Raw genomic sequence first — 230,686 nt, 5'->3', positions numbered from 1 at the left:
CGTAAAGGGCGTGGGCATGCTGCTGGAAAAGGTAAACAAGCCGGTAGAGGTCAATCTGGACAAAAAAAACGTTCAACTGTTCGTCTTGGCTTTGAAGGTGGTCAAAACCCTTGATTTCGTCGTGTGCCAAAAATTGGTTTCCGCAATTTTAACTCAAAAAAATATGAAATCTTTAACCTATCCGATCTTGAAAGCCGTTATCAAGATGGGGATAAAATTAGTCTTGAGTCACTTTATCTTAAAGGTGTGCTTAAAAAACGTAATTTGCCAGCAAAATTACTTGCAAAAGGTGAATTAACAAAAAAACTTTTTGTAACAACAAATGCTTATTCTGCAGCGGCACTAGCTAAAATAGAAGAGCTCGGCGGTTCAATTACTGAGGTAAACTAGTGAGCAAACTTTTTGCTAAACTTTGAGAAAAAACAAATTCTGGATATATAAGTCTTAAAAATTATATCCTTCTTGTTTATAAAGAAAAAGTTCTTGCCCGCAAAATAATTTTTACATTTTTTTTATTGGTAATTTTTATTGTTTGTGGTACAATTACTATTCCTGGGCTCAGGTTGTTGCAATTTCAAATTGATACCAATTCATTTTTAGGTATCATTAATACCGTCGGTGGTGGCGGGTTACTTAATTTTTCAGTTGTTGCCTTAGGCATCAGCCCTTTTATTACGTCGTCTTTGTTTATGCTTATTGCTCAGACAAAGATTTTCCCTCCAATTCACCGACTTTCCCAGTCTGGTCCTGCCGGAAGAAGAAAAATCAATATAATTACAAGATTTTTGACTCTCCTTGTTGCGCTTATTCAGGCGATTGTTTTAATTCGAACCGTTATTCTTAATGAAAGTTTTGGCTTTGTTCGTTTAGAAATTACTAGCGCTGCATATATTTGGTTTGCTTTACCCTTAATTTTAGTTGCTGGTTCGCTTTTTTCCTTGTTTTTAGCCGAACAGATAACCGATAAAGGTGTAGGAAACGGGACTTCGTTATTAATTTTTTCGGGAATAATTGTTGGTCTTCCACAACGTTTTCGTCATGCTTTTGAGTATTTAGTCGATCTTTCTTCGCCTTCATCCTTAATAACACAAGTCCTTAGTTTTATCCTTTATATTGTTGCATTTTTGGCTATTTTATTTATATCAGTTTATGTTTATTTGGCCGAGAGAAAAATCCCAATTCAACAAACTGGTTCAGGAATGTCCAAAAACATTAAAGAAATATCGGTTTTGCCTTTAAAACTAAATCCAGCCGGAATTATGCCAATAATTTTTGCTTTAATTGTTGTTTCAATCCCTTCACTTTTGACTGGATTTTTTGACCGAAACACTTCAGCTGCCCGTAATTGAATCGATAATAATTTGCAAATTCATCATCCTATTGGTCTTAGTATATTTATTGTATGTAATATTATTTTTAGCATTATTATGTCGCTTCAGCAATCACGGATTGATAAAATTTCCCAGGATTTTGCCAAAAATTCAACTTTTATCCCCGGTATTCGTCCTGGCGAGCAAACTGAAGATTATTTAATTGGTGTTATTCTTAGAATTTCAGTATTTAGCGCAATTTATTTGACTTTTCTCGGAATTTTTCAGCCAATTGCGATAATGTTAGGTCTACCTTCGGCAATAACTTTTTCAGGAACTTCGATAATAATTTTAGCAACAACTACTCTTGAAACTGTATCGCAAATTAAAGCACGTTATGGAGCACAAAAAGTGCTAAAACAAACCAAAAAAATTCGCAAAAATCTTACATATAAACAAGATTCTTCTTCAACAAAGTCAAGTCGTGATTTATTGTGGTAAAAAATTAAAAAAGGTCTCAAAAATTTAACAATGTCATTATCTAATTCAAAAATTCTTCTAATTGGCGCTCCAGGCTCAGGAAAAGGTAGTATTTCAAAAATTCTAGTTGACAAGTTTAAATTAGTTCATATTTCTACTGGTAATCTTTTCCGTGAAAAAATCAAAAAAGATCGTGATTTTGCCGAGAAAATTCAAAACTATGTTAGAGATGGCCTATATGTTCCTGATGAAATTACTAACGATTTATTATCAAATTTTATCAGTCAACTCTCACCTCAAACTGGTTATATCCTTGATGGCTACCCGCGAACATTAAATCAACTCAATTTTATGAACGAAAATAAAATTGATGTTGACAAAGTTTTTTATCTTGAAATCAAACCAGAGACAATAGTTAGCCGCCTTTCTCAACGTTTGTTTTGCAGTAAATGTCAAAAATCATATAATTTATTACTGGCAAAACCAAAAGTAGAAAATACATGCGACATTGACAATGAGCCTTTATTTACCCGTCCTGACGATCGCCCTGAAATTGTTAAGCTTCGAATCGAAAAATTTAATGAATCTGTAACGCCAATTGTCGATTATTATGCAAAACATGGTAAAATTCATTATTTAAATGTTGAAAGAAGTTTGGATGAAATTGTTAATGAAATTGAAAAATGTCTCTAATTAAAACAGAATTTGAAATTGAACAACTAAAAATTGCCGCTAAACTCCTGGCAGAAGTCAAGAAAAAAATTTATGACTTTGTAAGACCAGGGATCTCTTTAAAAGAAATTGATGCCATCGCTTTTGATGAGATTATTGCTAGAGGAGCCAAACCAGCATTTTTAAATTATCACGGTTTTCCGGCAACTATTTGTATAAGTGTTAATGAAATCCTTATTCATGGTATTCCAAATGACTACATTCTTCAAGAAGGTGATTTGGTTTCAGTTGATTTAGGACTATCTTATAATGGTTTTTTTGCCGACAGTGCTTTTAGTAAATCACTTGGCCCAAATGCTGAAAATGAAAAACTAATAAAATGCGCTGAGGAAGCTTTTTTTGCCGGCTTCAAGGCAATTAAACCTGGGGCAACAACGGGTGACATTGGTTTTGCTATCCATCAAGTCATAAGGTCTTATGGATTTTTTACCCCTGTTGAATTTTGTGGCCATGGTATTGGCAAAAAATTGCACGAAAATCCCAATATTTTCAATTTTGGCGTCCCAGGCACAGGAAAAAAATTAAAAAATAATATGGTAATTTGTATTGAGCCAATGATCGTCCAAAGTTCTCCGCGAATAAAAATTTTAAAAGACGGATGATCGGTACAATCAAATGATGGTAAAAAAACTTCCCACTATGAACAGACAATTTTAATTCAAGACGGGAAGGGAATAATACTAACAGAAATGGACCAAAAATAGATGCAAAATTCTTCAAAAGAACAAAAATTATTATTTCAAGGTAAAATATCACACGTTTTTAACTCCCAAGAATATGAAGTAACTCTTGAAAACGGAGTAAAATTAAATTGTCATGTTGCTGGGAAAATGAAACTTCACCACATTAAAATTATTTTAGGCGACAGCGTTAAGGTTGAAATGTCACCTTATGATCTTTCAAAAGGAAGAATTGTTTACCGCTTTAAATAATTTTTTTGAAATTATTACCTGAATTTAAAGGAAAAAAATGAAAGTTCGAGCAAGTATTAAAAAAATTTGCAAAGATTGCAAAATAATTAAGCGTCGTTCGGTGAACCGAGTAATTTGTGTTTTAAAAAAACACAAACAAAGACAAGGATAGTTTTTGATTTTTGTTCTATTTTGTTAGTATTTTTCACTTTTAAATTTTTAGAGGTGAAAAATAAAATTTTATAAAAAGGAAAATATATTTATTTAAATAAGTTTAAAATATGGCACGTATTCTTAATGTTGAAATCCCCAATCATAAAAGAATTGTAATTGCTCTTACAAGTATTTATGGAATTGGCAAATCGCTTGCTGCAGAAATAATTGACAAAACTGCTGCAATTCAGCAAGAAAAATTTGGGAAAAAATATCCTGTTTTAACCCAAGATACAAAAGTTAAAGAAATTCAGGAAGATGTTTTGCAAATCATTCGTGATATTGCAAAAACTTATAAAACCGAAGGTGATCTGCACCGTGAAGTTCAGTCAAATATTAAAAGACTAATTGAAATTAAATGTTATCGTGGAATCCGTCATCGTAAAGGTCTTCCAGTTCGTGGTCAAGTAACTCAGAAAAACGCCCGTACTCGAAAAGGCCCAAGAAAAGCAATTATGGCAAAAAAAGACAAAGGTAAAAAATAGTTAATCATGGCAACTAATACACGTAAAGTTAAAAAAATCCGTCCAAAAAATGTAACAGCCGGAATTGCCCACATTCACTCTTCACACCAAAACACGATAATTTCTTTTACTGACAAACAAGGAAATGTAATTTCTTGAGCTAGTTCAGGATCAATTGGCTTTAAAGGAACAAAGAAAAAAACCGCATATGCTGCTACCTTAGCAACCGCTGCAGCTGCCCAAAAAGCCCGTGAACACGGAATGCGCGAAGTTGTTGTTCACCTTAAAGGAACTGGGCAAGGAAAAGAAGCAGCCCGTAAGCAAATTATCACTTCAGGAATTAATATTTTACTTACCCAAGACGTTACGCCAATCCCGCACAATGGAACTCGGCCACCGCGTAAATGATTTAAACGTCAGGAAAAAAGGTAGGATTTTATGAAAAAACATGCAAATGTTTACTATTCTGAAAACTTAACTGACCAAATTAGTGAATTTGAAACAAGTTTTGAACTAAAACCGCTCGAGCGCGGACTTGGAAATACAATCGGAAATGCTCTTCGTCGTGTAGTTCTGTCTTCCATTACTTCTTGTGCAGTTTTTGGTGTAAAAATTGCCGGCGTAACTCATGAATTTAGTATTCTTGATGATGTAATTGAAGATGTTGTTACAATCTTAAATAACCTAAAAAGAGTCCGTTTTTTCTATGATCCTACTCTTTTTGCCCAAAATCAAATTCACCGGGCAAGTTTTAATGGCCAAAAAGCCGGACAAATTTATGCTCGCGACATTGTTTCTGATAGTGGACTAAAAATTGTCAATCCCGATTTGTATATTGCCGATGTCTCGAGGGTTAATTCACTTAAATTTGAACTTTTTATAACCTCCGGTAAAGGTTTTAGCGATTTTGAAACTAACAAAAAATTCGTAAACGAAGTTTTACTAAGTCTGGAGTCCAACCTTGATGGCACAGTTTTGGCTGTTGATAGTGATTTTTCACCGGTTTTAAGTGCTAATTATCAATCTGTTGAAATTAACTCAGCCAGCCCGATTGTTGAAGAAAAACTAAGTTTTTCAATTAAAACTGACGGCTCAATTAAAGCTAAAGACGCTGTCTCTGAGGGTTCAAAAATCTTGCTTGCCCACCTTAATATTTTGGCAAATGTCGAAAACATTAACAAATTTTCCGAGGAATTTTTTGAACCCTCAACAGTCAAAGAAGAACCTTCGCGCCGCTTTTCGGATGCAATTGAGTCGCTCGACCTTTCCGTGCGCTCAATAAATGCGCTTAGACGCGCACATTATTATAAAATTTCTGATATTGAAAATTTAACACAAGATGACTTTGAAAATATTAAAAATCTTGGCCGTAAATCAGTTCAGGAAATAATTGAAAAACTTGAAATATATAAAAACGAACAAAAAGGAGAAAACTAATTATGGCTAATCCGCACCAAATTTATTCCCGCGATGCTGCCTGAGATCGCCAAGTTTTCCGCTCACTTGCAACTTCTTTAATTTTACATGGTCATCTAAAAACAACTCTTGCACGGGCAAAACGTCTTCGTTCTGTTGTTGAAAAACTAATAACTAAAGCCAAAAAAAATGATCTAGCAGCTCGCCGTCAAGTTCTTAGTTATTTATATAACCAAAAAACCAAAGACGGAATGAAAGTTATGCCTTATTTATTTACCAAAATCGCGCCTCGTTATCAAGAAAGACAAGGTGGCTATACTCGAATAGTGAAAATTCCTAGCCGAAATGGTGATAATTCCAAAATGGCAATTATCGAACTAGTTTAGTTAGTAATTTAAAGACCAAAATCTAAAAAAAGCCTATGAATTCATAGGTTTTTTTATGCTTTTAGATCAAAAATTGTTCTTTGGTTTTTTGAAAACTTAGTCAATTATCCTGAGCTTCCCAGGATGATTGCAAAAATTACTTTTTAGTGAATATAAATAGCAAAAATGCCTGTAAATCCGTGTTTTTGAGGATAAAATCTGAATTTTTTTTAAAATTAACCTTTGTTAAAAAAAAAAAAAAAAATGCTTGGTCTGAGAAAAAATTAAGGTATAATTATAAACACTTAAGAATAAGACACTTTTAGATAAAATGAAAAAATTCACTAAAAAATACGGGTTTATTGGTTTGTTTTTGGCTCTAAATCTTGGAATTTTGTTAGCAAATGTTGTTTTACTAACAAATAATTGAATAAAACTCAGTCCAAAAATTAACCATGAAAGTCTTTTAAGGTCAATTGTTGAAATTAAGATTCAAAAAAACGAGGAAGTTTCTTTTGCGACCGGTTTTGTTATTGATAATAAAATTATCACAAATAAACACATTCTTGAAAATAGCGATGAAATTGATATTTTTTACCGTTTTGCAAATGAAAAAGACTACAAAAAAACTAAAATTATAAAAATTTCACCAAACTATGACATATTAAGTTTGGAACTAAACACAAAAGTTAAAAATCTTGAAATAGAAGAAGATTTTAACTATGGCGATGAAATTTTTACAATTGGAAACCCACATAATCTTGGCTTGACAATCAACAAAGGAATAGTTTCAGGAACTAATAAAGTATCTAATCAAAATTTTGTTCGAACTAGTATCACAATTGAGCCAGGAAATAGTGGCGGTCCTGTTTTAAATACTAAAAACAAAGTAATTGGGATAATGACTTTTCGGCTTATAAATGAAAAACCGGTTCAAGGTATTTCTTTTTTTGTCCCTTCAAGTCAATTAAAAGAATTTTTAAATTCAAATTAAATTTTCATTTTCTAAGTCATTTACTATTAAATCCATTAGATAAATATAGTCAAAGTTATTAAAATTTGTGATTAGGATTTACTCTAATAAAAAATTGTACAGTGCAAAAACTTGGTTATTTGGGGTATAAAGTCATATCTTCTAAACCGATGCAATTATACCTCCAATTAGTATTAATCATAAGGTTATCATTATCAAAACTTGTGCTGGTGATTTTTTCATTTGCGCGTCATCCTATTTATTGAAAAAGGGTTTGATTTGTTTAATTTAGTGCCTGTTCGTGTTTGTTTATATGGTATTAGATATAATATTGTTTTACTCTAGTAAGAAATTTCGCAGCACTGAAATAATATGCCATAAGTGGTAACATGTTGGTAGAGCCATTTTATTCAATTAATGAATTGTACAGCACCAGAACAACGGCATTTTAAGATCCCTTTGTCTAAATGTTGCTTTATTCTAATAAAATATTCTACAAGACAATAACTATAATTGCTCTTGCGTCTTGCCTTGCGGTATTCATCTTTTGTTCTAAAATGCAATTTTATTACATACACACATGTTTTTTTCATATGATTCCTGATGTCTTCATTTTTACTCTGTTAAGAAATTGTACAGCACAAAACGAAGAATATCACCTATTATTTTATCTTTTTGCTTTGAGGTTAGATTTTCTATGACATCTCCATATATTAAAACTTTAAAATCATGTTTTTTTAGCGCTTGATTGTAAAGCCTTTTTTATTACTATATTGAAATGTGATAAAATCATTAGGATATTTTCTAAAATAATCTACTAACATTTTATCTAAAGCGCTATTGCTAAAATTTTCTCAATCTGGATTTGGCTTTAAAAACTTATAGAATTTTTTTATCTTCGGTTGATAAATTTTTTACTTCTGGTTCTATAATATTTGCCATTTTTATCATTCCTAGTTTATTGGCTTTAATTACATTTTCTTTTTTGGTGCTTTAAATTTCTTGCTTTGCTTTGAATTGTCTTTTTGTGTCAATTTAACCTCATATTTTTTTTCAATTCATTTATTGACTTTGTAATGAGGGTCAAGAATTTTTCGATATCGCCTAAGAAGTATAGTCGCAAGCTCTTCCTCATTTAAAGCAAAAAGGATAAGCTCGTCATCATCTGTAAAAAATGCGGCACCGTCTTGATCTTTACCGTTAGGCATAACTAAAATATATTTATTATTTTTATATTGTTCTCAAAGTTTTTTATCAAATTTTTTGAGATCTTCTCAATCTTCGTCAGTGGGTTCTCAAATATAAGGATCATCTGCATCTGCATAATCATTATCATTTTCATACCTTAAATATTTGGCCAGTGAACAAATATCCCATATTATTTCATCTTTTTGATCTTGTGTTAAACTCTCTATAACATCTTCATAGTCCAAATCTTTAAAATCATTTTCTTGAATAGTTTGGTTGTAAAGGGAATATTTATAACCTTTTTGAAAAGCAATAAACTCGTCAGGAAAATCTCAAAAATAAGACTCTAACCATTTATCTAAATTATTTAGATCAATTTTTTTAGGTCTAAATTCATTTATACCTTCAATTAATTCTTTTTTATCTTTTATTGATAAATTTTGGATTTCAAGTTGAACTATATCCATTTTTTTACTCCTATTTCATTAATTCATCTAATTTGTATTTTCATTTTTTAAATACTCAAATAATTTTTGGATCAAATTTGTATTCAATTTTTCGCCGCTGGCGCCTTGGTGGTCTTTGGATTTTTTGTTTCGAGTCAAGTCCATAAAGGAGGCCGATAAAACTTGTGAACAGGCATTATACTAATATTTTATTGCAAAAAAACTAAAACTACAAAAAATTTTTCTACTTATTTAGCATTTTTTTACGTTATTTTAATAATGTATTGCGAACAAAAACTAATATGGATTTTTTACTTAATATGGTATAATTTATTTAATATTTATTTTTATTATTGGTAACATTTATATAAATATTGCAATTAATTAACAATAATACAAACATAAAAAATCATTGATTTAAAGGATAATTTATGAACCAAAAGAAAAGTATTGCTATCGGCTTTGATCTAGGAATAGCGTCAGTTGGTTGAGCAATCATTAATTCTGAAACAAATGAAATTTTGAACTGAGGTTCTCGGATTTTCAAGGCAAGAGAAGAAGGCGCAGCCGACCGAAGATCATTTAGAACAGCCAGAAGAACAATTCGCCGTAGACAATATAAAAGTGAAAAATTATTAAAACTAATTTTAAGATCAAAAAATATATTTGATTTTAAAAATATTGACGAAATTAAAAAGTCTTTTTTAAAAAGCTCTAGTCAAAATAGTAATATTTTAGATCTAAAAATCAAAGCGCTTAATGAAAAAATAGATCCAAAAGACCTTGCATGAATTTTGCATGACTATCTTGAAAATAGAGGTTATTTTTATGAACTTGACGATAACCGTGAAAAACTTAAATATTATAATGGTGATAAATTCCCTACCGAGGTGTTAAGCGAGTTTTTCAAAAAAAATAATTTCTTTAAATCAAGTAAGTATAACTTCTCAAATCAGCAATGAACGGCTGAAATCAAAAAAGTTTTTGAAGTGCAAAATATTGATGAAGAGTTTCAAAAAAGTTTTTTAAGACTTTTTAATTATATACGAGATTTTGCAAAAGGTCCTGGATCTTTACACAGTGCAAGTGAATACGGAATTTGAAAATTTGATAAAGAACAAAATAAAATTGTCCAACAATATGATAATATTTGGGATAAAACAATTGGAAAATGTATCATTTTCCCAAACGAATTAAGAGCCTCTCTTAATTTTGTTTCTTATGAATTTTTCAACCTTTTGAATGAATTAAGTAATTTAAGATCGGATTTTGATCCTGAATGAAGACTTAAAAAACAAGATAGAGATAAGTTAATTAATGGATTGCTTTCTGGTGAATACAAAAATATTACTGACAATAAAATTGAAAAAATCATAAGGAAAGATCTTGAAATAGATACAGATGATTTCAAAGGAAGGGAAATTCTTAAAAAAAGGGATGACATTAAGAAGAAGTTAAAGGATAAAACAAAAAATACAAATATTTTAATAAAAGAAATAACTAATCATTCAGAAAAATATAAGTATTTTAAAGTTGAAAATTTTGTAGATCAACCTAAACACCTTGAAGCACTTGATTCAATTTGTTCTGTTTTAGAAAAATACAAAGAAAAAAAAGATAGATTTATCGAGGAACTCGATAAAACAAAAGTTTCAGATAAAATAAATGTTTTAGATTACTTTGGAATTATTAATAAAAAAGACGAATTTATTAATAATTTGTTAAATAATAAAGACCTAACTTTCAAAAAAACAGGAAGTTATTCAGCTGAAGCAACAAGCTTATTTGTTAAAAAAATGCTAGAAACACAAGAGAATTCTGAATATTTAAAATATAATGATAAAGAGATTAATGATATTATTAAACAAAACGCAAAGGCAAAACCGTTAACAAAATACTTAAATCCTTTTATTTTTAAAGACGAAATTTTGCCCCCTTCTGTTAAACAAACTTTCGAACAAGCAATAGCAGTTCTAAATAAAATTATTAAGAAATATTCTAAAGATTACGAAATTTCGGGAATTTTTATCGAAATTCCTCGTGATAAAAATGATGAAAAAGCAAAAAAGAAACAAGCAAATAAGACAGTAAAGAGCGGTCTTGATGAAATTTATGAAGTCATGAACAAAAAATACGCTCTTGAATTCTTAAATATTTCAAAAGAGGATTTATATGATAAGCCTGCTCCATTATTAAAAAAATTAAAACTTTATTGCCAACAAGATGGGGTTGATTTATATGCGCTCAAAAAAATTGATATTGCTGATTTAATAAATAATAGTTCCAAATATCATTTTGAACACATTATTCCTAAAGCTTATTTGCCTGATAATTCTCTATCAAATCTTCTTTTGACAACGCAATCCGAGAATTCAAAAAAATCAAATCTTTGCGCAGCTGCTTACATGAGATCAAAAGGCGCTGATGTTTATAAAGCCTATATTGAACAAATAGAAAAATTATTTAATCCTAAAAAAGCGGCAAAAGATGATTCAAGAAAAATTTTCGGTTTAGATACAAAAGCAATGCGTAAAAAATTGAAACTTCTTTATCAAGAAAAAATTGACCCTCATCAAAAAGAAGAATTTTTATCAAGACAATTGAATGACACAAGATATTCAACAAAATTATTTCTTGAAGTTGTAAAAGAGCATTTCAAAGATAACCCGAATTTTTCTTATGACAAACCAACAAAAATATTTACATTAAACGGTCATCATACAGCTTTTATTCGGGAAAAAATTCTCCCAAAGAATAAGGATCGCTCAGATAATAGTCATCACGCAATTGATGCTGCAATTATCGGGATAATGGCAAATAAAAATCGACACGCTTTATCCTCATTGACAATTCAAGAAGGTTTGCGCCAATCAAAATACGAGCAAATTGAAGATGGCACTATAATTAATAAACAAACAGGCGAAATTTTAAAGAATTCAGATTACGAAAGTAAAAAGTTTGAATTAGTTGAAAATATTTCTGGTTTAGTGAAAGAAAAATACGAAAACGCTAAAGATAAAGTTGAAATCAAATTTTCAAGAAAAATGACAAATTATACAAACTTACCTTTATTTGACGACACTTTATATGGTCTTAGACAAAATGATGATGGTACCTACGACAAAGTTGTAAAAATCAACTTAGTTAATCCAAAAAGTCTAGATAATTTGAAAGACTATTTTGCAGATCCTAATCCTAATAATGGCAAATACCTTGTATTGATGTATCAAAGTCATAAATCTGAATTTGAGAAATTAAGAACAATTTTTAACAGACCTGAATTTAACAACAAAGAAAATGAAAGTGAAAATAAAAATAAAAATCCTTTTCATGCATATATGGACTGATTAGTTAGTGAAAAATATATTGATGAACAAGAAAAAGAGAACGCAAAAGGTGCGAACAAATTAATTTATTTTGATCCTGTTACTAATAAAAAAACACTTTTTAAAGATTTAAGAGTTGTAACAGAAAAAAATGTTAATAAAGATTTTGTCTTTGTTAACAAAAAACAAAGCGAAAAATCATTTCGAACCGGTAAGGAACAAATTTTTGCACTTGTTTATGAAAATAAAAAAGGCAAGCTTAATTCTATACCTGTAAATTTTTTGCTTAAACAATATGGCGCCAAACATGATCGCAATTTTTATTCATTAGATGAGGCGAATTACAATCAAGAAAATCTAAAAAAATACAAAGACAATGTGGGTATTGATCATCAATCAAAACCAATATTTATAATCAAGAAATCTGCAATTCTGAAATTGAAAGTTGATAAAGAATTTAAATTTAAATCTGAAAATAACAAAGTAAAAACCCCCGAAGAAAAAGAAACAGCCTCTAAAAAATCAATTCTTATAAGACCGGATGATAATCATTATTTTTATATCTCTGGTATATCTAAAGAAAAAAAAGGTGATACTAGATTCACAATAGAATCGATTGTAACGAAGTTAGAATCGATCAGACCTACAACAAGTAGTCTTCTTAATGAATTTCAATTTGTTAGCCTTGACGAGCTAGGGAATGAATATGAATCTAATGAGCAAAGAAAATTGGAAGAATACCTTATTAACAATAACAAAAAAGTTAGAAAATAATTAGTACTTTAGACCCTAAAATTTAAAATTAATTAATAAGTAAAAAAACACTCAAGAATGTAGTGTAACTACAGGTTTCGAGTGTTTTTTTACTCTAATAAGAAATTGTACAGCACAAAAACAGTATATGTTTTATAATATATTATACTCCATGTTTTACTCTAATAAGAAATTGTTCAGCACAAAAACTGATCACAAATTTTAACAGCTTACAAACAAGTTTTACTCTAATAAGAAATTGTACAGCACAAAAACTGATACTCCACACCAAGACAAACCAATTTTGTTTTACTCTAATAAGAAATTGTACAGCACAAAAACAGTCTTTTGTCTTATCCATTTTATAATAAAGTTTTACTCTAATAAGAAATTGTACAGCACAAAAACACTGCCTGATTATTTGAGAGTTCTCCAATTGTTTTACTCTAATAAGAAATTGTACAGCACAAAAACTAAATGAGTTTTAGTCTAGTACGATTTTTGTTTTACTCTAATAAGAAATTGTACAGCACAAAAACTTTGTCTTTTTAGACCCTCCATATGATCCTGTTTTACTCTAATAAGAAATTGTACAGCACAAAAACAGTGGCATGTTTGAAAGCGGTAGTGAATGGGTTTTACTCTAATAAGAAATTGTACAGCACAAAAACAATCCGCTACAAGTTGATCTAAAATTTTTTGTTTTACTCTAATAAGAAATTGTACAGCACAAAAACAAAGGCGTTTTCTTTTGCCAAAATTCACCAGTTTTACTCTAATAAGAAATTGTACAGCACAAAAACTGTGAATTGTGAACTAAAAATCCACGAGGCGTTTTACTCTAATAAGAAATTGTACAGCACAAAAACGGTATTATTACCGCAGGTCTGGCAGATTTGGTTTTACTCTAATAAGAAATTGTACAGCACAAAAACGTTACATGCTGAGGAAATTGCTACTATTGAGTTTTACTCTAATAAGAAATTGTACAGCACAAAAACCAAAAAGACAAGATAATAGATAATATTAAAGTTTTACTCTAATAAGAAATTGTACAGCACAAAAACAAAGAACCGAAAATTGGTGATGCGCTTCTTGTTTTACTCTAATAAGAAATTGTACAGCACAAAAACTAAGGGCAATAATAGGTGTGTTTGGTACTAAGTTTTACTCTAATAAGAAATTGTACAGCACAAAAACTATTCAATTAGCACGTGCTTATCAAGACAGGTTTTACTCTAATAAGAAATTGTACAGCACAAAAACGTGGGGCAAAGCCTTAGATATTTTTTATTTGTTTTACTCTAATAAGAAATTGTACAGCACAAAAACGGTAGATAAAGGAATTACAACTCGGACTTAGTTTTACTCTAATAAGAAATTGTACAGCACAAAAACAATGCGGTCTTTTAATTGTTCCATGTATTCGTTTTACTCTAATAAGAAATTGTACACCACAAAAACGTCTATTTGAATTATACCCAGGAGTTATTTGTTTTACTCTAATAAGAAATTGTACAGCACAAAAACTAAATAATAATGAAAATTATAGATAAACAAGTTTTACTCTAATAAGAAATTGTACAGCACAAAAACGATATTCATATTGTATCATAAAAAAAATAAGTTTTACTCTAATATAAATTAGTACACCAATTTCAGACTTATTAGAAAAAAGGTGTGTCAAAATGAAACAATACAAATTCACAATTGAAGACAAATTTAAATATATCAAAATTGCCGAATCTAAAGGGTTAAAAAACGCAATTTTGCATTTTGCTGAAGAATTTAGAGAAATTTACAAAAGCAAATCGAAAAGTAAAAAAGCACATAAAGAATGAATGTTGCATATATATGCTAATAATTTGATAAGAAATTGGCAAAAAAAGTTTTATAATAACGATATGAAAAGTCTAATTAGTACTCGTGGAAAAATCAAATCTCCACGCAAACCAAAGAAGAAATATACAATTAACGATCTTTCTGAAAATGATCGTGAAGTTTACCAAGAAATAATTGAGACTGTTCTTAGAAAATACGGGGTTGACCCCGGAATTATTCTTGAGGAACTCAAAAAACGAAAACAAGAGCAAGAAAAAGATAAAAACAAAATCGAAAATTCGACTAGAATTTGTAGTGTTTTTAAGGTTAACCGCACTTCGATTTATGAGAAAATAAGGGAGAAAAAACCACCAAAGAAAATGATTTATGATGAAAAATTACTTGAGTGAATTCGTGAAAATTTCTATTTGTATCGAAAGGTAAAAGGTCGAGACATCCTATATAATATTTACATAAATCAGGGAAATTATGTAAGCACGTACGTGTTTCAAAAACACTACGAATTTTTAGGATTAAAATCAATTGCTTATAAAAGGCAAGGAAAACCGGCACCAAAAGAGAAAAAGTTTATACGAATTTGGACTGAAGATCATATCAAAGGTGAATTTAGATCAGAAAATTTTGGTGAAAAATGGTTTGCTGATATTAAATTTATCAAAATTAACAACGAATGATTTTACCTACACTCAATTATTGAAACAAAATCCAATTACTTGCTCAATTTTTCGATTTCTAAAACAAGATTTTCAGAAGAAACTATAAACTTAGTGAAACAAACAATTAAAAAGTATAATATTAAACCAAAATTTTTCCATTCAGATCATGGTGTGGAATATGCAAACTACAAATTTGCTAATTTTTTAAAGCAAAATGGTATCCAACAATCAATGTCACCAAAAGGAAATGCTCTTGCAAACCGCCCTATTGAATATTTTTATGCGGTTTTTCAACGTGAATTGCTTAATATTGAGGGCGAAAATTTTGAAAATGTGGCTACCGCTTATCAAAAAATAAGTGAATTTATTGATTGGTATAACAATGAAAGGCCTCAAAGTTGCTTATCATATAAAACTCCAAGCTATTATATGAGGTAAATTATTTGTCCAAATTTTTTAAAATGAACATGCTAGAAAAAATTAACAAAAGTGGTGTAATCAAAATCATAGAAAAAAAACTAATTGTCTGAGATTTTTCTACCAATTTAGTTTTACTCTAATAAGAAATTGTACAGCACAAAAACATTTATATGTATTTTAGAAATAGGCAAAAAGTTTTACTCTAATAAGAAATTGTACAGCACAAAAACACTTGAAAATTGTGCTAAATCTGCCAGACCGTTTTACTCTAATAAGAAATTGTACAGCACAAAAACAAAGTCACCAGGATTATCAAGCATTAGGCCGTTTTACTCTAATAAGAAATTGTACAGCACAAAAACGAAGATAACATAGTCGATTTTGCTACTTTTGTTTTACTCTAATAAGAAATTGTACAGCACAAAAACTGTAAAGTATCCACAACCATATCCCGTTCCGTTTTACTCTAATAAGAAATTGTACAGCACAAAAACAGGATCTATATTAGGATCATAATTCGGATTGTTTTACTCTAATAAGAAATTGTACAGCACAAAAACGAATAAAAAGCAAATCACCAATAGTAATTTGTTTTACTCTAATAAGAAATTGTACAGCACAAAAACTGAAGTATAGCAAAATTAACTAGTACTTTTGTTTTACTCTAATAAGAAATTGTACAGCACAAAAACTTATTAGTCTTATTTTAACAAATTGGCAAGGTTTTACTCTAATAAGAAATTGTACAGCACAAAAACAGAAAACAATATTAAAATTGAATTTGAAAATGTTTTACTCTAATAAGAAATTGTACAGCACAAAAACACTATTGTTATCCCATTCGTGAATTGATTCGTTTTACTCTAATAAGAAATTGTACAGCACAAAAACGGTATTTTGTCATTTCTTCATATTCAGTTTGTTTTACTCTAATAAGAAATTGTACAGCACAAAAACACGAATACATTACAGAAATACCTTTTAACAGTTTTACTCTAATAAGAAATTGTACAGCACAAAAACCAGCAGCTGGTATTAGTTTTAAATACTTTGGTTTTACTCTAATAAGAAATTGTACAGCACAAAAACCTATATAATTTTATAGACTCTTTGTCTTTTGTTTTACTCTAATAAGAAATTGTACAGCACAAAAACTAAGAAAATTTAGGTTTAGTTTTTGGTATTGTTTTACTCTAATAAGAAATTGTACAGCACAAAAACAACTAAATAATTTAAAAATTAAGGATTTAAGTTTTACTCTAATAAGAAATTGTACAGCACAAAAACAAAGGGGCAAAATGGAAAGGGCAAAGCAGGGTTTTACTCTAATAAGAAATTGTACAGCACAAAAACCTATATATCCTTTAACTTTAATAAGCAAATGTTTTACTCTAATAAGAAATTGTACAGCACAAAAACGTCAACTAGATTAACTACAACTCTATTAAAGTTTTACTCTAATAAGAAATTGTACAGCACAAAAACTGCAATCAATTTGAGGCAACATCGTAATTTGTTTTACTCTAATAAGAAATTGTACAGCACAAAAACCTTGTTCGATTTTTAGTTTACGAATTAAATGTTTTACTCTAATAAGAAATTGTACAGCACAAAAACCATGAGCATTTGATAGTATAGTATCATTTTGTTTTACTCTAATAAGAAATTGTACAGCACAAAAACTCGGGGAGCATTGTAATTTCAATAAAATTTGTTTTACTCTAATAAGAAATTGTACAGCACAAAAACATCATAATGCCTCAAAAGATTTTAGAAAGGTTTTACTCTAATAAGAAATTGTACAGCACAAAAACAAGATTGACAATTATTCCGGGCAATATTTAGTTTTACTCTAATAAGAAATTGTACAGCACAAAAACATGACGGCAAAGCGACGGGTGAAGCAAATGGTTTTACTCTAATAAGAAATTGTACAGCACAAAAACATGATACGATAATGAAAATGAATTGCCACAGTTTTACTCTAATAAGAAATTGTACAGCACAAAAACTCAATTTCAATTTTATAATCGCCTGTTAAAGTTTTACTCTAATAAGAAATTGTACAGCACAAAAACTTGTTCAAATTCTAGCTTGTCTTTAATAGAGTTTTACTCTAATAAGAAATTGTACAGCACAAAAACATGGGAACTATAACAGACGAACAATTAAGGGTTTTACTCTAATAAGAAATTGTACAGCACAAAAACTAAAAGGTCGACAATATTTCAACTGAAAATGTTTTACTCTAATAAGAAATTGTACAGCACAAAAACATGAGGGTAAAGAAACTTTATTTGATTTTAGTTTTACTCTAATAAGAAATTGTACAGCACAAAAACACCCGTTCAGGGAAAACCCAAAAATTTATTGTTTTACTCTAATAAGAAATTGTACAGCACAAAAACGCTAATTTAGACAAAGTAATACATTTTAGAGTTTTACTCTAATAAGAAATTGTACAGCACAAAAACCGTCTAAAATTTGAGAAATAAAATTTGTTTGTTTTACTCTAATAAGAAATTGTACAGCACAAAAACCCATAATCATAATAATAATTAAAACCATCAGTTTTACTCTAATAAGAAATTGTACAGCACAAAAACCGAATTTTTGTGTTTGTTCAGAAATATCTTTGTTTTACTCTAATAAGAAATTGTACAGCACAAAAACTAATATTTAATAAAAAATTATTAACATAAAGTTTTACTCTAATAAGAAATTGTACAGCACAAAAACCAACTCAAGAGACACCAACTCAAACCCAAACGTTTTACTCTAATAAGAAATTGTACAGCACAAAAACGGTTGTTTTTAATTAAGGTTAAGTCTTTATGTTTTACTCTAATAAGAAATTGTACAGCACAAAAACATAGCATTTTTTGAAATATTTAATTTGTTTGTTTTACTCTAATAAGAAATTGTACAGCACAAAAACTATAAATGGAGTGACAAAATATAAAAAAAAGTTTTACTCTAATAAGAAATTGTACAGCACAAAAACGTTTCAAAATTTAATGCTATCGGGTTAAAAGTTTTACTCTAATAAGAAATTGTACAGCACAAAAACTTATATCGAACTTATCTCGTTTATCAAAACGTTTTACTCTAATAAGAAATTGTACAGCACAAAAACAATCAGAGCAAAAGATTTACCACAATATCAGTTTTACTCTAATAAGAAATTGTACAGCACAAAAACAGTTCCGGCTATATCTAATTTTGAAACTAAGTTTTACTCTAATAAGAAATTGTACAGCACAAAAACGAGAAGATACCAACTCTCATTTTTATAAATGTTTTACTCTAATAAGAAATTGTACAGCACAAAAACAAAGGCACATTTTCTAATATCTAGGTGGTTGTTTTACTCTAATAAGAAATTGTACAGCACAAAAACGCAAATAATTTTGATATTTTTAGAAATACAGTTTTACTCTAATAAGAAATTGTACAGCACAAAAACGAAAGATAGGGTTTGGGTCGTAAACCCCGGGTTTTACTCTAATAAGAAATTGTACAGCACAAAAACTTAGAAAAGAATTAAAAAAACAAAACAAAAGTTTTACTCTAATAAGAAATTGTACAGCACAAAAACGGTGGTGCTTCACCCGTCACTCACCCCCTTGTTTTACTCTAATAAGAAATTGTACAGCACAAAAACTTTGACTAAAAGTTTTAGACGCCTAAAAGGGTTTTACTCTAATAAGAAATTGTACAGCACAAAAACGTTGTTCAATATTAAAACCTGCGCTATTAAGTTTTACTCTAATAAGAAATTGTACAGCACAAAAACAAAAAATACTTATTGAAAGGCATAATAAAGTTTTACTCTAATAAGAAATTGTACAGCACAAAAACAGCATTGAATTTATCTCTTGCTCTGAAATTGTTTTACTCTAATAAGAAATTGTACAGCACAAAAACGGATCATACGGAGGGTCTAAAAAGACAAAGGTTTTACTCTAATAAGAAATTGTACAGCACAAAAACTGTCTACATTTAATTGGTCTAAGACATAAAGTTTTACTCTAATAAGAAATTGTACAGCACAAAAACAAACAGTTTAGTAACTATTTGATTATTAGTGTTTTACTCTAATAAGAAATTGTACAGCACAAAAACAAATATTGAGGAGTTAATTAATGAGTAAAAGTTTTACTCTAATAAGAAATTGTACAGCACAAAAACTTTGAAAAAAAGGATCTTTTTTTTGCAAAAGTTTTACTCTAATAAGAAATTGTACAGCACAAAAACATGACTCATTTTTCTTTGCCGTTTTCTATTGTTTTACTCTAATAAGAAATTGTACAGCACAAAAACATATTAAAAATAAATGGTTTACTTGGATCGGTTTTACTCTAATAAGAAATTGTACAGCACAAAAACTCACCCGTCCGCTTGCTTGCCCTAGCCCCTGTTTTACTCTAATAAGAAATTGTACAGCACAAAAACTATATGATCTCAGCAGGCAGTAGACTAAATGTTTTACTCTAATAAGAAATTGTACAGCACAAAAACAATCAAAGCAAAAGATTTGCCGCAATACCAGTTTTACTCTAATAAGAAATTGTACAGCACAAAAACCTCATTTCAAAGAAAAAAACTGATTTTCTTTGTTTTTTTCTCAAAAAACCAGTTGTTTTTGAGGTTTTTTATTCAAAAAATGTTCTTTTGATGATGTTAATGTGAAAACGAAACTCGTTTTTTTCATTTAAATCTGAAAATAGAGGTTCACTTTCTAGAATTTCCTTATTTTTATGATTTTCAAAATAGCTAATAATTGGCAATGGTGTTTTGATATCAATAATCGTTTTATCTTTATAAAAGCCAACAAGCTCGAGTTGGTCATATTTATTTATATATTTAGTAAAATCAGTAGTTAAAATTATAAATTTTGTATTTGTAAACTGTAATAAGTCAATTAAATTAATAAATTCTAAATCTTTGAAAATAACTAAAGGATCAGGTTTGTTTGCAAAAACAATTTCCATTATTTTTGCAAAATTATTTTTTGAAAGTAGAATATTTGGATTAATTTCAAATAGTGACTTCAATAATTTAGTATTATCAATTTGATATTCAAGTAGTTCAAAACCTAATAAAGTATTAATTTTATCAATTATGGATAGAATTTCTTGATTATTAAAAAAATTGCTATTTTGTCACATTTCATCTTGGATAATTTGGTTACCTAATCAATTTTTCGGGCTTAGACTAAGAAAATCAGTGATTTTGTTTAAATAAGTAAAAACGCTAATATCTTTAATTGAATAAAGTTTTCCATCAAAATCAATTGACTGAACACCTTTTGATTGCTCATATTCAAAAAGGTCGTGTAAAAAAAGGTCAATATTTTCGCATTCAATAATTTTAATATTTTCCTTAAATTCAATTAAATTTGCTTTGTTATTAAAAAAATTTAACATTATAATTTTATATACTCCTGCTCAAAATTGATAATTTCGTTTTTAGATTTTGAACCACTTAGAATTTCCATATTTTGGTATTGTTGTTCGGTTAAAAGTAAAATACGAACATTTGAATTTTTGGGAATAATATTAATAATTTTTTTTCTTTCGGACTGATAAATTGTGTGCACAGGAATTATTTTGGCATAAATTGAATATTGAATCCGAATGTAGCCTAGTTTTAAAAGATTTTTAACAAACTTATTGTATTCAGGATTTTGTTGTTCATTTTCTGAATAAATATCATACATTAATAAAATCCGCATTTCTCTTGTATTTACCTCAATTATATTAGCTTGCATTTTTGTTTAACTCTAAAATTTCACTGATTTCAGCATCGATAAATTTTTTAAAACGAATCTTCTTATTTTTATAAGTAATATATTTATTAAAAGATGTAAATAAATCTTCTTTGAATTCTTGGAATAAAAAAAATTTTTTGTTAATATGGTCAAAAACGATTTGGTCAATTCAAAAGCGATAAGGTTCCATCAAATCACAAGCCAAAGGAAAATTATTATTAAAACTTTTATGATACACACCAAGCCGATTATCCATTCCTTTGGCACAAATAGCTCTGGCAACATAACTAAGTAAAACAGTGTAGCCATAATTTAAAAGACTATTAATGCGATCTTCGCCTTTTTGGTTGCGAATAAAATTTTCACCAAAAAGATGTTTAAAATATAATTTAGCCACATGACCTTCGCGATTTGTGACATCATGGTCTTCAACTTGGTCAATATATGAAGCCATTTTCTTTTCAATTTCAGTGTTAATGAGTTTTTTCTCGACTAAAGTATCGAGTGATCTTTGAATTTTTAGGCGAATAATTTTTTTCCAAGTTTTACCTTTGTATTCAAGAGACCATTTAATTTGTTCCTGAAAAACTTTATTATTATAATAGCCGCTGTAAGGAATTATTAGTGAATTTGGCAAATGATTTTTACAAATAATTATATTAACTTTCTTTTCAACAAGTTCGTTGATTAGTGGGATTGTAATAGTTGCTCGGTCATTTTCAAAAATAATAACTTCTACTGTGTCAATTGGGATTACAAATTTTTCAATGTCACGTTTAATAACAATATTGTCAAGGAAAAGTTTAATGTAGTCTGATTCGTTAATTTCAATAATTTTTTTCATTTTGCAAAATAATTTTAATTTTAAAACAATAATTATACAATAAAATTTCTTAATATGGTCACTAAAACTAATTTTGCCCAAAAGACAAAATATTTAATATTCCCATTTTTCTACTAATTTATACAGTATTGCCGTCTTATATTTTTTTTAAAATTTTTGTTTTTTGCATAAAAACAAAAAAAACCGCCTAGATGGCGGCAGTTGCGGCACTATATAAAATAGGCCTTATTTTTGTGCGACAATTTCTTATTAGAGTAAAACATAATTTATTGTGCATAGTTAATTATACAACAAATTTAAATTTTTTATCAAAAAAAAGAAAAAAATTAATTGCACTTAAATTAATACGGAATTTAGGTGGTTTTTAGTTATTTTTGTTTCTGCATTCAAGTTCAAATCTTACAAAATTTAGCGCTGAATTGTTGACTTGGTCAATGAATGTTTTGAAACTACCTGTTTTTCGCAGTTAAAAATTAATTGTTTTTAATATTAATTAATTATTGTGTAAAACAATACAAAAAAATTCAAACAATTATTTGCCAATATATTAGGTTATAGTTATAGAATTGCCCTGTTATATTTTTAAAATTTTAGTTTTTTTTACATAAAAACAAAAAAACCGCCTTGCGGCGGCAGTTGCGGCACTATATAAAATAGGCCTTATTTTTGTGCGACAATTTCTTATTAGAGTAAGCATAAGTTATTATGCATTTTTAATTATACAACAAATTTAAATTTTTCATTAAAAAAAATAAAAAAAATTAATTGAACTTAAATTAATACGGTAATTTAATGGTTTTTAGTTATTTTTGTTTTTTCCTTCAAGTTTAAATCTTATAAAATTTAGGTCTAATCGTTGACTGGTTAATGAAAAGCTTAAAACAACTTGTGGCACAACCAATATTTTATCTAACATTATTTTACTTAAATTTAGCCTTTTTATATTATAATTTAATATTTAGTATCATGTATGACCATAAATTAATAGAAAAAAAATGACAAAACTATTGGCAAAAAAATAACGTTTTTGAAACGAGCGAATCTTCAGATAAAAAAATCTATATTTTAGATATGTTTCCTTATCCTTCGGCAGCCGGATTACATCTAGGGCATCCAATTGGATATACAGCATCAGATATAATTGCAAGATTTAAACGCCTTAATGGTTTTGATGTTCTTCACCCGATGGGTTGAGATGCTTTTGGTCTTCCGGCTGAACAATATGCAATTCAAACAGGCAACCACCCTGCAGATTTTACTAAAAAAAATATTGAAAATTTTAAAGAGCAAATAAATTCTTTTGGTTTTTCATATGATTGAAGTAAAGAAATTAACACAAGTGATCCAAAATTCTATGAACAAACCCAGTGAATTTTTAAACTTTTATATAAGGTTGGCCTAGCTGAAATTCGTCAGACACAAGTAAATTGATGTCCAAAATTAGGCACAGTTTTAGCAAATGAAGAAATAAGTCGTGACAAAGACGGAAATTTAGTCAGTGAACGGGGTAGTTTTCCTGTTGAAATTAAAAAAATGGATCAGTGGGTGCTAAAAATCACAAAGTATGCCCAAAAATTGCTTGATGGTCTTGAAAATATAAATTTCCCTGAGTCACTAAAGTTGCTCCAAAAAAAATGAATCGGCAAGTCCCAAGGTGTTATTCTTAAGTTTTACTTTGAAAATAGTCAAGATTTTATTGAAATATTTACAACCAAAATTGAGACTATTTATGGCGTTAGTTTTTTAGCTATTTCACCTTTGCATGATTTTGCAACAAATCTTGCAAAAAAAGATGCAAAAATTAGTGACTATATTGAAAAAAACAGTTTTTCTAGCCCCAAACTTCAAAGTCAAATTTCTGGTATATTTACTAATTTATACATGATTCACCCGTTAAATTCTCAAAAAATTCCGCTTTATATTGCAAATTATGTGCTAAATGACTACGGAACTTCGGCAATTATGGGAGTTCCAGCCCATAATTTAAATGATTTAGAATTTGCTAAAATTTTTGCAATTGACTATTCAGAAGTAATAAATGATAAAAATCTCCTTATAAATTCAGCAGAATTTGACAATTTTGAAGCCCAAAGTGCTTCAAAATTAATCTTTGAAAAATTAGAAAAATTAAGCCTAGCAAAAAAAAGTATTTCTTATAAAATTAAAGACTGAGTTTTTTCAAGACAAAGATATTGAGGCGAGCCTTTTCCTGTTTATTTTGATCAAGATGGCAAAATCTATCTTGAAGAAAAAATTGTTGAACTCCCACATTTAGAAAAAATTGTTCCCTCAGGTGATGGTCAGTCCCCACTTGCTTTACAAAAAGATTGAGTTTTTTTTGAGAAAAACGGCAAAATCTACCGCCGCGAGACTAATACAATGCCCCAATGAGCTGGAAGTTCATGGTATTATCTTGCTTTTATTTTAAAACAAAAAGATGGTACATATTTAAAATTAGACTCAAAAGAAGCCTATAAAAAACTGCAAAAATGACTTCCAGTTGATATTTATATTGGCGGACAAGAACATGCAGTTGGCCATTTACTTTATTCACGTTTTTGACATAAAGTTTTATTTGAGGCTGGTATTGTTTCAAATTCTGAGCCTTTTGACAGAGTTATTCACCAAGGAATGTTACTTGGACCTGATGGCCAAAAAATGTCTAAATCAAAAGGAAATATTATAAATCCTTATACAGTTTTGGATAAATATGGCGCTGATAGTGTTCGAATTTTTCTAATGTTTATGGGGCCAATTAATGAAAATCGCGCCTGGGATGAAAAAGGTGCAAATTCAATTTATGCTTGAATTCAAAGGGTTATTAGAATTATTTTAAAAGATTATAAAATTGATCCTGAGCTCGAAAAAGATTCTGAATTTAGCTACTTTTATAATAATTTTGTCTTTGAAATTACTAATTTAGTCCAGGATTTTAAGTTTAATGTGGCTATTTCTAAATTAATGGTCTATATTAATTTTTTAAGTAAGCTTGAAGCCATACCGTCAAAAAAATATCTTGTTGATTTTTTAGTAATTCTATCGATTTTTGCCCCTCATATTTCAGAGGAATTATTAGAAAAATTAGAGCAAAAACCGCTTCATTTTCACGCCTGGCCTCAATTTGACAAGTCTAAAATTGTAAAAAATACTTATAATTTACCTGTTTCAATAAACGGTAAAACTAGAGCAATTTTGGAATTAAATGATGAGCAAGCCGAAGACGAAATTATTGAAATTGCCGAAAAACACTATAAAATACAGCATTTTTTAGAAAATCACTCAATAGTCAAGACCATTTTTGTACCTAAAAAAATTTTAAATTTCATTGTAAAAAAATAAGCACTCATGAAAAAATTTCTTTTCCCCTTTTCAATTTCATTTATAAGTTTTTTACTTGAAATTACAACTTTATTACTAAAAGTTATTTTTAATGATGACTTTGATTTTTACCTTTTTTTCACATTAGCTGTCGGAATTTTCATAATTTTTATTATCTCGCTAATAGTTGGAATTGTTGTTTTTTACCAATTTATAATTAAGCAAAACCACTTTTATTACCAAAAATTCGACCTTATTAACGAGGAAAATAATATTGGAATTGTTAATTTATCATCAACATATAAAATTACAAAAGTTTCAAAATATGTTAAAGATTTATACCCAGAAAGACTAGTAAATCGTGATATTTTTTATCTTTTTCCCCAATATAAAAAGGTTGAAGATATTCCACCAAAATTTGAGATAAAAAGGGGAAATAACTGGTTTGAAATTAATTATAATAAATTTGCATATTGAATTTCTTATCGTGATATCACACTTTTTAAGTCAATTTCGCAAGGTTATGAGAATAATTCGCTTGTTTTTGCAGAGGTTGAGGTTGATAATTTTGTCTCAACTAATTTTCGCAGTAGCGATCAAGATTATCCTAAAATTAAAATTTTTATTAATGATTTTTTTGAGAAACTGTCACAAAAATATAAATTTTTGTATAAAGAATACGCAGATGGCCGGATTATGTTAGTTTTACATTATGAAACATTTGTACTTTGACAAAAAAATCATTTTTACATTTTTCGTGATGAGAGCACTAAAATTGATGATACAACCGAAGTTTGATTTTCAGTCGGTTTTGGAATTGGCACAACAAATTTAGTGGAAGTAAAAAGACTAGCAAATGAGGCCTTAATTTTTTCAAAAACCCGTGGTGGAAATCAAGTTTCAATTTATCCTTATGGAAAAAGACCTTTTTCTTATGGTTCTTATAGTGAATCTCTCAGCCTCCATTCGCTTGTTAGACTTAGAAGAATTGCCCGTCTTTTGGTTGAAAAATTGGAAAAAATTGATAATATAATAATTTATGGACACATTAATTCTGACTTAGATTCATTTGGTTCTGGTTATGTTCTGGGTAATTTTTTAAAAAGATATGCTGAAGTTATTTATAAAAGAAAAATTAATTTTTATATCCAAAATCAGACTTTTGACACGACAACGACAAGATTTTTATCGCAAGCTGATTTTATCAAGAAAAATATTTTTATATCCCGCTCAGTTGCCTCAAAAATTACAATGGCTTCAAAAAATAATGATACTTGCCTTGCTATTTTAGTCGATGTGTCTGACGTTGAGCGAATTGAAAACAAAAAAGCGCTTGATCAAATTAATTTGGAAAATGTTTTTGTCTTTGACCATCACGGAATTAATTCCAAAATGCAAGGAATTTTGGAATTAATTCATGACTATATTGATGTCTCATCTTCATCAACATGTGAAATTATTACGCATTTAATTTTACTAACAATTCATTCAGATATAAGCATTGATCAAGAATGGGCCCAAATTTTGCTTAACGGTTTATATGTTGACTCGGCCCAGTTTAAAAAAACTGCCAGTGCTTCAACTTTTGCGGCCGTCTCCGCCCTTGTTCGTTGAGGTGCAAAAACTGCAAAAACTGGCGAATTTCTCAAACTTAATGAAAATGAGTCAAAAATTATTAAAGAAATTCTTGAAAATGTCACCGAAGTTAAGCCAGGTTTTTTCCTTGCAAGTGTTGACCGGGAAATTGATACTGATTTAGTCTCGATTGCTTGTGAGCAAATTTTGTTAGTTAAAAATCGTCAAGCTGCCTTTGTTGTGGCAAAATTACCGCAACAAAAAAATTATAAAATGTCAGCTCGAGGTGTTGAAAATGTTAATGTTCAATATATAGCAGAGCAAGTTGGTGGAGGCGGAAATGTAACTTCAGCAGCTGCTTATTCAACAGTTGAGACTTTTTCTGAATTTGTTGAAAATATTAAACTTGCAATTCAAAGGAGAGAATATGAAAGTAATTCTACTTAAAGATACAAAAGATGGTCGTGCAAACACTGTTGTTGAGGTTTCAGCTGGTTATGCTAGCAATTATTTGTTTAAAAATAATTTAGCAGAACCTTTTAATCCAAGAACTGAAAAACTTTTAAAAGAAAGGCTAAAAAAAATTGAAGCTGAAAAGGAAAACAAAAAAAATCAAGCAGTTCAACTAAAGTCTCAAATTGAAAACACTGTTTTGTGATTTAAATTAAAAGGTACACTTGATTCAGTCCACGGGGCAATTTCGGCTAAAAAAATAAAAAAAGAACTTGAGACCAAAGATATTTTTATTGATAAGCACTTAATTCAAACTGCAGGAATTTCTAATTTTGGAACAAGTTATGTTACTATTAAATTAAGCCCTGAAATTAGTGCTACTTTAAAAATAAATGTTGTAAAAGATGAATAATTCGCGCTATACTTCCCCCGATATTGAGTCATTTATAATTTCTTTTTTGCTTTCAAATCCCAGAAAAATTATCAATTATATTGACGCAATCGACCCTAATGATTTTAGCGATCTAAGACTAGTTGAAATTGCCAAAGCAATTAAAAATGTTGTTGCTAGTGTCCCTGATCCTGAAGTTAATTTAATTATTGAAGAACTGCAAAAAAATCAAAAACTGGAAAAAATTGGCGGCAAGTCATTCATAATTTGACTTTATAATAATAATTTTTCTTTGCCTTCAGAAATTACTTCGCACTTACGGATTGTCAGCGAGAAAAAAACTCTGCGTCAGCTCAAAAAAATTATTGAAGAATCAAGCCACGAACTCGACTTTGGTAAAAAAACATCACTAGAAATTACAAGTCAAATTGTTGACAAAATTAATCTTTTGACTTTAGACAGTGCCAAACAGTCTTTTTATTCAATTTATGAAATTGCCCAAGAAATTTTTCAATTTATTACTGAACTTCGCACAAGTAAAAATCCTATTAAAGGAATTTCGACTGGTTATGATAATTTAGATGTTGTTACTTCTGGTTTTCAAAGGGGTGAACTTGTAATTTTAGCAGCTCGTCCGTCAGTTGGAAAAACAGCTTTTGCCCTTAATCTAGCCTGAAATGTTTGCAAAAGTGGAAAATCTGTTCTATTTTTTGCCCTTGAAATGTCAAACACAGATTTAGGAACCAGGCTTTTATCACTTGTCTCTGGAATTGAGTCAAATAAATTCAAAACACCTAAAAATTTACGGCCTGAAGATTTAATAAAAATTGAAAAAGCAATTTCTAAACGACTAAAAGAGGCAAAACTCACCATAAATGATTCAGGTTCTATCAATATTGACGACATTTTTTGAGAGGTTCAAAAACGTTATCGCAACAATACCAAATATGATCTTATTATTTTTGACTATTTACAACTAATAAATTCAAGCGCAAATAATCAAAATTACAACCGTCAAGTCGAGGTTTCAATTATTTCCCGGAAATTAAAACAGCTAGCTCGCGCAGTTAATACGCCAATTATTGCTCTGTCGCAACTTTCAAGAAATGTCGAACGAAGAGAAGATAAAACTCCTTTACTTTCAGATTTACGTGAATCTGGAGCTATTGAACAAGATGCTGACCTTGTTGCTTTTTTACACCGCGACAATTATTATAATAAAAAAGAAGATGATCAGTCTAATTTTGACAGCGGACCAAATACAAAATTAATTATCGCAAAACACAGAAATGGTCCAACTGGAACGCTATTTTTTAATTTTTTACCTGAAATTGGTCAATTTGTTGCCGCCCTTGATTTTAATGTTTCAAGCAAAAATAAAAATGAAATAAATTTAGGATTAGAGGACTAATGCCGGGTTATTTTATTGCTTTAGGAATTGTTTTATTATTTTTATTTTTAATTTCGGCCATTTTTTCAGCAAGTGAAACCGTTTTTACCGCCACAAGTCGGGCAAAAGTTGATGAAAATATTTCTGATTCTTTTTGAGGAAAAAAGCAAATTCTTAAATATTATGATAATTATGAAAAAACTTTAACAATCATTTTGATTTGAAATAATATTGTAAATATCGGAATTTCTATTATAATTTCGGCACTTTTTTCTAATTTAGCAATTAATGAATCTTTACAAATTTTAATTTCAATAGCAGCAACAACTCCACCTTTAATAATTTTTGGTGAAATTTACCCTAAAATTTTTGGTCGAAAAAAACCAATTTTATTTTTAAAGTCTTTTTGGATTTTTATTAGTTTTTTTTACTATTTTTTACTTCCTTTAGCGGCTTTAATGACTAAATTTGTCAAAAAAATCAATGTAACAAACACTGAAAATGAGTTAAAAAAAATAATTTTACAAGCTCACCAAGAAGATGTTCTTGAAAAAGATGAATCTGATTTGGCAATTAGAGCGCTTGAATTTGACTCTTTTAAAACCGCCAAACACTTTACCAAACTTGAGGATGTTGTCTTTGTAAAATACGAAGATAGTCTTGAATCGATCAAAGAAGTAATAATTGACTCAAATTTTTCTCGAATTCCTGTTTGAAAAGACGACAATTTTGTTGGAATTTTACTTTCAAAAGACATTTTACATCTTGATAAATTTGATATTAATGATCATATAATAAAAACTCCTCTTCTTCTTGCGACATCTTTGATTAAAACAAATTATGAGATTTTGAAAAAATCAAAATCTCATTTAGGCTTTGTAGTTGAGTCAAAAAAATCACAAAAAATTGTTGGAATTCTTACATTTGAAGATATACTTGAGTGTCTTTTGGGTCCAATTTATGATGAGTATGATTATCGTGATGACCTTGATTTTTACCAAATTAGCCCAAATCAGATTACAACAAAAGCTGAAACTACTATTTTGACAATTAATAAAATTTTAGCGGTTAATCTTCCTGTTAATTTTAAAAATCTAAATCAGTGACTTTTATCCCAAAGTTCGAAAAAAAAGCTGGTTTTAGGGGCAAAATTCTATTTTGATTGGCCAACATATCAACTTGAATTTGAAATTATTGACAAAAGTGCAAATACAATTGAGCTAAAAATAACCAAAAATGAATTCCAACAAAAAAGCTAAGTTTCGCGAACTAAAAATTGATTTAAATGGTCAAAAATATCCGATTTTTGTTGAATTTAGGCCTAAAAGTTCGCGTTTAATAGTTAAATTAGTTGATGACTATATTCTTGTTCAGACCGGACTTATTTTAAGTGATGAAGTTTTAATTAGGAGTGTTAGAAATTCAAAATATTTTAATAAAATTATAAATATTTTGCCACTAAGGCAAGTATTACACTTTTCTGAATCTTTTTTTTACCTTTTTGGCAAAAAAAACTATTTTAGCTTAATAAAAACAAAAAATAAACTCTATTTGCAAAGTCAGTTAGTTATTTTTTCCTTAGGTCGGCCAAAAAATATTGAGGCTAAAATTGAAAAACTGTTAATGAAACATTTTGAAGACTACCTAATACAACGAACAAATTTTTGAACCAAAACTTTAGAAGTCCCTGATTATATAGTCAAACTATCACGAAAAAACACATCATGAGGCACCAATTATTATCGCCAAAAAATTCATTATAGCAAATATTTATTTGCATTTTCAAAGGAAATTATTGATTATGTAATTGTTCATGAGGTAGTTCACCATTTTTTTCGCAACCATGGCAAGCTTTTTTGGGAAAAAATTGGTAAAATTATACCTAATTACACTGATTTAGTTAAAAAATTAACAAATTATGAGCTCAACTAAAAGCAATTTTAATGTTTATCTTTGCGGTCCTACAGTTTATAATCACGTTCATATCGGCAATTTAAGGTCGGTAATTGTGTTTGATTTTTTAGTTTCAGTATGAAAATATTTTGGCAAAAAAGTTAATTTTGTCCAAAATATCACTGATATTGACGACAAAATTATCGAAAAAGCTATGGAATTAGGGCTAACTGAAGCTGAATTAAGTCAAAAATACATTTTGGAATATTTTAGTGTTCTTGAAACATTTAACGTTAAAAAACCTGACAAAATAATAAAAGTCACTGAAATTCTTGACAAAATTATTGACTATATTGTCGAGTTAAAAGATAAAAATTTTACTTATTTTAATCAAAACGGAGACCTTGTTTTTGATGCAAGTAAAATTGCAAATTATGGTGTAATTTCTCAACAAAAAATTGACAATTTGTATCAAAACAATCGTCAAACTAAATCTATAAATGATTTTGTTTTGTGAAAAAAAACAAAAAAAGGCGTACTTTTTGACTCGCCTTTTGGCCTAGGTAGACCCGGCTGACATACTGAGTGTTCAGCAATTATTTATAATCATTTTGAGAAAAATTCAGTGGATATTCACGGAGGTGGTGTTGATTTGGTTTTTCCGCATCATGAAAATGAAAATGCCCAACATTTTGCTTTAACAAATGAGGCAATTTCAAAAAAATGAATTCGCGTTGGCTTTGTAAATTTTAATGGTAAAAAAATGTCTAAATCAATAGGAAATATAATTTTTGCAAAAGAATTTGCCAAAAAATACGATCCAGATGTTCTTCGTAGCATTTTTTTATCAATAAATCCTAGTGTCCCAATTAATTTAACAGATGAATTAATCCAAAATCATCAAAAATTAATAACAAAATACAAAAAAATTTATTTTGACTGAATTCTTGACCCTAAAGAAATTGAAAAAAGCGCTGTTGAGCAAATTTTATTACTTATTGAAGAACAAAAATTTTCTAATGCTATTTTTTTAATCTCTAATTTAGCAAAACAAAGAAAGAATTCAGGAATTGTTTTTATATTCAAATTACTAAGATTTAGCTTTACAAAAAAAGAAATTAACTCTGAAGATCAAGAAAATATTCAAATCTGAAAAAAACTTCTTGAACAAAAAAAATATGAAGAAGCTGATAAATATCGCGAAAAATTATGAAAAAGGTTCATTTTTTCATAATTTTTTCCGCGTTTCATACGAAAGTGAAAAAATATGATTAAATATATCTGTGGCAAGAATTCGGTGATAGAAGCAATTAAAAATGGGTTTATTTTTAAACAAATTTACTGTTTAAAACAACCCGATAGTCCAATTTTTTCGAACCAAAAAGTACAAATAGTTAATAAAGATTTTTTAGATAAATTAGTTTTAGCAAACCACCAAGGCTTTGTTGGCGTTGTTGAAAACTTTAAATTTTTTGAAATTGATGTTTTAAACAAGGATAAACCTGAAATTGTTTTAGTTCTTGATCATATTCATGATCAAAATAATCTCGGTAACATTATTAGAACAGCAAATTGTTTTGGAATTAAGCATATAATTTTGCCAAAAAAGCGAGCAGCTAAACTAAATGAAACCACATTCAAAGTTGCATCAGGCGGTTTTATAGGTATTAAGTTTATTCTTGTAAATTCAATTGTAGCTGCAATTAATAAATTAAAAAAAATAGGTTTTTGAATTTATGCCACTGATTTAAGCGAAAAAAGTAAAAAAATTAATGAAATTCAGTTTAATTTTCCCTGTGCACTTATAGTTGGCAATGAGTCTACTGGAATTAAAAAAAGTAGTTTGTATGCTAGTGATGATTCATTTTTTATTCCAATGGAAGGTAAAATTGATTCTTTAAATGTTACAGTTGCAACGGGAATTATACTTTTTTATCTAAAAAACAAACAAAAATAAAGAACTATGAGGTATATTTACAAAATGTGATTAGATCGTAAGAAAAAAATAGCTAAAAATAAGAGATATTTTACCGTTTTAAATAAATATTCGCATATTTTATTAGCTTGTTCAAAACAAGTAATGAAAACTTTTGCCCTCACACCGATAACTTATCATGATTTATTTAATGCTTCAATCGATAAATTTGTACAGTTATATGAAGAATTTGACCCAAGTTTAGGTATCCCGCTTGAAAATTATCTTGTTCACAAAATTAAATTGTTTATGTTGGGATATGTGACTTCTTTTACTACAAAAAACTATCAAATAGCAAATTTTTCGGTTTCACTTGATGAATTACCTGAAAATATTGAATTTGCTGTTGAATCCGAGCTTCAAAAACTAGAAATTCAAGACATTTACAACCGAATTACCGAGTCTTTTGACGAACTTGAGATGGAAATGTTTGAAATGTTTTTTATTCAGGATATTCCAACTAATGTTATTGCTAAAAAAATTGGCATCACCACACAAAAGGTTAATGATTTTATTCGAACTACAAGTAATAAATTAAGAAGTTTTTTCCTAAATTAATATATAATTATAGACTGTAATGTTAAATTTTTAGGGTTAATATGAAGAAAAAAATTAGTCTAAGCTGCTTTGTTTGTAAAAATCGGAACTATAAAACAAATAAATCCCTTCAAACTCGCCTTCAGATTAATAAATTTTGCAAAATATGTCGCAAATCTACTTTACACCAAGAGGAAAAATAATGTGAAAAAAACAAGCAAAAAATATTAAAATTCCCGATGGGATAAAAAAAAGGAAAAAAAAATTTTTCTTTCGCCTTTTTATTAAAGAGATGAAAAGGGTAAAATGACCAACAAGTCGAGTCGCTTTTCAAAGTTTCGGGCAAACAATAATTTTTTCACTTATTTTTATGGCTGTTTTTTTCACAATTACAATTATTGCTGCCTATATTTGAAATCAAGCCGGAGTAGGAATTTAGAAAGGAGCAAAAAATATTATGAAAATATATAAGTGATATATGATTTCAACCATTTCATCAAAGGAAGATGTTGCAATTACTTTACTTAAAAATCGAATAAAATATGAAAATTTAGAAGAGCACTTTCAGGAAATAATAAAATTTGATGTCCCTTATTATGAGGAAAGCACAAACGGAAAAACTGAAAAAAAACTCAAATATCGTAATTTATATAAAGGCTACTTTTTTATCAAGATGAATATGGTTGATAAAGCCTGATTTGTTGTTAGAAATACTCAATATGTAACAGGACTTGTCGGTTCTCATGGTAGAGGAACTAAACCAACACCAATTTCAATACGACAATTTGAGCGAATGAAAGAAAATTGAAATCAAAAAATTCTTAGCTTTCAAGAAACTAATGATACTACTGCAATAAGTTGACAAATTGGTGATTGGGTAAAAGTGACTCAAGGACCTTTTTCTGACGATATTGGTAAAATTATTGAGATGAATGAGACTAAAACCTTAATAACAGTAGAACTTGAAAATGTTTTTGGGCGTAAAGCTCCTGCGACCTTTGAATATAAAAATTTAAAAAAGGTCAATAACTAAAATTTAAGTTTTAGTGATTGATTTTTAAATATTTTTTTAAATTTGAGCCTTATCTATCAAGGCTAAAATTTTTCTTCTTAGTTGATAAAACTTATCTAAAACAGCTATTATTTTGTTTTTTGAAAATTTTTTAAAAATTTAAAAAACTCCTTTCTTAAACAAAGTTTAAAAAAAAGTCTTTTACCTAAATAAAAGACTTTTTTTTTAATTTAACATTTGTGATTTTGACTTATTATTTTTCTGTGGCTTCTAATTTTTAAATTTTGCAATAAATTTGTTGTAAATCCAGAAACCAAAAAACAGTAATCCTATTATTGAAAAAATAATTAACGGAATTAGTCAATAAGCAGTGGATTTTGCAATATTGGACTCATCAGTAGTGTCAGAATTTTTTTCTAAACCACCAAAATTTAAATCACCTAAAGTTGAAAAATCTGAATTAAAAATAGTGAGTTCCTTTTTCCCATTTAGCTGAGGTGTTCCAGGTTTTAAAACAAGTGTTGCTTTTTCCAATTTTGGATTAGTTCGAAAATTATCTACAATTTGTGAAATATTCTGTAGGTACAAATATTTTTTTGAATCAATTTCCTCAGGTAAAAGAAGGTTATAGACATGATCTTTAATGGCATTTTCCAAATTATCACTATTTTTTGAGATAGAAAGACTAAATTCTTTGGCTTTAATTTGACTTAAATTGTTAATTTTAGGGTTATTTAGACTTCCTATAATATTAACGAGTTTAATAGTTTTTGATCCATAAAATTTATTAATTTGATTTTCCTTTACTTTTAGAGTCAAATTTCAAATTTTGTGAGGTATTTGTTCACTTTCTTCGATATTTTTTATCGCTTTTTCGACGATATTATCAAAATTTTCAATTACAAAGTCAAAATTATAGTTATATTTAACGTCTTTTCAACTCGCTTGGATTTGCTCCAAAATAAAATTTTTGGCATTTTGTAAATTTTCAATACCAGTAAGATTAATTCGCTCTAATAAAAGACCATCAAAAATATTTCTTGAATCCTGAAAAATATCACTATTTTTTATGCTTTTTTTCACAACAATAAAGGGAGTTTGTAAATGAAAGAACTCCTTAAATTCTGGTTTTAGATTAAAATTGGCGATTATATTTTCGTCATTCTCTTCTAAAAATAGATTCACTTTATCAAAATTTTCTTGATTTGAAAAGTAATCAATTATTTGAGTTGAATTTTGCAAATTTTGGTTTACTGTGTGCTTATCGTTTTTCAAATTAAATTTAATTTCAGTTTTATTTTCATTTTGCTCTGAATTTTTAATTTCAATATCAGAAAAACTTAAGATACCTAAAACTTCTTCAAAATTTTCTGTTTTTTTATCATCTTTTTTAACTATCTTAATGTCAAAATCGAATTTATTATCTTGACTCTGAACAATATTTTCAATTTTTATATCAATATTACTAGAATTTTCATTGTCATCTATAAAAAATTTTGATACTTCAGAAATCATTTCTGGGTTAATTTCGAGAGCTTTGCTACCTGTTGAGCTCGCAAAATCGTGATTTGAACCTGTGTTTTCGTTAATTGTCTGTTCTAAATTTTCAAAAGTTAAATTTTTTTGAACTAATAAGACAATTTTGTTCTTAATTTCGATATTTTCGTCTAATTTTTGATTAATTTTCTTAATTTGCTGTGTTTTTACAACATTATCTATAAAATTTCTTCAATATAACAAAATTTGTTCATAGGTCAGTTTTTTGATATTTTCGTTTGTTATTTTTTCTAGAAGTAAGTACTGTTCTAAAATTTGACCTGCTTTTGATTCCCAAAAAGGGATGATTGATTTATTTGGGAAAACATCATTAAAAAGCTGTGAACTTGAATTTTCACCAATAGAAACAATTTTATATGATGAAAGTCCTTTGTCAAATTTAGATGAAAAAAGTCAAACTCCCCCGATCGAAAAATATTTATTTGTACTATTTGTAATGTCGAATTTTTCTGATTTTTGGCCATTTTTGCTTAAAATTTCAAAATTTTCACTATTATCTGAGTCAACTAAATATCTAAAAGATGAAACTTTATCATTCTCAGGATTTGAATTTAAAACTATATTGGCGCCTTTTCCACTAACACTTGCTTCTGCAATGAACCCAAATTCTGATTCAAGACCTAAATTAAAACGCGAAACTTCGCTTGGAAGTTGAGCAAAATTGCTGTTTTCAGGTATAGAATCAGGATTTTTACCGGTTGATACTCAAACAATTTGCTTTTTAGTCCCAGTTTTTACGTCAATTAACGGATCATATTCAGGATTTTTAACTTTAACTCCAAATTGATCATAAATTACTTGACCATTTTTGTCTTTTAAGTAAGGTTCAATTAATTTTTGTTGATCCTTGTTATTTTTTGGATCTCAGGCAAATCACTTTATATCCATAATTGAATTTGCTGATTTAATTACAAATTCAATTTCATAGATGGCAACTAATTCTGAATTATCCTGTATTCTATTGTCTTTTTTAAATTTTTTAATTTCAATTTTATAACTATTTGTTGAATTTTGCTGGTTTTTTTGCTCAAGTCTTAAGTCCTCAAGATCATAATCAAAATTAAGATCCAAAACATCGACAGGATTTCCGTTTACATATAAAATTTCATTTTCATCTGGATTTGTAATGAAATTTAGCTTTATTTTATTATGATATTCTCATTTTCCACCGTATATTCTCCGAACTCCGCCCTCATATGTTCCGGTTTTTGGTTCAGAAATTTGCACTGGTTCGTCAATTTTTGACTGATAAGTTTTAGGATCATAAATATTGCCCGGAATAATTGTCAGTCTTTTTCAAAATTTATCATTATCCTCAAAAAACAAGTGCACATTCACTTTGCTATTTAACTGGAAATTGTAAAAATTTTTGTCCTGAGGGTGCTTAAATCTGATAAAAAATTCGATTTGTGTGTCACCAATAACGTTAAAATGTAGATCTGCGTTGTATTTTTTGTCTTCTTTAAAAAGTTTGCTTGAAAATTCAGCAACTTTTTTTTCAATTTCTTTTAGACCTTTTTGAGATGAAGTTAGCGAAAAACTTTGAATTTCATTATTATTTTGTTGATTTGTTTCAATATTTATCGAAATTTGATTATTTTTGATAATTGAGTTATTAAAATTTTGCCTTAAATCAGACAAATATTTTTCAAGCTCTACATCCTTATTTAGAACTCTTTTTTGGTATGAATATCGATATTGCAAATTTACAGTAAATTTTTTAATTTTATCTCTTTGTAATTCAAATCCCACGCTGTAAATTAAATGACTTATTTTTATATTTTTAAGATTAAAATTCTTTTCAAGTTCGCCAATTTTGTTTTTGGCATACTCATTTAAAATGTTTGAGATGTTGATTTTATTATGTTTTTTTGATGTAATTGATAATGAATTTCGATCAAAAATTGACTTATCATACTCGCCGTAAATGTTAAAAATTGTTTCTTCTTTTCAATTTCTGAATTTAGATTCATTTAAATAAAATTGTCAATTTCGACAATTTTCAAGTTGACTGCAATATTCAGGTGCAAAATTTTCATCTATTATTTCAGGTCTTGAGCCTGGTTTGTAAAATTTTTCTTTGATCTCTCGATCAAATCAATATGAATTTAGTTTTCTTATTTCACTTTTTGAGTTAATTTGTTTATCTTTTACTCATTCAAAACTAAATGAATCAGGTTGTCTTTCAATTTCTAAGTCAAATTGAGCACTAAAATTTGCAAATTCAGATTTTGTTTCATAATTATCATAATTATTTAATTTAAAATAAGTTGTGTTTTGGTAACCTGCTGACAAAAAAAGCGCAGGAACAAGGCCAGAAATTAAAAAAAATGGTATTTTTTTGCTCATTAATCTCCTTTGTTAATTAGTTTATCTCCTTTATCGAAAAATAATTTTTTTTCGGCATTGTTAAAATAACCTGAACAAATATATCGATCATTTAAATTTGCAGAAAAAATGAACTCGCCTATTTGGGCCAGCGCAATAAATTTTTTTTCTTCATCAGTAAGTCCGCCCGAAGATGAAAAAAGTTTGTCTACTTTATTTATATCGTTACTTTTTAAGTTAAAAAAGAAAGCATATTGGCAGTTTTCAATAATAGCTTCACTTTTTCGAGCAGCTTCCCCACTAATTGCAAAATCGCCGGGATTTTGTGTTGTTATTATCAAACCACCATTGTATTTACGAATAGTTTTAGCAATTTTAAACAAAAAATCTAGCGAGATTGTGTTTGATTCATCAATAAATCGGTGTGCTTCATCAACAATTAGGGTAATTTTTTTATTTTTGTAAAAATTTGTAGCAATTTTCCCTTCTATAAAGGACAGAATTAGAAAAAATGCTGCTTGGTAAATACGTTTTTCAAGATGCATCAATGTTGAAACATTAAATATTACAAGACCATTTTCAATATTAAAATTAGAATTTTGCCCATTAAAAAGTCTATTAAGTTTCCCGTATTTACTAAATTCGTACTCCAAAGTTGATGAGACAATCATTTTTTCATGCTGACTGATGTAGGAAAAATTCATTAATTTGTAATTAGCAATTAAGTCATCAATAGTTGGAAATTCATGTGGCTCAAGAAGGCTAACATCATTAAAAAGTGTATAAAAGTTCTTATTTTTATAAATTTCATTAACACATTCAATGATTGACATTAGCATTTTGTGGTCTAAATTTGGAAGCAAAATACCGAAAAAGCGCTCTAAATTTTGCAGGTGAAGCGAAATAGTTTCTGCATTGTTATAAATATTTGCATCAATAATTTTTGACTGAGGATTAAAAACTTTTTGAATTTGTAAAGGGTTAAAAATTGTTGATGATCCACTGGCAAAATTAATTGTATTTGCTTTTAGTTCTTCGCCTATTTTCCAATATTCGTTTTGTGGATCTAAAATAATCACTGAATTTCCGACAGCTTTATTATAAGTTAGTAATTTTTTTGTCAATGTTGACTTACCAGCGCCAGAAGTTCCTAAAATGAAACAATTTGAATTTTTTCGATCTTGATTTTGTAAAAAAAGATCGAAAAAAATAGGAGTATAATCAGTTTTACTAATCCCAATTATATTATAATTTCCGTCATTAAAATTTCGAGATGTAAAAGGAATTCCAAATGCAACATTACTTGCTTGCATTTCAATTTCTTCCTTTAAAAGGTTGCTAAAACGGAAAAAAAGTGAAGCAAAACCTTGCAATTGACGGTATTTTAGTGGATTTATTGTTCCGCCAATATTCCTTAAATTATTTCGATTTTTACTTTCAATTTCTTTAAGTTGAGATTTTGTCTCCCCCCAATTCAAAAAAATGAATGTCGAATAAAATATTTCTTCATTTGAAGAGCCAGCGATGTTAATTATTTCTTCAAGAGCTGCTCGCTCTGTAGCAGTTTTAGATTTTTGGACAACATTTTTTTGGTCATTCAAATTAGATTCTAAATTTTTTGCACCTCGATTAAAACTTGTTTCTTTTTCAGCGCTTGTTAGTCGATTTAAATGCCAAACAACGCTGCTATTTGTTGAAAAAAGTTGAGCCGCTCACCCAAGAGGAAGATTGAAAGGATATTCATTAATTGTTTGGACTGAAAAATAAATGTCATTAATTTTAAAATATTCTGGATGTCACTCAATTCTGTCTTGTGCCAAATATTTGCTAATATCATCACCTTCTCGAATTTTTTTATATTCCTGATCACTTAGAAAATCACTAAAATTGATTATTTTCAAATTTAGATCAAGTAAATCTCTAAGTGTGCAAGTTTTAGCGCGAAAACCTGTTGATGAAATGTTCGATCTGAGCAAATTAAGTTGCTGAAGCAAACTAACATCATTTTTTTCATAAATAATAATAAAATAGCGATGATGCAGATAAGTGTCAAAATTTGCAATATCATTTTTGTAAAATTGGCAAAAATTCTCGTTCAAATTAGCTTTACATTCTTCCTGATTTTGTAAAAAAAATAGTTTATTTTTTGTTAAATCATTAGGATGAGCAATTTTTACAATCGAAATTCGACTATTAACAGCATTAAGACTTGTTGTAAATTGTTCAAGAATTTGTTCAATTTTTTGACTTCCAATGCTAAAAATATCTTGACCATAAATTTCGATTCCAGCTATAAAACCGCCTGAAATTTTAATAAAATCCTGTTTAGCGCGACTATATGGCAATAAATTTCGTGTATTTGCGCTTGTAGAGGAAATTTTGCTATAAACTTTAGGTCTTGCAAGATAAAGAGCGATATACCAGATAATTTTATAACCTTTTAGTCCCCAATTTTTGTAGTATTTTATTAATGGAACTGTTCAAACTAGAAAAAAGGCAGTAGAAATTAACATTTTTACCAAAATAAATAAATTTTCAGGCAGTGCAAAACTAATAGAGGCAGAAACTAAAAACAAAACTATAATTATTGGAATGTCAATTAGCGTAATGTGTCGAAAAATTTGGATTTGAACGTTTTTAATTCGTTTATTTTGTAATTTCATAATTTACCTTCCAAAATACAAAATGTTTGTATTAATTGTTTTACTTATCTTTTTCTTGTTTTTCAGCGCTATTAGAGCTTGACTTATCTGATTGTTCCTCAATTTGTTGATCTTTTTTAGTCATATTTTCGCTTAATTCATCTTTAACTGGTTTTAAATTTTGCTTAGATTCAGCAGTTTTTAATTCAGAATTTAAAATTATTTCAGTATTATTTTGGGCTTGACTGTCAACATTAATTTCGGCTTTTTTGCTTCTAGTTCGTGTTTTTTTCGGCACTAAATTGTCAATTTTTTCATCATTTTGTTCAATTTGTGCACCAACTTTTTCAATGGTTTTTGCGTTTTCTTCATTAGCTATGGAAGATTTTTCAGCTGAAGTTGCAGAAGCGCCGCTACTTTTTTCACTAGTATTCACTTTTTTTGCCTTTTCTTTTGTGTCACTAGTTTTTTCATCTAATTTTGAATCAGATTTTTCAATTTTTACCTTTTTTTCTTTAGATTCACTTGCTTTTTCTGCTTTAGTTTCTTTCTTTTTTACTGCTTTTTTAACTTTTTTAGTCTCTTTTTCAGAGGTTGTATCTTTTGTTTTAGAAGATTTTCTTCGTGTTTTTTTAGTCTCTTCTTCGGGTCACTCACCTCAAAATCTAGCTCAAAAACCTTGTTTTTTTGTAGGTTTTTCTACTATTTCTGGATTTTCAGTTTGCTGTTTTTCATCAGATTTATTTTCAGAATCCTCTTTTTGATCTGAATTTGGCGCAATTTCAACATCATTTTTTTCAATTTTTGGCTGTTTTTCAGCACTAGATTCAGTTTTAGATTGACTTAATGAATCAGTTTGTTCTAGTTTATCTTCAGAAGTTGGGCTTTTCTCAGTCAATAATGAATCATTTTGATTTATTTTTGCTGCTTCCTCGATTTTATCTTGAGATGATAGGTTTTCTGCTGTTTTTTCAATACTTGAGCGCGTATTTTTTGGCTTTTTATCTAAATTTTGACTTGAATCGCCTCTTTTAAATTTTGAGAATAAATTATTAATTTTTTTGCTAAAAAAATTTTTTAATCCTGTTTGTTGCCCATTTAAAGCCCGATTAGCTCTGTAATTTCGTCACTTTTTAATCAAAGGTCTAGCTTGAGTCGCAGCAAAAGCAACTCCAGACGCGACTCCCACCAGATTCATCGCATTTCTTCAAGGACTTTGTTTTTGGCTTGGAAGAATCGAATTATCTATAATATCAAAAGGTTTTTTCTGATTCCATTTTGAAGGCAAACCTGTTAAATCAGTAGCATTTTTGTGATTATTTTGGTTTAATTTAAACATTGTCCCGGCGGCTCCAGCAAGAGCAACTCCTCCAACTTTTAAAGTAGAGGAGGCCAATCTTTGGTGGTGTTCAACAGCTCCGGCCTGTCCATAATTAGCCGCAATTTGGCGAGTAAAAGTAGAAATTGCCAGCCCGCCCCCAATTATAAAAGATATTTTTAGCAAAAAACGGAAGATAAATATCCCTTTTGCTCCTTCAAAATCAATGGAATCTGCAATTTTATAGGTTGAAGCTACTCAAATTAAGAACAAATTAAAACTGACTTGGTAAATAATAATTACTGCAAATTGCCCAAAAAATGTTCTTGTTCAAGTTTTTAGTTTTCGTCCATCGTCCCAAATGCTACTTACTGCTCAAAGTGGCATGGTTATAAAATTCATAAAAAGTTGCGCTGATGCCGTGAATAGCGAAATAAAACTAATTCCTAAAATATAGGCAACAACAATTGAAGATGCCGAAAGTGTTATAATTAAAATTATTCCCTCACCAGATTCCATAGTAGTAAAAGTTGAATAAGATGGAACACTAAAATCTTGACTAATTGTTTGAATTTCACTGTCAGGAATTTTGTTTGATGCCGATTTTAACATTAATTCAATTAAATTTTGGTCGCCACTAATATAATTATTTATTATTGTCAAGGTTGACTGAATAGCAATTAGTAAAGCAAAAAAAATAACCGGAAAAGTAAAAATAAAAATAAAAGAGCCAACACTAACTTTTGACATTGCTGCAATTTCTGTATCTGCAGAATTACGACGAATAATTAAAAATTTGACATATCGTAAAATAAGAACAATAAAGCCCATTGAAATCGAGGCAATTGCAAAAATTCAAAAACCGATTGGAAGACTTTCGAACGAAAAAGTTTGTCTATTAAAAATTGCATGGACAATAATGTTTATGCCAATTTTTTCGAAAATATAATTAAAAAAGGCAATAACTGAAAAAGGTAAATAAACAAGTAAATACCATCCCAAAGTAAAAAATGGGTAAGTAATAATATTGATTAAACCACTAAAAAGTCAACCAAACATTACCCTTTAGCTCCGCCAGTTGCAGCTGAACTTGCAACAGAGATTATTACTGTTGATAATCCAAGGGCAACTAGAATGATTACAAATCCAATTGAAGACCAAATTAGTGCTTTTTTTCACTTATCCCGCTTTTCAACATCGTGGGTAATTGCAAGCATTGTTGCAAAAAAAACAATTGCAGCAACTAAAATCCCACCAACAACGGGCATTCCTATTTGAGTCAGATATTTTATTCAATTTTGCAACGTAGTTGCAAGAGTCGATAACTCGCCTCCAACTTTGGTGTCTTGAAATAAACTTAAAAAATACATTATTTTTCACCCATTCCTATTTTGTAATGCACATCTTTGATTTCGGTTATCCAATTTGCTCCTTGATAAATTAAGTCAAAATTACCTTTAAAATCAATTAGATTTTCATAATCATCATCATAAAAGCAATAAATTTCCTTACCAAGATCGAGAAAATAATTAACTAGATTTTGTGATCCACCTTTTTGCCGAAGTGAATAAACCACTAAAAAATTACTAAGGGCAGCAACTAATCGATTCCGTTGGATTAGTCGTTTTTTATTAATGTTAACCCCCTTAGGGTATTCAGAAATTATCAATAATTTATCGTAATCTTTAAAATTATCAAACATTCAAGGATTTTCAACACCATTTACTGAAACGCCAATAATTGGTATTTCATGTAAACGGAAAAATTCCATTACTTTTTGTTCTACTCCTTTATATCCATTTGTTACTAAAACGTGTCTTTTTATTATTTGATCAAGTGAACGATTAAAAAAATTTTGAATTTGGGGGATGTAATTTTCACCAATTAGTGAAGCTTTTGGTTGCAAGTCGCTTAAAACTTCAATATTGCCACTATAAAATATCACATATGGTGGGTTTTTAAGAATCCGTAAGGATTCAGGGTAATTTTTATCTGTAATTGTAATTGCCCTAACCTCCCCTGAGTTAATTAATTGTTCAATTTCTTCTATTTGGTCATCTGTTACCTCTTCATTTTGTTGAATTGCCTTTTGGATTGAGTAATAATTTCCTTTATATTTGATTGCATAATGGATTAATTTTTTATTCATACGTCCTCCTTCTGCTCTAAATTAAGAAAAAAGCCCATGAAAACGTTAAAAAAAACTTTTTAGCTAAAAAGTCTTTTTATTGTCCTTTTTTAGTTAATAAGCCTAAATCCGGCTTAATTTATTGTCTTTATTTTTTTTCCTGAGTTTGGCAGTTTAATGGCAAAAATTCACTTTTTAGTGAATACAAATACGAAAAAATATCGGTAAATCCGTGTTTTTACCTAAAATCTTAATTTTTATTATTTTGAAATTAACCTTTTGCAAAAAAAAGAAAAAAATGCTTGGTCTAAGAAAAAATTATGTTATAATAGCCACCACTAAGAATAATTAATAAATTTGATATTGAATTAAGGGGGAATTAATTATGTTTTTTGCAATGAAAAAATCAGAAAATGCGAATTTTCCGTTATGTTTTTAGACATGATGGGATGCCTTAAATTTAACCGTTTAGAAATCTTTATAAATTTAGGGCTTTTAATTATTGTTCTTTCAAAACTTCACATATTTTTTTAGGCTCAATGTAAATAAAAACGAGTTTTCTATTTGCATTTAGTTTAAATAGTAGTTGTATTTTTTATAGTTTTTGCCAGTGTTTTTAAACTAAAAAAGCAGTGTTTAAAAATTTCATAATTTTGCATTTTAAGTCAAAATTTTAGCTTTTTTAGCCAGTAAACTTAAATCCAACTGAATTTATTGTCTGTATTTTTCTCGAAAATTTTCAGAATTTATACAAGCTAAAACATAAAAAAAGCTATGAATTCATAGCTTTTTTTATGTTTTGATGGTCTTTAAACCAATATTAACTAACTACTTTTCTCAATTTTCTCTTTTTTAGTCAAGAATTTAAAAATTTAACGATATACCCAATTAACATTGCAGCAACGTAACTTATTAAAGGTATAAACTGCTCAAAAACTACTTCTTCAGAACTAATAAATGGTAATTGTGAAACAATAAGGGTAAATAAAATAACAACCATACCTAAAATGTAAATTACAATTTCTCAAATTGGTATTTGTTCGCTTTTTCGTCATTTTCAAATTAAAACTGTAAAAAGTGTGAGAAAATACTGAATTAAAAAGGAGATATTTCCTGCCTTTAAAATTGTACCAAAGGTGTCTGTAACACCGGCAATTCTAGGGATAATTGTAAAAATTATACTTGAACTAATTGCCAACGAAACTGAAAGATAAATAGCATATTGGTATTCGTTGTGCTTATTTTTTTTGGCAAAAACTGATGGTAAAAAACCGTCTTCAGCAAGTGGGGCAATATATCTTGCATAAGGTTGGACTGATCCCATTGTCGCTGACATTCGATTAAAGAATAATCCGATTGTAAAAAGTGATACTCCTGATGCACCTCAAAGAGTTTCGTAGACTTTTTCAAGTCCAAAGTTTGAAAGATATTCTTTACCAAGTCCTAAAAAAATTATATAAAATAAAAAATAGGCAGAAATTACTATAAGAAAAATTAGAATTATTACTTTTTTAAACCGTTTTGTTTCGACACTTTGTGAAATTGTTGCTAATGATTCAAAACCACCATAGGAATAAATAAATGATAAAATTGTTCCAGCGAATAATGTAACACTAAAAGGTTCAATTTCGCTAAAACTATGTCCATATGTATTTGATTGAATAATTAAATAAATAATTAAACCAAAACCAATAAGAAGTGTTGCCCATTTAAAAATAGCAGTAAAAAAAATTATTTGTTTTGAGAGCTTAAACCCAAAGCTACCGGCAAGAATTAAAATTATATAAGCTACTAATGAAATAGCAACATAAACTCATTGGCGATCAGGATCAAATTGTGTTAGTAAAGTTGAAAAAAATAGCGGACTTGTTGCCGAAAAAAGCATAATTCGGGCAACTTGATTTCAACCTGTGAAAAAAACAAGTCCTTTTTTAAAGGTTTTTTTAGCATATGCATATGAACCACCAACTTCATTTTGGTATTTCTGCCCAGCTCGAGCAAAAGCAAAAATAACCGCTAAAGTAATTAAAGATGTTAGAATAAAAACAAAAACACCCCAAATTCCTTGATTAATTACTCTCGAAATAGTGGCGATGAAGCCAAATCCTACAATATAATTTAGCCCGTAAAAAATAAATTGTCGTTCTGTAAGTGAGTTTTTTGATTTCGTTTTCATTATTTTGGCCTTTAATTTTCAAAAATTGTATTAAATTGTACCATTAGAAAAAATAATTAATTAAAAAAATTTACTTGAAATTTTTTTAATTAATTTCAAGTACACCGCTAATTTTGTGAGTTTTTTCATTACCTAGCAAAAATTCACCATTAGGGGTCAAAATTTGATTGTTATTTAGTAAAACTGTTTTTAAATTTAAGGTTCAAGTAATTTTTTTACCATTTCTTTCCAAAGTCAAATCATTTATTAATTGAGTGGTAATTAAATTTGCAAGCTGAATTTGCGGGAAAAACAATCATTTATTATGTTTAACTTCAGATAATTTAATCCACTTATTATTAATTTCAGCATTAACTCTTATATATAAGTGCTCGAGTAAAAGTTTTAAAAATGCATGTTTATTAAAGTCGGATTTTAAATCTTTTTCTAATAAAGTTTTTTTGATAGCGTTTTTTAAAACATCAATTTCTAAAGTATTTTTTGATAATTCAAATTGGTAAATATTGTCTGAATTTTTAGCTAAACCTGAAAATTCAAGACTTTTATTATTCGGCAAAAACGTTTTTATCTCAGTATCTTTGTCTATTTTTCAAATTTGTAAATTAAGTTTTAATTTTCCATTTTCATCATCAGGTTGAGCGCTAACAACATCAAATCCATATTTTTCTTTTTCATCATCGGTAATTTCAGGGCTAAATTCGGCAAAAGTATCTTTAAGCCCAACTCCAAAATTCCGATTATTTAAAACATGACCAATTTGATTAAAAAATGGGTTGGATATAACATCGTTGTTTGAGTTTAGCAAGGAAAAAGCTAAAAATGAAGGAAAAATGTTTTTAAAATCATCAGGTAATTTCTTGCCTATTAAATTTATTTGCGATGTTTGTTCTTGTTCATAAAAAAGACTGACTGTTTTCGAGGATTTAATCGAGGAATTATCTTTGCGAAACAAAACTAAAAGCACGTTATTTATAGGTTTTTTTTGGTTTGATGTGCCTGTGGAAACAGCACTGGAAAAATCTAATTTAATATCATATGTATCGTTCAAATCTTGGATTGGGTCAACAAAATTTACATAAGAAAAATCTTTCTTATTAGTTTTACCACTGTGAATTATTGTTAGGGGGTTTGAACTTTGCATGTTTTTTGTAATTTGGAATGAATTAGCTAATGTTGAAAGGTAACCTTTTAATTGAGTTAATTGGACATCAGTTTCTTTTTCCTGCTTTTTTGGCTCAAAAGGCTGAGCAATTATTTTTTCTTCATCACTTGGTTTTTGTGGTGTAAAAGATGGAGTTTTTGGCTGTTCTGGATCTTTTTTATCATCTATTTTTTTAATTATACCCGATTTTTCTTTACCTTCATCAGGTTTTTTTATAATGGTGGGTGGCAAATCAGGTTTTTGACTAATCACTGAACTCTTATTTTTTTCGTGATTTTCATCCTTATCAATTTGGTGGTCTTTTTTAATTTCAGTAGTTGATGGATTTTGATCTGGATTTGACGGTTGAGATGGTTGAGACGGATTTGACGGTTGAGATGGATTTGATGGTTGAGTTGGTGGTTCAATTTTTGGCGAATCATCAATATTTTTATTTATTTTACCAGGAGGATTTTTTATTTCAGGTACATTGGACTTAACTGAACAACTTGATAAAAATAAAAAAATTACTGAAAAAAATAAAAAGCTTATTTTTGATTTTCTTAGTAATTTCATGATTTAAAATTTTACAATATTATTATTAAAAATAATACTTTTTCTTATTTTTGTTTTAAATAAAATTTAGTCAAAGTATTTTAAAAGGTGTTCTAGATTATTGCTTTTTAATTCATTTTTAGGAATAAATTTAAGGGCAGCCGAATTAATGCAATAACGTCTTCCTCCCTGATCTTTAGGTCCATCATTAAAAACGTGACCTAAATGGGAATCAGCATTTTTTGAGCGAACCTCAACTCTAGTCATTGAGTGGCTAAAATCAAGAACTTCAACAATCGAGTCCTCGTTTAAAGGTTTTCAAAAAGATGGTCAACCAGATCCTGAATTATACTTAGTTGAAGATAAAAAAAGTGGAGTTCCGTCGATAATATCAACATAAACACCTTCTTCGTAATTATCGTTATAAAGATTATCAAAAGGTGGTTCTGTAAAATTTTCTTGGGTAACTTTGTATTGTAATTCGTTCAAATGATCAAGTTTTTTCTTGTTGTTTTCCATGTTTTCTCCAAAATAAAGTTTAATTTACAAATTATACCATTTTTAAAATTATTTTTTAAAAATCTATTTAAAATATAAAAAATTAGTACTTTTTATTAAAATTTTAAAAAAAGCGTTATTTTAAGCCAATGTGCAAAAATGCAAAGACTTTGATCAACAAAACAATTTTATTACAATACTAAAAATTTATGTAAAAAATTGATCAAATCATCTAGCCTCATTTAAGGTCAAAAATAACCAATTTTAAAAGTAACTATCAAATTTTGCTAAGAAATGTTGTAAAAAAATTTGGATTTATAGCTTTATTATATTAATAAAATCAATATGTCAACTTTTATTTGGTTCAGAATGACCAAATTTATAGTAAAAACTTAGACTTTTACTAACTAAAAAGTCTAAGGATTTTACATTTTTTAATAGTTTTTGCTCAAAATACTAGGCTAAATTTGACCCAACAGCCCGTAAATTTTGCCAAAAATTTAAAGTAAAATATCTAAACAAACCACCAAAAACTATAAAACCAAAAAATTAGCTAAGATAATTTTTATGATTTTGGATTAATCTTGACTGTATATAAGCCGTCTTTTTGTAATTTTTTCTTAAAATCCTCGCGAATATTGCCATTAAATCCATCAAGATAAGTAGACTGACCCTCCATTAATGAAATTGCATTTGAAAAAGTGTTGCTTTCTGAGTCAGTTGAATAGGAATAATTTATACCAATTAAATTAAAACTTGAATCAATAGCCATCGATCCTGAAGATCCAGGGCCAAGAGCGTCTAATTTATTTTTAGAATTTACTTTTGTGTACAAATTTGAATGCTGATTTAAAACCATTTTTAGCATTCCGTGTTTTAAATTGTCAAGAAATGGCTTTTGGTAATTTTTTCACTTTTCGTGTTTAGAATTTCAGTCTTTATTTTCAGCATCATTATAAGGGGTTCAAAGTCCATGAAAAAGACTATCATTAATTACACGTGATCGGGTGTTGATTATTCCGCCTGTTGATTTATTAGATTTAAAATTTACACCTTTATCTCAATCACCATTTTCATTGTCTTTAGTAGCAACTGGATATCCGCCATAAAATTGTGTTTTTATTGGACTAAATTTTTCATTGCGACCTAGGCCAATATGCCACTCTTTTTCAATACCAGAATCAATCGCTTTTTTTAATTCAGGTAAAATATGTCCTAAATCAGTTTTTTTAATTTTCAGTCTTAGAATAACAAAGTCTGAACCGCCATTTTTGGTTGTTCCAACTCGAGTGGACTCATTATAATTATCTAAATATTTATAGCCAACATCGACATCATGACCCATTATTCCGTCAACTTTGTACCGCGGAGTGTAATATGGAGCGCTTAAATAACTATCATAGGCATCAAAAACAGGGTATTCTTTAATTTTTGGGTATGTATTTTCATATTTATTGTCAGAAATTAAATTACTTGAACGGGCTGCGGTAAAAAAAGGCCTTGATTTATCAGCATTTTTTATATCTTGCTCAGAAATGAATTTATAGCTTTGGTCAACAAAGCCAGCATTTCATTTTTTTGATTTTTCGCTTTGATTATTTACATCAAAAAAATACATGCTCTTGTCAAAAATTTGTGCCATATTCCAAACATGGATGTTTGTTCCAACTAAAAGTTCATAACTATCAGAATTAGTATCATTATTTGTTATTCTATCTAAAACTCAAGCAGTACCGTATTCTTTAAAAGCATGAGTACCATAATCATTTCAAATATAAGGATTTTGAAAATATTTATATCCGTAAACTCCAAGACTAAATGAGCGATCATAAATGAACTTTTCATAGTCAACATCTTTTTTTAAATCAGCATTAGTTGAACTTGATTTTCAAATTTGTTTTTTGCCATCAGCACTTTCAAACAAAATGCTAATTTCGCCTTTTTTGTCATCAAAATTAGCACTAACTTTTTTTAAATTAGGAATTTTAAAAATTTTGCCAATTTCTTCGATTTTCATGTAATAAAATAACTGACTTAAATTAGATGGCAAAAAACCAAAAGGATTTTTCTTTACAATTTCTGTCAGATTTTCAGAATTACTTGAAGCCCCAGAAGATTGAGTCTCAGAAAACTTTGGAAGATATACTTGTTCAGCCATTCCATTATAGGAAATACCACGATTATAAAACATCAATTTTTCATCATTGTTTTTACCAAAATCGCCGTAATGACCGACATTTTTTGCTAATTCTCAAAATCTTTTATTTCTATTTGGATCATTTGGATCAAGAAAATTAATTGGCTGATTATTATCACCATTGTACAAAAAAGTGTATAAATTATGCACTCCAGTTTGATATTTTGGTGTATTTTGAATAATTTGCATCACTGAATGTTTTAATAAAAAATCTTGGTCAAAATAATGATCATCTTTAAAATATTCAGGATTTTGTGATTTGTTGTAAATTCTATTTGTATATTTTAACTTTGGAGTTGTTTCAAAAAGTGGGTTATAAGCTTTTGTATTGTAATTTACACTTTGAAATTGGTTTGAGTTTATTCTATTAATAGGGGAATTATTAATTGGAACATCACTGATTTTTGGACTAGTATTATTTATAATTTGTGATTTTGGTTTTTCTTGAGGTCTAATAATTCTTGTAATTTCAGGTTTACTAGAGCTAGGTGGTTTTAAAATTTTTTGTCTTTTAATATTAGACAAATTAGGTTGAGAACTAGGGTTTTTTTCAACTTTTTTTGGCTCTTCTTCTTCAACTGGTTTTTGAACTTTATCTAAATTTTGTTCCTGTATTTTGTCTTTTACTTTTAAAAACGAAGTAAAAACAAACTCTTTTGGTATTGAAAGCTGCTTTTTAGTATCAACGAGCAAAACACTAACTGTTAACAAATTTTGTTCAAAATTTTTATTTAAATTCAATTTTTCCAAACTGTATTTTTTGCTGTCATATTCAAAGTTAATGTTTTTCCAATCGACATCATCAAGACTGGTTTGTTGTTGGTTTTCAATTTTTGCATGAACTTTCGGACTAATTTGTTCTTTAGAACCCAATTTATCGCTATTTACATTGCATGCTGAAAATAAAATTATGGATAAAGACCCTAAAAACAAATTAGAAAAAATAAGTTTACTAAGTTTTTTCATAAACCAAACCATTTCGTTTTTTAAAAACTTAAATTCAAATCTTAAACATTTTTATTAAGTTTTGGTGATTAAATTATAGCATAAAAAAGACTAAATTTTAAGCAAAACCATTTATCTGATTCCCAATTTTGAAGCATAATTAAAAAAAATTAATAAAAAAAATGACAAATCAATCAAAAAAAATTAATTTGTGGTATAATTATATTTTATAACTAAAATATTTTAGAAATTACTTTTTGCTTAAAAATAAATTTCATTTTAATAGAATTAACTAATTTTAGATCTTTAAACCTAAATACTATAAATAAGTTTTAATGAAAAAATGGCTGAAAAAATCATTAAAGGGATAGTTGTCGAAAGATTTGACTTTAGGGATTTTGATTTAATAGTTAAATTAGTAACAAATTTTGGCATTCTTAAGATGGTTGCTCTCGGTGTACGTCGCCCAACTAGCAAAAATATTTATATATTAAATCCCGGCTGCCTTGGTGAGTTTGAAATTTTTTTGGCCAAAAATCCTAATAAATTATCCAAACTAAAAAAGGGTGAATGCCTTGTTCGTCTAGATTTAACTAACGAAAATATTTATAAGTTTTGAAAAATAATTTATCAACTTAGTTATGAAAATAATTATGATTCTAAAATTTTCGATATTTTTCAAAGTGCCTTTTCCAAAATAAACGACAAAAATGTAAATGCAATAATAGTATATGTAATTATCAACTGAATTAAAATTAACGGTTGAATTGGCAATTTAACTAGTTGTAAAGTTTGCAAAACGAATAAAAGGCTTGTAAATTTTGATTTTTATGGCGGAATGGAATGTATCTATCACCGCACTTTAAAACCTTTTTTTAGATTTAATGTTAAGGAATTGGAAATTTTGTATTGAGCCAATTTTTCACTTGATGAGTATTTAGAAAAAATTAATTTTGACCATGTTTATTCTATTTTTGAAATTTTAAAGATGTTTTTAAGAAAAAATTCATATATTATTTTTTAAATTTTTTGGTATAATCTTATAAATATTTATGATTAGAATAATTTCTGGTAATTATAGGCGTGCTGTAATAAAAAATCCTGAATTTTCAGTAGTTAGACCAATGTCTGATCGTTGTCGTGAGTCGATTTTTTCACAGTTGCAATTTGAAATTCCAAATTCAAAAGTTTTAGATCTGTTTGCTGGAACAGGTGCAATAGGTCTTGAAGCGGCTTCTCGTGGTGCAAAAAAAGTTGTAGCTTCTGAATTAAATCAGCAGGCATACAAAAATATTGTTGATTTTTGCAAAAAATATAACGTAGAAAAATACGAAATATTTAATAAAAACGCAATATTTTTGCTTAACGATCTTATTGGGCAAAAGTTTGATTTTATTTTTTTGGATCCACCTCATGCTGAAGAAGAAATTACCAAAAAATGTTTTTTAAAAATTGCAAGAAATAATTTATTAGAAGAATCTGGAATTATAATTTACAAAACTAATTTAGGTTCTAAATTAATTCCCAATTTTTTTTCAATTGAAAAAACAAAAAAATACGCTAAAAATACTGTTTTTTTCCTAAGATTTAATAATGAAGCAAAAGATGAATAAACTAATTGTAATTTCCGGTCCTTCAGGTGTTGGCAAAGGGACAATTGAGTCAATTTTATTAAAAAATAACAAATTGCCTATAAAACTTGCAATTTCGGCAACAACCAGGCCAAAACGCGTTAATGAAATTGACGGAGTGAGTTATTTTTTTTTAGACCACGCAACTTTTAAAGAAAAAATCAAAAATAACGAATTTATTGAGTGAAGTTGTCATCTTGATAATTACTATGGAACTCTAGAGTCACAAATTCAATATATTCAAGATCAAAATTTTATTCCGTTATTAGAAATTGACACAAATGGTGCTAAAAATATTATTGAAAACTATAAGAAAAATAACCAATTAGATAAAATTTTAACTATTTTTATTTTACCTCCCTCGCTTGAAGTTCTGAAAAATAGAATTGAAAATAGACTCACAGAGACATCAAGCCAAATCGATCTTCGACTTAAAAAGGCTGAATCTGAAATTAAAATTAAGGATTTATTCAAGTTTCAAGTTGTAAATGACAATTTGAAACAATGTGTCGATGAAATTGAAAAAATTATAACAACAGAAATAAAAGAGCTGTAGATGAAGGGACAAATTGTTAGAGTTATAGCGGGTTTTTATGATGTTTTTGAACCATCAACCCAAAAACTCTATCCACTTTTGAGAGGATCTGGATCACTTAGACAAAAACAAATATCTCCTTTAGTTGGAGATTTTGTTGAGTTTGATCCTAGTGGATTTATTAAAGAAATTTTTCCAAGAAAAAACTGACTAAAACGTCCAAAAGTTGCTAATATAGACCAGGCGCTTATTTTTGTTTCCCTCAAGGAACCTAATTTTTCGCCTTTATTGCTTGACACTTTTTTGTTAATGATTGAATTTAAAAATATTAGTCCAATTTTGATAGTTACCAAAGTTGATCTTGAACCAAATTATGAAAATTTGTTGCTTGATTATCAAAAAATGGGATATTCTATTTTTTTTATTAATAATAATGAAAAAAAAATTCCTAGCGATTTGCAAGAAAAAATTAAAAATAAACTTAATTTTGTTATCGGACAAAGCGGAGTTGGAAAAACAAGTTTTATTAATAATTTGTTTGGCACACAATTCCAGGTTCAGCAAATTTCTTTTTCATTAAATCGCGGAAAACACACCACGCGTGTGGTTCAAATTATAAGAAATGGAGACTTTCAGATAGTAGATACGCCTGGATTTTCTAGTTTTAATTATGATGAAATTCCCAAAGATCAAATTAAAAGTTCATTTGAAATTTTTCGCCAGTTTTTGCCTAAATGCAAATTTAGAACATGCTTTCATTTTCATGAGCCAATAGAAAACTGTGCAGTAAAAAATGCTGTAAAACACGGCATAATTTCAGAAACTAGGTATAAAAATTATCTCTATCTTTTAGAAAAATATGAAAAAAAAGATTATTAGTCCCTCACTTTTGAATGTTAGTAAAAATAACCGTCTAAAATTAGTTAGAACTTTTTTGAATCTTGGAATAAAATGATTTCATTTTGATTTTATGGACGGTAAATTTGTTGAAAATACAGCAATTTCGCTTTCAGAAATTAAAAAAATTGTCACTAAATCAAAAAAGTTTATTTGTGATGCTCATTTAATGTCAAGTGATCCTGAAAGTCAAATTGAAGAACTAATTGGCTATGTTGATTTTGTGACAATTCACTTTGAAAGTAAAAATTATGACGAAATTCATAGGATAATTTTAAAATATTCTGAAAAAATTAAAATAGGACTTGCAATAAAACCTTCGACAAAAATTGAAGAAATTTTAGACTTATTACCCAAAATAGATCTGATTTTGGTAATGTCAGTTGAACCTGGAAAAGGCGGGCAGGATTTTATCCAAGAAACATACCAAAAAATTAGCAACTTATCCAAAATAATTCGTGAGTCAAATTACAACATTTTAATTCAAGTTGACGGTGGAATTAAAGATTACAATGCAAAAAAAGTCTTTGAATCAGGAGCTGATGTAATTGTTGTAGGCACTTTTTTGGCCCAAAAACCAAATAAAACAAAAATCCAAAAGTTATTAAATTAACACTAAAATAACAAGTAAAAATTACTATTTAAGCATTTGTTAAATTCATAGTTTGTGATATAATTTTTAGCATGTTATTATTTTTGATTTTACTTAGCAAATAATACATTCAATAAATTTAAACTATAAATACAAATTCGAGGTGTTTTATGTCAAAAATTACAAGAATTTTTGCAAGAGAAATTCTTGATTCACGGGGAAATCCAACAATTCAAGTTGAGGTTCACACCCAAGCGGGCGGTTTTGGGTCTGCAATTGTTCCATCAGGAGCTTCAACTGGATCAAGAGAAGCGCTTGAATTGCGTGATTCAAATACAGAATATGCTTATAATTGATTCGGTCAAAAAGGTGTAATGACCGCAGTTAATAATGTAAATAATATTATTGGTCCTGAAATTATTGGTCTTTGTGTTAAAAATCAAAGACTTATTGATCAAAAAATGATCGATTTAGACGGAACTCCAAACAAAGAAAGACTTGGTGCAAATGCTATTTTAGGTGTTTCTTTAGCAGTTGCAAAAGCAGCCGCAAGTGAGTTGAGACTTCCGCTTTTTCGTTATTTAGGTGGTCCAAACCCAACTTTAATGCCAGTTCCAATGCTTAATGTGATAAATGGAGGTGAGCATGCTTCAAATACACTTGATTTTCAAGAGTTTATGATTATGCCACTCGGTTTTTCAACATTTAGAAAAGCTTTGCAAGCATCAAATAAAGTATTTCACACTTTAGCAAAACTTCTTAAAAAATCAGGATTTGGAACCCAAGTTGGTGATGAAGGTGGATTTGCTCCTAATTTAACTTCTCACGAGCATGCGCTTGATTTTTTAGTTGAAGCAATCAAGGAAGCGGGATTTAATCCGGCTGTTGATGGTGAAAATGCCATTGCAATTTCAATCGATGCTGCCGCTAGTGAATTTTATGATGGCCAAAAATATGTCTTTAAAAAATTAAAAGCAGCTTCTGGTGATCAAGAAAGTCACCAAAAATATGAATTTACATCAGAAGAATTGCTTGATTATTACGGACAACTTTTTGAAAAATATCCAATCATTTCAGTCGAAGACGGCTTTGCTGAATCAGACTGAGACGGATTTATTGCTTTTACCAAAAGATTTGGACAAACACACCAAATTGTTGGTGACGATTTAACTGTTACAAATGTACAAATTTTAAAAGAAGCTATCAAAACAAAGGCAATTAATTCCATTTTAATTAAATTAAATCAAATTGGAACTTTAACTGAAACACTTGATGCAATTCAACTTGCACAAAAATCAGGATTGACCGCTGTTATTTCACACCGTTCTGGTGAATCTGAAGATACTACAATTTCTGATCTTGCAATCGCAGTTTCATCTGGTCAAATCAAAACAGGATCACTTTCAAGAACTGACCGAATTGCCAAATATAATCGACTTCTAGTAATTGAAGAGTTTTTAGACACATATTCAAAAAGCGAATATACTGGAAGAGATGTTTTTTACAATCTAAAAAAATAATTTATTAAAATATGGATATTCGTTTAATTTTAAACAACAAATCTTTTGTTGAAAAAAAATTATCAGACCGTGGTTTTGATATTTCTATAATTGCGGACTTGTATGAAAAAGCCCAAAAACGTAACTTTTTGCGTCAGGAAATTGATGAATTATTAGCACAAAAAAATAAAACTAGCAAACAAATTGGACTTTATGTCCGTGAAAATAAAGACTCTGAAGATTTGAAAAACCAAGTAACTCAACTTAAAGATAAACTTGCAAATTTAGAAACAGAGTGACAAAAACTTGATGACTGAGTTAGTCAAAAAATTCTTGAAGTGCCAAATCTTCCTGATGATTCAGTTCCTTTTGGAAATTCTGAACTTGATAATCAAGTTATTTATCACTGAGGTCAACCAAAAAAAGTCGATCCTAAAATCAAGCCTCACTATGAATTTGGTAAATCTAAAGACATTTTAGATTTTAAACGAGCTGTAAAAATTTCAGGAAATCGCTTTGTAATTTATAAAAAATTAGCGGCTAAATTAGTTCGGGCTTTGATAAATTTTATGATTGATACTCATGTAAATTCAGGTTATGAGGAAATTGTTCCAAACACTTTAGTTCTTGAAAATTCGCTATATGGAACAGGGCAACTTCCGAAATTTTCAGAAGATTTGTATTCTTTAAAAAATTCTGATCTTTGACTAATTCCGACAGCCGAAGTTCCTTTAACAAATTATTATCAAGACGAAATTATTGACTTAGAAAAACCAATTTCGCTTGTTGGTTATAGCAAGTGTTATCGATCTGAGGCTGGGAGTGGTGGCAAAGACACAAGAGGTTTGATCCGACTTCACGAATTTCATAAAGTTGAACTTGTTAAAATAACAAATGAAGTTGATGGAATGAAAGAGTTTGACAATGTTGTTCAAGATGCTGCTAAAATTTTGAAATTACTAAACATTCCTTATCGTGCTGTGCTTTTGTGTACTGGTGATCTTGGTTTTTCAAGTAAAAAAACTATTGATTTAGAAGCATGACTTCCATCAGAACAGACATACCGTGAAGTTTCATCAATTAGTTATTGTGGAGATTTTCAAGCTAGAAGAGCAAAAATTCGTTATCGTGATGAAAAAAATAACGTTTATGCACACACAATTAATGGATCTGGCCTTGCAATTGATAGAATTGTCGCGATTTTACTCGAACAAAATCAAAACCCTGATGGTAGTTGAACAATACCAGAAGTTTTAAAACCTTATTTTAATTAAATTTTATATATAAATTTTTAATGAATAGAATTGTACCGTAGATTTTTTATGGTACAATTCTATTTTATTTAATTTAATGAGGAGGAATAATGAAAAAATTATTGGTAGTTTTGCTTGATAAATTTCAGGACATAGAGTTTACAACTTTTCTTTCTTTAATAAAAAAGGCCGATATATACAATAAAATTGAATTTTATAATCCTGAAAACAAAATAGTTACAGGACAATTTGGAGTTGTTCAAATTGAGGCCAAAAATCATTGAAAATCTAATGAATTTGATGCAATTTTTATACCAGGAGGAGTTGCAGCGCAATATCTTCGAACTTGTGAGCCAGCAATCAAATTAATCGGTGATTTTTTTGCCCAAAACAAAGATGTTTTTGCAATTTGTGATGCGCCAAATGCTATTTTTGAGCGTAATTTAGCGCCAAATTATGAATTTAGTTCATACCCTGATGAAACAAATTCAAACATACCAACAAGAAAAAACGATTTAGTTACAGTTGATAGAAATTATATTTCAGCCAGAAATGCCTCATCTTCAGCTGAATTTGCATTTAAAGTTATTGAAAAAATAGCTTCAAAAGAAATTGCTGAAAAAATAAGAGACGGATTTCAAGCTTAAATTTCTAGAATTTCCCGAGTTTTCCATTTTGATAAGATAATCTTAAAAAGTGTCCTGGTTTAGTTTTGGGCACTTTTTTAACTATTTGGCAAAAGTTAATTACCTATTTTAAGACACTGGTAAAAATCAATTTATGATAAAACAACAAAAATCATAAAAAAAATACAACTACTATTTAAACTCAATGTAAATAGAAAACTCATTTTACTTACATTGAGCCTAAAAAAATATATGAAGTTTTGAAAGAACAATAACTAAAAGCCATAAATTTATAGATTTTAAACGGTTAAATTTAAGGCGTTCCATCATATTTAAAAATATAATGGAAAATTCGCATTTTCTGATTTTTTTAGACAAAAAACATAACTAATTCCCCCTTAATTCTAATACCCAATTTATTAATTTATTCTTAGTGAGGTTTATTATAGCATAATTTTATTTTATACCAAGCATTTTTTTTTTTTTTTTGCATAAGGTTAATCTTAAAATAATAAAACTTAAGATTTTAATGTCAAAAAAACCCGGATATACGGGTATTTTTGTATTTATATTCACTAAAAAGTGCTTTTTGCAACAAATTGGGAAACTTGGGAAAAGAAAATGCTGAAAAAATAAGAGATGGATTTCAAGCTTAAATTTCTAGAATTTTTTCAATTTCAGTGTTAATTTCATCACTTCTTTCGAAAAAAACTGCATGACCAGTTTGTTCAAATTTTATAAGATTTTTATTAAAATTCTCAGAAACTTTGCGAAGACTTTCTATTGGCACAAAATTGTCTTCAACACCAGCAATTAAAAAATAATTATTATTTTGTTGGTAAAGCGGTAACAATTCAGTTTTGAGCCATTCCAAGTTAAAGATTTCTTCAAAAACAATCTTTCTAAAAATCTCTCTCTTTTTTGTGACATTATCAAGAAAATTAATAGCATTTTTTGCTAAATTTTTCTTATAACTAAATTTATCAGTAAAAACTAAATGTTCAAGACTATCTGTTGCAGATATAATGTCTTGAGGCAAAAGCCAATTTGATAATTTTTCAACTTGGCTTTGCGAATTTTTACCTAAAATAAAAGGATTGAGTGGAGCAACTAAAATTGCTTTTTTTGCTAAATTTTCACTTAAAATATAAAGAGCAATAGCTCCACCAAGTGAGTGACCGATTACAATTTGGATATTTAAATTAAGATTTTTAATGAAACTAGCTGCAATTTTTTGGTAATTTTTAATATTAATTTCATTATTATTAGTGCTTTGACCACAACCAGGAAAATCAAAAGAAACAATATCATAATTACGATTTTGTTTCTTTTTAAGTTGAAAAATGAAATTATGACTTGAATTAAATCCGTGTAAAAATAATATTTTTTGCTTTCCAGTTTCTTCTAAAAAATAAAAAATATCCTCATTTTCAACAGTAATTTTAGAATGAACCATCATTAATAATTAGCTTCCAAAAATTGTATCCAAAATTTCATTAAGGGGAATTGCGCCAAAATATTCATCAAGATTTGTAATTTGAAGAAGTTCTGATTCTATAATTGATCTAGTAAATTCCTTATTTTCTAAAATTTCTTGAATTTCCTCAATTGATCTTTGGGATAAGAAATCACCTTCAAATTTTATTTTAACAATGTGATTTTTCTCAATATTTGCAAGCACTTTTAAAATTCCGCCACTAGTTCGGGCTATATTTTCATAGCTAAAATAAGGATTTGAACCAAAAACTCATTCTCTAGATTGTCTTAGGTTTTGAACTTCTTGAAAATCTTTTTGAGATATTCTCCCATCTTGAAAATAAGTTTCAACATCTTGTGCTTTTGTTTGATATTTATTTTCAAAAAATGTGATTAGTCTTGAAATAAACTCAGAATCTTCGATTTGTTCTTCAATTTCATGCAAAATATTTGTTACCCGTTGACGTATAGATTTTATTCCTTTGGACTCAATTTTTAATCGATTTGGTTTTAATACTTGACCTAATTTTGCCAAATTAGCATTAAATAGAATTGTTCCATGGTGAACAATTCTATCTTTGTAAATTATTTGAGCATTGCCCGAAACTTTAGCCCCATTAACTATTAGATCATTTCTACCTTTGAATTCAGCATCTAAACCAAAAGATTTAAAAAATTCTATAATCGGTGTCAAGAATTTTTGGTAACTGTGATTCTGTTTTTTAGTTATAAATGAAAAATTAATGTTTCCTAAATCGTGATAAACAGCACCACCTCCAGAAAGTCGACGATAAATTTCAATTCTTTGTTTTTCAACTTCCTCAAGCTTAATTTCCTCGTAAATATTTTGATTTTTACCGATAATTATTGCATTATTATGTTGGTAGAAATATAAAATATCGTCCTGATTCTGGTCATCTTTTAGAATCATTTCCTCGCAAACTAATGTGTAAAATGGGCTTGTTTTTTTAGTAGTATAAATCTTCATGTTTCCTCCATATTTTAGTTATGTTCTAAATCAAAAGTTGTAATCAATTTGAATTTTGATTTAAAATCATCAAGATTTTCTGCTAATTGTAAATTTTCTAAATTAAAAAGTGTTATTTTTTCATAATCTCAACGGAGCGCATACTTGTTTTTTGATAAAAAGTAGATTAAATTTTCAACAAACGAAAAAAAATATTCTGAATTATAATCGATTGGTTTGTTAAGACCCTCAACTGAAATTTCTAATTTCCGAAAAGAGTAGCTTAAAATTCGAAAATTAAATACAAATCTTTCGCTTATAGCACATTTTTTTTGAGCTGAATTTTGTTCCTTGCTGAATGCGACTGACATCTAAAAATCCTTAAATTATATAAAGTCTATTTTTAATTTTATTTTATTATAATTTATAATTATAAACTATTTAAGTATACTTTTATTTTTAAATATTAAATTTAAAAATTTTAAAGGATTTTTTTTGAAAATCTTGGAGAAATATGAAAAATACAAATGAATATGTAGCTTGATATCGAAAATATCGACCTACTAAATTTGCTGATGTTGTTGGCCAACAATATTTAGTTGAAAGTTTAAAAAATATCGTTAAATCAAAAAAGTTTTTTCACGCTTATCTTTTTTCAGGCCCAAGAGGTACTGGAAAAACTTCACTTGCAAAAATATTTGCAAATGCAATAAATTGCACTCACAAAGAGCAAAATTCGATCGACCCGTGTCAAAATTGCCTTAAAAATATAAATAACTCTATTGATATAGTTGAAATGGACGCTGCTTCACATAATGGTGTTAAAGAAATCCGTGAAATTGTTGAAAATTCTATTAATCTACCTCAAGTTAGCCCATATAAAATTTATATTTTAGATGAGGTTCATATGCTTTCAACTTCAGCTTTTAACGCTTTTTTAAAAACTCTGGAAGAACCGCCAAGCCATATTATTTTCATTTTAGCAACTACCGAAGTTCATAAAATCCCTTTGACAATTCTCTCGAGAGTCCAGAGATATAATTTTCTTGGCCTAAATAAAGAGCAAATTTCACAACGACTTTCACAAATTTTAAACTATGAAGGCGTAGAATATGAAGAAGAAGCCCTAAAATCCGTGTGTTTATTAAGCCACAACAGTTTGCGGGATGCAATTTCAATTCTTGAGCAGGTGGTAATTTTTGGCAACAACTTTTTGAGTAAAAAAAGTGTTGAAGAACTTTTTGGACTAGTTTCAAGTGAAAAACTTGTTGAATTTATAAACGTTCTTTTTTTAGCTGATTCCCAAAAAGCCTTTGATTTATTAGATAAACTTTTATTACAAAGTAAAAATTTTCAAATTTTAGTTGAGTCATTAATAAATTTAGTCAAAGAGTGAATTATATGAGAAAAAACTCAAGAAGAAGACTTAATTGAAATTTATTCAACTTCTGATTTGGCAAATTTAAAAATTAGTCACGATTTTGCTTTTAAATTTTTAGATATTGGCTTTTCAACTTTAAAAGACATTAATCATGATAAGTTTCAAAGTTTAGCCCTTGAAATTTTTGTTATGAAAATTCTTGCTTTTAAAAAGGAAAACTTGCAAGAAAAAAGCCAACCTGTTTTAGAAAATTCAGTCAAATTAGCTGAAAAACCAAAAGAAGAGCTAAAAATCGACGCTCAAGAAAGTGAGGAAAATATTGAAAAAGAGGAAAAACCACCAAAAAAATTAGAGTTTGTTACTGTCCGTGATAAAAATTTTGGCCCAAATTATAATTTGAGTCAAAAAACAAATACCCAAAATTTATTTAGTTATAATGATCCAATTCTTGATGACGATGATGATGGCGATTTAGATTTACATGGTAGCGATGATTTGGCTTGGGAATCAATTTTTGACCGTAAAATCAAAAATAATTTAGAGACAAAAATCTTAAAAACTCAAAAAAGCACTAAAACAGGGGAAAATTTTAAAAACAGGGACAATGCTTTTAATCCTTTGTTAGACCCCGAGGGCGCTAGTTATCAAAGTAATTTTTTAAATAAAACTGAAAGTTCAAATTTGAATTCGACTGAAAACATCGATTTTTCCAACTCATTTTTAAATACTAATGATAAAAATACTAATGATACTGCCAAAAAAAATGATAATTTCATTGATTCAAGTCCAAAAACAAATAATCAAACATCATATTTTAGTAAAAATGAAGAAAATGACAATAATTTTTCATTTGATAGAAATTCATACGTAAATAAATTTTTAAAAAAGAATTTGCCAAATGATTATTTGTCAGTTGATGAGGCGCTAAATCTTATACTTTTGGGAAAAAAATTTTATGACACAAACCGTGAAATTTATTTAGATTTACGCAAAAAATGGAGTAAAAATTTGTTAGATTTTCAGTATAATTTTGAATTCATAGATACTGTTGGAGTATTAAAACATGCAGAAATTCTTTCATTAGGATCTAATTTTGTGTGTTTTTTTACTAAAAATCCAGAATATGAAGAATTACTAATTGAGAAAATGGAAAAAGAAGGCGACCAAGTCAACCAGTTATTAAAAACCGTTTTTGGTCAGGATATCTATGGTCTTGCTTTAAGTAATAATCTTGTTGAAGAAACAAAGAAAAGGGCAAATGAAATGAGAGCGCGCGGAGAAAAATTTGTGCTAAAACCTTTTGAAAAACCAAAAAAACGCACTATTTCTAAGGCAGATTTACAAAAACTATTCTTTGATGAATAAAAATTTTTAAACTTTTTAAAATAGTTTATATAATTTATTAAAAATAAGAGAAAGGAAAAACATGAATCTTCAAAAACTATTAAAAGAAGCACAAAAAATGCAAAAAGATCATAAAGTAAAAAAAGATTTGTTAGAAAAAACAGATTTTGACTTTGAAAATCAAGGAATTTCGCTGACTATTTCAGGAGGATTTGAGTTAAAAAAGTTAAAAATTTCTCCATTTTTAGTCGACAAAGACGATATTGAAACATTAGAAGATTTAATTTCGATTACATTAAATCAAGCTTTGTTGAAAATTAGAGAAGAAAATGAAAAAATTGCCCCAACTCAATCACATTAATTTTGAATCATGGTAGATGAAAATTTTGAAAAACTAGTTGATCAATTAAGAAAAGTTCCCGGAATCACAAAAAAACAAGCCACTAATATTTTATTTTCTCTAATCGATACGCCCCTTAGTCAGATTGAGACATTTGTCGAGCAACTTTATAATTTAAAACGAAATCTTCAATATTGTGAGCGATGCGGATATCTAAATGCTAATTCAGTTTGCCAAATATGCCTTGATTTTCAGCGTTCTTTTAAAATATTAGTGGTTGAAAATTCTGAAATGGTCACAAAATTTGAAAAACTAGGAAAATATGATGGCAAGTATTTTGTTTTTGGTAAATATGATATTAAAAAGCTCGAAAATCATGACTTGCAAATAAAAAAACTTGCAGACCTTGCTCATGAAAAAAGTGAAATTATTATCGCTCTTTCTTCAACAATGGAAGGCTGAATTTTTGCAAATTATCTTGCAAAACACAAGTTTTTATCCTCAGCAAAAATTACTAGGCTAGCTACAGGCATCCCTTTTGGGGCGGCAATTGATTATATTGACAATATAACCTTAAATCAAGCGTTGGAAAATCGGCAAGAAATGGAAAAATAATATGTTTATAAGTTTTGAAGGGATCGATGCAAGCGGTAAATCAACCGTTATGAATTTGTTTGCAAAGTATTTAAGAATTAAATTTCCAGAAAAGGAAATTGTTATAACTTTTGAACCATATAGCGGCAGAGATTCGCAAGAAGCACAACAAATCCGCGAGTTTTTACTTAATAAAAAAAATCAAATTAGTCCATATGTGGAGATGCTTTTATTTGCAACTTCGAGAAGAATTCATCTTGAACAAGTAATTTGGCCAGCCTTAAAATCTGGAAAAATTGTTCTTTGTGATCGCTATATTGATTCTTCGATTGCATATCAAGGGTTTGGAAATAATTTAAGTCCAGATTTAGTTTTTAATTTAAATAGTTTAATTTCTGAAAAAACTTTTCCAGATCTTACCATTTTCCTCGATGTTAAAATTTCAAAATCACGCGAGCGAATGGCTATTTATCGAAATGAAAAGCGAGACCGACTTGAAAATCGCGGCGAGGATTTTTATAGACAAGTTATTAAAGGATATGAATATTTATTAAAAACAAGAAAAAATTTCATTAAAATTGACGGTAACGGCGATTATGATCATGTTTTAACAGATATAATTAATTTTTTTGAGAGCTATTATGAAGCAAATTACGACAAATTGGCGCAATTTTCTCGATAATTTGTCAAAAACTAAAACAATTCCACACGCAATTTTGCTTGTATCGAGTTATTCAGATTTTCTAGATGAGAAAATAGCCGATTTTTTAGAGATATTTAGTCAAAAACCACAAATTTTTCAACATGATTTTTCAGATAATCGCCTTTCAAAAACAGAATTTTTAGAAGAGGTAAACAAGTTGTATTTTTCCTCTCTTTATGGCGATAATTCAAAGATTTTCCTAATAAAAAACATTGAAAATGCCCATATTTCTGTACTAAATTCATTTCTAAAAATTTTAGAAGATCCTCCTTTGAATACTTATTTTTTACTAACTTCTTTTTCCTCTGATTTAATTATTCCAACTATAGTTTCTCGTTGTCAAATATTTTTTTTCAATGATTTAAATAGAAAAAATGAGCTTAAAAAAAAGTTAGATACATGAAAAAAAACACCTTATAATGCTATATATGCAAATATTTTCACCAATTTTGATCAAGCAATTTTAGCTATTAAGGCTATTAGTGATTCGGATTTAGACAAATTAAAATCATTACTAAATAATTTAACTAAAACAAAATTTGATTTTTTACTATTTTTAAATCAGGTTTTAACAAAAGAAAACTCATTTATTTTTCTTCAGATAATAATTGCTCATTTTAAACAATTTTTTTTAAGCAATTCTGACCCTAACAAAAAACATGCTAAAAAAACGAATTCTTTTGATTTTAATTCTGAAAAAATAGTAAGCATTAATCAAACGTTTAAAAAATTTCTTTCATCACTTGAGACAAATGCAAACTTTAATATTCAAAAATCGGGCTTTTTAGTTCGTCTAAATAATATTTTAACTTAGAATTATGGCAAAAATCACTGTTATAGCAACTCCAATTGGAAATTTACAAGATATAACTCTGCGAGCAATTCAAGCACTAAAGTCAGCTGATTTAATTTTGTGCGAGGACACGCGAACTTCCAAAAAAATATTAAATTTTTTGGAAATTAAAGATAAAAAGTTAATTTCCTATCACAAATTTAACGAAAAAGCAACTATCGCCAAAAAGTCTGACATATTTTTAACTAACCAAAACATTATTCTAATGTCCGATGCAGGCACTCCTTCAATTAGTGATCCAGGTCAAATTTTGATAAAATGAGCCCATGAAAATAATGTCGAAGTTGATTTTTTACCTGGCGCATGTGCTTTTGTTGGTGCTTTTGTTCTTTCTGGTTTTGATTTACCGTTAGTTTTTATGGGTTTTTTTAATTCAAAAAAGCAACAAATAATTAAACAAATTGAACATTTTATACTAAATTATAGTTATATTTTTTACGTTTCACCATATAAATTAATTTATATTCTTGAAGTAATTAATGAATTTTATGGCGAGAAAGTTGAAATTTTTCTTGTTAAGGAAATGACAAAAATTTATCAAAAATATTTTTTTGGTTCTCCTTTGAAAATTTTAGCTGAACTTCAAAATTCTACCAAAGGTGAATTCACAATGGTTTTAAGGTTAAAGAACGATGAAAAACCGAAGTTAAAAGCAAATAAATATGAAAATTTTTCTAAAAATAGTGTAAAATTTTAGATTAAAATATTTTAAAAAGACGGGTTAAAATGATTAACAAACATATTGTAAAAATTTTGTTTGACAATAAACAAATTAAAACTAGAATTGATGAGATTGCAAAGTGAATAAATTTAAATTATAAAAATTCACAAGAAATTGTTTTTGTTGCTGTTCTTAAAGGTTCATTAATTTTTCTTACTGATTTAATTCAACAAATCGAAGTTGATTTAATGGTCGATTGCATAATTGCCAAATCCTATTTTGGTGGCACACAATCAGGCGGTGAATTAAAAGTTATTACTGATATTGACCTAAAAATTGAAAATAAAGATGTTATTTTAATTGATGATATTTTTGATTCAGGGATAACTTTGACAAAAATTAGTGAACATTTAAAATTAAAAAAACCAAAATCACTAAAAATAATTACTTTATTTTATAAAAAAGAAAAAAGAAAAACTGATATTGAACCAGATTATTTTGGCTTTGAAGTTCCCGATGCTTTTCTTGTTGGTTATGGACTTGATTATCAGGAAAAATATCGAAATTGACCTTTTGTTGCTATTTTTGATCCAAACAAAAAGGAATAAAATAAAAAATGATAAAAGTTACAAATATTTGCTTTAGTTACACTAATGATATGAACCACTTAGTGCTCAAAGATGTTAGTCTAACTTTTGAAAAAGGCAAATATTATGCAATTTTAGGTCACAATGGATCAGGAAAGTCGACATTTTCTAAAATTATTTCCGGAATCGCTAGACCGCAAAAAGGTACAGTTGAAGTTGATTCAATTTTATTAAATAAAGAAAGCTTGCCTAAAATTAGAAAGAAAATCGGGATTATTTTTCAAAACCCAGATAATCAATTTGTTGGGGCAACAGTTGAGGATGATATTGCCTTTAGTTTGGAAAATATTAACGAAGATCCAAAAAAAATGCCAAAAATTATTGCAGAATTGGCCCAAAAAGTACAAATGCAATCTTATCTCGAGCGCGAACCGCAATTTTTATCTGGTGGTCAAAAGCAAAGAGTTGCCATTGCTTCAGTTTTAGCCCTAAATCCGCAAATAATAATTTTTGACGAAATAACCTCGATGCTTGATCCAAAAGGAAAAAGTGATGTTGTTAAAATTTTAGATGACCTCCGTAAAGATAAAACCAAAACTTTGATTTCAATAACGCACAATATGAACGAAGCGATTTTGGCGGATGAAGTTGTTGTCTTTGCCAAAGGTCAAATTATTGCAAAAGGTGATCCAAAATTAATTTTAAATAATGAGGAAATAATCGAAAAAGCTAAAATTGACTCGCCTTTTATTTATAAAATTTCGAAAAACCTTGATTTTATAACGCCGACCTATGATGAAAATGAATTGCTGGAACAATTATGAAAATTAAAGCAAAAAACATTGTAAAAATTTATGACCAAAAATTACCAATTGAAATAAGAGCGCTCGATAATGTATCGGTTGAAATTAATCAAGGTGAATTTATCGCAATAATAGGTCAAACTGGCTCAGGAAAAACAACTTTTATCCAACATATGAATGCGCTTTTGCTCCCTGATAAAGGTCAAGTTGAGTATTTTTATTTTGATCAAGAATCAAAAACTGAAAAAAAATTAGTTGTTGAAAGACCAAGATTTTTAAAATCAAAGTTTAAATTTATAAACCAAATTCGCCGTAGAGTTGGAGTGGTTTTTCAATTTGCTGAATACCAACTTTTTGAGCAAACTATTGAAAAAGATATTATTTTTGGCGCAGTTTCAATGGGAGTAAACAAAGAAGAAGCCAAAAAAAAAGCAGCTGAAATGATAAAACTAGTCGGCCTTGATGAGACTTTTTTAGACAAATCACCTTTTGAACTTTCAGGTGGCCAAAAACGAAGAGTTGCAATTGCTGGAATTTTAGCAATGGATCCGGATATAATTTTTTTTGATGAACCAACGGCAGGTCTTGACCCTCAAGGTTCAGTAAAAATGCTTGAAATATTGGACACTCTTCACAAAAAAGGCAAGACAATCATTTTGGCAACTCATGATCTTGATAGTGTTTTAGAGTGAACAAAACGTTGTATTTTTTTTAAAGATGGTAAAATTATATATGATGGTGAAACATATCCTATTTTAGATAATAATCAATTTCTTATTGAAAATGAAATGTTACCTACAAATTTGCTGAATTTCCGTGAAAAATTAGCAAAAATAGGATATCCAATTTCCAAAGTCAAGTCAATTGACGAATTAATTAGTCAAATTAATCTATTAATAAAAAAGGGAAAAAATGCAAATTAGTGTTGCTAAATATGTCCCAAGAAACACAATAATTCATAAAATGGACCCCCGACTAAAAATAGCTTTTAACATTCTTTTTGCAGTGCTTTTTTTTGTCACTACCCATTTAGCGACAATTTCAATTCTGCTTTTGCTTTCGCTTGTTTTTTTCTATATAACAACAAAAAGAGTTAAGCAAATTTTTACTTTAATGAAAATGCCGATAATCATTTTCATAATTATGCTAATAATTTACGGATTTATTATTGATCAGCAAAATATTAATGTAATTTTAGGCATTTCATCTGATAATGAAGTGCCTAAATATAAAGTTTTAGGTCTAAATCCCGATGAAACAAACCACTTTATTTCTTGATATTTAGTCAAGCCAACAGTTTTATTTGGGAGTATAAAATTTTCAATTGGTACTGTTAGCATAATTCGCTCACTAGTTTTAGCGATTCGAATTTATGGAATGATAATTTCAACTACAATTTTAACTTATTCAACAAAACCATTTTTACTAACCCGCGCAATTGAAGATTTAATTTTACCTCTAAAACTTTTATTCATTCCAACCCATATAATTGCAATGATTATTTCAATCGCGATTCGTTTTATTCCGACTTTGTTACTTGAGGCGACCCGAATTATGAAAGCTCAATCTTCGCGTGGGGTTGATTTTAAACACGGAAAAATTAAGGATAAAGTCAAATCATTAATAACTTTAGTAATTCCACTTTTTGTGCTTGCTTTTTCACGGGCTGAAGATCTCTCAAATGCTATGGATGTCCGTGGTTATGATGTTTATGCAAAAAGAAGTCGTTATCGCCGTCTAGTTTTTAACAAACTTGATTATCTTTTTGCTCTTATTTTTATTGGTCTTATTACTTTAACTGTTTTAATGGAAATGAATATTATTCCAATTTCACGCTTGCCACTTTGATGACTCTACACTAATCAAAAAATTTAATCATGGAAAATAATTCTAAAATACGCAATGAAATTATTGAGCTAAGAAAGCAAATTGAAATTTGAAATCATCATTACTATCAATTGCAAAATCCGCTTGTTGATGATTTAATTTACGACAAAAAGCTGAGAGAATTAATAAATTTGGAGCAAAAATATTATTATCTTTTTACTTTAGATGAACTTAATTCATCACCAAGCCAACAAGTTGGTAGTAAAATTACATCAAAATTTGCCAAAATTAAACACTCAGTTCCGATGTTATCGCTCAATAAGGCACATACAAAATCCGAACTTGAAAAATGAGCCCAAAAAGCAATGGCAATTTTAGAAAATGTAACTTTTTTTGTCGAACCCAAAATTGATGGAATTTCACTTTCACTAATTTATAAAAACGGCCAACTTATTCAAGCACTAACTCGTGGTGATGGCGTTTTTGGGGAGGATGTTTTAGTTAATGTCCTTAAAATTAAAGATGAATTCATCCCTAAAACAATAGATTATTTTGATGACCTTGAAATAAGAGGGGAAATTTACATAGATAATTTTGCCTTTGAAAGTTTGCAAACTGAGACAAATGTGTTTAAAAATCCTCGAAATGCCGCAAGTGGAATTCTTAGACGATATAAAAAGAACCAAAAAGATTCAAATAGCGATGATTTTTCATTTTTAAGCGGTTTTTTTTATACACTTGTAGAACCAGAAAAACATAAAATTTTTAGACAGTCAGAGGCAATATCTTTTCTAAAAAAATTAGGTTTTAAGACTAATGATTTTCAAAAAGAATGTAAGAATTTAAACGATGTTTTTGACTTTATTGGCCAAATTAAGCAAAAAAGAGAACAACTAAATTACAATATTGATGGCGTTGTTATCAAAATTAATGAGTTTTTACTTTATGATCAGTTAGGTTATACATCTAAATTTCCTCATAGTATTATTGCCTTTAAATTTGAAGATGACGTTGCAAAAACTAAACTACTAGAAATTTTTCCCACAATTGGCAGAACCGGAAAAGTTACATATAATGCCAAAATTGAACCTGTAAATCTTGGTGGCAGCCTTATTTCTTCAGCTGTTTTGCCTAATTATTCTTATATTGAAAATCTAAAATTAAATTTAATGTCAGATGTTTTTGTTAAAAAAGCGGGCGAAATTATCCCACAAATTATCGGAAGTGTTGAACAACACGAAAAAACTAATTTTTTAATTGCAAAAAACTGTCCCAAATGTCAGTCTGAACTAATTTTTAGTGAATCAGGAATTGATCAATTTTGTCAAAACAAAAATTGTCCTGGTATAATTCTCCAAAAAATCGTCCACTTTTCATCAAAAGCCGCTCTAAATATCGAAACTTTAGCCGAAAAAAGAATTCAAACACTATTAGATAAAAAAATTATTTCCAATATTTGTGACATTTTTGACCTTAAAAATAACCTTGAAAAAATTTTTTCTGAATTTAAACCTAGTCAAATAAATTCAGAAAATAAGCGCGCTCCATCTTTGCAAATTAAGTCAATAATTAAATTGCTTAATGAGGTTGAAAAAGCAAAAAACATCGATTTTCATAGGTTAATTTTTGGTTTAGGAATAAAAAATGTTGGAATAAAAGCCGCTAAAATTCTTGCAAGATATGCTAAAAATATTCCTGAATTAAGAAAATTAGATTTTGAAATACTAAAAAATCAAAATGATTTTGGCCCTGTTATAATTAATTCACTGACTGATTATTTTAATAATGAGGAAAATCAAAAACTACTTGATTGTCTTGAAAAGGTGAATTTTAATTTTAAAAATCCAACTATTTCACCGTCCTTAATTGGTTGAACATCGTTTGCAATTTCGGGAAAATTATCCAAACCAAGACACGAATTTGTTAAAATTATCGAACAAACAGGTGCATATTTTCACACATCAATAACAAAACAAACAGCTTATTTGGTAACCGGTGAATCCACCGGATCAAAAATAGAAAAAGCAATTAAATTAGGCGTTAAAAGAATCTCTGAAGAAGAATTTTGAGAGCTAATAAAAAGTAAAATTGAATAAAAAAACCTATGAATTTATAGGTTTTTTTATTCAATTTGGCAATTTGGGCAAAAATAAGTTCCTCTGCCAGCAACGACAACTTTTAAAATTTTTTCATTGCACTTAGTACAAGGCAAATTTTTTTTAGTATGTACCTTTAAAAAATTTTGAAATTTACCCTCTTTAGCATTCAAAGAAGTATATGAATTTATACTTGATCCGCCTAATTCGATTGATTTTTGCAGAATTTCTTTGCTCTTTTCAACGATTATTTTGGCTTGTTCTAAGGTTATTTGGTTAGCAATTTTGTCTGGAGAAATTTTAGCCGCAAAACAAACCTCATCAGCATAAATATTTCCTAACCCACTCATTATTTTCTGATCAAGTAAAATCGATTTGATTGAGCGAGTTGATTTCTTGATTTTTTGGTAAAAATCCTCAACATTTATATAAAAAGGTTCCGGTCCTAAATCGACTAAGGGTTTAACTTTGAATAAATTAAAATGATCTCTAATAACAAAAGTCCCGAATTTTCGACTATCATTATAATTTAAAACTGAATTATCCGAAAAGATAAAGGAAATATAATCAAATTTATTTCATTTTGGATACTTATAAGTAAAATATTTCCCATTCATTCGCAAATGTGAGAGTAAAACCTTTTGGTTATCTAAAAAAAATAAAATATGTTTAGCCCTATTTTGAACATCTATTATAGTTGAATTTTTCACTATTTTTTTAAATTCAACAAATGAAATTTCTTTTATAAAACTTTCGTCCTTAGCCAAAACATTGACTATTTTTTTACCGATAATCTCGTTTTTTAAGGCATTTACAACGGTAACAACTTCTGGCAATTCAGGCATTTTATTTGTCCAATTCGTCAATTCGAGATTGGTGCCGGCCAGCTTCGTATTGGGCTTCTAAAAATTTATCAATAATTTTTTTAGATTCTTCAAGGGAATTAAATCTACCTGAAAGAGCTAGAGCATTTGCATTATTATGTAATTTGGCCAGAAAAGCATCATTTTCATTTGTTACTCTCGCGGCGCGAATTCCTTTAAAACGATTTAGCGCATAAGACATACCAAGACCTGTCCCGCAAATTCCAATTCCAATCTGATTTTCGTTTTCAAGTAAAAAATTAGCTAATTTTTTCCCATAAACTGCATAAGAACTTGACTCATCATTATATGGACCTAGGTCTGTAACTTGATGACCTAAAGATTCAAGATATTGAATTATTTCTTTTTTTCTCTCAAAACCAGCATGATCTGAAGATATAGCAAATTTTTTTGGCATTTTTCCCCCTTATTTCTTTGTTAAATTATACCATTTTTAATAAAAAAAATCCAAACTAATCAAGGTTTGGATTTTTCAATTATATAGAATATTAGATTATTTACTGTAGAACTCAACAATTAGTGATTCTTTAATTTCCTGATTTAACTCAGAACGTTCCGGACGACGAGAAAAAACAACTTTGAAATTTTGTTTATCAACTTCAAGCCAAGGTGCGGCTGTTTTTGTTTCTAATGCTGTTAAAATTTGCTCGTTTTTACGGATTTTTTCATTTTTTAATTTAGTTAATTCAAATGTATCACCTTGTCTTAATTGATATGATGGAATATTAACTTTTTTTCCATTAACCAAAAAATGACCGTGGCTAACTAATTGGCGAGCTTGACGACGAGTTTCGGCAAATCCTGCGCGATATACGGAATTATCAAGACGAGATTCGAGCGCCTGTAAGAATAAAGTTCCGGCAATACCAGTTTTTTTAGTTGCTTTTTTATATGTATTTCTAAACTGTTTTTCAGATAAACCGTACATAAAACGGACTTTTTGTTTTTCACGAAGGTGAACACCGTAGTCAGAAAGTTTTGAACGTCTTTGACCATGTTGCCCTGGTGCGTATTTTCGTTGTTTACCTTTTGCAAATTCTTTTCCAGTTTCAAGAATAGAAAAGCCAACACGACGTGATTTTTTAAAAATTGGGCCTGTATAGCGTGACATTTTTTCTCCTTTTACTAATTTAATTTGCATTTTTAGACTAAAAAGAGAAAACTAAATATTTATTAAATGAATTCAAAATCTAATGTTTTCACCAACAGCAGGATACTCACAAATCTTGACAAATTTTGAATTTTTTTTAACAATATTTAATGCTGTTAATTTAAAAATGCAAAATAATTATAGCACAGTTTAAAATTTTTGCAATATTTTCCAAATTTTTAATTCCATTGAGTGGCTGAATTTTATTTAATAAAAAATTTACCGTGTTGAAATTATCCCAGACCTTTTGTTGATATTTAACCACAAAAAAATAATTAACAAAACTCCTGAGTTTGCCAGTTTGATGGCAAAAATTCACTTTCTAGTTAATACAAATACGCAAAAATACCAGTAAATCCGTTTTTTTTGACTAAAACCTTAATTTTTATTATTTTAAAATTAACCTTTTGAAAAAAAAAAAAAAAAAATGCTTGGCCAAAAATAAAATTATGTTATAATAAACTTCACTAAGAATAAATTAATAAGTTTGATATTGAATTAAGGGGGAATTAATTATGTTTTTGTCATAAAAAAAACAGAAAATGCGAATTATCCATTATGTTTTTAAATGTAATGGAATGCCTTAAATTTAACCGTTTAGAAATCTATAAATTTAGGGTTTTTAATTATTGTTCTTTCAAAACTTTACATCTTTGTTTTTTAGGCTCAATTTAAATAAAAACGAGTTTTCTATTTACATTGAGTTTAAATAGTAGTTGTATTTTTTTATGATTTTTGCCAGTGTTTTAAACTAAAAAAGTAGTTTAAATATTTCATATTTTGCTTTTTAAGTTAAAATTTTTATGTTAAAATTTGAAAAATTTAGAATTTATGGTAAACTATCTTTATTCAATTTTTAATTTGCAAATTTATGAAACAATTTAGATTTAAATAATTTTATCAACAAAGATTTTGGCAAAACTAGTCTCATCAATCCTATGATGAAAAGGTTCGAAAAAAGTTCCGTTGTTTTAGTATATAACAATAAAAAAACAAAATTTATCGTTATATAAGGGAACAATTGACTGTTAAAAAAATTAGAACCGCGTTTCTTAGACAATATTTTAATTAAATATTTAAGATATTTCAAGAAACAATAAAATTAGCTGTGTTTCCTAATCTTTTTAGATTTTCTACGCTCAAAAATTATTTAAAAATTTGTTTTTTATTATTTTATGATATAATTATTTAATTGCTTAATGAAAATAACCCAAAAAGCTAGTAAAGGAACTAAAATGGTAAAAATTCGTCTTCAAAGAATGGGTTCTAAATTTAATCCAATCTATAAAATAGTTGTAGCAGATGCGCGCGCACCTCGTGATGGTCGTTTTATCGAATCGCTTGGATTTTATGATCCTCAAAAAAAAGTTGCTAGGGTTAATTTAGAAAAAACATATCGTTGATTGCATATAGGCGCTCAAACAACAAACACTGTGCGAACTATTTTTTCTAAAAAAGGTATTTTTGAAACTTTTTTAGAACAAAAACATTCAGCATAAAGTTCTTTCAAAACTTAAAAGATGAAAATTAATGTTTTAACATTGTTTCCCCGCTATTTTGAAACCTTTACTTCTGAATCAATCATTGGAAAGGCAATTCAGAGAGGCGATATATCAGTTAATATTATTAATTTTCGCGATTTTAGTCAAAACAAGCATCAAAAAGTAGATGATTATGTTTATGGCGGTGGTCCTGGCTTACTTTTGCAAATTCAGCCAGTTGTTGATGCTCTTGAAAAGGTTGGAGGCATAAAAATAGCCTTGAGCCCTCAAGGTAAAAAATTTGACCAAAATATTGCAAAAAAACTAGCAAAAGAGTCAGAAATAACTCTTTTATGTGGTCATTATGAAGGTTTTGATCAAAGGATTATTGATAATTTCATTGATTTTGAATTGTCTTTAGGTGATTTTGTTTTAACTGGCGGCGAGATAGCAGCAATGGCGATAATTGATGCAATTTCGCGTTTACAGCCAAACGTAATAAACCCAAATTCTTTAGATAATGAGACTTTTAATAATTTTCTATTAGATTATCCTCAATATTCTCGACCAGCAAATTTTCGTGGGTTATTAGTTCCTGAAGTTTTAATTTCAGGCAATCATAAAGAAATTGAATCTTGGCGTCAAAAGCAAAGAGAAATTAATACCCAAAAAAAACGCCCTGATTTATGAGAGAAGTATATAAAATTTAAAGAAAAAAATAGTTAAATAAATTTTTTTTATTATAATTTATAAATCAATAAAAAAATTTTTAAGGAGTAAGACATGCAAACAAGATTAATGGAAATTGTTGAAGCAACCCAAATACGTGATTTCCAAACTTTTCAGCCAGGTGATAACGTTCGTGTTCACGTTAAAATTCAAGAAGGTAATAAAAGTAGAATTCAAATTTTTGAAGGTTTAGTAATTAAATTTAAGAAAAATGGACTATCTTCAAGTTTTGTAGTTCGTAAAATTTCCCACGGCGTTGGTGTTGAGAGAACATTTTTACTTCATTCTCCACTTGTTGACAAAATTGAGGTTGTCCGTTCAAATAAAGTTCGTCGTGCAAAATTATATTATATGAAGGAACGTTCTGGAAAATCTGCACGTCTTAAAGAAATTAAAAGAAAAGAATTAAAAAGTTAAAATTGTCCTTAAATCGTGGAAAAGCTAATAATTGTTGAATCTCCAAATAAAATCAATACGATTTCATCTTATCTAGATTCATCTTATACAGTAACATCTTGTGTTGGCCACATTACAAATTTGGCTAAAACAGGTGAATTTGGGCTTGGAATTAATTTAAAAACCTGAACACCTTCTTATGTAATTGATAAAACTAAGAGAAAAACTGTAACTGAAATAAAAAAATTAGCAAAAAAAGCTAAAACTGTCATTATAGCAACCGATGCTGATCGCGAAGGTGAGGCAATTGGTGCTTCGCTTGTTGAATATCTTAATGTCGCTGATAAATATCAACGGATAAAATATAACGAAATTACAAAACCAGCAATTATTTCTGCTCTTGAAAATCCGGGTCTTCTCAATCAAAATTTGGTAAATTCGCAGCAAACCAGACGAATGCTTGATCGAATTATTGGCTTTCGTCTTTCTTCGTTGTTAAAAACTAAAATTCAAAATGCACCTAAAATTCCTGCTGCCGGACGTGTTCAATCTATTGGCCTAAAGTTAGTTGTTGAAAGGGAAGAAGAAATTAAAGCTTTTATTCCCGAGGTTTATTTTAATCTTTCGGTTCTATTAAAAGATGAAAAAAACAATTCTTTTGAGGTTAATTACTATAATCCAGAAAATGAGTCTAAAAAATCTGACTGGATTTTTTCCCAAGAATCTTTGGCAGAAATCACTGATGAAATTAAAGCTAATCCGTTTTTAATTCTTGATGAATTTAAGATTTCCCAAAAAAAAGATCCTAAAATTTCACCTTTGAAACAAGCAACCGTTTTTAAAAAAATGTCGCAATATTCGTCTTCTTCAGTTTCATTATCGCTACAAAAACTTTATGAAGGTTTTGGAGATCATGGTTTAATTTCCTATCCAAGAACTGATTCAACTCGTCTTAGTGAAACATTTCTTGAAAAAGGTCGTGATTTTATTTCAAAAAATTTTGGTCAAAATTATATAGCTAAATCAATTAAAGGCTTTGCTGGTGATCAAGATGCCCACGAAGCCATTAGACCAACAGATTTAGAGCTTAGTCCTGAACAAGCAAAAGAAAAATATCCTTTAAGTCCACTAGATTTCCAAATTTATCAATTAGTTTACAATACAACACTTTCAGCAATGATGGAAGTTCCTGTTCGGAAAATTACCCGTCTATTATTTAAAACATCCTCAAAAAAACACAATTTTACTTATTCATTTTCAGAATTTGTATTTGATGGATACTTCAAGGCAACTGAACTTCCAGAATTAAAATTTAAACCTGAATTTGAATCATTGGATAATTTAGTTGACTCAAAATTTGAAGTTGAATCAAATTTTGAAAAAACTATTAAAGAATCCAGGCACGAAACCCAACCACCTGCAAGATTTAATGATGGTACTTTAATTGAAAAGTTAGATGATATTAAAGTTGGCCGTCCATCAACGTTTGCAATCTCAGTTAAAAAACTTAAAGATCATTTATATGTTCAAAGTGAGTCAAAAGCGTTAATTCCGAGTGAATTTGGGCGAGTAGTTTTGGAAAATCTTTTAAAAATTTCACCAGATATTATTAATACTAATTTTACTGCTAAAATTGAAGAAGAGCTTGATTTGATTGCTCAAGGAAAACAAGATTATAAGGAATTTCTTGATAATTTTTGAACAAAAATAGAGGAAATTACAAATTCATCAAAACCGCTTGAAAAAATAGTTATGGAAATTGAAACAACTGGTGAAAAATGTCCTGAATGCAGTTTGGATCTGGTTTATCGTTACAATCGCAAAACTTCACAGCGTTTTATTGCATGTAGTGGTTTTCCTAAATGTCGCTTTCTAAAACCTGATCCTGAAAGCAAAAATACCTATAATTTTAAAGCAAAATTTAAGAAAAAAACAAAATAGATAGCTATATTTTTTAATTTTTATTTATGGTTGATACTAATTTAATAGTTGTAATTGCGTTGCTCACAACACTAATCATTGGATTTTTAGCCTATGGTTTTATTTCAAATCGTCTTAAATTAAGACGACTAAAGATAGAAAAAGCTGAACTTAAGGAATTAAGTAACAAAACCTTAGCAATTTTTTTAGCGCGAATTATTGTAATAATTGAAAAAAATATTGATTTAGTATCAAATTTTGTTGTTGGCGCTAATCTAAAAATGTCAGATGTAAACAATTTAGCGCGCGTCCACCTTGAAGTTCTCCAAAATGATCAAGTTGTTTCGCAAATTATTCAAACCGGATATGAAACTGAAAAAATTTTTTTCAATAATATAAATATTTTATCCAAAAGTAAATCAAATTTATGAATAAAACATAATACTAAGGAACTTAATTATTTTACTGATTTTGCTAGTTATTTGAAAAAATATGACAAAAATATTCTTGGATTATTTAATGACGAAAAAATCCGCTTTTTGAAATATTATAGTCATTTAATTGCTGATTTAAAACAAAAAAAAGTTCAAATTGACGAACTCTCAACATTAAGTCAACAATATTTTGATCAAAATCGCATTCCGACAAAACCGATTAAGCTACCTTTTTGAAAAAAATGAAGAAAAAAATAGATATTTTATTTTATTTTATTAATTTTTTAACTTTTTTTCGCCTTCTTGGCGGCTTGATAATTTTTATTTTACTCTATCTTTTTTCCAAATATAATTATTTTTCGCTATTTTATATAGCGTTTTTCTTTTTTGTTGTCTCAAGTTTTACCGATTTTCTTGATGGTTACCTTGCCCGAAAATTCAGTCTTGAATCAGAATTAGGAAAAATATTTGACCCAATAACTGATAAAATACTGACAACAACGACCTTTTTTCTCTTTTCTTATTTAGAATTAACTCCGTGATTTCTTGTTTTGGTTTTTGTTTTGCGTGATATTATTGTCGATGGCTTTCGTATTTTTCTTGCAAAAAAAAATATTAATGTAGCTGCTAATTTTTTAGGAAAACTAAAGACAGTTTTACAAATTTTAGCAATTGTTATTATTTTCCTTGGATATTCAATTAGTGCTGAAATTTTTGAAAAACACTATTATTTATTTAATTTGACAACTATTTTTGCAGCAATTATATCAGTAATTTCTGGCATTTATTATGTTGCCCCAGTTTTTAAATTATTAAAAAAATAATAATTTAGCACTTGTTTTTAATAATAGTTTCGAAGAAGCTATTAAAAAGTGGGTGAGATTCTAGAGGTCTTGTTACAAATTCAGGATGATATTGGACACCAATATAAAAAATATGAGATTTAGATTCACAAACTTCAATTAAATTAGAAACTGAATCTCGACCAGTAAAACTAAAGTCAGAATTCTCAAGTTGGTCAACATATTTTTGAACCACTTCAAATCGATGACGGTGTCTTTCGTATGCAAAAGAAGTTCCATAAATCTGGGCAATTTTAGAATTTTGTGCAAAAACAACCTTATACTCACCAAGCCTGAGAGTTCCGCCAATTTGAAGTTTAGAACCATCAATTTTGTTATAATCAAGAACACTTGTTTGATTAGGTTTTTCTGCTAAAAATTCAGCTGAATGTGCGTTTTTAATCCCATTTAGTCGCGCAATTGCAACTGTCATTGCTTGCATTCCAAGGCAAATTCCAATTGTTGGAATATTATTTTGATAAGTGAAAATAGCAGATTCTACTTTATTTTCAAATCCACGAAAACCAAAACCTGGTAAAATTATTATACCATCAAAATTTTTTAACTGACTAGTTGAAAAGTTTAGATCAGCGGTATTAATAAATTCTAATTCTAAATTTATTTTTTGGTAGGCGGCTGTTATTTTTAGTGCTTCCAAAATTGACTTATAAGCATCTAAAAATTGTGTGTATTTTCCAAGCGCACCTATTTTTATTGTTTTATCTCATTTTTTTAATAATAAATTAGTAAAATCTCTCCATTTGTCTAATTTAGGTTGTCTATGTTCTAATTCAAAATGGGAAAAAATAGCATTTAATAGGTTACTTTTTTCTAATAACAACGGAAGTTGGTAGATATTTTTAAGATTCGGAATAACAATAACATTTTCTAATGGCAAAAAGGCGCTTTTTGCAACTTTTTTTGCAACATGATCATCAATTTGATCATGTTCAAGACGTAAAAAAATGGAATTTGCCCGAATTCCGCGTGAATTTAATTCAGATATAGAAAACTGAGCCGGTTTAGTTTTAAATTCATTAGAAGCATTTAAAAAAGGAATGTAAGTTGTGTGAATAAAAAACACATTTTTAAAATTTGACTCAGCGGCCATCTGTGAGGCAGCAAAGAAAAACGGATTTGATTCCATATCACCAACAGTCCCACCAATTTCAACTAAAATAAAATCAGTTTGGTATTTATTGCCAACACTTTTGATTCGTGAAATAATTTCATCAATTACATGCGGAATTATTTGGACAGTTTTTCCTTGATAAAAACCTTTTCTTTCTTTTTTAATAATTGAAAGTAAAATTTTACCACTTGTGTGATTTGAATCTTTTGAAAAATTTTGACCAACAAATCGCTCGTAATGCCCTAAATCTAAATCAGTTTCGCCACCATCAGCGGTTACAAAAACTTCACCATGTTCATAAGGTGATAAAACTCCTGGATCAACATTTAAATATGGATCCAGTTTTAAAATATAAACCGAATAGCCGCAATTTTTTAATAAATTAGCAACTGAAGCAACTGAAACACCTTTGCCAATCCCGGATAAAACTCCACCGCTGACAAAAATATATTTTGGCATAATTTTTCCTTTGATAAGAAATTATACCATAAATTTCATTTTTTCCTATAAATTGTTAAAAAATTAGCTAATAATTTGTAAGAAAACATTTTTAAGTTAATACGAAAATTCTATGATAAATTAGCAAAAAAAATTTAATTTTTTAGTTTTTCAACAAAAGGTAATTTCTTCACACTTTTAAAGATTAAAAAAACATAATTACTATTAAAGCCAAGAAAAAATGTCTCGATTTTTTAATAAATGAGATGTTATTTATTATTTTTTAGCTTTAATTTGAAATACTGAAAGATTAATTACATGCAAGAGGTTCATAGTTTTTTTGATTTAGGTAGTTTTATTTAATACCTATAACCAACGACAAAACATAAAAAATTTTATTAATTTTTCTTTTTAAAATTTTATTAAAATGTTAAAATTATGAAAAAAATATTGCGGGTGTATGTGATGAAATTCCTAGATTTAATTTTATTATCAGAATCAGAAAAAACTACATTTTTTTGGCGTGCTAGACAAATTTTCTAGAAACTTGATATGTTCGAAGTTCCAAAACATAAAAAATATTAAGTAAAATTTCATTATTTAACGAAAAGTTTTTTTAATAAAACCTATGCTTTTTAGTTAATATTTCCCAAAAAAATTTAAAAATTAATAATTACAAGCCAAAAATTTACCCCTCAATAACAATAATTTCAGAATTATTCGCTTAATTATTTTCCCTAAATTTTTATACTATCTTAATCAGAATAATTGTGGAGAAAAAATGAACATTTTCAAATTATTCAACTTAGCAAGAGCAAAATTCATACTAATAATTTTTATAATATTTATAAAAGAAGCAGGTCTTCTAGTTCATATTTTTAGTTATAAATTTGTTATTGAATTTTTTTCCGAAGAAAAACCTACCCTTAATTTAGGTTTAACTTTGGTTATGCTGATAGCACCACTTGGAATTTTTATCCTTTTTTCATTTCTAAGAGGTTGGATTTTCAGTCTTTTAGAAATGGATATCAGGAATAAATTAAGCGATATTATTATTAAAAAAATTCAAAACAGCTCCTATTTTCATTTGAAATTTAACAGAAATTCTATGATTTCCTGGTTTAATTATGATCTTAGACTTGCTTTGGAAATAATTGGTAACTTTTTAAATATAATAACTCCACTTATATCAATTTTTGGCGCAATCTCACTAATGATAATTTTGTCATTAAATTGAAGTTGAATTTTGATTTTATCAACCATGATTTTAAGTTTAGTTTTGCTATTGTTTCAACAAAAAATTAACAAGTTTGCATCAGGACCTGTGATGAATCTATCAAGAAATAGTGAAATTTTTTCACAATATAATTTAGGGCTTCTTAATTCATTTAAATCATTTTATTTTCACAATAAAATAGGAAAATTTAAAGAATTATTTTACACAAGTTATAAAAATTTTTCCGAAAAACAAATAAAAGAGTATAAAAAAGTAACAAAGTTAAATGTTTGATTAAATGTTTTATTCAGTGTTTCAGTAGCACTTATTATAATGGAAATATCAGTTTTAACATTTTATAATTTTTATAGTTTGACGGTTTTTCTATCACTACTTTTATATTCAAATCGATTGCATTCTGATATTGGCGGTATCGTTCTCGCATTATTTTCATTCAAACAATCGTCATTTTTGTTTGACAAAATTGTTGAAGATAAGGATTTGTCAGAACAAAAAATAATGATCGAAGAACCTATTAATAGTATTAAATTCCAAAATGTTAGTTTTAAATTTGAAGATAAAACTATCGTAGATAATTTCAACTTTATTTTCGAAAAAAATAAAAAATACTTGATTTCAGCACCAAATGGTGCTGGTAAATCCACCCTAATTAAAATAATTTCCGGAGTTTATGACACTTATAAAGGTAAAATCTTAATAAATAATAACTATGAGCAGAAAGAATTGCACCAAAAATATCTAAGAGACCAAATTGGACTTATTGATAACCAAAATTTGATTTTTAATACAAGTCTCAAAAATAACATTACTTTATTTGCAGAAAATCCAGATTATCAAAAGCTAAATTCAATTCTGAAATCACTAGAAATTGACTTTGACCTCGAAGTCCAAATTACCTCTAATAGTCTTTCAGAAGGTCAAAAACAAAAAATTGTTTTTGCACGACTCCAATATTCTCCTATTAAATTTTGATTAATTGATGAAGCTTTTGATAATATTCAGAAGGATTATTCAAATATTTTAATAGGTAAATTGCTAAAAAATCCTGAATTAACTATTGTTTTTATTAGTCATCATATAAGTGATTTGCAAAAATTAGACTTTGATGAAATAATTAACCTGGAGAAAAATAATCATGAAAAAAATAGTTAAATTGCATATTTTTAATATTTTTTATTCACTTTTTATATTTTGTCTTACCGGTCTTTCAGTAGTTACAAAAAGATTTTTATACCAGGCTTTATTAGACAATAATCAAGTTCAAATGTGAATTTGGTTAGGCTTAGATATGTTTGCAATTATAATTAGCTCTCTTTTATCTGTTATTTATAATTCACTTTTTACAAGAATTTTTGGACAATTAAGTGCGGTAAAATTAATTAAAGAAAAATTGAGTATATTTAACAATTTATCATATAAAGAATATGTTAAAAATACGCCTGGAAACTATTTTTCATTGTTTTTTAATGAGGCTTTCACAAAGGGTGAAACACTTTTTATGTTTTTCTTTTATATTATTTCTTTAATTTTTCCAATTATTGCAATTTTGGCAACTATTTTTTATATAAATCCAATAATTGGTGCAATAGTTTTTGGTTTGACATTGCTTTGAATTAGTTTTCCCGTTTTTTTTAGAAAATTTTTTAGTGAAAAAATTAGACAACAGCTAGATTCGCTTGAAAATTTAAACAGTGAATTTAGTGAAAAATTAAATAAATTTGAGGCATTTTTATTTTTCGGTAAAATTCATTTACTAAAAAAAATACTAAAACCAACATCAAAAAACGCAAGTTTTATGCAAAGAAAATATACATTGTGGGATCAATTTAATGCAAATATAAATTTAACAATTCGCAAATTATTTTTAATTTTAACGGATTTAGCAATCATTTTTTTAGGAATTTATTATGAAAATCCAGCATCAACAATTATTGCTTTGGTAACTATCAATAGTGCCAATCAGTTATTTATCAGTGATTTTAACACTTTTATTGTTCTGGTTGTTCAATATTTATCACTAAAAAAGCAATTTAAAGATTCTAAATTAAATGAAAATAAGCCTAAATCAAACTTGAATTTTGGCGATTTTACAGAAAAAATTCATAAAATTAGCGTCAAAAACTTGAATTATGGTTATGAAAATAAAAAAGTGCTAGAAAATATTAATTTTGAAATTATAGGGGGCAAAAAATATTTGCTTCAAGGGGATAATGGCTCTGGAAAATCGACGTTTTTAAAGATTTTAATGGGTATTGAGCGTGATTATAAAGGTGAGATTTTTTTCAATTCCACCAATTTAAAAACAATTTCTGATAAAAATATTATTCAAAATATAAGTTTTATTGATAATAATCCAGCGTTAATTGAAGGAAATTTAGCTGAAAATATCAGTTTTTATTCAAAAACTGATTATGGAAAAATTAATGAATTAATTAATTTAGTCAATTTAAACGACCTAAAAGACAAAAATTTAATTAATTACCAAGAAAAAACAGATCTATCAGTTGGGCAAAAACAGTTAATTAATTTTGCAAGTCATGTTTTTGAAACAAAAAAAATATTAATTATCGATGAAGGATTTTCAAATCTTGACAAATCAAATATTAATAATCTTATAAATTGACTACTTGAGCAAGATGTAACCCTCTTGCTAGTTTTGCATAATTTAGACAAAAATTTAATTGAAAAATTTGATTTTTGTTTAAAATTTTAAGAATGACAAAACACAAAAATAAAAATTTTTTTACCTTATCAAGCAAAAAAGAAGATTTTTGCCCATCAATTTGGGAAATATTAAATATTTTGTGCTTTAAGGTAAATCTATTTTGATAAAATTTATCATAAAGGACCAAAATATGAAAAAAGAGCAAAAAAATTTATCCGCAGTTGAGTTAGAAACTAAAAAAATTGCTAGCAAATACGCTGATTATAAAAAAATAAAAAAAGAAGACTTTCACAACGAAATTTCGCATATATTTAAAACTTTTGTTGAGGTGCTCTTAAATACGGAATTAAGCCAATATTTAGGATATGAAAAAAGAGACCGAAGTAAAAAAGGTGTGCATAGACCAAACAAGAGAAATGGGTTTTCGAGCAAAACTGTGAATTATAATAGTAATAATATACGCCTAAAAATACCAAGAGATCGAAATCGCACTTTTAAGAACAAATTAATCGGTAAATACGAAAAAAGTTTAGGCAATATCGAAGAGCAAGTCTTTTCGCTTTTTGCATCAGGAATGTCATATGAAAATATTGTTAATACAATAAAAAATATCTATAAAAACGAAAAAAATAACGACTGAATTTCTTCAGTTGCTGACAAATTATTACCTGAAATTGAAAAGTGAAAATCGCAAAAAATTGACAATTCCTATCCAATTTTGCACATTGATGAGATGTTTTTTAATGTTGAAGAAAACAGTGTTTTTGTCAAAAAATCACTTTATGTTATTTTTGCAATTGATAGCCAGGACATTAAAAAAATACTGGGATTTTGGATTAAAAATACCGAATCAGCAATTAATTGAGTTGATGTTTTTAGCGAACTAAAAACTCGCGGACTGCAGGATGTTCCAATAATTTCTTGTGATAATCTAAGCGAAATTAGTCAAGCAATTGAAGCACTTTTCCCGAAAATAGATGTTTAAAAATGTGTTGTTCCCCAAATTAGAAACTCACTTTTAAAAGTTTCTAACAAGTGCAAAAAAGAACTTTACCTCTGATATGAAAAAGATTTATCAAGCGAATAATCAAGAATTTGCAATGCAAAATCTTGGTGAATTTGCGAAAAAATGAGGGCAAAAATATCCTTCAATTATCAAGTCTTAGTATGCAAATTTCGTTGAATTAACAACATTTTTGAATATCCATATGAATTGAGTCAAGAAATTTATAGACAAATTTAATTGAATCAGTGAAAAATAAAAGCGGAATTCAAAGTGTGAATTACCTTTCAAAAATAACTTATTTAACGTTCCAAAACGCATCTAAAAAATGCAAATGCAGGTAAGAAATTGCCACATAGTTAAAAAAACAATTTGAAATTATTTTCCCTAATCTGTTAAATAATATAAAATTAAATTAGATTTCTATATGAAAAATTCATAAAAATTTAAAACACAAAATTATAAACACTCACGAAAAACCATTAAAATTCCTTAAATTATGAAAAAATATATTTATTTTTGTGTAACTCTTAAATGAAATAAATAGTCAAAAAATGTTTTAATAGCACTCAGGTCAAAATTAGCACTATTAAAATACAATATTTTGTTATTTAATAGGTGGATGTTGTTTATTTCTATTTTGTAAGTTTGGCTCTACTTATATGCCTCTTTACATGCAGTGTTTATTAAATAGCTTTTTGCCTACTTATTGTTTATTACAGTCAGGGTTTTAAAAGCGAATGCAATAACTAGGTCGTTAGAATTAGAAATCAATACGACCTTTTGGAAAAGGTTCGTGTTTGTCATTAAATACTGATTTGTAAAATTCACCTTGTGTATTTGCGAAAGTTACAAGTTCTACGTCTTTATTTTTAAATTGATCTTCTCAATTCTTTAGTATTGCGTTTAAAATATTAGTAATTAAATTTCCAGAAAAATTTAAGCGTTGAAGTATTTTAAAAAGTTCGATAATTTGGGTTTGGCGGGTAATTCTAACTTCGGCAATAAGTCCATCAAAATAAATGCTACAAAATACTATTCTAATAGGTGTACTTTGTAATTGTTGATAAGTAAGGTTGTAAGGTTTTAATACAATAACTTTTTTTTCGAATGCATACGATTGTTCATAAGCAACTTTATATGAGTCTGTAGGTTTAAGATATAATCGCTCGTTTATTTTAAATGTTTTCATTATTTAGTTAAGTCCTCCAAATTATGAAATTGTTCATTAAGTTAGTACACTAATTTCAGGCACATTCGAAAAAAGGTGTGTCAAAATGAAACAATACAAATTCACAGTTGGAAGCAAAATTAAATACATCAAAATTGCCGAATCTAAAGGTCTAAAAAACGCAATTTTGCATTTTGCAGAAGAATTTAGAGAAGTTTATAAAATAAATCAAAAAGTAAAAATGTGCATAAAGAATGAAATTTGCATATATATAGTAATAATTTGATAGCAAATTGGCAAAAAAAATATTATAATAATGGTATGAAAAGTCCAATAAGTGTTGGTGGGAAAAACAAATCTCCACGCAAACCAAAAAAGAAATATACAATTAACGATCTTTCTGAAAATGATCGTGTAATTTATCAAGAAATAGTGGAAAATATTCTTAGAAGATCAGGGATTAAGCACGCAATTGTTGTTGAGGAGCTTAAAAAACGAAAACAAGAACAAGAAAAATATAAAAATAAAATCGAAAATAGCACTAGAATTTCTAGTATTTTAAATGTTAATCGTACTTCGATTTATGAAAAAATAAGGGTGAAAAAACCACCAAAGGAAATGATTTATGATGAAAAGTTACTTGAGTGAATTCGTAAAACTTTCATTTTAAATCGAAAAGCAATAGGGCGAGACGCCCTATATAATATTTACAAAAATGAGGGAAATTTTGTATCCACTTATGTATTTCACAAACACTACAAATTTTTAGGAATAAAATCAATTGCCTATAAAAGGAAAGGAAAAGGAACACCAAAAGAGTAAAAGTTTTGCGAATTTAGGTTGAAGATCATATAAAAAGTGAATTTAGCTTAGAAAATTTTGGTGAAAAATGGTTTGCTGATATTAAATTTATAAAAATTAAGGTTGAATCATAAAATGTGAGACAAAGTTTAATGAAATATAAATAAATGTACTAAATTTACTTTATAATTGTGGTTGAAAATAATTTTTTCGGAGTTTTAGCCCTTGATTTTATAAATTTTTTTAATAGTATAAAAATTTATAAAATTTATATAATTTTTTTTATTTTTTTAGTATAATTAAATTATTATGAGTGTACTAACTATTTCGAAAAATTTTAAATTAACACATATTGAAAAACTAATAATTCGCTTCATAGAAACAAAACCACAAAAGTTTGTGGAACTGACAATTAACGAACTTGCCGCAATTTTATTTATTAGTGTCGGAACAATTACTCAATTAACTAAAAAACTTGGCTTTAATAACTTTAAAGAACTAAAAAAATTCGTAATTGAATGACTAAAAATCGATAAAGAAAACAATTTATATAATGAAAATGATGAAATTGAGAACATAAATCTTCTTTATGCTCACAGTATTGAAAAAACTTTGGCAATTTTAGATGTTAATCAAATTAATCGCATTGCTAATTTGATGTTAAAAATGGATAAAATTATTATCTTTGGTGCTGGCGCATCTGTTATTGCTGCAACCGAATTTACAAATAATTTAAGAAATTTACACTTAAATGCTTTTAGAGCAAATTCAATCACTGATATTGCTGCCTGAGTTGATTCGCCTATGAATACTTGTTTATTTATTTTTTCAACTTCTATGACTTCAAAAAGTGCACTTGCAATTGCTAAACTATTAAAACAACAACAAATTTATACTGTTTTTATTACTTCTAATATTTCACTCGAGCCAACTCAATATTCAGAAGTTGTTTATGTTGATAATTTAGAGCAAAATAATAGTCTTTTTTCAATTGGTGCAAAAATATCCCAACTTTTTGTGGCAGATTTATTAACTACAAAACTTCAAAGAGAACTAAATGTTAACCGCTCAGATTTATATACCGAATTTATGCGTGTTTGACATAGAAAAACTAAATTTGACTAATTTTTGTATGCTGCTCTTTAAATAAGTGTTTTGCATTTTCAATGTCTTGGTCTTTCAAGACATTGTTTTTTTGTGAATAAATAAGGCGAATTTGCTTGATAATTTCAAGAAAACCTGAATTTGTATTTGGCTGTTCAAAAAAATGAACATTTCCGGTTGTGCTATCAAATTCTATATGAATAATGACCGGAAATTTTATATTTTCTTTTATATTAACAAAATAGCCAATATAAATACCAGAAGCAGGGCATATTAATCCTGAGTCTCAAGTAAAATTTCCTTCTGGATTAATGGACGTGCTAACTAAAAAATTAGAAGCCAAAAACTTATTTAAATTTTCAAAGTCACCAAATTCAAGGAAAAGTTTTAAATTTTTTGTTGAAATTTTTTTATTGTTTTCGGCTAAATGATCAATAATTTTAGTTTTGGGGAAGAAATTTTGCAATTTCTTCGAATTTCAACTAGCGTTTTTACCAAAACTAAAATTTTTTCCAACAACAAAAAATTTAGCACCATAATTTAAAAAAATTTCAATAAATTCTTGTCCATCAAGTTCTTGCATTTTGGAATCAAAGTCAAAAATTAAAATATTTTCAACTCCAGAATTAGCCATCATTTGAATACGAGCATTAAGATCAGTAAAATTTTTGCCTGTATTTTTTGGTAGTTTTGATGGATCTCTAATCAGCATTAAGATAACATTTTGCCCTAAAATTGTTGCATTTTTAAGAAGTTCAAGATGACCTAAATGAAATGATTCAAATCCACCTAGAACAAAAATAGGATCAGCAAAATCAAATTTTGAGCTTGGATAATAAAAGACTTTTGTCATTTTAATCAATTATGTTTAATTCTATTGCTTTAAGATAAACGCCAAAAGAATCGACAGGCGGGGCAATATCTTTTGCAGCTTCTTTTACCTCTGGAACTGTTGAGTTTTCCATTGCAACACCAAAGCCGACATTTTTTAGCATTTTTGTGTCATTTCGTGAATCACCAAAGGCAATAATTTCGTGAATTTCAACATTATTCATTTTTGCAAGAATTTCCAAAGTCTGCATTTTGTCAACATTTTTTGCGCCAATGAAAAATCCTCATGATCACCTTGAGCTAACGCTAACATTTAGATTATTTTTTTCGGCAAATTCTTCAAATTTTAACTGTATTTCAGAAGTTGTATCCTGGTCATCGACAACTGTAAAAATGTGGAAATTATTCTTAAAATTACACATTTTTAATGGCTTGATTCTATCAAAATACGGACTTAAAAACTTTGAAGAATGTTGCGGAAAGTAGTTTGAGGTATAAATTCACTCAGAGTCCATAATTATGTAGCGAATTTTGTGCTGATCAAAAAACTCAACAATTTTTAAAAAATCACTGATTTTAATAGGATTTTCATAAATCATTTGCTTTTTTTTGAAATCAAAAATGAAAGCACCGTTGGCTCCAATGAAGTAATCAACATTTTTTGCATTAATTAATTGCCCAATTGTGACAAAATCACGCCCGGTTACAAAAGTTGTAATAATATTTTTCTCTTTTAATTTTGAAAAAAGCAGGTTTATTTTTTCGGGAATTTCTTGACCACCATGGGGCAGAATTGTATCATCAATATCTGTTGCAAAAATTTTAAATTTATTCATTATAAGCCTAAATTTTTATTAAGTTTTTAACTTTATTACCAAAAATTTTTGTTGGTATTAGTTCATTGTTAATTATTTTGCCAAAACCAACTAAATGTTCATCAAAAACAAGCTGAATAAATTCGCCGTCTTTGGTAAAATAATTAATTTTTTTACCTTGAAAAAGTTCAATAAGTTGATCTGAATTGAGTAAAATTTGCGGTAAATCAAGGAAATTCTGTATTTTTAAAGGCAAATTAACAAATGAAAAATCAAAATTACCGATTTTAACACGCTCTAATTCGGATAAATATCCACCGGTTTTTAGCATTTTGCCTAAATCATTAGCCAATGAACGAATGTAACAACCTTTTGAAACTTCTCAGAGTATTGTTGCGATTTGTTTTTTTTCATTAAAATCTAATAAAATGGTTTTAGATATTTTTATTTTAATAGGCGCTAATTCTATATCTTTACCATTTCGCGCATATTCATAAGCACGTTTTCCGCTAATTTTTTTACTTGAATAAATTGGCGGAACCTGTAATTTTTGTTGCTCTAATTCTAGCAATTTGGACTCGAGCGCTGTTTTTGTGACTCAAGTTGTGGATTTACAGGCAAAAATTTCCCCATCTATATCAAAAGTTGTTGAATAAAAACCGAAATTAACTTGCGCAATGTAAGTTTTGTTTTCTTGATCTAAATAAGGCAATAATTTTGTATCATCATCAGTAGCGACTAACAACAAACCAGATGCAAAAGGATCAAGAGTTCCTGAGTGACCTGCTTTTTTGATTGAGTTTATTTTTGCTCATTTTCTTAAAAAAGTCGCAGAACTAATATTTTTTGGCTTATAAAGAAATGTAACCATTGCTATAAAAATAAAAAAATCAACTAAAAGTTGATCTTAAGTTGGTGCGCAAGAAGGGACTTGAACCCTTACGCCCGAAGGCACTAGAGCCTAAATCTAGCGTGTCTGCCATTTCACCACTTGCGCGCATAACTTAGAAACTCTATCTAAAAAGTTGGTGCCACTTATAGGAATCGAACCTACGACCTTTCGCTTACAAGGCGACTGCTCTGCCTGCTGAGCTAAAGTGGCTAATGGTGGAAGATAAGGGACTTGAACCCCTGACCTTCGCCTTGTAAGGGCGTTGCTCTCCCAGCTGAGCTAATCTTCCAAACTTTGGTGACCCGTACGGGACTCGAACCCGTGAATCCATGGATGAAAACCATGTGTGTTAACCGCTTCACCAACGGGCCAATGGCGCCGATTGCGGGGATCGAACCTGCGACCAACTGGTTAACAGCCAGCTGCTCTACCTCTGAGCTAAATCGGCAAAATAAAACCAAAAGTAATTATACTATAAAATTTTATTTTAACAAGAAAATTTTTAAAAAAATTTTTTCTTATTAATGTTTATCATTGATTGCTTGGAAATTTATAACTTTACGATTTTTATAAAATCCACAAAATTGACAAACATGATGTTGTAATTGTTTATTAGAACAATTGCTGCAATTCACAAGGTTTGGCAATTTTAATGCTGAATGAGAATTTCGTTTATGTTTTCTTTGTTTTGAGGTTTTTCGTTTCGGAACTATAGCCATTTTTTTCCTTTAAAAATAGAAGAAATTATTTATAAAATTTATCTATTTCCTGACAAACCTTGTCAGTTCCAGTTACTCTGTAAGTAATTTTCTGGCGATTATTAATTATAACATAATCTTTTAATTTTATTGAAAAAATTTCTGGAATTTTTTTAATAACATCTAAATAAGTGTCAGGAATATCATTTTTCCCTAAAGATAGCGTAATATCTCGATATTTAAGTTGCGAATTATCGTATGGCTCGAACTTAACAAGTTTATTTTTATGTTCAAGATCAATTTTTGAAACAATTATTTCAAGAAAATTGATGTTTTGGTAATCATATTTTTCACTTATTTGTCCAACTCAGCCAACTAAAACATTATTTCAATAAATAAATTGCGACATTGATGGATTTAGAAATTCAGATTGGGCTGGTTTAAAACTAAAGTTATCACTGTATAAAATTTTTAAATGATCTTTTAGAGTTTCAAGATTATAAATCGTCGAAGCCATGGCAAAAACTTGATTTTTCTCAGAGACACTACCTGTTTCATAAAGACTAATATCAGTCATTTTTCGCTTAACATTATATTTTACAATTTTTGCTAATTGTCAGGCAAGCGAATATCTAATTGTTGTATGTTCTTGGGATGTATAAGTTGATAAAGTTTGAGTTTTTAAATTCAAAGGATTAAAATTTTCTGATTGGGAAATTAAAAGGAATGAATTAGCTTCAAAATAACCTAAAGTTTTTAGCTGAATTGGTTTTGGATCAACAGCAGAAATTGATCGTTCTACTTTAGTTAATTTTTTGTTTCCTAATTTTTCAAGTCCATAAAATCTGAGAAAATCGGCAGCATAATCGGCAAAAAATTCAATATCAACACGATAAAATGGTGCTAAAAAACTGTCAGAATTAAAATTATAATAGATTTTCTCAAGAATTGAGTTAATTTTTTGAAAATCTTTTTGTTCAAGTTCGATTCCTAAAATATTTTGGACTTCTTCAAGTCCAAAATTAATGCTAGGTGTTTGACTAAATTGATTTTTGTCAAAATTAATTGGCAAAGAAAAATTAATTCCGTGTTTTTCAAGGAAAAATTCTAAAAAAATCAAGCTTAAAAGTGTTGTTCCTTGACTGTAATTTTTTGCCAATTGTCTCGCTGAGGAGCTGCTTAAATTAAAATTATGATTAATTTGCCTAATTTTTGCTGAGTCAAATTTAGGCATTATTAAGTATAAATTTTGATCTTTTTCTATTGGTTTTTGAAATATTTCAGGAATTAATATTAACTCATCATTGTTTCAAAATTGAAAAGTAGCAAATGAATTTTGAATTTCAGCTAATTTTGTATCTTGATAAATTAATTTAATTTGGTTTTGATTTTTATTTGTTTGTAAAAAATAAGATGGCTGACCTGTGTAAATTAAGACAAAATTAGCAAAATTTTGATTTAAATCAGTAATTTTAACCCCTGATTTTAAAAGTAAAAAAATATCTACTAAGGCAAGATTTGGAACTTTTTCAATCTCAATAGCAGCAACTTTTGACTCATTTTTTTCAGTAAAAATTTCTAAATTTGATTTGTTTTTGCTGTCAAAATTTAGTTTGTCAAACTCCAAATCTAATTTTGTGCCAAAAAAAGCAGCAAGTTCAATTGCTATTACTAAATAAGAATTTGCATCAGGCCTGTTTCATAAAAGTTTGATATCTAAAATTAGGTCAGATAATTCTAAAATTTCAAGTGGATTTTGTTTTAGATCAAAAATTGGATCAAAAACAAGAACTCCTTGGTCTAGTTCTGGACTTAAAAGTTTAGAACTAAAACCTAATTCACTAGCTGAAACTAGCATTCCTTCAGAAATGTGACCGCGTAATTTTTTAGCTTCAAAAGTTATTTTTCCGTTTGTCGAACCAGGAACAAAAGCTAAAACTTGCTTGTCTTTTTGGACATTTTTTGCTGCAGTTTGAATTTGTCTTATTTTGTCGTCAAACTCAACTTGACAAATTAGTAAATTGTCAGCATTTTCATTTTTTTTAACTTCTAGAATATTTCCGAATTTTATGCCGGAAATTTCGTTTAGTTTTGAAATTTTATCAACCTCAAAACTAAGACTAATCAAAGCATCAATCACTTTTTCGTCGCTAATATGATCAATATTAGCTATTTTTTTTAATCTTCTTAATGAAAACAGCATTTTTTTACCTATCAAAATTGTTTTAAAAAACGTAAATCATTTTTATAAAATTCACGAATATCACTTATTCCGAATTTAATAGCAGCTAGCCTTTCAATCCCAATTCCAGCAGCAATTCCGTAAATATTTTTATCAGTAAATCCGGCATTTTTCATAACTTTTGGGTGTAAAAGTCCACATCCTAAAACCTCAATTCAACGCCCTTGATAAAAAATATCTACTTCAAAAGAAGGTTGTGTAAATGGGAAATATGATGGGCGAAAACGGGTTTCTAGCTTTGTTTCAAAAACAAATTCAAGCAAATCACTAAGCAATCCTTTGAGATGTGAGACAGTGTATTTTCCGGTTGCAACTAAATCTAATTGATTAAATTGATGAGAATGAGTTGAGTCTTCTTCGTCGTTTCGAAAAACTTTTCCAAAAGAAAAAAAAGCTCGTTCTTGATTAGGATATTTTGCAATTGCTTCAATTGAAACGCCAGTTTTATGAGTGGCCAACAAATTTTCGCTGTCAAAAACAAGACTTTGAGTTGGGTCAAAAGCTGGGTGAGATTTGTCAATATTTAGCTTTACAAAATTTTTCTCAAAAGTTGTCAGTTCATCAGATTTAATGTGTTCAAAACCGTAGATAGATAAAAAATCAGTAATTCTTTTAGTTAAAAGTGATATTAAATTAAGTGAGTTTGGCATGATCTAAGAGTTTTTATGTTTTAAAATATTAAAATAAAAAAGAGATTTAAATTAAATAAGGTAAAATTATAGCATAACTTACTAAAGCAAAAGCAAAATTTTATTTACTTTTTTAGCAAATTAAGCAAAAAAGTTGCTAATTTTCTTATTTTATGTTTTAAAAATAAATTTGCCTTTATTTTTAATCATAAAATTTATAATAACAGCAGTTCTAGCCTAAAAAGGCAAAATATGCTATAATTTATTAATTTATTAAAATTTAGGAGTGGACTATGAATTCATCAAGTTTTGCAGCCCGAATTAAAAAAAATAAAAGAAAAGTATTAATTTTGTCTTCTTTTCTCACAGGATTAGCTTTTGTTGGAATAACAGCCGGAATTAGCTTTACATTTAAATATAACGGAAAGCATCCACGAGAAGAAGTCCAGCAATTTGTAAAGAAAGTAAAATATGTTGCATTTAATCCTGAAAAAATAAGCGAAAATAGCGATTTTTTGGCAATCAAAAGTTTATTATTTGACGGAAATACTCTTAAAAATACTATTAAACTTGATGAGTATTTAATTCCTTATTATTTTAGCGAAGACTCAAAGCAACTTGTTAAATTTGCACAGCAAAATCAAAAAACTAGTTCGCCAGTTTTTGACTTTGTTGATTTAAATTTTGATGATTTAAATCAAAATTTTATTATTAAATTTAGAGCAAGACAACAAATTACTGACCAAAAAATTGCATATTCAGATTTTGTTTTATCTCCTGTTTCTTTTTATGATTCTAGAAAGTTTTTGAAGGCAGATTTTAACTTTGCATTACAAAAAATTACAGAAAAAATAGAAGAAGCAGTCTCTAATTTTAATACGATAGTATCAAATTTTTCTGAGGAAAATTCGGATTTAGCTAAAAATCATTTATACCGAGCTTTAGATTTTGCCGCTAAAATTAATTCTAGTGAAAATTCTTCGCAAGTTGAACAAAATTTAGCTCAAATTTTTCCAAATTTTACTGATTTAATTTCTTCAATTAGAAATTCAAAAGAAAATTTAATTCCTGATAAAAATACGTGAATTTTTGATATAAATTTTGCAAAAGATGCTGCAACCAACCAATTTGTTAGTGTTCAAAACAATATTGCGACAATGTTTTTGCAGGCTAATTTGACTCAATCGGCACTTGATAAATTAGGTGATAATTTTGAAATTAATGGAAATAAAATTATCAATATAAACCTAGAATCCAAAGATAAAAAATCAATATTTTTAGATGTTAATGAGTTTTTTGCAAATCTCAAATTAAAACCATTAGTTTATAATACAGAGGAAAAAGACACAAAACTTGTTATAAGCAAGCAAAATCCTTTTGATTTTTTTGCAAAAATAAAATCTCAATCCAACCCTTTTTTAAAAAATTCAACTATTAAAGACTTGATAAACCCGTTGTTAACTGAAAATTTATCATTAGATTTTGGTAATTTTAATAAATTAATCCCTTCAGATAAGCAAGGTATTGATTTTATTCTTGACACACCAAATGCAAAACTAGTAAATGACAACGGAAAATATGTTGTTGAATTACCGTATAAAATTGTTTTATATGAGTCTTTTTTTGATAATAATTCAAATGAAATTATTAATCAAAAGGATTTAATTTTAAGAATTGAAGGTTTTGGTTTGCCTATAAATTCTAATCTTGCTTCTAGTGCTTTTGGTAATTTTCTTATTCCTGGAACACAAAAAGGAATAATTTATCAACAAGATCCACTTTTTGACAATAAAAGTGCCAATTTATCGCAATTTATTTCAACTTTTGGCGAACCTGTTTTTGCAAAAGTACCGCTAAATAAAGAAGAATTAGACAATTTAATACTAAAACGGGATTATAAAGCCTTGGCTGATAAATTGAGTTTGCCCTCATCTTATAATTATAATTTTGATAATTTTGAGGCAAAAGTTAGATCTTGATCAGGCAAAACATTGATTCCTAATTTAGATGATATTTCCCGTTTTAAAAATTTGCAAACAACAACTAGTATAAATTCCTCAAATTCATCTCAAAATTTAGTAGTTAGTTCCTTAGTTTCAAATACTTTTTTTCAAAATCCATCTGATGTAGCTACTTTTTTTGCAGACTATATTCAACAAGAACCGAATAAAATTGCTAAAACATTTTTTGAATTAGCTAAATATTTCGGACTTCTTGATCAAAATCGTTCTTCTTTGCAGATTTTTGATGATGATTTGCAGGAAGATATCTTTAAAAAAGCAGAAAAAATTAACCTTAATAACAAAAACATTCAAGTTTTAAGTTTTAATAATCATTTTGAAGATGTTTTCAATCAAGGCTTTTTTTCAACATTGTTCTTACCCGAATCGATAAAAACTAAAATCGGTGATTTGAAAGACAAATCAGCATCAGAAGTTTTAGCCGCATTGAAAGATCAAGAAATTTTTAAGGAATCTAATACTAATTTTGATCTTAATCAAATAAAGGAAAATTACAAACAAAGTGTTAAGTTTGCTACACTTGCTGATGTTTTATTAGCTTTTTATTTAAAATCAACCCAGTTGAGTAATTTTTTAGCATGAGAAAAAATAGATTCAAATTTACATTATGAAATAGTTTTTAGGAAAGGCAATGAAATTTCAAAGCAAACTCTTGAACAAGAAATTAATAAAATAACAGAGCAGCCTAAACCTGAACAACAAAGTGAAGGGCAACCTGAACAATCTGGGCAACCTGAACAAACTCAACAACCTCAGCCATCTCAGCCATCTCAACCATCTGAACAGCCTGCAGAAGCTCCACAAAATTTAACAAATAGTAAAAATTATGAATATTTAACCCTAAATTTTTACTACAACATTGGGGATGAAAGGACTAATAAATTCTCCCTTCAAACACCTGTTAGAAAAATTTTGATTAATTTATCTACTGAAAAAATTGATCCAAAAGTTTCAAATCAAGAAAAACTTAATTCACTAGCAGACTCAATTCCTTCTGCATTATTGAATTTTGAAGTAAATGATGATACATTTAACAAAATTAGTCAGGCCCAAATTAGCACAACTGGACAGGCAACTGATCAAACTTCACAAACCTCACAAAATTCATCAATAGAATCCAATCTTAATAATTTGAAAAATATTAAAGATTATTTTTCAAAATCATTAGAAAATACCCAACTAAAATTTGATATATTTCCTAGCTTTGAAAATTCAATAAAAACAGATACAATAAATTTTCTACTAACAGTTTCTATTCTTGATAAAAATTCTCAAGCGCAAAATTCTGGCCAAAATAATACAAATCAAGCCGAAGTTTTAGCCTCACGCACTTTAAAAATTTCAGTAAAAAAATCAAATAATTCCCAGTCACCGGCTTCAAATCAACAAACAAACTAACGAGGTCAAAATGAAAAAGTTCTTCAATTTTAAGCATTTTACAAGTAAAACATCAAATATAGTTATCGGAATTTCATCTTTAACATTAGTTAGTGGGCTTGCTATTTCAATTCCCTTAGGAATTTATTCTTATAATAGTTCCTACTATCAAAAATTAAATGAAGAAATTCAAACATTAAGTTTAGATCAAGAACAAAATCCTTTTCAAAATGGGCTAGCTGGTTTGTTTGATAATTTGACAGTTAAAGATAATTTTAAAAATTTAACCGCATTTACCGCACTAAATTTAGCAAAAAGCAAAATTTATAATTTTGACCTTTTATCATTAATAGATCTTGACAAATTATATCAAAATGAATTTCAAATTACTTATGATTTGATAAATGCGCAAGTTAGCGGAAATTCGATAAAAAATATTGTTTTATTTTTAAAGTCAAAAAATGATAACCAAATTTTTTCAAAAGCAGTTGATATCAAAAATTTTGCTGAGGAAAATAAAGTTGCTGATGATTTTTCTAAATTTGAAATTGATGAAAAAAAGTCATCAATTAATATAGATTCGAAAAATTTAATTAGCTTTGCTGAATTTAAAACTAAAATTCAAGCTAGTTTTAGTGCGGCTCAAGAGACAGAAAGCCCAAAATTTATTGCATTTGAAAAAGCACTTTTAGCACTCAAGGGAAGTTATAATTTTATAAATAATTTAGGAAATCCATCCTTTATTCGCAATGGTCTAACTCTTGAACCAACAATTGTTGACAATAATCTTAGTTTTTTTTCTGAAAACGGCAAAAATTATCTTAATTTTGATTTAATTGACGGTGATAAAAAAACTCCAATTCAACTTGAAATAAAAGGAATTGCTACTAATCAAGAAATTGAAACGGAAATAAAATCCTGACTAAATGATGAGTTAATTCCTGAAATAAAATTAAAACCTCAAGTCCAGCAAGACCTTGTTAGCAAAAATTTGTCACTTGGATCATATTTGTATTCAACTCAAGACGATAAAGAAAACAGCTCACTTCCAAAAAATTTTTCAGAATTATTTAATTACACTAGCAATGAGTTTAATGTAAACACTAATAAATTAAAAAATTATATCGTAAATATTGATGTTATTCTTAAAGATTTGTCTGAAATTAGTGAGCAAGATCGCCTAAATTTAATTAAAGATGGAAAAGTTCGACTAAATTTAAGCGGAAGCTTAACAAAAAGAGACCATCAAAAATTTATAAAAGTTTTAGATTTTAAATTGGACACTGATATCAAACCTGATCTAAACGAATTTTCACGTATTTTTGCAAGGAATTTACCTCAAACTCAATTACAAGATTTTTCTTTGCCAAAAGCTTCAAATACGCCAGCACTTAGTTCGGATAGATTGGTTCAAATATTTAATGAAATTAAGGAATTATCTTCTAAGCAAATTGACACCAAAAATCCTGATGAAAAATTAGTTAGTCAGCTTTATTTGCTTGATTTTGGTAAAAATCCAACTAAAGATTCGCTTGAAAAGTATAAAAAAGAGTTAATAGAAATTGCAGAAAGTTCAAAATCTCAGGCAATTCAAGCCCAAACTTTTTCAGATTCAGAAGGCAACAAAAATGAAAATCAATCATTAACTTTAGGAAAATCTATCTGAAAAGCTTTAAATTTACAGCATAATTTTATTTCACTTGATGTTAAACCAGAAATAAATTTTGAAAAACAAAGTGATAATTTTGTTATTGAATTTTCACTGATTTCTACTAAAAACAACAAAAAATTGGCCTCTTCAAAAATCCAGATTAATAATGTTTTGAGTTCACAACAAAGTGCCTTTGATGTTGCTTCCAAATTTTATCCAACCTTTTTTCTTGACGGAAAAGCTAGTTTTTCAAAAACTTCACCAACCGAATCGCTAAAAATTCAAGACTTATCTGATAATGATATTAATTTCCAGAATAGTAATTCTATCGAAAATAAGCTAACCCACAATGGTTTTGAAATCAAAAAAGCCTTTAAATTCATAGATAATTCGCTAAAAACTGAGAATACTTCTAGTTCGACCGAGACGCCAAAAACAAATCCTGCTCCATTTTCGAGAGTTAATTCAGGGGTTGTTTATTTTGCCTTTAGACCAAAAAATATTAACGATTATAAAAAGCATTATTTACTTTCAGATTCAAATGGTAGTGGACTTTTTATTCAAAAAGTTGCAAGATCTAAATATGTTGAAAAATCAAAACCAGTTAAGGCAAAAATTGAAAATAAAAATGTAGAAATTATTCCCAATTCCTCAGTAGATTTTAGTCAGACTGATGCAAAAATTGACGAATATGTTATCGGTTTTGATTTTAAACAAGTTGAAAACTTTCAATCGTCTAATACTTATTTACGTAAGGATCAAGATTCACTACATTTAGAAATAGATACATTTTTAACTTCTTTAAAAGAAAAACAAGCTGTTGTTCTCGGTCCTAATTCTTGAAATATAAAAAATAGGTTTTTTTCGGCAGATATAAACGAAAATCCTACTGGATTTCCGCCTAATTCTGAATATCGACCATCAATAGAAATTGCAAATCGTATCGATGAAAGCCGTTTTTTTTCACAAGAACTTCGAAATTCTTCGCCATTTATTGGTCAAAAAATTAATCCAATAATTGAACAAGACCAAGATATTCTCCTTGAAATTATTAAAACCCCTTGATCTTTTGAAATTACAGCGTATTCTTTGTCAAATAATCAACTAAATTCGCCATCCTCAGTTAGTTTAAATGCTAAAACAATTTATAATACCAACCATTTAACTGGCGTGTGAACCCCATTTCCTAATTTTTTCAATCTTGATTGAGCTCAAATTGGCCCTAATCCTGAAAAAATGCCAACCGATACTAACTCAAATGGATCAATTTCAAATCAAAGTGAAAAATCAAATGCTTCTATAATTCTTAAAGGTCTTGCTGTTTATAACAATTCTCAATTGACTAGCCCTTTAGGAAAACCAGCTCGCGAAGAAATCAAACGTTCTTTTATTAATGCATATTTAAGATAAAATCTTTGTATTTTTAAACTAAAGCGAAGATTTTATTTATGTTGAAGGCTAATTATTTTTAACAAAAAGTAAGATTTTTAATCCAAATAATGTTATAAAATTCAAATTTATTTGAATTTTTGCACACTTTAATTTTCCAAAAAATTAAGGTTTTTTTGTGGTTAAATCTAGCAATGGTTTTTTGCCGAGTTTCCCAGTTTGATAAGGTAATTTTAAAAAGGTATCAGGTTTTAGTGACTTTTTTAAGTTTTTTGGTAAAAGTTAATTACAATTTTATTAGTGATTTATTAGGATATCAAAGTAGAAATCATACCTATCTCAAATATTCGGATCACTAGGCACACCATCTCGACTTTTAAATGTTATTTGTTGATCTAAAGTGTTAAATTCAACCCTTTGCCTTAATTTTTGCAACATCGTTACTAAACCAACTTCAGTTAATTGATTGTTTTCAAATAACTTGTTATCACTAATATGTTTGTTGATTTTAAATATTATAGTTTTTAAAATAACTAGTGAGATAAAACACAAAAGTGTATGAGCTAAAATATGCTCGTCAATTCTTAAAAACATAGGGCGAATATTCAATAAAGCTTTTAGACTTCTAAAATTGGCTTCAATATTTTGCTGTTTTTGGTATTTTTCAACTATATCTAAGACATTCAAATTTAGTATATTTGTTTCATAAACATAGTAACCATCAAATTGTTTGTCTTTGTCAATTTTACTTTGATCTAATTCAAATTTCATGTTTGAAATTTCCTTAAAATATTTAGGTTTTTTACCAAACAATTTGTTTACTTCAATAAAACCATCTTTATTTTGTTTTTTAATAAAACTTTGGATTTGCTCTTCGCGAGCTTTTCTGTCTTTTATTGCTCTTTTTGTACTGTAAGTAATAATTATTCTTCTAATATTTTCGGTGTATCTTTTATTTTTATAAGTTGAATAAAATTCTTCTTTTTTATACTTAAAATCAGCATTTACATTAACATAATCGCTAGGATCTAGTAAATAATTTTTGAATTTTTGACTACCAACCTTTACACGATAAGAAATAATGAAATTATAGTTTCTTGATTCAAGAAATTGAATATTTGCGGCAGTTGACATGCCGCGATCAGCAATTATTGTCATATTTTTGATATTATATTTGGATTCAATATCTAATACAAAAGGAATTAGTGTGCTAGAATCGGTGGTATTTCCTTTAAAAACTTTAATATGAAAAGGAATACCATTTTTATCACACGCTAAACCAATGACAATTTGATCTTCTTTGAATTTAGCATTTTCGGAATAACCAGGAATTTTTCTTTCAAATGTCTCAAAATAGATTGTTGATGAATCAAAATAAAATTCATCACCCCTTTCTCCAAGTTCACTTATAACCATTTTGTTGACACTATCTAAAAGTTGATTTTGTGACTCAAAGACAAGATCTAATAGTCTATAAAAGCTATTTTTGGAAGTATTTATTTGATTTGAGTAGTCATCCTTTTTATCAAAAGCATTAATAATACTTCCAGGATCAGTAATTCGCTTTGAAATTAAGTAGTTAAAAATTTCTTTCATATTTTTATGTCTACTTTTAGGAAGTGATTCAAAAATATTGTGTTTTTCAATAAGTTTTTCAATTAATTCCCCACCAACAAAAACCGAACCTTCGATTATGGTGGAATTTTTAATAGAATCAAGTAAAATAGTCTTGACTTTATCCTTGTCATCTAAATTTGAAAATAATTTCAACTTTTCTTTGATAATTTGAATAGCATTTGGATTAATTTTTTCCAAATTCTGCACATTTCCTAAACTAAATCAACGTTTTGGACCTTTGCCATAACCTTGTGTTCAGCCAACATATTTATATGGTTTATCTTTTGAAGATCCTCAAACATTAAATAAAAACAAATTTTGTTTTTTCATAATGTATAATTATACCATAAAATTACTTAAAGTGTAATTAAATGACATTAATAAAAATTAAGGTTTTACGATTAAAAAGCATAGATTTACGGGCTTTTATCATATTTATATTCACTAAAAAGTGAATTTTTACCTTAAAACTGGGAAACTCGGGAAAAATTGCAATTTTACATTTTGGAGAAGAATTTAGAAAAAATTTACAAAACAAATCAAAAAATAAAAATGCATAAAGAATGAATTTTGTATATATGGTAATAATTTGATAAAAATTGGCAAAAAAAGTTTTATAATAATGGTATGAAAAGTCTAATAAGTGCTCGTGGGAAAAACAAATCTCCACGCAAATCAAAAAAAATACAATTAACGATCTAAATTAGTAGAAAAAATTAACACAAGTTGTGCAATCCAAATCATAGATAAAAAATTAGTTGTTTGAATTTTTTCTACTAATTTAATCAAACTTTTATTTTAAGTGGTGGAAACTTATGAAAAAAAATAATAAAGAAATAAGAAAATTGAAAACATTTTTAATCACTTCCGGTTCAATTGTTGCACCTTTAAGTGCAATGGCCTTTCTAGTTGCTTGCCATGAAGAAGAACAACCAAAAGTAACAAAACCAAACAAACCAAAAAAAGAGATAGAACAAAAACCAAACACTTCATCAGATAGTACAAAAGAAACAATAACTACTCCATCACAAAATAACCGCCAAAATGGCCAACAGGATTTTATCCCTCCTTTCAATCCGGGTTTTATACAAAGAGGAATAGAAAATGCTAAACGCTTAAGAGAACAACAAAAACAAGAATTAGCATCTAATTTAGCAAAACTAACAGATGCGCAAGCATATGAAAAGCTAAAAAACAGAACTTTTGCAATCGCTTTCAATAGCGTTGACAAAACAGATGAGAACAATCCTGATGATGTTGTCAAATATGAGCCGACAGGAACAGGTTGATTATTAGATGCTGCTTACAATGAAAACAAGTCGGAAGTAATGTTGTATATTGCTACAAATGCTCATGTTTTTGCCAGATCTTTTAACACTTTAGTTTCAAAATATAAAGACATTTTCCCCGAATATTTTACTGAGCCAAACAAAGGCGAAAAAGTAGATAGCTTTGTTATTGGTGTACCAAAAAAAGAAGCCAACATCCAAGCAATTGATAATAACTCAAGACCAGATGCAAACAATACTCCCGTTTACTTTATTAATAAGCAATTAGGAGAGAGAGAGAGAGAGATTGGTATCGATGGAATTTTTGATAATCCCAAAACTGTCTTTGTGGCTTTAAATATTTTTGATAATCAAACAAATGAGCAACTAAAACAAACATCGACCACATCTCCTGGTAGTCAAAAAATAAACAATGGAATTGGTAAAGATTTTGCTGTTTTTGGACTAAAAGTTAATTTAGCAAAATTAGATGAACTCATTTCAAAAAATGATGCAAACAAGGAAAATCTTCAATTATTCAAAGAGCATATCGAAAAGGCAATTAAAGACATCGAGCAAGATATTACTAAGTTTCAGACACAACAATATCCAAATCATGACAAAAAACCAGTACCTTATATAAGTTATGATTATACCTCAATTTATCAAAAAGGTATCGCTGAGTCAGAAAAATTAGGAATTAGCGAATCTGCCATTTTATCTCCTAATACCACAAAACTTTATTTATTAGGTTATCCAAGCCTTGATGGACAACAATTTTTGATGAGAAATTATCCAAAAAACTTAACTAACAAGCCTTTTGCAATTTCCAACGATAGTTTTAGTAATGGTTTAGCACTAAATGACATCCTCAGTCCTAACAGAAGTTATTCTTCTTTTGGCTTTATAACCTTTATTGAAAATAGCGGACTGTATTATGGAGCCTCTGGGTCGCTCGTCATTAACGATTATGGCTTACCTGTTGGTATTTATTCTGCTGTTCAAACCAGAGGAGGTAATTTAGACATCAGTGGCAAAGCTGGTTATACTCCTTTTGTCCAAATTGCTGATTTTGACTCTTATGGACTAGCACACAACTTAATTGATGGAACAAATAAAAAACTGTTTCCCAAACAAGAAAAATCATATCGGCAAAACTTAAAAAAATTATCTGAAAATGAAGGCGAATTTAAGGATTTTCGCAAAACCTTACTATTTCCAGATGGTCCTTAATACTTAAAAAGTTAAAGTAAAAAAATAATTAATTCTCGGAAATCTCAAGTTTTTAAGGCTTGAGATTTTTTATTAAGCCTAAATTTTAAGATCAATATAACAAATTTGGTAGACATAAAAACTAAATTTATATATTTTAATGTTATCCCGAGTTTCCCAGTTTGATGAAATAATCTTAAAAAAATGTCCGTTTTTTCGAGATTTTTTAACTTTTTTGACAAAAGTTAATTACTTATTTTAAGACACTGCAAAAATCAATTTATGGATAAAACAACAAAAATCATAAAAAAAATACAACTACTATTTAAACTCAATGCAAATAGAAAACTCGTTTTTATTTGCATTGAGCCTAAAAAAATATGTGAAGTTTTGAAAGAACAATAACTAAAAGCCATAAATTTATAGATTTCTAAACGGGTAAATTTAAGGCATTCCATCATATTTAAAAATATAATGGATAATTCGCATTTTTTGATTTTTTTATGGCAAAAACATAACCAATTCCTCCTTAATTCAATTCCAAAATTTATTAATTATTCTTAGGTGTTTGTAATTATAACAGATTTTTTTCTTAGACCAAGCATTTTTTTTTTTTTTTGCAAAGGGTTAATTTCAAAATAATAAAAATTAAGATTTTAGGTAAAAAACACTGATTTACGGGTGTTTTTTCATTTTTATATTCGCTAAAAAGTGAATTTTTGCCATCAAACTGGGAAACTCAAAAATTAAGTTTTTTTGCAACTAAATCCAACAGTGGTTTTTACCAACAAAATTTATAATTGCAACAGTATCCAGACACATTTTTTACTAAATTTACTAAAAAATGTGTCTAAAGTACAAATTATTGCCTAAATAAAAGAATTTTAACATCTAGTTTATTAGTTGTTGCTTTAAAATAAAAGGATAATTTTGTTGGTAAAATTACAAAATTTTATTTAAATTAAAAATTGATCAAGGGGAATTTCGCCTTTAATTTCAGTGCTTTTGTAATCTGAAAATTGGAGCGTCTGATCTTGAGGAGTAATCGTTGAATTTGGTAAAAGATTTGCATATTTTAGAACAAAACTGTAAATTAACTTCTTATTTTCTAGTTTGAGTGCAATTTTTTTGTGGCCATCATTTATCATGTCATCTCATTCTAGGGAAATAATTTGTGGATAAGGGAAAAAGTGGTTATTTTTAATATGATCTTTGATTAAAAATTCCTTTAAAAGAACCTCAGGATCAGGGTTTTTTATTTTAAAATAGAGGCTTTCAAAAATTATTTTAGCTATTCGTCCCTTTTGAATCTCTGATAGTTGACTTTTATTATGTCTATTGTCCTTGAAAATTCTTTTTTCTCTTATTTGAGGTCAAACTTTATGTTGGTCAACCTCAAATTCAAATTCAGCTATATCTTTATTATTTTTATTTAAATTGGAAAAAGTAAATTCTTGAAGATCACCAATTTGTTCTTTTTGTTCTTTAAATTTTGTTTTTTTGACTTGAATTTTTAAAGTCCCATTTTCATCATCAGGAGTTGCACTTATAATATCAAAGGAAAATTTTTCCTCATCATTTAGTGATTTTATCCCTAAAAATTCATCTTTAAGACCAACTGAAAGTGAAACTTCGCTAAATGCAGCATTAAAATCACCAAAAAGCACTGAATTTAAAACGGCTTGATTATCAGCGTTGACTAAGGCGTATGCCAAAATTGAAGGACTTATTTTGTTAAAAACAGGTCGTAATTCTTTTTGGTATAATTCTGGCTCTTCATTTTGTTGAATTTGTTTTGATTGTTCTAAATTTCAAAAAAGGTTCACTCGCTTTGTTACTTTTGTGTTTGAACCCTTTTTTGACACTGAAAGTTCAACATTTTCTAGCCTTCTTTGATTAACGTCGTTGTTATTTTCAACGGTTTTAACCTCAAAAGGAAAATTAAAGCTAATTGTATAATTTTGGTCGTCAAAGTTATCAATTTTTTTTACAAAATTTTCATAATGAAAAGTTGAAGGTTTTTGCTTATAATGATAAAGCACGGTTGCAACATTATTTGATAATTTTTTTTCTTGTTCAGTTATTTCTAAAGAATTTGGAATTTTTGCTAAAACAGCATTTAAATCATTGACTGTTTGAATATGAAGTCTATTTTCTTCAAGTATTATTTTTTGTTTTTCTAGTTCTTTTTGTCTTTTTTCTTCCTCAAGTTTTGAAAGGCGTTCTTTTTCTTTAAGTAGTTTTTCTTCTTGTTCTTGTCTTTGTTTTTCTAATTTTTCCTTTTCAATTTCTAGTTTTTCTTTTTCTTTCTTGATATTTTCTGAAATTTTAGCACTTTCTTGTTCATCAGTTGAAACTTGATTTTGTTCAATTTTATCAAGTTCTTTGTTTATTTCTGCTTGTTTTTCCTTAATTTGTTTTGTTTGTTCTTCTGTTTCTTTGATTTTTTCTTTTTGTTCTTCTGTTTCTTGGATTAATTTAAAAGTGTCTGATTCAATTTTGCCTTTTTGTGTTTCAAGAAAAGGAGTAGAATCACCCTGCCCTTTAGTTTTATCTCCACCTAATTCTTCTGGCGGATTAGGATTTTCTTTAATTATTGGCTCTGAACCTTTATCTTTCTCATTATTTGAATCAATGTTTTTACTACCGTTATTTTGCTCACAAGCGGCGGCAATAAAAAAAATCGGCATTAAACTTAAAGAAACCCCTAAAAACCATTTTTTTGGATATATTTTTTTCATAATTCACCTCACAAGTTAAATTAAATTATAACACAAAAATGGCAATTTTTTTAATCTAGCTAAAATTATTACCCTCTATGCAAAAAACAAAATTTTTTTGCTAACAAATAAGTTGAATTTGAAAAATAGCTAAAATATCCTTAAATTGTAGACTAAATGAAGTTCAAATACTGCATTACCATAATTTTGTTTTATTTTCAAGTTAGTAATATTTTAATACTTTGAAGAATTAATATAAATAAATTTTCAGGTTTTGCTTGCTTTTTAAAATTTTTTGTTTATAATTAATAAATATAGTAAATCAAACAAACAGGATGAGCTAAATCATTCCTGTTTTATTTTTTCAAATAATTTTATATTCGTGGTATTATTATAAATTATTGGTGTTGGTTTTAGTTTCTAGGGGTGAAATATGAGAAGATCTTTAAAATTGGTTTTTGGATTAGTTCCAGTTGTTGCAGGTTCAGCAGGAACAGCTATTTATTTGACTTCTAATAATGCTATTTCTAATTTGGACGATACAACTTTAGCACGTCAAACACTTCAAGTTGAAACCCGTTTTTCGCCACTTTCTGACTCACAAAATATTGAATTAAACCAAAATTCTGAAGAATTATCAACCCAGGAAACTGTAAAAAATGATGAAACGATTATTCTAAAAAGTCCGGAAGTCTTAGAAGATTCTCAAAAATCTGAGCCTATTAAAGTTACTAAAAAAACCAAAACACCAAAAATAATTTTTTCTAATAATAAAACTGAACTACCAAAAAATTCATCAGACACACAACCAAAAATCCTATTTCCCCAACCCGTCAAAAAACCAGTCGATGAAACAAAAAAAGCTGTTTCAGTTAGTAAAATTCAAACTAGTGAAAGTAAAGATTCCTCTATTTCAGTTTTAGAACCCCAAAAGGAAACGAATTTAGAAAAGTCACCATCAAAATCTTCTGAAATTGTTGAAAAAGTTGTCATAATTAAGCAAAAACCAATTCAAACCGAAGATAAAATTCAAGATTCAACCCCATTAGTTTCTCCTGTAGTTTCTAATGAAGATGTAAAACCGGTTTTAGCACCAAAAATTGTAGAAACTCCTGAAGTTATCGTTATTAGTGAAACTCCAAAAGTTGAGCACAAAGAAGATAGTCCTAAACCTAAAACCCAAACCCAAAGTGATATTTCCAAATCAGCATCTTCCCGTTCAATTTCTCCTGCAACAACCGAATCAGAGCGTGAAGTTGATGAAATCATTGATAAATTACAAGAAGATTTAAAAATATTATTGAAATCTTCAGTAGGTGATAATGCTCAGAAATATCGTGAAGCAAAAAAGAATCTTTATAAATATGTTTTTAAAAAGAACTACCAAATGAAACTTTTTAAAGAAAGATTCCCAAAAACACCAATAACTAAAGAAGAAGCAGGATTTTTATATATCTTTTGGGAAAATAATTACGCTCATTTTTATCCTAGGCTAGCAAGATCCTATACTACTCGCCAAAATTGAAGAAAAGAGCTTCAAAAAGTTTTGACAATTACTAAAGCTCCAGAAATAGGTGCTTTTAATAGAACAACAGGCGGTCATGTGTTTATTATCGATGAAACAAACATAAATAGCGATAAGTGAATTGAGGCTCAACCAGTAACGCCGGCTAGTGTTAAAAAATCCTAAAAATTTATAAAAGTAGAAAAAATGACAAAATTATTTAAGTTAGCTCTAGGGTTTATCCCGGTTGTTGCTGGTTCTGTAGGGGCGGTAGTTTATTTTAGTTTAGGTAATTCTACCCTGCCTTTGAATCAAAATGAAGTTCGCAAAGGAAATATTAGTGTTAGTACCTTGGTGCCTTCACTTGTAAATTCACAAAAAACTGGAAATCAAATTGCTGATACAATAATTTTACAAGGTTTAGATAAGGATAAAAAAGAAGCTAAAAATTCTAATGTTTCTGATTTAGATACTAAAAAAACAACGGAAAAACAAGGCCAAATTGATTCAAAGTTAATCAATCATACTCAAAATAATCAAATTAAAACTCCTTTAACTTTGCCCCCAAGCCTTAAATCTAATAAGGCCCCAAAGAATATAATAATTTTGTCTAAAACAGCAGCCTCGTTAACAAAAACTGAAAAAAAGCAACAAAAAATTGAAAGTTTACTTTCAAAAAAAGGTTTTGCAACCTCTAGTGATCAAAGTCCAAAAATTCAAAAATCTGCTGAAAAACCAGCTAATTTGCCTGTAGTTATTCCAAAAGTTGACAAAAATGATGTCAAGCCAAAAACTCCATTTTCACCATCAATTTTAGACACAAAAGAGAAAACTAAACCCAAAAATCCGCCTATATCTCCGCAAGTAATAGCTGAATCTGAAATCAAAAAAATAAACGAACCTCAGGAAAAATTTCCATTAACTTTGCCTAGTGATCCTGTGCAAAATTTGCCTGAACAACCAATTATAGAATCTCAAAGTCAAAAACCAACAGAAATTGCCCCTAAAATTGAAAGTCAAGAAAAAATTCAAAACCAAAAACCACTCGAAGAATTACACCAACAAAAAGAAGAGCAAAAATCGCAAACAATAAAAAATGACCCAGATCAGAATAGTCCAAAATCTAACTCTTCAAGTTCAAAGAACCCTGAAATTGACGCCTCATCTGATATTGAAATAGTCGATCAAATGGTAAAATCTATGGCAAAAGATCCAGATTTGAATCACAGTTTTGCCTACAAACTTTTGGAAAAATACAAATTTACAAAAGCATCACAAATGGAATTATTTTTAGAAAAATTGCCAGAAGTTAAAACTCCGCAAGCAGTTTCAAATTTAATCAGCTTTTGAGTTAATTCTTATGCCAGTTTTTATCCAAATGAAGCTACTGTAGATCGGGTTCGCGAGATGTGAAGAAATCAAATAAATAAAAAATTACAGTTACAAACAACGGGAAATAATCAAAATATTAGTATTATCACTCAAACTGGCGGTCGATTTGGGTAGACAAGCCATAATTACAAAAGAATTTTATAATTTTTAGAAGTATATGATGTGAAAATTTCTTAAATCATGCCCGGAACAATGTTATTTTGAAGACCAATTTGCTTTTATTGGTCGTTCAAATGTCGGTAAATCCTCACTTATTAATGCGCTAGCAAGGCAAAAAATTGCTCGTATTTCGTCAACTCCTGGAAAAACTCAGCTTTTAAATTATTACCAAACTAGTCAAAATAAGTTAATCGTTGACCTTCCAGGATATGGCTATGCGCGCCTTTCTCATGCAAAGAAAGATCAAATTGAATCAATGATTTTTAATTATTTTAGTAAAAATAGCAATATTTTACTAGTTTTTTTACTAATTGATAGTCAAATCGGTTTTACTGATCTTGATTTTAGTATGATTGAGTTTTTGGTTTCATTAAATATAAAGGTACAAATTTTAGCTAATAAAATTGATAAAACAAATCAATCCCAGCGTTCAAAACTGCTAAAAGTGTGTAAAAATTTATCACTTGAGTGTTTAAATGTTTCGACAAAAACTGGTACAAATTTAGATAAAATTCACCAAATAATTAATCAAGAAAAAAAATAACCTATAAATTCATAGGTTTTTTTAAATTTAAAAGTAATACTATTTTTAAAAAAAGAGGAAAAATGGCAATTGCAATTATCGCTGAGTACAATCCTTTTCATAATGGTCATATTTATCAGCTTGAGTATGTTAAAAACAACTTTCCTAATGACAAAATTTACATAATTTTAGGGGGAAATTTCACCCAACGAGGTGAGATTAGTCTTGCTAATTTTGAAACAAAAAAGAAAATAGCACTAAAATATGGAGCTGATTTTGTAATTAGATTGCCTTTTGAATATACAAGTCAAGCTGCTCATATTTTTGCCCAAGGTGCGCTAAAATTAATTTTTGACCATAAAATAGACAAAATTATTTTTGGATCAGAATCAAATGATGTTCAAAATCTATATAATTTAGCAAATTTGTGAAAAAATAACATTGATGAATATAATATTCATCTTAAAAAAGCATTAAAATTAGGTAATTCTTTTCCAAATGCAGCAGCAATTGCCCTTGAAAAAATTAGTTTACAAAAAATTATTTACCCTAATGATATTCTTGGATTTGAATATGTTAAACAAATTGTGCTAAATAATTACCCAATTCAAGCATATAGTCTTAAAAGAACTGTTGATTATAATGAAATAACACCAACTGGAAAGTTTGCTTCAGCAACATACTTGCGAAAATTAATTAGCCAAAATAAGTCAATTTCCCAGTTTTCGCCAATGGAATTTAGACAACCAGTTTGTTCGTTAGCCTCGTTATATCCAAAATTTCAGGAAATTATTCGACAAAAGTCGCCTGAATCACTAAGAAAAATTTGACTAGTAAAAGAAGGAATTGAAAATTTATTCAAAAAACATATCGACCAACCAGACTTAGATAGTTTTTTGAGCGCCACTAATTCAAAACGTTACACTAATTCGCGCATAAAACGAACAATGTTGTATATTTTGTTCAATATTGAAAATCCATCTGAATTTGACGAAACCACAGTTGACCTTGATTGTTGAAAAAACCAAAATTAATTAAAATTTTTTAAAGTATGTTTTAAAAAATTTTAGAACTTGGTCTAATACAAATGGGGCAAAAATTGTTAAAAGTAACAAATAATTATAATTATTCTTTAAAATAAGGAAGTTTGAGTTACTAAAATCATTTTGGGAAAAAACAAAATTTATTCCGGGAATAAAGGAAACAATTAGAATTGAACCAAAACTAGCTAAGAAACCCAGGTGTAAAAATTTTAAATCTGCAAATTTATATTTAAAAATATTCTCATCGGCCGCAAGTATATAAGAAAGACTTGAAAGACTAATGCTGATAATTAAAAATGAAAATGTTTGTGAATTTGTGATTCAAAAACTTAGCAGTGCTAAAAATGAGATGAAAATTGCTCAAAACATTATGCTAAAAATAAGTTTTTTATTAAAAAGTGATTTATTTTCGTTTAAAAAGCCTTTATTCATAACATTTTTTGAAATATTTGTAAGACCAAGGGCAATCCCACCGAAAGTTTCAGAAACAACATTTATTCAAAGTATTTGTAGCGATGTAAAAATTTGTTCCTTAAAAAGTAAGGTTGCAAAAATAACTGATATAAGCATTGAAAAATTAGCTACAAGTAAAAAAACAAACAGTTTTTTAATATTTGCAACAATATTACGGCCAATTTTTATTGCTTGATAAAGGGTTTTAAAATTATCATCAGCTAAAACAACATTTGCAACTTGTTTTGAAACTTGTGAACCAGTTATTCCCATTGCAAAACCAACATCGGCTTTTTTTAGTGATGGAGCATCGTTAACTCCGTCGCCTAACATAGCAACAACATGTTTTTTTGATTGTAGTGCACCGACAATTTCTAATTTATCTTCAGGTTGAACACGTGAATAAAGGTGAAATTTTTCAACATTTTCACGCCAAAAGTCATCTTTTTTTCAATCAGGGTTGCCTGTTGCAAGTGATTCTGGGCCTAAAATTTCAACATTTTTTGCAATTGATGAGGCGGTGTGAAAATTGTCTCCTGTTATCATTATTGTTTTAATTTCTGCATCTAAAAGATCTTTAACAATTGGTTTAATTTCTTTTCGTGGTGGGTCTTGAAAACATACAAGTCCTGAAATATTTATGTTTTTTACATATTTTTCTAGATTTTCATTAGGTTGAAGTTCATTTTCAATTTCACGATACCCAAATGCAAAAATACGATATCCTAAATTTTGCATTTGGGTTAATTTCTCTTCTAAAATAGGGTCTAAATTGTCTGCCTTTTTAAAAATAATTTCAGGAGCGCCTTTGATAAAAAGAAACTTTTTGTTGTCAATTTCATAAAAAGTAGCTGAAAATTTGAGTTTGGAGTTAAAGACAATTTTGTCTAAAAATTTGTGTTGTTTTTCAATTACTTCTTTTTGAATTTCAAAAGTTTTTGCCTTTTGTAAAATTAAAATTTCCTCAGGATCACCGTAGTATTTTTCAACTGACTTATCAAAAAAACTATATGCGGTTGTATTTAAAACAGCTTGTGTCCAGAAATTTTTTGATTCAATTTGGTGATAATAAATTTCCTTAATTTGCATTTTATTTTCAGTTATTGTCCCAGTTTTATCTGAACAAACAATCGAAACTGCTCCAAGAGTTTCAATTGTTTTTAAATCTTTGACAATTGCATTATTTTTTGCTAATTTTTTAACACCAATAATCAAATTTATAGTAACAAGCGGAATCAAACCCTCGGGAATAAAGCCAATTGCTAGTGAAAGTGATATTATAACAGCATGTTTTGATTGGTTAAAATCACCATTTTCAACCAAAAATATGTAAATAAAAAAGAAAGAAATTGCTAAAAATGCGGCAATAAAAGTGATAATTTTTGAAAATTTAGCAATTTTTTTCTGAAGTGGGGATTCTAATTCGGCTGTTTTTGTTACAAGCGAAGCAATTTTTCCAAGTTCAGTATTCTGACCAACATCTGAGACTAAAATTTTTGCCTGTCCATTTAAGACACTTGTTCCACTGTAAACTTTTGAGGCTTTATCGTCCCAATTTTTAAATTCATCTTTAAAAACTGATGTTGACTCACCAGTAAGAATTGCTTCAGATACTGATAATTCTTTATTTTCAATGACAAATCCATCGGCGCTAATTAAATCACCTGAACTAACTTCAAGAATATCTCCTACTAAAATCTCATCAGATTTTAGGCTTATTTTTTTTTCATCACGAATTAGTGTTGAAACTGGCGAGTTAAGATCTGAAATTGCATCTATTGCTTTTTTTGATTTAGTTTCTTGGACTAATGAGAAAAAAACATTAATTGCAATAATTAAAGCAATAACTGCTGGCTCAAGATAGGAAATTAATTTAGCTCAAAAAGGCAAATCATGTTCAAAAACTGAACTAATGACAACCGAAATAATAATAACAAAAATTAAAACTAAGGTAAGTGGCTCTTTTAGTTGCAACAAAATACGGAAAAATATTGATTTTTCCGGAATTTTTGGTAGTCTATTTTCGCCAAAAAAATTTTTTGATTTTTCAATTTGTTCTTGATTAAGCCCCTTTTCTTTGTCAATTTCCTCTAAAAATGTAATTTTATCGGTATTTTTATAGTCATTTTTCTCTTTTTTTTCTTTTTTGAACATTTTTGCCCTTTTTTATATAAAATTATTTTAAATATAATTATATAATTTTTTAGGTTCAAAGATGAAAATTTTAATTGAAAATAAAAGAGCTTATTTTGACTATGAAATAATTAGCAAATTTACAGCGGGAATTGTCTTAGAAGGTTGAGAAGTTAAATCTGTTCAGGCAAAAAATATATCGCTTGTAGGTTCTTTCTGTTATTTTAAGGGTTTAGAACTTTATTTGTCAAATGCAACAATTAGCGCCTATAAAGGATCCCGAGGTCAAACTGATCGCTCAAGAAAACTTTTATTACACAAACACGAGTTAAAAAAAATTTTTAAAGAAAAAGTTACAAAAAAATTAACAATTATTCCACTTTTTGTTGGTCTGAAAAATCGTAGAATCAAAATAGAAATTGGACTTGCAAAAGGGAAAACTAAGGTTGACAAAAGAAATGCTATAAAAGAACGAGATCAAAAAAGGGAGGCACAAAAATTTTTAAAAAACTACTATTAGTTCCGGGATTTTTGCCACTTTTTTCACTGACAAGTTGTTATGATTATCTTTCAGAAATTATTTCAGAAAAAATAGTTCCAACTGATGGCTTAAATCCAATAGAAAAACTACCTATTTTTGTTAAAAATTCACGGATTAAACAAGGTTTAACTTATACAACATTTATAAAAAGTGTTTATGATGGCGACACTTTCACTGATAAAAACGGTAAGCGTTTTCGGATTTTTGGTATTGACACTCCTGAACTTGAACTCAGCCGTCCAAATCGTTTGATTAACGTAAAAACTATGAAATTTCACGGGTTAAGAGCTAAAAAACGTCTAGAACAGCTAATTTTAAATCGTTGAATTTCATTTGAAATTGTCGGGCAAGACCCGTATGAACGGATTATTGTTGTTCTAAAAAATGAAAAGGGCGAAATCATTAATATCAAAATGGTTAGCGAAGGTCTTGCAATTCATCGTTATGCCCAATATCAAAATCCCAAAAAAACTTATTATTATCCTGAATATAAAAATTTAATTGACCAAATTTTAAAAGCCCAAGAATCTGCTAAAAAAAGTAAATTTATGCTTTGAGAAGAAGATATTTCAACAATTTATGGTCTTAAAAAGTTAAAGAAGAAATAAAAATGAAAGGCAATTACACCTTTCATTTTTATTTTAATAATTGTTGAGTCGTTTTCTTGTAAGTAATTAAGGACATTAAAACATAAATTAGAATAAAGGCAGCTGAAAGTCCGGCTCAGGACGATAATAAAATTAGTGCTAAATTTTCTTGAGATGCGGCAGGAAATTCATTTCCAACTATTAAAATATGAATCGATTCCATTGACGGGAAAATAATTACAAAACTTAAAATCAGAACAACAATCGATATCAAAACAATATTTAAAGTATGATAAAAAAGCGTTAATAAAGTCGAACCACCAAGCGATTTTAGAATTCCAATCATTCTCTGTTTTGATTCAGAAATCGTTTTGGCATAAACTAAAATGAAGGAAATTAATATAATAACAAAAATTATAAACACTGCAAAAGTAACCTTGTTAACTATCGAAATAATCGCTAAAGATTGGCTAGTTATTACACGAATGAAGTTTGAAGGTGGAGTTATTTTAAGGTCAAATTTAGCGTTTCTTGATTCTGATTCAAGATTGTTTTGTTCGTCAGTTGTTGTTAAATAAGCAGTAAGTTGGGTTGGTTGGAAGCTGGTATAAAATTCTGGGGCATCTTCGTGATAAAATAATTCTGAATCTGGCGAGTCAAAAATTCCAACAACAAGTAAGTTAAATTTTTGATTTAAAGGCGAGTTTGTTTGAATTATATCGCCAACTTTTAATTTATATCTAGCATTTAAATCAATTGCTGTTGTTGAAAGTAGAATTTCATCGACTTTTCTTGGGAATGTTCCAGTTATTAATTTTAGATTGTTTTGTGGGAAAACTTTTGTGTTTTTTAGTGGAATTTTAAATGGTTCAAGCGCGGAGCTTTGGGCATTTTCACTGGGAATATAAGAATTTATTTCCTTAAAAAGTTGAAAGTTATTGTCTTTTTTGTCATTAACAGAATTTTGCTTAACTAAATTTTCAAGATCTTTAATTGATTGAGTGCTAATAAAAGATGGAAAATCAATTAAATTAAAAGTATTTCCTAATCTGCTAACAGAACTTTTAATTCCATTATTAATTCCGACAATTTTTAGCGGAATTTTATTTTGATTTTCCTCAATTTCCTTATTAGAATCATAAGCAAGATAAATTGTTTTTTCTAATGGATTCTCAATTTTAAGTCTGTCAATTGTTGATTTTGAAAGGATAATTTCCCGAGGATTTTCAATGGATTTTCCTTCAAAATTAACAAGATCATTTTCGATTCTGTCTTTGAAAAAGTTATTAATTTCAATTTGATCAACTTGACTAAGATTAATTTTTCGATTTTCATAGTGCAAGTTTATATTTGTAGTTGGCCTATTTGCAACAAGCGCGTTGATTGATTCAAACTCACTAATTTTTTTAATTTCATCTTGGCTAAAAGCGGCTTGTGATTTCTTTTCAATTGAATTTCTATCAAGTGAAAGCGTATATTTTTGCTGCCGTTCGACTTTTGCCGTTCCAAGATTTAATTCAAAAGCAAAACTAATCGAAAACACGGCCGCTAAAAAAGCAATTATAATTAAAATAGTAAGGGTTAATTTTTTGCTAATATCAGCAATAACAAAAATCGGTGAAATATTTAATTTATTCTTAAATTGAACTACTTTTGCAACTTTTTTATGTTTAGTTTCGCTAGTTTGTTCAGAATTTTGCTCTTCTATTATATTAGTGTCATTAATTTTAACAATTGGCGGTTTGTCTTTTTGTAAAAAAATTATTTGATCAGCATATTTGTGAACCATTTCAGTATTATGACTTATGACCACAACTGTGTGATTTTTTGACATTTGCTTAATTTTTTCAAAGATAATTTGCTCATTTTCTTTATCAAGGGCGGCAGTTGGCTCATCAAACAAAATAAATTCTGAACCCCGATTTAGAGAACGAAGAATTGCAATTCTTTGTTTCTCACCACCAGAGAGATTTTCCATTTTTGTTTTGAAAACACTTTGGTCAAGATTTAAAAAATTTGCATTTTTACTAAATTTATCTTGCTTAAATTTATAACCTAAAATACTTGTCCCAATTCGAACATTGTCAATAGCGGAAATATTTTCAATAAGATTGACATCCTGAAAAAAAATGTCGACATTTGGGTTTTTTAAGACTTGTTGATTTTTATCAAAAAAGGAAATTTGCCCGCTGTCAGCTTTGGCAATTTTGGCAATAATATGCAAAAGTGTCGTTTTTCCAACGCCAGATTGACCAGAAATAAACGTTAATTTATTAGTTGGAATATCAAAACTAATGTTATTTAAAATTATTTTTGTCCCGAGTCTTTTTGTGATGTTGCGAATTTGAATCATTTTTGCACCTAGATAGCTTTTTTAATATTGTGTATATTTTAATATAAAATAATTTTTTTCAATCAAATTATTTTACTATTTCCTTAAAATTTAGCTCAAAATTTTTTTCTAATTTTAAAGGATTGCTGTATTCAATTTTTAATTTTAGCCCAAATTCTTTTTTCCCGAGTTTCCCAGTTTGATGAGATAATCCTAAAAAGTCTCCGGTTTTTCGTGCTTTTTTAACTTAAAAAGCAAAATTATGAAATTTTTAAACTGCTTTTTAAGTTAAAAACACTGGCAAAAATCAATTTATGGATAAAATAACAAATACGATAAAAAAATATAACTACTATTTAAACTCAATGCAAATAGAAAACTCATTTTTATTTAAATTGAGCCTAAAAAAATATGTGAAGTTTTGAAAGAACAATAACTAAAAGCCATAAATTTGTAGATTTCTAAACGGTTAAATTTAAGGCATTCCATCATATCTAAAAATATAATGGAAAATTCGCATTTTCTGATTTTTTATGACAAAAACATAACTAATTCCCCCTTAATTCAATATCAAAATTTATTAATTTATTCTTAGTGAGAGTCATTATAACATAATTTTATTTTAGACCAAGCATTTTTTTTTTCAAAAGGTTGATTTTGAAAAAAAAAAAAAAAAAAATTAAGATTTTAGGTAAATTAGTAGAAAAATCTCAGACAATTAGTTTTTTATCTATGATTTTGATTACACCACTTTTGTTGATTTTTTCTAGTAAGTTCATTTTAAAAAATTTGGACAAATAATTTACCTCATATAATAGCTTGGACTTTTATATGATAAACAACTTTGAGGCCTTTCATCGTTATACCAATCAATAAATTCACTTATTTTTTGATAAGCAATAGCCACATTTTCAAAATTTTGGCCCTCAATATTAATCAATTCGCGTTGAAAAACCGCATAAAAATATTCAATAGGGCGGTTTGCAAGAGCATTTCCTTTTGGTGACATTGATTGTTGGATACCATTTTGTCTTAAAAAATTAGCAAATTTGTAGTTCGCATATTCCACGCCATGATCTGAATGGAAAAATTTTGGTTTAATATTATACTTTTTGATTGTTTCTTTTACTAAGTTTATAGTTTCCTCTGAAAATCTTGTTTTAGAAATCGAAAAATTGAGCAAGTAATTGGATTTTGTTTCAATAATTGAGTGTAGGTAAAATCATTCGTTGTTAATTTTGATAAATTTAATATCAGCAAACCATTTTTCACCAAATTTTTCTGAGCTAAATTCACCTTTGATATGATCTTCAGTCCAAATTCGCGTAAACTTTTTCTCTTTTGGCGCTGGTTTTCCTTGCCTTTTATAAGCAATTGATTTTAATCCTAAAAATTCGTAGTGTTTTTGAAACACGTACGTGCTTACATAATTTCCCTGATTTATGTAAATATTATATAGGATGTCTCGGCCTTTTACCTTTCGATTCAAATTGAAATTTTCACGAATTCACTCAAGTAACTTTTCATCATAAATCATTTTCTTTGGTGGTTTTTTCACCCTTATTTTCTCATAAATCGAACTACGATTAACGTTAAAAACACTACAAATTCTAGTGGAATTTTCGATTTTGTTTTTATCTTTTTCTTGTTCCTGTTTTCGTTTTTTGAGCTCCTCAAGAACAATTGCGGGGTCAATCCCGTATCTTCTAAGAACATTCTCCATTATTTCTTGATAAATTTCACGATCGTTTTCAGAAAGATCATTAATTGTATATTTCTTTTTTGGTTTACGCGGAGATTTGATTTTTCCACGAGTGCTTATTAGACTTTTCATATCATTATTATAAAACTTTTTTTGCCAATTTCTTATCAAATTATTAGCATATATATGCAACATTCATTCTTTATGTGCTTTTTTACTTTTTGATTTGCTTTTGTAAATTTCTCTAAATTCTTCAGCAAAATGCAAAATTGCGTTTTTTAACCCTTTAGATTCGGCAATTTTGATATATTTAAATTTGTCTTCAATTGTGAATTTGTATTGTTTCATTTTGACACACCTTTTTTTGAATGTGTCTGAAATTAATATACTAATTTAAATTAAGATTTTAGGCCAAAAAACCCGGATTTACGGGTATTTTTGCGTATTTATATTCACTAAAAAGTGAATTTTTGCCATCAAACTGTCAAACTCAGAAAATATTTTTTTTCAGCTAAATTATTTTACTATTTCTTTAAAATCTACCTCAAAACTTTCTTCTAATTTTAAAGGACAGCTAAATTCAATTTTTAATTTTAGTCCAAATTCTTTTTTTTGGATTGTACATCCATTTTTCTTTATTAATTGAAGCACCCAGTTCATTTTCTCCAAGTCAATTTCACATAAATAGTGATAAGAAATTTTAAAATCACCAACCAAACTAAGATTTAGGACTTCAATTGCCGATTTTTTGTAACTATTTTGTAACAAACCTAGTCCTAATTTGGATCCATACATGTACCTGACAACAATAATTAATGAATTAGTAATTTTTTTTGTTCGCAAAATGTTAAAAATTTGTCACCCTGCTGAACCTTTTGGCTCGTTTGCATCACTGAATTTACAATTATATAAATCAAAACAAACTGCATAAACAACATGACTTGCATGCTTATTTTCTTGTTGAATTTTTGTTAGTAGCGCTTCTGAATGTTCTTTTGATTTTATTATGAAACTATAAGAAATAAATTTAGATTTTTTGATTTCTAATTCAAAAACAGCTTCTTTTGTGATAATTTTTTGCATTTTTCAAAATTATTTAATATTGTTTGCCGTTGCATTATTAATAAATTTGGAAAAAATTAAGTAAAAAAACAATGGAACAGCTATTGTAAAAAGTGAGCCTGCAGCTTGTATGTTTTGTAAAAATCCAAGGCTAGTTTGTCCTGAATACTGAAATCAAGTTGAAATTGTCTGGTATGATCGGTTTGAAAAAATGTAATTTGGTCATAAAAAGTCGTTTCAAGCTTGAATTGTTGTAAAAATAATTAATAAATAATAGGAAATTTTTATTTTTGGGAAAATTATCAATTTAATCTTTAAAAACAGTGATAAATTATCAATTCTTGCAAGTAAAAGTTGCTTTTTATCAATTTTGTTAATGCTTTTATATAGATAAAAAAAGTTAAAAAAGGAAAAAATTTGGTTAACTGTGAGTGCAAAAACCGGCGAATTTGTTACTAATTGGTTGCTATTTAAAATTCTTGCAAGTGGAATATAAGTGCTAATTTCTGGAATAAAAGAAATTGCCACAAAAAGCGAAATAAACGTTAATTTCAGTCTTTTTTTTGCCATTCAAAGTCCAAAAGATGCTAGTGAATACAAAATAATTCTAAAAAAATTAATGAGCATAATTACAAAAATTGAAGTGGTAATTCCAATTCAAAAATTATCATTAATGGAATTTTGGAAGTTTTCAAGTAAATTTGAGCCTATTTTCAATGTCAAATTAGGATTATCCTGTAATTCATTAGGCAAGGAAGCATTTACAATTAAATAATATAAAGGAAACAGGAAAAAAATAAGTACTATTATTAAAAAAGAAAATAGCAAAAATTGTAGAAAAAAACTATTTAAATTAAATTTTAATGACATTTTTACCCCTTTTATTTTTAATAAGTTTTGATATTTTTTTCCATGTTTTTGGCCTAAAAATAATAAAGGTTGAAAAAACTGCTAAAAGATAAAAGAAAGTCATTAAACTCACAGCGGATTGGAGTCCTGAATTATCACTTGAAGATAAAATATATGAAGCAAGAGTGTGGCCTCTATTTAGATCCAAATTTATGTCTCCTGTAATAACATTTGGGTATAACATTGTTGCAAAAATGAAGTTTGTGTATGCGATAACTAAAAATTGATTGCCAATTTCTTTAAGATAAAGGTTAAAAATTTTGTCTTTTAGGTTAATTCTATCAATTTGTAAATTTTTTTTATATTTTGTGTGAATGCTAGAAATTGCAAAAAAGAAAAGCACTGAATTAAAAGGGATTGCTCTTCAGAGTTGATAAATTAAATATAGTCAAATTAAATCAATTTTATTGTCTCCACCGACAAATGAAAAATTTAGATTAAGCATTTTTGCAAAAACATTTTTATTACCAAAAAGGAAAGAAAAAGCAGTTCCAATTGCAAAAGATGAAATAAAAAACTGGGAATAAAGTCCACTTATTATTAACATTCGAAGAAATTTACTCTTAAGTTTTGAAAGCAAAATTGCAATAATAAATCCTAGAAAAAGTGCAATCGGAGAGCTAATAAAAAATAATAAAGTGCTGTTTCTTAGTGCATCATTAAAATTTGATTTTGCAAATAATTCCCTAAAATTCTCAAATCCTAAATGTTTGTTTTGGCCAACTCCGACATTAAAAGAGTTAAATAATGAATCCAGAATTGGGTAGACTGAAAAAATAAAAAGAAAAATAAATAGTGGACCTATAAGTAAGATTGCTTTTGTATTTTTGTGAAAAAGAACTGTTTTTATGGATTCTTTATTAACTATTAACACGGTTTCCACCTTTATCAAAAGCAAAAATTTTATCTTTATTATATTCTATTTTTACATTTTCGCCCTGAATATCAATAGGACTTATAATTTCAAGGTCAATATTTTTTTCAGTATCACGAATTTGGTAATAAAAATTATCTGCAATATTTTTTTTATAAAAAACTTTTCCGTTGGTTGTTTCAGATGAGCTTGAAATTTTAATGTATTTAGAACGGATATAATATTCAATTTCTCCCTTTTTTTCAATAAAATTGATTTCTGGCATTCCAATAAATTTTGCGGCAAAAATAGTTTGGGGATTTTCAAAAAGTTCTTCTGGATTAGAATATTGCAAAATTTCGCCTTTATTTAAAAGAATAATTTTGTCACTAATTTTCATTGCATCAGTTTGGTCGTGAGTTACTAAAACGATTGTCATGTTAAATTCTTGTTTGATTTTAAGTAATAATTTAATAGTTGATTCCTTAATTTTTGCATCCAGCGATGAAAAAGGTTCATCCATTAAAACTAAATTATCCCCTTTTATAATTGATTTTGCAAAAGCCACGCGCTGTTGTTGGCCCCCACTAATATTTTTGGCTTTTTTTAAAAAAATATCGTCAATTTCTAAGGCTTTTAGTACATTTAGGACTTCTTTTTCGAAATATTTTTTTCTAAATTTCAAGAAAAAAATATAAATTTTTATATTTTTCAATATATAAAAGTAAAATTTGAATTTTTTTATAACCTTTTCTACTCCTAAAGTAGATTTGTTTGAGAGCAAATTTCTGATAGAGTCGCTAAAATCTTGATTATTTTTATCTTTTTTGAAATTTTCCCAGCTCAATTTCCATACTTTAGAAGTTCATTCAGGCGAATTTTTAGCACTAATCCAAAGATTTTTTTTTACCGAAATTTCTTCATATAAGTTGTTTTTTTGCATTATATAGCCAAAGTTTTTGAATTTTTCATGGTATTCAATACCTGTATTTACTGGTAAAAAACCCGCTAAAATATTAAGCAAAGTGGACTTTCCTGCACCTGAGGGTCCCAAAATTGTAATAATATTATTTGCTGGTATTTCAAGCTCATTAATTTTAAGAAAAGCCTTTTTATCATACGAAAATATAAGGTTTTTAATACTTATAGCAATTGTTAAGTGGTTCATATTAAAAAATTTTACCTTTTTTTCAAAATTTTTTTGTAAATGTTGTATAGTTATTTTTATTAAAATTATAAATAACTAATATTTAATTATTAATATTTCTGAAAAAAATTTCATAAAATTAGAAAAAGTGAGAAATATATGAATTTTAAAAAATTTTTTAAACCTTTGTTGCTTACCTCACCAAGTCTTTTCTTAATTGCGAGTGCTTGTGGAGTAAGCGAGAATACAATTGATCCAAAAACTCAAGTTGTTATGACAACAAGTCAAGGTCCTTTTTGACCATTAATTTTTGGACTTAATGTTTATGGTAAAAATCAAAAAGGATTAATCCCTTATTACAACCAAAAGTTTAAAGATGATCCTGATTTTGCGCCAGTTAGACTTGTTTTGAATGATGAGTCAAAAGCAAATACTCAACAAGAAACAACTGAAAATATTAAAAAATTACTGGACACAAATTCAGATCAACTTCCGTCAATTGTTCTAGGAGATTCTTCAACTGCGAGTGTTTTACAAGGACATAACCGTCTTTTAGAAATAAAAAGCGATAAATTGAATCCAGGAATATTCACTGATCAAATTGTAGGAAAATACAACTCATTTAATTTTGGTAAAAATAAGTTTTATAATATTCCTTTTAACGTAAATGATGTTGATGCACTTGGATTTAACCTTGATAATTTACGAATTATTTTTGATTTAGTAAAAAAAGGTGGTGGAAAAGTTGATGAGAACGCCGAAATTTACAAAAAAGCACAAGAATCGGCTCAAAAAGGAAACTCGACTCCTGAAAACAGTTTTTTTAGCAATCTTGAAGTAAAATCTGCCGATGTTTTCAAAGATTTGAACGTAAATTATGATACTTTTTCAAATATTGAAGAAGCACTTGAATTTTCAACTAAATTTATTGACGGTGTAAAATTAAAAGCTGATGCAAAACTTGATGAAAATACACAAGATTCATCTATTTTTGATATTGACTATTCAGGTCTAGTTTTACACAAAAATATTATTTCAAAATCAGGTAAAAAATTCTGAGAAGCAAAAGATGATAAATTAACCTTTAATATTGCTACAGATACTTCCTTGCAAGATGAATTTAAAAAAACTTACGAAAAATTTACAAAAACTAACAAAAAAATCGAAAAAAAAGTAGGTAATAAAAACAAAATTTTGCAAGCATTTCAGTTTAAAAACTTTAAAAAACGACCAGGTATTGGTGAATGAGGAAGCCATGATATTCTTAAATACCGTTCCGTTTTTGGCTACATTCCTGGAGTTGGAATTAAGCAATCAATTGACACAGCAACATCCCGTAATTTATTTGCAGATGAAAAGCCCGAACTTGCTAAAGGTTTTGCAACATTTAATGATGTCTTTACAACAAGCCAACCATTAAAATCACGCAAAGATTCTCCATTTTTTGTCTATAACTCAGGCGGATCATCACTAATCCCAATTAAAACTGATACAGAAAAGATTAATAAAGCAGCAATTAAATTTTTAGAATGACTCTTTACTGGCCAAAATGATATTGACACACCCGGAAAAATGGTTGATAATGTTGATTATTTAATGGAAAATACTGGTTATTTTCTTCCTACAAAAGCGGTTGTAACTCAAGAAAAATTGGAACAGGTAAAGAAAAAATATCAAGAATACTATGATAAAATTGTCGAATTTGAATCTAATAATCAAAAAAGTATTGAACTAGTTGGTGAAGATGCTAAAAAAATCGACTGAAGTTTGTATGAAAAAATGGCAAACCTTAGATCAGTTATAATTTCAATGGAATCAATGCTTAATGCTTTTAAACAAGATGCTTCCAAAGTTAAAATTTTAAGTGACAATGGTAATTTCAAAGAAGCAAAAATCTCAACAACAATTACAGATTCACTAATTGAGTCAACAAGATTTGAAAATAGTCAAACCAAAAGTTCTGATAATTTACTAAAATTAATTAACGAATAAAAAATCTAGATTAGCGGTAATTTTAAAAAAATAAAAATTCTGCTGTTTGTAAAAACTAAAAATTCCCCAAATTTTTAGTTTTTATTTTTTTCTTAAAATAATACGCACTTTATATATTTTTCCGAGTTTCTCAGTTTGGTGAGATAATCTTAAAAAATTGTCCAGTTTTTCGTGCTTTTTAACTTTTTGCCAAAAGTTAATTACCTATTTTAAAACAATGACAAAAATCAATTTATGGACAAAACAGCAAAAATCATAAAAAAATATAACTACTATTTAAACTCAATGCAAAAAGAAAACTCATTTTTATTTACATTGAGCCTAAAAAAATATATGAAGTTTTGAAAGAACAATAATTGAAAGCCATAAATTTGTAGATTTCTAAACGGTCAAATTTAAGGCATTCCATCATATTTAAAAATATAACGGAAAATTCGCATTTTCTAATTTTTTTAAACAAAAAACATAATTAATTCCCCCTTAATCCAATATTCAAATTTATTAATTTATTCTTAGTGAGGCTAATTATAACATAATTTTTTCTTGTACCAAGCATTTTAAATTAGTATACTAGTTTCAGACCATTCGAAAAAAGGTGTGTCAAAATGAAACAATACAAATTCACAATTGAAGACAAATTTAAATACATTAAAATTGCCGAATCTAAAGGGTTAAAAAACGCAATTTTGCATTTTGCTGAAGAATTTAGAGAAATTTACAAAAGCAAATCGAAAAGTAAATATGCACGTAAAGAATGAATGTTGCATATATATGCCAATAATTTGATAAGAAATTGGCAAAAAAAGTTTTATAATAATGATATGAAAAGTTTGATAAGTACTCGTGGAAAAATCAAATCTCCGCGTAAACCAAAAAAGAAATATACAATTAACGATCTTTCTGAAAATGATCGTGGAATTTATCAAGAAATAGTGGAGAGTGTTCTTAGAAAATCCGGGATTGACCCCGCAATTATTCTTGAGGAACTCAAAAAACGAAAGCAAGAACAACAACAAGATAAAAAGAAAATCGAAAATTCCACTAGAATTTGTAGTGTTTTTAAGGTTAATCGCACTTCGATTTATGAGAAAATAAGGGAGAAAAAACCACCAAAGAAAATGACTTATGATGAAAAATTACTTGAGTGAATTCGTGAAAATTTCTATTTGTATCGAAAGGTAAAAGGCCGCGACGTCCTATATAATATTTACATAAGTCAGGGAAATTATGTATCCACGTACGTTTTTCAAAAGCACTACGAATTTTTAGGATTAAAATCAATTGCTTATAAAAAGCAAGGAAAACCAGCGCCAAAAGAGAAAAAGTTTACACGAATTTGGGCTGAAGATCATATCAAAGGTGACTTTTCCTCAGAAAATTTTGGTGAAAAATGGTTTGCTGATATTAAATTTATCAAAATTAACAACGAATGATTTTACCTACACTCAATTATTGAAATAAAATCCAATTACTTGCTCAATTTTTCAATTTCTAAAACAAGATTTGCAGAAGAAACTATAAACTTAGTAAAAGAAACAATCAAAAAGTATAAAATTAAACCAAAATTTTTCCATTCAGATCATGGCGTGGAATATGCGAACTACAAATTTGCTAATTTTTTAAAGCAAAATGGTATCCAACAATCAATGTCACCAAAAGGAAATGCCCTTGCAAACCGTCCTATTGAATATTTTTATGCGGTTTTTCAACGAGAATTGCTTAATATTGAGGGCGAAAATTTTGAAAATGTGGCTATTGCTTATCAAAAAATAAGTGAATTTATTGATTGGTATAACAATGAAAGGCCTCAAGGTTGCTTATCATATAAAACTCCAAGTTATTATATGAGGTAAATTATTTGTCAAATTTTTTAAAATGAACATGCTAAAAAAAATCAACAAAAGTGGTGCAATCAAAATCATAGAAAAAAAACTAATTGTCGGAACTTTTTCTACTTATTTATTGTACCAAGCATTTTTTTTTTTTTTTTTTTGAAAATGCTTAATAAGGTTTTAGTGTAAAAAAACATGGATTTGTCGCTATTTTTGCGTATTTATATCCAATAAAAGGTGAATTTTTGCAATCAAACAGGGTAGCTCAGGAAAATTCTCAAAATTTTTATTTTTTATTTTTTATTTTTTTGTTAAAATAATACGGAATTTATATCTTTTCAAAGAAGCTTAACGAAGCTTAATATAGTTATTTATAATCGCAAAACATTTTTCGTTTTGCTTTTTTCACATTCAATAAAAAAAATGGTATAATTAAAACATAATTAAATAATATTAAAAACAAATTTTATTTGTTAAGTGTTTGACTTTAAAACTAAAGAAAGGAAAAAAAATTTTAATGCAAAAAACGGAAAAATTTTCCAGAACTGTCTTAGGTGATATTCACCCCTCAGAGTTAGGTATTGTTGATTGTCATGACCATTTAATTAAAAATTATGGTCCTGAGGCTCATGAACACCCTGATTTTGTGATGCTTTCAAACGAAGCTGCAATTGCTGAATCGCTCGAATTTGCAGCTCGCGGCGGAAAAACATTGGTAACAATGGATCCGCCAAATGTTGGTAGAGATGTTTATCGCATGCTCGAAATCGCCCAGGAATTAGCTGGTAAAGTTCATATTATTATGTCCACCGGTTTCCACAAGGCCGCTTTTTATGACAAAGGTGCTTCTTGGCTTGCGCTTGTTCCAACTGATGAAATTACTAAAATGGTTGTTGCTGAAATAACCCAAGGAATGGATGAGTATAATTATTCTGGTCCAGTTGTTAAACGTTCAAAGGCAAAAGCAGGAATAATTAAAGCCGGAACAGGTTATGGTGCAATTGATCGCCTCGAATTAAAATCTTTGGAAGTTGCCGCAAGAGCTTCAATTGAAACCGGTGCGCCAATTTTGGTTCACACTCAACTAGGAACAATGGCTTATGAGGCTGCTAAATATTTAATTGATTTTGGTGCTAATCCTCGTAAAATTCAGCTTTCACACTTAAATAAAAATCCTGATAAATATTATTATGCAAAAATAATTAAGGAATTAGGTGTGACTTTATGTTTTGATGGTCCTGATCGTGTTAAATATTATACTGATGCAACCTTAGCTGAAAATATTAAATATCTAGTTGATCTTGGACTCCAAAAACATATTACTTTATCACTTGATGCAGGTCGGGTTTTATACCAACGAAACTACGGAATGCTAAAAGGGAAAATGAGCTTTGGATTTACCTATCTTTTTGATCGGTTTATCCCACTTTTAAAGCAAGTTGGTGTTAGTCAAGAAGCAATTGATGATATTCTAGTTAACAATCCTGCTGAAATTTTAGCCTTTGATGAGCCGCGAAAATTTGACCCGTCAATTCTTCCTGAGTACGTACTAGAACTCAAAAAAGCTTTTAAAATCTAGGATTTTAAATTCTAAATAACTATTTATTAGTTTAAACTTTAAAAAATTTTAAGAAAGGAAATAAAATGTCGCTTAGTAAAAAGAACAAATTACTTTTTGGCCTACTTATTTTCTTGGCAGTTAACATTTTAATTATCGGGATCACACTCGGTGTTCGAATGGGTCATAATGGCGAGGATTTTTCAACTGCCCTTGTTTTTCTTGTTCGAGTAGTTTATCTTGATAACTATTTAAGACAAAATCCACTTTTGCTTGGATCACTGGTTCTTGTTGGTTATCTTGTTTTAGGTCGGGGCGGTCGAGAAGCAATTCTTGGCGCACTAAAAACAGCTATCGGAGTTTTCCTTTTAGGAATTGGAGCAGCTACTCTAGTTCGACTAGCTGCTCCAGTTTTTGGAGCAATTGGAGATATTAAATCCGGTGGTGTTGTTCCGCTTGATCCTTATTTAGGGTGAACTTCTGCGGGCAATTTTCTTGAGAAAAGCTTTGGACAAGCAAATAACTTTCTGTCTTTAGCATCTTTCACCTTCATTGCCGCCTTTATTGTTAATATTTTAATGGTTTTGGCAAAAAGGTTCACTAACACAAATTCAATTGTGATTACTGGACATATTATGCTTCAGCAATCAACAGTTGTTACCGCACTTTTATATGTAATTTTATTCCGTTCAATTCCATTGCTTGATGGTGGGGCAATTTCTGCTGGATCTCAAGTTGGACTTGTAATTATTTCTGGTCTATTTTTAGGAATTTACTGAGCAACTTCATCGGTTGCAACCTTAAAAATAACTAACCTTGTTACCCAAAATGCTGGTTTTGCCGTTGGTCACCAACAAATGCTTACTTTATTTACTAGTTACAAAATGGGTCGCTTTTTTGGAAACAAAGAGCATAGTGCTGAAAATCGTAAATTACCTCAATCACTCAAAATTTTTGAGGACAACATTTTTACCCAAACAATAATTATGCTATTTCTCTTTGCAATTTTATTTGCGATAATTATTGGTTACCATGGATTAGAAAAAACTGTTAATGATACATACAGTGGATTTACCGGGGAAGCTGCAAAAATTGGTGCTACTTGAAATGGATCATATAGTGGTGCAAACTTTGTTCTCATAATTCTTGGTGGAGTACTCCAAATAATTGCTTCCTTAATCGCAATTATGACTGGTGTTAGAATGTTTGTTACTGAATTACAACAGTCATTCCACGGAATTTCTGAAAAAGTAATTCCTGGTGCTGTTGTTGCTGTTGACATTGCCGCAACTTATGGATTTTCAATTAACGCCGTTACTTATGGATTCCTTGGTGGGGTTTTTGGGCAATTTTTAGCTGTCTTTATCGCAGTTGGTCTTGCTGCAATCCCTGGAAACAATTATTCCTTAGTTGCAATTCCACTCTTTATCACACTCTTTTTCAACTCAGGAGCAATGGGAGTTTATGCTAATGCCTCAGGAGGTTGAAAAGCTGCATTTATTGTTCCAGCAATAATTGGATTCTTTGAAATTATTGTAATTTCATTTGGTCTAAAATTAATCCAAAATATTGCTGATGTTGGAATTCCTGTTGGTCAAAATCCAGTTACAACCGGATTTTTAGGAATGGGTGACTGAAACCTCTTCTTTGGACTTAGCCTAATTATCGGTCAATTCCACTATGTTTTAGGATGAATTATTATTTTTGTTGGAATGATTGGTCTAATTCTTTTAGGTCAAGGAGTTGATTCAACAAAACAAACTAAAAAAACATGACTGCAAAAATTACTCAAAGTTAATGTTGATTTAGTTCAAAAAGAAGCCTAATTTATTAAGTTTTTCAAATTTTTATATTTTTAGTATAAAAAATCTTGGTTTTTGCGAAAACCAGGATTTCCTAAATCGAAGATAAAAATGCAACGTATAGTATAATAATATTATAGTTGCATTTTTTTATTTTTGGAGTATCATGGAAAGAAGAAAATTTAAACATTTTAGTTTTGAAGATTTAGTAAAAATTGAGTTTTTATTGCAGCAGAACAAAAGTATTAGATTTATTGCTAAACAACTTAATGTCGCACCCTCAACTGTCTCAAGAGAAATTAAAAGAAATCTAAATGAATATGGAATTTATGAAGCTAATTTAGCAATAACAAAAAGACGAAAAAGATATTATCATAGGTATTATTTTAGATTTGTTGAGCTAGGAAAATATGAGGAATTTAGCAAAATTTTTGCAATAAAATATGACAAAAAAGTCCATGGAGTTAAAGCTACATATTTTTATATAGCAGAAAATTTCCCCGACATTGAAAGACCGTCTTTAAAGACTGTTTTTAACTGAATCAAAACTAATAAATGGGTAATAGTTAGGAGTGACAGACTCAGAAAATATTACAAAAAAGGTGGAAAAAGAACCAGAAATGCCGTGCAAAGATTAGTTCCAGAAGGTTATGTAAAACCCATTTGAGCACGTGATAAATCCATAGATTCAAGGCAAGATTTTGGACATTGAGAGCTAGATTTAGTTGTTGGCAAAAAGGCTAGCGGACACGATAATATCCTAACCTTAGTAGAAAGAAAAACTAGAAAATTATTTGCTAAAAAAGTGCGAAATAAAAATCCCAAAACCATCAATAAAGCTATCAAAGATCTTGCAAATGAAAATAATTTACATATCAAAACTATCACTTGCGACAATGGGATTGAATTTGAGGAAATTGCAATATTGGCATATTGATTAAAAGTAATAATTTATAAGGCAGAACCTTATGCTTCATTTCAAAGAGGTTCTAATGAGCATGCAAACGGATTAATTAGAAGATTTTATCCAAAAGGTTTTGATTTTAACCTAATTAGTGATGATGATTTGCAAAATACAATCAGTAAAATTAACTCAATGCCTAGAGAAATTTTTAATTGAAAATCCGCTTTTGAGGTCTTTAATGATAATATGGTGATTTAACATTTAAAAAAATCGCCAAACGGCGATTTTAAAAATACGTTTATGTTGCATTTATATTTTTAATTTGGGAAATCTTGGTTTTTGCGAAAACCAGGATTTTTTTATTTGCTTTTTGCAAAATTGTTATATAATTTTAAAATTATAGTAAAAATTATTTTTGTTTGCTGCATTAAATAAAAATAAAGGAGTAATTATGTCATTAAAAATTGTCGCTGCATGTGGAAATGGAATGGGAACTTCAATGATAATCAAGTTGAAAGTTCAAAAAATAGTAAAGGAATTAGGGGTTGATGCTTCTGTAGAAGCCCTTTCAATGGGTCAGTCAAAAGGACTGACAAATTCAGTAGATATAATTATCGCCTCAAAACACCTTGTTAGCGAGTTTAATCAAAACCAAAAAGCTAAAATTGTTGGCGTAACTAATTTAATGGACGAAAATGAAATTAAAACTGCATTAAGTCCAGTTCTTGAGCAACTTGTTTAGATTTATCTTTTTTTGATTTAGGAGAAAATCTTATGTCAGTTAATTTACTCACAAATTTAATTGAAAATGACTCAATTTTAATTAATCAAAGAGCCCAAACCTGGCAAGAAGCAATTGAAGTCTCATGTAAACCGCTTGTTGAAAAAAAATTAATAAGCCCAAATTACATTGACTCGATAATCAACTCAACAATTGAACACGGACCTTATTATATACTTGCCCCTTTTCTTGCAATGCCTCATGCCGAAGCTGGAAAAGACGTATTTAAAGATTGTTTTTCACTTGTTGTCTTTGATAAACCTTTTTATTTTGACCAAGATAGCCGTCCTGTTCAAATTTTAATAACTCTTGGCGCAACAAGTGCAGATATTCATACCGCAGTTGCCCTACCCCAAATAGTTGCGGCTTTTGAAGATGTTGATAATATTGATAAAATTATTAAAGCTACATCAAAAGAAGAAATAATTGCAGTCCTTGAAAAAGTTGATTTTTCAAAATACCTTAATTCATAACTTTTTCTTTAAAATTTGAATTTAAAAACCCACAAATTCGTGGGTTTTTAAATAAAAAACCCCTTTGATTTTCAGTCAGAGGGGTTTTTTATTATTTTAAAATCAACCCTTTGCAAAAAAAAAAAAAAAAATATTTGGTTTAAAAAAATTTTAGGTTATAATTACACTCACTAAGAATAATTAATAAATTTTGTATTGAATTAAGGGGGAATTAGTCATGTTTTTTGTCGATAAAATCAAATAGTGCGAATTATCCATTATGTTTTTAAATATAATGGTATGCCTTAAATTTAACCGTTTAGAAATCTTCAAATTTAGGGCTTTTAATTATTGTTCTTTCAAAACTTCATATGTTTTTTTAGGCTCAATGCAAATAAAAACGAGTTTTCTATTTGCATTGAGTTTAAATAGTAGTTGTATTTTTTGATGGTTTTTGCAGTGTTTTAAACTAAAAAAGCAGTTTAAAAATTTCATAATTTTGCTTTTTAAGTTAAAATTTTAGCTTTTTTTAGTTTGCTTTATTTGATTAATAAGTGGATTTTGCATGCATGAGTGTTAGATTTATAATTCAGCGTTTTTGCTTTGATAGTTATTTTTTTTGAGTTTCCCAAAAAAGTTAAAAAAGTGTCCAAAAAAACCCGGACACTTTTTAAGATTAGCTTATCAAACTGGGAAACTGGGGATAACAATTAAATAGCGAACTTTTGTGTTTTTTATCTTTTAGTTTTTAACTATTTTGTTTTGCCTTTGTAAATAAGTTATCCAGTCTTACTCGCGAAGATTTATCATCGCGAAATTGGAAAAATATATTTGGATCTAATGCCTGATTTCTGATAAATAAATCATCGATTGATTTAGTGTAATCTCTGTTTTTATAACCCTTAAATTGTGTGTCAAGTTTTTTAGTATCTTTTCCACTATTATCAACTAAGTTAATGTCTTTGCTTTGATCAATTTGTACACCCGCAGCTTTAAGACTGGTTAAGTTAATAATTTGCTTATTTTGCTTATCTACATCGATATATTTATTAATACGGTTTGGAGTTATTCTAATATTTCTTTGTGGTTCAAGCAAATATTTCTGATTTAAAAATTTTTCGGCAAATACTTTTTTACCATCTTTGATTTCATATCGAATTGGATAAGCTTCGATGTGAACGTGCGGTGACCAACCACCATTGTTAGAAATTTGCCCAATAGTACCAAAAGTAGTATTTTTTTCTAATTCTTTTGGACTAATCGGACTAGCATCTTTTATATAAGTTGCTATTCTTGAAGAGTTTTTATTACCTTGTTCAACTTGTGCTGTTTGACCTAAAAGTCCAAGTGTATTATTGTCTAAGTGTATAAAAAAGAAAACAACAGCATCTACATTGCGTAAATATTTGTCCTTAATTTCTTGACTAATTTCTAAGTCGTTAAGGTCAACTTGTAGTGCAACGCTAGTTCCAATTCCTTCAGCGGCTCCTTGAGTTGGTAAGTAGTAAGCCCCTAGTAATTTTGATTTAGAAAAAGTTTTTAGCGGTAGACCAGTTGGAACTAAAACATCTTCACCATAATGGACGGCTTGAGTTAATTTATTATCAGTGTAGAAAGTACGAAATTCTTTGTAACCACCAGAAGTTACAAAAGATTTACTCTCTTCATTAATACTGTTACTAATTTCGCCAATATTTCTTCTTTCTAATTCTGGTATATAAACTGAAGCATTATAAGGTGAAAAAATTTGATTTTTATTTAATAATGAGGTTGAAGAATCAAATAGAGGAACAAATTTTGGCACTCCAATATTAAAATCATCAATATCAAAGTCTTGGAAAATAGGATTTTTTGATTTAAAGCTAATTTTAGCCTTAGTTGTGTATGGAGCTAAACTAGTATCGTTAGTTTTTTCTGAAATATTAATTTTAATATCAAAAAAGCTATTTTGATCAAAGTTAGTTACAAAATCATTTTTATTGACATTGGCAAAATCATAGTTGAAAAAACTAATTCCACCTTTGACTTGAACTTTTAAATATTTTTTAAATAGTCGCTGGACTTCCTGTTGATCTAGTTGCCTAAAGTCTTCAATTTTGTAGACTTTTTCTGTACTGTAAGCATTTTGTCCACTACCTGTGGTTGTGACAACAGTGACTAAAATAGATTTTAGATCTTCTCCTAGCTTGACATCTTTTAGATAATATTGACTTTTAGTATTTTCAGGAATTTCTACTGTAAACAAATCAATATCTTTTAGTTGTTTATCAAGATATTTAGTTCTAATTAAAGTATCAGTCTCACCTTTAATTTCTTCTTTAGAGTTTAAATTTTCAAGAGCACTATAAACAGAAATATTAACTTTATTTTTATAGTCGATTTTGCTAATCATTTTAGCTTTATTAATATTATCCTGCTTTGCCTTATTTGGAGCAAAACCGCTAATTTGTTTATAAATTGTAATAAAATTTTCTCTTTTGTAAGGGTTCTGTTTGTCATCAGCATTATAATATCTAATAGTGATAGGAATATCTAAAATTCTTGTGTCATCATTATTTTCTTGAATTTGATTATAGTTTATTTCATAATAGAAATTATTTAGATCCATGTTAATTTGTTTAGCTTTTGATTCTAAGCCTTGTAAATCTAAATTTAATTTGATAAAGCGATTTGCCAATTTATTTTGCTTGAAATTTTTAATTTCCACTTTAGCTTGATCTAAAGTTAAAGTATTATTTTCAACTGTTGGTTGAACTATTTGATTGTTAGAATTAATTTGCTGTAAGTCTGAAATATGCGATACTTGAAAGTCTTGATTAATCTTGATTAATTTGGAGTTAGAATTTTGGACTTGATAAGGCACTTTAGCAAACTCTGCCCTTATAAATTGTTCTAAATTATTAGTTTTAAACAAATCAATATTAAATTGTGGCTCATAAATTGAATAGTAAGGGTGTTTTTTATTTAATTCTAAATTAGTAGAACTTGTAAATAAATTAGCGCTGTTAGTTGTTCCACAAGAAACCACGGTAGCAACGGTCAAAGTAGAAGTTAATATACCTAAAAATAGTTTTTTGTATTTTTTTCTAAACATTTTCTTTCCTTTGTTAGATTTTATAAATTAAAACTTAAGTTTGAAGAACTGGCAATACCTAAAAATATTAGACTTAAAATCGCAGGTATTAAAATAGTTGTCAGTATGTTAATAAGGATTTGCCACAAATAATGTCTGATACTAAAATTATTGATTTTTCTTATTGCTAAGTAAGGTATAATCACTAAAGTTGACCATAAATTAAAATTGATAAAACCGGTATTGGTGTTAATAATAAAGAAAAATAGCAACAAGATAAATAAAACAATCTGATGATCAAATAAAGTTAAATTGGCACTAAAAGGAATTCTTGGAATACTCATTAAAATGAAAACAAATAATGAACCAAAAAAGATCTCTTTTTGTAAATAAGTGCTAATTTTAGGGGTCTTTTCAACCATAACTATTTTGTGAAAATCTTCTTTATGTTTTAAGATATTTTTTACTGTTTTTACATATAAAAAGAAGGCCAAATAACCAAAAATAACACCTAAAATTTGACTGATAAAAATGTAAAAATAACCTTGATAAAGCAATGTTCCTGTAAAAGAATTTGTCAGGCCTTTGATAATTGATTCAAATATGACAATTTGTGGTATTAAAAACGGTTTGATATCTGAATTTGATAAAAAACCAGAAGCTGCTTGAGCAATAAAAAGTGCTGAAAAAAATGAAAGAGTATAGAGAAAACTTGAAACAAAAATATTTGACTTTAGCTGATATACAATATGTTTTGATGTCAAAAAGAAAAATATTAAAAGTAGTGATCCTAAAAATTCAATAAAGGCAACTCTAGTATTTCAAAAGACAGAAAGCATTTCAAATTTTGTCATTAGCCAACCTTATAAGTTAATCATTTTTCATAAAAAGTGTCTATTTTTATAGACTTTTTTGACTAATCAGTAGATTTTATACTACCGTCAATTGTTCTAGAATTTTATTTGCTTGAGTAACCATTGGATTTTTAAGTCCAGTAGTTTTAACTAATACATCTTCATTTTTGTTAGAAATTTGTGCTTTACTTTTGTTTTTAGCATCTCAGGCAAGTCTAGTATTTTGTGATTTAAGGGCACTCAACATTAATTCCAGCCAAATAATTACTGAATTTGCTAAATTCAGTGTTTTTAAATAAGGATTTCAGTGAATCTTACTACTGCCTGTTTGTTTTACACTGATTCCTTTTTTGTTTTGTTGATAATTAATTTCTTGGAAGTATTTTTGCTCTAATTGTTTTATTTTGTTAAGATTTTCTTGGTTAACTTGAGATTTAACAGCAACAAAATCTTGATCATTTTTCAAGATTTTGTTATAATATTTTACCAATTGATTTTCTCCTGTCAAAGTTTGCATAAGTGGTATTGGCAAACTTTGAAAAATTCCAAAAAAGATTTCATCATCATTACATTGAAATCCACAACCAATCAAAAAAGACATAGGAGCTAATCTCATGCTAGAACCTATGGAGGTTTTCAATTTTTCTTTCAAATAATCTCCTATTTTTTATTAAAATAATTTATTAAAATAAGTAGTAAGCAAATAAAATTATAACAAAATAATTGTCTAAGTATTATTGTATTTTCTATTAAAGTCACATTTTATGAGCAAAAAATGTAAAAAAATAATCACTTTTTAATACTATAAACTCTCAAGTACGGATTTTTTTACCACAAGCAAGAATATTTGCTATCTAAATCAACGATAAAAATTTGATAGCTGCTTTATCAATTTGAGTATCATTAAAATTGCTGTAAAAAAAAAAAAAAAATATTTTTAAATTAGTAGAAAAAGTTCCGACAATTAGTTTTTTACCTATGATTTTGATTACACCACTTTTGTTATTTTTTTCTAGCATGTTCATTTTAAAAAATTTGGACAAATAATTTACCTCATATAATAGCTTGGAGTTTTATATGATAAGCAACTTTGAGGCCTTTCATAGTTATACCAATCAATAAATGAACTTATTTTTTGATAAGCAGTAGCCACATTTTCAAAATTTTGGCCCTCAATATTAATCAATTCGCGTTGAAAAACCGCATAAAAATATTCAATAGGGCGGTTTGCAAGAGCGTTTCCTTTTGGCGACATTGATTGTTGGATACCATTTTGCTTTAAAAAATTAGCAAATTTGTAGTTCGCATATTCCACGCCATGATCTGAATGGAAAAATTTTGGTTTAATATTATACTTTTTGATTGTTTCTTTTACTAAGTTTATAGTTTCTTCTGAAAATCTAGTTTTAGAAATCGAAAAATTGAGCAGGTAATTGGATTTTGTTTCAATAATTGAGTGTAGGTAAAATCATTCGTTGTTAATTTTGATAAATTTAATATCAGCAAACCATTTTTCACCAAAATTTTCTGAGGAAAAGTCACCTTTGATATGATCTTCAGCCCAAATTCGTGTAAACTTTTTCTCTTTTGGCGCTGGTTTTCCTTGCTTTTTATAAGCAATTGATTTTAATCCTAAAAATTCGTAGTGCTTTTGAAAAACGTACGTGGATACATAATTTCCCTGATTTATGTAAATATTATATAGGACGTCACGCCCTTTAACTTTTCGATTTAAATTGAAATTTTCAAGAATTCACTCAAGTAATTTTTCATCATAAACTATTTTCTTTGGTGGTTTTTTTGCCCTTATTTTCTCATAAATCGAAGTGCGATTAATATTGAAAACACTACAAATTCTAGTGCAATTTTCGATTTTATCTCTATCTTTCTCTTGTTCTTGCTTTCGTTTTTTGAGTTCCTCAAGAATAATTGCGGGGTCAATCCCGGATTTTCTAAGAACACTCTCCACTATTTCTTGATAAATTCCACGATCATTTTCAGAAAGATCGTTAATTGTATATTTCTTTTTTGGTTTACGCGGAGATTTGATTTTTCCACGAGTACTTATCAAACTTTTCATATCATTATTATAAAACTTTTTTTGCCAATTTCTTATCAAATTATTGGCATATATATGCAACATTCATTCTTTACGTGCATATTTACTTTTCGATTTGCTTTTGTAAATTTCTCTAAATTCTTCAGCAAAATGCAAAATTGCGTTTTTTAACCCTTTAGATTCGGCAATTTTAATGTATTTAAATTTGTCTTCAATTGTGAATTTGTATTGTTTCATTTTGACACACCTTTTTTCGAATGGTCTGAAACTAGTATACTAATTTAAAAAAAATATTTTTTAAATTTCAAAAATAATGTATAATTACCTTTGAGCTACCATTTAGGTATGTTATGCTTTGGTTATGTTCAAACCGCTCAAATGAACTTCTTTGACTTTGCAGTTGTAGTTAAAGCAAAAAACTGTACCACCAAAACAATTTTTTTGGTGGTTTTTCTATTAATTAAGGGGCTTATTTAATGTTTAGAATCTTTTTCAAATAAGCGCCAGTGTAGGATTTTTCTACCTTTGCAACAGCCTCCGGAGTTCCTTTTGCAACAATATTTCCCCCGTCTTGTCCGCCTTCAGGTCCTAGGTCAATAATATAATCTGCAACTTTAATTACATCCAAGTTGTGCTCTATAATCACGACGCTATCGCCATTATCCACTATTCTATCAAGTACTTTAATTAAATTTGCAACGTCATAATTATGTAGCCCTGTTGTTGGCTCATCAAGAACAAAAAGTGACTTTCCTGTTGGTTTTTTCTGTAAAAATGTCGCTAATTTAATTCTTTGAGCCTCCCCACCTGAAAGTGTTGTGGCTGATTGACCTAGTTTTATATAGCCAAGACCAACGTCAACCAAAGTTTGCAATTTTGCAACAATTTTTGGCCAGTTATTAAAAAACTCAAGTGCCGCTGAGACTGTTAATTCGAGAATATCTGCAATAGTTTTACCGTGAAAACGAATTTGCAGAACATCAGGTTTATACCTTTTTCCTTGACAGTTATCACATAAAACATATATATCGGGCATAAAATGCATTTCAATTTTTATTTGTCCATCGCCTTGACATTTATCGCACCTTCCGGATTGTAAGTTAAAAGAGAATTTTGACTTAGAAAATCCAAGCGATCTTGCTTGCTCAGTGTTTGCAAAAATCTCACGAATATCGTCAAAAACAGATGTATATGTTGCTGGATTTGAGCGCGGCGTCCTTCCAATTGGACTTTGATTGACAGCGACTAATTTGTCAATATTAAAAAGTCCCCTAATTTCATCACATTTCCCAACGCGAATATTTGTTGCGCCAAGGTGTTTTGCAATCCCATTAACCAAAATTTGATTTACCAATGTTGATTTACCTGAACCTGATACCCCTGTTATAACAACAAATTTACCTAAAGGAATGTTTATACTGATTTTTTTTAAATTATTTTCTCTTGCTTTTTCGATAATTATAAATTTACCATTGCCACTGCGACGTTTTTTAGGAACTGGAATTGCTAATTTATTAGTTAAAAATTGTCCTGTAATTGATTTTGGTTCGTTTTCAATGTCCTCAAGTTTACCGGCAGCAACTAAATACCCACCGTTTTCACCAGCATTAGCACCTATATCAACTAAATAATCAGCAGCCAAAATAGTCTCAAGATCATGCTCAACAACTATTAAACTGTTACCAATTTCAACCATTTTTTTCAAAGTTGCAATTAATCTGTCATTATCCTTTTGATGCAATCCAATTGAAGGTTCATCAAGAACATAAAGTACCCCAGTTAATTGTGATCCTACTTGACTTGCAAGCCTAATTCTTTGCGATTCTCCTCCAGAAAGTGTTGCCGCTGACCTACTTAAATTCAAATATGAAAGCCCAACATTGTCTAAAAAAGAAAGTCGATCGCGAATTTCTGAAAGAATCAATTTTGAAACTTGTTGATCAAAGTCAGATAAATTTAAATTCTTAAAAAACTCAATTAGATTTTTAATAGACAACTGTGATAATTCAAAAATATTATAATTTTCAATTTTTACTGCAAGAGCATAATTATTTAGTCTAGCGCCTTGGCATGTGCTGCACAAAAATTCAGACATCATTTTTTTAAATCAAAGACGAAGATCTTCACTAGTTGTGTCCCAAAATTTACGCTGGATTCGACTTAAAATACCTTCAATTGGCCGAAAATAATCATATCTTTTTCCACTTTCGGAAACTAACGAGTAATTAATTGATTCTTTTGAGCCATAATTGATAATTTCAAGCTCTTTTTTAGTAAGTTCGTTGATTTTTTTATCAGGTGAAATTTCAAAATACTCAAGCAAAATTTGCAGCTCTTGCCATTCTAATGATTTTGTATTTATTGATTTACCAAAGTATTTTATCGCACCTTGATTAATAGATAAATTTTTATCAGGAACAACAAGATCAAAATCAGCCTCTAAATTTGTCCCTAATCCTTTACAAGTTTTGCACATTCCATAAGGTGAATTAAATGAAAAAAGTCGATTTTCTAAACTTGGCATTTCAAAATCGCCAAAGGGACAAGCCTGTAATTTTGAAAATCTAACTACTTCAGAATCGTCAAACTCACAAAGAGCAATTCCTTTTCCCATTTGAAATGCTAATTCAAGTGAAGATTGAAGTCTAGTTTCTTCATCATCATCAAGAATAAATCTATCAATAATAACAGAAATTGTGTGTCTTTGCTTTGGATCAAGGTTAATGTCATCTGCAAGATAATATGTAACATCATTAATTTTAAGTCGCAAAAAACCTTGATTTTTAAGATTTTCAATTAAATTTCGGTGAGATCCGCGCTCAGATTGAACAACAGGAGCCATAATTACAATTCTAGTACCTTTTGGCCGTGACAAAATTGAATTCAAAATGTTAACAATTTTTTGAGGAACAATTTCAGCTTTATGATTAGGACAAAAAGGCTTACCAATTTTGGCAAATAAAAGCCGAAAATAGTCATAAATTTCGGTAATTGTTCCAACAGTTGAGCGCGGATTGTTATGACTTGTTTTTTGCTCAACAGAAATTGTTGGCAAAAGTCCGTAAATAGCTTCAACTTTTGGTTTTTTAGTTCCGCCTAAAAATTGTCGCGCATATGAACTCAAAGAGTCTATATAACGTCGTTTTCCTTCTTCATAAATCGTATTAAAGGCTAAAGATGACTTTCCTGACCCTGAAACCCCAGTAAAGACAACTAATTTATTTTTAGGAATTACAAGGTCAAAATTCTTTAAATTGTTCTCACTTGCACCTTTGATGTAAATAAAATTATGCGTGTCTTTATTTTTTAACATTTCTTAATTGCTTTCTGTTGTTTGTTTAGGTTTTGAATTTTCAGCTTTTCCAATTTTATCATTCAAATTTTGGCTTTTATAATTTTTTTTGCTTGTTATTGGCTTTTTATAAAAAGTTGCTTGCGTAGAATCGGGGCTTTTAGGGTAAAAAACCGGACATATTTTATTGTTTTTAAAGCGAACAGTTTGCTTTTTGACAAAATTTTGGTTTAAATTTTTACTGTTTTTATTATATTTTTTATTATTATAATTTAAGTTTTCAAAATTGTCACTATCTGTATTTTTTGAAAAAGCAACAGGATTTTCTTTTATATTTTTTGGAAAAAGTTGTTTAAAATTCGCTGTATTTTGATTTTTTCTAAATTTTGCCTGAATATTTTTAGTGTTCAAATTATCACCAGAATTGGCTAGATTTGTTGTCAAATAATTAGGTTTTTTTGATTGAATCCATGTTTTTTTATTTTGTAAAGACTCACTATTAGCAAAAGTTTTTTCCTGATTTGAGTTAGTCTGAGCCTCATTTTTCACAAAATTTTGTGAATTTAATGATTTTTTTGTTATTTTGTTTGGAATAATTTTTTTACTTGGTTTGTTTAATTTTTCATCTGTGCTTTTTTGGATATTATAATAATTTAGATTTTTTTTGCTTAAATTATTCGACTTAACAGCTATATTTTCGCTAGAATTGCCATTTTTTTGCGAATTTAAGCTTGAGGACTTATTATTTGGATTTGGTTTTACAACTTTTTTATTAACTGGGTTTGCCAATTTTGTCTGGGTCGCTTTATAATCAACAAATTTTTCTGCTTCTTTTTGTTCATAGTTGGCTAAAAAATCAAATTTTTCATCAACAAAAATAAATTTTGACAAAACAACCGGATTTCAACGTTTTGACCGATGGAAATATGAACCCAATCTATTTTTTAACAGTTGCTTTAACTGTGGCATTGATCAGTTTGGATCTTTTTGCACAAAAAAACGAATTGATGAATAGCTAATTCGCCTAATATCGGCAATAATTGGACTTCCTGTTCGAATTGAAAAGACACCTTTTGTAATAATCGAGATTCTACCTTTAATTTCATTATTTTTTTTATCAAAAGGGACAAAAATAAAAACAACACCGTTTTCACGCATGTATTGACGTTCATTTATAATCCGCGAATTATCACGTGAAATTGTATCTCCATCAATATAAATTGGCTCGCACGGAATTTTTCTCTTGGTTTTACGAACTTCTTGGTTAACAATTTCAAAAACTTCACCATTATCCGGAATTATCACATTTTTTGGATTAACTCCAGATTCAATTGCCGTCTGGGAGTGAGCAAGAGCCATCCGGTATTCGCCATGATAAGGGAAAAAATATTTTGGTTTTGTTAGTTGGAAAATTTTTTCATGTTCAGATTTATAAGCATGCCCTGAAGTATGAAGATAACCATCAGGTCCGTTTTCCTTAATAATTGCGCCTAATTTATAAAGTCGGTTAATTAAATGCTCAATTTTAATTTTGTTGCCTGGAATTGGCGATGAAGAAAAAATAATCATATCACGAGGTTCAATACTGATTTTAGGGTGTTTTTTGTTTGACATTCGATCAAGAGCGGCAAGTTGTTCACCTTGAGATCCAGTTGTTAAAATTAGCATTTGATTTTCTTCAACACCTGATAAATTTTTACCAAGAAAAGCCTCATCAGGAGCATTAATATAACCAGAACGCCGACCAATATTAATCCCATTTACCATCGATCTCCCAAAGACAAGAATTTTCTTATCTAATTTAATTCCAATTTCAATTAGTGCCTTAATTCTTGTTAAGTTTGAGGCAAATGCCGTAATGATAATTTTTCTTGTTGCCGCACGCATATGCATTTCAATATCAGCAAGAATGTCGCGCTCAGAGGGTGAGTGGTTTGGCCGCATTGCATTTGTTGAATCTGAAAAAAGTACTGTCAGATTGTTTTTCCCAATTTGTTTTAACTTATCAAAATCAGTGTAATTTCCAATTGGCGTATAGTCAAAACGAAAATCGCCAGTACACATAATTGAGCCATGTTTTGAAGTTACTCGAACACCAAAGGCATCAGGAATTGAGTGCTGAGCTGTTCAAAAGTCGACTTTAAAACTTTCAAAATAATAGACATCGTCCTTTTTTATTTCAACAAACTCAATTTCCTTTTTAATTTTATGGTCAACAAATTTGGCTTTTAAATATTCAATTGCAATTTTTGGGGCAAAAATTTTTTTAATTTGAACTTCTTGAACAAGGTAGACAATTCCGCCGATATGATCTTCGTGACCGTGGGTGATAAAAATACCACGAATTTTTGCTTGATTTTTTAAAAGATATTGGTAATTTGGGACCATTCCTTTGATTCCTGTTGAAAAAAGGTTAGCAAACTTAATACCAGCATCAATAATTACAATATCATAATTATCTTCAATTATAAGCGTTGATTTCCCAATTTCTTGCATTCCGCCAAGACCAAAAAAACGGGTTGGGTTAGTAGTTAGTGACATATTTTTCCTGTCATAATTATCAAATATTATATTTTTTAAGGGATAATAAATTCTAAATTTATAAAAATGAATTATTTATTATAAAAATGATTTTCAAACTAACAATAATTTTTAGTCACAACTTCTAGACTAAAAATTGGATTGTCTTCATTTGAATTTAAATAAAAACAAATTTTAACAAAATTTTAGTTTTTTCTAAAATTTACTTTTTGCAAACACGAATTAGACCTTGATTTTCAAACCCAATTACAAATTCGTTAGAATAAAATGATAAACTATCCAAAATTTGCTCACGAACATGTCCTAAACCAACACCAGAAATTAGATTTATACATTGTTTATTGGATTTTCTAAATTCAAACATTAAATTTTCAACAATTGCTACTGTTTTTTGAGTGTCTAAACCGTGAAAGTCAAAACTTATTTTATCATCAAAATCAAAATTTGAAAAAATATTATTTTTTTGACTCTGAGTTAAATTTAATATTTGATCTCATTCACCAAAGTGAATTTCTTTTGATTTCTTTTTATTTTTCATTTTAAGATAATTAGCTTGACTATTTTAATTTAAGGTCGTTCTTAAATTAACTAAAATTTAATTATACCACATTTTTATTTTTTTATCTAATTTGAAAAATTTGCCTATTTTTAAATATGTGTTAAAATTAATTGTGCTATGGAAATAAAGAAAAACAATGAAATAAAAGTCAAATTAATTAATAAAGAAACATTAACATACCAACTTCTAGAGGATGCCAAGAAAGGTGATTGATTTTCCCTTGTAAGTGAAGTACAAAATTATATAGATGATCAAACAAAAAAGAAATTAAGCGAACATACCGAGCAAATTCGCAACAATATTTTTGCAAAAGATGTTAAAAATTTAATAGAAGAAAATTCAAATCTTAAGCTGAAAATTGAACAATTAAACTCCCAAAACAAATCGGTAAAATCGGAATTAAGCACAAAACATACAAAAGAAATTGGTCAAAAAGAAATTACTATTGCTGAAATGCAAGGAAAAATTAATGAACTGCTAGAAAAAATTAATGGTATGGAAAAACACCAAGATAGCACCATTAATAGTGCTATCAAACAAAAGGAAGCGGAATTTTTATCTGCTCAACTTAAAGCAAACGAGCAATTTAAGCAAGAAACTGAGAAAAAATGGCTAGAACAAATAGCTCAAGTGCGTGACAAAACAACTGCTGATGTAAAAGCAGGATTTGAACATTCCCTTAACGAAAAAGATACTAAAATAAATGACCTAGAAGAGGAATTAAATAAATATAAAAATAAAAATATTAGTTCAAAACAAATAGGTGAAAATCTTGAAAACTGAATTTTAGAAAGGTATAGAGATGTTTTTCCTTTTGGTAAAGACGACAATGATTCAGTTGTTGTTGAACTAAAAAAAGATACACTAAATATTAAGGATGAACCAGGAGAAAAAGCAACAAAATCCGACTTTATTTTTACAATTAATGATCAAAGTCGTAATGTTGAAACAAAAATCATTTTAGAAGCAAAGTCTGAATCAAAAGAAAAATCTGGTAAACAAAAAAACAAAGATTTCTTCAAAAAAATTGAAGAAGACCGTAAAAAGAAAAAAGCTAGCTATGCTATTTTAGTAACAGAACTCGAGCCTGAGAAATACTTTACAATTGATGTGGCTCCTAATTATGAAAAGATTTTTATTTGTCGTCCACATTTTTATTTAGCACTTTTAATGCTTTTAAAATCAATAATTCTAAAAGAAAATAAATTAAATGTTCAAAGTCAAAGTCTTGAAGATGCAAGTAAAATCATTCAAAAATTTGATGACTGAAAAGAAAAAACACTAAAAGCATCAATAAACAAAATTAACACTAAAGCAGAAAAAAGCAGATCATTAGCACAAAGAATTATGCAGGATGCTCATGAAATTCAAGAGAACCTTAATCGAATTGTCGAAGTCTATTTAAACAATTTAACACAAAAAATTGATGCATTTAAAATTACTAAAATAACTGAAAAAATTGACGAAATTAATAAAAATAACCCCAATTTATAATTTAAAAAGTTATTATTAGTATCGATTTTGAATCCATGTAGTTAAAATATTTTTTTTTTTTTTTTAATACAATTAAAAAATATGTTATAATGTGTTATAGCTATTTCTATAAATAATTTGAAATAGCTATAACATAAATGGGGGTGACTCTGGTTTTGACAATTAAAAAAATTTTTTGGATGCAGTGGTTTGGTAGACCATAATACTAAGTAAATCTAAACGCAAAAGATTCAATTAAAGCTAAAGATAATGCAACATTTAATCACTCATTAATGAATACCCAATTAAATTTTGCAACACTTTAATTCATAATAAAACCTATAAGTTTTTTACTTCAATAATATATCTTCCTTAATTCAATATATTAAGTTTTCCCTGTAAGTACTAAAATAGTTAGTAAATATATGTTTTTGATTTTCAAATACATATTAAGATACAGGACTATTTAACTCCTTTGATTTATTAATTCTTATTCTTTATTCTTAACTTATTCTTATTCTTTAACTTATTCTTTATTCTTAATTCTTATTATTCTTATTCTTTTTTATTAACATATTCTTATTCTTTTTTATAAATTATTATATTTTTATACCTTTTATAATTAAATTTTTTAGAATCAAATTAAACTGTCGACTCCACTAAATTATTTTAATTGGATCGGGGTTCGAATCCCCGCACCTCCACCATATGAAAAAACTCCGTTAACTACGGAGTTTTTTCATATGGTTAAAATATTTGAAAAATTAATAAATTAATTTCAGACACAATCAAAAAGGTGTTCCGGATCAAACAATAGAAATTGACAGTTGAAGACAAAACTAAGTACACAAAATTGCTGAATTTAAAGGGTCAGAAATCCAAATTTTGCATTTTCTAGACAAATTTACACATGTATATGACAATAATTTAATAAGAAATTGACAAAAAAACTGTATAAAATGGGCAAAAAGTTTGACAGCACTCATGAGAAAAATAAATCTCCGTGCAAACCAAAAAAATCACAATTCATGATCTTTTGAAAAAAATTAACATATTATAAAAAAATAAGGTAATGTTAAATATTATGTGTTTTATAGTAAGTAATTTTGATAAAATTTATTATAAAGGACCAAAATATGAAAAAACAGCAAAAAACATTATCCCCATTTGAATTAGAAGCTAAAAAAATTGTTGACAAATATGCTGATTATAAAAAATTAAAAAAAGAAGATTTTCACAACGAAATTTCGCATATGTTTAAAACTTTTACTGAGGCGCTCTTAAGGGCTGAATTAAGCGAACATTTAGGATATGAAAAAAGCAACCGAAGCAAAAAAGGCGTGCATAGACCGAATAAGCGAAACGGATTTTCGGACAAAACTGTGAATTATAATCATAATAATTTTCGTCTAAAAATACCAAGAGATCGAAATGGCACTTTTGAGAACAAATTACTCGGTAAATACGAAACAAGTTTAGCTGATATCGAAGAGCAAGTGTTTTCACTTTTTGCATCAGGAATGTCATATGAAAATATTGTTAATACAATAAAAAGTATCTATAAAAAAGAAATAAGTAATGCCTGAATTTCTTCAGTTACTGACAAATTATTGCCTGAAATTGAAAAGTGAAAATCGCGAAAAATTGAGAAATCCTATCCAATTTTGTACATTGATGGGATGTTTTTTAATGTTAAAGAAAACGGTATTTTTGTCAAAAAATCACTTTATCTTATTCTTGCAATTGATTGGGACGGAAATAAAAAAGCACTGGGATTTTGGATTAAAAATACCGAATCAGCAAGTAATTGACTTGATGTTTTTAGCGAACTAAAAACTCGCGGGCTGGAAGATGTTCTAATAATTTCTTGCGATAATCTAAGCGGAATTAGTCAAGCAATTGAAGCGGTTTTCCCGCAAGCAGATATTCAAAAATGTGTTGTTCACCAAATTAGAAACTCGCTTTTAAAAGTTTCTAACAAAGACAAAAAAGAGTTTGTCCTTGATATGAAAAAGATTTATCAAGCGCCTAATCAAGAATTTGCAATGCAAAATCTTGATAAATTTGCGGAAAAATGAGGTCAAAAATATCCTTCAATTATCAAGTCTTGGTATACAAATTTCGTTGAACTAACGACATTTTTTAAATATCCATATGAATTGAGGCAAGCAATTTATACGACAAATTCAATTGAGTCAATGAATAGAATAATTAGGAAAAATACAAAAACAAAAGGCGGAATTCAAAGTGTAAATTACCTTTCAAAAATAACTTATTTAACTCTCCAAAATGCATCTACAAAATGACAAAAGGTAAGAAATTGATTCATGATTAAAAAACAATTAGAAATTATTTTCCCTAATCGGTTAAATAATGTAAAATTAAATTAGATTACATTTCTATTTGAAAAATCCACAAAAATTTAAAACACAAGATTATGAACACTACCAAAAATAACTGAGAAATTTAAAATAAAATATAAGAAAAAGATAATTATCTGATTTTTTACAACAATTTAGTGTATAATTTAATTTAATTTTTCTAGTTTGCTCCTAATCTAATTGGACCAATCTAATCGATTTGTATTAAAAAAAATCTGGAATAACAAAAAGAAGCGGGGTAAAATAATGAAAAAAAATATCTCCAAACCTGATTTTACTAAGGCATTCAAAATATTTTTAAGTTTTGGTACTTTATCTTTGGCCATTTCTGGAATTACTTTGATAGGTATAAAAAATCGCGATAAAACCGAGCACTTTAATATACCAGTAACCCATTCAGACCAACAAACTGAAAAACTTTTAGACCAAATCAACTATTTATCAATAGGTGATTCAATTTCTGCAGGTTTTAATTGGGATTATTCTATGGATCTCCGCGGTAAGATTGATGCAAATAACCAAATTAATGGGCTTTCATATCCAGCTTTTTTTGCTAGTTTTATTCAAAAAATAAAACCAAATGCGCTTAAATCCTTTGATAATTTAGCGCTTTCTTGAACAACGATTAGTGATTGACTTTATTTGCTTAATCCCGAAAATGAATTTTATAAACATTCTGATAAGACACATTTTCATTTTAATTATCATTTAGACCAAAAATTAGACTCACCATATGGACAGCAAATTCGTGAAGTTTTTGGTGATTTTAATTCAAATAATTACCCAAAACTATATAAAAAAATTCAAGATTCTAATTTGCTAACTCTTTCATTAGGTGCAAATGATTTAATCGAAGCTATTGATTTTCGCACAATCACCAAGCCGATGCAAAAACTTGCTTCAAAAGCTGAAGCAAATTTTGAATTTGCCCAAAACATTGAAATTGCAACTCAAAAAATTTACAGAAATTTACAACTACTAATTCAAAGTTTGCGAAAAATCAACCCTAATTTACAAATAGTTTTAGTTGGCTATAATTCTTTGTCTTCAAAAATTATTAAATTCTTTGAAAAAATGCTCACAAACGAAATTGGCGTTCCAGAAAATTATGTTGATTTAGTAATACAGCGTTTGAATTCAACAATCCAAAAAGCCGCAAAAAACCAAAAAGTAAATTATGTTGATTTATACAACGAATCAATTTGGCAAGATAAAAATTCTGAATTTAGCACAAATGATCTAGATATCCACCCATCAACTAAGGGCTATAAAAAAATGGCTCAGGATTTATTGTTTAAATTAGCTTTTGAACAAAACCTAGAATTCAAAGAAGAAGCAAATACTAAATTACAATGGGACGAAAATTATGTCCAAAAAGACACTAACTATTACCGCCGAATTCTAAATTTAGGTACAAATTCAGAAATTTTTAGCGCTTTAACGGTAGAGAATTCGCCTGAAAAATTTATTTCAGAAAATTCTGAAATTGAAAAATTAACCCTTCAAAATGTTAAAAAAGTTAAAGACTCGCCGATAGAAATTTTTGTAAACGTGATACTCAATAATAATTTTGGCGCGTTTTTAAACCGTTTTATCCAATTAGCCGTTCAAAATAATCCAAGCGTGCAAAAAATTTTAACTGATTTTTGACAAGAAAACCAAAAAGCTGGCGCTTCTTTTACCGAAATTTTACAAAAAATTTTCTCAAGTGGCTTTTTTACTCAAATAATTGAGCGCTTCCAGACTTATGTTCAGGATGTAACTAATAACAAAAATTGAGAAAAAGCAACAATTTCTGGCCTTGTTAGCTATATTTTTGCTGATTTTGACGAAAAACAAATAATTGATGTTTTAAATACTGTTGTAACTTCAGAATTTGCAGATAACAATCCTGAAAAAATTAAAGATTTAATTTTTGCATCCATTTTTGGCCAAACAATAGTCCAAGATTTGCTAATAAATAACATTATCAAAATCGACCTTAAAAATAAAGAAGATTTAAAAATTGTTTTTACTTTTGATTCGATAAGAAAATTATTTTCCAAAATAATCGCTGATTACCATCTTCGATCAAAAGACTATAAAAATTCACAGAATTTTCAGGAAATAATCCGTACTTATTTAGAAAATCCCGACAATGACAATGATAATGTTATTTTTATTCGAAATTTTATCTCAGAAACACTAAAACATCATGATTCTGTTCAATTATTAGTAACAATTATTAACGATAATTTTGAGTTTAATTTGAATGAGGAAGATCAGACTTCGATTGTTAATCTTTTAGTTTCAGTTGCCGATGTTGTTGTTCGCACTAATGTTTGGGCTAAATTAAATGATCAAGCAGCAAAAAATTTCCTAAGTGTAATTAAACAAATCAAAACTACTGATATCTCTGAAAATATTACTTCAATTTTTTCAGAGCAAATTTATACAAACTATTCAACTTTTTTTAAAGATTCAAAAAATTTACTTGATTTATTTCACGAACTTCTAAGTTTTGACTTAAGTCAAAACCAAATTGATTCACTAAAAAAATTGCTTAATAAATTCTACCCAATTTTAACAAAATTTGACCTAAGTAATTTTATTGATGATTCAACCCCAAATTTTGCTAGTTTTTCGTTCTTTTTTGACTCGCTTAAAGATTTTTTGGCTTCAAATTCATTTAAACCACTTGCTGACATTGTAAATCAAGCGATTAATGATTTTTTAGTAAATAAAAACAAATACCAACAAATTGACAACTTAAATCGTTTTGGCTTTCAGTTTTTAGCTAACAATTTGCCAAAACTTGAGGAAAATATTTACGAATTTATCGCCAGAAATGTAGAAAATGAGCGATTTTTAACTAATCTTACTAGTCTAATTTCAAATTCATTAGGTTCACAAGGATTAAATGAAAAATCAATTGCAACTTTTACATCAATAATAGAACTAATTTTTCAAGATTTCCGAGTTAAATATCAACTTTGAAAACAAGATAGATCAACTTCAACTGATAATTTAATTTTTGGATTTGTAAAGGCAGCCTTAGAAAATTTTGAAGCTTTTTATAAAGAAAATTCTGACGAATATAATTCAGCAAAATTATTTTTAGAAGATGCTAAGAAAAAACAAAATCCATTAGAAATTCAACAACATTCTCGCAAAATTTCTTTGCTTGATGAAGCATTATCCTTTCAAAATTTTTCATCATACTTTTTAAATAATTTTTTTACTCAAGATACAATTTATACACTCTTAAAAAATCTTGCAAGCCTTGATTTTAAAAGCAAAATTTCAAATGATGATTTAGTTTCATTTTTCAAAAACCTTTTTGGCCAGTCGTTTTTGCATAAACAACTTCTTGAAAAATTAAACCAAAATAGTTTTTTTAGTAATCCTAAAATCCAAAATTCACTTTTAAATATTTTAACAACCTTTTTTGAATCAAAACAAGTTGAACAATTACTTTCAAAACTTATTGAGTATTTTTTTGACAAAAAAGAATTTGAATCACATCCAAATTTTAATTCATTAGTTGAAAATTTTCTCAAACAAAACACTCAACTAATTGAGCAAGTTTTTACGCTTTTTTTAGGAGATTCTTCAACTTGAGATTCAATTTCTGAATTTTTGAAAATAATTTTGCAAGAATATAAATTAAATTTAACTGAAAATTCAGTTAAGACAATTTTGGATTTAGTTCGTGATATTTTTTCAAAATTAAAAGACTCAACTTTAGATTTTGATGCTCAGGCAAAAACTCATTCGCCATTAATAATAAAAGCATTAATTTCAATCATATTTGATGCAATTTCAGGTAATTCTACCCCTAAAAAACCAGTTCTTGAGACTTTATTTGACAGTTTTAGCGTTGATATTGCTAATAATTATTATACACCAGAGGCAACAAACACCCAAGATCAAGCTAAAATTTCCCAAGATAGTATTGCAACTTTGATTTCCGAAGTTGTTAGAAGTAACCCTATTTCTGAACAGATTCGGGCAGGTTTAGCAAATATTCCAAAAGAATATCTTGACAGTGTTATGCCAATTTTTGATTGATTTTTACAATCACCGGCATTAAAAAATTTATTTAATTCCTACTTTAAAATAGTTGCAAAAACCCAAATCACACAACCATTAAATAACCTTTCATTAATTAAGTCACTATTTGAAAAGCAATATTTTAATAAAATTATTGGTGAATTTATTGTTGAATTAGATGAAAAAAATGACACTTTAATTGATAATTTTGGAACACTAGCAGGAAAAATATTTGAAACTCAATTCGAAAAAACTGAATTCCAACCATTGTTTAAATTAGTCAAAGAAATAATACAGAACAATCTTGATAATTTTTACAAGAATGAAATTGATCCAAAAGAACTTTTCTCACCTGAAGCTGCTACCGTTAATGTAAGTCAGGATTTTTCTGAAGCGCCAGCAAATACTCAACTCTTTAATGATACTAGCGATACTGAAGAATCCCAAAATTCTTCATCAACAGCAACTTCTAGTGAAATAACTTCGCTCCAAGTTGAAGTAAATTATACAAAAGATAATGCATTACTTACAAAGTTTATTTCAGTTTTAAGCAGATTAACTAGTGGAGATTTTTCACTTTCAAATTTTAATTTGCTTTTAGAATCTGAAATTGCAAATGAAGAATTTATTGTCGAACTCATTAAACAAGTTGCATCAGTTTATAATAAAATCGAAGACTCTGAAAAAGATAATCTTTGAAAAGTTATAACTAGAATTTTCCAATCTAAGTTTTTTAAAGAAAAAATTAATTCGCTAGCTATTGGTGATGTAGGTAATTTTTCACTATTTAGCAATTTGTCAGAAGAAAAAAAACAGCAAATTGAACCATTACTGAAAGATTTGTTATTGCAATTTTTACCAGATTCTGGAAACAAAGTTTTAATTTTTAGAGTTTTTAGCTATATAAATAAAAATCTAATGGCTTTTAAAGATGTAAAAACTTTCTCTTCTCTTTTGGCTAATTTTTTAAAGGATGAACCATCAACCCAAACCAACCAAAGCCAGCAACAATCTGATCTACAAAATAATAGTGAATTTTTAAAGTCATATTTATGATATGTGGTGCATTTTTTAGTAAAAAATGAAAAATTTTCTGATTTAGTTATTGACGTGATTGCTTCATATTTAAAGCTAAATTTAGATAATGATAAGGATTATTCTAGTTTTAAAATTGAAAAACCAAGAGAAATACTAAAAAAATTTTTAAGAGAATTTATTGGTCTAGGTCTTGAAAATCCTCTTATTTCTGGCATTTTGGATCAAATTGTTGATTCAGTTAAAACTTCAGATACTATCCAACAAGCAAAAAGTTTTTTTGAAACCTTGTTTAATAAATTAGACCTTTCAACAGTTCTCAATCTTGATTTAGTGGTCAAAATTGAACCAAAAATTGATGATTCTATTCAACAAACTTCACAAGCAGAAACCCAAAACTTGATAGATGAGAAGAATTTATCAATAAATACACCAAAAGGGCGAAAAATATCAACACAGTTATTTGCCGAATTTTTTGATGTACTTTTCCTCACCTCGCCAAAATGAGACTCCGCAAATAAAGATAACAACTCTCCAATTCTAAACGAATTAAATAACATAAAATACACCGGAATTTCATTAAAGGAAGTTTTTGGATCCGGCGGCGGAAATGGTGGATCCGGCGGAAATGGTGGTTCCGGTGGGAAAGATTCTCAATTAGACGCAATTTCGAAGTTATTTCACAAAATATGGTATTCTGAAAGTAAAAATACAAAAATATCAATTGAAAATTTTAAGAACACTCCAAAAGGAAGATTTCTTTATAGATTAGTGTTAATTCTTCTTTTTTATACATACGAATCAAGAATTTCTAAGCAATGATCTTGGATTCGATCCTCAGCATTTTACGGTGGTCTTTTGTCTTCCTATACTGCATCTGAAGTAATCCGTGCATCATTACAAAGTGGCGAACAATCTAAAACAAATAACACAAAAGATATCGATTATAAAACTTTCATCGACAAAATAATAGGTAATCCTGCCAAATCCACGCATTGATGAGGTACATCTTGATATTCATCTTCTGATGTAAAATTAAATGATATGCTAACAATGATTTATTATAATTTAGAAAGTAATCGATTTTCTAAAGATACTGGCCAACCTAAATTAAGAGACCAAGTTTTGCAACAAATTCATGATGGAACTTATCCTGATAAATATGATAATCCGACTACTAGAACAAGATAAGTTTTATTTGATTTATAGTTAATTTTAGTGCAATAAATAATTTGCCATTTTAGTTAATTCTAAATGAAGTTGCTCTTTGAAAACCTATTTTTAATTATTTCATAAAAATTGAAATTTCTAATTAATCAAGACTTTTGCTTTAGCAACCTATTAAAATTTGTGATTTTCTTCTAATTTTTATAATTTTATTTTTAAAGAAATAACTATTTTAAAAATTCATATTCAAATAAAATAGGAGCAATTTCTTCAAGATAATATTTTTTAAGCATTTGTTTGATAACCTCAATATTTCCGTTTAATTCTGGATAGTCATAAAGATATTTATTTGATTTTGCGCTGCCTATTAGTGTTTTTGTGTTTAGTTCTTCAATAATTTGGTATAAGCCATATTTAAAATCAGGGCGATAATTTTTAGTTTTACTTGCCAGGTCAAGAATTCTAAATCACAAATTTTCAATTTCTGATTCTTCATCAGTACGCTTATAATTTTTCAGTGTATTTAGAGCTAATGTTGGCTTTTGATCTAAATTATCAAGGCATAATTCGTTTAAATAAATTTTGTCTGTATTTTTGGGATCTTCAAGACTTCGAATGTGATTTAAATTTGTTAAGGAAACAAAAAATAAATTTTTAAGTAAAAATTCTTTTAGTCTTGCTTGGGTTTTAAGATCTGATAAAAAACGCCTAAAGCCGTCGCCGGTTTTTGCTAGATAGTTGTTTGATCAGTCATTATCAATTGTTTTATAAATAGCACTACTAAAAGCAAGCAAACCGATAAGATAATTATTTTTGTGAATTCAAAACCCATTTTCATTGTAAGCCTTAGCTCGCACTAAACCAGATGTGGAGTAATGAATGGGAAAAGCCGATGTCTGAATATATCCAATAAAATCTGGATCATCTAAATTTCTCGGCACACCTCTCAAACTTTTTCCTGATTTTATTGTAAAAAGTCCGCTATAATCACATGCAAGTCCTAAATCTGGATCTACTTCTTTCGGATCTGCTTCTTTGTATTTATAAACACTTTCACTAAGTCACGTATGAACTTTTTTTATTTTTGCTTTATTAATATAAATAAGTTCGTTAGTTATTGTATCAATGTCAAATACTTCAACCTCGATTTGATTAAATTCTTCTTTTTCGAATTTTCACCAAATACAAGAGACAAAATCTTGGCCTGCGTGGAAATGTTTTCTGTTAAAACCAAAACCACCACCAATTTTTCGACTAACAGCATTTTGTCATTTAAAATATTTTACCGGACTAAAGACAATAAGAGCATCGCCACTTTGGCGAATGTAATATTTAAAAGCCGATCAAATAAAATAATTTGCAAGTTCATTAAATCCACTACCTTTGAGTTTGTTCTCTCCTTTGGGTTTGTTCTTTTCTTTGAGTTTGCTCTCTTCCTTGATTTTTTGAACCACATAATAGTTTTTTCAACTTTCACGCGATTCTTTTGCTGTTTTATTTTTTTGCTGTTCTAATGAAGTTGGCTCAACATAAGGAGGATTTTCAAAAACAATTATTGAACATTTAGGATTACTAATATATTTATTTAGCGTTTCGTTTTTAATATATTCTTCGCTGAGTGCATTAGCTCCATTTACAAAACCTTGTTGAAAAGTGTTATCATTTTCAATTGGCGGGATGATATGTCTTACTTTATCTCCTAAAAGTTCGACTAAAACTTTATACTCATAATACTCATAAGTAGAGACAATAACATGAGATAATTCCTCATCTGTTAGTCATTTTTCTAAATTTCCTGTACCAGCACAACGGTCTAAAATTATATAGTCGTTCCCTTCAGGCACTTCAGAAATTGCCGCTCGAAGTAGTTCATAAGCTTTAATTACATAAGGCCTGGGGGTATAAAAGGCTCCTAAATTTTTTTGCTGAATTTTTGTATTTAACTGATCCATTAAATATTCAAAGCGAACATTTGAATCTTTTTTATAAGGGTTTATAAATTCAGCAAAAATATTAGGTTCACGAATTTCGCCTAGAGTTCTAGTTTTTCCGGTATTATCACCGATAAAATCTTGCTTAGTTTTTCCAGGATTTTCGCTAAAAAATTTATTAGCCCAGCCGACAATACAGTTTTCATCGATATTTATTTTTGTGTAGTGCTTTTCTTTGAGCAGAGCTATTAATTCTTCTTGATCTGCTGCTGAATTTAGGTTTAATTTTTTTGGTTGTTTATCTGTATGGAAGTCAGAATTATTAATACTTGCGGCACCGATATAGACTTTTTCAATGTGTTCTAAAAAGTCACTGGAATTATAAATATATGCTTGTTTTTTACTAAATGTACTAAATGAAATTAAAAGAATATTCTTAGGAACCGGAATTCCTTTAATTCTCATTCTTGATAAATATTTTATTGTCTGGAATAAAACGGCATTTAAATTATTAATTTTTACCTTAAATTCCAGAATATTTCCATTAATAATTCCGTCTGTATAATTATTTTGGATTTGATCAATTGAAAGATTTTTATCAACTCTTGGAAGATATGTGTTATAAAACTCTAATTGAAGAGCAAGTTCACCTTGCTCTCTCTCTCTCTCTCTCTCTCTCTCTCTGTGTGTGTGTGTGTTAAAATGTCTTTAGTATCTTCCATAGCCACCTTAATTATAAATATGTTTTTTATTTTTTAATGTTAAAAAAATGAAATGCCCCAAGACCATTAATTGTGATCTCTATTACATCATTTAGATTATTTTTTTAACAGAGTTTAAATTTTTCAATAAATCAAATAAATTATAGAGAAAATTCAACTATTGTATTCATTATACATTATTTACGGTTGTTTTTTTAATTTTTTTTAGCATTTCTAGTTTGCTTTTTAGGGAGTATTCATAATTTCGTGTTCTAAATTTTATGGATTTTTCAAATAGAAATCTAATTTAATTTTACATTATTTAATCGATTAGGGAAAGTAATTTCTAATTGTTTTTTAATTATGTCTCAATTTCCTACCTGTTTTTGTCATTTTTTAGATGCGTTTTGCAGCGTTAAATAAGTTATTTTTGAAAGGTCATCCACACTTTGAATTTCGCCATTTGTTTCTGTATTTTGCCTAATTAATTTAATAATTGATTTAATTGGATTTGTCGTGTAAATTGATTGCCTTAATTCGTTTGGATATTTAAAAAATGTCGTTAATTCAGCGAAATTCTCATGCCAAGACTTGATAATTGAAGGATATTTTTGGCCTCATTTTTTCGCAAATTCATCAAGATTTTGCATTGCAGATTCTTGATTAATGGCTTGATAAATACTTTTCATATCAGAGGCAAAGTCTTTTTTGTCCTTGTAAGAAACTTTTAAAAGCGAGTTTCTAACTTGCTGAACAACACATTTTTGAATATCTGTTTGCGGGAAAACCGTTTTAATTGCTTGACTAATTCCGCTTAGATTATCGCAAGGAATTATTAGAACATCTTCCAGCCCGCGAGTTTTTAGTTCGCTAAGAACATCAAGTCAATTACTTGCTGATTCGCTATTTTTAATCCAAAATCCTAGTGCTTTTTTATAGCCCTGCCAATCAATTGCAAGAATAACATAAAGTGATTTTTTGACAAAAACACCGTTTTCTTTAACATCAAAAAACATCCCATCGATGTACAAAATTGGATAGAAATTCTCAATTTTTTGCGATTTTCACTTTTCAATTTCAGGTAATAATTTGTTAATAACTGAAGAAATTCAGGTAATACTTACTTCTTTTTCATAGATAATTTTTATTGCGTTAGCAATATTTTGATATGGTAACCCTGATGCAAAAAGCGAAATTACTTGCTCTTCGATATGGCCTAAATTTTTGCTTTGGTTGCTTTTTTCATAGTCTAAATGTTGGTTTAATTCTACCTTTGATAGTTCCTGAGCAAAAGCTTCAAATATAACTGAAATTTTGTTGCGAGAATCTTCTTTTTTGTATTCTTCAGAATCAACGTATTTTTTAGCAAATTTTTCAATTTCTAACTCAAATGGGGATAATTGTTTTTGCTTTTTTTTCATATTTTAGTCCCTTATGATAAATTTTATCAAAACAGATTTACCTTAAAACACAAAATATTTAATATTCCAGATTTTTCGATAAATCAAATAGTTATAGAGAAAATTCGATTATTAATTTATTTATTATACATTATTTATGGTTATTTTTTTAACTTTTTTAGCATTTCTAGATTATTTTTTTACTTTTTTACTTTTTTGAATTGTCCAAGAATTATTTAGAAAGATAAAATAGATCTAAACTAAAAATAACAAAAAAAGGCTAATTTATCGCCTTATTTTTAGATTTATTAGTTCATACTTTTAAAAATGGCATCATAGCCCAAAGGTTTTATAGAATATACAATTATAAAAAAAGCAAGTTGAACAATATGGGGAAAAGCAGAAATTAATAAAAATCTGTTAAATGCAAGATCAACTATTATAGTTGCTCTAAAAAATTCAACCCCTAATCAAAATAAGAATAAAAGTAAAACATAATCAATAACAAAGTATATAAAATGGATAAAAAGAAAAACTTTTCAGTATTTTTCATCAATTTTTAATGTTTGATATTGACTATTAAATAAAAAAACTTGCAAAACTATTTGGGCATAATATCTAGAAAAAATTCTACCAGGAATAAATATGTTAACTCTACTTTCAAATGTTGCGAGAATATTTTGTATTATTTTGTTAGGATCATTTTTATCAGTTTTACTTACCCCAGATCTAAAGTAAGTTACACGCCCTATAGCAAATTCATAATGTTTATTATAATCAAGGTCAGTTAAAAAATCAAATTTATTTTGCGGGTTTAGGTTGCCCAATTTTTGTTTTACTTTTTTTGCTAAATAAAAATGGAATACTTTTTGCAAAAAACCACAAAAATACGAATATGGAATATAAAAAATTAAATAAGTGCTTATTTCAAAAGCCAGTGTAATCAAATAATTATTAAAAGTTTTAAGATATGGTGTCCTTAAAAAATCAATATTAGGACTTAAAATTAATGTTAAAACAACTACAAAAAAAGGTAGCGAAAAACTTATCAAGTAAAGCAGTACAAGTAAAAAGTAATGCTTTTTTTGCTTATTAGGATTAAATTTAAAAACTAAAAAAGAAAAAAGTTTAAAATACAAGGCATTAGTCAAAAACGGCATTTTTGAAAATTTTTTTGGTATTTTAATGTTTAGAAATTTTTCAACTGTTGATCAAAAGTCCATTTTAAATTTCCTTGAATAAAGTAGGCTAATTTTTATAAAAAGTCTAAAACTATATTGATTTACTTATAATTTGCCTTTTTTAAATTGCTTAAAACTCAATTAATGTAATTTTTAACTTTCAAATAGTCGATATGTTACTCACGTCTTCGGATAATAAAAAAGTTGAGGTATAAAAGTAAACCCCATCCCAGCAAACATTAATGCTATAAGAAAAACCACTCCACCTTCAAAAAGTTCTTTATAAAGATCCTCAGTATTTGGCTTGCTTCAAAGAAAATATCCCCAAAATAGTCATATAGAGTATCATGAAAATATGAAATGTAGTGTTGTAAAAATAAAATAGATTATTAAAAAATATTTTCAGTTTTTTTGATTGATTTTTAATTCTGAACTTTCGGAATTAAACAAAAAAATTTGCAAGATTATATGAGAATAATATCTCGCTACATAGCCATGTTGTCAGTGATAAGTGTATTGACTTAATAATATTTTCAACATTTTGATCAGGATTATATCAATTTTGCCGTTCAACATAATGATTATAAAGTTTTCTTTGACACGCAAATTTATAATATTTATCATAATCAAAGTTAGTTAAAAAATCGAATTTATTTTTTAGATTTAGCCCACCTAATTTTTGTTTTACTTTTTTTGTTAAATAAAAACTGAATATTTTTGTAAAAAACTACAAACATATGAATAAGGGAAATAGAAAATTAAGTAAGTAACTATTTCAAACAAATGCATTAAAAAATACTTATTAAAAATTTTCAAATAAAAAAATCTTAAAAAATCACCATTATGACTCAAACTCAGTAATGAAACAATTACAAAAAAAGGAAACGGGTAGCTTATTAAGTAAAGTAAAACAAGAAAAAAATAATGTCTTCTTTTCTTGTTAGGGTTCATCCGAAAGACTAAATAATAAAAAAGTCAAAAATACACAAGATTAGATAAAATCGGGATTATTGAAAATTTTTTTGGTATTTTAAGATTTAGAAATTTTTCAGCTCTTAACCAAAAGTTCATTTTAAATTTCCTTAAATAATGTAGCACTAATTTATATAAAAAGTCTAAAAACTATATTGTTTTACTTATAATTTGCCTTTTTTAAGTAGCTTAAAATTCAATTAAAGTAATTTTTAACTTTCAAATAGTCAATATGTTACTCACGTCTTTGGATAATAAAAAAGTCTAGGAATAAGACTATAACCTATCGCAGGAAACGCTAATGCTATAACAAAAACAACATCACTTTCAAAAAGTCCTTTATAAAGATCCTCAGTATTTGACTTGCTTCAAAGAGTATATCCAAAAAACATTCATATAGAGGCTCATGAAAATATGAAATGTAGTGTTGTAAAAATAAAATAGATTATTAAAAAATATTTTCAGTTTTTTTGATTGATTTTTAATTCTGAACTTTCGGAATTAAACAAAAAAATTTGCAAGATTATATGACAATAATATCTAGCTACATAGCCTTGGCTTCATCAGCTATAATTCTTTATTGACTTAATAATATTTTCAACATTTTGATCAGGTTTATATCAATTTTGATGTTCAAAATAGCGATCATAAAGCTCTCTTTTACATGCAAATTTATAATATTTATCATAATCAAAGTTAGTTAAAAAATCGAATTTATTTTCTGGATTCAGTTGACCTAATTTTTGTTTGACTTTTTTTGTTAAATAAAAATGGAATATTTTTTGCAAAAAACTACAAACATATGAATATGGAAAATAAAAAATTAAGTAAGTAATTATTTCAAACAAATGCGCTAAAAAATACTTGTTGAAAATTTTCAAATAAAAAGATCTTAAGAAATAACCATTATCAGTTAAACTTAGTGCTAAAACAAGCACAAAAAAAGGAAACGGGTAGCTTATTAAGTAAAGTAAAACAAGAAAAAAATAATGTCTTTTCTGCTTGTTGGGGTTCAACCGAAAAACTAAATAATAAAAAAGTCAAAAATACACAAGATTAGATAAAATCGGGATCATTGAAAATTTTTTTGGTATTTTAAGATTTAGAAATTTTTCAGCTCTTGACCAAAAGTTCATTTTATTAATTAACCTAAAGAGATAACTATTTGTAAAAATCTATTGCAGATAATGCAATTTTTTTACCATCAGGTTTGTTTTTCTTATTAAATTGTTAGTTAAGATTGTTTTTTAAGTCTAAAAAACTAGTTTTCTATTTTTTATTAGAATTTTTTTAAAAATTCAAAGAAAACAAGATTGCTGGTAAATTAATATGCTAATTAAAAAAATTAGGCAATAATTTTTTTAATTTTTTCAACAAGATCTTTGCTTCGAAAGCCAATTTCATCAAGAATGTCTTCTGCTGGGGCTGACATTCCAAAGGTATCATGACCAAAATTGTATTTTGCATGTGCTTTTCAACCAAAAGTAGAAGCTAATTCAAGCGAAATTGCAAAATTTGGATCTCAAATTGGTGTGTTTTGTCAATTTGATAAGGATATTAAATTTAGGTCTAACTCTTGAGTGACTTCTTTTGCCAGTCCTAACTCACTACCGGTGGCAATAATTGCTCATTTGGATTTGCTTTTTTGTGCTAAGTAGGCTCCAAATTTGAAATTATCTTTTGATTCGGCAAATGATTTGATATTTTGGCGAGTTAAAATTATTGCACAAGGTTTATCTTTGCTTTCAAGAGCAAGCTCGTAAGCTCCTTTTAGTTCATTTTCATCACCAGGACGATAGACAGCAAAATTAGGAACTGATCTAAGCATAGCAAGTTGTTCAATTGGCTGGTGAGTTGGTCCATCTTCGCCAACCATCAAGGAGTCGTGAGTAAAAATATAAGTTACTGGCAATTTCATTAATGATGAGAGTCTTAAAGCAGGCTTTAAATAGTCAGCAAAGACAAAAAATGTTGAAACAAAAGGACGTAAAACTGAGTGAAGGGCAATTCCGTTTGCAATTGCACTCATTGCAAATTCACGAACACCAAACATTAAGTTTCGACCTTGATAATTTTGGTCACTAAAATAACCATCTGAACCTTTTGCTTTTGTTGAAACTGATAAATCAGCTGATCCACCGATTCAATAAGGAACATTTTTGGAAATATAATCAAGAACTAATGCTGATGTTGCACGGGTTGCCTGGTTTTTAGGAAGCTCTAAATCAATTTCCAAATTAATATTTTGACCTTTTTGTAAAAATTCTTCAAGTTCTGGCGAAATTTTAAAGGCTTCTTTTTTAGCCTGAGTTCTTTTTACAAGTGTTTTTTGCCAATGACTGCTAATTTCTGGGTCAAGATAAAAATCTTCTTTGTATTTTCATTTAAGATTTTTCTTTAAATTAACAATGTCATTTCCTAGCGGAGCACCGTGAACTTCGGTAGTGTTTTGTTTAGTTGAACCTTGACCAATAACAGTTTTGATTTCAATAAAACTTGGTCTTCGGGAAGCTTTTGCCTTAGAAATTGCTTTGGAGATCAATTTTACATCATCTTTTGGAACCAATTGGTAAAATAAACCTTGAGATTCAATTCGTTGTTTCATATTTTCGCTAAAAACAACGCTTACTGGTGAGTCAAGTTGAATATCATTTGAGTCATACAAAACAATGAAATTTTTAAGTTTTAAATGTCCCGCTAGTGAAAGTGACTCGTAGGAAATTCCCTCCTGAAGGTCGCCGTCCCCGCAAATTACATATGTGTAGTGGTTAATTTCTTTGAATTTTGCATTTAAATGTGACTGAGCAAGGGCAATTCCAACGGCCATTGCAATTCCTTGACCAAGCGGACCGGTTGTTGCCTCAATTCCAACAGTGTGACCGTATTCTGGATGCCCAGGTGTTTTTGAATTTTTTTGCCGAAAATTCTCAAGATCTTCTTTTTTTAGTAAGCCTAAACTATATAAAAGTGAATAATAAAGCGAAGATGCATGACCTGCCGACAAAACAAAACGGTCGCGATTAATTCAGTTTGGATCATTAATGTCAAAATTTATATGATCACGAAAAAGTGCATAAACCATTTTTGAAGCACTAATTGCAACACCAGGGTGACCAGAATTTGCCTTATTTATTGCTTCGTTACTGTGAATTCTTAAAGAATTTACACTTAATTCTTCAAGATGTTTAAACTTTTTGTTGAATTTCTTAACTTTTTCTTTTGTTTCCAATTCTGCTGCGTTAGTTATTTTAGTGTCTTTAATCATTTTATTGTCCTCCTCTTGAAACATATTTTCCTTCTTCAGTTGAGACAACTATAATTTCGTCTTCTTTAATAAATAAAGGAACATCAATTTCAAAACCAGTTTCTAATGTTGCTCTTTTTGTTGGATTTGTTGTTGTGTTACCTTTTACGGCATCAAATGTTGAGGCAACTTTTAATTCAATTTTTGGTGGAAGTTCAATATCTAAAATTTCATCATTAAATTTACGCAATTTTACCTTAACACCTTCAAATAAAAAATTGAGTTCTCAGGCTATTTTTTCATTATCAATACTAATTTGCTCATAAGTTGAATCATCCATCAGAACACTATTTTGACCTTCGTTATATAGAAAAACCATTGTAATTTTGTCAATACGAGCTTTTTGAACTCTTTCACCACCTGAAAATGTTTTGATAGTGGTAGATCCTGAGCGAAGATTTTTAACTTTTGCTTTTACGTTTGCTTGTCCGCGACCTTGTTTTGAATGTTGAGCTGAAATTACGACAAAAATTTCACCTTCAAATTCAAAGGTGATTCCAGGTCGAAATTCATTAACATTAATCATTTTACCGCCTCCTAAACTTGAAATAATAGCAATTGTACCATAAAATTGCATTTTAAAAAGCGATTAAATTTAAAAATATAAAGTATGTTAAATTTAAAACAGCAAAAAACGCTATAAAAACAAATTTAGCAATTTATATGCTTTTTAAGTGTTTTTTTAGAAAATTTGGTTGAATATAAACTGACTAGAAAAGCGGAAAAAAATTTGTCTGTCTAGTCTTTTTAATTGATTTTTTAATGATATTTTAAATTAAAAATCAATTAAAAAAAATGCAAAAATGCTATAAATTAGAAGGTTTTTTACTTTTTGCTTATAAAGTTAAAGTTTTTTTCTTGAGTTTCCCAGTTTGATGGCAAAAATTCACTTTTTGGTGAATACAAATATGCAAAAATACCTGTAAATCCGGGTTTTTTAGTCTAAAATCTTAATTTTTATTATTTTAAAATTAACCTTTTCAAAAAAAAAAAAAAACTTGGTTTAAAATTAAATTATGCTATAATGAATCTCACTTAAGAATAATTAATAAATTTGGATTTTAGAATTAAGGGGGAATTAATTATGTTTTTTGTCATAATAAAATCAAACAGTGCGAATTATCCATTATATTTTTAAATATGGTGGAATGCCTTAAATTTGACCGTTTAGAAATCTACAAATTTATGGCTTTTAATTATTGTTCTTTCAAAACTTCATATGTTTTTTTAGGCTCAATTTAATAAAAACGAGTTTTCTATTTACATTGAGTTTAAATAGTAGTTTTTTTTATGATTTTTGTTATTTTATCCATAAATTGATTTTTGCCAGTGTTTAGATATTTTATAATTTTGCTTTTTAATGTATTTTTTCAAAATTTGGTAAGTATAGACCTGACTAGAAAAGCGGAAAAAATTTGTCTGTTTAGTCTTTTTAATTGATTTTTTAATGATATTTTCAATTAAAAATCAATTAAAAAAATCGAAAAAATTCTATAAATTACAAGGTTTTTTGAGAATATTATGTTTTTAACTACTCCAAATACAAAGTAGCGTAAATAAGAGACAAAAGATAATACAAACTGTAAGTGTCAGTCAAAAAATCGTTGAAAATGCGATTAATAAAATGATCAGGGTTTTTTATTGATGTTGGAAAATCAAGATACATAAAATTTCAGTTACAACTGTAAGTAAAATAGATAGAATTTTGAAAAGATTGAATGGAAATATCAGAAAGTTTAACACCATTACGGTCAAAATATCTTTTTAGTGAAAGCTCCATTGCAAGAGGTGTATACATTTTTCTAATTTTCAATTGATCATTTGATGCTGGTCTAAAAACCTTGTTAAATAATTTATTTTCAAGTTTGACTTTGTCTCCTTGAAAAGCTCATCCGCCTGCATTTAAAAGTTTAAAATTAAATGTCTTTTCGCCTAAAATTGAAGTATTAATTTTTAAAAATCCAGTATAACTGTTTCTTATCACAGTTTTAACTTCTCCTTCTTCGTCTTCTATTTCTTCTTCTCATTCTCAGTGGACATTTGTAAATGAAACATGGAATTTTTTATCAATGAATAATTTTTTTAAAGGTCTAACTCCGCTAATTCAAGCATCTGATGAGCCTTTGGTTCCTGCAGGAGTAAAATTTATAATTTCGTTTTCTGAAATTTGAAATTTGTTGCTTGGTTGGTCATTAAAACCTAAATAATCCATTCCTTTATCTAAAATTGAAAAGGCAGTTTTATAAGCATCTTCTGGTCTAAAATTAACTAGAACGTCTCTTGAAATTTCATTTGTGATTGACCAAATTTCACTTTTTTTCTTTCAAAGGTGAAAAGTAGAAAAAAAAGTAAGTATTCCCGGAATAATTGCAAAAATTAAGTGAATATATGCTTCGGCCAAGGAAATAGCAAGAACAATAATAAAAGTTAAAAATAATGAAATTGAAAAAATAATGATAAGTTTTTTTGACTCTTTTTGCAATACAGCAATTTTTTGAAGTGAGCTTGAATTTTTTTTCTTGATAATTTCATCTAATTTGGGAAGAAATTCCTCTTTTGCCTTGTTTTTATAGTCTTCAAATTTAAAATAATCACTTATTATTTTCATTTTTACTCCTTGGTCAATTTTAAAAGGAATTATTATAAAAATACTTTTTTTTTCACTTTTTAATTATTTTTCAATAAAAATAGCTAAAAAAATCCTATAAATTACAAGCTTTTTTGAAAATATTATGTTTTTAACTAATCCAAATACAAAGTAGCGTAAATAAGAGACAAAAGATAATACAAACTGTAAGTGTCAAGCAAAAAATCGTTAAAAATGTGATTAATAAAGTCATCAGGGGTTTTTATGTATGTTGGAAAATCAACATACATAAAATTTCAGTCACATTTGTAAGTAAAATAGACCGCATTTCCCGAGGACTCAATGGTAACATCCAAAACTTTAACGCCATCACGGTCAAAATATCTTTTTAGTGAAAGTTCCATTGCAAGAGGTGTATACATTTTTCTGATTTTCAATCTGTCATTTGATTCTGGATTAAAAATCTGGTTAAATTCTTCGTTTTCAAGTTTGATTTTGTCTTTTTGAGAAAATCAACCCCTTGGTTTTAGAAGCTTAAAATCAAATGCCTTTTCACCCAAAATTGAAGTATCAATTTTTAAAATTCCAGTAAAACTTTCTCTTGTCACAGTTTCTTTGTTTTTTCTTTCTTCTCATTGTCAGTGGACATTTGTAAAACTAACATGGAATTTTTCATCAATTAATAATTCCTTCAGAGGCCTAACTTCACTAATTCAAGCCTTTGATGAGCCAATGATTTCAACAGGAGTAAGATCGCTAATTTCATTTCTTGAAATTAGAACGTTGTTGCTAATTTGGTCATTAAAACCTAAATAATCCATTCCTTTATCTAAAATTGAAAAGGCAGCTTTGTAAGCAACTTCTGGCTTAAAACTATCTACGAGGTCTTTTGAAATTTCATCGTTAATTAACCTAATTTGCTTTTTTTTGACTCGTAAGTAAGAAGTAGAAGCAATTGTAATTATTCCGGGAATAGCTACTAAAATGACGCCAGTAAAATTTTTATGGTAAGTGAGATGAACAATAATAGCAATCGTAGTTAAAACGGATGAAATTGACAAGACAATATTAAGTGTTTTTGCCACACTTTGTAATCCAGCAAGCTTTTCAAGAGTGTTTGAATGTTTTTTCTTGATAATTTCATCTAATTTAGGAAGAAATTCCTCTTTTGCCCTGTTTTTATAGTCTTCAAATTTAAAATAATCGCTTATTATTTTCATTTTTACTCCTTGGCAATTTTAAAAGGAATTATATAAAAATACTCTTTTTTCTCTGTTTTTTAGTTATTTTGCAATAAAAATAGCTAAAAAGTGCTATAAATTACAAGGCTTTTTTATTTTTCGCTTATAAAGTCAAAGTTTTTTAGACTTTTAAAATACGGTTTATTATTAGTTTGGCTAACTCAAAATTAGTGGACTAATCTAACTTATATTAATAATAAAAAAATAAGACAAATAATCTCAAAAAATCTGAAGAATTAATTTAAGCAAATATTTCTTAGATTTAAAAGGATATTATTTGTCTAAAAGTGTATTTTTTAAATTTTTATTGTTTGAATTGTAAATCTATTGAGAAATTATGTCTGTTTATAGGGGTTTTTTGCTGTGGTTAATTTTTAATAAAAAATTAAAAATCTTTGAATGATACATCTTGACGATTTTGGTTGCTTGTGCTAAACATTGGGTAGGTTGTTAAATTCATCGAAGATGCAACAATTGAAGAAGGAAAGACAAAAATTTCGGTGTTAAAGGAATTAACATTACTATTATAAAGTCGTCTTGCAGCCGCCAATTCTCTTTCTAAATAGGCGGTTTGCTCAATTAATTCTTGATAAATTTTTGATGCTTGCAATTCAGGGTAATTTTCACTTACGGCAATAAGTCTACCAAATAATGAATTGTTTAAATTTTCGATTTCTTGGGCATTTTCTATGTTTGATTTTAAGCTTCGTAATCTTGTAATGTCACTTAAAATTGATTTTTCATATTCACGATAGGAACGAACTTGGTCAGCTAATTTCAATAAAGTTGCGCTACGTTGCTCAAGTTGAACCTCGATTGTACTTGCTGATTCATTGATTAAATTCTGTTGGCGCATAAAATTATTTTTTTGCGAAATGTAATAAATTGGAGCAATAAATAAAAATAAAGTCCCCAAAGTTCAAAATGCAACTTTAGCCGCTGTTGAAACAACCGGTTTTTTGGAGTCATTATCAATTCGAGGCTCAAATCCTTCGATATTTCCAGCATTTTTAGGGTTGTATAAATTTGACATTTTTTTCCTTTAAATATTAATTAAATTACAAATTATACCATATTTTTTTGAAAAACATCATGTTTTTCACTAATCCAAATACAAAGTAACGTAAATAAGACACAAAAGATAATATAAACTGTAAGTGTCAAGCAAAAAATCCTTGAAAATGTGATTAATAAAGTCATCAGGGGTTTTTATTGATGTTGGAAAATCAACATACATAAAATTTCAGTCGCATTTGTAAGTAAAATAGATCGCATTTCCTGAAGATTCGATGGTAACATCCATAACCTTAACACCCTCGCGATCAAAATATCTTTTTAGTGAAAGTTCCATCGCAAGGGGTGTATACATTTTTCTGATTTTAAATCTATCATTTGATTCTGGATTAAAAACCTTGTTAAATTCCTCGTTTTCAAGTTTGATTTTGTCTTTTTGAGAAAATCAGCCGCTTGGTTTTAAAAGTTTAAAATCAAATGCCTTTTCACCTAAAATTGAAGTATCAATTTTTAAAATTCCAGTAAAACTTTCCCTAGTCACAGTTTCATTTTTTCTTCATTCTTTTCATTGCCAGCGGACATTTGTAAAGCTAACATGGAATTTTTCATCAATTAATAATTCTTTCAGAGGTCTAACTTCACTAATTTTAGCCTTTGATGAGCCAATGATTTCATCAGGAGTACGATTACTAATTTCATTTTTTGAAATTTGAATGTTGTTACTAGGTTGGCCATTAAAACCTAAATAATCCATTCCTTTATCTAAAATTGAAAAGGCAGCTTTATAAGCAACTTCTGGTTTAAAATCTTCTAGGACATCTTTTGAAACTTCATTGGTGATTTTCCTAATTTCCCTTTTTTTGACTCCTAAGTAAAAAGTAGAAGCAACTGCAATTATTCCGAGAATAATTAAAAAAATAATGCCGCCAATCCCTAGATGGTAATTCATAGTAACAAAAAAAACAAGCCCAGTTAAAAAAACTGAAATTACCGAGACAATATTAAGTGTTTTTGTCATACTTTGTAATCCAGCAAGTTTTTCAAGAGTTTTTGAATGTTTTTTCTTGATAATTTCATCTAATTTAGGCCGAAATTCCTCTTTTGCCTTGATTTTATAGTCTTCAAATTTAAAATAATCATTTATTATTTTCATTTTTTACTCCTGGGTTCAATTTTAAAAGGAATTATTATAAAAATACTCTTTTTTAATCCACTTTTTAGTTATTTTCCAATAAAAATAGTTAAAAAGTGGCTAATTTAGTGAAAAATCCAGACAGCTAGTTTTTTATCTATGGTTTTGATTTTACCACTTTTATCAATTTTTGTAGTAATTTATTAGTAATTATTGCACTTTTTCCTTTGATTTTACAATAAAATATACCATGTAAATTTTTAAAATCCAAAATTATAAAATTTTTTTGCACTTTAGCATTAATAATTTAAAAATTAATAGTATAATATAGTATTTTTAAATTTAAGTTAAAGTGTCTATAAAACATTATTGTTTTATTTAAATTCTTTGATTTTCAAAGTAAAAAAATAAAAAACTGACCAAAAAAGGAAAAAAATGTTCAAAAATATAAAGAAAATTACAAAATTAAGGCTTCTTCCAATAGCTTCTGTACTGCCAGTTTTTATTGTCTTATCATGCCAACATACAAACCAAACAGCTCCTGAAACTAAAAAAGGTTCCCAATCTAGTCAAGAAGATAAAAATAAACCCGTAAAAATGGACACTCAAAAAGAAACAACAACTAGAAAAACCAACCAAACAATTGATTTTCACGCTGCTCCATTTAATATTCCAAAAAAAGATAATGTCAAAATTCGAACCTTACTATTTCCAGCTGCAAGAAGTGAAAATAGGCTAAATAGTCAAGGTGTTTTCCGTTTCCAATTGCATCACTCACCGGTAAAAGGTGTTACAGGAAACTGAAGCGCCTATGCTAGTGAGGTAAAATCATTAACTGACAACACTTTAGTTGATCCTTTAAAAGTTAAGGTCGCTCGTACAACTGCAATTGAAGGTGATAATATTGAATTTCCTTTAGTTTTTCGATGAGATGAGCAAGGTCAAAAACTAGAAAAAGGTAAATTTTACACATTTATTTTCTGAAAAGATGATGGTTCAGAAAAAATTGTTTTTAAACCAGAACATGTTGAAAATAGTAGAGATACTTTTCAAGCAACTGAGTAAAATTTCAAAGTTTTGCAAAATAAAAACCGCATTTAGCGGTTTTTATTTTGAAAAAATAAGGAAAATTAAACCCTGTGTTTGTCAGTTTGATAGCAAAAATTCACTTTTTAGTGGATATAAATAGGCAAAAATACTGGAAATCCGTGTTTTTTGAGCTATAATCTTAATTTTTATTATTTTAAAATTAGCCTTTTGCAAAAAAAAAAAAAAAAAATGTTTGGTCTAAAATAAAATTATGCTATAATGAATCTCACTTAAGAATAATTAATAAATTTTGATATTGAATTAAGGGGGAATTAGTTATGTTTTTTTGCGTAAAAAATCACAAAATGCGAATTATCCATTATATTTTTTAAATATGATGGGATGCCTTAAATTTAACCGTTTAGAAATCTATAAATTTACGGCTTTTAGTTATTGTTCTTTCAAAACTTCACATATTTTTTTAGACTCAATTTAAATAAAAATGAGTTTTCTATTTGCATTGAGTTTAAATAGTAGTTGTATTTTTTTATGATTTTTGTTATTTTATCGATAAATTGATTTTTGCCAGTGTTTTAAAATAGGTAATTAACTTTTGCCAAAAAAGTTAAAGAAGTGTCCAACTGGACACTTCTTTAAGATTATCTCATCAAACTGGGAAATTCGGGAAAAATAAAGAAAATTAAATTATTCTGTTTATTAAAATTAGTGCATTTTCTGCTTGGAATTCAATTGGTTTTTCAATTTGTCCTGATATTAATATGGCATCAAATGGTTTAAAAGGAGCATCATTAATTTTTCCTTGACCAGAAATTATTATAATTTCGTACCAAAAAACATCGTTTTGTGGAAAAAGTAAAAATTTTTGGCTAATTTTTACTTTTTCAAGGTTAAAAAATTTATTTTTAACTAGTGATTGTTGAGTTTTTTTGTTGTCATGAATAATTTTTGGACTTAATTTTGGTTTTATTGCGACCTTTGCAAGTTCAAAATGAAGTTCTCTTTTTTGTCCATTAGTGTCAAGTCGATCAAAATCAAAAATTCGAAAAGTTAAGTCTGAATTTTGCTGAATTTCATAAACAAGGGCGCCTTGAGGAATAGAATGGATAAGTCCGGCGCTAATATAGGCAAAATCATTTTTTTCAAGATCAGAAAAATTACAGTGTTTGTCGATATTTTCGTTATTAATTTCTGTAATTTGCTCAGCAAAATCGTTTGATTTTGCACCAATTATAAAAGGATCATCGCCTTTGTTTAGCACAAGCCAAGCCTCGTCTTTGCCAAAAGAATTCAATTTTTTTGCTAATTTATCATCAGGATGAACTTGGAGACTCAGTTTTTGGCCAGCATCAATAATTTTATGAAGATTTGGGTAAGTTTTGTGTGGATAAAAGCAAAAAAATTGTGGGTTTTGGGCAAAAAAATCATCCAAATTTTGCCCACTGACACGCGAAAGACCGTGTTTTTGTGCCGAAATTAGTCAAAGTTCGCCAATTTTTTGGCTAGATTTTAGCTGATTTTGTAAATTTTGCCCAGCTCATAAAGTATTTTTTTGGTATGGTTCAACAAAAACAAAATAATTTTTCATTTAGTTAGATTGACCTAATTTTTTGTTAAAAACATCATTTCCGATAAATGCTGATAAAATAAGTCCTAAAATTCCCATAACTAGTAAAAATACGCCATAAACAAAACCTTGACTTGGTAGCGCTTCTTTTTTGGCAATTGTTGTGCTAATAAATTCTTGGTGTGCCGAAATATTTAAACTAATAAGGATAATTCCAAAAATAAGGACAACTAAAGATAAAAAAATCACAATATAAAACAGTTTTTTATTATCTATTTTCTTAATTTTCATTATTTAGCTCCTTTTTTGTGATTTTTTCGTGCTAAATTGGCAAAAATATTAAAATTGCGATCCTTTCAAAGTCCATAAATTAGTGCGGTAGTAAAACTTCCGACAATAACTGACAAGAAGAAAAAGGCAATTCCAAGACCAATTCCGTGTTTTATTGAACCAACAGCACCAAGAATTGCAACAATTGGTCCTCCATGTCCGGCTTGATTTGTAACTGCAAGAACTCCAGCAAGTCCACCAGCAACTGCTGAACCAATAACATTAGCGCTAATTACCCGTTTTGGATCAGCGATTGCAAAAGGAATAGCACCCTCAGAAATTCCAATAAATCCCATTATTATCGCTGAAAGTCCGAGTGATTTTTCTTCTTTTGTAAATTTTCTACGTCAAATTAAGGTTGTAATTCCCATTCCAATTGGTGCAACTGGTATTGCAGCTGCCATCATTCCCATTGGTTCATAAACTTGAGTTGAAACAAGAGCAGTTGAAGTTAAAAAAGCAACCTTGTTTACTGGACCGCCCATGTCAAATCCGGCCATTCCGCCAAGTAAAAGACCTAGAAGAAAGGCAACACCAACACCAATTCCGTCTTTGTTTTCAAAAACATGCTTTAATCCAGCGATTAATTTGTCAAGCACTCAACCAATAGGAGCGCCAATTAAGAAAATTACGACTAAAGATCAAAATAAACTGACTCCAATTGGAATTACAAAAATTGGTAAAATTGCACTTAAAGATTTTTGGATTTTTAGTGAGTTAATGAATTTAACACTGTAACCAACAAGAATTCCAAAAATTACCGCGCCAATAAATCCCATCGGTGTTTGAACAGAAATTCCGCCAATTCCATAGAATAAATCTGCCGAATTACCGACAGTTGCAACAATAAATCCTGGTGCAAGTGCGGCCCGTCCGGCAATTGAGTAGGCAATGTAGCCTCCTAAAACACCGATCATTAATCTAAAGGCAATTACCCCAATTTCGAGCATTCATCATAGAAAATCACCTTTTGGCGCTGCTTCGGCATTACCATAAATGGCTTTTCCAATTCCTAACGAAAGGGCAATCATAATTCCACCAAAAACAACATAAGGAATCATGTAGGAAATTCCAGTGATAATATGTTTAACAATGCTAGTTCGATTTTCTTGATTTTGGGTTTGTTTTTTTTGTTTATTATGCAAAATTGGTGCTTTTTTTGCTTTTTGAATTACACTTTCAGTTTCATGGATTGCGGCTTTAGTGCTTGTAAAATAGACCTTTTTTTGGTCAAAAATTGAACTGTCAATTTCAAGATCGCTGGCAACTATAACAAATTCGGCTTGATCAATATCTTCTTTTGTTAAAACATTTTTAGGTCCAACTGATCCGCGAGTTTCAATTTTGGGAATATAACCATTTTGTTTTAGTCCCATTTCTAATTTTTCAGCGGCTAAATAAGTGTGAGCAATTCCAACAGTACAAGATGTGATTCCAACAACTTTTTTTGCATTTATGGGAATTTTTTGGGAATTTGTCTCTTGATTTTCCACTTGGTCTTTTTCAAAAATAAACTTTGAAATGTTATCAAAAATAACATTTTCGTCTTTAGATAAAATTATTTCTTTAATTTCGGGATTAAGAATAATTCGTGCAACTTTTGCCAGAATTTCAACTTGATTTTGTTCAAAACCAGACTTTGGCAGCAAAATACAGAAAATAAATTTTGCCTTAGAATCATCAAAATTTTGTCAATCAAGCCCAGATTTTAGACTTAAAAACAGCAGCGCTGGCTTTGTAATAGCGCTACTTTGAGCATGAGGGATTGCAAAATTTGACTCAAGTCCGGTAGAAATTTCATTTTCACGAGCCAAAAGATCGTCAAAGATTTTATTTTTTTCAGTTCCAATTCCAAGACTGACTGCTTTTTGAGCAAAAAATTCAAAAACTTCTTCTTTTGAATTAAGATCTTGGTCTAAAAAAATAAAATCTTTTGAAAAAATACTCATAAAAACCTTCCTTTCTTTTATTTTATATACTTAAATAATGGATTATTTAGTTAAAAATAAAAGAAAAATAAAAAAATTTTTACAAATTTGAAGTTTTTTATGAATGTTTTTCAATTATTCGTTTCATTCTTTGAGAATTTCAAGGTTTTTCTTGTAGTTTTCTTCATATTGCTCAGAAATTAAATTAGCAACACTGAAAAAAATAACATCAGAAATAAATTGTTGATTTATTTTCGATGAGATCGAAATAAAACGGTTTTTTTGCTCGAGCGTTTGGTAAAAAATTAAATTTTTATTGGGTATATCGATTTGTTTTTTTGCTGTTATTACAATGAAATTGTCGTTATTTTCAATAAACTTTTTAAGAACAAAATTAATTTCTTTAGTTTTACAAGATTTTGAAAACAAAATTTTTAAGGCTTGAGATTGAACGCTAACTAATAAAAAATTATGAAAATCACGAAAACTAACTGAATTTAGCCCTAATTTTTGCAAATTAATCGCTAGTTCGCTCGCCCCGATTGAAGAAGAACCAGCCCCGTAGATAAAAATTTTTTTGCTCTCGATAATTTTACGGGCAAAATCTTGGATTTTTTCAAGGTCAACAAGCTCTAATGTTTGAACTAACGAATTATGATAATATTTATAAAGTTGTTCGATAATTAGCTTGTTTTTATCAGTTTTTTGCTGATTTTTTACTTTATTTGAAATTTGCGCTGAATTAAGGAATAAATAATAAACATGAAACTGCATTTCTTTAAAGCTCGAAAAGCTTAATTTTTTTGCTAAATTTGAAATGAGCGTTATTGAGGATTGGGTTTTATTTGCTAATGATTTTAGATTGGATTGATAGAAAAATTGTGGATTTTCCTGTGCCAATTTAATAATAATTTTTTCAGTTTTAGTTAGTGATTCAACAATTTTTTCGTCAAAAAATACACTTTTCATAAAAATTAATCTACTTTACTTATAAAATAAAAAATGAACAAGTCCTGTTTTTTGGACTTAAAAAACAGGACTTGTTAAGTGTGATAATTAAAAAAATACTATAAATTCTTAGGCTTTTTCCTGAATTGGGCCTAGACCGATTAGATCGCCTTTTTCAATAAAACTAATTGAAGCACCACCACCAGTTGAAATATGACTAAAAGCATCGCCTAATTTTTCAGATTCAATTGCTGCAACTGAATCACCACCGCCAATTACGCTATAGCAATTTTCAAGTTTTCCGATTGCTTTTGCAATTTCACGAGTTCCGGTGGCAAAATTAGAAAACTCAGCAACACCAAGAGTTCCATTTCACAAAATAGTTTTTGCATCTTTTAAATGTGATTCAAATAATTTTATAGTCATTGGACCAATATCTAGACCTTCAAGGTCATCCGGAATTTCAAGTGGATTTTTTTCGTTATAAATTGGGGTTACATCTTCAAATTTATCAGACAAAGCAGCATCAAGCGGTAAAATTAATTTATCAGAGTACTTATTAATTAAACTTAGAGCTAAATCAATTTTGTCCTCTTCAACAATTGACTTTCCAATTTTGAGTCCAAGGGCTTTTTTGAATGTATAACCCATTCCTCCACCAATTAAAACTTTGTCAGCTTTTTCAAGTAGGGTTGAAATTATCCCGATTTTATCAGAAATTTTTGCCCCACCAATAATTGCATAAAAAGGCTTTTGTGGCTTAAAAATAATTTTTGAAAGTGCATCAAGCTCTTCTTTTACAAGATAACCGATTGCTGATTCTTTGATGTAAGTTGCAATTCCGACATTAGATGCATGAGCACGGTGGAGTGTTCCAAAGGCGTCATTTATAAAAACATCACCTAATGAAGCTCAGTATTTTCCAAGTTCTGGATCATTTTTTGATTCAGCTTTGTTTTCAAGATCTTGAAATCTTGTATTTTCAAGCACTAAAATTTGTCCGTTTTCAAGTTGATCAATTGCTTCTTCAACTTCTTTGCCACGGTTTTGAGCAACAAATTTCACTTCTCTTTGTGAAATTTTAGCTAACTCTTCGGCGACAATTCGTAGTGACTTTTTCTTCAAATCTTCGGGCGTTTTAACCCTACCAAGGTGTGATAAAATTATAAGTTTACCACCTTCAGTAACAATTTTCTCAATGGTTTTTAAACTCGCAGTAATTCTTTTTGTTGAAGTAATTTTCCCTTCAAGAATTGGAACATTAAAATCAACACGTAAAAGAACTTTTTTATTAAAAAATTTAATTTCATCAATAAATTTTTTAGTTTTATAGGTTGGTATCATTCTTTATTATTTTCCTTTAAAAAAATTAATGTTACGCTTAGAATTATAAACTAATAAATTAATATATCTAAAAAAACTAGAAATAAATTTTTGTCTTATGAATTTATAGCTTTTTTTCTTATAAGCACTTTAAGGTTTTATTTAATATTCCCGTAAAAAAAAAAAAAAAAATGCTTGGCCTGAGAAAAAAATCTGTTATAATTAGTTTCACTTAAGAATAAATTAATAAATTTTGATATTGAATTAAGGAGGAATTAGTTATGTTTTTTGTCTAATGTGCTCAGATAGCGCAAATTTTCCATTATATTTTTAAATATGATGGAATGCCTTAAATTTAACCGTTTAGAAATCTATATAAATTTAGGGCTTTTAGTTATTGTTCTTTCAAAACTTCATATATTTTTTTAGGCTCAATTTAAATAAAAACGAGTTTTCTATTTACATTGAGTTTAAATAGTAGTTGCATTTTTTTATGATTTGTGTTATTTTGTCATAAATTGATTTTTGTAAGTGTTTTAAGCTAAAAAAGTAGTTTAAATATTTTATAATTTTGCTTTTAAGCTAAAATTTTAGCTTTTTTAGTTTAGTTTATTTGATTGATAAGTAGATTTTACTTTTACGGTGGTTAGATTTAAAATTCAGTGTTTTTGCTTTGATAGTTATTTTTCCTGAGTTTGCCAAAAAAGTTAAAAAAGTGGCAAAACCGGAGACTTTTTAAAGATTATCTCATCAAACTGTGAAACTCGGGATAAACTAATAAATTAATATATCTAAAAAAACTAAAAATAAATTTTGTGCTATGAATTTATAGCTTTTTTTGTCTTATAAGCCTTTTAATTTCTATTTTTGCAATTTTTTTTGTTAAATGAAAAAAATTGCAAAAAATAATATGTAAAAAATTTAAAATATGCTTTAAAATTATAGTATAATTTTTAAAAATGCAAAAAATCAAAACTAAAATGTAAAAACAGAAAAATTTGTGAAAATAACATTAGAATTTATTCGTTTTATGTTAAAATTGAAATAGATTTTGCGTTTGTTCAAAAGCAAAATTTATTTTTTATTAGTATAACTACAAATTTTACTCTATAATTTACATTACTTTAAATATAAAGATCAAAAAGAAGTCGCTAGAAAAATGAACAAAACCAAAACTTTAAGATTTTATCTCACAGAGATTTGTGATGAGTTTCACAATGAAAAAGACTGTTATTATAGGCTAAAATTCGCAAAGGAAACCGTCGGTCTTTTTAACTCTCTAGTTGATGTTTTTCTAAAAATTGAAAGTCTTAAAACACCAGTTCGACTTTGAGTTTTACGTAATAAGAAATTTGGATCTGTAATTTCCTTTCCTTTAGCGATTAATTTTAGGTCACTTAGTCAAGAAAAAAAAGAACAATTTATAGCTAAAATTTTGGCTGATGACCCGAATTTCAACCTAAATGAATCAACTCAGCCAAATCAAAAAACTAGCCAACCTAAAAATTTAACTTTGGATGAATCGCAACATTTTGATTTACAAAGTTCAAAACCTAAAACAAACAAAGAAAAACCAAAAACTGAAATTTTAATTACTGAAAATGAGAAAACTATTGAAGAAATTCTCTATGCATTAAAACAAAACAACACTGATCATCCAATTGAGTGTCCAGTTTGTGACAATGAAAATCATCTTGAAGAGCTTAATAGTGAATGTCCTTGTCATTTAGTTGAGCTTGAAATTGTTGAATCAACAGATGACTTAGACCAAAAAGATGACAAAAATTCTTCTTTAGATAATTTAGAAAACTCAGAAATTTCAGCACAAGATAGTCATGAATCTAATTTAGAAGAAGATTCTGAAACTTTAGAAGAATTTGACCAAGACCAAGACCAAAAAGATGACCTGGATCCATCAGATGAAGATGAGCAAAATTTACCTAAAATTTCGCCAAATTTAGTTTTTAATCAAGATATTTCTGATGAATTTGACAATAAATTGCTTGAAAAAGTTGATTCAGTAAGTCAAGCATTAGTTGAAAAAGTTAGTCGCCATGAATTTGAAGATGAGCTGTTAGAAAAAGATAATCACTCTGATCATCAGTCCGAAGATCAAATTAATTTATCTACAAAAACAAGCAATAATTTTGATCAAGAAGAAAATCACCAAATTCATTCAGAATATTGCGACTTTTCTCTTGAAAATTCAGACTCATCTTATTCTTGTCAGTCTTGTGGACATAATAAAAGTTGCTCTTGGTGCCAAAGATATCGCACTTATTTAATTGAAGCTCAAAATTGTCCAGCTTGTCTTGATTTATTTAAGAAAAAAAATTTTAACTATCTTGAAAAACTCGCCCAATTAAGACTTCCTGTCCAAACAGGTCTTAGCTTTTCCAAAAAAGAGCCAAAAATTTGCAAAACTTGTGTTCATAATGCTCTTTGTTCTTGGTGCCAAAGATATCGCACTTATTTAAATGAGGCTCAAAATTGTCCTAGATGTAAGGCGATTTTTGAAGCTAAAAATATTAATATTAGCCAAAAAATTCGTGAACTTGCACATCCTAGTTATCCCTCTTATTTATTAAAAAACCCTTATTTTAGCAATTGTGTTGCTTGCAACCATAATGCAACTTGTCCTTGGTGTCAAAAATACCGTACCTATTTACTTGAGGCCAAAAATTGTCCAGCTTGCCTTGCTAAATTTAAGCAACAAAATTTTGACATTGATGCTAAGTTAAATTTACTTCGTGATAATTCATATTTTAGTCATTTAGCTTCATTAAAATCAACTGTAAATTGTAAAGCTTGCAACCACAATGCAACTTGTCCTTGGTGTCAAAAATATCGCACCTATTTACTTGAGGCCAAAAATTGTCCAGCTTGCCTTGCTAAATTTAAGGAACAAAATTTTGACCTTGATGCTAAAATAAATTTACTCCGAAGTAATTCATATTATAATAATTTAGCAAATAATATTAAATGTAAAGCTTGTTTTCATAATGCATCTTGCCAGTGATGCCAAAGATATGCAACTTATTTACTTGAAGCCAAAAATTGTCCAGCCTGCCTTGCTAAATTTAAAGCCCAAAACTTTGACCTTGAGAAAAAATTAAATGAACTTAGAACAAATGATCTCCAAAATTTAGCCTCACTAATTTGACAGCAAACTTATAATTCGCCTTGTCCAGCTTGCAATCATAATTTCTTCTGCCCTAAGTGCCGAAAATTAGCTGCTTTTTATCGTGAAGCGCGCAAATGTCCAGCATGTCAGGCAATCCTTAAAAAGAAAAATATTGATCTTGAGAAAAAAATTGCTGAACTTTCATTTTATCCTTATTATGAATCACGAGCACTTTTAAGATATAATTTGTCCCATTCAGACTCACTTTTTAATCAAAATTGTGCCTCTTGTTTACATGTTTATTCTTGCCGTTTTTGTCAAAAGTATCGCGCTTTTTTACTTGAGGCCAAAAATTGTCCAGCATGTAAATACCTTTTTGCCAAAAAAGGAATTTCAATTGACTATTTATTAAAAGTAATTAATTTCTGAAATCACCCTGATAGTTTCAATCACGTCGATCCACTTTCAGTCTTAAAACATGGTCGCCCAATTGTTCATGAAAAAATTGTTGAAATAGTTGATATTCCTAAAATTGAAATAGTTGAACCCCCACAGGTTGAAATAGTTGAAATTCCGCAAATAGTCGAGATCCCGCAAATAGTTGAGCCAGTTCTTGATTATTCTTGAGTCAAAATTCACCCTTATTATCCACAAATTGGGACTTTTGAACTGAATAAATTTCCAGCAATTATCCCATTATTCCGCGGAATTGTCTATCAAGCTTTCCTAGATCTCAACCGTAGTGATCACAATTCAATCGTTGATGATGAATTATTTAACACAAAACGTGGCTTTGGTGGTTATAATGTCCAATCTGGCGGAGTTTCTGTTGGTCTTGGCGATTTAAGTGTTGACGAGGCTACTCGAGTAATTGCCGCTTCAACTTCAAGCGTGGATGAAGATGAAGAAATAATTATCGTTGCAACTGAAAAGTCAACAATTTGAGGTCTCCCTTCTTATGTTTTATGATTTATCGTTTTTGCTTTGATTGCTGTAATTATTGTTGTTGTGATTATGTTTATTTTATACGGCGCTGGTATTATTTAAAATCTTTATTTTGTTTTAACTTTTTTATAAACTCCTTTTTTCTTAAAAAATTTTTAGGAAAAAAGGAGTTTGTATTATTTTAAAAAGTAAAACCTTAAAAAAATAATTAAAAATAATTGTTTGTCAAAAATAACAAATTAATATATAATATTTTAAATAAAGTAAAAAAGGGGATGTCATGAACTTAGATATTGTAATTTTGATAATTTCAGCATTAACCCTAGTTCTAGGTCTTTTTTTTGCAGTCTTTTTTATTTACAATCATATAAAAACATTGCATAAAAACAAGGTTAGTCGTAGTTTTGTTGATTTAGGCATATCTACACAAAGAAAAATAGTTTATGAACTTTATTTTGCAGTTAAATATTTGTCAAAAAATAAAGTCGGGGCAATTATCACTTTGCAGCGTAACATTCTTCTTGATAGTCTCCGTACTGACGGGGTAAAAATTGATTCTTTAATAAATTCCTCGCTTTTAATCGCTATTTTTCAAAAAAGTTCGCCATTGCATGATGGGGCAGTTATTATTGTTGATGACCGAATTTTGTATGCTTCGACATATTTTTCGGTTTCCGAATCAACACTTGAAGACCGATATGGCGCCCGACACCGGGCTGCATTAGGTATTTCTGAGGTTTCTGATTCAATAACGGTTGTTGTTTCAGAGCAAAGTGGTGAGGTTGTGATTGTTCGTGATGCAAATTTTTTTAAGGTTACAAATCTTGAAACTTTTACTGAAGTTTTAACAAAAGAACTAAATTCAAGTCAAACAAATACTGCTAAAAAATAATATTTAATGCAAAATTTTGAACCAAAAAGTTCTTTGTTAATTGATTTAGTAAACAATAAAAAAATTAATCAAGTCCGTCAATACACAAACCAAAAACCACTTTCAGAAGTAGCTGAAGAAGTATCTAAATTTAGTCAATTTCAGCGTCTTTTATTTTTTAGAATGCTAGATACTGTCACTGCCGGTGAAATTTTTACCTTTTTTTCGCCAGAAATTCAATCAGAATTAGTCATCAGTTTGCCAAACGAGATGATGAATCAACTTCTTGATGAACTTTATGCTGATGAAATTGCCGAGCTTTTAGATGAAGTTCCTGATAATGTTGCCAAACGAATTTTGCGCAATATTGATCCAGATACAAGAAAACGAGTTAACCAACTTTTACAATATAATTCAAATCAAATCGGCTCTTTTATGTCGGTTGATATTGTTTATCTTTCAAATCAATTAACTTGTGCCCAAGCGCTTGAAAAAATCCGTAAATATAAAGATATTTCTGAACTTGTGCATTATTACTATGTTGTTGATTCGCAAAAAAAAATTATCGGTGCGACCACACTTGAGGATATAGTTTTTTCTGATCCTAATTTAAATATTGAAAAAATAGTGTTTCAAGTTCCTTTTTTAGTAACAACTGACAAAAAAGAAGATGCCGCTGAAGTTTTTGCTAAAAATGATTTTTCGGTTTTACCGGTTGTAAATACTGCCCAAAGATTAATTGGGATGGTTACAAGTGATGATATTATTGACATTGTTAAAGAAGAAGCAACAAGTGATATTTATAAATTAGCCGGAATTTTACCACAAGAAGTTGAGGATTCTTATCTTAAAACCACAATAATTCAAATTGTTAAATCCCGTGTTTTTTGACTAATAATTTTAATGTTTGGCTCAACTTTATCCCAATTTATTATTCAAAAATTCACAGATGCAATTACCGAAAATGATGCAATTAAATCAATTGGGCTTTCATCTTTTATTACCACAATTGTCTCAATGATCCCGGTAATTTCTGGATCAGCCGGAAATGCTGGCTCCCAATCAGCAACAACAATTGTCCGCTCAATTTCACTAAAAGAAATTAATCGTTCTAACTTTTTTTCTAAAGTTCTTTTAAAAGAAATTGGCGTTGGAGCTGTTGTTGGCACAGTTTTGATGATTCTGAATTTTTTGCGGTTAGTAATTTATTTTACCCTTTCAGGCGAGATCAAAAACTCGCAAATTCCCGAAAATTCAATCTCAAATCTAACAATCCGCGATTATGTTTTAATTATTTCTTTTGCCTCATCATTTTCACTTTTAACAGTAATTATTTTCTCAAAAATTCTTGGCTCAATAATTCCGATGATTGCAAAAGCGACAAAAAGAGATCCTGCTGTTATGTCAGCGCCAATTTTAGCGACTGTAACAGATTCAATTTCTACTTTAATATTTTTTGGTGTAACAATTATTATTTTTTTATTATTGTAGTATAATATATTTTTTTAAGCGGGAAATATGTCTTATATAACAATAATTGGTTGAATTGCGGCTTTTTTAACTTCGATAATCGGTTTACCTTTGGTAATAAATACTTTTATAGCAAAAAAACCACCAAAAGTTTCACTACTAAGTTGATGAATTTATTATTTGGGAATTTTTGGATTTGCAATTTTAGGTTTTGCAATCCGTGATTTGCAACTTTTTATTCCACAAGTATTTAGTGGACTTTCAACTTTTATCTTTTTAGCTCAAGTTTATATTTTTAAAGCAAAAACAACAAGAAAACAATTAATAAATTTCACTTTTTTATCTTTTGCATTAACAGTTTTTCTACTAATTTTACTACTTGGAATTTTCTTTTGGGCCAAAATTTCTTTAGGCAATCTTGGTTCTTATGCTAATTATGTTGGAATTTTTGCCGGATTGTCGGTAAATATTGCCTTTTTACCACAAACTTTGTTAGGTATTAAAAACAAAACAATTAAATTTATTCCACTTACCTTTTTGCTAAATTTATTTCTCTTAAACTTTGCTTGATTAATCTACTTTTTCTTGCAATTTGTTATTGAAAGAAATGGCGCTTATCTTTCGTCATTCATTTTTCAAATTATTGGTTTCTTGATTTCAACAATCCAACTTGTTGTTTATTTTTATCAAATCAAACAACAGAAAAAACCCTTTAAAATTAATTGAATTTAAACTTTTTTAATTACAAAAAAATTGACAAAAATTTGACTAAAAGACTTTTTTAGTCAAATTTTGTTCGATATAAAAAGTCTTTAATTGCATAAACTAGCCCTTGTTGATCGCAAGCGCTTGTATGAAGTTTTGCTGTTTTTTTAACAATTTCATAGCCATTTGCCATTGCATAAGAAAAATTAGTTTTTTCAAGCATTGAAATATCATTAGGACTATCGCCAATTGTCATTGTTTTTCGGACGTCAATTCCAAAAGTTTTTGCTACAAATTCAACAGCATTTCCTTTATTTGTTCCTTTTTTACTAATTTCAATGCTTATATTATTAATTAAAACTGCTTCAAGATCACCATCTTCTTGTAATAATTTATAAGCCTTTTCTAAATTTTGGCTTGGGCCAATTAGTTCTAATTTTATTACATCTTTTTGTGGGCCATCAACAAAAATTACCTCATTTTCAGGATCCAAAAGTGGGTAGTTAAAATAGGAATAATTTTGCTCTTTAAAATTAAAGCTAAAATATTTTTGGCTTGTTCAAAAATTTAGTTGCATATCTAAATCTTTGGCAATTTTAAAAACAAAATCTTGTGATTTTTGCGAAATTGGTCCATTAATTAAAGTATGTCTGTCCTCTTTTAAATCACTAAATAAAGAGCCATTAGAAGTTAAAAGGTAACGAATTTCTAAGAGTTTTGCTATTTGCAAAATTCTTGAACCCAAAGGATTGCCTGTATTTAAAATTAAGGTAAAGTTATCTTTATTATTTTTTAGAAAATCAATTGTTTCCTTATCAACAGAAAAATCACCGCAATAAAGAGTTCCGTCAATATCACTAAATATTAATTTTTTAATCATTTCTAAAATTATAAGGTAAAACGCCAAAAACAATAAATTATTTTAAATTAGATATTTTTTAACTAATTTTTTTTGCATTTTTGTCACAAAAAAAAAAAAAAAAGGTTATAATGTTAGCATTTCAAAACTAAAAAAGGAGGTAAAAATGAATGCGGTTAGTCCTGAAGCTTATAGGTTAAATGCAAAACCAGCTAAAAAAGACAAGAAGAATTTAGCGCGTATTTTTCTTCGGATACTATTTATTCTGCTTTTACTTGGTTTAAGCACGGCAATTTTCTTTGATGCCCGTCGGTCATTCTTGAACATAGTAGATATTGACCAAAATGCGCCAATTTCAAGGATTTCAAGTATTTCGCTAATTTTTAATCCTATTGATGATGAAATTCGCGAATTTATTGCTCCAAGAGTTGCAAGATCAATTTTCCTGTTATTTTTTAGTATTATCTTTTTATTTAAAGGTCTAAAATTTTTACACCTCAAAAATAAGACGCATAAATACATAATTTTATCAGTATATTTTTTCCTTTCGTTAGTCAATCTAGTTGTTTATTTTGCTTGACTAACGACAGAATGGAGTCATATTCTTGGCATTTCTGCCCAAATTTTTATTTATATTTTACTTGATTATTCCCTTTGACTTTGACTAGGTCGAACAGATGACAAAATTAACTATGATTATAAGAAGCTTTTCATTTTTAAACATATAAGTTTAGCTTCTGCTATTGTTACATCAGGTACTTTATTTGGAATTTTTGCTTCAATGGTGTTTTCTACCCCTGGAAAATCATCAATTCCGAGCGTAACTTATGACAATCCAATTGCAGATTGAATTTATACTTTTATTGCTGAAGTGGCAAAAATAACTAATTCGTTAATTTTAATTGCACTTTTAATGGGAGCTTTAGTATTAGTTTTATTATATTATAGTCCTCAAATTTATTTTTACCGTCAAAGTCTTATTCGGCTTAAAAAATATACTCCAGCGCTCTCGGCCTTAATTTTTATTGCTATTGGAATTTTTGCATATAGTGTTTATATAACTGTTTATTCCATAACTAATTTTGTTCAGTTTCTTCCTTTTGGAAATAATATTGAACCAAATTATTTGCCAACAATAATTGGTATTTCGGTTCATGTTGTTTTATTAATTATTTATTTTGTTTTAAACCTTAGTCGATTAAAAAATAAAATTAAAGATTATCAATTAAATACGCTTCCATTCATTTTTATTCTTCTATCTTTTATTGCAAGCTTTGTTGTCTCATATTTAAGTTATTCAGTTCATGAAACAATTTGGATAAATTCAACTCAGCTAGTATTTTTCCTTACCATTTATTTTGCTCTAGTCAGAATTAAGCCCGAATTTCCGCTTTGGATGAAATTAATGGTAAGTTTTTTTATTGTTTTATATACAATTTTTAATTTCATTTATTTATTGAATATTGATATTTATACATCTACTGTTTCCCAAGTTAAGCCAGAAGACTACCAAAGAGATTTAGTATCAGTTTTTTATATTGACTATAGTTTCTATTTTCTTGGGATTTTAACTGTTTTACTAGCAATTTTTGTTTTGGCAAATTTATTTGTTGCAATTGGTAAAAATACTTTAATTCTAACAACAAAAAACAAACCATCTCAAGATCAAAAAGAAAACGTTGAAAATGAAAAAATAGGTTCGTCTTAGATCTAAAAACTTCCAAATCTAAAAGTTAAAAAAATAAGGAACAAATCATGAAAATTTTAGGAAAGAAAAAGCAAGCAAATCCAAACCAACTTGATACAAAAACAGAGTTTCGCGACTATTATGATTTAATTAATCATCCCAATTTTATTAGTTTTGATGCACTAATGAATTTAACTCTACTTGTATCCTCACAAAAAGCAAAATCCTCGATGAAAGAAAAATACCAAAAAAAAGTTATTGACTCTTATAAGTCAACGACAGAATTAGTATTTAAAAATTTCGTAATTTCTTGACAACGCTCAAGTCGTTTTGGCTCAAAAGGGCTTGTTCCTATAATTGCTCAAGTTGAATCTTCAAATGTTAGAGCAAGTAATTTTTACTCAGATAGTTCTGATTCAAGATTTTCAGCACTACTTTCAAATTTAAACACGCTTGCTTGAGATTTTATTGCCAACAAAAGCCGTTTTGTTGAAGTTGTCGAAGGATGCATTGTTTTTCTAGATCCGCAAACAAAAACACTTAAAGTTATTTTCAGCGAAGTTTCTTTAGCATCAAGTTTAGAAGATCAAAAGGATCCAAATAAAAAAGCATAAATACTTTAATTCTGAGAGTTTTAGATTATGAACATAAATGAAAAAAAGGAAAAAAGAGACAATTTTATCAAAATTTATGATTTAGTTTCGTTAAATCGAAATATTTCTCTAATCCAAATTAATCTTCTTTTAAGAACAATAAGAAATGTTTATGAATTTTTCTTAATTGGACAGTTTTTACTTGCTCAATTTAGTCCAAAAAGACCATTTAGCACAAAATTATCACTACTAACAAAAAAAGCTTTTGCCCGTCAAAATATTAATCTTTGAATTTATCCTTCATCAAATGAAAAATATACCCAAAACTTTTTTGATCAAATTGAAACTAAAATTTTAGAAAATTATACTGAAAAAGATTTTATTGTTCCTCTTGGTGTTCGGGCAATTAATTTTGCAAAGAAAAACAATATGAAAATCATAACTAGTTTTGAAAATTTAGACAATTCTTTTGAAAATTCAGTAAAAATTGGTCAAGTTATTGAATATGGACTTAAAACTCGTCAGTTTTCATCAGTAAAAATGGCCGTTTATTCAAATAAAATCCCAAATTTTATTGCAACAATTTTTCCTTTAAACCAATTTGAATTTAAAATGGAAACAAGTCAAGAAACAATTGATAAATTCAAAGCTAACCTTGATAAAGTCCGTTTTTTCCCTAATTTTGAAGAATTTTATCAAACCCAAATTCAGACATATTTTGCTACATCCGTGCAGGTTTTACTACTTGAGTCGCAATTTATCGTCTATAAAAATAAACTTATTCACGAAAATACACTTTTAAAGGAAATCGAGGAAAAAATTTTACGTCTTAAGACAACAATTTTAAAAATTGAACGTGAGCTAGAAATTGAGGAACTAAACTTGATTAAGAGCAAACCGAAAGGAATTTTTTAAATGGAATCACAACTTTGAAATTTCCGAATTTTGACCCCTGAAAATAAAACTATAAATTTTAAAGATTGCAAAATATATATTAACATTGAACAGGAAAAATATTTTGCACCACTTGAACCATTTATTGTCTCAAATCTTGATTTTTCGCTCATAAAAATCGAAATTTCTTCAGGGGTTTTTTATTTTTTTGCCCACAAATCATTACTTTTTTCCTTAGAAAACAGCGCTTCTATTCGGCTTCATGATAATTTGATTTTTTACAAAACTGATAAAAAAGAATATTATATTCAGAAAAAATCAAATCAAAAAAGCAAAAAAACACTTTTACACAAGTTGCAAATGCAAGCAAATTTAGAGCTAAGTTCAAATTTAGAATTGTATAATAGTTATATACTTACCAAACAAGAAAATGAACAAAACCGTTTGATGCAACTGTTTTTTTTAGTTCAAACCGAGGTGAATTATGTCTAAAAAATTAAAAAATAAACTAGTTTTTGTGCCTATTTTATCAGTCTTTTCAATTTCATCCTTATTTTTTCTTTCATCAGCTTCAACTTTTAGTCCTCCTGCTGTTGAATTTCAACAAACTGCCCCAACTCCTTCAAATCCAGGCCAACCCCCTACAATTCAACCAGCAAATCCTGGCCAAAATGCCGGTGGCCAAAATTCTGGCGGGCAAGCTCAACCAGGCATAAGTGAAAAAAAGGCCGAGCCAATTACTGAAGAAGATCTAAGGCAAAATAAAGCATACTGAGAAGCCCAAAAAGAATCATTAATTGACCAATTTATTGATAAAGTTGATGAAGATATTAAAATTAAACTTGCTGATATTGCTTCAAAAACTCGTGATAATCTTGAAGAAAAACTACAGCAAAGTTTTTTCTGAATTCAACTTCGTGATTACTTTAAACGAAACCGTGAAGGTCTAAAAAAGAATCCAAGTGAATTTGGTCTTAATATTATTAGTCCTTTTGCTTTTGCTAATAATCTAAAACTAAAACGTGGTGATGTTAGTTTTGACAAAGAAAACTACCAAGGTCTTGAATGAGGAACTAACAATGATGATAATTATGAAAAAATAAATAATGTTAAAACCTCAAAAGTAACAGAAGTTCCAAACACACTCAAAGGCAAAGAATTTGAAAATCGAATTAAGACTTATTTCCAAGGACTTACATCCCAATATAAACAATATCTTTTTAAAGAAGAAGAATTTCCTGTTTATAAAAAGAATTTTAACCTTGACAAATTTGCTGACAGATCTGATACTGATGAAAACCTTTTGTTAGCAAGTAAGCCAATTGGCAAAGAAGGGATAAATTCTTGAAATGACTGAATTAAAAACTATTTTGAAAAACAGTCGCTTTTACTTGATTTTACTTTAAATCAATTGCCAAATCCAAGTTCATCTCAATCAGCCCAAGAACAAATTAATTTTGCAATTAAAAAAATTACTAACCAAAATCCACCTGATGTAGCCGAAAAACCTGAATTTGAAGTAAGAATTGCTCCTGATTTGCCCCCAATTATTGCTCCTCAGTATGCAGCTATGACGCCTCAACAAGTAGTTAACCTCTATAATTCGGCATCACAAGAAGAAAAAAATAACATTTTTTTCTTCTTAAACCCGTTAAATTCACGTTTTAAATATTTTATTGAATCAGTTTCATATGATGCGGCTGGAAATAAAATTAATGCAAAAGTAAAAATTGTTGACTTTGTTAATCAAGTTCGTGATCCAGCTGATAAGTCAAAAGCCGAAAAAGTCTACGATACTCCCCATTATACTGATTTTCCTGAAGGGGCAACTCCAGCTCAAAAACAAGCAATAACAACAAATTTATACCATTCAAATCTAGGTGTAACTGCTGTAATTGACCAGTTTTTCTCAACAATGAATATTCAAGACCAGTTTAGTTTTGATCAAATTCGTTATTATTCTCCAGGTTCACAAACAACAATTTATAATTTCTTTTATTTATTAACTAAAGTTTTTTATAACCAAGATTTTCTTGATGCTCAGAAAAAATTGGCCCAAGATTATATAAATTCTTCTCATGCTAGTGTTTTTTCAGCTTCACAATTTCAGTTTTTATCTTATTTAAAAAAATCAGAAATTGACAATAATAAAGCTTGATCTCATTATTATTTAATTTATTTTTTAAATCTAATTGTTCTTCAAGATAAATTTTTCCAATATTTGGCAAAACCAAATGCAGTTGACAAAGAAGCAGCGGCGCAAAAAGAAAAACAATTTGATGAAAATCTCAAAAAATTGAATTTAACTCGCGAAGATATTAACCGTTATTTTGCTCAGGCACACGAAAAAGTTGCCCTTTTTCATAATGAGTCTTACAAATTAAGTTCTAATTTAGTTAATCAATTTTTGGCAATGACTAAACTAGGGAGACAAATCAATCTTTTAAACCAAATATTAGGGCATGTTGCTTATTTTGATGAACCACAAACAAATCAAGGATCTTCTTCAATAAATAACAACCAACAAAACTCTGATCCAATTCAGAATTTTTCAGCACTTATTGAAAAATTCAATAACGAACAGCAAGGTCAATGGTTATCAAATAATCTTGCTTATATAATAGTCGGGACACTTTCGGTAATTTTAGTCTCAATTGCTGTAATTTCAAGATTGTTAGTTTATAAAAGAAATCAATTAAAAAAGGTTGAAAATAATTCTGAAAATCAACAACAAGGAGAAAAATAATGTCATTACGTGTCGCCTCAGTTTTAGACTATGTTATTTTAGTTAAAGGACAATACAACTGAAAAGAACAGCAATTTTTTCAAATTAAAAATAAACCCGAAATTAAAGCGGTAGTAATTCAAGCCTCATATATGCAAGCTTATTTACTTTTTAACAACCAAAAAGGTAAAGTTGAAATTAATGACGAACTTGTTGAATTACCTGATTTTGATCGTGTGGCCACTTCGATGGAATTTTTTGGGAAAATTATCGATCTTTCTGGTAATATAATTGAACCAAAGTCAGCAAGACCACAAACTTTTTTAACTTATCGCCATTCAGCTTTTGCAACTGCCGCAGGTGTTTTACAACGTCAATTGCTTGATCGCCAAGTTTATACCGGAATTTTGTCAATCGATCTTTTTAACCCGATTGGATTTGGTCAGCGTGAACTTATTGTCGGTGATCGTCAAACTGGAAAAACACATATTGGAATTAACACAATTATTAACCAAAAAAATTCGCCAACAACAAAATGTATTTATGTCTCAATTGGTCAAAAACGGCAAAATTTAGTCTCTTTATACCATGATCTATTAAAAAATGGGGCAATGAATAACACAATCGTTCTTCATGCAGCTTCAACAAGTCCATTTGACCAATATTTAGCTCCTTATTTTGCAATGGCTCATGCTGAAAATCTTAGTTATAATTACGATGTTGTTATTGTTTTTGATGATCTGTCAAAACATGCAAGTGTTTGGCGTGAGGTTGCCCTTTTAACTAATCAGCCAATTGGAAAAGAAGCTTTTCCGGCTGATATTTTCTTTGCCCACTCAAAACTTTTAGAGCGTTCAGGTCGTTTTATTGGACGAAAATCAATTACAGCCTTGCCAATTCTTCAAACTGTTGATAATGATATTACCGCACTTGTTTCTTCGAATGTAATTTCAATTACTGACGGTCAAATTATTACTTCTTCAGCACTTTTTGCCGAAGGAAAAATTCCTGCTGTAAATATTGGACTTAGCGTTTCGCGGACAGGTTCATCAGTTCAAGCAAAAAATATTCGTGCCATTTCAAAAGAAATTTCATCATTATATTATAACTACCAAAAGCAGATTAAATTGGCAAAATTAGATTATGATCTTAATAAGGAAACTTCGGATTTACTTTTTAAAGGATCACAAGTTGAACAGTTTTTAGTGCAAAAAGGTTATTCTTATTATTCGCCAACAAGTGTTTTAATGGGAATAAAAATAATTTCTTGAGGTCTTTTAAAAGATGTGGCTGATCCTACAAAAGTCGTGAATTTTGTTCAAGCCTTAATTGAAACTGATCCGTTTGCCAAACAAATTTTTGCCAAATACACAAATAATGAATTTATTGACGATCAGCTTGCTGGTTCATATTTTGCAACAGTAGTTAACCAATTTTTGGAAAAATCAACAAATACTCAATTAGAAGTTCCGCTTGCATTTCCAAAAATGGATCAGTCATTACTTGATTCAATAACACAAAAAGCCCAAAATATCGGAGGTAGATAAAAATGATTGGTTTTGTTTCCCAGATTTGAACTAATGTTGCTGAAATTAAATTTCAGACTGATCTTGATAAAATTCAACTTGAACAAGCTCTAACAATGCACCAAAACACGACAGTTTTGGTGATAAAAAAAATTTTAGATGCAAATACAGTTCGTGCAATTGTGATTGCCAAATCTCAGCCAATTGCCGTTGGTCACCAAGTTGTCAATACACTCACTTTTTTACAAGTTCCTGTTGGCGCTAGTGCTAAAAATCAAGTTTTTAACATTTTAGCCCAATCACAAAATAATGCCCAATACAAGCCAAAAACAATTCCGATTAATTCAACAGTTAATGTTACAAAAGAAAATTTTAATGTTCGTCATAAATTGCTTGAAACCGGAATTAAAGCGCTTGATTTTTTTGTCCCTATTTTTGAAGGTTATAAAATCGGAATTTTTGGTGGTGCCGGAGTTGGTAAAACTGTTTTGATGAAAGAAATAATTTTCAACGTTTCCAAACAAAGACAAAAAGTTTCATCAATTTTTGTTGGTTCAGGCGAGCGTTCCCGTGAAGGTCTTGAGTTATTTTTAGAACTTCAAGAGTCAAATTTAATGTCTAAATCAACAATGTTTGTTGCCCAAATGAACGAAACTCCTGGCGCTCGGTCAATGATTGTGCCAATGGGAGTTACAGCTGCTGAATATGCTCGTGACTACGAAAAAGAAGATGTGCTTTTATTTATTGACAACATTTACCGTTTTATTCAAGCTACTAATGAAGTCTCGAGTGCGCTTGAAAAAAATGTCTCAATTGGTGGTTACCATGCAACAATGGACTCTGATGTTTCTTTTATTGAAGATCGCCTTTATAAAAACGAAAATGGCTCAATTACTTCCTTCCAAACGGTGTTTTTGCCAATGGACGATCTTTCTGATCCAGCGGCTATTTCGCTCTTTACGCACCTTGATTCTTCATTTGTGCTCTCACGTGATAAAATGTCAAGAAATATTTTTCCAGCTTTTGATCCTTTAGTTTCAACCTCAAACTCAGTTTCGGTAAACGTTATTGGTGAAAGACATTTTAATGCAATTATTGCCGCTAAGTCAATTATGAAAAAATACAAAGACTTAGAAGATGTTATTTTGATTCTTGGATTTGATGAACTTGATGCTGAAAGTAAAATAATTGTTCGTAAAGCGCTTCAACTTGAAAACTTTTTCACCCAGAATTTCTTTATGGCCGCTGCCTTTACTAAAGAACCTGGAGTTTATGTTCCACTTGAAAAAACAATTGACTCAGTAATTCGAATTATTGATGGTGAATTTTTAGATATTTCCCCATCAGAATTTGCCTTTATTGGCTCAGTTGATGATCTTGCTAAAAAAGAAGCCTAAAAACTTCAAACAACAAATAAAAATTTCACCTTAAATTTAGGTGAAATTTTTTTATCCCGAGTTTGCCAGTTTGATGAAATAATCTTAAAAAAGTGTCCTGGTTTAAGTTTTGGCACTTTTTTAACTTTTTTGGCAAACCCAGGAAAATAACTATCAAAGCAAAAATGCTAAATTTTAAATCTAATCATCAGGAAAGAAAAACCCACTTACCAATCAAATAAAGCAAACTAAAAAAGCTAAAATTTTAACTTAAAAGCAAAATTATGGATTTTTAAACTGCTTTTTTAGTTTAAAACACTGGCAAAAATCACAAAAAAATACAACTACTATTTAAACTCAATGTAAATAGAAAACTCGTTTTTATTTAAATTGAGCCTAAAAAAATATGTGAAGTTTTGAAAGAACAATAATTAAAAGCCATAAATTTGAAGATTTCTAAACGGTTAAATTTAAGGCATTCCATCATATTTAAAAACATAATGGAAAATTCGCATTTTCTGATTTTTTTATGGCAAAAACATAACTAATTCCCCCTTAATTCTAATCTCAAAATTTATTAATTCATTCTTAGTGAAGATTATTATAACAGAAATTTTTTTAGACCAAGCATTTTTTTTTTTTTTTTGAAAACGGTTAATTTTAAGCCATTGCACTATCTTTAAAACACAGCACAAAATTTGCTTTATTTGATTTTTTAGGAAAAAAACATAACTAATTCCCCCTTAATTCTAATTTTTAAAAATTTATTAATTCATTCTTAGCAAGGTCTAATTATAACTGAATTTTTTTATTTTAAAAATTTAAAATAAAAAATAAGACTCGCAATTTAAAGTAGCGAGTCTTACAAATCAATTTACAAATAATAAAACGAAAATAATAAACTTTATTTTGTCGCGTCAATGAAAATTTTCATTGCTTTATTGTCAGATGCATTTAAGAAGGTATCATAAGCTTTCATGATATCAGAAAGGTTAAAGCGGTGGGTAATTAGTCCTTGAACTGGTAGTTTTCCGGTTGAAACTGCGTTAATTAGCATTGGTAGTGTGTTTGTATTTACTAGTCCGGTTGTAACGGTGATGTTTTTAATTCAGAGATTTTGGAGATTAAAGTCAACTTTTTTACCGTGAACACCAACAACAGAAATATTTCCGCCTGGTTTAACAATTTTTTGGCAAGTATCTCATGTCTGAGGAAGTCCAACAGCTTCAATTGCCACGTCAACACCATCAGGACCAACAATTTCGTGTAATTTTTCTAATAATGTCTCATCAGGAACTAATGTGTGAGTTGCTCCTAATTCTTTAGCTTTTTCTAAACGGTTTTTGTCAAGATCAATCACGATTAATTTAGATGGTGAATATAGTTGGGCAGTTAAAAGCGCTCCCATTCCCACTGGACCAGCACCAATAATTGCTACTGTTTTACCAGGTGAAACTTGACCATATTGAACACCAATTTCGTGTCCAGTTGGAAGTGCGTCTGATAACATAACAGCTACTTCGTCAGAAATTGTATCAGGATATTTATATAAACTATTATCGGCAAAAGGAACTCTTACATATTCGGCTTGGGTTCCGTTTATCATGTATCCGAATTTTCAACCACCTTCTGCTTCACGGCAATGAGAATATAACTGTACACGACAGTTGTCACACTTACCACATGGAGTTATGCAGCCAATTAAAACTTTGTCACCTACTTTAACATTAGAAACACTTGAACCTATTTCTTCAACAATACCAATACCTTCGTGACCTAAAATTCTACCTGAGGCAACTTCGGGATTTTTACCTTTAAAAATTCCTAAATCTGTACCGCAAATAGTTGTTTTGGTAACTCTAACAATTGCATCTGTTGGTTTTTGTATAACTGGTTTGTCAACATCTTCGAGGGCGATACTGTGATCACCACGATAAACTAATGCTTTCATTTTTATATAATGACCTCGTATATAATTATTTGCATAAATAATTATATAACTTTTTTTATAATAAATAAGTATTTTTATTGAAAATTTTTTTAGTCAACATAGTGTAAAATTTCTGCCTTATTTACCCAAGGTTTTGACATTAATTTTGTACTTAGTCACAAAAACCAATTTTTTTCCCTAGTTTCCCAGTTTGATAAGATAATATCCAAAAAGTGTCCGGTTTTTCACCGTTTTTAACTTAAAAAGCAAAATTATAAAATATTTAAACTACTTTTTTAGCTTAAAACACTGACAAAAATCATAAAAAAATACAACTACTATTTAAACTCAATGCAAATAGAAAACTCGTTTTTATTTAAATTGAGCCTAAAAAACAAAATTTGAAGTTTTGAAAGAACAATAACTAAAAGCCCTAAATTTGTAGATTTCTAAACGGTTAAATTTAAGGCATTCCATTATATTTAAAAACATAATGGAAAATTCGCACTATTTGATTTTTTATAACAAAAACATAATTAATTCTCCCTTAATTCAATCTCAAAATTTATTAATTATTCTTAGCAAGATTTATTATAACATAATTTTATTTTTGACCAAGCATTTTTTTTTTTTTTTTGCAAAAGGTTAATTTTAAAATAATAAAAATTAAGATTTTAGGTCAAAAAACCCGTAAATCCGAGAACCTTCTGAACTAATCTTTGCACGCCATTTCTAGTTCTTTTTCCGTCTTTTTTGTAATATTTTCTGAGTCTGTCGTTCCAACTATTACCCATTTATTAGTTTGGATTCAATTAAAAACAGTATTTAAAGATGGTCTTTCAATGTTAGGAAAATTTTCTGCTATATAAAAATATGTCGCCTTAACTCCATGGACTTTTTTGTCATATTTTAGTGCAAAAATTCTGCTGAATTCCTCATATTTCCCTAACTCAACAAATTTGAAATAATACCTATGATAATATCTTTTTTGTCTTTTTCTTATTGCCAAATTAGCTTCATAAATTCCATATTCATTTAGATTTCTTTTAATTTCTCTTGAGACAGTTGAGGGAGAAACATTAAGTTGTTTAGCAATAAATCTAATACTTTTATTGTTCTGCAATAAAAACTCAATTTTTACTAAATCTTCGAAACTAAAATGTTTAAATTTTCTTTTTTCCATGATGCTCCATAAATAAAAAAAATGCAACAATAATATTATTATACTATAGGTTGCATTTTTATCTTCTATTTAGCAAAACCCGGATTTACGGGTTTTTTGCATATTTAGATTCAATAAAAAGTGAATTTTCACCATCAAACTGGAAAACTCAGCTATTTAAAAATTTTTTAGTCAACGTGCTGTAATAAAATTTCTGTCATATTTTTCCAAGATTTTTTCATTAATTTTCTACTTAGTCACAAAAACCATTTTTTTCTAATAGCTTGCCAAGAATTTCTGCACTAACAAAAAAATAAATAGAATTTATTAATGTTTGTAAAAACAAAGGCACTACCAAAATACAAAGGGGAATAAAAACATAAATATATGGTGGAACCGGAAGGTTATAAAGATCCCAAAATAAAATTCCAGCTGCTATTAATCCCACAACTATTGCTAAAATAAATCAACGAAAAATGATGTATGTAAAGGCAACTGTTGATTTATAATATAAGGAAATTTTTTTATAATTATTTTTCATTTTCTTCTAATTCCTTAAATTTCTTAGCAATAAAAATTGCAAAAATATGTCTAATATCAATGCTATGATCATTTTTATATGAAAATACTAAATTTGGACTTAAGTAATTTAGTGATAAATTGCTTATTCCGAGCTTTTCTTTGAAAATATTAAACTCGTCTTTTGAGCTAAATTCGAGCAGCGGCGAGTCAGATTTATAATGAGGATCAGGTAAAATTATATCGTTAAAAAATTTATGAAAATCATTATCAAATGCAAGCCGTAAATTTTTAATTTTAGTGTCATTCTCAAATTCTTTTATTAATTCCAAAACTGAAATTTTCAAAGGTTTTCCATAGTTTGAGAACGGATTTTCCAAGGTTAACTCGACATTTTCAGTGAAATTTTCAATGAATAAACTCAAATCAATTTTTTGAATATTATTCAATATTTTGTCTTGATTTAAAACACAAATATATTGGCTTTTTTGTAAAATTGCATCAAAATAACATTGAGAAAGTTTGACCTTTGTAAAAGGCAAATTAAATTTGGAAATTTCTTTTAAATCATTTATAGTATTTTTGAATTCAATTTCATAATTTTGACTTAAATTCTTTATATTTGAAAGTAATACAAATTTGTTAATTTTATTTGCAATTTGGTAAACTGGCGAAGTTATTGTTAAATTTTCAAGAGTTGTTTGATATTTTTTTGGTACAAAAATAAAACTAAATTCTTCACTTTTAATTGATATATCATAAGGATCAGTGATTTGTTTATCATCAAGAATTGTTGTTTTTTTAATCCCTAAATCAAAACGTAAATTAGAACTTGAGCAAAAATCTAGATCGTTAATTTCAACTGATTTTAAAAAAGTCATACTTTCGGCAAAAGGTCCGCAAAAACAATTAAAGGGTTAATTTTTGCTAATTCATTGGCTTTTTTATAATATTTGTCAAAATTTTCATCTTTTAATTTATGCAAAAGTCCAAAACTTAAGCGGCTTATTAAAAATAATTTTAAAAATTTTATAGATTTAGCAATGGAATTATTGTCAAAATAATCAACAAATTTTTTCCTAAGAAAAAGACCTAAAACAAAATAAACTCAAACAAAGGGTAAGGGCCAAAATGCTGCAGGACCTACTCATCATATATTTTTGTTTCAAAGTAAGCTAGCCCCAATTGCAAAAATGATAAAAAAACCACTGAAATTATTGAAAATGTAAGAATTTGTAGTCCTTTTTCTCCCTTTCTAATATAAAAAGAATTTGAAAACTTAATATAATTGCTCAAAATGACAGAATGTTTTGTTATTTTCATGAAATCCATCTTTATAAAAAATTAGTAATACCATATCTAATTTAGAATGATAAAATTTTTAGTTTAAAAACTTAGTTTTCCTCGTTAATTTTTGATACAACCCGTGAATATGTGCGTTTTTGAATCTCTTCTGGCAAATTAACAACATCAGCCTTTGAGGCAAAAACGTCTTTTCGGGTTGATTCACTAAAGCCATTTGGAAATAAATTAGTTTTTAATTTTTTGTCAGAATTATTGCCATAAAGTTGTAACATTGCATCAAAATAGGACTTAAATTGGTTTTTTGAACCATAAATTATATCATAAGCAGGTAAATTATATTTTCCATAATAACCTTTATAGTCATATCCATAAGAACGTAAAGCCAGAACAAAAGCCGCTGAGGCAGCGTTGTCAGAAGCAAATTGAAGTCCGTAAATTTTTTCATTGCTATCGCGAATTGAAGTTCCACTAACTCCACCACCAGAGGCAAAATTATCAATTAAAAAGCCTTGACCTGAAATTAAATAAGGACTTGAAACTTCACCTTTTTCATTAGGGGCGTGCTGAATTTCAAAATATGAACTTGTAAGTGTTGGATTTGTAATAAAATAGTCAGTTATTCCGGGTAAATTTACAAAAGAACGGTATGAGCGGCTTCATGCAAATTCGCCACCTTTTTCTCAACGTTTGTCTTCTGGGTTATTATTAAAATAAAGAGCTTCAGGTTTATTAAATCAAGGTGAAACTTGGAAGCGTCTATTGGCAAAATCAGTTGGATTTTCATAACGATCAAGCGTTCTTTGACTTTCATTTTGTGTTGAAGGCCAACCAAAACCGTAAAAATCAGTTGGCGGAATTTTTTCATAAATCTTAGGATCAAGAAAGTTTTCTTCACGGCCTTGATAATGATTTTGTTTTTGGGCTTCATTATAATAGTCTTGAGTCATTTTTTTTGCTTGAGCCTCATTGTCAAAATTAACTTCAACAACGGCAAAATCAAGAACTTCTTCAATATTTTGGTACACCTTTTGTGAAGAAAAGTCTTTTGGCGAAGACTTTAGCGCGTTTGTTCCAATTACAATTGTACGCACATTTAAAGGTTTTTTTGGTGTTTCATTGACAAGTAGTGAGTCACGTTCATATTGGCCATCGCGACCGTTATTATATAAAGTTCCCTCTAATTCTTTAACGCGAACTTCTTCGCTGTCATAATAAGTCGCAAATCCTTCGCCAATTGATGTTGGCAATTTTGAATGAATTGGTGTTGTATTTTTTAGTTTAGTCAGAGTAATTGTTCAAGTGTTGTATTGGCGAAATTCCTCACTATAATTTGACTCATCACGGCCTCAGACTTGAGTTTTGTCACTTGGGGTGTCATTTGCAAGTCGCAAACTTGCAGCAACGTGAGCATTTGTTATGAAAAATCACTTTAGAGGATAAGTGCCATTTTCTGTTTTTTCAAAGTCAAGAATTGCTGCTGTTCCAAATGACATATCTGACCGAATTACCCTTTTTACTGCATCAGGATTTTCAATATTGTCATTAGGATCGCGTTGGCGACCATTTCTTATTCCAAAAGAAAACGAATTTTTGGCTATTTTTCGATAAGTATCATTTGGTAAAACTCGCGGTAAACCGTTGCGATTTGATCCACCAGTTAGCTTTTCATTACCCCAATAAGCCGGAACTGCTGGAGGTTGTACAAAATTATTAATTAAAATACCTTTGATCTCGCCATCGCTTCCAATTTCAGGTAAAGAAAAACCACGTAATTGAGCATTTTGATAGTAAGGTTGATTAGCTTCTTTTGCTTGTTGGTTTAATTTTTCAAGAACAGTCGAACTTGGAAGATTAAAACTTTCAGGAAAAGGTTTTAAAACACTTGCGCGAGTAAAGCCGCTTTGACTAGGAATATTGTTCAAACTTCGATGGTATTCTAGTTCTTTTTTAGGGTCATCGTATTTATATTGGTCTTCAACAATACGTTTGTTATTGCTTCACCTTGAAAAAGTTTGACCTTGAGGTGCTAAAGATGCAGTTTTTTCAGGTGAAACTGGCTCAGGCCGAGGCTGATTTGGGTTTGGAATAGCACCTGGATTAGGGCTAGCGCCTGGATTTGGATCAGGATTTGGATTAGGATTAGGATCTGGAGCTGGACTTGGACTTGGATTTTGAGGCTTTGGAGTGTCTTTTTGATCTTGAACTAAACTAACAAGTTCGGAAAAAGTCTTTTGAAATTCCGCTTTTTTGTCTTGGTTTTGTAAGTCATTATCAGAAAAAGTGCTTAGTTTTGATAGGATTTTTTCTGATTCTTGGTTGAATTTACCTAGTTTATCAGAATTTAAAATTTTTTTTAAATTCTGAATTTCTTCATTAATTTTTGTAAGTAAATTATTTATGTTTTCTGAACTACTATTTTGCGAAGAGTCAAATTTATTTTTTAGATCAGTTAAAGATTTTTCAACATCACTAATACTTTTTAAATCAGAATTAATATTAGCACATGAAATAGTGATAATTGGCAAAATGGTTGGTAATAAAAATAAAATTTTAGACCTCAATTTCATCGCTAGCTCCTTCTTGTTGACTGTTTTGGTTAGCAATTTTAGTTTGGATTAAAACATTTCCAATTTGACCACCAAGTTGAGATTTTAACCCATCACTTTCGACATAAATTTGTGTAATTCGTCTTTGGCCATTAGCATTTGCCGCTCTAATGAAAGACTCAAGTTGACTTTTTGCATCACCAGTTAAATTTTGACCTTTTAAATAAAGAGGAATTCCGTAAATTTCCTGACCATTTCGCCTAAATTGAATTTCAGTTGGTGGCGGAGGCGGATCGCCAAAAGCTAACCGCTGGCTAAATTGGGCGCCATCAAAATCGGAAATATTAACAACATAAGCATCCGCGCCACCAACAAGGTCGGCTTGAAAAATCATTCGCTTGAATTTTAAGGTTCGACCACCTTCAAAATTTTCTTTTGCAAAAGGCTCAGGTCAGTTTTCAACATTTATATTATAAACACGGTTAAGTTCGTCAAACCAAATTCCTTTTAGAGTTTTGATATTAGTATCAGAAAAATCTAAAAAAGTCGGTCAACCGCCTTTGCCACCAAAATTACCTTGAAAAACACGTTGGTTAATTTTGGAATTAAAAACAATTTCAAGACCTTCGTTAATTTTAGCAACATCATCGCCTTTGTCAAACCGAAGTGTGTTAAAAATTATTGATGAAGGAAGTTTTTCGCCCGCATTTCTTGTAACGTGAAATTGACTTTGGTAGTCAAAACTAATAAAATCAACGTTTTTCAATGCATTTGGATTAATTGATCAATGTTGTGAAACGGCATTTGAATCTGAATAGAGTTCTAATTCTTTTAATTTGACATTTTCAAGTCCCCTTAATCCGCGAGTTGCAGCTGGATTATTTAAAAATAAAGTCAATTTGATAACTGAATCAGGAATTGATTTTAGAATTGGATCAATATTTTGCAATGAATTAAGCGACCCAACATTTTTAAGAACAACAGCTTGAATTTTATTATCTTGCTTGATTGCTTGGTTCATAATTTTTTGAAATTTATCAAAAGCATTAGAATCATCTGCATTTAGAACAATTGCTTTTATTGGACTTCGATTAGCCCGGTCTTCGTTTTGTTCATTTGGTGTGTATTGGTAAATTTGGATTGAATTACCTGAGACACCGTTTTCTGTAAAAATATTTTCAAAATCTTTTGAAACATCAGTTTTTGTCCAACCGGTATATTCAAGGCTCGAAATTGAACTTGAAACTCGAGAATAATAACTTGGAGTGTTAAAAACTCGGCTAAGATTTTCGGCTTTTAGCCGATTTAGCGTTGGATTTTTAGCATCATCATCATAACCTCAAGCATAAGGATTGTCAGCATCAGGCAATAAACCTTGTTTTAAAAGTTTAATTTCATGGGCTTCCAACGGTTTTGGATTAGCTGCTTCGCGTTTTAGGCGCTCTAATTCAGCTTTATTTTGCTCAAGTCGAATTGCTGGACAATCAATTGAAGGCTCACAAGAGTACAAACTAAGTCGGCGACCTTCTTCTCAACTTCTTCGCGAACCTGGGGCATCATCGCCATTTCTTTTGTTATATTCTTCGTCATAAAAGCGATTTATTTCTTTTACTTGTGCTTCAATATTAATAATCCGCGATTCGAGTTTTTTAATTTCAGCACTAATTCCAGATGCTTTTCGTTGTAAAGCAAGCTGGGTGAGCCGACTTAATTCAGTACCAACTATTAAATTTGGACCCGAAGTTGCACTTTGAGGTGCAAATTTTGGTTTTAAAGTTGGCGCTTGTTGTGGAGCGGCAATTTCTGGCTTTTTTTCTTCAACTTTTTCGGTGTTTTTTATTATAATTGGTTGCTTTGTATCATCGATTTTTTGAGTCTGGTTAGGTTTTTGCTCTTCTTTTTCCTTAAAAATTGCATTTGTAACTGGTGAATTGAATTTTAGATCATTATCAACTTCGTTTTTGGCAATTGTTGAAGGGCTTGAGTTTGAATATGTGTTTTCAAAAGCTGGAAAATTCAGCGATGTTAAATATTGATTAAGAGCACTAGCGACCGGAATAATTATTATAGGCGCAGCAACCAAGAGAACAATTTTGCCTCTTTTGGTCAAAAAAGTCATTATCCACCTCCAAGTTGTGTGTTTTACTTAATTATAACACCTTTTTTTTTTTTTTTTAGGATAGTAATTTTGAAAAAATAAGGTAAAATTATATTCTAAATTTAATTTTTCCTTAAATTATATTATTTATGTAATATCGGAAATTAAGGGCGAAATTTTACAAAAATAAAGGAGAAAAAATGCAATTTAAAAAATATTCAGAAATTCCTGAAAAGCACCGTTTTGATCTAGAAGTCTTACTTGAAGGCAAAACAATTGAGGAAAATTTTGCCGAAATAGTCCAAATTTCGCAAAAATTAATTGAAACAAAGGATCAACAATTTGATAATGTTGAAAATTTTCTTCATTTTAAAAAACTTGAAGAAGACTTTGGGATCAAATATAACAAAATTTATAATTACATTTCAAACAATATAAGCACAAATGTTGTTAGCCCTGTTTTTAGCCAACTTAATGAAAAATTTTCTTTCTTAATGTCAGAATTTGAGGCTAAATTAGGTTCAGTTGATGTTATTTTCTATAAAAATGAAGAAAAAATTCTCAGCTGAATAAATGATGAACGCGTAAAACCTTATTTAAAAGATTTAAATTATCGACTTGATAATAAAAAACATAAACTTGATGATCAAGTTGAAGAATATCTTACAAAAACATCTTTTGGTGAAGTTTCAGTTTATAAAATTTTTTCAATTCTTTCAAATTCAGAAACTAAATTTGCTGATATTATCGACGAAAAAGGTGATAAATTACCACTTAATTCGACAAATTATTTTAATTATTTAAAAACCGGAAGTCCTCATGTTCGTCAATTAGCTTATCAAAATTATTATTCAGCTTATTTGGAACACAAAAATACTTTTGCAAATTTATTTTATCAACATATTAAATCTGCCTCAGTTGATGCAAAGACAAGAAATTATGATTCATTAATTCAGGCTAGCTTATCTTCTGATCGGTTTTTAGAAGATAATTTGCAAAACTTATTTAGTAATGTTGCTGCAGCATTTCCAATTTTTGATAAATTTTTTCATGCCCAAAAACAATTTTATAAAGCAAAATTTGGAACAAAAATGAATCATTGAGACCGTTTAGTTCCACTTGTTGAGATTAAAGATAATTATTCTGTTGAAGATGCCCAAGAAATTGTCCTTAAATCTTTAGAACCAATGGGTCAAGAATATGTAGAAATGGTTAAAAAGTCTTTTTCAGATCGTTGAATTGACTATCACTACGTACCTTCTAAGCGTTCTGGAGCATATTCAATTGGTGGATCTTACGGTCTTGAAAAAAAATATATTCTTATGAACTTTGATTTTACAATTAATTCAGTTCATACTTTAGCTCACGAATTAGGGCACTCACTTCATTCTTATTATTCTGATTTACACCAAAATTATCACAACAGTTCATACCCAATTTTTCTTGCCGAAATAGCTTCAATCTTTAACGAATTAATGGTTGATGATTATCTTTTGAAAAATCAAGATGATGATAATCTCAAATTTGATATTGTTTTACAAAAAATTTCAACCTTTATTTCTACAGTTCAGCGCCAAGTTATTTGGGCTGATTATGAGGCTGTTTTATATAAAAAAATGGACAGCGGAGAACTAACTGGATCATATGATGATTTTGTTGAAATTTACCGTCAAATAATTAAAAAATATAAACCGAATGATGATGAAATTGACGAAAAATCCTTTATTTATAGCGTAATTGTTCCTCATTATTATTATGGATATTATGTTTATAAATATGCGATTGGCTATCTTGCTGCTAATGTTTTCTTCCAGAAATACAAAAAAGAAGGAAAAACAGCAATAAAAAATTACATCGAAAATTTCCTTTCAAAAGGTGGGTCTGACTGACCAAGCGAAATTCTCAAAGAAGCTGGAGTTGATCTTAGTGATCCAGAAATGTACCGTCAAGCTTTTTCACTTCTTGAAAGCCAAATTGATGAGTATATTCGTCTAGGTAAAAAAATATTTAATATCGATTTTTAGTCAAATTTTAAATATTTCATCCAAAATTAAAAAAGCATGTGATTATTTTTCACATGTTTTTTTAATTTTTAAACAAAAAAACAATTAATTATGTTCATTTAGTCAGTCAAAGCCGTTTGTTCCGTGATATCCCGAGTTTCCCAGTTTGATAAGACATTCTTAAAAAAGTGTCCGGTTTTTTAGGCACTTTTTAACTTTTTTGGCAAACTTAGGAATAATAAGTATCAAAGCAAAAAAACTAAATTTTAAATCTAACACTCATGAAAGAAAAATCTACTTATTAATTAAATAAAGCAAACTAAAAAAGCTAAAATTTTAACTTAAAAAGCAAAATTATAAAATATCTAAACTACCTTTTTTAGTTTAAAGCACTGGCAAAAATCAATTTATGGAAAAAATAACAAACATCATAAAAAAATACAACTACTATTTAAACTCAACGTAAATAGAAAACTCGTTTTTATTTACATTGAGCCTAAAAAAATATATGAAGTTTTGAAAGAACAATAATTAAAAGCCATAAATTTGTAGATTTCTAAACGGTCAAATTTAAGGCATTCCATTATATTTAAAGCCATAATGGAAAAAATGGCATTATCTGAGTTTATTGTGCCAAAAACATAATCAAGTCCTCCTTAATTCTAATATCAAAAAATTTATTCTTTTATTCTTAGCGTGAGTTTTATTATAACATAATTTTATTTTAGACCAAACATTTTTTTTTTTTTTTTTTACAAAAGGTTAATTTTAAAATAATAAAAAATAAGATTTTGGGTCAAAAAACACCGATTTACGGGTATTTTTGCATATTTATATTCACTAAAAAGCGAAATTTTGCCATCAAACTGGGAAACTCAGGGTAAAAAAATATTTAATATCAATTTTTAGCCAAATTTTAAATATTTTATCCAAAATTAAAAAAAACAATTAATTATGTTCGTTTAGTCAGTCAAAGCCGTTTATTCCGTGATATTTAATAAGGTTAGGGATTTTTTGATTGCCACTTTTGTTATAAAAATCAGAATCAAAACTTAAAATTGTAAGTTTATTTGTGATTATTCTTTCGGCAATAATTTTTTCTAATTCAGCCAAAAATCAAGTTGTATAATTATTAATTATATCTAGTTCAACAATTAGAACATCCACATTTTTTAGTTTTTGGGTTAATTTGGTCTTGTTTTCGGTAATAAATTGGCAAATTTCAGACAAGTTAAAGTAGCCAACATTAATTTTTCGAATTGCAAAAAAAACAGTAAAACATTTCAAAAGTAAGGTTTGTGAAACACTATCTCAATTAGTTCAGTAAACCAAACTTTGGTTCATTTTGTTTTTATTTAAATAAATTTTAAATTTTTCTAATAAAGGTAAAATTTGCCCGAATTTTCCAATATTAAGTTGCTTCATAATTTTGACAAAATCTTTAAATTTAGGAAAACTTATTTCTGGCAAAAGTAAAAATTCAGCTCATTTTTTATTATCTTCTGATCAGAGAAAAATACATTTTCCTTCAAGTTTTCTTGTTTCAGGCGCCCTTATTATTTCAAATTTGTAATTAGGAAACTTTTCCCATTCAGTTGCTCGCCAAAAAAGGTCTAAATTTTCGTAATACTCATTTTTATCAATTTTGAGTTGTTTAATTCAACTGGCAAATTTTGGATTTTTAAGAGCTGATTCATAATCTAAATCTAAAAATTTATAATCTAAATTTGCTGATATTTGATCATTTTTAAGGTTATTTTTATCATTTTTAATAACTTGATTATTTTTAAGACTATCATGATCATCGTTACTTAAAATTTTCTCTAAAACGTTAATAAGTGATTTTGCTATCTCTTTGTTGTTGGAATTACTGCTAGTTGTTTTTTTAGTTTTTGGGTGAATTTCTGTCATATTTTACTTAATTTTTAATTAATTTCATTTTCATCAATAAATCAGGAAATTGTATTTATCATTTCAGGCGTTTCAACTTTTGATTTTTTAGGACTTTTTGTTTTAGAGATTTTTTTAGCACTTGATTCAAGTTCAATTATTTTTTTAGTTTTTGCACTTTCAAATTTATTTTTATTATTTATTTTTGTTCTAAAAATCTCTTCAAGTTCAATTTCAACATCTGAACCACTAATAATTTGATCATCTCACAAATTATCAAGAATCTTTTTAATATAATTAAATTTTACTTGATTGCCAACTTTAAAACAATATTCAATAACATTATTAATCGCTCAATTAGAAAAACTTCTTTCTTCGACATATTTCAATAATGCATTCCGAAGTCGCGGTCTCATTGAATTTCCAGTTAAAAATAAGTGGTATTTTTCAAAGTTTAACTCTTTTTTTGCTTCATTTTTGTCGATATTTTTAACACAATTAAAAATAGTTGAAATGTTTTGGTTGTTCTGTCCAAAAATTTCATAAAATTTTTTTGAAAGATTATGGAATTTATCAGTCTCAATTTGTCTAAACTCAAATTTTTCAAAATTATTTTTAAATTTTGATATCAAACTTAAGTATCTTTTATCAGTAATTTTTTCAGTGATTAGTGGTTTTAAATAAGGATTTTTGTCAATTTGCTCAGAATTTAAAGGTTTTTTTATTTCAATTAAATATTTTTCTTTTTGGGAATCATAAAAGGTTTGAATTAAATTTAAACATTCCAAAATTTCACGAGTTTTATTAAAATTATCAAGGCTAATACTGTAAATTTTGTCCAAAAAATCAAAGTTAATCGGCTCGTTTGTGTTTTTGATAGTTAAAAAATATTGGAACAAAAGATAACCTTGAAATTTAACAACGGGAAAATAAAAATATAACAAATTATTTAAATCATTTTGATCAAAATCAGAATTTGAAATTACATAGTAGGAATGCATAGCAAAGTGAAATTGTAGCCCTATTTAAAAATTTTTGTGAAAAATTTTGGGAAAAATGATGGTCTTTTTCACTTTGAATTTGAGATTTTGACATTATAAAATTTTATTTTATTGCCATTTAATGCCTGGTTTTTTTGTCAAACTTCTTTTTTGACCTTTTTGGCTTTAATGTTTAAAAGTAATTGTTTCCTTGATGTGCTAATTCAGACTGTTTTTCAAAAAAACGCCTGAAAATCGGCATTTTTCGTCCATAAATTAGGTATTTCGACAAAATGGTAATAATTGTTTCTTAAATGCTCTTCTAAAATTGGATAGATTTTCTGTTCAATAAAATCACGATTTTGTTGGCTTTCAACCATAAAATCGCGAAGTTTATTTTTATCTAGGACATTATTATGAATAAAATCAGGTTTAAACTTTTTAACTATTTCAAAACATGGGTTATTTTCTGAAAAACAATTAAAATAAAATTCATCTGTATACAAAACAGAATATCCAAATTTTTCAACTGCTTTTAAAAAAGTTGTTTTCCCACTTGCGTAAAACCCAACTATTGCGATAGATTTTGGGTTGAAAATGAAATTTTCAAGCGCTTTTGCTACCCCGAATTTTCTTTTATAGCCGATAATATGAGCATGTTTTTTTAGTTTTCTGGGCGAATTTTTCATCAAAATTAACGTTTGGACAATATTTTTTGTTGAAATGTCATTTTCAGAATCGCCAATATGAAATGAATAATTTAGTGAGATATTAGCAACTTTTGAGATAAAAACGGCGGCTTGACCTTTTGAGGCATTAAAATCGGTAATTTCAATAACAAATCCCTTTTCAATAGTATAAATTTGGATTTTTTCAGAAAAAAATTCCTCAAGAAATTTTCTAAATTTACTTATTTTAAAAATATTAGGTGAAAAAAGCAAAATTTTTTTGACACTTTTTGGTAAATCAACTTTGTTAATGTTTTTTACTTGAAGATTTGAAAAAAGCTTTGAAAAAAGATACAAAAAGCTTTTTGAAGGAGAAAAAACAATTTTTGAATCAAATGAAATTGATATATTTCATTTTTTCGCAAAAGAGAGAATTTGTTCTACAATTTTTTGATTAATGGGGGATTCAAAGATTAAATTTAGATTCTGGTCATAAATTTCGGCGCCATTTTGACAAACATAAAAATTTGCAGAAATTTTTTTGCCAATATTAACAATATCAGTGGAAAATTTTCTTCCTGTTGAAATTACAATTTTACATTCTTTTGCCAATTTTCTTACTGAATGCAAATTTGTATCTGAAATTTGGGCGTTTTTCCCCTTTCCAATGTCTAAAAGGGTACCATCAAGATCGATAAAAGCAATTTTATAGAACATATTTAAACCAAATTTGCAATATTTTCAGCAAAATTATATAAAAAATGCTAAAATTATATAATATTTTAATAAGTGTTTTTTCTAGTTGAAAAAATGTTTTTTAATATTACTAAATTATAATATAATTTTGAGTTTTAGTACAAATTAAGGATTTATTTATGAAAAAGCAAAATATATTTCAAAAGATTGCCAATTTGAATTCAGATTCAAGAAAAAAACCACAAGAAAAAGCGCCAGCTAAAGCCAAAAAAATTTGAATTCCAATTACTTTGACTGCCGGCTTTTTAACTGTAATTGGCCTTGGGGTTGGAATTCCTTTGTCTTATTCAAGTGGTGGTACAAATCATCTAGAAATCCGCGATCCTAAATCCGATATAGTAATTCTTAAGTCCCCTATTTCAGACAAAAATATCAAAGTTGAAGAATTATTGAGTGTTTTTAAATCTGACAATTCAAAACAGCGCGATGATCTTCGCGAAGCTCAAAAATATTTAATTGAATTTTTATATAATCAAGAATATGAAGCATCCAAAGTCTTTCAAGCAGCCTGGGATAACACAAACACTGACAAAACTCAAGGAAATTCCCGCCGGTTTACATTACAATCCTTTAATGAAATACGTCAATCCCAACGAAATTTTCTTAACGATGAGCGTAGTAGATACCAAACCACTTTTGGCTTTAATAATTGAGAGACTGAATTCAATAAGTATTTAAATTCAGATCCACGTTTTAATAATGCTGTTAATATTGACCAAGCAGTTGAGGCTCTTTCAATTAATGCAGCACAAGATGTCGCTTTTGCCCGTTTTAAATTGGGAATTAATAAAAATTTTACTAAAAGTGATATTGAAGATCGAATTTTGAAAGATGATATTAAGGACGAAAAAGGACAAGTAGTTTATAAAAAAGGCGAAAAATTATTTGCTGGCTTAATTGAGATCGGCAAAAACGGCTTTGGTCCAAATATTGTTAGTCCAAACCCGACTTCAGTGTCAAATGATCCTAAAATTTCCGCTTTTATTACTAACTCTTTTATTAAGGAATATGTAAATCCGACTAAAATAATTAACGAAATTTATTTTGATCCAAAAGCGCCTTTGGCCGGAAATTTCAACTTTTTTGAAATTTCTCAAATTTCAATTAATGCAAAACCAAATCCAAGAGATGCAAAATCTCCTTGAAGTGTTGATAAAAAAACTCTCCAAGAACTTTTAACTTATAAAGTTTTAAAAACAAGTTCTGAATCATCACTTGCTGAGCAAGTTAGCAATAATTTGGAACTAATTGAAAATTTTAAAGGTGGAAATTCTACTGATCCAACCCAAAATAATCAAGACAAAATTCTACTTTCTACTTTAGATTATGAAAATAATAAAAGAAGTGCTGAAATTTTAGGTCAACTTCCGATTGCCTCACTTAGTCAAACTTTAATAAATAATGAAGCTGGCTATATTTTTGCTTTTTTAGAAAATGCAAGCTCAAGCGTGCCAAAACAAAAACTATTTAGCAAAACTTTAATGGAAAAACTTAAAGATTTACTTTTTAAAAATGCCCCAAGTTTGCTTGTTGATCCATCTGAGTTAAATTCTAAGCCAATTAGTGAAATTAGAAGTTTAAATCAACGGCTTCATTCATATATTCAAGGACTTTCTGATAATGAACTTACTCAGGCAGGGAAAGCTTTTTTAGAAACTTTTGGTGTAGATGAAAATGATTATCGTACTCATTTAGTTTATAATTTAGGTGATAATTTGAAATTAGTGCTTGATTCTAAAGGGATGAAAGTTTTGAGTTTAAATAAAATTAGTAGCCTTGAGGAATTTAACAAAATAATTTCTCACCAATTGCAATTAAACGCTAATAATCAAGTTGACTCAAAACAAAATTCAACAATAAACATGAGTCAGCTTTTTGCCGATATTTCGAATAATAATTTTATTCAGTCACTTTTAGTTCGTGATGCAAATTATCAAAAACAACTTTTAGAGTCAAAAAAAACGACAGTTGAGCAAGAAAAAACCGACTTTTTAAATTCAGTTTTACAATCGTCTGAAAATTTTTTGAATTTTTACGTTCTTTCTCAAGTTTTAAATATTAACCAAAAGTTACAAGATTATATTTCTAATGCAACTTTAAATGATTTAAGCGCAGATTTTTGGTATAATAATCAAAAAGAACGTTGGGAATTGAAAGCCGATCCATCAAAAGAGTTGCGTCAGGCGATAATTGACAAACTTGAAAGTCTTTTTCGATTTAGTCGCTAGTTGAAAGGAAAATTTGTGAAAAATCACCCCAAAAAAAACAAATTTTTAAAAAAATTACCGTTTTTCTTAGTTGTAGGCACATCTTTTAGTGCTTTAGTTTCTTGTGCTGTTAATGTTGATTCGTCCGAAAGGATTGAAGAAGACCGAAGAATAAGTTCAAATGATGTTAAGGATTTTGTTGAAAATGCCTATGTTGAAAATATTTTAGCTCAAAATATTTTCAAAACCGGTTCAAATTCACTTGCTAGCGAATTTAGAAATACAAATTCGCAATTTTTTGCAGAAGCAAAAGCTGCTTTTGATTTTTACCAAAACTACCAAATTAGTTTGGATCCAACTTATAGTTTAAAATTCATTGCCCAATTACAAAGTACTAATGCAATTTCAGCCAGTGATTTTGCACTTTTATCACCTCAGGTTGGTTATAATAAGACTTTTAATGATCAAGCTTTTATTGTTTTATACAATAATTTTTCAACCGGAATTGCGCGTGAAATAAATAAAATGTTGCTAGTTAAGGCTTATTTAACTCAACTTGATCAACCAAATTTAATTAAGGATTCGCAAATTTATAAAGATGGTATTTCAGCGAGAACATCCTTTACATCACGGCAAATTTTTCAAAATATTGATCCAAATTCACCAGATTTTTTTCTAATTCACTTAATGTTAACAAAAAATCCGGTTCAAGTTTGGCAATTTGAATCAAACGACCCAAATAGTATAAGTACTTTTTCGCAACTAAAAATTAAAGATACTAATACTTTTAACACACTTTTACGTAGCGAAAATATTAATTCTAGATTAACTCGCAAAGAGCAAGAATTTGAAAAACTCGGAAAAAATGACGACATTGATACAACATTATTGCTTGGATATGCTGGAATTCTGTACCGTCAAAATGCTTCTTTAGGTGATTTATCTTTCCAATTTAATGATCTTAGAACTCAAGGCCAAACTAAATCTGGTTTTTTAGATCCAACTTCAAATCTTCTTTGGTCAGCTAAAGATTTCCAGAATTTTAACTTAATTAACCAAGCAAAAATGTTTCCTGTTGAGCTAAGTCCAAATTTTGACCGCAAAAAAACTAAAGATCAAGTTCAAATTTCTGACTTTGAGATCAAAATTCCTACCCAGATTTCAGGAATATCATATAAAATTAAAAACGTAATTCCGACAAAAGATAATGATGCTAATAAATTTGCTGTTGGTGTTATTGTCGAAATTAGTATAAATTCATCAAAATTTTATTACAATGTTGATGTTAGTTGGGATGAGAATAGAACTTTTTATAATCCTCAAATAAATGCTGAAGGTCAAGATTTACCAAAAATTGATACTGGAATTCCGGCGGTTAGCTCTGACTTGTCAAAAATATCCGTCAAATATTATAATAAATTAGCTCCTCTATATGATAAAATTGTTCAAGAAAATAACACAAAACAAGTCTACTTTTCGCTTGAAAATACACCTTGAAATACCCAACAAGAAAAAACAAAACTAGCTTATTCATTATATCTTGCTGATCAAGGGGGAATTTTCCGTGATGCTAAAAACTTTTTTGAATCAATTGGGTATAAAATCGAAACTAAGGATCCAATTGTAAAAATTAGTTAATTGTTAGAAAACTTTAGGGGAAAAAATGGAAAATACAACATTATTTTTAGATATTATTGCAAAAAAATCACCAGCAAAAATTATTTTTGAAGATGATCAAGTTATCGCTTTTCTTGACAAGTTTCCGGTTTCACCTGGCCATTTTTTAGTTGTACCTAAAAAATATTCACGAAATTTATTTCACATTTCTGATGAAGATCTTACTTATTTAGTAAAAATTGCAAGAAAATTAGCATTAGACCAAATTAAGCAGCTTGGCGCAACCGGTTTTAGACTTCAAGTTAATAACGAAAAAGATGCAAAACAAACAATTTTTCACACGCACATTCACATTATTCCGTTTTATAAAAAAGAAGAATAATTATAACTATTTCCCCTTTTTTGAATTAAATCTCAAAAAAGGGGAATTTTATTTTACATAAAGTTTCAAAATTCTTTCAACTAAATTATAATTTTTCCCGAGTTTCCCAGTTTGATAAGACTATTTTAAAAAAGTGTCCTGGTTTAGTTTTGGGTGCTTTTTTAACTTTTTTGGCAAACTCAGGAGAAATAACTATCAAGGCAAAAACACTGAATTTTAAACTAACAACCATAAAAGAAAATGTACTTACTAATCAAATAAGGCAAACTAAAAAAAGCTAAAATTTTAACTTAAAAAGTAAAATTATGAAATTTTTAAACACTGCTTTTTTAGTTTAAAACACTGGCAAAAATCAATTTATCGATAAAATAACAAAAATCATAAAAAAATACAACTACTATTTAAACTCAATGTAAATAGAAAACTCATTTTTATTTACATTGAGCCTAAAAAATATATGAAGTTTTGAAAGAACAATAATTAAAAGCCCTAAATTTATAGATTTCTAAACGGTCAAATTTAAGGCATACCATCATATTTAAAAATATAATGGAAAATTCGCACTATCTCATTTTATTACGCAAAAAACATAACTAATCCCCCCCCTTAATTCAATATAAAATTTATTAATTTATTCTTAAGTGAGAGTAATTATACCTTAATTTTTTCTCAAACCAAGCATTTTTTTTTTTTTTTTGTAAAAGGTTAATTTTGAACTAATAAAAATTAAGATTTTAGGGCAAAAACACGGATTTACCGTTATTTTTGCATATTTATATTCGCTAAAAAGTGAATTTTTGCCATCAAGCTGGCAAACTCAGGTTTGACTAAAATCTCAAAAAAAGGGAATTTTATTTTACATAAAGTTTCAAAATTCTTTCGACTAAATTATAATTTCTTGCTCTTAGAGCGATTCCGGAAGTCAAGTGGGAAGTAAGCCCGAATTGATCATAAAAAAGTGAATTGACATTGCCATTTACAGTTAAAATTGAACGATTAATAAAAGCAAGACTTCCATCTGCGTTAAAAATTCCGCTTCCTGATGCTCCAGGTCCATTTGTTGCAAAAAAATTAGCGGCAATTAAACGTGGGTCACCATTATCTCGGCGAAAATTTACCCCTTTAAAAACATTTTTTGAAAATAAATTATTTGCCCAAAACATCCCTATTTTTGTTGTATAGTCAAAATCGCCATCATCTCAAATCCGGTCTGAAATTTTCAACGGCGGGAATTTTGAAATTTTTTGTCAATATTTTTTAAATTCAGCAAAACTGTCGACAAAATTTTGGAATTTACCGTTTTGAAGCGAATAAGTTGAATTTATAAAATCTTGTTGGTGTTCGCTAAAATATTTTATAAGTTTATCAACATCATTTATAAATTTTGAATAATTAAAATAAAAAACCGCAATGTCAAAGTCGTAATTGTCTCATTCAGCCAGTTCAAAATAATTTTGATACAAATTTTCCATATATTCATCAATTTTTGGATTACTTTGTGGACTAAATGGCAAGCTAGGTACTCCATTTTTTAATTTCTCTTCCTGTTCAAAAAGGCGAAATAAAATGCGATTATCTAGTTCTTTTATCTTAAAATCATCATAATATTGTAAAAACTTGATTAGTCTTCCATTTAGTTGGTTGTGACCAACTTTTTTATTCATTAGTTTTCAAAAAGGAATTTTGGTATTTCCTGGGTGAATAACGTGAGCATTAGTTAAAAAAGCAGCTTTTTCGGAATTTGCGTTTAAAAAAATACCTGTTCCGGTCGCAAAGCGAATGTTTCTTGTGAAAATATTGGAAAATCTTTTTTGATCAAGACTATCAGAATTAAACCCAAATCAAGGTAAATTATAATAATTTCCTAAAGCGGGGCGGTTAAAATAAGCAAAATGATTTTGTTTAGCATTAATATCACCAACTAAATTTGGGTTCATTCTATCAAGTAAATAAACTTTTAAATTATCATTTTGCTGCCCAAGAAAGGTGTTTTGGTTTTCTTTTTTAACAACATTTTCCCAATTTCTAAGAAAATAGCGACTATAATTTGAAACTAGATTGTTTTGGGCTTTAAAATCATTTCTTTCAAGATCTGATAATAAATCTGTGCGGAAATTTCGTACCGATTTATTATTTACTTGAACAAAATCAAAAATAGGTTGAGTTTGTTCAAGTGATTCAAAATCATCTTTGATTTCAGGTTTAATTGCCGTGTCAGTTTGTATTTTTTCTGTTGTTTTTTCAGTTGTGTCTTTTGTTTCTTTAGAATCTGGTTTTAATGAATCGATTTTTTCTGGTTGTTTTTGGTCATCTTCATTAGTTTCAACTTTGGGCGGATTAATTTCAATTTCTGGCAGTTTAGTTTCAACTTCTGGCAAATTTTTTTCAACTTTTGATGGATCAGTTTCAACTTTGGGCGGATTAGTTTCAACTTTTGATGGATCAGTTTCAACTTTTGATGGATCAGTTTCAACTTTGGGCGGATTAGTTTTAACTTTGGGCGGATTAGTTCTTACTAACTCAATTTGCGAAGTGCAACTTATAACTACAAAAGGACTTAAAAAACCTAAATAAAACAGATATTTTGATAAGTTTTTCATAATATATCTCTCTATTAGTTATAAATCAGCAATTTTTAGATTTAAAATTCAAAAAATTACTTGGATTTTGTAAATTATACAATATAATTTTAAAATATTCAAAATTTTATCAACTTATAATTTAATTAAAAAAGGAAATCACATGAAAATTCAAAGCGCCCGAAAACTTGGTTTTTTTGCAGCCTTATCAATGCTTGTTGGCTCAGTTGTTGGAATCGGAATTTTTTTCAAAAATAATAGCATCGCAGCAACCACTAATAACAATGGCTATGCTTGACTTTTTGCTTGAATTATTGGAGGAATAATTTCGCTTTTTGCTGCAATTAGTTTTTCTGAAATTAGCTTTTTAAAACAAACCAAACTAAATGGGCTAGCAAACTGGTCCTACCAAATTGGCGGCAAAAAAAGTGGTTATTTTGTCTTATTTAGTTATGGATTTTATTATTTAGGAATGCTAAGCCTAATTTTAGGAATCTATTCGTCTGAAATTACAATTTGGTTTATTGAGACAGCTAGTGATTCGACTTTCTCATTTCCGTTTTGAGCACACATATTATTAGGTACTTTTTTTACTATTTTGTTTGTAATAACAAATTATGTTTCTGTTAAATTTTCCGGATATATTGCCCTTGTTTCAACAGTTTTAAAATTTGTCCCATTAATTGTTGCCGTCTTTGCTGGAATTTTCTTCCCGACAACTCATAATGCCGGCGGTTCTAGTGCTTTTGAAGTAACTGAAAAAAATAGTTTTGATTTTTCAAAATTAATTCTTGCACTTCCAGCGGTTTTATTTGCTTATGATTCATTTCTTTCAGTTGGTTCAATTCACAATAAGGTTCAAAAAGCAAGTAAAAGAGTCCCTTTGATTATTATAGCGGGAATGATTTTGATTGTTACTGTTTATACTCTTATTGGTTTATCATCAGCACTGCATAATAAAGGAACAATTTCAGATCTAATTAGGGACGTTTTCCCAGCTGATGCAGCCCGTGGTATTAATATTTTTGTGGCATTTTTCCTTTTGATTTCAACATACGGGGTAACTAATTCTTTAAATGCAGCATTTGTAAATCAAGTTAGAGATCTTGTAAAATTAAATGCAATTGTTGGAGCTTATAGTTTAAAAAAGAAATATTCTAACGAAAAAGCTACAATTTTTTATCTTTTTATTACATTATTGTTTTGGGCACTTGTTATTTATATCCCTTCGCTAGCAATTAAACTTCCAAAAAAGGATGGATTAGGAACTGGGTATGGTAGTGATGTTATTGTTGATTCGATGTCCAATTTCCCTTCACTAATTTTCTTTGGTCTATATATGGCAATTATTGTCGCCTATTCACGCAAAAAAATAAAGTATCCTAATTCAATTGAGCGTAAAATTAACCCAAAATTATATTGAATTTCGGCAATAATTTCTTCAGGTTTAATTCTAATTGCCATTGTTGCCTTTATTTATTCACAAATTTATGCCGTTGCAACGCAAGCTAATTCTTCTTCTGGTGCTGGAGTTTTTGCTACTAATGGTTTAATGCTTACAAATATCGGTAGTTTTCTAATTTTTATTACACAAATATTGATATTTGTTTCTTTCCCTTATATTAATTACTTCTTAATCTCTAAAGTTGATAAATTTGATTTGTTTGATAATTTTGACTCAGCTAAAATTGAAAAATCTGACTAAAAATCAAATGTCTAAAGAAATTTATTTAACCTGTTTTTCATTTTTATTTATTTAAAAATAGTAATTTTGTTAGTTAAATTTATGTTTGCTTGCAAAAATGTGCCTCCTGAGTTTCCAAGTTTGATGAGATAATATTAAAAAAGTGTCCTGGTTTAGTTTTGGGCACTTTTTTAACTTTTTTGACAAACTCAGCAAAAATAACTATCAAGACAAAAACACTGGCAAAAATCAATTTATGGATAAAACAACAAAAATCATAAAAAAATACAACTACTATTTAAACTCAATGTAAAAAGAAAACTCGTTTTTATTTAAATTGAGCCTAAAAAAATATATGAAGTTTTGAAAGAACAATAACTAAAAGCCCTAAATTTATATAGATTTCTAAACGATTAAATTTAAGGCATTCCATCATATTTAAAAATATAATGGATAATTCGCATTTTCTGATTTTATCATGCAAAAAACATAACTAATTCCCCCTTAATTCAATATCAAATTTATTAATTATTCTTAGTGATGGTTATTATAACATAATTTTATTTTAGAACAAACATTTTTTTTTTTTTTTTGCAAAAGGTTGATTTTAAAATAATAAAAATTAAGATTTTAGGGCGAAAAAACGCGAATTTACGGCTATTTTTGCATATTTGTATTCACTAAATAAAAATGAATTTTTGCCATCAAACTGGGGAACTCAGAAAAATATACCTGAATTTTAGTGCAGTTTATTTTTAGCGATTGATTAACATAATAACTTATTCTTTTAAAAAACAAATTTTTAGGTATTTTTTCCTAAAAAATTTTTAATATATAGTATAATTATAAAAATAAAGAATTAATATCGTATATAAAAAAAGGAAAAACATGAAGAATAAGTTAAAGTTTTTTAAGTTTATTAGTAATATTGTCACTTTTTCTTGATTAAACCTAAGTGTTTTTGTGTCGCTTCGGCATTTTCAAAATAGAAAAAGATATTTAGATTTATTAAAGTCAAAAAATCACTAATTTTGATAATTTAGTGCAAATTTTTTAGCCAAAAACCAACAAAATTAGCTTGTTGTTACTGTGTGTATTAGAAAAGCCCAAACACATATAAACAGAACAAGCACTAATTTAACCCCTAATTTAGATGAAATTAAAACACAAATTAATCAAGATGCCTTTCTAATTTTAAATACATCTTTACTTGAATTTCTTAACAAAGAAAGTGAACTACATTCTGAAAGGGTGTACTAAAACTAAAATTTGAAGGCTATGTTGCTAAATTTAAGAACTTCAAAACCAAATTTGTGTTGAAAAATCTTCTTTTTTATAAATTACTATATTAATAATAAAAAATGTTAACCATTGAAAAGGTGAGTGTTTCTTATGAAAAACCAAGTAAATTTTTTAGCATTTAAGGCAAAAAAACAGTTAGAAAAACTAAAATATTTAGAAATTAATATTAAATCTTTTTGTTCAACTGATAATATGTTCAGTCACGAAGATTTTGGGCCTGATAATTGCCACGAGAAGTACCGAGGAATACCAAATTTTTTATGAGTTTACCTTACAGATAGTTGTTCTATTAGTAATAACCCAATCGAAACAGTTATTGGCATAAATTATAAACAAAATGATTATGTTTATAATTTAAAGTTAGAAGATATACTAAAAACTACTTTTTTTTCTAAAGAACTCATAAGTTTTCATTTCTACAACCAAATCAAACCCATAATCGATGAATGAGAAGATAGTATGCCTTGGCCATTTGCTGGAGGAGAGGAAAATGATTCTACAAAGCAAGGCTATTTTTCTGAAGGTTTGTATGACACTAAAGGTCGAAGAATGGTTGTTATTGCCTTTGAAAATTTTGGTGATAAGAAAAAATGTGAATTTTCAATTTCGTATCCTACCCTTTTTCGGGCAATTTTTAAATCAAAAAATAAACTAAAAGAAATTTAAATAAGTAGAAAAAGTTCCGACAATTAGTTTTTTTTCTATGATTTTGATTGCACCACTTTTGTTGATTTTTTTTAGCATGTTCATTTTAAAAAATTTGACAAATAATTTACCTCATATAATAACTTGGAGTTTTATATGATAAGCAACCTTGAGGCCTTTCATTGTTATACCAATCAATAAATTCACTTATTTTTTGATAAGCAATAGCCACATTTTCAAAATTTTCGCCCTCAATATTAAGCAATTCTCGTTGAAAAACCGCATAAAAATATTCAATAGGACGGTTTGCAAGGGCATTTCCTTTTGGTGACATTGATTGTTGGATACCATTTTGCTTTAAAAAATTAGCAAATTTGTAGTTCGCATATTCCACGCCATGATCTGAATGGAAAAATTTTGGTTTAATTTTATACTTTTTGATTGTTTCTTTTACTAAGTTTATAGTTTCTTCTGCAAATCTTGTTTTAGAAATTGAAAAATTGAGCAAGTAATTGGATTTTATTTCAATAATTGAGTGTAGGTAAAATCATTCGTTGTTAATTTTGATAAATTTAATATCAGCAAACCATTTTTCACCAAAATTTTCTGAGGAAAAGTCACCTTTGATATGATCTTCAGCCCAAATTCGTGTAAACTTTTTCTCTTTTGGCGCTGGTTTTCCTTGCTTTTTATAAGCAATTGATTTTAATCCTAAAAATTCGTAGTGCTTTTGAAAAACGTACGTGGATACATAATTTCCCTGACTTATGTAAATATTATATAGGACGTCGCGGCCTTTTACCTTTCGATACAAATAGAAATTTTCACGAATTCACTCAAGTAATTTTTCATCATAAGTCATTTTCTTTGGTGGTTTTTTCTCCCTTATTTTCTCATAAATCGAAGTGCGATTAACCTTAAAAACACTACAAATTCTAGTGGAATTTTCGATTTTCTTTTTATCTTGTTGTTGTTCTTGCTTTCGTTTTTTGAGTTCCTCAAGAATAATTGCGGGGTCAATCCCGGATTTTCTAAGAACACTCTCCACTATTTCTTGATAAATTCCACGATCATTTTCAGAAAGATCGTTAATTGTATATTTCTTTTTTGGTTTACGCGGAGATTTGATTTTTCCACGAGTACTTATCAAACTTTTCATATCATTATTATAAAACTTTTTTTGCCAATTTCTTATCAAATTATTGGCATATATATGCAACATTCATTCTTTACGTGCATATTTACTTTTCGATTTGCTTTTGTAAATTTCTCTAAATTCTTCAGCAAAATGCAAAATTGCGTTTTTTAACCCTTTAGATTCGGCAATTTTAATGTATTTAAATTTGTCTTCAATTGTGAATTTGTATTGTTTCATTTTGACACACCTTTTTTCGAATGGTCTGAAACTAGTATACTAATTTAAAACTAAAAGAAATTGAAAATTTAATTATCAAAGAAATTCACGAAAGCGTTCCTTATGCAAAGCCAAAAAATTTAGCAAATTATGATGAAAAAATCTTTGATTTTTTATCAAATAGATATGAATATAACTCAGAATTTCTAGATATAAATAAAGCATATTTAGGACAAAATGTAGAAAATATCTACAATTTGTTATTAAAAGAGAATTATAATTTTAGTGAAAAAACCCAAATCGAACCAATTCAAAATGTATTTACTTTTGAAACTTATGAGAATTTGCTTAAAAAATTTGAAAAATATGGGATTAAAAAACTCGATTTAAACATTGAAAATCGTGATAAATTTATTCTTAGTTGGTTTGATAAATTTGGACCGGAATATCGAAAGTATTGTAGTAAACTTTTTGGTGAAGAAGGTGAATATTATTATGATAATTTGAATAGATGGACAAATAAAATTGAATTTATCTATTTATTACAAATTTTATTTGGACCTAGATATGATGTAAATACTGAGTATTTTCATAGTGAACCTGATTTTTTCATTTTACCAAGTTGAGCTAAACTAAAACTGGAAAATTTCCAAATTTTTTACTTTGGTGGGGAAGAATATGGACTTTTTGATGAAATAATTGAACAATTTGACTCAAAAAAACCAGTTTTTTGATTTAAACCATATTATCGATCAGCTTATAGAACAAGTGTTGGTTGAATTTCGCCAATTTCCTTAAAAAATTTTATTTTATTGTATGTTGACGGCCAAAAAATTTACTACTGATTTGGACATTCAAATTTATATGATGATATTTATCAAGGTAAATACGAAATTTTAAAATATTATTTTAAACAAAAATTAGTCAAACTTGAACAAGATATTTTTCTGCGCGATAATCAAGATCCACCGTTCTTTATTTATTTTACAACAAATCACGATTATCTAACTAAAAATGTAATGGGGTCTTCAATCGAAGAACTAATTTTATTTCGTGATGCAGTGAAAAAATATGAACAAGAAACGCTTGATGATTACCTATCTTTTCGAAAATTTGTAAAAAATTCAAGTTTTTATAACGAGCAGGAAAAAGCATTAATTTTAGAACGACACTTTGATTTTTCTTGAGATTATGGTAGTAAAAATTGTTACTATGACGAAATAGAAAAAATAGATTTTCGTGGGTATAAAAGCAAAAAATATCTTGAAATGAAGGGAGAATCGTAGATCTTTTTGTTAATTAATAAATTTAATGATAAAAGATTTAAGTTTATTTTTAAAATTCTTAACTTGTTTTTCATTCTTATTTATTTAAAAGTAGGAATTTTGATAGTTAAATTTATGATTATTTGCAAAAATGTGGGGTGTGTTGTTGATTTTAGAGAACTTCCAAACCAAATTTGTGTTGAAAAATCTTCTTTTTTATAAATTACAATATTAATAATAAAAAAATGTTAAATATCCAAAAGGTGAGTGTTTCTTATGAAAAACCAAGTAAATTTAGTATCTAAGGCAAAAAAACAGTTAATTAAACTAAAATATATAGAACTTAATATTAAAAGTCGTTGTTCGATTCGAAACATGATTGAGGACGATGTTAATTTATCGCTTGATTGTAAATATGATGATGATGATGATTTTGCATTTCCAATTTTTTTAGCCAATTACCTTCACTACGGCTTCAATCCTAATCATATTGAAAGAATTATTAGCTTAAATTATAAACAAGAAGATTATGTTTATAATTTAAAACTAGAAGATATCCCAAAAAGTGCGTTTTTTTCCAAAAAACTCAATAATTTTCATTTTTATAATGATATTAGGTGTTTAATTGGCGGTTGAGCAAACATTGAATATTGTGAAAAAAATGGAAAAGAAAATCTTCGTCTTATCTCTGAACTTTATTCTTCATGTGATTCATACGATGGTAAAGGTTTTGAAGAGGTTGTTGTTGTCTTTGAAAACTTTGATGATATTGGAAAATGCGAATTTTCAATCTCTTATCCGGCTATTTTTTGAAAAATATTTAAATCAAAAACCGAATTAAGAGAAATTGAAGCTTTAATTATTAAGGAAATTCAGGAAAGTGTTCCTTATGCAAAACCAAAAAATTTATCAAATTACCATGAAAAAATCTTTGATTTTTTATCAAATAGATATGAATATGGCGCAAAGTTTGTAGATATAAATAAAGCATATTTAGGACAAAATGTAGAAAATATCTACAATTTGTTATTAAAAGAGAATTATAATTTTGGCGAAAAAACCCAAATCGAACCAATTCAAAATGTATTTACGTTTGAAACTTATGAAAATTTGCTTAAAAAATTTGATAAATACGGGATTAAAAAGCTTAATTTAAACATTGAAAATCGTGATAAATTTATTCTTAGTTGATTTGATAAATTTGGTCCAGAATATCGAAAGTATTGCATCAAACTTTTTGGTAAAGTCGGCCAAACCTATTATGATCATGCGAATAATTGGACAAATAAAATCGAATTAATCTATTTGTTGCAAATTTTATTTGGTCCTAAATATTGAGTTGAAGATTGAGATTTTGATTATCCTACTGAACCTGATTTTTTTATTTTGCCAAGCTGAGCAAAATTAAAACTTGAAAATTTCGAAATTTTTTACTTTGGTGGACAAGAATATGGTCTTTTTGATGAAATAATTTCCCAATTTGACTCAAAAAAGCCAGTTTTTTGATTTCAACCATATTACTACTCCGCCTATGGGGGTGGTGATGCATGGATTATGCCAATTGCATTAAAAAATTTCATTTTATTGTATGTTGATGGTGAAAAAATTTACTACTGATTTGGACATTCAAATTTATATGATGATATTTATCAAGGTAAATACGAAATTTTAAAATATTATTTTAAACAAAAATTAGTCAAACTTGAACAAGATATTTTTCTGCGTGATAGCATGGATCCGGCCTTCTTTGTTTCTAGATCACCAATGCAAATTGATTTAGATAAAAATGTGATCGAATCATCTATGGAAGAATTAATTTTATATCGGGATGCGTTGAATAAATATCTAAAAGAAATAGACCATGAATTTGGGTATTTTACAGACTTTCTAGAAAATACTAATTTATATAGCCAACAAGAAAAAGAATTAATTTTAGAAACACACGGTCCCATTTCTTGAGATAGCGATGATAAAACTAAATATTATAATGAAATTGCAAGAGTAGATTTTCGCGGTTATAAAAGCAAAAAATTTATTGAGATAGAAGGAGAATCGTAGATCTTTTTGTTAATTAATAAATTTAAAGACAAAAGATTTAAGTTTATTTTTAAAATTCATAACTTGTTTTTCATTTTTATCTATTTAAAAAAGCAATTTTGTCAGTTGAATTTATTTTTATTTGCAAAAATGCTGCTTTGAAGTGTTAAATTCAACCCTATGTCTTAATTTTTGCTAGTGTTTCAAGTAAAAAAGCAAAATTATGAATTTTTAAACTACCTTTTTTAGCTTAAAACACTGGCAAAAACCATAAAAAAAGACAACTACTATTTAAACTCAATGTAAGTAGAAAGCTCGTTTTTATTTACATTGAGCCTAAAAAAATATATGAAGTTTTGAAAGAACAATAATTAAAAGCCCTAAATTTATATAGATTTCTAAACGGTTAAATTTAAGGCATTCCATCATATTTAAAAACATAATGGATAACTCGCATTTTCTGATTTTTTTAGACAAAAAACATAACTAATTCCCCCTTAATTCAATATCAAAATTTATTAATTTATTCTTAGTGAGACTTATTATAACATAATTTTATTTTAGACCAAGCATTTTTTTTTTTTTTTTGCAAAAGACTAATTTTAAACTAATAAAAATTAAGATTTTAGTGTAAAAAACACGGATTTACGCCTATTTTTGCATATTTGTATTCAATAAAAAGTGAATTTTTACCATCAAACTGGGAAACTCAGGAAAATATGCCTGAATTCTAGTGTAATTTATTTTTAGCAATTGATTAACACAATAACTTATTCTTTTAGAATATAATTTTTTAGGTATTTTTCCTAAAAAGTTTTTAGTATATGTTAGAATTTTAATGTTAAAAACTTACATTTAAAAAAGGAAAAAACATGAAGAAAAAGTTAAAGTTTTTTAAGTTTATCACCAATATTTTCGCTGTCACTTCACTTACACTAAGTGTTTTTGGACCGCTATGACATTTTCAAAATACAAAAAGCTATTCAGATTTTAAACTTGAAACTCGTGATATTGATTTATCAAATTCAAAAAAACCGGTAAATTTTGATGATTTAGTCCAAATAGTTTCGACCAAAAACCAACAAAATTCGCTTGTTATTAATGCAAATATTAAAAATTCCCAAACACGTCTAAACAAAACAAGTACTAATTCAGACTCTCCCAATCTAGATGATATTGAAATTCAAATTAATCAAGAAGGTGAGATAATTTTAAATAGCGCTTCACTTGAATTGGTTAACAAAAAAGCTGAACTCTATTTTGAAGAAGGTATACCAAAACTAAAATTAGAAGGTTATGTTTTTGACTTTAGAGAGCTTAAAAATCAAACTCGAGTTGAAAAAACCTTCTTTCAATTCTTTTTGCCTTTTATTCCATTTATTACAAAAGCTATTGCCGCTACCCTTGTCGCAGTAGCAGTTTCTGCACCTGCTGCGGTAACTATGGGAACTTTTCCAAATGTTGCTGGTGTAGGTGCATGATATGGGGGTGGAACAAGTTACTATCCGTCAGTTGGTTATAGTCCTGTTTATCCGTCAGTTGGTTATAACCTTGTTCCTGCGCCAGCTAATAATAACCCTGTTTCTGAGCCAGCTAATAATAACCCTATTACTGAAAGAACTGAAAGCTCAATTGTGGTTGACTTAGATAAATTACCAAAAGCAAAAGGTGAGCCTAGCATTAAAACAATAGCAAATACAAAGGCTTTAGAACTTTCTATTGTAAAAGCAAAAGATAAGGAAAAATTGAGACAATACACTGGAATCCATCTTGCCTGATTTTTTAATTTTCACAATGAAAAGTTAGAACCTCATTTTGTTATTAGTAAGCAGGCAATTCCAGAACCTGCAGCCTGACTTTTAGCGGTTGGAAGTTTGCTAGCCCAATCAGAATTAACCAAAATTATTATTAAAAACTTGTTACCTAGTTCACTAAAAGATAAAATGGATAAAAAAGACCGTGAAAATATGGATAAGAAACTAAATTCACCTATTGATTTTTATTCATATAATCAATCAGTTATGAAAAATTTGGCTATAAAAACAAAATATACAGCAAATTTGATAGTAGGAAATAAAGGTCCAAGAAACCCAGACTATAATTTAAATAAAGATATCGGTTTTACTAATGATCGTTTTGTTGTTGGAAAAGGTCTAGCTAGTGATGCTATTAATTGAACTGACCCTAAAAATGAGTTTGATATTAAACTATATGATAGGGAAAATGAACAATCATACGTAAAAATATTTTTTCCCAGTTATCATGTAAGGAGAGTAAGAATGATAGGGAAAAAGCAAAAGGGCATAAAGAAGGAATTTATACCAAGAGAAAAAATGTTAAATGTTGAAAAGGTGCATTTTTTATATGGAAACCCAAGCAAATTTAGTATCTAAGGCAAAAAAACAGTTAATTAAACTAAAATATATAGAACTTAATATTAAAAGTCGTTGTTCAATTGGCAATATGACTAGGAATGATCTTGATTCAAGGTCTGATTGTCATTACAAGGATTATCTATTTCCAGATTTTTTATACAATTACCTTTATAATGACTTTAATCCTAATCCAATTGAAAGAATTATTAGCTTAAATTATAAACAAGAAGATTATGTTTATAATTTAAGACTAGAAGATATCCTAAAAAGTGTATTTTTTTCCAAAAAACTCAAATATTTCCATTTTTATAACGATATT

The 230,686-nt window shown here is 28.3% G+C and carries 164 protein-coding genes, 5 tRNA genes, 3 pseudogenes and 2 CRISPR repeat arrays (2 of these 174 only partly in view); of the genes and pseudogenes, 97 read left to right on the top strand and 75 right to left on the bottom strand.

Translation table 4 applies throughout. The features are described from left to right. From rplO to KW512_RS00940, 11 genes are all read left to right on the top strand, one after another. Positions 1 to 390, top strand: the 3' portion of a protein-coding gene (gene rplO / locus KW512_RS00990) for a 50S ribosomal protein L15 (RefSeq protein ID WP_010321366.1). The gene continues 57 nt to the left of window position 1, outside the view; 390 of the gene's 447 nt are visible here — the last part of the coding sequence; its start codon lies off the left edge, out of view; the stop codon is at positions 388 to 390. Then, on the top strand, positions 390 to 1,811 hold the full coding sequence (secY, locus tag KW512_RS00985) for a preprotein translocase subunit SecY (RefSeq protein WP_258841650.1): 1,422 nt from the start codon (positions 390 to 392) through the stop codon (positions 1,809 to 1,811). The genes rplO and secY overlap by 1 nt, the downstream gene beginning before the upstream one ends. Positions 1,812 to 1,841: 30 nt before the next feature. Further along, the gene (locus KW512_RS00980; protein WP_258841649.1) at positions 1,842 to 2,483 is read left to right on the top strand and encodes an adenylate kinase family protein; all 642 of its coding nucleotides are present in this window, start codon (positions 1,842 to 1,844) and stop codon (positions 2,481 to 2,483) included. After that, entirely contained in the window at positions 2,474 to 3,226 is a 753-nt protein-coding gene (gene map, locus KW512_RS00975) for a type I methionyl aminopeptidase (protein WP_069096601.1), read from the top strand. Before KW512_RS00980 ends, map begins: the two co-directional genes overlap by 10 nt. Beyond that, positions 3,227 to 3,454, top strand: coding sequence for a translation initiation factor IF-1 (gene infA / locus KW512_RS00970; RefSeq protein WP_010321370.1), 228 nt, complete (start codon positions 3,227 to 3,229; stop codon positions 3,452 to 3,454). A gap of 37 nt (positions 3,455 to 3,491) precedes the next feature. Then, positions 3,492 to 3,605 carry a 50S ribosomal protein L36 gene (gene rpmJ, locus KW512_RS00965; protein WP_010321371.1) on the top strand — a complete coding sequence of 38 codons (114 nt, stop codon included), beginning with the start codon at positions 3,492 to 3,494 and terminating at the stop codon, positions 3,603 to 3,605. Positions 3,606 to 3,714: 109 nt separating this feature from the next. Then, positions 3,715 to 4,131 carry a 30S ribosomal protein S13 gene (rpsM, locus tag KW512_RS00960; protein ID WP_010321372.1) on the top strand — a complete coding sequence of 139 codons (417 nt, stop codon included), beginning with the start codon at positions 3,715 to 3,717 and terminating at the stop codon, positions 4,129 to 4,131. Positions 4,132 to 4,137: 6 nt separating this feature from the next. Then, positions 4,138 to 4,542: a 30S ribosomal protein S11 gene (gene rpsK / locus KW512_RS00955; protein ID WP_010321373.1), complete on the top strand. Its 405-nt coding sequence runs from the start codon at positions 4,138 to 4,140 to the stop codon at positions 4,540 to 4,542. Positions 4,543 to 4,548: 6 nt separating this feature from the next. Further along, a complete protein-coding gene (locus KW512_RS00950; protein ID WP_258841648.1) occupies positions 4,549 to 5,547 on the top strand; it encodes a DNA-directed RNA polymerase subunit alpha in 999 nt (332 codons plus the stop codon). A gap of 2 nt (positions 5,548 to 5,549) precedes the next feature. Continuing rightward, the gene (gene rplQ / locus KW512_RS00945; protein ID WP_010321375.1) at positions 5,550 to 5,912 is read left to right on the top strand and encodes a 50S ribosomal protein L17; all 363 of its coding nucleotides are present in this window, start codon (positions 5,550 to 5,552) and stop codon (positions 5,910 to 5,912) included. Positions 5,913 to 6,222: 310 nt separating this feature from the next. Then, positions 6,223 to 6,885: a S1C family serine protease gene (locus tag KW512_RS00940; RefSeq protein ID WP_258841647.1), complete on the top strand. Its 663-nt coding sequence runs from the start codon at positions 6,223 to 6,225 to the stop codon at positions 6,883 to 6,885. 950 nt (positions 6,886 to 7,835) lie between these two features. Here the strand turns inward: KW512_RS00940 and KW512_RS00935 are convergent. After that, positions 7,836 to 8,519 (bottom strand): hypothetical protein, encoded by a 684-nt coding sequence (locus tag KW512_RS00935; protein WP_258841646.1) that lies wholly within the window; start codon positions 8,517 to 8,519, stop codon positions 7,836 to 7,838. Between the two features lie 410 nt (positions 8,520 to 8,929). Between KW512_RS00935 and cas9 the strand changes: the two genes are divergently transcribed. After that, positions 8,930 to 12,598, top strand: a complete 3,669-nt coding sequence (gene cas9, locus KW512_RS00930; RefSeq protein ID WP_258841645.1) for a type II CRISPR RNA-guided endonuclease Cas9 — start codon at positions 8,930 to 8,932, stop codon at positions 12,596 to 12,598. An 86-nt stretch (positions 12,599 to 12,684) separates the two neighbouring features. Then, a CRISPR array of direct repeats spans positions 12,685 to 14,173; the repeat unit is 36 nt; unit sequence GTTTTACTCTAATAAGAAATTGTACAGCACAAAAAC. Between the two features lie 92 nt (positions 14,174 to 14,265). Continuing rightward, positions 14,266 to 15,513 carry an IS3 family transposase gene (locus tag KW512_RS00925; RefSeq protein ID WP_258841644.1) on the top strand — a complete coding sequence of 416 codons (1,248 nt, stop codon included), beginning with the start codon at positions 14,266 to 14,268 and terminating at the stop codon, positions 15,511 to 15,513. 110 nt (positions 15,514 to 15,623) lie between these two features. Next, positions 15,624 to 20,082: direct repeats of the CRISPR family, unit length 36 nt; unit sequence GTTTTACTCTAATAAGAAATTGTACAGCACAAAAAC. Between the two features lie 68 nt (positions 20,083 to 20,150). Here KW512_RS00925 and KW512_RS00920 read toward each other — a convergent pair. The 3 genes from KW512_RS00920 to cas1 are packed head-to-tail and all read right to left on the bottom strand — an operon-like array spanning position 20,151 to position 22,112. Continuing rightward, complete coding sequence (locus tag KW512_RS00920) at positions 20,151 to 20,924, bottom strand: hypothetical protein (RefSeq protein WP_258841643.1); 774 nt, start codon at positions 20,922 to 20,924, stop codon at positions 20,151 to 20,153. After that, complete coding sequence (gene cas2 / locus KW512_RS00915; RefSeq protein ID WP_044284037.1) at positions 20,924 to 21,268, bottom strand: CRISPR-associated endonuclease Cas2; 345 nt, start codon at positions 21,266 to 21,268, stop codon at positions 20,924 to 20,926. Before cas2 ends, KW512_RS00920 begins: the two co-directional genes overlap by 1 nt. Next, entirely contained in the window at positions 21,258 to 22,112 is an 855-nt protein-coding gene (cas1, locus tag KW512_RS00910) for a type II CRISPR-associated endonuclease Cas1 (RefSeq protein ID WP_258841642.1), read from the bottom strand. The genes cas2 and cas1 overlap by 11 nt, the downstream gene beginning before the upstream one ends. A 966-nt stretch (positions 22,113 to 23,078) precedes the next feature. On the opposite strand from cas1, the gene leuS reads away from it, so the two are divergent. The 12 genes from leuS to nusG are packed head-to-tail and all read left to right on the top strand — an operon-like array spanning position 23,079 to position 34,677. After that, positions 23,079 to 25,451, top strand: a complete 2,373-nt coding sequence (leuS, locus tag KW512_RS00905; protein WP_258841834.1) for a leucine--tRNA ligase — start codon at positions 23,079 to 23,081, stop codon at positions 25,449 to 25,451. A 6-nt stretch (positions 25,452 to 25,457) separates the two neighbouring features. Beyond that, on the top strand, positions 25,458 to 27,452 hold the full coding sequence (locus KW512_RS00900) for a DHH family phosphoesterase (protein ID WP_258841641.1): 1,995 nt from the start codon (positions 25,458 to 25,460) through the stop codon (positions 27,450 to 27,452). Further along, positions 27,433 to 27,870 (top strand): 50S ribosomal protein L9, encoded by a 438-nt coding sequence (gene rplI, locus KW512_RS00895; protein ID WP_258841640.1) that lies wholly within the window; start codon positions 27,433 to 27,435, stop codon positions 27,868 to 27,870. Before KW512_RS00900 ends, rplI begins: the two co-directional genes overlap by 20 nt. Continuing rightward, on the top strand, positions 27,863 to 29,260 hold the full coding sequence (dnaB, locus tag KW512_RS00890; protein ID WP_258841639.1) for a replicative DNA helicase: 1,398 nt from the start codon (positions 27,863 to 27,865) through the stop codon (positions 29,258 to 29,260). The genes rplI and dnaB overlap by 8 nt, the downstream gene beginning before the upstream one ends. Beyond that, a complete protein-coding gene (locus KW512_RS00885) occupies positions 29,260 to 30,498 on the top strand; it encodes a CNNM domain-containing protein (protein ID WP_258841638.1) in 1,239 nt (412 codons plus the stop codon). The genes dnaB and KW512_RS00885 overlap by 1 nt, the downstream gene beginning before the upstream one ends. Further along, positions 30,476 to 31,171 (top strand): M48 family metallopeptidase, encoded by a 696-nt coding sequence (locus tag KW512_RS00880; RefSeq protein WP_258841637.1) that lies wholly within the window; start codon positions 30,476 to 30,478, stop codon positions 31,169 to 31,171. Before KW512_RS00885 ends, KW512_RS00880 begins: the two co-directional genes overlap by 23 nt. Next, positions 31,158 to 32,366, top strand: coding sequence for a cysteine--tRNA ligase (gene cysS / locus KW512_RS00875; RefSeq protein WP_258841636.1), 1,209 nt, complete (start codon positions 31,158 to 31,160; stop codon positions 32,364 to 32,366). The genes KW512_RS00880 and cysS overlap by 14 nt, the downstream gene beginning before the upstream one ends. 33 nt (positions 32,367 to 32,399) lie before the next feature. Then, positions 32,400 to 33,089, top strand: a complete 690-nt coding sequence (gene rlmB, locus KW512_RS00870) for a 23S rRNA (guanosine(2251)-2'-O)-methyltransferase RlmB (RefSeq protein ID WP_258841635.1) — start codon at positions 32,400 to 32,402, stop codon at positions 33,087 to 33,089. 24 nt (positions 33,090 to 33,113) lie between these two features. Further along, the gene (locus tag KW512_RS00865; protein WP_258841634.1) at positions 33,114 to 33,665 is read left to right on the top strand and encodes a sigma-70 family RNA polymerase sigma factor; all 552 of its coding nucleotides are present in this window, start codon (positions 33,114 to 33,116) and stop codon (positions 33,663 to 33,665) included. Between the two features lie 41 nt (positions 33,666 to 33,706). Next, positions 33,707 to 33,847, top strand: a complete 141-nt coding sequence (gene rpmG, locus KW512_RS00860; protein WP_010320912.1) for a 50S ribosomal protein L33 — start codon at positions 33,707 to 33,709, stop codon at positions 33,845 to 33,847. Beyond that, on the top strand, positions 33,847 to 34,083 hold the full coding sequence (gene secE / locus KW512_RS00855) for a preprotein translocase subunit SecE (RefSeq protein WP_010320911.1): 237 nt from the start codon (positions 33,847 to 33,849) through the stop codon (positions 34,081 to 34,083). Before rpmG ends, secE begins: the two co-directional genes overlap by 1 nt. Before the next feature lie 18 nt (positions 34,084 to 34,101). Further along, on the top strand, positions 34,102 to 34,677 hold the full coding sequence (gene nusG, locus KW512_RS00850) for a transcription termination/antitermination protein NusG (protein ID WP_258841633.1): 576 nt from the start codon (positions 34,102 to 34,104) through the stop codon (positions 34,675 to 34,677). 249 nt (positions 34,678 to 34,926) lie between these two features. Here nusG and KW512_RS00845 read toward each other — a convergent pair whose 3' ends face one another. The 9 genes from KW512_RS00845 to KW512_RS00805 form a co-directional block, all read right to left on the bottom strand. Beyond that, positions 34,927 to 38,562 (bottom strand): Mbov_0399 family ICE element protein, encoded by a 3,636-nt coding sequence (locus tag KW512_RS00845; protein WP_258841632.1) that lies wholly within the window; start codon positions 38,560 to 38,562, stop codon positions 34,927 to 34,929. After that, positions 38,562 to 41,204, bottom strand: a complete 2,643-nt coding sequence (locus KW512_RS00840) for an Mbov_0397 family ICE element conjugal transfer ATPase (protein ID WP_258841631.1) — start codon at positions 41,202 to 41,204, stop codon at positions 38,562 to 38,564. The genes KW512_RS00845 and KW512_RS00840 overlap by 1 nt, the downstream gene beginning before the upstream one ends. 40 nt (positions 41,205 to 41,244) lie before the next feature. Next, complete coding sequence (locus tag KW512_RS00835) at positions 41,245 to 43,560, bottom strand: Mbov_0396 family ICE element transmembrane protein (RefSeq protein ID WP_258841630.1); 2,316 nt, start codon at positions 43,558 to 43,560, stop codon at positions 41,245 to 41,247. Next, positions 43,560 to 43,871 carry an Mbov_0395 family pilin-like conjugal transfer protein gene (locus KW512_RS00830; RefSeq protein ID WP_069098429.1) on the bottom strand — a complete coding sequence of 104 codons (312 nt, stop codon included), beginning with the start codon at positions 43,869 to 43,871 and terminating at the stop codon, positions 43,560 to 43,562. Before KW512_RS00830 ends, KW512_RS00835 begins: the two co-directional genes overlap by 1 nt. Next, positions 43,871 to 44,650, bottom strand: coding sequence for a DNA-processing protein DprA (locus KW512_RS00825; RefSeq protein ID WP_258841628.1), 780 nt, complete (start codon positions 44,648 to 44,650; stop codon positions 43,871 to 43,873). Before KW512_RS00825 ends, KW512_RS00830 begins: the two co-directional genes overlap by 1 nt. A gap of 799 nt (positions 44,651 to 45,449) precedes the next feature. Continuing rightward, on the bottom strand, positions 45,450 to 46,808 hold the full coding sequence (locus tag KW512_RS00820; RefSeq protein WP_420323733.1) for an APC family permease: 1,359 nt from the start codon (positions 46,806 to 46,808) through the stop codon (positions 45,450 to 45,452). 82 nt (positions 46,809 to 46,890) lie between these two features. Further along, positions 46,891 to 48,522 carry an LppA-related lipoprotein gene (locus KW512_RS00815; protein ID WP_258841625.1) on the bottom strand — a complete coding sequence of 544 codons (1,632 nt, stop codon included), beginning with the start codon at positions 48,520 to 48,522 and terminating at the stop codon, positions 46,891 to 46,893. Between the two features lie 66 nt (positions 48,523 to 48,588). Beyond that, complete coding sequence (gene msrB, locus KW512_RS00810) at positions 48,589 to 49,020, bottom strand: peptide-methionine (R)-S-oxide reductase MsrB (protein ID WP_255030643.1); 432 nt, start codon at positions 49,018 to 49,020, stop codon at positions 48,589 to 48,591. Between the two features lie 544 nt (positions 49,021 to 49,564). Then, positions 49,565 to 52,162, bottom strand: coding sequence for an MAG2960 family serine endopeptidase lipoprotein (locus tag KW512_RS00805; protein ID WP_258841624.1), 2,598 nt, complete (start codon positions 52,160 to 52,162; stop codon positions 49,565 to 49,567). A 322-nt stretch (positions 52,163 to 52,484) separates the two neighbouring features. Between KW512_RS00805 and recO the strand changes: the two genes are divergently transcribed. From recO to KW512_RS00765, 8 genes are all read left to right on the top strand, one after another. Next, a complete protein-coding gene (gene recO, locus KW512_RS00800) occupies positions 52,485 to 53,165 on the top strand; it encodes a DNA repair protein RecO (RefSeq protein WP_069096495.1) in 681 nt (226 codons plus the stop codon). Positions 53,166 to 53,193: 28 nt separating this feature from the next. Next, entirely contained in the window at positions 53,194 to 53,754 is a 561-nt protein-coding gene (rsmD, locus tag KW512_RS00795; protein WP_258841622.1) for a 16S rRNA (guanine(966)-N(2))-methyltransferase RsmD, read from the top strand. Next, positions 53,735 to 54,328: a guanylate kinase gene (gene gmk / locus KW512_RS00790; RefSeq protein WP_258841621.1), complete on the top strand. Its 594-nt coding sequence runs from the start codon at positions 53,735 to 53,737 to the stop codon at positions 54,326 to 54,328. The genes rsmD and gmk overlap by 20 nt, the downstream gene beginning before the upstream one ends. Then, positions 54,329 to 55,186, top strand: a complete 858-nt coding sequence (rsgA, locus tag KW512_RS00785; RefSeq protein WP_258841620.1) for a ribosome small subunit-dependent GTPase A — start codon at positions 54,329 to 54,331, stop codon at positions 55,184 to 55,186. Next, the gene (locus KW512_RS00780) at positions 55,167 to 55,817 is read left to right on the top strand and encodes a ribulose-phosphate 3-epimerase (protein ID WP_258841619.1); all 651 of its coding nucleotides are present in this window, start codon (positions 55,167 to 55,169) and stop codon (positions 55,815 to 55,817) included. The genes rsgA and KW512_RS00780 overlap by 20 nt, the downstream gene beginning before the upstream one ends. A gap of 149 nt (positions 55,818 to 55,966) precedes the next feature. Next, positions 55,967 to 57,316, top strand: coding sequence for a phosphopyruvate hydratase (gene eno / locus KW512_RS00775; protein ID WP_258841618.1), 1,350 nt, complete (start codon positions 55,967 to 55,969; stop codon positions 57,314 to 57,316). Positions 57,317 to 57,327: 11 nt separating this feature from the next. After that, positions 57,328 to 58,569, top strand: a complete 1,242-nt coding sequence (gene serS, locus KW512_RS00770) for a serine--tRNA ligase (RefSeq protein ID WP_258841617.1) — start codon at positions 57,328 to 57,330, stop codon at positions 58,567 to 58,569. Positions 58,570 to 58,658: 89 nt separating this feature from the next. Further along, positions 58,659 to 59,195, top strand: a complete 537-nt coding sequence (locus tag KW512_RS00765; protein ID WP_258841616.1) for a DJ-1/PfpI family protein — start codon at positions 58,659 to 58,661, stop codon at positions 59,193 to 59,195. Between the two features lie 631 nt (positions 59,196 to 59,826). Here the strand turns inward: KW512_RS00765 and KW512_RS00760 are convergent. Genes KW512_RS00760 through KW512_RS00750 form a run of 3 tightly spaced genes read right to left on the bottom strand, consistent with a single transcriptional unit; the run spans position 59,827 to position 61,988 of the window. Then, positions 59,827 to 60,633 (bottom strand): alpha/beta fold hydrolase, encoded by an 807-nt coding sequence (locus KW512_RS00760; RefSeq protein WP_258841615.1) that lies wholly within the window; start codon positions 60,631 to 60,633, stop codon positions 59,827 to 59,829. A gap of 6 nt (positions 60,634 to 60,639) precedes the next feature. After that, complete coding sequence (locus KW512_RS00755) at positions 60,640 to 61,638, bottom strand: lipoate--protein ligase (protein ID WP_258841614.1); 999 nt, start codon at positions 61,636 to 61,638, stop codon at positions 60,640 to 60,642. Between the two features lie 14 nt (positions 61,639 to 61,652). Continuing rightward, positions 61,653 to 61,988: a hypothetical protein gene (locus tag KW512_RS00750; RefSeq protein WP_258841613.1), complete on the bottom strand. Its 336-nt coding sequence runs from the start codon at positions 61,986 to 61,988 to the stop codon at positions 61,653 to 61,655. Positions 61,989 to 62,131: 143 nt separating this feature from the next. On the opposite strand from KW512_RS00750, the gene dnaX reads away from it, so the two are divergent. From dnaX to ligA, 11 genes are all read left to right on the top strand, one after another. Then, positions 62,132 to 64,363, top strand: a complete 2,232-nt coding sequence (gene dnaX, locus KW512_RS00745; RefSeq protein ID WP_258841612.1) for a DNA polymerase III subunit gamma/tau — start codon at positions 62,132 to 62,134, stop codon at positions 64,361 to 64,363. A gap of 61 nt (positions 64,364 to 64,424) precedes the next feature. Further along, positions 64,425 to 64,703 (top strand): YbaB/EbfC family nucleoid-associated protein, encoded by a 279-nt coding sequence (locus KW512_RS00740; RefSeq protein WP_258841611.1) that lies wholly within the window; start codon positions 64,425 to 64,427, stop codon positions 64,701 to 64,703. 9 nt (positions 64,704 to 64,712) lie between these two features. Next, entirely contained in the window at positions 64,713 to 65,297 is a 585-nt protein-coding gene (locus tag KW512_RS00735) for a recombination protein RecR (RefSeq protein WP_258841610.1), read from the top strand. Between the two features lies 1 nt (position 65,298). After that, positions 65,299 to 65,958, top strand: coding sequence for a dTMP kinase (tmk, locus tag KW512_RS00730; RefSeq protein ID WP_258841609.1), 660 nt, complete (start codon positions 65,299 to 65,301; stop codon positions 65,956 to 65,958). Further along, a complete protein-coding gene (locus KW512_RS00725) occupies positions 65,918 to 66,793 on the top strand; it encodes a DNA polymerase III subunit delta' (RefSeq protein WP_258841608.1) in 876 nt (291 codons plus the stop codon). The genes tmk and KW512_RS00725 overlap by 41 nt, the downstream gene beginning before the upstream one ends. A 4-nt stretch (positions 66,794 to 66,797) precedes the next feature. Further along, positions 66,798 to 67,529, top strand: a complete 732-nt coding sequence (gene rsmI, locus KW512_RS00720) for a 16S rRNA (cytidine(1402)-2'-O)-methyltransferase (RefSeq protein WP_258841607.1) — start codon at positions 66,798 to 66,800, stop codon at positions 67,527 to 67,529. A 29-nt stretch (positions 67,530 to 67,558) separates the two neighbouring features. Continuing rightward, a complete protein-coding gene (hpt, locus tag KW512_RS00715) occupies positions 67,559 to 68,101 on the top strand; it encodes a hypoxanthine phosphoribosyltransferase (RefSeq protein ID WP_258841606.1) in 543 nt (180 codons plus the stop codon). 8 nt (positions 68,102 to 68,109) lie between these two features. Beyond that, the gene (locus tag KW512_RS00710) at positions 68,110 to 68,928 is read left to right on the top strand and encodes an energy-coupling factor transporter ATPase (protein ID WP_258841605.1); all 819 of its coding nucleotides are present in this window, start codon (positions 68,110 to 68,112) and stop codon (positions 68,926 to 68,928) included. Continuing rightward, positions 68,901 to 69,806: an ATP-binding cassette domain-containing protein gene (locus tag KW512_RS00705; RefSeq protein WP_258841604.1), complete on the top strand. Its 906-nt coding sequence runs from the start codon at positions 68,901 to 68,903 to the stop codon at positions 69,804 to 69,806. The genes KW512_RS00710 and KW512_RS00705 overlap by 28 nt, the downstream gene beginning before the upstream one ends. After that, positions 69,796 to 70,758 (top strand): energy-coupling factor transporter transmembrane component T family protein, encoded by a 963-nt coding sequence (locus tag KW512_RS00700; protein WP_258841603.1) that lies wholly within the window; start codon positions 69,796 to 69,798, stop codon positions 70,756 to 70,758. The genes KW512_RS00705 and KW512_RS00700 overlap by 11 nt, the downstream gene beginning before the upstream one ends. Positions 70,759 to 70,760: 2 nt before the next feature. Further along, a complete protein-coding gene (gene ligA / locus KW512_RS00695) occupies positions 70,761 to 72,806 on the top strand; it encodes an NAD-dependent DNA ligase LigA (protein ID WP_258841602.1) in 2,046 nt (681 codons plus the stop codon). A 26-nt stretch (positions 72,807 to 72,832) separates the two neighbouring features. Here ligA and mutM read toward each other — a convergent pair whose 3' ends face one another. The 3 genes from mutM to rpsD all read right to left on the bottom strand — a co-directional run bounded on the left by mutM (position 72,833) and on the right by rpsD (position 74,801). Next, complete coding sequence (mutM, locus tag KW512_RS00690) at positions 72,833 to 73,651, bottom strand: DNA-formamidopyrimidine glycosylase (protein ID WP_258841601.1); 819 nt, start codon at positions 73,649 to 73,651, stop codon at positions 72,833 to 72,835. 1 nt (position 73,652) lies between these two features. Continuing rightward, complete coding sequence (gene rpiB / locus KW512_RS00685; protein ID WP_258841600.1) at positions 73,653 to 74,087, bottom strand: ribose 5-phosphate isomerase B; 435 nt, start codon at positions 74,085 to 74,087, stop codon at positions 73,653 to 73,655. A 96-nt stretch (positions 74,088 to 74,183) separates the two neighbouring features. Then, on the bottom strand, positions 74,184 to 74,801 hold the full coding sequence (gene rpsD / locus KW512_RS00680) for a 30S ribosomal protein S4 (RefSeq protein ID WP_010320876.1): 618 nt from the start codon (positions 74,799 to 74,801) through the stop codon (positions 74,184 to 74,186). A gap of 1,274 nt (positions 74,802 to 76,075) precedes the next feature. Between rpsD and rpsP the strand changes: the two genes are divergently transcribed. The 6 genes from rpsP to pgsA are packed head-to-tail and all read left to right on the top strand — an operon-like array spanning position 76,076 to position 80,624. Next, entirely contained in the window at positions 76,076 to 76,339 is a 264-nt protein-coding gene (gene rpsP / locus KW512_RS00675) for a 30S ribosomal protein S16 (RefSeq protein ID WP_010320875.1), read from the top strand. A gap of 21 nt (positions 76,340 to 76,360) precedes the next feature. Beyond that, positions 76,361 to 77,047, top strand: a complete 687-nt coding sequence (trmD, locus tag KW512_RS00670) for a tRNA (guanosine(37)-N1)-methyltransferase TrmD (RefSeq protein ID WP_258841599.1) — start codon at positions 76,361 to 76,363, stop codon at positions 77,045 to 77,047. Positions 77,048 to 77,104: 57 nt separating this feature from the next. Further along, the gene (gene rplS / locus KW512_RS00665) at positions 77,105 to 77,467 is read left to right on the top strand and encodes a 50S ribosomal protein L19 (protein ID WP_010320873.1); all 363 of its coding nucleotides are present in this window, start codon (positions 77,105 to 77,107) and stop codon (positions 77,465 to 77,467) included. Positions 77,468 to 77,482: 15 nt separating this feature from the next. Next, the gene (gene topA, locus KW512_RS00660) at positions 77,483 to 79,387 is read left to right on the top strand and encodes a type I DNA topoisomerase (protein WP_258841598.1); all 1,905 of its coding nucleotides are present in this window, start codon (positions 77,483 to 77,485) and stop codon (positions 79,385 to 79,387) included. 26 nt (positions 79,388 to 79,413) lie between these two features. Then, positions 79,414 to 80,058 carry an MHJ_0274 family protein gene (locus KW512_RS00655; RefSeq protein ID WP_258841597.1) on the top strand — a complete coding sequence of 215 codons (645 nt, stop codon included), beginning with the start codon at positions 79,414 to 79,416 and terminating at the stop codon, positions 80,056 to 80,058. Beyond that, complete coding sequence (pgsA, locus tag KW512_RS00650) at positions 80,043 to 80,624, top strand: CDP-diacylglycerol--glycerol-3-phosphate 3-phosphatidyltransferase (RefSeq protein ID WP_258841596.1); 582 nt, start codon at positions 80,043 to 80,045, stop codon at positions 80,622 to 80,624. Before KW512_RS00655 ends, pgsA begins: the two co-directional genes overlap by 16 nt. A gap of 4 nt (positions 80,625 to 80,628) precedes the next feature. Here pgsA and KW512_RS00645 read toward each other — a convergent pair whose 3' ends face one another. Then, positions 80,629 to 82,233, bottom strand: coding sequence for a CTP synthase (locus KW512_RS00645; protein WP_258841595.1), 1,605 nt, complete (start codon positions 82,231 to 82,233; stop codon positions 80,629 to 80,631). A gap of 760 nt (positions 82,234 to 82,993) precedes the next feature. Between KW512_RS00645 and KW512_RS00640 the strand changes: the two genes are divergently transcribed. From KW512_RS00640 to KW512_RS03940, 3 genes and pseudogenes are all read left to right on the top strand, one after another. Next, on the top strand, positions 82,994 to 84,601 hold the full coding sequence (locus KW512_RS00640; RefSeq protein ID WP_258841594.1) for an ABC transporter ATP-binding protein: 1,608 nt from the start codon (positions 82,994 to 82,996) through the stop codon (positions 84,599 to 84,601). After that, positions 84,585 to 86,162 carry an ABC transporter ATP-binding protein gene (locus KW512_RS00635; protein WP_258841593.1) on the top strand — a complete coding sequence of 526 codons (1,578 nt, stop codon included), beginning with the start codon at positions 84,585 to 84,587 and terminating at the stop codon, positions 86,160 to 86,162. Before KW512_RS00640 ends, KW512_RS00635 begins: the two co-directional genes overlap by 17 nt. 194 nt (positions 86,163 to 86,356) lie before the next feature. After that, positions 86,357 to 87,536, top strand: a pseudogene (locus KW512_RS03940) (IS256 family transposase). Positions 87,537 to 87,880: 344 nt separating this feature from the next. Here the strand turns inward: KW512_RS03940 and KW512_RS00625 are convergent. Next, on the bottom strand, positions 87,881 to 88,309 hold the full coding sequence (locus KW512_RS00625) for a hypothetical protein (RefSeq protein WP_258841591.1): 429 nt from the start codon (positions 88,307 to 88,309) through the stop codon (positions 87,881 to 87,883). Positions 88,310 to 88,394: 85 nt separating this feature from the next. On the opposite strand from KW512_RS00625, the gene KW512_RS00620 reads away from it, so the two are divergent. The 3 genes from KW512_RS00620 (at position 88,395) to KW512_RS00610 (ending at position 90,214) form a co-directional block, all read left to right on the top strand. Next, the gene (locus KW512_RS00620) at positions 88,395 to 88,577 is read left to right on the top strand and encodes a hypothetical protein (protein ID WP_258841590.1); all 183 of its coding nucleotides are present in this window, start codon (positions 88,395 to 88,397) and stop codon (positions 88,575 to 88,577) included. A gap of 32 nt (positions 88,578 to 88,609) precedes the next feature. Further along, positions 88,610 to 89,110, top strand: a complete 501-nt coding sequence (locus tag KW512_RS00615) for a hypothetical protein (RefSeq protein WP_258841589.1) — start codon at positions 88,610 to 88,612, stop codon at positions 89,108 to 89,110. 288 nt (positions 89,111 to 89,398) lie between these two features. Continuing rightward, entirely contained in the window at positions 89,399 to 90,214 is an 816-nt protein-coding gene (locus tag KW512_RS00610) for a MurR/RpiR family transcriptional regulator (RefSeq protein WP_258841588.1), read from the top strand. On the opposite strand, the gene KW512_RS00605 is transcribed toward KW512_RS00610, so the two are convergent. The 11 genes from KW512_RS00605 to KW512_RS00555 form a co-directional block, all read right to left on the bottom strand. Then, positions 90,201 to 91,046: an FAD synthase gene (locus KW512_RS00605; protein ID WP_258841587.1), complete on the bottom strand. Its 846-nt coding sequence runs from the start codon at positions 91,044 to 91,046 to the stop codon at positions 90,201 to 90,203. The genes KW512_RS00610 and KW512_RS00605 overlap by 14 nt on opposite strands. Before the next feature lies 1 nt (position 91,047). Continuing rightward, positions 91,048 to 91,860 (bottom strand): YcsE-related riboflavin metabolism phosphatase, encoded by an 813-nt coding sequence (locus tag KW512_RS00600; protein ID WP_258841586.1) that lies wholly within the window; start codon positions 91,858 to 91,860, stop codon positions 91,048 to 91,050. A 7-nt stretch (positions 91,861 to 91,867) separates the two neighbouring features. Continuing rightward, the gene (gene truB / locus KW512_RS00595; RefSeq protein ID WP_258841585.1) at positions 91,868 to 92,710 is read right to left on the bottom strand and encodes a tRNA pseudouridine(55) synthase TruB; all 843 of its coding nucleotides are present in this window, start codon (positions 92,708 to 92,710) and stop codon (positions 91,868 to 91,870) included. A 42-nt stretch (positions 92,711 to 92,752) separates the two neighbouring features. Beyond that, positions 92,753 to 92,836: transfer RNA gene (locus KW512_RS00590), tRNA-Leu, on the bottom strand. Between the two features lie 29 nt (positions 92,837 to 92,865). Continuing rightward, positions 92,866 to 92,941: transfer RNA gene (locus tag KW512_RS00585), tRNA-Thr, on the bottom strand. Between the two features lie 3 nt (positions 92,942 to 92,944). Then, positions 92,945 to 93,020 (bottom strand) — tRNA-Val (locus KW512_RS00580). A 6-nt stretch (positions 93,021 to 93,026) separates the two neighbouring features. Then, positions 93,027 to 93,102: transfer RNA gene (locus KW512_RS00575), tRNA-Glu, on the bottom strand. A gap of 2 nt (positions 93,103 to 93,104) precedes the next feature. After that, a tRNA-Asn gene (locus KW512_RS00570) sits at positions 93,105 to 93,179 on the bottom strand. Between the two features lie 73 nt (positions 93,180 to 93,252). After that, positions 93,253 to 93,450: a 50S ribosomal protein L32 gene (gene rpmF, locus KW512_RS00565; RefSeq protein ID WP_044283976.1), complete on the bottom strand. Its 198-nt coding sequence runs from the start codon at positions 93,448 to 93,450 to the stop codon at positions 93,253 to 93,255. Positions 93,451 to 93,475: 25 nt separating this feature from the next. Then, positions 93,476 to 95,632: a phenylalanine--tRNA ligase subunit beta gene (locus KW512_RS00560; protein ID WP_258841584.1), complete on the bottom strand. Its 2,157-nt coding sequence runs from the start codon at positions 95,630 to 95,632 to the stop codon at positions 93,476 to 93,478. Between the two features lie 8 nt (positions 95,633 to 95,640). After that, positions 95,641 to 96,321 (bottom strand): hypothetical protein, encoded by a 681-nt coding sequence (locus KW512_RS00555; RefSeq protein ID WP_044283974.1) that lies wholly within the window; start codon positions 96,319 to 96,321, stop codon positions 95,641 to 95,643. 272 nt (positions 96,322 to 96,593) lie between these two features. Between KW512_RS00555 and KW512_RS00550 the strand changes: the two genes are divergently transcribed. Both KW512_RS00550 and KW512_RS00545 read left to right on the top strand, forming a co-directional pair. Continuing rightward, positions 96,594 to 99,719, top strand: coding sequence for a P97 family adhesin (locus tag KW512_RS00550; RefSeq protein ID WP_258841583.1), 3,126 nt, complete (start codon positions 96,594 to 96,596; stop codon positions 99,717 to 99,719). A 10-nt stretch (positions 99,720 to 99,729) separates the two neighbouring features. Next, entirely contained in the window at positions 99,730 to 102,759 is a 3,030-nt protein-coding gene (locus tag KW512_RS00545) for a P110/LppT family adhesin N-terminal domain (RefSeq protein ID WP_258841582.1), read from the top strand. A 276-nt stretch (positions 102,760 to 103,035) separates the two neighbouring features. On the opposite strand, the gene KW512_RS00540 is transcribed toward KW512_RS00545, so the two are convergent. Further along, complete coding sequence (locus tag KW512_RS00540) at positions 103,036 to 104,685, bottom strand: IS1634 family transposase (RefSeq protein WP_258841581.1); 1,650 nt, start codon at positions 104,683 to 104,685, stop codon at positions 103,036 to 103,038. 485 nt (positions 104,686 to 105,170) lie between these two features. On the opposite strand from KW512_RS00540, the gene KW512_RS00535 reads away from it, so the two are divergent. Then, positions 105,171 to 106,856, top strand: coding sequence for an MIP family Ig-specific serine endopeptidase (locus tag KW512_RS00535; RefSeq protein ID WP_258841580.1), 1,686 nt, complete (start codon positions 105,171 to 105,173; stop codon positions 106,854 to 106,856). A gap of 935 nt (positions 106,857 to 107,791) precedes the next feature. On the opposite strand, the gene KW512_RS00530 is transcribed toward KW512_RS00535, so the two are convergent. Beyond that, on the bottom strand, positions 107,792 to 109,576 hold the full coding sequence (locus KW512_RS00530; RefSeq protein WP_258841579.1) for a surface lipoprotein: 1,785 nt from the start codon (positions 109,574 to 109,576) through the stop codon (positions 107,792 to 107,794). A gap of 412 nt (positions 109,577 to 109,988) precedes the next feature. On the opposite strand from KW512_RS00530, the gene KW512_RS00525 reads away from it, so the two are divergent. The 4 genes from KW512_RS00525 (at position 109,989) to KW512_RS00510 (ending at position 114,167) form a co-directional block, all read left to right on the top strand. Continuing rightward, on the top strand, positions 109,989 to 111,245 hold the full coding sequence (locus KW512_RS00525) for a hypothetical protein (protein WP_258841578.1): 1,257 nt from the start codon (positions 109,989 to 109,991) through the stop codon (positions 111,243 to 111,245). 21 nt (positions 111,246 to 111,266) lie between these two features. Then, a complete protein-coding gene (locus tag KW512_RS00520) occupies positions 111,267 to 112,565 on the top strand; it encodes a hypothetical protein (protein WP_258841577.1) in 1,299 nt (432 codons plus the stop codon). 43 nt (positions 112,566 to 112,608) lie between these two features. After that, a complete protein-coding gene (yihA, locus tag KW512_RS00515) occupies positions 112,609 to 113,154 on the top strand; it encodes a ribosome biogenesis GTP-binding protein YihA/YsxC (RefSeq protein ID WP_258841576.1) in 546 nt (181 codons plus the stop codon). Between the two features lie 62 nt (positions 113,155 to 113,216). Beyond that, positions 113,217 to 114,167 carry a nucleotidyltransferase gene (locus KW512_RS00510; RefSeq protein ID WP_258841575.1) on the top strand — a complete coding sequence of 317 codons (951 nt, stop codon included), beginning with the start codon at positions 113,217 to 113,219 and terminating at the stop codon, positions 114,165 to 114,167. On the opposite strand, the gene KW512_RS00505 is transcribed toward KW512_RS00510, so the two are convergent. Then, positions 114,168 to 116,783 carry a cation-translocating P-type ATPase gene (locus KW512_RS00505; RefSeq protein ID WP_258841574.1) on the bottom strand — a complete coding sequence of 872 codons (2,616 nt, stop codon included), beginning with the start codon at positions 116,781 to 116,783 and terminating at the stop codon, positions 114,168 to 114,170. It abuts the gene before it with no gap. Positions 116,784 to 116,844: 61 nt separating this feature from the next. Here KW512_RS00505 and smpB point away from each other — a divergent pair, with 61 nt between their 5' ends. Then, positions 116,845 to 117,282: an SsrA-binding protein SmpB gene (gene smpB, locus KW512_RS00500; protein ID WP_258841573.1), complete on the top strand. Its 438-nt coding sequence runs from the start codon at positions 116,845 to 116,847 to the stop codon at positions 117,280 to 117,282. An 11-nt stretch (positions 117,283 to 117,293) separates the two neighbouring features. Further along, positions 117,294 to 117,911, top strand: coding sequence for a thermonuclease family protein (locus KW512_RS00495; RefSeq protein ID WP_258841572.1), 618 nt, complete (start codon positions 117,294 to 117,296; stop codon positions 117,909 to 117,911). 28 nt (positions 117,912 to 117,939) lie between these two features. Here KW512_RS00495 and KW512_RS00490 read toward each other — a convergent pair whose 3' ends face one another. The 6 genes from KW512_RS00490 to KW512_RS00465 form a co-directional block, all read right to left on the bottom strand. Then, positions 117,940 to 120,243: an ABC transporter ATP-binding protein gene (locus tag KW512_RS00490; protein WP_258841571.1), complete on the bottom strand. Its 2,304-nt coding sequence runs from the start codon at positions 120,241 to 120,243 to the stop codon at positions 117,940 to 117,942. 781 nt (positions 120,244 to 121,024) lie between these two features. Then, positions 121,025 to 122,272 (bottom strand): IS3 family transposase, encoded by a 1,248-nt coding sequence (locus KW512_RS00485; RefSeq protein WP_258841570.1) that lies wholly within the window; start codon positions 122,270 to 122,272, stop codon positions 121,025 to 121,027. 168 nt (positions 122,273 to 122,440) lie between these two features. Next, positions 122,441 to 123,007 carry a YigZ family protein gene (locus tag KW512_RS00480; RefSeq protein ID WP_258841569.1) on the bottom strand — a complete coding sequence of 189 codons (567 nt, stop codon included), beginning with the start codon at positions 123,005 to 123,007 and terminating at the stop codon, positions 122,441 to 122,443. Between the two features lie 9 nt (positions 123,008 to 123,016). Then, complete coding sequence (locus KW512_RS00475) at positions 123,017 to 123,856, bottom strand: carbohydrate ABC transporter permease (protein WP_258841568.1); 840 nt, start codon at positions 123,854 to 123,856, stop codon at positions 123,017 to 123,019. Next, positions 123,840 to 124,769: a carbohydrate ABC transporter permease gene (locus KW512_RS00470; RefSeq protein ID WP_258841567.1), complete on the bottom strand. Its 930-nt coding sequence runs from the start codon at positions 124,767 to 124,769 to the stop codon at positions 123,840 to 123,842. The genes KW512_RS00475 and KW512_RS00470 overlap by 17 nt, the downstream gene beginning before the upstream one ends. After that, complete coding sequence (locus tag KW512_RS00465) at positions 124,756 to 125,916, bottom strand: ABC transporter ATP-binding protein (RefSeq protein ID WP_258841566.1); 1,161 nt, start codon at positions 125,914 to 125,916, stop codon at positions 124,756 to 124,758. Before KW512_RS00465 ends, KW512_RS00470 begins: the two co-directional genes overlap by 14 nt. A 138-nt stretch (positions 125,917 to 126,054) precedes the next feature. Between KW512_RS00465 and KW512_RS00460 the strand changes: the two genes are divergently transcribed. The 7 genes from KW512_RS00460 to KW512_RS00430 all read left to right on the top strand — a co-directional run bounded on the left by KW512_RS00460 (position 126,055) and on the right by KW512_RS00430 (position 135,237). Then, positions 126,055 to 127,887, top strand: coding sequence for a P68 family surface lipoprotein (locus KW512_RS00460; RefSeq protein ID WP_258841565.1), 1,833 nt, complete (start codon positions 126,055 to 126,057; stop codon positions 127,885 to 127,887). A gap of 605 nt (positions 127,888 to 128,492) precedes the next feature. Next, complete coding sequence (locus tag KW512_RS00455) at positions 128,493 to 129,740, top strand: IS3 family transposase (protein WP_258841507.1); 1,248 nt, start codon at positions 128,493 to 128,495, stop codon at positions 129,738 to 129,740. A gap of 496 nt (positions 129,741 to 130,236) precedes the next feature. Then, positions 130,237 to 131,298, top strand: coding sequence for a phospho-furanose lactonase (locus KW512_RS00450; RefSeq protein ID WP_258841564.1), 1,062 nt, complete (start codon positions 130,237 to 130,239; stop codon positions 131,296 to 131,298). A gap of 65 nt (positions 131,299 to 131,363) precedes the next feature. Beyond that, positions 131,364 to 133,103, top strand: a complete 1,740-nt coding sequence (locus KW512_RS00445) for a PTS ascorbate transporter subunit IIC (RefSeq protein WP_258841563.1) — start codon at positions 131,364 to 131,366, stop codon at positions 133,101 to 133,103. A 142-nt stretch (positions 133,104 to 133,245) separates the two neighbouring features. Then, entirely contained in the window at positions 133,246 to 134,241 is a 996-nt protein-coding gene (locus tag KW512_RS00440) for an IS30 family transposase (RefSeq protein WP_258841562.1), read from the top strand. 193 nt (positions 134,242 to 134,434) lie between these two features. After that, positions 134,435 to 134,725, top strand: coding sequence for a PTS sugar transporter subunit IIB (locus KW512_RS00435; RefSeq protein WP_010320832.1), 291 nt, complete (start codon positions 134,435 to 134,437; stop codon positions 134,723 to 134,725). A 32-nt stretch (positions 134,726 to 134,757) separates the two neighbouring features. Next, positions 134,758 to 135,237 (top strand): PTS sugar transporter subunit IIA, encoded by a 480-nt coding sequence (locus KW512_RS00430; protein WP_258841561.1) that lies wholly within the window; start codon positions 134,758 to 134,760, stop codon positions 135,235 to 135,237. Between the two features lie 727 nt (positions 135,238 to 135,964). On the opposite strand, the gene KW512_RS00425 is transcribed toward KW512_RS00430, so the two are convergent. The 7 genes from KW512_RS00425 to KW512_RS00395 all read right to left on the bottom strand — a co-directional run bounded on the left by KW512_RS00425 (position 135,965) and on the right by KW512_RS00395 (position 147,573). Further along, a complete protein-coding gene (locus KW512_RS00425) occupies positions 135,965 to 138,310 on the bottom strand; it encodes an MSC_0775 family lipoprotein (RefSeq protein WP_258841560.1) in 2,346 nt (781 codons plus the stop codon). Positions 138,311 to 138,330: 20 nt separating this feature from the next. Then, complete coding sequence (locus KW512_RS00420; protein WP_258841559.1) at positions 138,331 to 139,143, bottom strand: MAG4940 family membrane protein; 813 nt, start codon at positions 139,141 to 139,143, stop codon at positions 138,331 to 138,333. A 76-nt stretch (positions 139,144 to 139,219) separates the two neighbouring features. Next, entirely contained in the window at positions 139,220 to 139,795 is a 576-nt protein-coding gene (locus tag KW512_RS00415; protein ID WP_258841558.1) for a hypothetical protein, read from the bottom strand. A 396-nt stretch (positions 139,796 to 140,191) separates the two neighbouring features. Next, complete coding sequence (locus KW512_RS00410; RefSeq protein WP_258841557.1) at positions 140,192 to 141,439, bottom strand: IS3 family transposase; 1,248 nt, start codon at positions 141,437 to 141,439, stop codon at positions 140,192 to 140,194. Positions 141,440 to 141,671: 232 nt separating this feature from the next. Next, positions 141,672 to 144,515 carry an excinuclease ABC subunit UvrA gene (gene uvrA / locus KW512_RS00405; protein WP_258841556.1) on the bottom strand — a complete coding sequence of 948 codons (2,844 nt, stop codon included), beginning with the start codon at positions 144,513 to 144,515 and terminating at the stop codon, positions 141,672 to 141,674. 3 nt (positions 144,516 to 144,518) lie between these two features. Then, on the bottom strand, positions 144,519 to 147,035 hold the full coding sequence (locus KW512_RS00400) for a ribonuclease J (RefSeq protein ID WP_258841555.1): 2,517 nt from the start codon (positions 147,033 to 147,035) through the stop codon (positions 144,519 to 144,521). A gap of 202 nt (positions 147,036 to 147,237) precedes the next feature. Beyond that, entirely contained in the window at positions 147,238 to 147,573 is a 336-nt protein-coding gene (locus KW512_RS00395) for a hypothetical protein (RefSeq protein WP_258841554.1), read from the bottom strand. Positions 147,574 to 147,711: 138 nt separating this feature from the next. Here KW512_RS00395 and KW512_RS00390 point away from each other — a divergent pair, with 138 nt between their 5' ends. The 3 genes from KW512_RS00390 (at position 147,712) to KW512_RS00380 (ending at position 157,706) form a co-directional block, all read left to right on the top strand. Then, entirely contained in the window at positions 147,712 to 149,088 is a 1,377-nt protein-coding gene (locus KW512_RS00390) for a DUF2130 domain-containing protein (RefSeq protein WP_258841553.1), read from the top strand. A gap of 1,115 nt (positions 149,089 to 150,203) precedes the next feature. Beyond that, positions 150,204 to 151,457: an IS256 family transposase gene (locus tag KW512_RS00385; protein WP_258841552.1), complete on the top strand. Its 1,254-nt coding sequence runs from the start codon at positions 150,204 to 150,206 to the stop codon at positions 151,455 to 151,457. 237 nt (positions 151,458 to 151,694) lie between these two features. After that, a complete protein-coding gene (locus KW512_RS00380; protein ID WP_258841551.1) occupies positions 151,695 to 157,706 on the top strand; it encodes an SGNH/GDSL hydrolase family protein in 6,012 nt (2,003 codons plus the stop codon). A 203-nt stretch (positions 157,707 to 157,909) separates the two neighbouring features. On the opposite strand, the gene KW512_RS00375 is transcribed toward KW512_RS00380, so the two are convergent. The 10 genes from KW512_RS00375 to KW512_RS00330 all read right to left on the bottom strand — a co-directional run bounded on the left by KW512_RS00375 (position 157,910) and on the right by KW512_RS00330 (position 173,166). Beyond that, positions 157,910 to 160,078, bottom strand: a complete 2,169-nt coding sequence (locus KW512_RS00375; protein WP_258841550.1) for a hypothetical protein — start codon at positions 160,076 to 160,078, stop codon at positions 157,910 to 157,912. A 538-nt stretch (positions 160,079 to 160,616) separates the two neighbouring features. Continuing rightward, positions 160,617 to 161,735, bottom strand: a complete 1,119-nt coding sequence (locus KW512_RS00370) for an IS256 family transposase (RefSeq protein ID WP_258841549.1) — start codon at positions 161,733 to 161,735, stop codon at positions 160,617 to 160,619. Positions 161,736 to 162,022: 287 nt separating this feature from the next. Beyond that, positions 162,023 to 162,937, bottom strand: coding sequence for a hypothetical protein (locus tag KW512_RS00365; RefSeq protein WP_258841548.1), 915 nt, complete (start codon positions 162,935 to 162,937; stop codon positions 162,023 to 162,025). A 1,142-nt stretch (positions 162,938 to 164,079) separates the two neighbouring features. Continuing rightward, complete coding sequence (locus KW512_RS00360) at positions 164,080 to 164,655, bottom strand: hypothetical protein (protein ID WP_258841547.1); 576 nt, start codon at positions 164,653 to 164,655, stop codon at positions 164,080 to 164,082. 557 nt (positions 164,656 to 165,212) lie between these two features. Continuing rightward, positions 165,213 to 167,132, bottom strand: a complete 1,920-nt coding sequence (locus KW512_RS00355; protein ID WP_258841546.1) for a transketolase — start codon at positions 167,130 to 167,132, stop codon at positions 165,213 to 165,215. A gap of 1 nt (position 167,133) precedes the next feature. After that, positions 167,134 to 167,697, bottom strand: coding sequence for an elongation factor P (gene efp / locus KW512_RS00350; RefSeq protein WP_258841545.1), 564 nt, complete (start codon positions 167,695 to 167,697; stop codon positions 167,134 to 167,136). A gap of 1,005 nt (positions 167,698 to 168,702) precedes the next feature. After that, complete coding sequence (locus tag KW512_RS00345) at positions 168,703 to 169,779, bottom strand: DUF3137 domain-containing protein (protein WP_258841544.1); 1,077 nt, start codon at positions 169,777 to 169,779, stop codon at positions 168,703 to 168,705. Between the two features lie 134 nt (positions 169,780 to 169,913). Further along, positions 169,914 to 170,978 carry a DUF3137 domain-containing protein gene (locus tag KW512_RS00340; RefSeq protein ID WP_258841543.1) on the bottom strand — a complete coding sequence of 355 codons (1,065 nt, stop codon included), beginning with the start codon at positions 170,976 to 170,978 and terminating at the stop codon, positions 169,914 to 169,916. Between the two features lie 406 nt (positions 170,979 to 171,384). Next, positions 171,385 to 172,032, bottom strand: coding sequence for a LemA family protein (locus KW512_RS00335; RefSeq protein ID WP_258841542.1), 648 nt, complete (start codon positions 172,030 to 172,032; stop codon positions 171,385 to 171,387). A 69-nt stretch (positions 172,033 to 172,101) separates the two neighbouring features. Continuing rightward, a complete protein-coding gene (locus tag KW512_RS00330) occupies positions 172,102 to 173,166 on the bottom strand; it encodes a DUF3137 domain-containing protein (RefSeq protein ID WP_258841541.1) in 1,065 nt (354 codons plus the stop codon). A gap of 414 nt (positions 173,167 to 173,580) precedes the next feature. On the opposite strand from KW512_RS00330, the gene KW512_RS00325 reads away from it, so the two are divergent. Continuing rightward, positions 173,581 to 174,210 (top strand): hypothetical protein, encoded by a 630-nt coding sequence (locus KW512_RS00325; protein WP_258841540.1) that lies wholly within the window; start codon positions 173,581 to 173,583, stop codon positions 174,208 to 174,210. Between the two features lie 664 nt (positions 174,211 to 174,874). On the opposite strand, the gene KW512_RS00320 is transcribed toward KW512_RS00325, so the two are convergent. From KW512_RS00320 to KW512_RS00300, 5 genes are all read right to left on the bottom strand, one after another. Further along, on the bottom strand, positions 174,875 to 175,780 hold the full coding sequence (locus KW512_RS00320) for a type I phosphomannose isomerase catalytic subunit (protein ID WP_258841539.1): 906 nt from the start codon (positions 175,778 to 175,780) through the stop codon (positions 174,875 to 174,877). Further along, a complete protein-coding gene (locus KW512_RS00315; protein ID WP_258841538.1) occupies positions 175,781 to 176,050 on the bottom strand; it encodes a hypothetical protein in 270 nt (89 codons plus the stop codon). Beyond that, positions 176,050 to 178,038: a fructose-specific PTS transporter subunit EIIC gene (locus tag KW512_RS00310; protein WP_258841537.1), complete on the bottom strand. Its 1,989-nt coding sequence runs from the start codon at positions 178,036 to 178,038 to the stop codon at positions 176,050 to 176,052. The genes KW512_RS00315 and KW512_RS00310 overlap by 1 nt, the downstream gene beginning before the upstream one ends. A 114-nt stretch (positions 178,039 to 178,152) precedes the next feature. Beyond that, a complete protein-coding gene (locus tag KW512_RS00305; RefSeq protein ID WP_258841536.1) occupies positions 178,153 to 178,986 on the bottom strand; it encodes a MurR/RpiR family transcriptional regulator in 834 nt (277 codons plus the stop codon). A 108-nt stretch (positions 178,987 to 179,094) separates the two neighbouring features. Further along, complete coding sequence (locus KW512_RS00300; protein ID WP_258841535.1) at positions 179,095 to 180,309, bottom strand: phosphoglycerate kinase; 1,215 nt, start codon at positions 180,307 to 180,309, stop codon at positions 179,095 to 179,097. A gap of 1,138 nt (positions 180,310 to 181,447) precedes the next feature. Between KW512_RS00300 and KW512_RS00295 the strand changes: the two genes are divergently transcribed. The 4 genes from KW512_RS00295 to KW512_RS00280 all read left to right on the top strand — a co-directional run bounded on the left by KW512_RS00295 (position 181,448) and on the right by KW512_RS00280 (position 187,430). Further along, positions 181,448 to 184,459, top strand: coding sequence for an IMCp domain-containing protein (locus KW512_RS00295; protein ID WP_258841534.1), 3,012 nt, complete (start codon positions 181,448 to 181,450; stop codon positions 184,457 to 184,459). Positions 184,460 to 184,637: 178 nt separating this feature from the next. Further along, complete coding sequence (locus KW512_RS00290) at positions 184,638 to 185,249, top strand: diadenylate cyclase (RefSeq protein WP_258841533.1); 612 nt, start codon at positions 184,638 to 184,640, stop codon at positions 185,247 to 185,249. Positions 185,250 to 185,255: 6 nt separating this feature from the next. Further along, entirely contained in the window at positions 185,256 to 186,719 is a 1,464-nt protein-coding gene (gene mgtE, locus KW512_RS00285; protein WP_258841532.1) for a magnesium transporter, read from the top strand. A 27-nt stretch (positions 186,720 to 186,746) separates the two neighbouring features. Beyond that, positions 186,747 to 187,430, top strand: a complete 684-nt coding sequence (locus KW512_RS00280; protein WP_258841530.1) for a hypothetical protein — start codon at positions 186,747 to 186,749, stop codon at positions 187,428 to 187,430. 49 nt (positions 187,431 to 187,479) lie between these two features. Here the strand turns inward: KW512_RS00280 and KW512_RS00275 are convergent, their stop codons facing one another. Next, positions 187,480 to 188,283, bottom strand: coding sequence for a Cof-type HAD-IIB family hydrolase (locus KW512_RS00275; RefSeq protein WP_258841529.1), 804 nt, complete (start codon positions 188,281 to 188,283; stop codon positions 187,480 to 187,482). Between the two features lie 145 nt (positions 188,284 to 188,428). On the opposite strand from KW512_RS00275, the gene KW512_RS00270 reads away from it, so the two are divergent. The 7 genes from KW512_RS00270 to KW512_RS00240 are packed head-to-tail and all read left to right on the top strand — an operon-like array spanning position 188,429 to position 197,084. Further along, positions 188,429 to 189,970: an MSC_0624 family F1-like ATPase-associated membrane protein gene (locus tag KW512_RS00270; protein ID WP_258841528.1), complete on the top strand. Its 1,542-nt coding sequence runs from the start codon at positions 188,429 to 188,431 to the stop codon at positions 189,968 to 189,970. Between the two features lie 47 nt (positions 189,971 to 190,017). Beyond that, a complete protein-coding gene (locus tag KW512_RS00265; protein WP_010320788.1) occupies positions 190,018 to 190,563 on the top strand; it encodes a DUF2714 domain-containing protein in 546 nt (181 codons plus the stop codon). A gap of 27 nt (positions 190,564 to 190,590) precedes the next feature. Next, positions 190,591 to 191,457 carry an MSC_0622 family F1-like ATPase gamma subunit gene (locus KW512_RS00260; protein ID WP_258841527.1) on the top strand — a complete coding sequence of 289 codons (867 nt, stop codon included), beginning with the start codon at positions 190,591 to 190,593 and terminating at the stop codon, positions 191,455 to 191,457. Next, positions 191,458 to 191,928 (top strand): MSC_0621 family F1-like ATPase epsilon subunit, encoded by a 471-nt coding sequence (locus KW512_RS00255; RefSeq protein ID WP_258841526.1) that lies wholly within the window; start codon positions 191,458 to 191,460, stop codon positions 191,926 to 191,928. Then, on the top strand, positions 191,921 to 194,182 hold the full coding sequence (locus KW512_RS00250) for an MSC_0620 family F1-like ATPase-associated subunit (RefSeq protein WP_258841524.1): 2,262 nt from the start codon (positions 191,921 to 191,923) through the stop codon (positions 194,180 to 194,182). The genes KW512_RS00255 and KW512_RS00250 overlap by 8 nt, the downstream gene beginning before the upstream one ends. Then, the gene (locus KW512_RS00245) at positions 194,182 to 195,708 is read left to right on the top strand and encodes an MSC_0619 family F1-like ATPase alpha subunit (protein ID WP_069096811.1); all 1,527 of its coding nucleotides are present in this window, start codon (positions 194,182 to 194,184) and stop codon (positions 195,706 to 195,708) included. Before KW512_RS00250 ends, KW512_RS00245 begins: the two co-directional genes overlap by 1 nt. A gap of 2 nt (positions 195,709 to 195,710) precedes the next feature. Further along, positions 195,711 to 197,084, top strand: coding sequence for an MSC_0618 family F1-like ATPase beta subunit (locus KW512_RS00240; protein ID WP_010320783.1), 1,374 nt, complete (start codon positions 195,711 to 195,713; stop codon positions 197,082 to 197,084). 883 nt (positions 197,085 to 197,967) lie between these two features. On the opposite strand, the gene KW512_RS00235 is transcribed toward KW512_RS00240, so the two are convergent. From KW512_RS00235 to KW512_RS00205, 6 genes and pseudogenes are all read right to left on the bottom strand, one after another. Further along, the gene (locus KW512_RS00235) at positions 197,968 to 199,014 is read right to left on the bottom strand and encodes a zinc-dependent alcohol dehydrogenase family protein (RefSeq protein WP_258841523.1); all 1,047 of its coding nucleotides are present in this window, start codon (positions 199,012 to 199,014) and stop codon (positions 197,968 to 197,970) included. A gap of 689 nt (positions 199,015 to 199,703) precedes the next feature. Further along, a pseudogene (locus KW512_RS00230) lies at positions 199,704 to 200,176 on the bottom strand (helix-turn-helix domain-containing protein); the annotation flags it as partial. Between the two features lie 232 nt (positions 200,177 to 200,408). Then, complete coding sequence (locus KW512_RS00225; protein WP_258841521.1) at positions 200,409 to 200,696, bottom strand: hypothetical protein; 288 nt, start codon at positions 200,694 to 200,696, stop codon at positions 200,409 to 200,411. Next, on the bottom strand, positions 200,686 to 201,555 hold the full coding sequence (locus tag KW512_RS00220; RefSeq protein ID WP_258841520.1) for a hypothetical protein: 870 nt from the start codon (positions 201,553 to 201,555) through the stop codon (positions 200,686 to 200,688). The genes KW512_RS00225 and KW512_RS00220 overlap by 11 nt, the downstream gene beginning before the upstream one ends. A 513-nt stretch (positions 201,556 to 202,068) precedes the next feature. Next, entirely contained in the window at positions 202,069 to 204,546 is a 2,478-nt protein-coding gene (gene mip, locus KW512_RS00215) for an Ig-specific serine endopeptidase MIP (protein WP_309509542.1), read from the bottom strand. Then, positions 204,530 to 206,644 (bottom strand): putative immunoglobulin-blocking virulence protein, encoded by a 2,115-nt coding sequence (locus KW512_RS00205; protein WP_258841519.1) that lies wholly within the window; start codon positions 206,642 to 206,644, stop codon positions 204,530 to 204,532. Before KW512_RS00205 ends, mip begins: the two co-directional genes overlap by 17 nt. 179 nt (positions 206,645 to 206,823) lie before the next feature. Between KW512_RS00205 and pepF the strand changes: the two genes are divergently transcribed. Further along, positions 206,824 to 208,647 carry an oligoendopeptidase F gene (gene pepF / locus KW512_RS00200; protein ID WP_258841518.1) on the top strand — a complete coding sequence of 608 codons (1,824 nt, stop codon included), beginning with the start codon at positions 206,824 to 206,826 and terminating at the stop codon, positions 208,645 to 208,647. 927 nt (positions 208,648 to 209,574) lie between these two features. On the opposite strand, the gene KW512_RS00195 is transcribed toward pepF, so the two are convergent. The 3 genes from KW512_RS00195 to KW512_RS00185 are packed head-to-tail and all read right to left on the bottom strand — an operon-like array spanning position 209,575 to position 212,881. Then, positions 209,575 to 210,537 carry a hypothetical protein gene (locus KW512_RS00195; RefSeq protein ID WP_258841517.1) on the bottom strand — a complete coding sequence of 321 codons (963 nt, stop codon included), beginning with the start codon at positions 210,535 to 210,537 and terminating at the stop codon, positions 209,575 to 209,577. A 14-nt stretch (positions 210,538 to 210,551) separates the two neighbouring features. Then, the gene (locus tag KW512_RS00190; RefSeq protein ID WP_258841516.1) at positions 210,552 to 211,517 is read right to left on the bottom strand and encodes a DnaD domain protein; all 966 of its coding nucleotides are present in this window, start codon (positions 211,515 to 211,517) and stop codon (positions 210,552 to 210,554) included. A 20-nt stretch (positions 211,518 to 211,537) separates the two neighbouring features. Next, positions 211,538 to 212,881 (bottom strand): HAD-IIB family hydrolase, encoded by a 1,344-nt coding sequence (locus KW512_RS00185; RefSeq protein WP_258841515.1) that lies wholly within the window; start codon positions 212,879 to 212,881, stop codon positions 211,538 to 211,540. A 158-nt stretch (positions 212,882 to 213,039) separates the two neighbouring features. Here KW512_RS00185 and KW512_RS00180 point away from each other — a divergent pair, with 158 nt between their 5' ends. Genes KW512_RS00180 through hinT form a run of 3 tightly spaced genes read left to right on the top strand, consistent with a single transcriptional unit; the run spans position 213,040 to position 217,126 of the window. Further along, positions 213,040 to 215,148 carry a HinT-interacting membrane complex protein P80 gene (locus KW512_RS00180; protein ID WP_258841514.1) on the top strand — a complete coding sequence of 703 codons (2,109 nt, stop codon included), beginning with the start codon at positions 213,040 to 213,042 and terminating at the stop codon, positions 215,146 to 215,148. 15 nt (positions 215,149 to 215,163) lie between these two features. Next, complete coding sequence (locus tag KW512_RS00175) at positions 215,164 to 216,765, top strand: HinT-interacting membrane complex lipoprotein P60 (RefSeq protein WP_258841513.1); 1,602 nt, start codon at positions 215,164 to 215,166, stop codon at positions 216,763 to 216,765. A gap of 25 nt (positions 216,766 to 216,790) precedes the next feature. Continuing rightward, on the top strand, positions 216,791 to 217,126 hold the full coding sequence (gene hinT, locus KW512_RS00170; protein WP_258841512.1) for a histidine triad protein HinT: 336 nt from the start codon (positions 216,791 to 216,793) through the stop codon (positions 217,124 to 217,126). A gap of 851 nt (positions 217,127 to 217,977) precedes the next feature. Here the strand turns inward: hinT and KW512_RS00165 are convergent. Beyond that, positions 217,978 to 219,726: an Mhp366/Mhp367 family surface (lipo)protein gene (locus KW512_RS00165; RefSeq protein WP_258841511.1), complete on the bottom strand. Its 1,749-nt coding sequence runs from the start codon at positions 219,724 to 219,726 to the stop codon at positions 217,978 to 217,980. Between the two features lie 142 nt (positions 219,727 to 219,868). On the opposite strand from KW512_RS00165, the gene KW512_RS00160 reads away from it, so the two are divergent. Beyond that, complete coding sequence (locus tag KW512_RS00160; protein WP_258841510.1) at positions 219,869 to 221,410, top strand: APC family permease; 1,542 nt, start codon at positions 219,869 to 219,871, stop codon at positions 221,408 to 221,410. A gap of 1,371 nt (positions 221,411 to 222,781) precedes the next feature. Beyond that, on the top strand, positions 222,782 to 223,357 hold the full coding sequence (locus KW512_RS00155; protein WP_258841508.1) for a hypothetical protein: 576 nt from the start codon (positions 222,782 to 222,784) through the stop codon (positions 223,355 to 223,357). Between the two features lie 106 nt (positions 223,358 to 223,463). On the opposite strand, the gene KW512_RS00150 is transcribed toward KW512_RS00155, so the two are convergent. Next, positions 223,464 to 224,711, bottom strand: a complete 1,248-nt coding sequence (locus KW512_RS00150) for an IS3 family transposase (RefSeq protein ID WP_258841507.1) — start codon at positions 224,709 to 224,711, stop codon at positions 223,464 to 223,466. A gap of 47 nt (positions 224,712 to 224,758) precedes the next feature. Between KW512_RS00150 and KW512_RS00145 the strand changes: the two are divergent. The 4 genes and pseudogenes from KW512_RS00145 to KW512_RS00130 all read left to right on the top strand — a co-directional run. Beyond that, positions 224,759 to 225,976 (top strand): annotated as a pseudogene (locus KW512_RS00145) (hypothetical protein); the annotation flags it as partial. Between the two features lie 255 nt (positions 225,977 to 226,231). Then, a complete protein-coding gene (locus tag KW512_RS00140) occupies positions 226,232 to 228,013 on the top strand; it encodes a hypothetical protein (protein ID WP_258841506.1) in 1,782 nt (593 codons plus the stop codon). Between the two features lie 851 nt (positions 228,014 to 228,864). Beyond that, positions 228,865 to 230,385, top strand: a complete 1,521-nt coding sequence (locus KW512_RS00135; RefSeq protein WP_258841505.1) for a hypothetical protein — start codon at positions 228,865 to 228,867, stop codon at positions 230,383 to 230,385. Then, a protein-coding gene (locus KW512_RS00130) for a hypothetical protein (protein ID WP_258841504.1) crosses the window boundary here: on the top strand, positions 230,357 to 230,686 show its 5' end (the start). It continues 1,440 nt past the right edge of the window; 330 of the gene's 1,770 nt are visible here — the first part of the coding sequence; it begins with the start codon at positions 230,357 to 230,359; the stop codon falls past the right edge of the window. The genes KW512_RS00135 and KW512_RS00130 overlap by 29 nt, the downstream gene beginning before the upstream one ends.

This window comes from Mesomycoplasma ovipneumoniae, assembly GCF_024758565.1.
In the GTDB taxonomy this organism is placed as follows: Bacteria; Bacillota_I; Bacilli_A; order Mycoplasmatales; family Metamycoplasmataceae; genus Mesomycoplasma; species Mesomycoplasma ovipneumoniae_B.
This window is presented reverse-complemented; position numbering and strand designations above follow the sequence as displayed.